The organism is Treponema sp. Marseille-Q4132 (genome assembly GCF_014334835.1).
Taxonomy (GTDB): Bacteria; Spirochaetota; Spirochaetia; order Treponematales; family Treponemataceae; genus Treponema_D; species Treponema_D paredis.
In genome coordinates, this window is the sequence record NZ_CP060591.1 from 173014 (window position 1) to 403699 (window position 230686).

223 protein-coding genes, 10 tRNA genes, 1 other RNA gene and 1 pseudogene (2 of these 235 running past the window's edge) are annotated in these 230686 nt (G+C 48.5%); 145 read left to right on the forward strand and 90 right to left on the reverse strand.

Going from position 1 to position 230686, the window contains the following annotated elements; genetic code table 11:
• The 8 genes from H9I35_RS00755 to H9I35_RS00790 all read right to left on the reverse strand — a co-directional run.
• Positions 1–490: the 5' portion of a purine nucleoside phosphorylase YfiH/LACC1 family protein gene (locus H9I35_RS00755; RefSeq protein WP_187419774.1), read on the reverse strand. It extends 305 nt beyond the left edge of the window; only the first 490 of its 795 coding nucleotides appear in the window; it begins with the start codon at positions 488–490; the stop codon falls past the left edge of the window.
• Positions 487–2229, reverse strand: coding sequence for a DUF5312 domain-containing protein (locus tag H9I35_RS00760; RefSeq protein WP_187419775.1), 1743 nt, complete (start codon positions 2227–2229; stop codon positions 487–489). The genes H9I35_RS00755 and H9I35_RS00760 overlap by 4 nt, the downstream gene beginning before the upstream one ends.
• 131 nt (positions 2230–2360) lie before the next feature.
• On the reverse strand, positions 2361–2858 hold the full coding sequence (sufU, locus tag H9I35_RS00765; RefSeq protein ID WP_187419776.1) for a Fe-S cluster assembly sulfur transfer protein SufU: 498 nt from the start codon (positions 2856–2858) through the stop codon (positions 2361–2363).
• A gap of 70 nt (positions 2859–2928) precedes the next feature.
• Positions 2929–4152 carry an aminotransferase class V-fold PLP-dependent enzyme gene (locus H9I35_RS00770; protein WP_187419777.1) on the reverse strand — a complete coding sequence of 408 codons (1224 nt, stop codon included), beginning with the start codon at positions 4150–4152 and terminating at the stop codon, positions 2929–2931.
• Positions 4145–5218, reverse strand: coding sequence for a SufB/SufD family protein (locus H9I35_RS00775; protein WP_187419778.1), 1074 nt, complete (start codon positions 5216–5218; stop codon positions 4145–4147). Before H9I35_RS00775 ends, H9I35_RS00770 begins: the two co-directional genes overlap by 8 nt.
• Before the next feature lie 9 nt (positions 5219–5227).
• Complete coding sequence (gene sufB / locus H9I35_RS00780; RefSeq protein ID WP_187419779.1) at positions 5228–6646, reverse strand: Fe-S cluster assembly protein SufB; 1419 nt, start codon at positions 6644–6646, stop codon at positions 5228–5230.
• The gene (gene sufC, locus H9I35_RS00785; protein WP_187419780.1) at positions 6643–7395 is read right to left on the reverse strand and encodes a Fe-S cluster assembly ATPase SufC; all 753 of its coding nucleotides are present in this window, start codon (positions 7393–7395) and stop codon (positions 6643–6645) included. The genes sufB and sufC overlap by 4 nt, the downstream gene beginning before the upstream one ends.
• Positions 7396–7644: 249 nt before the next feature.
• Entirely contained in the window at positions 7645–8541 is an 897-nt protein-coding gene (locus tag H9I35_RS00790; RefSeq protein WP_187419781.1) for a glycoside hydrolase family 113 protein, read from the reverse strand.
• Between the two features lie 127 nt (positions 8542–8668).
• Between H9I35_RS00790 and H9I35_RS00795 the strand changes: the two genes are divergently transcribed.
• The 8 genes from H9I35_RS00795 (at position 8669) to H9I35_RS00830 (ending at position 16444) form a co-directional block, all read left to right on the forward strand.
• A complete protein-coding gene (locus tag H9I35_RS00795; RefSeq protein ID WP_187419782.1) occupies positions 8669–9451 on the forward strand; it encodes a nucleotide-binding protein in 783 nt (260 codons plus the stop codon).
• Positions 9451–10737, forward strand: a complete 1287-nt coding sequence (locus H9I35_RS00800; protein ID WP_187419783.1) for a nitrogenase component 1 — start codon at positions 9451–9453, stop codon at positions 10735–10737. Before H9I35_RS00795 ends, H9I35_RS00800 begins: the two co-directional genes overlap by 1 nt.
• Positions 10734–11924, forward strand: coding sequence for a nitrogenase component 1 (locus tag H9I35_RS00805; protein WP_187419784.1), 1191 nt, complete (start codon positions 10734–10736; stop codon positions 11922–11924). Before H9I35_RS00800 ends, H9I35_RS00805 begins: the two co-directional genes overlap by 4 nt.
• 127 nt (positions 11925–12051) lie before the next feature.
• Entirely contained in the window at positions 12052–13134 is a 1083-nt protein-coding gene (locus H9I35_RS00810) for an ABC transporter substrate-binding protein (RefSeq protein WP_187419785.1), read from the forward strand.
• A 20-nt stretch (positions 13135–13154) separates the two neighbouring features.
• Complete coding sequence (locus H9I35_RS00815; protein ID WP_187385263.1) at positions 13155–14168, forward strand: FecCD family ABC transporter permease; 1014 nt, start codon at positions 13155–13157, stop codon at positions 14166–14168.
• Positions 14165–14950 carry an ABC transporter ATP-binding protein gene (locus H9I35_RS00820; RefSeq protein ID WP_187419786.1) on the forward strand — a complete coding sequence of 262 codons (786 nt, stop codon included), beginning with the start codon at positions 14165–14167 and terminating at the stop codon, positions 14948–14950. The genes H9I35_RS00815 and H9I35_RS00820 overlap by 4 nt, the downstream gene beginning before the upstream one ends.
• Positions 14951–15047: 97 nt before the next feature.
• Entirely contained in the window at positions 15048–16175 is a 1128-nt protein-coding gene (locus H9I35_RS00825) for an ABC transporter substrate-binding protein (protein ID WP_187419787.1), read from the forward strand.
• A 41-nt stretch (positions 16176–16216) separates the two neighbouring features.
• Entirely contained in the window at positions 16217–16444 is a 228-nt protein-coding gene (locus tag H9I35_RS00830; protein WP_187419788.1) for a hypothetical protein, read from the forward strand.
• Between the two features lie 88 nt (positions 16445–16532).
• Here the strand turns inward: H9I35_RS00830 and H9I35_RS00835 are convergent, their stop codons facing one another.
• The 4 genes from H9I35_RS00835 to H9I35_RS00850 form a co-directional block, all read right to left on the reverse strand.
• A complete protein-coding gene (locus H9I35_RS00835; RefSeq protein WP_187419789.1) occupies positions 16533–16844 on the reverse strand; it encodes a YbjQ family protein in 312 nt (103 codons plus the stop codon).
• A complete protein-coding gene (locus H9I35_RS00840) occupies positions 16825–17052 on the reverse strand; it encodes a hypothetical protein (protein WP_252722684.1) in 228 nt (75 codons plus the stop codon). Before H9I35_RS00840 ends, H9I35_RS00835 begins: the two co-directional genes overlap by 20 nt.
• A 116-nt stretch (positions 17053–17168) precedes the next feature.
• Positions 17169–18050, reverse strand: coding sequence for a hypothetical protein (locus tag H9I35_RS00845; protein WP_187419790.1), 882 nt, complete (start codon positions 18048–18050; stop codon positions 17169–17171).
• A gap of 92 nt (positions 18051–18142) precedes the next feature.
• On the reverse strand, positions 18143–19846 hold the full coding sequence (locus H9I35_RS00850) for a RecQ family ATP-dependent DNA helicase (protein WP_187419791.1): 1704 nt from the start codon (positions 19844–19846) through the stop codon (positions 18143–18145).
• 261 nt (positions 19847–20107) lie between these two features.
• On the opposite strand from H9I35_RS00850, the gene H9I35_RS00855 reads away from it, so the two are divergent.
• Positions 20108–20926, forward strand: coding sequence for a flagellar hook basal-body protein (locus H9I35_RS00855; protein WP_187419792.1), 819 nt, complete (start codon positions 20108–20110; stop codon positions 20924–20926).
• 240 nt (positions 20927–21166) lie between these two features.
• Here H9I35_RS00855 and tnpA read toward each other — a convergent pair whose 3' ends face one another.
• On the reverse strand, positions 21167–21601 hold the full coding sequence (gene tnpA / locus H9I35_RS00860; RefSeq protein ID WP_187419793.1) for an IS200/IS605 family transposase: 435 nt from the start codon (positions 21599–21601) through the stop codon (positions 21167–21169).
• Between the two features lie 323 nt (positions 21602–21924).
• On the opposite strand from tnpA, the gene H9I35_RS00865 reads away from it, so the two are divergent.
• The 32 genes from H9I35_RS00865 (at position 21925) to H9I35_RS01020 (ending at position 50927) form a co-directional block, all read left to right on the forward strand.
• Positions 21925–22329 (forward strand): hypothetical protein, encoded by a 405-nt coding sequence (locus H9I35_RS00865; RefSeq protein ID WP_187419794.1) that lies wholly within the window; start codon positions 21925–21927, stop codon positions 22327–22329.
• A 23-nt stretch (positions 22330–22352) separates the two neighbouring features.
• The gene (locus H9I35_RS00870; protein ID WP_187419795.1) at positions 22353–22523 is read left to right on the forward strand and encodes a hypothetical protein; all 171 of its coding nucleotides are present in this window, start codon (positions 22353–22355) and stop codon (positions 22521–22523) included.
• Between the two features lie 162 nt (positions 22524–22685).
• Positions 22686–22946 carry a type II toxin-antitoxin system prevent-host-death family antitoxin gene (locus H9I35_RS00875; protein WP_187419796.1) on the forward strand — a complete coding sequence of 87 codons (261 nt, stop codon included), beginning with the start codon at positions 22686–22688 and terminating at the stop codon, positions 22944–22946.
• A 7-nt stretch (positions 22947–22953) separates the two neighbouring features.
• Positions 22954–23250: a type II toxin-antitoxin system RelE/ParE family toxin gene (locus tag H9I35_RS00880; RefSeq protein ID WP_252722685.1), complete on the forward strand. Its 297-nt coding sequence runs from the start codon at positions 22954–22956 to the stop codon at positions 23248–23250.
• Between the two features lie 106 nt (positions 23251–23356).
• Complete coding sequence (locus H9I35_RS00885) at positions 23357–23863, forward strand: PH domain-containing protein (RefSeq protein ID WP_187419798.1); 507 nt, start codon at positions 23357–23359, stop codon at positions 23861–23863.
• 26 nt (positions 23864–23889) lie between these two features.
• Positions 23890–24327 (forward strand): hypothetical protein, encoded by a 438-nt coding sequence (locus H9I35_RS00890; protein ID WP_187419799.1) that lies wholly within the window; start codon positions 23890–23892, stop codon positions 24325–24327.
• 323 nt (positions 24328–24650) lie between these two features.
• Complete coding sequence (locus H9I35_RS00895) at positions 24651–25439, forward strand: chitobiase/beta-hexosaminidase C-terminal domain-containing protein (RefSeq protein ID WP_187419800.1); 789 nt, start codon at positions 24651–24653, stop codon at positions 25437–25439.
• Positions 25440–25865: 426 nt separating this feature from the next.
• Entirely contained in the window at positions 25866–26078 is a 213-nt protein-coding gene (locus H9I35_RS00900; protein ID WP_187419801.1) for a hypothetical protein, read from the forward strand.
• Between the two features lie 146 nt (positions 26079–26224).
• Positions 26225–26971, forward strand: a complete 747-nt coding sequence (locus tag H9I35_RS00905) for a hypothetical protein (RefSeq protein ID WP_187419802.1) — start codon at positions 26225–26227, stop codon at positions 26969–26971.
• 110 nt (positions 26972–27081) lie between these two features.
• A complete protein-coding gene (locus tag H9I35_RS00910; RefSeq protein ID WP_187419803.1) occupies positions 27082–27822 on the forward strand; it encodes a CPBP family intramembrane glutamic endopeptidase in 741 nt (246 codons plus the stop codon).
• A gap of 85 nt (positions 27823–27907) precedes the next feature.
• A complete protein-coding gene (locus H9I35_RS00915; protein WP_187419804.1) occupies positions 27908–28882 on the forward strand; it encodes a TRAP transporter TatT component family protein in 975 nt (324 codons plus the stop codon).
• 59 nt (positions 28883–28941) lie between these two features.
• Positions 28942–29970 (forward strand): TRAP transporter substrate-binding protein DctP, encoded by a 1029-nt coding sequence (gene dctP / locus H9I35_RS00920; RefSeq protein WP_187419805.1) that lies wholly within the window; start codon positions 28942–28944, stop codon positions 29968–29970.
• A 1-nt stretch (position 29971) separates the two neighbouring features.
• Positions 29972–31801 carry a TRAP transporter large permease gene (locus H9I35_RS00925; protein ID WP_187419806.1) on the forward strand — a complete coding sequence of 610 codons (1830 nt, stop codon included), beginning with the start codon at positions 29972–29974 and terminating at the stop codon, positions 31799–31801.
• 338 nt (positions 31802–32139) lie between these two features.
• A complete protein-coding gene (locus H9I35_RS00930; RefSeq protein ID WP_252722767.1) occupies positions 32140–32940 on the forward strand; it encodes a segregation and condensation protein A in 801 nt (266 codons plus the stop codon).
• 15 nt (positions 32941–32955) lie between these two features.
• Positions 32956–33495, forward strand: a complete 540-nt coding sequence (gene scpB / locus H9I35_RS00935) for an SMC-Scp complex subunit ScpB (RefSeq protein ID WP_187419808.1) — start codon at positions 32956–32958, stop codon at positions 33493–33495.
• 13 nt (positions 33496–33508) lie between these two features.
• Complete coding sequence (locus H9I35_RS00940; protein ID WP_371809452.1) at positions 33509–34231, forward strand: pseudouridine synthase; 723 nt, start codon at positions 33509–33511, stop codon at positions 34229–34231.
• Between the two features lie 53 nt (positions 34232–34284).
• Entirely contained in the window at positions 34285–36642 is a 2358-nt protein-coding gene (gene rpsA / locus H9I35_RS00945) for a 30S ribosomal protein S1 (protein WP_187419810.1), read from the forward strand.
• A 20-nt stretch (positions 36643–36662) separates the two neighbouring features.
• On the forward strand, positions 36663–38216 hold the full coding sequence (locus tag H9I35_RS00950; RefSeq protein ID WP_187419811.1) for a sigma-54-dependent Fis family transcriptional regulator: 1554 nt from the start codon (positions 36663–36665) through the stop codon (positions 38214–38216).
• A 14-nt stretch (positions 38217–38230) separates the two neighbouring features.
• Complete coding sequence (locus tag H9I35_RS00955) at positions 38231–38911, forward strand: tetratricopeptide repeat protein (protein WP_187419812.1); 681 nt, start codon at positions 38231–38233, stop codon at positions 38909–38911.
• Between the two features lie 28 nt (positions 38912–38939).
• Positions 38940–39716, forward strand: coding sequence for a hypothetical protein (locus H9I35_RS00960; RefSeq protein ID WP_187419813.1), 777 nt, complete (start codon positions 38940–38942; stop codon positions 39714–39716).
• Positions 39717–39826: 110 nt separating this feature from the next.
• The gene (gene nagA / locus H9I35_RS00965; protein ID WP_187419814.1) at positions 39827–40996 is read left to right on the forward strand and encodes an N-acetylglucosamine-6-phosphate deacetylase; all 1170 of its coding nucleotides are present in this window, start codon (positions 39827–39829) and stop codon (positions 40994–40996) included.
• A gap of 43 nt (positions 40997–41039) precedes the next feature.
• Complete coding sequence (gene nagB, locus H9I35_RS00970; protein WP_187419815.1) at positions 41040–41843, forward strand: glucosamine-6-phosphate deaminase; 804 nt, start codon at positions 41040–41042, stop codon at positions 41841–41843.
• Positions 41840–43165, forward strand: a complete 1326-nt coding sequence (locus H9I35_RS00975) for a hexokinase family protein (protein WP_187419816.1) — start codon at positions 41840–41842, stop codon at positions 43163–43165. Before nagB ends, H9I35_RS00975 begins: the two co-directional genes overlap by 4 nt.
• An 81-nt stretch (positions 43166–43246) precedes the next feature.
• Positions 43247–44593: a glycosyltransferase family 2 protein gene (locus tag H9I35_RS00980; RefSeq protein ID WP_187419817.1), complete on the forward strand. Its 1347-nt coding sequence runs from the start codon at positions 43247–43249 to the stop codon at positions 44591–44593.
• Positions 44590–45414: a lysophospholipid acyltransferase family protein gene (locus H9I35_RS00985; protein WP_187419818.1), complete on the forward strand. Its 825-nt coding sequence runs from the start codon at positions 44590–44592 to the stop codon at positions 45412–45414. Before H9I35_RS00980 ends, H9I35_RS00985 begins: the two co-directional genes overlap by 4 nt.
• A gap of 24 nt (positions 45415–45438) precedes the next feature.
• Positions 45439–46005 (forward strand): chromate transporter, encoded by a 567-nt coding sequence (locus H9I35_RS00990; RefSeq protein WP_187419819.1) that lies wholly within the window; start codon positions 45439–45441, stop codon positions 46003–46005.
• A complete protein-coding gene (locus H9I35_RS00995; RefSeq protein ID WP_016519956.1) occupies positions 46005–46589 on the forward strand; it encodes a chromate transporter in 585 nt (194 codons plus the stop codon). The genes H9I35_RS00990 and H9I35_RS00995 overlap by 1 nt, the downstream gene beginning before the upstream one ends.
• 61 nt (positions 46590–46650) lie before the next feature.
• On the forward strand, positions 46651–47349 hold the full coding sequence (gene deoD / locus H9I35_RS01000; RefSeq protein ID WP_187419820.1) for a purine-nucleoside phosphorylase: 699 nt from the start codon (positions 46651–46653) through the stop codon (positions 47347–47349).
• 21 nt (positions 47350–47370) lie between these two features.
• A complete protein-coding gene (locus H9I35_RS01005; protein WP_187419821.1) occupies positions 47371–48279 on the forward strand; it encodes a nucleotidyltransferase family protein in 909 nt (302 codons plus the stop codon).
• Between the two features lie 24 nt (positions 48280–48303).
• The gene (locus H9I35_RS01010; RefSeq protein WP_187419822.1) at positions 48304–49374 is read left to right on the forward strand and encodes an ATP-binding cassette domain-containing protein; all 1071 of its coding nucleotides are present in this window, start codon (positions 48304–48306) and stop codon (positions 49372–49374) included.
• Complete coding sequence (locus H9I35_RS01015) at positions 49367–50182, forward strand: metal ABC transporter permease (protein WP_252722686.1); 816 nt, start codon at positions 49367–49369, stop codon at positions 50180–50182. Before H9I35_RS01010 ends, H9I35_RS01015 begins: the two co-directional genes overlap by 8 nt.
• Positions 50183–50213: 31 nt before the next feature.
• Complete coding sequence (locus H9I35_RS01020; protein WP_187419823.1) at positions 50214–50927, forward strand: queuosine precursor transporter; 714 nt, start codon at positions 50214–50216, stop codon at positions 50925–50927.
• 18 nt (positions 50928–50945) lie between these two features.
• Here the strand turns inward: H9I35_RS01020 and H9I35_RS01025 are convergent, their stop codons facing one another.
• The 7 genes from H9I35_RS01025 to H9I35_RS01055 all read right to left on the reverse strand — a co-directional run bounded on the left by H9I35_RS01025 (position 50946) and on the right by H9I35_RS01055 (position 60470).
• Positions 50946–52094, reverse strand: a complete 1149-nt coding sequence (locus H9I35_RS01025) for an AI-2E family transporter (protein WP_187419824.1) — start codon at positions 52092–52094, stop codon at positions 50946–50948.
• Positions 52095–52097: 3 nt separating this feature from the next.
• Positions 52098–53396 (reverse strand): serine--tRNA ligase, encoded by a 1299-nt coding sequence (gene serS / locus H9I35_RS01030; protein ID WP_187419825.1) that lies wholly within the window; start codon positions 53394–53396, stop codon positions 52098–52100.
• A 75-nt stretch (positions 53397–53471) separates the two neighbouring features.
• Positions 53472–54185 (reverse strand): SIMPL domain-containing protein, encoded by a 714-nt coding sequence (locus tag H9I35_RS01035; protein ID WP_187419826.1) that lies wholly within the window; start codon positions 54183–54185, stop codon positions 53472–53474.
• An 86-nt stretch (positions 54186–54271) separates the two neighbouring features.
• Positions 54272–55918, reverse strand: a complete 1647-nt coding sequence (locus H9I35_RS01040; RefSeq protein ID WP_187419827.1) for a tetratricopeptide repeat protein — start codon at positions 55916–55918, stop codon at positions 54272–54274.
• Complete coding sequence (locus tag H9I35_RS01045) at positions 55915–56283, reverse strand: hypothetical protein (RefSeq protein WP_187419828.1); 369 nt, start codon at positions 56281–56283, stop codon at positions 55915–55917. The genes H9I35_RS01040 and H9I35_RS01045 overlap by 4 nt, the downstream gene beginning before the upstream one ends.
• Entirely contained in the window at positions 56267–59278 is a 3012-nt protein-coding gene (locus tag H9I35_RS01050; RefSeq protein ID WP_187419829.1) for a chromosome segregation SMC family protein, read from the reverse strand. The genes H9I35_RS01045 and H9I35_RS01050 overlap by 17 nt, the downstream gene beginning before the upstream one ends.
• A gap of 61 nt (positions 59279–59339) precedes the next feature.
• Positions 59340–60470: a DEAD/DEAH box helicase gene (locus tag H9I35_RS01055; protein ID WP_187419830.1), complete on the reverse strand. Its 1131-nt coding sequence runs from the start codon at positions 60468–60470 to the stop codon at positions 59340–59342.
• Positions 60471–60517: 47 nt separating this feature from the next.
• Between H9I35_RS01055 and H9I35_RS01060 the strand changes: the two genes are divergently transcribed.
• Positions 60518–61633: a glycosyltransferase family 4 protein gene (locus tag H9I35_RS01060; protein ID WP_187419831.1), complete on the forward strand. Its 1116-nt coding sequence runs from the start codon at positions 60518–60520 to the stop codon at positions 61631–61633.
• A gap of 229 nt (positions 61634–61862) precedes the next feature.
• Here the strand turns inward: H9I35_RS01060 and clpX are convergent, their stop codons facing one another.
• The 9 genes from clpX to H9I35_RS01105 form a co-directional block, all read right to left on the reverse strand.
• Entirely contained in the window at positions 61863–63116 is a 1254-nt protein-coding gene (clpX, locus tag H9I35_RS01065) for an ATP-dependent Clp protease ATP-binding subunit ClpX (protein WP_187419832.1), read from the reverse strand.
• Entirely contained in the window at positions 63113–63718 is a 606-nt protein-coding gene (clpP, locus tag H9I35_RS01070; protein WP_016519971.1) for an ATP-dependent Clp endopeptidase proteolytic subunit ClpP, read from the reverse strand. The genes clpX and clpP overlap by 4 nt, the downstream gene beginning before the upstream one ends.
• Positions 63719–63779: 61 nt before the next feature.
• Positions 63780–65147: a trigger factor gene (gene tig, locus H9I35_RS01075; protein ID WP_187419833.1), complete on the reverse strand. Its 1368-nt coding sequence runs from the start codon at positions 65145–65147 to the stop codon at positions 63780–63782.
• Positions 65148–65222: 75 nt separating this feature from the next.
• Positions 65223–65294: transfer RNA gene (locus H9I35_RS01080), tRNA-Gly, on the reverse strand.
• A 44-nt stretch (positions 65295–65338) separates the two neighbouring features.
• Positions 65339–65410 (reverse strand) — tRNA-Gly (locus tag H9I35_RS01085).
• Between the two features lie 33 nt (positions 65411–65443).
• Positions 65444–65524, reverse strand: a tRNA-Leu gene (locus H9I35_RS01090).
• A 36-nt stretch (positions 65525–65560) separates the two neighbouring features.
• Positions 65561–65633: transfer RNA gene (locus H9I35_RS01095), tRNA-Lys, on the reverse strand.
• A 443-nt stretch (positions 65634–66076) separates the two neighbouring features.
• A tRNA-Arg gene (locus tag H9I35_RS01100) sits at positions 66077–66150 on the reverse strand.
• A gap of 81 nt (positions 66151–66231) precedes the next feature.
• Positions 66232–66303: transfer RNA gene (locus H9I35_RS01105), tRNA-His, on the reverse strand.
• 102 nt (positions 66304–66405) lie between these two features.
• Between H9I35_RS01105 and H9I35_RS01110 the strand changes: the two genes are divergently transcribed.
• Complete coding sequence (locus H9I35_RS01110; RefSeq protein WP_187419834.1) at positions 66406–67452, forward strand: GumC domain-containing protein; 1047 nt, start codon at positions 66406–66408, stop codon at positions 67450–67452.
• Between the two features lie 3 nt (positions 67453–67455).
• Entirely contained in the window at positions 67456–68988 is a 1533-nt protein-coding gene (locus tag H9I35_RS01115) for a polysaccharide biosynthesis/export family protein (RefSeq protein WP_187419835.1), read from the forward strand.
• A gap of 6 nt (positions 68989–68994) precedes the next feature.
• Here H9I35_RS01115 and H9I35_RS01120 read toward each other — a convergent pair whose 3' ends face one another.
• Complete coding sequence (locus tag H9I35_RS01120) at positions 68995–70020, reverse strand: MraY family glycosyltransferase (RefSeq protein ID WP_187419836.1); 1026 nt, start codon at positions 70018–70020, stop codon at positions 68995–68997.
• Positions 70021–70450: 430 nt separating this feature from the next.
• On the opposite strand from H9I35_RS01120, the gene H9I35_RS01125 reads away from it, so the two are divergent.
• The 6 genes from H9I35_RS01125 to csrA all read left to right on the forward strand — a co-directional run bounded on the left by H9I35_RS01125 (position 70451) and on the right by csrA (position 75981).
• The gene (locus H9I35_RS01125; RefSeq protein ID WP_187419837.1) at positions 70451–71512 is read left to right on the forward strand and encodes a glycosyltransferase family 4 protein; all 1062 of its coding nucleotides are present in this window, start codon (positions 70451–70453) and stop codon (positions 71510–71512) included.
• 183 nt (positions 71513–71695) lie between these two features.
• Positions 71696–72130 (forward strand): hypothetical protein, encoded by a 435-nt coding sequence (locus H9I35_RS01130; protein ID WP_187419838.1) that lies wholly within the window; start codon positions 71696–71698, stop codon positions 72128–72130.
• A gap of 17 nt (positions 72131–72147) precedes the next feature.
• On the forward strand, positions 72148–74022 hold the full coding sequence (gene flgK / locus H9I35_RS01135) for a flagellar hook-associated protein FlgK (RefSeq protein ID WP_187419839.1): 1875 nt from the start codon (positions 72148–72150) through the stop codon (positions 74020–74022).
• Positions 74023–74054: 32 nt separating this feature from the next.
• Positions 74055–75299: a flagellar hook-associated protein 3 gene (locus H9I35_RS01140; RefSeq protein WP_187419840.1), complete on the forward strand. Its 1245-nt coding sequence runs from the start codon at positions 74055–74057 to the stop codon at positions 75297–75299.
• Between the two features lie 6 nt (positions 75300–75305).
• Positions 75306–75749 (forward strand): flagellar assembly protein FliW, encoded by a 444-nt coding sequence (fliW, locus tag H9I35_RS01145; protein WP_016519980.1) that lies wholly within the window; start codon positions 75306–75308, stop codon positions 75747–75749.
• Between the two features lies 1 nt (position 75750).
• Positions 75751–75981 carry a carbon storage regulator CsrA gene (gene csrA, locus H9I35_RS01150; protein WP_016519981.1) on the forward strand — a complete coding sequence of 77 codons (231 nt, stop codon included), beginning with the start codon at positions 75751–75753 and terminating at the stop codon, positions 75979–75981.
• 148 nt (positions 75982–76129) lie between these two features.
• Here csrA and H9I35_RS01155 read toward each other — a convergent pair whose 3' ends face one another.
• The 3 genes from H9I35_RS01155 to H9I35_RS01165 all read right to left on the reverse strand — a co-directional run bounded on the left by H9I35_RS01155 (position 76130) and on the right by H9I35_RS01165 (position 80614).
• A complete protein-coding gene (locus tag H9I35_RS01155) occupies positions 76130–76711 on the reverse strand; it encodes a 3'-5' exonuclease (protein ID WP_187419841.1) in 582 nt (193 codons plus the stop codon).
• Positions 76695–78479 carry a phospho-sugar mutase gene (locus H9I35_RS01160; RefSeq protein WP_187419842.1) on the reverse strand — a complete coding sequence of 595 codons (1785 nt, stop codon included), beginning with the start codon at positions 78477–78479 and terminating at the stop codon, positions 76695–76697. Before H9I35_RS01160 ends, H9I35_RS01155 begins: the two co-directional genes overlap by 17 nt.
• A gap of 368 nt (positions 78480–78847) precedes the next feature.
• Positions 78848–80614, reverse strand: a complete 1767-nt coding sequence (locus H9I35_RS01165) for a phosphohexomutase domain-containing protein (RefSeq protein ID WP_252722687.1) — start codon at positions 80612–80614, stop codon at positions 78848–78850.
• Positions 80615–80695: 81 nt separating this feature from the next.
• Here H9I35_RS01165 and H9I35_RS01170 point away from each other — a divergent pair, with 81 nt between their 5' ends.
• The 14 genes from H9I35_RS01170 to H9I35_RS01235 all read left to right on the forward strand — a co-directional run bounded on the left by H9I35_RS01170 (position 80696) and on the right by H9I35_RS01235 (position 96496).
• On the forward strand, positions 80696–82063 hold the full coding sequence (locus H9I35_RS01170; RefSeq protein WP_187419844.1) for an MATE family efflux transporter: 1368 nt from the start codon (positions 80696–80698) through the stop codon (positions 82061–82063).
• An 89-nt stretch (positions 82064–82152) separates the two neighbouring features.
• Positions 82153–82611 carry an LSm family protein gene (locus H9I35_RS01175; protein ID WP_187419845.1) on the forward strand — a complete coding sequence of 153 codons (459 nt, stop codon included), beginning with the start codon at positions 82153–82155 and terminating at the stop codon, positions 82609–82611.
• A 54-nt stretch (positions 82612–82665) separates the two neighbouring features.
• On the forward strand, positions 82666–84132 hold the full coding sequence (nusA, locus tag H9I35_RS01180; RefSeq protein WP_187419846.1) for a transcription termination factor NusA: 1467 nt from the start codon (positions 82666–82668) through the stop codon (positions 84130–84132).
• Between the two features lie 8 nt (positions 84133–84140).
• A complete protein-coding gene (gene infB / locus H9I35_RS01185) occupies positions 84141–86765 on the forward strand; it encodes a translation initiation factor IF-2 (protein ID WP_187419847.1) in 2625 nt (874 codons plus the stop codon).
• On the forward strand, positions 86762–87172 hold the full coding sequence (gene rbfA, locus H9I35_RS01190) for a 30S ribosome-binding factor RbfA (protein ID WP_187419848.1): 411 nt from the start codon (positions 86762–86764) through the stop codon (positions 87170–87172). The genes infB and rbfA overlap by 4 nt, the downstream gene beginning before the upstream one ends.
• A 6-nt stretch (positions 87173–87178) precedes the next feature.
• Positions 87179–88243: a tRNA pseudouridine(55) synthase TruB gene (gene truB / locus H9I35_RS01195; RefSeq protein WP_187419849.1), complete on the forward strand. Its 1065-nt coding sequence runs from the start codon at positions 87179–87181 to the stop codon at positions 88241–88243.
• Between the two features lie 79 nt (positions 88244–88322).
• A complete protein-coding gene (locus H9I35_RS01200) occupies positions 88323–88805 on the forward strand; it encodes a divergent PAP2 family protein (protein ID WP_187419850.1) in 483 nt (160 codons plus the stop codon).
• A 5-nt stretch (positions 88806–88810) separates the two neighbouring features.
• Positions 88811–90208, forward strand: coding sequence for a hypothetical protein (locus H9I35_RS01205; RefSeq protein WP_187419851.1), 1398 nt, complete (start codon positions 88811–88813; stop codon positions 90206–90208).
• A complete protein-coding gene (locus H9I35_RS01210; protein ID WP_187419852.1) occupies positions 90205–91605 on the forward strand; it encodes a 4Fe-4S dicluster domain-containing protein in 1401 nt (466 codons plus the stop codon). Before H9I35_RS01205 ends, H9I35_RS01210 begins: the two co-directional genes overlap by 4 nt.
• Positions 91602–92678, forward strand: coding sequence for an RnfABCDGE type electron transport complex subunit D (locus H9I35_RS01215; protein WP_187419853.1), 1077 nt, complete (start codon positions 91602–91604; stop codon positions 92676–92678). The genes H9I35_RS01210 and H9I35_RS01215 overlap by 4 nt, the downstream gene beginning before the upstream one ends.
• Positions 92675–93142, forward strand: coding sequence for a hypothetical protein (locus H9I35_RS01220; protein WP_187419854.1), 468 nt, complete (start codon positions 92675–92677; stop codon positions 93140–93142). Before H9I35_RS01215 ends, H9I35_RS01220 begins: the two co-directional genes overlap by 4 nt.
• A complete protein-coding gene (locus H9I35_RS01225) occupies positions 93142–93759 on the forward strand; it encodes a hypothetical protein (RefSeq protein ID WP_187419855.1) in 618 nt (205 codons plus the stop codon). The genes H9I35_RS01220 and H9I35_RS01225 overlap by 1 nt, the downstream gene beginning before the upstream one ends.
• Positions 93752–94318, forward strand: a complete 567-nt coding sequence (locus tag H9I35_RS01230) for a hypothetical protein (protein ID WP_187419856.1) — start codon at positions 93752–93754, stop codon at positions 94316–94318. The genes H9I35_RS01225 and H9I35_RS01230 overlap by 8 nt, the downstream gene beginning before the upstream one ends.
• 165 nt (positions 94319–94483) lie before the next feature.
• The gene (locus tag H9I35_RS01235) at positions 94484–96496 is read left to right on the forward strand and encodes an alpha-amylase/4-alpha-glucanotransferase domain-containing protein (protein WP_256397997.1); all 2013 of its coding nucleotides are present in this window, start codon (positions 94484–94486) and stop codon (positions 96494–96496) included.
• Positions 96497–96518: 22 nt separating this feature from the next.
• Here H9I35_RS01235 and H9I35_RS01240 read toward each other — a convergent pair whose 3' ends face one another.
• Genes H9I35_RS01240 through wbaP form a run of 4 tightly spaced genes read right to left on the reverse strand, consistent with a single transcriptional unit; the run spans position 96519 to position 101174 of the window.
• Positions 96519–97382: a methyl-accepting chemotaxis protein gene (locus tag H9I35_RS01240; RefSeq protein WP_187419858.1), complete on the reverse strand. Its 864-nt coding sequence runs from the start codon at positions 97380–97382 to the stop codon at positions 96519–96521.
• Positions 97383–97398: 16 nt separating this feature from the next.
• Entirely contained in the window at positions 97399–98169 is a 771-nt protein-coding gene (locus H9I35_RS01245) for an oxygen-binding di-iron domain-containing protein (protein WP_371809458.1), read from the reverse strand.
• 37 nt (positions 98170–98206) lie between these two features.
• Positions 98207–99742, reverse strand: coding sequence for a BamA/TamA family outer membrane protein (locus tag H9I35_RS01250; protein ID WP_187419859.1), 1536 nt, complete (start codon positions 99740–99742; stop codon positions 98207–98209).
• Position 99743: 1 nt separating this feature from the next.
• A complete protein-coding gene (gene wbaP / locus H9I35_RS01255; RefSeq protein WP_187419860.1) occupies positions 99744–101174 on the reverse strand; it encodes an undecaprenyl-phosphate galactose phosphotransferase WbaP in 1431 nt (476 codons plus the stop codon).
• Between the two features lie 151 nt (positions 101175–101325).
• Between wbaP and H9I35_RS01260 the strand changes: the two genes are divergently transcribed.
• Complete coding sequence (locus tag H9I35_RS01260; protein WP_187419861.1) at positions 101326–101850, forward strand: nitroreductase; 525 nt, start codon at positions 101326–101328, stop codon at positions 101848–101850.
• On the forward strand, positions 101840–102853 hold the full coding sequence (locus H9I35_RS01265; RefSeq protein ID WP_187419862.1) for a hypothetical protein: 1014 nt from the start codon (positions 101840–101842) through the stop codon (positions 102851–102853). The genes H9I35_RS01260 and H9I35_RS01265 overlap by 11 nt, the downstream gene beginning before the upstream one ends.
• Before the next feature lie 107 nt (positions 102854–102960).
• Here the strand turns inward: H9I35_RS01265 and H9I35_RS01270 are convergent, their stop codons facing one another.
• Positions 102961–103692, reverse strand: coding sequence for a CPBP family intramembrane glutamic endopeptidase (locus H9I35_RS01270; RefSeq protein ID WP_187419863.1), 732 nt, complete (start codon positions 103690–103692; stop codon positions 102961–102963).
• Positions 103693–103758: 66 nt separating this feature from the next.
• On the opposite strand from H9I35_RS01270, the gene H9I35_RS01275 reads away from it, so the two are divergent.
• From H9I35_RS01275 to H9I35_RS01310, 8 genes are read left to right on the forward strand one after another with little or no spacing between them, the layout of a single operon-like run.
• Positions 103759–104961, forward strand: a complete 1203-nt coding sequence (locus H9I35_RS01275) for a flagellar brake protein (RefSeq protein ID WP_187419864.1) — start codon at positions 103759–103761, stop codon at positions 104959–104961.
• Positions 104962–105003: 42 nt separating this feature from the next.
• Positions 105004–106185 carry a hypothetical protein gene (locus H9I35_RS01280; RefSeq protein WP_187419865.1) on the forward strand — a complete coding sequence of 394 codons (1182 nt, stop codon included), beginning with the start codon at positions 105004–105006 and terminating at the stop codon, positions 106183–106185.
• Positions 106179–107444 carry a ComEC/Rec2 family competence protein gene (locus tag H9I35_RS01285; protein WP_187419866.1) on the forward strand — a complete coding sequence of 422 codons (1266 nt, stop codon included), beginning with the start codon at positions 106179–106181 and terminating at the stop codon, positions 107442–107444. The genes H9I35_RS01280 and H9I35_RS01285 overlap by 7 nt, the downstream gene beginning before the upstream one ends.
• A gap of 48 nt (positions 107445–107492) precedes the next feature.
• The gene (gene rsmA / locus H9I35_RS01290; protein ID WP_187419867.1) at positions 107493–108359 is read left to right on the forward strand and encodes a 16S rRNA (adenine(1518)-N(6)/adenine(1519)-N(6))-dimethyltransferase RsmA; all 867 of its coding nucleotides are present in this window, start codon (positions 107493–107495) and stop codon (positions 108357–108359) included.
• A gap of 23 nt (positions 108360–108382) precedes the next feature.
• Positions 108383–109102, forward strand: coding sequence for a YggS family pyridoxal phosphate-dependent enzyme (locus tag H9I35_RS01295; RefSeq protein WP_187419868.1), 720 nt, complete (start codon positions 108383–108385; stop codon positions 109100–109102).
• Positions 109099–109794, forward strand: coding sequence for a hypothetical protein (locus H9I35_RS01300; RefSeq protein WP_187419869.1), 696 nt, complete (start codon positions 109099–109101; stop codon positions 109792–109794). Before H9I35_RS01295 ends, H9I35_RS01300 begins: the two co-directional genes overlap by 4 nt.
• Before the next feature lie 2 nt (positions 109795–109796).
• Positions 109797–110795 carry an RluA family pseudouridine synthase gene (locus H9I35_RS01305; RefSeq protein WP_187419870.1) on the forward strand — a complete coding sequence of 333 codons (999 nt, stop codon included), beginning with the start codon at positions 109797–109799 and terminating at the stop codon, positions 110793–110795.
• The gene (locus H9I35_RS01310) at positions 110776–111543 is read left to right on the forward strand and encodes a pseudouridine synthase family protein (RefSeq protein ID WP_187419871.1); all 768 of its coding nucleotides are present in this window, start codon (positions 110776–110778) and stop codon (positions 111541–111543) included. The genes H9I35_RS01305 and H9I35_RS01310 overlap by 20 nt, the downstream gene beginning before the upstream one ends.
• A gap of 39 nt (positions 111544–111582) precedes the next feature.
• On the opposite strand, the gene H9I35_RS01315 is transcribed toward H9I35_RS01310, so the two are convergent.
• The 11 genes from H9I35_RS01315 to H9I35_RS01365 form a co-directional block, all read right to left on the reverse strand.
• The gene (locus tag H9I35_RS01315) at positions 111583–112641 is read right to left on the reverse strand and encodes an NADase-type glycan-binding domain-containing protein (protein ID WP_187419872.1); all 1059 of its coding nucleotides are present in this window, start codon (positions 112639–112641) and stop codon (positions 111583–111585) included.
• A 47-nt stretch (positions 112642–112688) separates the two neighbouring features.
• The gene (locus H9I35_RS12500; protein ID WP_256397755.1) at positions 112689–112820 is read right to left on the reverse strand and encodes a hypothetical protein; all 132 of its coding nucleotides are present in this window, start codon (positions 112818–112820) and stop codon (positions 112689–112691) included.
• 37 nt (positions 112821–112857) lie between these two features.
• Positions 112858–113052: a hypothetical protein gene (locus tag H9I35_RS12425; RefSeq protein WP_187420798.1), complete on the reverse strand. Its 195-nt coding sequence runs from the start codon at positions 113050–113052 to the stop codon at positions 112858–112860.
• 197 nt (positions 113053–113249) lie between these two features.
• Positions 113250–113783, reverse strand: coding sequence for a 3-isopropylmalate dehydratase small subunit (locus H9I35_RS01330; RefSeq protein WP_187383879.1), 534 nt, complete (start codon positions 113781–113783; stop codon positions 113250–113252).
• Position 113784: 1 nt separating this feature from the next.
• Positions 113785–115074 carry a 3-isopropylmalate dehydratase large subunit gene (locus H9I35_RS01335; protein WP_187419873.1) on the reverse strand — a complete coding sequence of 430 codons (1290 nt, stop codon included), beginning with the start codon at positions 115072–115074 and terminating at the stop codon, positions 113785–113787.
• Between the two features lie 84 nt (positions 115075–115158).
• Positions 115159–115362, reverse strand: coding sequence for a heavy-metal-associated domain-containing protein (locus H9I35_RS01340; protein ID WP_187419874.1), 204 nt, complete (start codon positions 115360–115362; stop codon positions 115159–115161).
• A gap of 113 nt (positions 115363–115475) precedes the next feature.
• Positions 115476–116510 (reverse strand): dual-specificity RNA methyltransferase RlmN, encoded by a 1035-nt coding sequence (gene rlmN, locus H9I35_RS01345; RefSeq protein WP_187419875.1) that lies wholly within the window; start codon positions 116508–116510, stop codon positions 115476–115478.
• A gap of 46 nt (positions 116511–116556) precedes the next feature.
• Positions 116557–117732, reverse strand: coding sequence for a tetratricopeptide repeat protein (locus tag H9I35_RS01350; RefSeq protein ID WP_187419876.1), 1176 nt, complete (start codon positions 117730–117732; stop codon positions 116557–116559).
• 24 nt (positions 117733–117756) lie between these two features.
• Entirely contained in the window at positions 117757–118107 is a 351-nt protein-coding gene (locus H9I35_RS01355) for a hypothetical protein (protein ID WP_187419877.1), read from the reverse strand.
• Between the two features lie 77 nt (positions 118108–118184).
• Complete coding sequence (gene rsmD / locus H9I35_RS01360) at positions 118185–118727, reverse strand: 16S rRNA (guanine(966)-N(2))-methyltransferase RsmD (RefSeq protein ID WP_187419878.1); 543 nt, start codon at positions 118725–118727, stop codon at positions 118185–118187.
• 2 nt (positions 118728–118729) lie between these two features.
• On the reverse strand, positions 118730–120316 hold the full coding sequence (locus H9I35_RS01365; RefSeq protein WP_187419879.1) for an ankyrin repeat domain-containing protein: 1587 nt from the start codon (positions 120314–120316) through the stop codon (positions 118730–118732).
• A gap of 106 nt (positions 120317–120422) precedes the next feature.
• On the opposite strand from H9I35_RS01365, the gene rpsF reads away from it, so the two are divergent.
• The 5 genes from rpsF (at position 120423) to dnaB (ending at position 123836) form a co-directional block, all read left to right on the forward strand.
• Entirely contained in the window at positions 120423–120716 is a 294-nt protein-coding gene (gene rpsF, locus H9I35_RS01370) for a 30S ribosomal protein S6 (protein WP_187419880.1), read from the forward strand.
• Between the two features lie 31 nt (positions 120717–120747).
• Positions 120748–121218 (forward strand): single-stranded DNA-binding protein, encoded by a 471-nt coding sequence (locus H9I35_RS01375; RefSeq protein WP_187419881.1) that lies wholly within the window; start codon positions 120748–120750, stop codon positions 121216–121218.
• Positions 121219–121236: 18 nt separating this feature from the next.
• Positions 121237–121578 carry a 30S ribosomal protein S18 gene (gene rpsR, locus H9I35_RS01380; protein WP_016520033.1) on the forward strand — a complete coding sequence of 114 codons (342 nt, stop codon included), beginning with the start codon at positions 121237–121239 and terminating at the stop codon, positions 121576–121578.
• 126 nt (positions 121579–121704) lie between these two features.
• A complete protein-coding gene (gene rplI / locus H9I35_RS01385; RefSeq protein ID WP_187419882.1) occupies positions 121705–122310 on the forward strand; it encodes a 50S ribosomal protein L9 in 606 nt (201 codons plus the stop codon).
• Between the two features lie 203 nt (positions 122311–122513).
• Positions 122514–123836: a replicative DNA helicase gene (dnaB, locus tag H9I35_RS01390; protein ID WP_016520035.1), complete on the forward strand. Its 1323-nt coding sequence runs from the start codon at positions 122514–122516 to the stop codon at positions 123834–123836.
• 176 nt (positions 123837–124012) lie between these two features.
• Here dnaB and H9I35_RS01395 read toward each other — a convergent pair whose 3' ends face one another.
• Positions 124013–125584, reverse strand: a complete 1572-nt coding sequence (locus tag H9I35_RS01395; protein WP_187419883.1) for a P83/100 family protein — start codon at positions 125582–125584, stop codon at positions 124013–124015.
• A gap of 453 nt (positions 125585–126037) precedes the next feature.
• Between H9I35_RS01395 and H9I35_RS01400 the strand changes: the two genes are divergently transcribed.
• The 15 genes from H9I35_RS01400 (at position 126038) to H9I35_RS01470 (ending at position 141640) form a co-directional block, all read left to right on the forward strand.
• The gene (locus H9I35_RS01400) at positions 126038–127903 is read left to right on the forward strand and encodes an ABC transporter permease (protein WP_187420709.1); all 1866 of its coding nucleotides are present in this window, start codon (positions 126038–126040) and stop codon (positions 127901–127903) included.
• A 3-nt stretch (positions 127904–127906) separates the two neighbouring features.
• Positions 127907–129037 (forward strand): ABC transporter ATP-binding protein, encoded by a 1131-nt coding sequence (locus H9I35_RS01405; RefSeq protein WP_187419884.1) that lies wholly within the window; start codon positions 127907–127909, stop codon positions 129035–129037.
• A 59-nt stretch (positions 129038–129096) separates the two neighbouring features.
• Complete coding sequence (locus H9I35_RS01410; RefSeq protein ID WP_187419885.1) at positions 129097–130266, forward strand: ABC transporter substrate-binding protein; 1170 nt, start codon at positions 129097–129099, stop codon at positions 130264–130266.
• Between the two features lie 141 nt (positions 130267–130407).
• Positions 130408–132006: a 4-alpha-glucanotransferase gene (gene malQ / locus H9I35_RS01415; protein ID WP_187419886.1), complete on the forward strand. Its 1599-nt coding sequence runs from the start codon at positions 130408–130410 to the stop codon at positions 132004–132006.
• A 374-nt stretch (positions 132007–132380) separates the two neighbouring features.
• Positions 132381–132929, forward strand: coding sequence for a ComF family protein (locus H9I35_RS01420; RefSeq protein ID WP_187419887.1), 549 nt, complete (start codon positions 132381–132383; stop codon positions 132927–132929).
• Positions 132930–133159: 230 nt separating this feature from the next.
• Positions 133160–133639, forward strand: a complete 480-nt coding sequence (locus H9I35_RS01425; RefSeq protein WP_187419888.1) for a chemotaxis protein CheW — start codon at positions 133160–133162, stop codon at positions 133637–133639.
• Between the two features lie 9 nt (positions 133640–133648).
• Positions 133649–134713 (forward strand): DegT/DnrJ/EryC1/StrS family aminotransferase, encoded by a 1065-nt coding sequence (locus H9I35_RS01430; RefSeq protein ID WP_187419889.1) that lies wholly within the window; start codon positions 133649–133651, stop codon positions 134711–134713.
• 11 nt (positions 134714–134724) lie between these two features.
• The gene (locus H9I35_RS01435; RefSeq protein ID WP_187419890.1) at positions 134725–135582 is read left to right on the forward strand and encodes an NAD(+)/NADH kinase; all 858 of its coding nucleotides are present in this window, start codon (positions 134725–134727) and stop codon (positions 135580–135582) included.
• On the forward strand, positions 135560–137323 hold the full coding sequence (gene recN / locus H9I35_RS01440) for a DNA repair protein RecN (protein WP_187419891.1): 1764 nt from the start codon (positions 135560–135562) through the stop codon (positions 137321–137323). The genes H9I35_RS01435 and recN overlap by 23 nt, the downstream gene beginning before the upstream one ends.
• Before the next feature lie 25 nt (positions 137324–137348).
• A complete protein-coding gene (locus tag H9I35_RS01445) occupies positions 137349–138152 on the forward strand; it encodes a hypothetical protein (protein ID WP_187419892.1) in 804 nt (267 codons plus the stop codon).
• Positions 138152–139375 (forward strand): HD domain-containing protein, encoded by a 1224-nt coding sequence (locus H9I35_RS01450; protein ID WP_187419893.1) that lies wholly within the window; start codon positions 138152–138154, stop codon positions 139373–139375. Before H9I35_RS01445 ends, H9I35_RS01450 begins: the two co-directional genes overlap by 1 nt.
• Before the next feature lie 108 nt (positions 139376–139483).
• Entirely contained in the window at positions 139484–140377 is an 894-nt protein-coding gene (locus H9I35_RS01455) for a M23 family metallopeptidase (protein ID WP_187419894.1), read from the forward strand.
• A 113-nt stretch (positions 140378–140490) separates the two neighbouring features.
• Positions 140491–140973: a hypothetical protein gene (locus H9I35_RS01460; protein ID WP_016520049.1), complete on the forward strand. Its 483-nt coding sequence runs from the start codon at positions 140491–140493 to the stop codon at positions 140971–140973.
• A 96-nt stretch (positions 140974–141069) separates the two neighbouring features.
• Positions 141070–141336, forward strand: coding sequence for a type II toxin-antitoxin system RelE/ParE family toxin (locus tag H9I35_RS01465; RefSeq protein ID WP_252722689.1), 267 nt, complete (start codon positions 141070–141072; stop codon positions 141334–141336).
• A 28-nt stretch (positions 141337–141364) separates the two neighbouring features.
• The gene (locus tag H9I35_RS01470; RefSeq protein ID WP_016520051.1) at positions 141365–141640 is read left to right on the forward strand and encodes a helix-turn-helix domain-containing protein; all 276 of its coding nucleotides are present in this window, start codon (positions 141365–141367) and stop codon (positions 141638–141640) included.
• Between the two features lie 43 nt (positions 141641–141683).
• Here the strand turns inward: H9I35_RS01470 and H9I35_RS01475 are convergent, their stop codons facing one another.
• Genes H9I35_RS01475 through H9I35_RS01485 form a run of 3 tightly spaced genes read right to left on the reverse strand, consistent with a single transcriptional unit; the run spans position 141684 to position 143628 of the window.
• Positions 141684–142085, reverse strand: a complete 402-nt coding sequence (locus tag H9I35_RS01475; RefSeq protein ID WP_187419895.1) for a zinc ribbon domain-containing protein — start codon at positions 142083–142085, stop codon at positions 141684–141686.
• Positions 142082–142783: a hypothetical protein gene (locus tag H9I35_RS01480; protein ID WP_187419896.1), complete on the reverse strand. Its 702-nt coding sequence runs from the start codon at positions 142781–142783 to the stop codon at positions 142082–142084. The genes H9I35_RS01475 and H9I35_RS01480 overlap by 4 nt, the downstream gene beginning before the upstream one ends.
• On the reverse strand, positions 142780–143628 hold the full coding sequence (locus H9I35_RS01485) for a hypothetical protein (RefSeq protein WP_252722690.1): 849 nt from the start codon (positions 143626–143628) through the stop codon (positions 142780–142782). Before H9I35_RS01485 ends, H9I35_RS01480 begins: the two co-directional genes overlap by 4 nt.
• A 173-nt stretch (positions 143629–143801) precedes the next feature.
• On the opposite strand from H9I35_RS01485, the gene mfd reads away from it, so the two are divergent.
• From mfd to gmhB, 4 genes are all read left to right on the forward strand, one after another.
• The gene (mfd, locus tag H9I35_RS01490; RefSeq protein ID WP_187419898.1) at positions 143802–147662 is read left to right on the forward strand and encodes a transcription-repair coupling factor; all 3861 of its coding nucleotides are present in this window, start codon (positions 143802–143804) and stop codon (positions 147660–147662) included.
• A gap of 94 nt (positions 147663–147756) precedes the next feature.
• Positions 147757–148038: a hypothetical protein gene (locus H9I35_RS01495; RefSeq protein WP_187419899.1), complete on the forward strand. Its 282-nt coding sequence runs from the start codon at positions 147757–147759 to the stop codon at positions 148036–148038.
• A 32-nt stretch (positions 148039–148070) separates the two neighbouring features.
• Positions 148071–149072, forward strand: a complete 1002-nt coding sequence (locus H9I35_RS01500; protein ID WP_187419900.1) for a GHMP family kinase ATP-binding protein — start codon at positions 148071–148073, stop codon at positions 149070–149072.
• Between the two features lie 24 nt (positions 149073–149096).
• Positions 149097–150440, forward strand: a complete 1344-nt coding sequence (gene gmhB / locus H9I35_RS01505; RefSeq protein WP_187419901.1) for a D-glycero-beta-D-manno-heptose 1,7-bisphosphate 7-phosphatase — start codon at positions 149097–149099, stop codon at positions 150438–150440.
• Between the two features lie 324 nt (positions 150441–150764).
• Here gmhB and rodA read toward each other — a convergent pair whose 3' ends face one another.
• The 18 genes and pseudogenes from rodA to H9I35_RS01595 form a co-directional block, all read right to left on the reverse strand.
• On the reverse strand, positions 150765–152078 hold the full coding sequence (gene rodA, locus H9I35_RS01510) for a rod shape-determining protein RodA (protein ID WP_187419902.1): 1314 nt from the start codon (positions 152076–152078) through the stop codon (positions 150765–150767).
• 4 nt (positions 152079–152082) lie between these two features.
• Entirely contained in the window at positions 152083–153963 is a 1881-nt protein-coding gene (gene mrdA / locus H9I35_RS01515; RefSeq protein WP_187419903.1) for a penicillin-binding protein 2, read from the reverse strand.
• Positions 153960–154466, reverse strand: a complete 507-nt coding sequence (mreD, locus tag H9I35_RS01520) for a rod shape-determining protein MreD (protein WP_187419904.1) — start codon at positions 154464–154466, stop codon at positions 153960–153962. The genes mrdA and mreD overlap by 4 nt, the downstream gene beginning before the upstream one ends.
• A complete protein-coding gene (mreC, locus tag H9I35_RS01525) occupies positions 154463–155326 on the reverse strand; it encodes a rod shape-determining protein MreC (protein WP_187419905.1) in 864 nt (287 codons plus the stop codon). Before mreC ends, mreD begins: the two co-directional genes overlap by 4 nt.
• A 9-nt stretch (positions 155327–155335) precedes the next feature.
• Positions 155336–156373, reverse strand: coding sequence for a rod shape-determining protein (locus H9I35_RS01530; RefSeq protein ID WP_187419906.1), 1038 nt, complete (start codon positions 156371–156373; stop codon positions 155336–155338).
• A gap of 23 nt (positions 156374–156396) precedes the next feature.
• Complete coding sequence (locus H9I35_RS01535; protein WP_252722691.1) at positions 156397–157359, reverse strand: tetratricopeptide repeat protein; 963 nt, start codon at positions 157357–157359, stop codon at positions 156397–156399.
• Positions 157360–157389: 30 nt separating this feature from the next.
• Positions 157390–157785: RNase P RNA component class A (gene rnpB, locus H9I35_RS01540), an RNA gene on the reverse strand.
• A gap of 92 nt (positions 157786–157877) precedes the next feature.
• A complete protein-coding gene (locus H9I35_RS01545) occupies positions 157878–158789 on the reverse strand; it encodes a zinc ribbon domain-containing protein (protein WP_371809460.1) in 912 nt (303 codons plus the stop codon).
• 280 nt (positions 158790–159069) lie between these two features.
• A pseudogene (rpoD, locus tag H9I35_RS01550) lies at positions 159070–160914 on the reverse strand (RNA polymerase sigma factor RpoD); the annotation flags it as partial.
• Between the two features lie 16 nt (positions 160915–160930).
• Positions 160931–162712 (reverse strand): DNA primase, encoded by a 1782-nt coding sequence (gene dnaG, locus H9I35_RS01555; RefSeq protein WP_187419909.1) that lies wholly within the window; start codon positions 162710–162712, stop codon positions 160931–160933.
• Positions 162712–163830, reverse strand: coding sequence for an endolytic transglycosylase MltG (gene mltG / locus H9I35_RS01560; protein WP_187419910.1), 1119 nt, complete (start codon positions 163828–163830; stop codon positions 162712–162714). Before mltG ends, dnaG begins: the two co-directional genes overlap by 1 nt.
• On the reverse strand, positions 163827–164024 hold the full coding sequence (locus H9I35_RS01565; RefSeq protein WP_187419911.1) for a hypothetical protein: 198 nt from the start codon (positions 164022–164024) through the stop codon (positions 163827–163829). Before H9I35_RS01565 ends, mltG begins: the two co-directional genes overlap by 4 nt.
• Positions 164021–164959 carry an MBL fold metallo-hydrolase gene (locus H9I35_RS01570; RefSeq protein ID WP_187419912.1) on the reverse strand — a complete coding sequence of 313 codons (939 nt, stop codon included), beginning with the start codon at positions 164957–164959 and terminating at the stop codon, positions 164021–164023. The genes H9I35_RS01565 and H9I35_RS01570 overlap by 4 nt, the downstream gene beginning before the upstream one ends.
• A complete protein-coding gene (locus H9I35_RS01575; RefSeq protein WP_187419913.1) occupies positions 164956–165411 on the reverse strand; it encodes a YkgJ family cysteine cluster protein in 456 nt (151 codons plus the stop codon). Before H9I35_RS01575 ends, H9I35_RS01570 begins: the two co-directional genes overlap by 4 nt.
• A gap of 49 nt (positions 165412–165460) precedes the next feature.
• Positions 165461–165542 (reverse strand) — tRNA-Tyr (locus H9I35_RS01580).
• Positions 165543–165546: 4 nt separating this feature from the next.
• Positions 165547–165620 (reverse strand) — tRNA-Thr (locus H9I35_RS01585).
• Between the two features lie 511 nt (positions 165621–166131).
• The gene (locus H9I35_RS01590; protein WP_187419914.1) at positions 166132–166509 is read right to left on the reverse strand and encodes a chorismate mutase; all 378 of its coding nucleotides are present in this window, start codon (positions 166507–166509) and stop codon (positions 166132–166134) included.
• Positions 166506–167258 carry a hypothetical protein gene (locus H9I35_RS01595; protein ID WP_187419915.1) on the reverse strand — a complete coding sequence of 251 codons (753 nt, stop codon included), beginning with the start codon at positions 167256–167258 and terminating at the stop codon, positions 166506–166508. Before H9I35_RS01595 ends, H9I35_RS01590 begins: the two co-directional genes overlap by 4 nt.
• 71 nt (positions 167259–167329) lie before the next feature.
• Between H9I35_RS01595 and H9I35_RS01600 the strand changes: the two genes are divergently transcribed.
• Positions 167330–167695, forward strand: coding sequence for a hypothetical protein (locus H9I35_RS01600; RefSeq protein WP_187419916.1), 366 nt, complete (start codon positions 167330–167332; stop codon positions 167693–167695).
• On the opposite strand, the gene H9I35_RS01605 is transcribed toward H9I35_RS01600, so the two are convergent.
• Positions 167667–168479 carry a thiamine pyrophosphokinase gene (locus tag H9I35_RS01605; RefSeq protein WP_187419917.1) on the reverse strand — a complete coding sequence of 271 codons (813 nt, stop codon included), beginning with the start codon at positions 168477–168479 and terminating at the stop codon, positions 167667–167669. The genes H9I35_RS01600 and H9I35_RS01605 overlap by 29 nt on opposite strands.
• Positions 168480–168481: 2 nt before the next feature.
• On the opposite strand from H9I35_RS01605, the gene H9I35_RS01610 reads away from it, so the two are divergent.
• The 3 genes from H9I35_RS01610 (at position 168482) to H9I35_RS01620 (ending at position 171498) form a co-directional block, all read left to right on the forward strand.
• Complete coding sequence (locus tag H9I35_RS01610; protein ID WP_187419918.1) at positions 168482–169897, forward strand: CCA tRNA nucleotidyltransferase; 1416 nt, start codon at positions 168482–168484, stop codon at positions 169895–169897.
• Entirely contained in the window at positions 169894–171045 is a 1152-nt protein-coding gene (locus H9I35_RS01615) for a M50 family metallopeptidase (RefSeq protein ID WP_187419919.1), read from the forward strand. Before H9I35_RS01610 ends, H9I35_RS01615 begins: the two co-directional genes overlap by 4 nt.
• 87 nt (positions 171046–171132) lie before the next feature.
• A complete protein-coding gene (locus tag H9I35_RS01620) occupies positions 171133–171498 on the forward strand; it encodes an FMN-binding protein (protein ID WP_187419920.1) in 366 nt (121 codons plus the stop codon).
• Between the two features lie 48 nt (positions 171499–171546).
• Here the strand turns inward: H9I35_RS01620 and H9I35_RS01625 are convergent, their stop codons facing one another.
• Together H9I35_RS01625 and trpS are read right to left on the reverse strand one after the other, a co-directional pair.
• Positions 171547–172308, reverse strand: a complete 762-nt coding sequence (locus H9I35_RS01625; protein WP_187419921.1) for an exodeoxyribonuclease III — start codon at positions 172306–172308, stop codon at positions 171547–171549.
• A gap of 7 nt (positions 172309–172315) precedes the next feature.
• Positions 172316–173410 (reverse strand): tryptophan--tRNA ligase, encoded by a 1095-nt coding sequence (gene trpS / locus H9I35_RS01630; RefSeq protein WP_187419922.1) that lies wholly within the window; start codon positions 173408–173410, stop codon positions 172316–172318.
• A 45-nt stretch (positions 173411–173455) separates the two neighbouring features.
• Between trpS and H9I35_RS01635 the strand changes: the two genes are divergently transcribed.
• The 3 genes from H9I35_RS01635 to H9I35_RS01645 all read left to right on the forward strand — a co-directional run bounded on the left by H9I35_RS01635 (position 173456) and on the right by H9I35_RS01645 (position 175926).
• Positions 173456–174586 carry an RluA family pseudouridine synthase gene (locus H9I35_RS01635; protein ID WP_187419923.1) on the forward strand — a complete coding sequence of 377 codons (1131 nt, stop codon included), beginning with the start codon at positions 173456–173458 and terminating at the stop codon, positions 174584–174586.
• A gap of 258 nt (positions 174587–174844) precedes the next feature.
• Positions 174845–175753: a hypothetical protein gene (locus H9I35_RS01640; RefSeq protein WP_187419924.1), complete on the forward strand. Its 909-nt coding sequence runs from the start codon at positions 174845–174847 to the stop codon at positions 175751–175753.
• A gap of 20 nt (positions 175754–175773) precedes the next feature.
• Entirely contained in the window at positions 175774–175926 is a 153-nt protein-coding gene (locus H9I35_RS01645; RefSeq protein WP_187419925.1) for a hypothetical protein, read from the forward strand.
• A 24-nt stretch (positions 175927–175950) separates the two neighbouring features.
• On the opposite strand, the gene pcnB is transcribed toward H9I35_RS01645, so the two are convergent.
• Positions 175951–177057, reverse strand: coding sequence for a polynucleotide adenylyltransferase PcnB (gene pcnB, locus H9I35_RS01650; RefSeq protein ID WP_187419926.1), 1107 nt, complete (start codon positions 177055–177057; stop codon positions 175951–175953).
• A gap of 78 nt (positions 177058–177135) precedes the next feature.
• A complete protein-coding gene (locus H9I35_RS01655) occupies positions 177136–178071 on the reverse strand; it encodes an alpha/beta fold hydrolase (RefSeq protein WP_252722692.1) in 936 nt (311 codons plus the stop codon).
• A gap of 129 nt (positions 178072–178200) precedes the next feature.
• Between H9I35_RS01655 and H9I35_RS01660 the strand changes: the two genes are divergently transcribed.
• The 3 genes from H9I35_RS01660 to H9I35_RS01670 all read left to right on the forward strand — a co-directional run bounded on the left by H9I35_RS01660 (position 178201) and on the right by H9I35_RS01670 (position 181401).
• Positions 178201–179466, forward strand: a complete 1266-nt coding sequence (locus H9I35_RS01660) for a class I SAM-dependent RNA methyltransferase (protein ID WP_187419927.1) — start codon at positions 178201–178203, stop codon at positions 179464–179466.
• 46 nt (positions 179467–179512) lie between these two features.
• Positions 179513–181276, forward strand: coding sequence for an outer membrane protein assembly factor BamB family protein (locus tag H9I35_RS01665; protein WP_187419928.1), 1764 nt, complete (start codon positions 179513–179515; stop codon positions 181274–181276).
• A 41-nt stretch (positions 181277–181317) separates the two neighbouring features.
• Positions 181318–181401, forward strand: a tRNA-Leu gene (locus H9I35_RS01670).
• Between the two features lie 882 nt (positions 181402–182283).
• On the opposite strand, the gene H9I35_RS01675 is transcribed toward H9I35_RS01670, so the two are convergent.
• The 6 genes from H9I35_RS01675 to H9I35_RS01700 form a co-directional block, all read right to left on the reverse strand.
• Entirely contained in the window at positions 182284–182880 is a 597-nt protein-coding gene (locus H9I35_RS01675; protein WP_187419929.1) for a hypothetical protein, read from the reverse strand.
• A gap of 118 nt (positions 182881–182998) precedes the next feature.
• Complete coding sequence (locus H9I35_RS01680; protein WP_187419930.1) at positions 182999–183688, reverse strand: hypothetical protein; 690 nt, start codon at positions 183686–183688, stop codon at positions 182999–183001.
• Positions 183689–183803: 115 nt separating this feature from the next.
• Positions 183804–184160, reverse strand: coding sequence for a hypothetical protein (locus tag H9I35_RS01685; RefSeq protein WP_187419931.1), 357 nt, complete (start codon positions 184158–184160; stop codon positions 183804–183806).
• 28 nt (positions 184161–184188) lie between these two features.
• Positions 184189–184344, reverse strand: a complete 156-nt coding sequence (locus tag H9I35_RS01690) for a hypothetical protein (RefSeq protein WP_187419932.1) — start codon at positions 184342–184344, stop codon at positions 184189–184191.
• A gap of 176 nt (positions 184345–184520) precedes the next feature.
• Positions 184521–184808, reverse strand: coding sequence for a hypothetical protein (locus H9I35_RS01695; protein WP_187419933.1), 288 nt, complete (start codon positions 184806–184808; stop codon positions 184521–184523).
• Positions 184809–185134: 326 nt separating this feature from the next.
• The gene (locus H9I35_RS01700; protein ID WP_187419934.1) at positions 185135–186112 is read right to left on the reverse strand and encodes an ankyrin repeat domain-containing protein; all 978 of its coding nucleotides are present in this window, start codon (positions 186110–186112) and stop codon (positions 185135–185137) included.
• Between the two features lie 388 nt (positions 186113–186500).
• Here H9I35_RS01700 and H9I35_RS01705 point away from each other — a divergent pair, with 388 nt between their 5' ends.
• The 12 genes from H9I35_RS01705 to H9I35_RS01760 all read left to right on the forward strand — a co-directional run bounded on the left by H9I35_RS01705 (position 186501) and on the right by H9I35_RS01760 (position 198507).
• Positions 186501–187448, forward strand: coding sequence for an L-lactate dehydrogenase (locus H9I35_RS01705; RefSeq protein ID WP_187419935.1), 948 nt, complete (start codon positions 186501–186503; stop codon positions 187446–187448).
• Between the two features lie 263 nt (positions 187449–187711).
• Positions 187712–189103 (forward strand): class II fumarate hydratase, encoded by a 1392-nt coding sequence (gene fumC, locus H9I35_RS01710; RefSeq protein WP_187419936.1) that lies wholly within the window; start codon positions 187712–187714, stop codon positions 189101–189103.
• 78 nt (positions 189104–189181) lie between these two features.
• A complete protein-coding gene (locus tag H9I35_RS01715) occupies positions 189182–190000 on the forward strand; it encodes a CoB--CoM heterodisulfide reductase iron-sulfur subunit B family protein (protein WP_187419937.1) in 819 nt (272 codons plus the stop codon).
• Positions 189987–190382, forward strand: coding sequence for a 4Fe-4S dicluster domain-containing protein (locus tag H9I35_RS01720; RefSeq protein ID WP_187419938.1), 396 nt, complete (start codon positions 189987–189989; stop codon positions 190380–190382). Before H9I35_RS01715 ends, H9I35_RS01720 begins: the two co-directional genes overlap by 14 nt.
• A gap of 2 nt (positions 190383–190384) precedes the next feature.
• Positions 190385–192382, forward strand: a complete 1998-nt coding sequence (locus tag H9I35_RS01725) for a CoB--CoM heterodisulfide reductase iron-sulfur subunit A family protein (RefSeq protein WP_187419939.1) — start codon at positions 190385–190387, stop codon at positions 192380–192382.
• 8 nt (positions 192383–192390) lie between these two features.
• Positions 192391–192873: a hydrogenase iron-sulfur subunit gene (locus H9I35_RS01730; protein ID WP_187420712.1), complete on the forward strand. Its 483-nt coding sequence runs from the start codon at positions 192391–192393 to the stop codon at positions 192871–192873.
• Positions 192858–193832: a 4Fe-4S dicluster domain-containing protein gene (locus H9I35_RS01735; protein ID WP_187419940.1), complete on the forward strand. Its 975-nt coding sequence runs from the start codon at positions 192858–192860 to the stop codon at positions 193830–193832. Before H9I35_RS01730 ends, H9I35_RS01735 begins: the two co-directional genes overlap by 16 nt.
• On the forward strand, positions 193829–194896 hold the full coding sequence (locus H9I35_RS01740; protein WP_187419941.1) for a 4Fe-4S dicluster domain-containing protein: 1068 nt from the start codon (positions 193829–193831) through the stop codon (positions 194894–194896). The genes H9I35_RS01735 and H9I35_RS01740 overlap by 4 nt, the downstream gene beginning before the upstream one ends.
• Positions 194886–195713: an FAD/NAD(P)-binding protein gene (locus tag H9I35_RS01745; RefSeq protein WP_187419942.1), complete on the forward strand. Its 828-nt coding sequence runs from the start codon at positions 194886–194888 to the stop codon at positions 195711–195713. The genes H9I35_RS01740 and H9I35_RS01745 overlap by 11 nt, the downstream gene beginning before the upstream one ends.
• 102 nt (positions 195714–195815) lie before the next feature.
• Positions 195816–196493 carry a 4Fe-4S dicluster domain-containing protein gene (locus tag H9I35_RS01750; RefSeq protein WP_187419943.1) on the forward strand — a complete coding sequence of 226 codons (678 nt, stop codon included), beginning with the start codon at positions 195816–195818 and terminating at the stop codon, positions 196491–196493.
• Positions 196494–196512: 19 nt separating this feature from the next.
• Positions 196513–198123, forward strand: coding sequence for an FAD-dependent oxidoreductase (locus tag H9I35_RS01755; RefSeq protein WP_187419944.1), 1611 nt, complete (start codon positions 196513–196515; stop codon positions 198121–198123).
• 36 nt (positions 198124–198159) lie between these two features.
• The gene (locus tag H9I35_RS01760; RefSeq protein ID WP_187419945.1) at positions 198160–198507 is read left to right on the forward strand and encodes a hypothetical protein; all 348 of its coding nucleotides are present in this window, start codon (positions 198160–198162) and stop codon (positions 198505–198507) included.
• A gap of 79 nt (positions 198508–198586) precedes the next feature.
• On the opposite strand, the gene H9I35_RS01765 is transcribed toward H9I35_RS01760, so the two are convergent.
• The 5 genes from H9I35_RS01765 to coaD form a co-directional block, all read right to left on the reverse strand.
• Positions 198587–201427: an adenylate/guanylate cyclase domain-containing protein gene (locus H9I35_RS01765; protein WP_187419946.1), complete on the reverse strand. Its 2841-nt coding sequence runs from the start codon at positions 201425–201427 to the stop codon at positions 198587–198589.
• Between the two features lie 139 nt (positions 201428–201566).
• On the reverse strand, positions 201567–202325 hold the full coding sequence (gene rnc, locus H9I35_RS01770; protein ID WP_187419947.1) for a ribonuclease III: 759 nt from the start codon (positions 202323–202325) through the stop codon (positions 201567–201569).
• Between the two features lie 83 nt (positions 202326–202408).
• Positions 202409–202651 carry an acyl carrier protein gene (acpP, locus tag H9I35_RS01775; protein WP_016520105.1) on the reverse strand — a complete coding sequence of 81 codons (243 nt, stop codon included), beginning with the start codon at positions 202649–202651 and terminating at the stop codon, positions 202409–202411.
• Between the two features lie 16 nt (positions 202652–202667).
• The gene (rpmF, locus tag H9I35_RS01780; RefSeq protein WP_016520106.1) at positions 202668–202856 is read right to left on the reverse strand and encodes a 50S ribosomal protein L32; all 189 of its coding nucleotides are present in this window, start codon (positions 202854–202856) and stop codon (positions 202668–202670) included.
• 128 nt (positions 202857–202984) lie between these two features.
• A complete protein-coding gene (gene coaD / locus H9I35_RS01785; RefSeq protein WP_016520107.1) occupies positions 202985–203464 on the reverse strand; it encodes a pantetheine-phosphate adenylyltransferase in 480 nt (159 codons plus the stop codon).
• A 102-nt stretch (positions 203465–203566) separates the two neighbouring features.
• Here coaD and H9I35_RS01790 point away from each other — a divergent pair, with 102 nt between their 5' ends.
• The 16 genes from H9I35_RS01790 to H9I35_RS01865 all read left to right on the forward strand — a co-directional run bounded on the left by H9I35_RS01790 (position 203567) and on the right by H9I35_RS01865 (position 217348).
• Positions 203567–205306 (forward strand): hypothetical protein, encoded by a 1740-nt coding sequence (locus tag H9I35_RS01790; protein ID WP_187419948.1) that lies wholly within the window; start codon positions 203567–203569, stop codon positions 205304–205306.
• A 72-nt stretch (positions 205307–205378) separates the two neighbouring features.
• A complete protein-coding gene (locus H9I35_RS01795) occupies positions 205379–205969 on the forward strand; it encodes a hypothetical protein (protein ID WP_187419949.1) in 591 nt (196 codons plus the stop codon).
• Between the two features lie 123 nt (positions 205970–206092).
• Entirely contained in the window at positions 206093–206830 is a 738-nt protein-coding gene (locus H9I35_RS01800; protein WP_187419950.1) for a HEAT repeat domain-containing protein, read from the forward strand.
• Between the two features lie 148 nt (positions 206831–206978).
• Positions 206979–207052 (forward strand) — tRNA-Arg (locus H9I35_RS01805).
• 30 nt (positions 207053–207082) lie between these two features.
• Positions 207083–207673 (forward strand): Maf family protein, encoded by a 591-nt coding sequence (locus H9I35_RS01810; protein ID WP_187419951.1) that lies wholly within the window; start codon positions 207083–207085, stop codon positions 207671–207673.
• A gap of 130 nt (positions 207674–207803) precedes the next feature.
• The gene (gene rpsB / locus H9I35_RS01815; protein ID WP_187419952.1) at positions 207804–208685 is read left to right on the forward strand and encodes a 30S ribosomal protein S2; all 882 of its coding nucleotides are present in this window, start codon (positions 207804–207806) and stop codon (positions 208683–208685) included.
• A gap of 67 nt (positions 208686–208752) precedes the next feature.
• Positions 208753–209586, forward strand: coding sequence for a translation elongation factor Ts (gene tsf, locus H9I35_RS01820; protein WP_016520113.1), 834 nt, complete (start codon positions 208753–208755; stop codon positions 209584–209586).
• Positions 209587–209684: 98 nt separating this feature from the next.
• Positions 209685–210227: a ribosome recycling factor gene (gene frr, locus H9I35_RS01825; protein WP_187419953.1), complete on the forward strand. Its 543-nt coding sequence runs from the start codon at positions 209685–209687 to the stop codon at positions 210225–210227.
• Positions 210224–210934, forward strand: a complete 711-nt coding sequence (uppS, locus tag H9I35_RS01830; protein WP_187419954.1) for a polyprenyl diphosphate synthase — start codon at positions 210224–210226, stop codon at positions 210932–210934. Before frr ends, uppS begins: the two co-directional genes overlap by 4 nt.
• Positions 210935–210995: 61 nt before the next feature.
• The gene (locus tag H9I35_RS01835) at positions 210996–211850 is read left to right on the forward strand and encodes a phosphatidate cytidylyltransferase (RefSeq protein ID WP_187419955.1); all 855 of its coding nucleotides are present in this window, start codon (positions 210996–210998) and stop codon (positions 211848–211850) included.
• A complete protein-coding gene (locus H9I35_RS01840; RefSeq protein ID WP_187419956.1) occupies positions 211847–212929 on the forward strand; it encodes a 1-deoxy-D-xylulose-5-phosphate reductoisomerase in 1083 nt (360 codons plus the stop codon). Before H9I35_RS01835 ends, H9I35_RS01840 begins: the two co-directional genes overlap by 4 nt.
• Positions 212926–214050, forward strand: a complete 1125-nt coding sequence (gene rseP / locus H9I35_RS01845) for an RIP metalloprotease RseP (RefSeq protein WP_187419957.1) — start codon at positions 212926–212928, stop codon at positions 214048–214050. Before H9I35_RS01840 ends, rseP begins: the two co-directional genes overlap by 4 nt.
• A gap of 9 nt (positions 214051–214059) precedes the next feature.
• Positions 214060–216006, forward strand: coding sequence for a WD40 repeat domain-containing protein (locus H9I35_RS01850; protein WP_187419958.1), 1947 nt, complete (start codon positions 214060–214062; stop codon positions 216004–216006).
• A 146-nt stretch (positions 216007–216152) separates the two neighbouring features.
• Positions 216153–216608, forward strand: coding sequence for a hypothetical protein (locus H9I35_RS01855; RefSeq protein ID WP_187419959.1), 456 nt, complete (start codon positions 216153–216155; stop codon positions 216606–216608).
• Complete coding sequence (locus tag H9I35_RS01860; RefSeq protein WP_252722693.1) at positions 216556–216963, forward strand: nucleotidyltransferase family protein; 408 nt, start codon at positions 216556–216558, stop codon at positions 216961–216963. The genes H9I35_RS01855 and H9I35_RS01860 overlap by 53 nt, the downstream gene beginning before the upstream one ends.
• Positions 216953–217348 (forward strand): HEPN domain-containing protein, encoded by a 396-nt coding sequence (locus H9I35_RS01865; protein WP_187419960.1) that lies wholly within the window; start codon positions 216953–216955, stop codon positions 217346–217348. The genes H9I35_RS01860 and H9I35_RS01865 overlap by 11 nt, the downstream gene beginning before the upstream one ends.
• A gap of 171 nt (positions 217349–217519) precedes the next feature.
• Here the strand turns inward: H9I35_RS01865 and glgA are convergent, their stop codons facing one another.
• Both glgA and H9I35_RS01875 read right to left on the reverse strand, forming a co-directional pair.
• Entirely contained in the window at positions 217520–218992 is a 1473-nt protein-coding gene (glgA, locus tag H9I35_RS01870) for a glycogen synthase GlgA (protein WP_187419961.1), read from the reverse strand.
• A 37-nt stretch (positions 218993–219029) separates the two neighbouring features.
• Positions 219030–220223: a pyridoxal phosphate-dependent aminotransferase gene (locus tag H9I35_RS01875; RefSeq protein ID WP_187419962.1), complete on the reverse strand. Its 1194-nt coding sequence runs from the start codon at positions 220221–220223 to the stop codon at positions 219030–219032.
• A gap of 158 nt (positions 220224–220381) precedes the next feature.
• On the opposite strand from H9I35_RS01875, the gene H9I35_RS01880 reads away from it, so the two are divergent.
• The 8 genes from H9I35_RS01880 to H9I35_RS01915 all read left to right on the forward strand — a co-directional run bounded on the left by H9I35_RS01880 (position 220382) and on the right by H9I35_RS01915 (position 228688).
• The gene (locus tag H9I35_RS01880) at positions 220382–221305 is read left to right on the forward strand and encodes a hypothetical protein (RefSeq protein ID WP_187419963.1); all 924 of its coding nucleotides are present in this window, start codon (positions 220382–220384) and stop codon (positions 221303–221305) included.
• A gap of 83 nt (positions 221306–221388) precedes the next feature.
• On the forward strand, positions 221389–222120 hold the full coding sequence (locus H9I35_RS01885; RefSeq protein WP_187419964.1) for a DUF6675 family protein: 732 nt from the start codon (positions 221389–221391) through the stop codon (positions 222118–222120).
• A 17-nt stretch (positions 222121–222137) separates the two neighbouring features.
• On the forward strand, positions 222138–223088 hold the full coding sequence (gene rfbD, locus H9I35_RS01890; protein WP_187419965.1) for a dTDP-4-dehydrorhamnose reductase: 951 nt from the start codon (positions 222138–222140) through the stop codon (positions 223086–223088).
• Positions 223089–223164: 76 nt separating this feature from the next.
• The gene (locus tag H9I35_RS01895; RefSeq protein WP_187419966.1) at positions 223165–224445 is read left to right on the forward strand and encodes an extracellular solute-binding protein; all 1281 of its coding nucleotides are present in this window, start codon (positions 223165–223167) and stop codon (positions 224443–224445) included.
• 123 nt (positions 224446–224568) lie between these two features.
• Complete coding sequence (locus H9I35_RS01900) at positions 224569–225858, forward strand: extracellular solute-binding protein (protein WP_187419967.1); 1290 nt, start codon at positions 224569–224571, stop codon at positions 225856–225858.
• Positions 225859–225947: 89 nt separating this feature from the next.
• Positions 225948–226778 (forward strand): PHP domain-containing protein, encoded by an 831-nt coding sequence (locus H9I35_RS01905; RefSeq protein ID WP_187419968.1) that lies wholly within the window; start codon positions 225948–225950, stop codon positions 226776–226778.
• A gap of 77 nt (positions 226779–226855) precedes the next feature.
• On the forward strand, positions 226856–227782 hold the full coding sequence (locus tag H9I35_RS01910) for a carbohydrate ABC transporter permease (RefSeq protein ID WP_187419969.1): 927 nt from the start codon (positions 226856–226858) through the stop codon (positions 227780–227782).
• Positions 227783–227806: 24 nt separating this feature from the next.
• Complete coding sequence (locus H9I35_RS01915; RefSeq protein WP_016520132.1) at positions 227807–228688, forward strand: carbohydrate ABC transporter permease; 882 nt, start codon at positions 227807–227809, stop codon at positions 228686–228688.
• A 56-nt stretch (positions 228689–228744) separates the two neighbouring features.
• On the opposite strand, the gene H9I35_RS01920 is transcribed toward H9I35_RS01915, so the two are convergent.
• Positions 228745–230172, reverse strand: a complete 1428-nt coding sequence (locus H9I35_RS01920; RefSeq protein ID WP_187419970.1) for an LTA synthase family protein — start codon at positions 230170–230172, stop codon at positions 228745–228747.
• Between the two features lie 224 nt (positions 230173–230396).
• Between H9I35_RS01920 and H9I35_RS01925 the strand changes: the two genes are divergently transcribed.
• On the forward strand, positions 230397–230686 hold the beginning of the coding sequence (locus H9I35_RS01925; protein ID WP_187419971.1) for a YidC/Oxa1 family membrane protein insertase. 2383 nt of this gene lie beyond the right edge of the window; 290 of the gene's 2673 nt are visible here — the first part of the coding sequence; its start codon is at positions 230397–230399; its stop codon lies off the right edge, out of view.

Genomic DNA, 230686 nt, shown 5'->3' on the forward strand with positions numbered 1-230686 from the left:
CCGAAATGCGGCACGGATCTCCTTTGTATATTTTTTTTATCATGCTTATCGCTTCGCCGACTATCCCCGTTCCCTTCCATCCCGAATGAACGACGCCGAATACGCCGCGTTCGCGTTCATAAAAAAATATCGGCATACAGTCCGCTGCCGTAAGGACCGGCATGAGAAGTGCGTTTGCCGTGAGTATGCCGTCGCCCTGCAAGCCGTAAACATCGCCGGCGGAAGAGACTGCGTATACGGTTTTTGAATGAATGAGTTCGAGCGGAACGATTTCGCAGCGAAGGTTTTCCTGAAAATCGCTTCGCTTTGAAACGATTTCTTTCAGAAGATCATCGCGCGCTTCATTCTTTTCATCCCATCGGAATCGCATGCTTCCCGCTTTTTTGAGCGTCATGCCCCAGCGAAACGGATCTGCGAAAAGGGGTTTTCCGTCCGCATAAAAAGGTTGTACGACATAGCGATCGGCACGGGCGAGGGTGATGTGTTTCATTGCTTGCCTGCCGTACCGGAAGATGCTTCATTCGGCAGATCGAAGGGTTCTATTTCTGCCAGAAGTTTGAGCGCGTTTTGCAGCAGGTTCCGCACGCCGAGCATTTTATCTCGGAAATCCTGATTTTCCCGTCCTTGGATAGTCATAAGGTTTTGCAAGGCATCGTATTCGTCGCTTTTACTTTCGTTAAAAATACCTGAAAAAATATTTTCGATAGTGCGGCAGGATGAACAAAATGCGCTTGCGAGGGCGCGGACTTCGCTTTCCATCCTGACCATGAGAGAGTCGATGCGCGCCTGTCCCTGCAGCGAGCGCATATGTTCGGCTGCCGTATCTTCGAATACGATTCCCCTCGTACCGCGCGGTGAAAGCGAGTCGGCAAACGCTTCGATTTTTTTATTTACCGCCGAAAAATCGTTGACCGCTTCGGAAAACTCTATACGGTTTTCATTTTTCAAAAATATTCCTTCGAGCATCAGCGTCGTAAGCGTCGGGATCGCATCCTGATATTTATGCGAGGCGAACCACGCCAAAAATCCCCCGGTCATTTCGCAGCGGAACGGAATGCCGCCCCACAACGAAGTCCACGGACGATAGGGCAGTTCGGGAAATTCTTTGAGATCGAAATGTATCGTAAGCGTGTCGAGGAGCTGATGTTTTTTTCTGTCCGCAAGCCATGCATTCCATCTTTCATCAAAGACCGCTTTCCACTGTCCGCGGAATTTTATCGTCCAGTCTTCCGCTCCTCCGAAAGCATCGGGGAACCACGTACAGTTTCCGTATATGATGCGCCCGAGCGCAACGACGGGAACGGTTCCCATAAACATTCGTATTCCCGAAAGCATTGCCGCAGATTTTGTTAAAAATTCCCTCAGCGCATTTTCCGCGTCGATATCGAGTGAAATTGTTCTCATCGTTTTTTTTCGTACGAAAAAAAAGATGCATTGAAGCAGTTCGTTTGAAATCGGAACTCCGTTCGAAAGCAGACGGGCAAAAGCGGCGTAATCGACGTGGGCGTTTGCAAAGGGGCAGGTATGAGAAGTCGATGCAATCGCGGTAAACTGCGCGATAAAGTGGAGATAGGGCAGGGCGGTAAACTGCCTGAGCCATTCGGTACTGCGTACCGCTTCATACAAGGACGCTTTCGATTCTCTTGAAATATCGCGTACTGCCGCATCTAGTTTTCGCATGAGCGAAACGCGAAGCTCATTTGTCAGCGGGCGGTCGAACGGAATCGTGTACGGATCGGCTTCATTGTCGATGTGCTCGGCAATTTCGGGTGCGATAAAAGTGCTTAAAAACACATAGAATTCGCCGGGTGCATCGTAGACTACGGCAAGGTAGGGTTTAAAAAAAGACGCGCAGTCGTGAAGGTCTTTAAGTTTTTCATAAAAGACCGATTCCAAAACGCTGTGAGAAAAATCGATGAGACCCGGATGTGCCCGTGCCGTTTTATGTGCCGTGTCCGCGATAAAATCTTTGTTGTAGAGCGTTTCCCGGCTTTGAGTTGTAAATAAGGATCGCAGCCACAACATAAAGCGATAAAAAAGCGGTTCGGTTTGTATGCGCGCTTCCAGCGTTCTCGTATCCGATATTTCGGCATCGGCCGGTTCAAGCGTTTCGGGCGGCGCGGCAAGATTTTCTTTTTTCAGCTTTTCAAGTAAAAACCGGCGTTCTTCGGCGCTTATACCTGAAACGAGTTTATCGAAAGAATTGCCGAATGTTCCGTCTTTGAACATAACTTTGTCAGTGTACTTTATATTCGCTTAAATGTCGAGTTTTCGAAGGCGCCGTTTTATAATTTGCAAGAGGCGGAAATGATGTGTTCCGTTTACGTTTTTTGCTTCGCCAAAAGTATTGTAAGGCGGGCTTACGCTTTCGTACACACGTCTTTTTGCGTGCAATTGTCGCAGTGCGTCGCGCTTCCGCTTCCGACGGATTTGTTTTTGTCGAACATTTCCATCATCGTCCGCCAGCCGAGTACTGCGCATTTGACGCGCGCGGGCATTTTCGAAACGTCTTCGAGGGCGGCGGCTTCGTCGAGCTGTTCTATGTCGGCTGCAGCCGCATCGCCTTTTATCATGTTCATAAAGATATCTGCGAGACGGAGCGCTTCGGTTTTATTTTTTCCGACGACGAGATCGAGCATCATATCGACAGACGCTTGGGAGATGGCGCAGCCGCTTCCCGTAAAAGATCCGTCGGTGATCGTTCCGTCATCATCGATTTGCAAACTGAGCGTTATATTGTCCCCGCAGCTCGGATTCACGCCGTTTAAAACGAGGGAAGGACGGGCCATCGGCTTTTTGTGAGAGGGATTCAAATTGTGTTCGTTGAGAATTTCACGATAGAGTTCTTTCGTTTCCATAACAATGCCGTCCTTGTATTCGCGTTTATGCGCGCGTCTTTTTTCGCTCCGTATCCGAAAGCCTTTGCCGTCAGTCTTTAAATCCCATCCACGAGCGGATGTTTTTTACTTTGCTCAAAAAAACGTCGGCTTCGTCTTCGGTGTTGTAAAAGTAGACGCTTGCCCTCGCCGTTGCGGGAACGCCGAGGTAGGCGCCGAGCGGCTGAGCGCAGTGGTGTCCCGCCCTGATCGCGATGCGTTCCGTATCGAGTACGGTTGCAATGTCGTGCGGGTGTACGCCGTCTATCGTAAAGGTTACGATACCGCAGTGCCGTTTTCCGTCGGGGTTTCCGATAATGTGCACGTGCGGGATTTCTTTCATACCTTCGATGAGGCGGGAGGCGAGTGCGTTGTCGTGTTTCGTTATGTAATCGTAGCCGACCGATTCGATGTATTTGACGGCGGCTTCAAGCGCGACCGCTCCGCCCGCATTTACCGTACCCGCTTCGAATTTTGCAGGAAGCGGCGCCCAAGTCGCGTCATCCCGCGTAACGTATTCGATCATTTCCCCTCCGCGCAAAAAAGGCGGCATATTTTCCAAAAGCGATTTTTTTCCGTACAAAATACCGCAGCCCGTGGGGCCTGTGAGTTTATGGGCGCTGAAGACATAAAAGTCGGCATCGAGGGAACGTACATCGGTTTTGATGTGCGGCACGGCTTGCGCACCGTCCGCGACGACGACAGCTCCCGCTTTGTGAGCGGCTTTCGCTATTTTTTCGATATCGTTTGTAATGCCGAGAACGTTGCTCACGTGTGCGACGGCGACGAGCTTTGTGCGGCTTCCGATCTTTGCCGCAATCTCTTCGTCGGAGATGACGCCGCTTTCCCTGTCGCACTCCAAATAGACGAGCTTAGCCTTCTTTGCTTTTGCGACCATTTGCCACGGAAGGATATTCGAATGGTGTTCCATGATCGAAACGGCGATTTCATCGCCTTCGCCTATGTTCGCCATACCGTAGCTGTACGCGACGAGGTTCAGCGATTCGCTCGCATTCCGCGTAAAAATCACTTCCGAGTCTTCGGCCGCGTTGATAAATCGGGCGACGGTATGCCGCGCTCCTTCGTAAGCTTCGGTTGCGCGCACGCTTAAATCGTAGAGGCCTCGGAGGGGATTCGCATTGTTTTCTTCGTAAAAATGCCGTATCGCATCGATTACTTGATGCGGCCGCTGTGTCGTCGCCGCGTTATCGAAATAGATGAGGCCTTTATTTTTTTCATTCGAAAAAAAAGGAAAGTCGTTTCTAAAATCATTCATGTGAAAATACCTCGTCCAAGTACGCATTGATTTTTTCGACAGTGCCTTCGTCGGGAATGCCGTCGGCGATTCGTGCGACTTTTGCGCGCGCCATGAGCATTTCCGCTTCCCGTTTTGCGATGCCTCGCGACTGCATATAAAAGAGCGTATCTTCTCCGAGCTTTCCGATCGTCGAACCGTGTTCGCCCGCGATATCTTCTTCGCCGCAGAGGATGAGCGGAATCGATTTATTGACGACATCGGGCGAAAGCAAAAGCACTTCTTCGTATTCGTTTCCTGCAGCGCCTGCCGCACCCTTTATAAAATCGATCGAGCCGCGGTAGGTTTTTACCGCTTTGTCCTGCAGCGTTCCCCGGGCTGTCATTTGACAGTCGGTTTTTTTCCCGCTCAAGCGCGCGACATAATTCATGTCCAGTTTTTGCTCTCCGCGGCAAAAATAAGCGGTATCGGCTTTGAACGAACTTCCGAAAGAAGGAAGCACTCCGGCAGCTCCCGTATAGGTTTCTTTTCCTCCGAGGATCACGTGCGTCAGTTCGACGCGGCCGCCTTCGGCGCAAACGATGCCGATATCGTCCGCTTGAATGAAACCCCTTCCCAAAAGCTGCACTTTTATCAAACGGATGAACGCGCCTTCTTCGGCGTCGCAAATCGTGCGGAGAATCTGCGTACCCGATGAAGCGCGCTCCGATTCGTATCTCATGATAACCGTGACGGAAGCGTTTTTTTCGGCTTTAATGATGTGGAATGCCGACGTCGCGCTTTTATCGCCCAAATCGAAATCGATAAAGACGGGCTCTGCAGCATGCACGCCTTTTTTTACGGTGATGCGTGAAGCTTTCGCATCTTTAAAAAAATGCTCTCCGAGCGCTTTTCCGCAGCCCGTTTCGAGATCGCGATAGGCATCCGCGTTTGAGCTCCGATCGTATTCGACGCCGCGGGGCAGGGCGCTCATGCGGGGTTCTCCGTCGCCCGAAAAAAGAGCATCTGTTGAAAAGGGTGTTGAATTTATTTTCAGCCAATTCCATGTAAGCGTCGGTAAATTATTAATTGTTAATGTATCGGTCATACGCGATCCTTACAGAGTGCCTTTCATTTCGAGGCGGATGAGATTGTTCATTTCGACGGCGTATTCGAGCGGCAGCTCTTTACTGACGGGATTTGCAAAACCGCTGACGATCATGCTTCTCGCTTCGTCCTCGGCGATGCCTCGCGACATGAGGTAAAAAATCGCGTCTCCGGAAATACGCCCGATTTTCGCTTCGTGTCCGACATCTACGTCGTCGGTATGAATTTCCATAGCGGGTACGGTATCGCTTCTTGAGTTCGGATCGAGCATGAGCGATTCGCATGAAACGGAAGCTTTGCTCCCGTGCGCTTTTTTATCGATATAGATGGCCGAGCGGTATGTGCTTACGCCGCCGCCTTTTGAAATCGATTTTGTCGTAATGACGCTCGACGTATTAGGAGCGCTGTGTACCATTTTCGCGCCCGTGTCGAGGTTTTGTCCGCTGCCTGCAAAGGTGACGCCCGTGAATTCGGCTCTCGCGCGTTCGCCGACCAAATCGCTTTCGGGATAGAGATACGAAATATGAGAGCCGAACGAACCGGATACCCATTCGACCGATCCGCCTTCTTCGACCCGCGCGCGCTTCGTGTTTAAATTGTACATATTTTTCGACCAGTTTTCGATCGTCGAATAGCGCAACCGCGCGTTTTTTGCAACGTAGAGTTCGACGGCTCCCGCATGCAGGTTTGCGACGTTGTATTTCGGCGCCGAGCATCCTTCGATAAAGTGCAGATCCGCTCCTTCATCGACGATGATGAGCGTGTGCTCGAATTGACCTGCGCCCTTTGCGTTTAAACGGAAATACGACTGCAGCGGAAAGGAAAGGTGAACGCCTTTGGGCACGTAGACGAAGGAACCTCCCGACCACACCGCTCCGTGAAGGGCTGCGAATTTATGGGCGCGCGGCGAAATCAAGCGCATAAAATGTTTTTTGATCATATCCGCGTATTCGCCTCGAAGCGCGCTTTCGAAATCCGAATAGACGACGCCCTGTTTTGCAACTTCGTCGCGTATATTGTGGTAGACGAGTTCGCTGTCGTACTGTGCGCCGACTCCCGCAAGCGAAGTGCGCTCCGCTTCGGGAATGCCGAGCTTTTCGAAAGTTTCTTTAATATCTTTGGGAACGTTTTCCCAATTGTTTTGCATTTTCGTGTTCGGACGCACGTAGGTCGCAATGTGTTCGATGTGCAGTCCGCTTATGTCCGGTCCCCAGTTCGGCACGGGCATTTCGTTATAGATTTTAAGAGAGGCGAGACGGAAATCTCTCATCCACTCGGGATCGTTTTTGTCTTTGGAAAGTTTTAAAACGATTTCTTCGGTCAAACCGGGATCGTTTCGGTAAAAATCTTTTTCATCGTAACGAAAATCGTACATCGACGTATCGATATCGATTTTTGCGGCGGAGTTTTTGTCTATGACTTCGCTCATTGCCCGCCGTCCTTTTCAAAGCGTTCGAATCCGTTTTTGTTGATTTCATCGACAAGAGAGGCATCTCCGGTTTTGACGATTTTGCCTTTGACGAGCACGTGCGTAAAATCGACGGTAAGGCTTTCGAGTATTTTCGTCGAATGCGTGATGATGAGCAGAGTTCCGCCGTTCTTTTTATACGCTTCGATGCCCTTCGATACCGTGCGCACCGCGTCCACGTCCAGTCCCGAATCGGTTTCGTCAAGGATTGCAAATTTGGGCTTGAGCATGAGCAGCTGCAGGATTTCGCTTTTTTTACGTTCGCCGCCTGAAAAGCCGACGTTCAAATCGCGCGAAGCATACGACGCATCCATATTCAGCAATTGCATCGCAGCTTGCAAATCTTTTTGAAATTGAAAAAGTTTTATCCGCTCGCCCGTTCTCTGTTGGAGCGCGCTTCTGATAAAAGTTTCAAGGGAAATGCCCGGTACTTCGAGCGGATTTTGAAAGGATAAAAACATGCCTTCTTTTGCGCGCACGTCCGTCTTTTCTTCGGTGAGATCTTTACCGTCGAATATGATTTTTCCTTCGGTCAAGGTGTAGACGGGATTTCCCATAAGCGTATTGCCGAGCGTCGATTTACCCGCTCCGTTCGGCCCCATAAATACGTGCGTTTCGCCTTTATTGATTTTCAAATCGATGCCGTGCAGTACTGATTTTTCGTTTATATCGACCGAAACATGTCGGACGTCGAGCAACAGATCACTCATAAATAACGGAACTCCTGATTGATACGGAATATAAAAGCTTAATTATCTACAAAATAAGTAGGTAATTATTCTCTCGTTCAATATAACGATATTATATCAAAAAAGCAAGCGTGCATACAGTGTCCGGCATCCTCGTGAAAACAGGGCGTCCGTGTACCGCCGTTATGCGTGCGGAAAAGCGATACGTTGTTATACGGCAAATATATCGATTTCGAAAACGATATGTTCGGTTTTGCTTTTATACGATTTTTAATACAGCTCTTTCATCCGATAAAAATTGTCGTACATCTTTTGCCAGCGCGGATTGTTTTGATGCGGAACGCAGTCTTCCTGCCAGCACCACCAAAAGTATCCGCCGACATAGCGGTCGTTATACGGAGTCATGAGGTAATACGCATCGGCTTGTTTGTTAAAATCGTTTCCCCCCTTGTGCGGAGAAGCAAAGCCGCATTCGCCGAAGCCGAGCAGCGAATTGGGAAAAAGCCGGTACAGATTTTCGAATACGGTGTTCCAGTCTTCGTGTTCGCCGTCGTTGTCTTCGTCGTAATAGCTGACAAGCACATAATCGAGCGCGGCTTTCATATCCTCGGGAACGTACTTTGTAAGCCACGCTTCCATCGTCATGCTCTGATCGCCCGGCTTGAACATATATGCCGTCAGCGCCGTCTTATATCCGAACGAATGCAAATATGTCCACGCCGCGTAGACTTTTTGCGCATTCAATGCGTTCGTACCGCCTAGCCATCCCTCCCCGTTGATTTCATTGCCGACTTCCCAAATATCGACATACGGAGCGAGGTGCAAAGCGCAGTCGGCAAAACGCGCGGTATATGCTTTGACGGTTTTATAGCGTTTCATATCTTCGGAATCGCAGGGACACAACATGATGTACGCGACTTCGTGCAGGCGGGAAAGCAGCGGAATAAAATCTGCAGGCTTTCTATCGGCATCGACGACGACGCGAGCGGCGGGTTTTACGGGAAGCGCCCGTATCGCATCCGTAACGGCATCGATTGAAGAGGATGAAAGCGCATCGAGCGTTATGCCGTACACAGGTGCGGCTTTTTTTTGCATCTTTTCTGCGGCTGTCGGATAAGCGCAAAGACTTACCGCCGCGATAATCGAAAACAGCGTATGTCGCATCATAATTTTCCGTCCTGATTTAAAAAAAATTCTGATGCCGAAAGATTACAAGGGTAATCATTGTCTTGACAGAAACGATGTAAAAGCATATGTTACCCTCTGCTAATTATTTGTTCCGTGAGGTATGTTCGTGAGAAGGATTGCAATTTACGGAAAAGGCGGTATCGGAAAATCGACGACTACGTCGAATCTGTCGGCCGCACTGAGTACTATGGGATATAAAGTGATGCAGGTCGGCTGCGATCCGAAATCCGATTCGGTAAAAAATCTTATGGGCGGAAAAAAAATCGTGACGGTACTCGATCGGCTGCGCGAAGATGAAGAAGCCGAGCTGCACCTCGACGATATCGTATTCAAAGGCTTTAACGATATTTTGTGTGTGGAAGCGGGAGGACCCACTCCGGGCATCGGCTGTGCGGGACGCGGCATCATCACCGCGTTCGATAAATTGGAAGAACTCGGAGCGTATACGACATACCGGCCTGATATCGTATTTTACGACGTTCTCGGAGATGTCGTATGCGGCGGCTTTGCGATGCCGATCCGAAACGGCTATGCGCGCGACGTGTTTATCGTTACCTCGGGCGAGATGATGTCGCTCTATGCGGCTTCGAACATCGCGCACGCTATTTCGAATTTCGGCTCTCGCGGTTATGCGCGGTATTCCGGAGTCATCCTCAATTCGCGCAATGTCGAAAACGAATTGGCGACCGTAAACGAAGCGCTGAAAGAAATCGGAGGCAGTGTCGTTTCCGTCATTCCGCGCGACGGCGTCGTACAGCAAGCCGAAGATCAGGGCAAGACGGTCATCGAAGCCTTTCCGGAATCGCATCAAGCCGATTGTTATCGCAAGCTCGCCGAAGAAATCCTTGCGCGAAGCGAAGACGTCGCTCTTGAAAACGGGGTTGCATAATGGAGTGCCGTTCAGCCTGTTTTACGACGACGCTGCACTACGAATCCCCCGCTCACGGCGGCTGGGGCGTCATCCGCGTCGCTGCCCTCGTACCGGAAGTGTATATGCTTTTCGTTTCTCCCTTCGCCTGCGGCAGACACGGCGCGCTCGGAGGAATCATCAACGGCGTAAAGGATAAAGTATCCTATCTTTTTATCGGCGAAAAGGAGATCGTCTCCGGCGATTACGAAGCTCAGGTTTTCCGTGCAATCGAAGAACTTTTTGCGTTTTTGAAAAAAAAGCCGCGCGTGTTGTTTTTATTCGTGTCCTGCCTCGACGATATGCTCGGCACCGATCATGCGGCGCTCGATGAAAAACTTGAGCAAACCTATCCCGACGTTCTTTTCCGTTCCTGCCACATGAATCCGATTCAATCGGATACGCCGCTTCCGCCGCTCGTGTCGCTGAATCGAAATATGTACAGTCTGCTCTCTTCTTCCGACGAAAAAGAAGCCGAACACTTTAAAAACTATGTAAATCTCATCGGAAACAATGTGCTTCCGGCAGTCGGTTCCGAACTCTACCGCATCATGGGCGACAACGGTATCCGCGTACGCCATATAAGCGAATGCAAAACATTCGACGAATACTATGCGATGCGGACGAGCGGTATGAATATCGTACTCTCTCCCGCCGCCGCTTTTGCCGCCCGCGATATGGAAAAAAATCCGGGCATTCCGTATTTTTTGTCGTACGTCACCTACGATCCGGACGGCATAAAAGACATGTACGCAGAGCTCGCGAAAAAACTTTCCGATGCGGGGATGAACGTATCGTTTGACATCGAACGCGATTATGAAAATGCAAAAACATCTCTCCGTGAAACTGCGGCTTTTTTAGACGGTACGCCGGTTGCGATCGATTTTCAGTCGGTAAAGCAGCCGTGTGCGCTCGCGAAGACGCTCATCTCTTACGGGTTTACGGTAAAGCTGCTCGCCGTCGATAAAATCCTTCCGTTTGAAAAAGAAAGTTTCGAGTGGCTTAAAACGCACGCTCCTCATTTGGAAATTGCAAGTCCGCTGCATCACGACTCTCCGAAATTCGCGTACCGATCGTACTCCGACTGTTTGTGCATCGGTTTCGACTGCGGCTATATGACCGGATCGGAAAAGGTCGTCAACATCATGGACGACGAGGGCAATTTCGGTTTTTCAGGCGTCGTCCGTCTTATGGAAATGATGCGGAGCGCAAATGCCCACCGAGCCGATGTCGCCGAAATGATCAGGGAGGCAAAGCTGATTATATGAATAATTTGTGTTTGGTTTTGCCGCCCTTCGCGCCCGATTATTCGGGTGTCGCTTCTTCGCTCTTTGAGCTCGGAGGTATGATCGTTATCCACGATGCGTCCGGCTGTACGGGAAATTATTTGGGATACGACGAACCTCGCTGGATGAATTCGAAATCGATCGTGTTTTGCTCGGGACTGCGCCACATGGACGCGGTGCTCGGAAACGATAAAAAACTTGTCAAACGGATGATCGAAGCCGCCGAAAGTTTGCAACCCGCTTTTATCGCCCTGCTCGGAAGCCCCGTTCCCATGGTCATCGGTACGGATTACGACGGCATCGCTTCGGAAGTGGAAGAAGCGACGGGGATCCCGTCGTTCGGCTTCGATACGAAGGGCACGGTGTTTTACGATAGAGGCGTTTCCATGGGGACGATTGCGCTTTTAAAGCGTTTCGCTCCCGCTTCAAAACGCTGTGAAAAGCAAAACAATGCGATCAATCTCCTCGGCTTGACGCCGCTCGATTTCGGCAATAGCGGAAACGCAGAAGCCGTGCGCGCCCTGTTTGAAAAAAACGGTATTGAAATCCTTGCAAGCCTTTCGATGGGACTTTCGCTCGAGGATTTGAAACGCAGCCCCTCTGCAGCCTTGAACGTCGCGCTTTCGTATGCGGGGATCGAAATCGCAAAATATATGGAAAGAGCGTATCACATTCCGTACATTGCAGGCGTTCCGCTCGGAGACGGAAAGGCGATGCTTACGGCCGTACGGCGTTTTCTTTCCGGCGAAAAAAACGATTCGGGGAGCGTGTGGGAAACCGCTCCGAAAGCGAATGCGGCGCAAGCTTCGTACAAACGGATTTTGATTGCGGGAGAGCAGGTTACGGCGTGTTCGATTCGAAGCGAACTCAGACGCATCTCTCGAACGGCGGACATAGAAGCGGCATACCTTTTCAATTCGTTTTCGGAATACGCCGAAGCATACGATCATAAAGCCGTGTGCGAACGGGAACTCATGGATCTTGTAAACGGCGGTTCGTACACCGACATCGTAGCCGATCCGCTTGTCGGAGAATTGATAAAAGATTCTTCCGTCAGGTTTCACGGTTTGCCGCACGTCGCCGTTTCGAGTAAAGTGTGCTGGGATGACACGAAGTGCGTCATAGGTGATGACATGACGCGCTTTCTTTTTGAAATCGCCGAAGGATGATCGGTAATCGGTGGAGAGAAAATTATTAATTGTTAATGGGTAATTGATAATTTTACGGTAGAGAGTATTATCGGTTTTTATTTTGGAGTAAACTGAGAATTGATACATAAAATCAATAGGAGGATATATGAAAAAGATGATCATAAAAGTCTGTGCCGTACTCTGTCTTTTTGCGGCATCGCGTGCTTTTGCCGCGCCGAAAACGCATACCGTTGTCGACCACGCGGGCAATACCGTCGAAGTACCGAATAAAATCAACAGGATCGTTATCGCAAGTCTCTATCCTCTGCCGTCGGTCTATTGTCTGTATGCGGATTCCGCAAAAAAACTCGTCGGAATTCCTTCGAGTTCCATGGCGGCGGCAAAAGCATCGTTTCTTGTAAAAGCCTATCCCGAAATTGCAAACGCGAAGACGGGATTCGAAAAGGGCGGCGTCATCAACGCGGAAGAATTGATGGCGCTCAAACCCGATGTCATCTTTTACAACGCCGGGGCGAAAGCGTCAAAAGCGGTATTCGATAAAACGGGAATCCCCGCCGTCGGCTTTTCAACGTCGATTGCGAAGTTCAATACGATCGAAACCTATGCGGCGTGGATCGATCTTTTGGCAAAAGTGCTCGGCGAAACGGATCGTTCGAAAAAGCTTATCGAGTACGGAAGAAAAATCGAACGAGATGTCAAAGCTCGCGTCGCTTCGATTCCCGAAGAAAAAAAACCGAGTGCGATGATCATCTATGCGTACGATAACGGAAAGATTACGACCTACGGAAAAAAGATGTTCCCCGAATATTGGATCACGACGACGGGCGGCATCAACGCTGCGAAGTCGGAAGGCGGAGTCGTGGAACTCAATATGGAACAGATTTACGCATGGAATCCCGATATCGTGATTTTAACAAATTTCAATACCAAACTTCCCGAAGATTTCGACGACGGCATTGTCGACGGCAACGACTGGTCGAGCGTGAGCGCTGTACAAAAAAAACAAGTGTATAAATTTCCGCTCGGTATGTACCGCTGGTGCCCGCCGTCGTCCGATTCGCCGCTTTCACTCGTATTCCTTGCAAAGACGATTCAGCCGAAATTATTTGAAGACTACGATCTCGATAAAATCATCGTCGATTATTATAAAGAATTTTACGGAATAACGCTCACTTCCGGCGACCTCCATACGATTTATCATCCGTCGAGATCCGCCGCAGGTTTGTAAACGAAAAGGAAAACGCAATTATGAATTATACTGCAGGGCAGCGCAAAATCATCTTTGCAGCTCTCGCCGTGCTGCCGCTTTTTACCGCGCTCATCTGTCTCGGATTCGGACGCTATGCGCTCGGCGTTTTCGATACGGTGCGCATCCTCTTTTCCGGCGTGACGAAGGCGGAGATAACTGCGGTTGAACGCTCCGTCATCTTCAGCGTACGCTTGCCGCGCATCATTTTGGCGGCTTTTGTCGGCGCGGGTTTAAGCTGCGCGGGTGCCGCGTTTCAGGGTTTATTTACGAATCCGCTCGCGACGCCCGACACGCTTGGAGTGGCAAGCGGCGCATCCTTCGGCGCGGTATCGGCACTTCTTTTTCGAAGCAATTTGATCGTCGTGCAGCTTTCAGCCCTTGTATTCGGCCTTGTCGCCTGCGCCGTTACGTATTCGGTGGGACGATTTCGCGGACGCAGTTCGGTCGTCATGATCGTGCTTTCGGGCATGGTCGTCTCGGCACTCTTCCAAGCCTTTGTGTCCCTCGTCAAATACGCCGCCGATCCGCAGGATATTTTGCCGTCGATCACGTATTGGCTTATGGGCAGTATGTCGGGTGCGAGCTATAAAACTCTTTTGCTCGGTCTTCCGTTTATCGTCACGGGAACGCTCATCATTTTTTTGCTGCGCTGGCGGCTCAATATTTTATCGCTGAACGAAGACGAAGCGCGTTCGATGGGCATGAATATCCGCGTGATGCGCCTGCTCGTCATCGTCGCATCATCTCTTATCACCGCGTCCGCCGTGTCGATGTGCGGTTCGATCGGTTGGGTGGGCTTGCTCGTTCCGCATATGGCGCGTATGCTCATGGGAAGCAACAATCGCACCGTTATTCCCATAAGCATCAGTTTGGGCTCGGTCTTCGTTATCGTTATCGATACATTTGCAAGAAGCATGAGCGCGGCCGAAATTCCGATTTCGATTTTGACGGCGGTTATCGGTGCGCCGTTTTTTATCGCGCTCTTACGAAAAACGGGAGGTTCGTGGACATGACTTTTTCCGTACGGGGCGGCTCGTTCGCCTACGGCACCGAACGCGTACTCGATCGCATTTCGTTTTCCGTCGAAAGCGGAGAAGTGTTGTGTGTACTCGGTCCGAACGGCGTCGGTAAAACGACGCTGCTCAAATGCATGATGGGATTATTAAAATGGGATGAGGGCGATACTCTTATCGACGGAAGACCGCTTGAAAGCTGGAGGCAAAAAGATCTGTGGCGGCGCATCGCATACGTTCCGCAGGCAAAGGGGATCGCGTTCGGTTTTACCGCCTTCGACATGGTGCTGCTCGGACGAAGCGCTCACCTCGGCACTTTCGAACAGCCTGATGAAAAAGACAAACGCATCGCCCTTCGCGCAATGGAAGACACGGGTATCGCATCTCTCCGCGATAAGCTCTGCACCGAAATGAGCGGAGGTGAACTGCAGATGGTGCTCATCGCTCGCGCTCTTGCGGTAGAGCCTGAAATGCTCGTATTCGACGAGCCGGAATCGAATTTGGATTTTAAAAATCAATTGATAATTTTAAACACGATTTACCGTCTTGCAAAAGAGCGGCATATTTCGGCGGTCGTCAACACGCATTATCCCGCTCATGCGATGAAGATCGCCGACAAAGCGCTCATCCTGAACAGGGACGGCGAAAGTACGAGCGGTGCGATCGAAAAAGTCATCACCGAAGCTTCGATGAAAAAGACCTTCAGCGTGCAAGTACATATCAACGAATTCGAATATCAAAATACCAAATATAAGGACGTCGTCCCTCTGTATTTGGTGTGAGTTTGTTAATAAAATTGAAGGAACATGTGCGCCTTCGCGCATGACTAAAAAATTTTTCGAAAGTGTACCTTTCTGCAAAAATTTTTTTGGAGGAATTATGAAAAAAAATATTGTCAGTATCGGAAGTGTTCTTGCGTGCTTGGCGCTTTCGGGTTTCTTCGTTTCCTGTTCGAAGACGGGAGCGGCGAAAGAAACGACGCGTACCGTTATCGATCACGACGACGAAAAAGTCGTCATCCCTGCAAAGGTCAACCGCGCAGTCGTCGTCGGCGTGTGGCCTCTGCCGTCGGTCATCACGGTATTTTTGGGAAGCCCCGACCGTCTCGTCGGTATTCCGCCCGCATCGATCGGAGCTGCAAAAGCGGGACTGCTCGGAGAGCTTTTTCCGTCGTATTTGAATATCGATTCGCACTTTCTTGCAAACGATACGCTGAACGTCGAAGAAGTGCTCGCTCTTAAACCCGATGTCGTCTTTACGACGGCGCATCGTTCACAGCAAAAAGAGGAAATCAAAAAAGCGGGACTTGCCGCCGTCGCCGTCAGCGTCAACAAATGGAACTACAATATCCTCGATACCTACGACGGATGGATCGACGTGCTCAGTCAGGTTTTTCCGGAAAACGATAAAAAAGACGCGGTAAGCGCATACAGCCGAAAAGTTTACGAAACGATTCAATCCCGCGTTTCCTCCCTTCCCGAAAGCGATCGTAAAAAAGTGCTGTTTTTGTTTATGTGCAATGAAAAAACCATCGTTACGAGCGGCAAACATTTTTTCGGACAATTTTGGTGCGACGCCGTAGGTGCGAAAAACGTTGCGGAAGAAGTCGGAGCTGAAAACAGCAACGCCGTCATCAATATGGAACAGATCTACAAGTGGAATCCCGATATTATTTTAATAACCAATTTTACTTCTCAGACGGCCGACGATCTGTACAATAACAGGACTGCGAATTACGACTGGTCGCCGATCAAAGCGGTGCAAAACCGCACGGTGTACAAGATGCCGCTCGGAACTTACCGCAGTTATACGCCGAGTGCGGACACGCCGGTAACGCTGTACTGGATCGCAAAAAAAGTGTACCCCGAACTCTTCGGCGATATCGATGTCGAAAAAGAAGTAAAATCGTATTTTAAAGATATGTACAATATCGATTTGACCGACGAGCAGATAAACCGCATGTACAATCAGGATTCGAAAGGCGCTGCCGGAACGAGGGGCGCGTAAGGATCCTTATCCTGCGCACGGAAAGCGCCGATAATTACAGTATGAGAGATATTGTTTCGACGCTTTCCCTCGCCGGATCCGTGCTCACCGACGCGCGCGTCATCGGCACGGCGATCGCCGTATTTTTAGTTATGGACTTTGCCGTCTTTGTCGTAAATTATACGAAAAAACCGAAACGGAAAAAACGTCGGCGGGTCGAAGCGGCGCCGCCAACGCAAAAAGCGGAAGCGGCTTCGGAATCGGATGAAACGGAATCCTCTTCCGCATAGTACATAAAAAAACGAGGCTGTCCGAAAAGAAAGGGCGGCCTCGTTTTATCGAAAGCGGTTTTACACAAGGGTGCGGTTATGTAAGCGTTTATTTGAACTTTACGGCCGTTCCGTAGGCGATAACTTCGGCTGCGTTTTGCATGATCGCTGCCGACGAATAGCGGATGTTTACAACGGCATCGGCTCCCAATCCTTCGGCTTCCTGTACCATACGCTTTGTCGCAAGGGCGCGCGCTTCGTTCATCATTTCGGTGTAGCCTTTTAATTCGCCCCCGATTATCGTCTTTAATCCCTGCAAAATGTCTTTGCCGATGTTTTTCGACTGGATGGTGCTTCCTTTTACCAAGCCGATCGTTTCCAAATCCTTGCCGGAAACATAATCAGTATTTACCAAGATCATCTTCTTCTCCTCCTTTAATTTCTTTTATACGTTGGACAAGCAGCCATATAAAAGCCGCCGAAAGTGCGGCGGGAACAATGATTCCGATGAGTTTTAATATGAGCGGCGCAGCGAATTTTACAAAAAATACGCCGAATGCAATATAGTATGCCAAAATCAAAAAAACGATTATTATCGGAGCAATCATTTTTTTCGTATGTATATGCATATACATACAATAGCATACGATATATAAACTTACAAGGTGCGATTTCGTGTGTGCGATTTTGTAATGTTTTGTCTAAATCCGTTTCCGCGCAGTGTCGTATGTCCTAACGCGACAGCTCAGTCGTCCGCGTGGCGGGGCCAATTCAGATTTTCGGTATTGCAATTTTTATGATTAAACAGATTTATAAGCTGTACCTCTGCATCGTTGGATATTTTTACATAGGTGATTAAATATTTTTTTTGAGTTTCACTGTAAATGTGTATAAAATCGCCGTCGATTTTCAGAATCAGCGATTCATATTCGTTTGAATCTATTTGATCATACGAAAAATACGAGTCCCAGTCGGTTTCATCTATCAAATCTCTGCTGAATGAAGACACTCCGTATCCCGTACAACGATATACGGTATCGGATATTTTTTCAATTTTATTGAACAAAAAAGAATTGTCATTATGGAATCTCAATCCCATATTACTGATAACGGCATAAAACCGATCTTCTTCTAAAGCCAATGCTATATATTCTTCGGTTTCTTCCTGTATATCGGGATTTTGATTTTCCAATGCATATTTGTGATCATATTTTTTTATTATTGAAGTATTGTTATTTTTTAATGCCTCGAGAAAATATGACGGTACATATTTTCTCGATATACCGATTTCCGTTACTGAAATTATCGATTCGGGGAGAACTTCGTTGCAATCTTTTATCTTGAGATTTTTTATTGAAATAAATCCTTTGTATATAGTACCGTCATAAACAAGGGAAAGTAATTTGTTTTGTTTATTTTTATCGGTCAAACGAATTCTGCACTTTTCGCAATCCAAATTCACTATCGCACCTTTTCTTATTATTTTTTTATTATTTAACGACAGTATTAAATCTTCATCTCGAAAAAATACGGCAATATCTTTTTCAGCAACATAATGAAAATCTTCAGCATATAAAAACAGTTCGAAAATAAAAAAAACAAACAATAAAAATTTTTTCTTAAACATACTTTACCTCTTCAGTCTTTCCGAGAACACGTGTTATGCTGACGAAAGTCCGTCCTAAAAGCTCAAGGCACCTGTTCGCCTTATTATATCGATTAGAAACTTTTTTTCCATATTTTTGATTTTTCGCCGCGCACGATGCCGACTTTTCCTTTCCACGGAAATGTTTTTATGCAAATGCGTCCGCTTTTTTCAAGATGAAAGACGAGTTCCGAAACGGTATCGTGTTCCCACGTATTGAGGCCGCAGATTTTTTGCGAGCGTTCGTTTAAGAGAGGCAGCAGCATTCCTTCAAGTTCGATTTTCGTGTATGCGTTCCTGTGATTTACAATAAAACGCAATGCGAAGTCTTCATCTCGCTCCGCCGGGAAAAAGCGAGCTCGTGCGAGGTGACATATTTTTTTATACGGAGGCATCGTTCGGAACGTCTTTTTTTCCGCTTCGATTTTCTTTTCGGCATCGCAGATATCGCAGCCGCTGCACACCGCCTGTTCCGCGCCGAGTGCGTCGAGGAGTACTTGCCTGCGGCAGCTTTTCGTTTCGGCGAATTCTTTCATCGCGTATTCGCGGCTCTCTTTCGGAAAGCGCGAAAAACGGGCAGTGTCCGCGGGGCTCCACAGCAAAATCGCATTCGCGTCTTTTCCGTCGCGTCCGCTCCGTCCCGCTTCCTGAATATATTGTTCTGCCGTGTTCGGCGCGTCGATGTGAACGATTGTGCGGATGTCTTTTTTATCGACGCCCATGCCGTACGCGCAGGTCGCGCAGAGGACGGCATCGGTTTTATCGTAAAACCATTTTTCGATTTCATCTTTTTCCGATTTTTCCATGCCCGCGTGATAAAAGCGCGCCGCTTCTTTTCCGTAACAGATCGTAAGATCGCGAGCCGTGTCTTCGGCGCGCAATCTCGTACCGCAAAAAATTATCATCGGTTTTTGTTCCGTGTGTGCGAGTATGAGCGCCGTGTGTTTTTTACAGCAGCTGTATTCGACGCGGTAGCGGATATTCGGCCGATCGCTTTCCGATCGCACGATGCGCGCGCTTCCGTCGAAAAGCACTTCCGCTATGCGGGAAAGCACTTGGGGAGAAGCCGTCGCGGTAAAAGCTGTGACGAGGGGAGAGCCGAGTTTTTTGATGATGTTTCCGAGCGTCAAATACGAAGGACGGAAACTGTCGCCCCATTCGGAAACGCAGTGCGCTTCGTCGATGGCGACGTGCGCGATTGCGCATTCGGCAAGGCGGGCTACCAGTGCTTCGTTTTGCAGCACTTCGGGATTCGCCAAAATGATCTTCGCGCCCGCTTTTATTTTATTGAAATTTTCCGCCCGCTCTTCGGCGCTTTGGTTGCCGCGAAACGTAACATTGCCGATATTTCCTTCTTCCATGCGCCGCCTTTGATCGGCCATGAGCGCAAGGAGAGGATAGATGATGAGCGTCGGTCCGTCCAAAAGCAGGGCGGGAACGAGAAAACACAAGGACTTTCCGGCTCCCGTCGGAAGGAGAACTATCTGCTTGCCGTATTCGGCCGCGTCGGTTGTGCTGCCGTCGTTCGCATCGGTCGCGTCTTCGTTGACCGCATCGTTTGTAATATTCTTCGCTTCGGCCGCAATGCCGCCCGTTTCCGCAGCGCCGGCGTCATTCGTTTCCGCCTTCCTGCTGCGGTACGCGTCGATGATGTTCGCGATGACGAGACGCTGCCACGGGTAGAGATAGCTTATGCCGAAAGCGCGTTTTGCCGCACCGAGCGCTTCATCGTCCAAACCTGCTTCGCTGTCGCTATAGATTTCTTTTTCGATGTGCATAGTTTTTCCTTTTATTTTTTGTACAGGGAGAATGCCGAACTCGGCACTCCCTCCACAGTAATAATCGGTGTAAAAAGCAAATTTACGCGGAATTTGCGGAGCGCTTTTTGACCCTGCCGCTTGCAAAGGGTACGGAACGTGAAGTTCCCCGCGCCACTTGCGACATGATTGGCTGATTGAAAAAATGAAGAATACGGGTATAATAAAAAGAGGGCTGATATGTGTTAGGCTGACGCCCGCATTGGAGCGCTTAAGGAAAAAATGAAAAGAATTTTTTTTATATTTTACATAATTATATTTTGCATTATTTCCGCTTTTGCACTTAATCCGGAAGAAGAATATGATTGTCTTTATAAAGATTTAAGAAATTTGAGCACTTTTGGATATAAAGATACACTTGATTATAATACAGGAAAATCCGATGGGACTCCTATTTTAACTCAAGGGAGGTTTTATCAAACATCCCAAAATACAGATTTTGCTATAAACGGGAAAGGCTTTTTTAAGGTTTTAGATGAAAATGGAAAAATATTTTATTCCAGATATGGCTATCTTATAATTAATACAGATTCCAGATTGGCTATTCGCTGTAATAATAAAATATACTATCTGCCGGTAGAACCTCTTCCTGATAGTTATTCGTACGAGGAAATCAGAATTTATTCAAACGGTAATATCGCGAGTAAGTACTACACGGGAAATAATTCTAAAGTATCTAAGGTACTAGGAACAATTGAGTTATATGATATTACTGCAGATAATATAAAAAGTTATGACGGATTTGTTATACAAACAAAAAACGAACCTGAGAAAATTCAGAATGGTAGAATTATACAGGGTGTTTTAGAAGGTTCTTCTGTATATCTTAATCAAACCTTATTGCGAATGTTATTTTTGTTAGAGCAAATGGATAAGACTCTTGTAAAGTGTAAAGAAACTAAAATTTATATCATCAAACATTTAATGGAAACTGATTTTCAAGAATACTATCAAAAGTTATTAACTGATGATATATTGGGTATACATAATCTAAAATATTTAGATGGTTTTACTGTTTTTCTGGAGAGAAACTATAAGTAAGATTTTTATAGGAAATATTTTTTAATCGAGCTTGACTCGATTAGAAAATGAAATTAAATTTTAGAGCTAAGTAAAGTAATGATGATACGGGGATTGAAGCTGCACAAAATTGAAAAAAGAAGTGTTGCGTCCTGAAATATAATTTTTTCTTTTTCAAATATATAAAAAAGAAGTCAACTACCACCACCAAAGGTGGTGGCTTGAAAAGAACCGCTCAAAGCGGTTTAGCCTAGCCTACGGCTACAGGCCTAATTGTTCCTGCAATTCGTCTTGTCGAAGATCGTCGTTCTCCTGTTCACGGATATACTTCCGTATGACTTCTTCATCAAGTCCCACCGTCGAAACAAAATACCCTCGTGCCCACATATGCTGCCCCGTAAAGTATCTTTGTCGTTCTCCATACCGCCTTGCTATATACAGGGCACTTTTACCCTTTATGTATCCCACCACCTGTGCAACCGAATATTTCGGCGGTATCTCGATTAATATATGTATGTGATCGTTCAGCATATGACCTTCCAAAATTTTACTCTCCTTTTGTCCTGCCAAACGATGCAATTCTTCTCCTAAATCTTTTCTTATCGCTCCATACATTTTTTTCTTCCGATACTTCGGTATAAATACTATATGATATTTACACTCCCATTTCGTATGCGATAAACTTTTATTGTCCATAGTTTCCTCCGTGTGTAACTTTGAGCGGTTCACACTTTGGATTCTATGGACTTTTTCCCTCTCCTGCTATTGCCGGATCTGCCAAGCTTTTCCTGTCCACCGCCAAAGGCGGTGGTTTACTACAGATTAATTAATTATTTAGGAAAAAACAATTTCGTATAACACAGGTTCGTAGCCGACGCGAGGACAAGCCGCAAATGCAGGTTAAGTAAATGTCAGGCGGACGCTCCGCGCAGGGGAAGAATGTAAAATTTGCTTTGTCTTATCGTATACCATCTATAAAAATCCATATAATTCAATTAATATAATGTGGAGGAGGTTCTATGATTTCTATTGAAAAGACATTAACGATAGTGAAAATTGTTTTTTCTGTTTTTATAGTTTTCCATGTTGCTATAATAATTTCAATAATATTTTTAGATATTATACCTGTAGATTACGTATGGGGCGGACAACTAAAAACAAAAGGTGAACTTTTTATATTTGAATTAATTTCAATTTTAGTACAAACAATTTGTCTTCTATATGTGCTCTTATATAAAAAATATTTCTCAGAAAAAACAACCGGTAAAATTATTGCGTGGATTTTGTTTATAATATTTTCTTTTAATACTGTTGGAAATATACTTGCAAAAACACTTTTTGAAAAAATAGTATTTACACCGGTAACTTTATGTTTAAGTCTGCTGATGTTACGCATAGCATTGACAAAGAAGACCGAGAAATAAATAGTGAGTATTGGAAAAGCCGTATGTTTTCTGTTTTTATTTCAGCATTAGTTTTTTTTGCTTTTTTTGTAATGAGTGATAAAGAAAAATGTAAAGATACTTTTATTGATAATGAAGGTTTGTGGGAACGTTGTTCATTATTTTTTATGTATGTGCCTTTTATCGTTAATTCGATTAAAAAACTGATTGCATAGTTAATATACTGGGATTCCATTTTCCCAGCTGCTTTTTATGAAAGTCATAGCTTTATTAAAAAAACGACTGCACAATAAATTTTATATAGTGTTGTTTGTAATAATCAAATTATAGACAAAACTCTGAAAACCGTGGTAAAATAATCCCACAAGGAGATATAAATGCCAAAGATAGTTCCAATACGAGATTTAAAAAATACTACAACAATTTCACAACTATGCCGTGAAGAAGACGAGCCTATTTTTATCACAAAAAACGGTTATGGTGATATGGTCATTATGAGCATGGAAACCTATGAGAAAAATCTTTTTCTATCTAATGTTTACGGTAAACTTAAAGAAGCAAAACAAGATATGAAAAACGGCAGATATTCTTCTGTCGAAGATGCAGTTTCTCGTATAAAGGAAAAATATGGGCTATAATGTCCGAATGATGGAAAAAGCAGAGGAAGATTTATCGGAAATAGTAAAATATATTTCCGACACGCTCTGCAATCCTAAAGCTGCCGCCAGTTTGCTGGAAGATTTTTTGAAGGCAAAAACAAACATTGAAGATAATCCATATATGTATCCTTTGAGTAAGGATTTAGTTCTGCAAGCAGAAGGATATCACAGGTTTCTTTTTAAGAAAAATTATATTGCGTTGTATATTATTAACGATGGAAAAAAAGAAGTTTCAATAATGCGTATTTTCTATGCAAAAAGAGATTATGATAATTTGATATAAACAGAACCTAACACCCGCTTCAACCTGACATTGCGGACGAGCCGCAAATGCAGGTTAAGCGAATGTTAGATGGACGCTCCGCCGGGGCGAAGAGCTGGGAGTAATTATGAAATTTGATATTGATGAAAGTTTGCTTTGGAAAGGAAAACCTAAGCAAGGCATTGTATTTACAAAATCAGATATTTTTATGATTCCTTTTTCTGTATTATGGGCAGGATTTACTGTTTTTTGGGAAATAAACGTATTACGAATAAAGGATGCTCCTATTTTTTTTACGTTGTGGGGCATACCTTTTATTTTAGCGGGAATTTACATTACGATAGGACGCTTTATACATGATTATCTAAATAGAAAAAATACAGAATATTTTGTTACGGATAAAAGAGTAATAATTGTAAAATACAAAAGGATAGAAAGCATACCGAAGGGGAAATGGACTACATTAAGACTGATAGAATATGCAAACGGAACAGGAACTATTCTGTTCGCCGAGCCGCCGAGTTTTTTTCACCGATCCGGATTTCCCTCATACGGATTATCCTCTGAATTAAGCGTTCCGGGATTTTACAAAATAAAAGATGCCAAGAACGTAATGAAATTATTAGAGGAATAAACCGTGCGGTGCAATTTGGAAAATATATGATTTTTAGTAAATTTGAAGATACGATATTAAAAGAATATAAAAACAAGTTAAAAACTGATAATTCTGTGAAAAATATAGTAAAAGTTTTTACTGAAAATTATTTAAAAGAAAGTAAAAAATATAAACGCCGGGAAGATGCAGATATGTTACTTTTCCAATATGGTGTTTACGATTGGGGTAATGGCAAGAATTTGGAAATTGATTTTGTTCGACAACTGCTAAAAGATGAAGATATAATACAAATACATATTTCATTGACAATCCCATTTGAAGAAAAATTTTCAACAATAGAATCATATGAAGAATGGTATAATTCGTTCGAAAATAAAAAAACACTTGAAGAATGGAAAAATGAGATCGAAACCATGCAGATATTTCAACAAATAAATTCTTTAAAATATAATTTAGAAATCTGGAAAGAGAATGCAGAATGATAATAGCAAAGACTTAATTTTAAACTCGACAGGCTGTCGAAAAAGCAACCGACTTTTGACACAGCCCCACCGCTTGCAAACGGTACGAAGTTCCTCGTGCAACTTGCAACGAGCGCGAAGTTCCTTGCTCAATTTGCAACGAGCGCGAAGTTCCCCCCGCAACTTGCGACATGATTGGCTGATTGAAAAAATAAAGAAGATGGATATAATAAGAAAAGGTTTGATATATGTTAGGTTGATAGCGGACTGCTCGTGGAAAGACTTGTGCGGAACCGATCTATAACATTTATTTCGACCAAAAATGAATATTAGAGGAGTTTTTTATGAAATTACATTTTGTTAAGGCATGTAGTCTTGTAGCATTATTGTTTATAGGATGTAAATTTGAAAATCGCGATGCAATAAACGCAAGTATTGATATGGAAAATACTGAGAATTTATCGTTGCCTGAAATTACAGTATCTTATAAAATAACACCTTCTGAAGGAAAAACATATTGTAATGAACTGCTAGAAGCAGGGTGGAGTTGTAATATTTACAGACTTGATGAATTGGGAACGGGAACAATAGTTTCTTTTTCCTGTGCTGATAGTGATGTTTCATTTTATTATACATTAGATGGAACGGCTCCGACGAAGCAGAGTTTGAAATATACTAACCCATTTGAAATCAAAACTATTTCGGAAATCCGTGTAAAAGCATTTAAAGATAATGCATCAAGTAAAGTTTCAAGTCTAAAGATAAATACTCCATACGGAAAAACACAGGCCGACATTAAACGACTTTGGGCAGGTGATGGGTTAGCCGGTATTTATATAATCTATGAAGCTTTGGATGACCATTCCGGACCTAATTTTTTGAAACAACATTTCATATTAAAACTTGATGATGGTAATAGGCACTCAGGTGATGGGATACCAAGAGAAGGTATAATTACATTCGATAGTTACAATCAGAATAATTTTACGGATATGATTGGTACTACAGATATTTTTCAAAATAATATTTTTGAATCTCAAGGAGATTGGAAAGGTACTTTGTGGACAGGGATTTGGTACAAAATAGATTGTATTAGTGATAATTATCATATATGTGCATGTCGTCGCGAGTAAGCGATTGATATTCGGATTAATCTCCTCGATGAATTGAAGGAACAGAATATTAATAAAACAGAATATGACTTTATCGTTTTATTGGCGATATTGTTAATTCTAATTATATGTATAATTTTCTTTGTAAAAACGATGAAAAAGAATAAGCAAAATACAAAAGCGGAAGAGAGCGGTAATCGATTGAATTTTTATACTTACAAAATGCCGAAATCAAGAACTGCAAAATATTGTTTGGGTTGTTATGAAGGAAGCGTTTTTATTGATTTTAATCAACAACCCCGACGCAGAGCATCGGGGTTGTTGTTCTCATAAAGTGGTTGCAGTCGGGTTTAATACCCTTTGTTACGACGTAGCCTCGCAGCGAAGCTTCAAGCGGCGTCGGGGTATTAAACCCTCCGCACGAATCAGAACAATAATTTGATTTATTTGGAAAGAATTTCATTTGATGAATTCGGTTGTTTAAATATCGGTAATTCCGAAAACACACTTTCAAAAGCGGAAACAAATATTTTCGAAAAAGAAATTAAAAAAACAAAAATAGATGAAACGCAAATAAAATCTTTAGTGTTAAAATTAATTCGGATGAAGCAAGGGAAAATCGGCAGTGATATTTTTGAAAAATATAAATTATTAAAATAATTTAATGGAAAAAATCATCTTCGGCGAAAAAGACAGGGCCGGGCTGCCGAGTGCGTAAACCCCACATGAAAATGCGATCCGTTGCCGTTTAAGTTTTTTTCGGATAGAATAGTAAAGTGCATTTACTTATTATGGGAGGTGTATGCATGATTGCCGCGATTTTATTCGGATTGCTTGCAGCGATTGCGGGATTATTGTTTTGGATTTTTATCGTCATGCTGATCGTAAAAACGATAAAAAAACAGCCGAAAAAAAATACGCTCATACGTTCGGGCGTTTCCGGGCTGTTGTGGATCGTCTTTTTTTCATGTTCGATCATTATCGGAACAAAAGCTTTGATAAACGGCGATCCGCTCGTAAATAAAATCGCCGAAAGCGTCGGAGAAACGACGGCAAATATCGCGGAGCATTCATACGAAGGTATAAAAAAGGGCTGGAATAAAGCGCTGCTCAATAAAATTAATAAACTTTCCGTTTCCTTCGTTTCCATACGGGAAATCGATAAAGACGAACGGGACACGTTCGATTTTGCGGATACGAACGGGAAAAAAATATTCGAAATACTGTTGTCAATCGACAACCCTTTGGACGCTTCGAAAAAAATTCCGTACCGAAAAATAAATAAAGAACAGCTGATTTTCGGAAAAGATGTAAACGGAAACTACATACCCGTGTTTATCATCGACGATTCGGGGCTTTCAACCATTCCGTGGATTTTTACGTTTTTTCTTCCGACGTACAGAAAAGACGGAGCGTCGGTGAATATTCCGACGGGGAGATCCGAACTGCGTCTCAGGCTCGACGCGGCTGAAAAAGATTCGATAGAAAAAATCATCTTCGGCGAAAAAGACATACCGATTCCGAAAACTCCCGCCGATACAATCGATTTGTAGATACCTCTGCGCTTTGCGCGGAGCGCGAAGTTCCCCGCGCCACTTGCGACATGATTGTCCGATTGAAGGGATGAAGAATACGGATATAATAAAAAAAGTGAGGAGGTAAAATGAATAAAAAAATACTGTTTTTTTATTTGGTGAACGTATTACTGACGGTTATTCTTGCGCTGACAGTCGGAGGTATTCTACAAAACAGCAGGGGTAATGAATTACTGTCAGGTCTTATCATAATGGTTGCAGTACAATTATCTCCGTTGATAACAACTTTGATTTTTAGAAAAAAATATAATGAAAAAAAATCTTATTCTTATAAATTGGATAAATACTCGGTAATGAGTATTGTATTCCCCATAATACTGGTTTTACTGTCTTCATTTATACTCGGTTTAACGGGAAGGCACTATGTTAAGTCGGAGTATACGGGATATTTATTGCTAATCGGTATTATACTGACTATTGTCGGATCTGTCAGTGAGGAAATCGGCTGGCGAGGTACATTATTATCAATTTTGGAATATAAATATACTGCTTTTACCGGTTCATTATTTGTCGGAGTATTTTGGGGTGCATGGCATTTTTTCAAAATAATGAATGTCGGATTTGTAGGATACGTATTATTTATTCCTACGGTTATTATGCTCAGTATTTTTATTACATATTTTTATACAAAATCAAAAAATAATATTTTAAATGCGATTTTTTATCATGTTTTTTTTAATATATCAAATCTGGTTCTTTTGTTTACCAGAGAATCAATACAACTGTATGTAACCGTATTGGGTGTATCTATGATCTCATTACTATCATTATTTATATATGATAGAGATTATTTTAAATTAAAGAAATGACGAGTCGTTCATATGTGCAATACGCGCTTCTTGCAGCCGTGGTTTTGCGGTTGAGAAAGATATCGTTTTGTTATATAGTATAAATATGAAGCTCATACAAAAAGCGGCTTTCGCATCGCTCGTTCTATCCGCATCGCTGTTGCTTTCGTGCAAAACGCTCGTCGGCAATGCGCTTTCCACGGCGCTCGCGGGTGCGAACGGCAAGGGCGTTCCGCAAAAGAAAAAAGCGTCCGCCGCCGATCCTATGATCGCGATCACCGGCGAAACGGACGTAACGCTCGTCGGAGAATTTTTTCCGACGGTGCTCAAAAGCTATGAAATACTGCAAGCGGCAAATCCCCGCCATATCGGTTTGATGACGATGACGGGTTCGCTCAATATCATGTATGCGAACGCGTTCGTGCAAACTCCTGCGGAAACGCTGCCGAACGAAGAATTCGATCGCCAGCACGAAGCGTTCGAACGCGCAAAGCTGCACTACCTGCGCGGCCGCGATCTCTGCCTTAAAGCTCTCGACGGAAGGCACGCTGGTTTTCGCGCCTCCGTTTTGAGCGGAGACGAGGATGCGGTAAAAAAGGCATGTGTAAAGCTCGGCAAGTACGACGTCGAAGCTTCTTATTGGGCGTGTGCGGGCTGGCTCGGCGCGTTCAGTCTCGATCCGCTCAGCGCCGATCTCCTCGGCACTATCCGTTCTCCCGCTCTGATCCTCGAACGTGCCGCATCCCTTGCTCCCGATTACAATGCGGGCGCTATTTGGGAGCTTTTGTGCAATTTTTACATGAGCGCTCCTCCCGAATTCGGCGGAGATACGGAGAGGGGACTCTATTGTTACAATGAAGCGCTTCGCGCATCGGGCGGAAAAACGCCTGGTCCCTATGTCACTTATGCGGAAGCGATATGCGTTCCTGCGGGAGACAGGAAAGGCTTTGAAAGCTCTCTTCGTAAAGCGCTTGCGATCGATCCCGATGCGGATCCGTCGCGCCGTCTTATGACGACGATTGCGCAAAAAAAAGCGAAACGGCTGCTCGAACACGCATCGGATTATTTTCTTGAATGGTGATTTCCGTAGCTTTCGTCTGCCGTTTTTATTAAATCGATTTGAAGTTTGAGGGATTTGATATGAAATTACGTTTTGTTGTTTTTTCGATACTGTTTGCGTTCGCTGCCGCATTATCCGCGCAGCAGGTTAAAACGCTTAAAATAGCGACCGTCGCGCCGAGCCGTTCCGCATGGGATGTGCAGGAGCGCATCCTCGCGCAGGATTGGGCGAAGGGTACCGGCGGGGCGATCCAAATGCAGTTTATGGGAACGAACGCGATGGGAGGAGAGAGCGGTGTCGTTCAAAAACTCAATGCCGTTCGCCCTGGTCAAAAGGCGCCGATCGACGGAGCTATTTTTACGACGCTCGGCATCTCGACGCTCGCGCCTGAAACGCATATTTTGACAACGGCCATTCCGTTTATGTTTCGGAATCAGGAAGAAGTCGATTTGGTACTGAATACCTTCGCACCCGATTTTCAAAAAGCGATTGCCGCAAAAGGCTACGTGCTGCTCGGCTGGTTTAACGTCGGTTGGGCGTATTTTTACACGAAAAAGCCGGTGCATACGCCTTCCGATTTGAAGACGCAAAAACTTTCAGTTGCGGGCATGGGACTGCCCAAGCTTTCCGATGCGTTCAAAGCGGCCGGCTTCCGCACCGAAGATATTTCGCCCGATAAACTCTTGCAGAGCGTAAAAACGCCCGGCGGCGTCGAGGGGTTTTATTCCATTCCTATGTACGCCTATGCGGGACAATATTATAAATCGCTTCCGTACATTCTCGACGCTCCCATTTGCCCCGTCATGGCCGCGCTCATTTTATCGGAACAGGTATGGGCGGATATTTCCCCTGCGCATAAAACGGCCATGCTGAACGGAGTCAAAAAAGCGCAGGCGAATTTTATCGCGGCACAGAATACTTCCGATAAAGAGTATCTTGACCGCTGCGTCGAAGGCGGCTGTACGCTTGTAAAACTTACCGCCGCGGAGCGAAAAGTCATGGAAGAAACGCTCAGCAAAGACGCCCTCTCCATGATGAAAACGGGTATCTTCGATGAAAAATTGTATATGTCCATCGAAGCCGTCTTAAAGCGTCATCGCGGCAATTAACATGATGCGAAAAATCGAAAACGCTTTGGCCGTCGCTCTCATTGCGATCGTCGCCGTGCTCCCGCTTTTTTTGAAATTTATGCAGGGAGTGTGCCGTGTGCAAGTGCCCGGCGCCGATATCGCCGTGCTTCACTTCGTGTTTTTATTTGCGAGCGTTGCGGGTCTTGTAACATGGCGGGAAGACAGGCATTTGAGTCTTGCGTCGCTGAGTTCCGTGTTCGGCGAAAAGATCCGCCGTCCGATCGAATCGGTTAAAACGGGAGGAGCAAGCTGCATCCTTTCGGCGCTCTTTATCAATGCCTTTTGTCAGCTTGTCAATCCCGCTCAGTTCGATGCCCGCTTTTGGGGCATGAGCGTTCGTTTTTTTTTCGCGTCTCTTCCGCTGTGCTATTTCGGCATCATTGCCATGATTTCATGCAAAAAAGGTAATCTCATCGCTTCACTCATCGGTATGGTGTTCGGCCTTTTTATTTCGATGGGACCTTTTACCGGCATTCTGTATTATCTTTTCGGCATGGAAAACGTTCCGTCCCTGTACGCGATAAACGATGCATGGCTTTCGTTTTCGAAAATCGCGCTTTTGCCGATCATCGTCATTTTTTCATCTCTCGCATTTTTCGGTATGCCGCTTTTTCTCGTGCTCGGCGGTATCGCGTACGTGCTCTTTTCGGCAGGCGGCGGCTATGTCGATGTCATCCCGCTTGAAACGTACCGCATACTTACCGACCGCAATATCGCAGCAATACCGCTTTTTACGATAGCAGGTTATATTCTTTCGCAAAGCAGTGCGGGAAGCCGTTATGTCGCCGTATTCAAATCGCTCATCGGTCCTTTCCGCGGCGGAACGGTTATCGCGGCTGTCATCGTGTCGACGTTTTTCAGCACTTTTACCGGCGTTTCCGGCATAACGATCCTCGCGCTCGGGCCGTTGCTGGCCGTCGTACTCACGGGTTCCGGCTATTCCAAAGACAGAGCCGAGTCTCTCGTAACCGCTTCCGGTGCGATAGGCCTGCTTTTTCCGCCGAGCGCCGCCATCATTATGTACGCGACCGTCAATTATTTTTCCATCGACGTGTTCGACCTTTTCAAAGGCGCGATTATCCCCGGCTGTATTATGGCGCTTTCGATGATGGCGACGGGCGTCGTGCTGGATAAGAGGGGAGAGCGGCCGAAGTTTTCCGGAAAAGAAGCGCGCGATGCCGTCCTTCATTGCATTCCCGAACTGCTTATGCCGGCCTTTATTTCGGTTCTGTATTTTAAAGGCGTGTTCGATCTTTTTGAAGCCGCAGCTTTCGCAGTCATCTACGCGTTTTGTCTTTCGGTATTCGTCCGCCGCGATTTTACTTTAAAAAAATCGGCTCGTGTCGTCGCTTCGAGCGTTCCCGTTTCAGGCGGCGTTCTGTTTATCCTCGGCGCCGCATCGGGCATCTCCTATTTTATGCTCGATGCGAACGTGCCTGCGATCCTGTCGGGCTTTATCACGCAGTACGTAAAAAATCCGTATGTGTTTTTGATATTGATGAATCTCGTTCTGCTCGTCGTCGGCTGTCTCATGGATATGTTTTCCGCAATACTCATCGTTTCGCCGCTTTTGCTGCCCCTCGCGGAATCTTTCGGCGTGAGCGCGGTCAGAGCCGCCGTCATATTTTTGATGAATCTTTCAATCGGATTTTTGACGCCGCCGGTCGGTATGGATTTGTTTATTTCGTCTTATACTTTCGATAAGCCGCTTTCCCGCGTCGTAAAAGGCATCCTTCCGTTTTTGATCGTACAGTTTGCCGTACTCATGCTCGTCACCTATGTGCCGTTTTTTACGGAAGCGTTTTTGTGACGGAAGCGGAAGGTTTAAAAGCGCCGCTGAAACGGCGCGGCGCTTTTAACTTCGAGTTTTCTTGCAGAAAACTTGCGGATATACCTGTGCACGCTCGCGCACCAATGCGGCATTTTTGAAAATCGACAGTTTCTGCAATGCCGCATTTTTCGGAAGAGTACTGCTGTTGTGCGACAAGTCCGCAAGCTTGAGATTTTACGCACTTTTGCCGATATTTGAATAAGGAAATCATACTCCGCATGCACGCGCTATTTAAAGATTCTGTTCGGATATCGCGTGAACTTTGAGCGGTATTTTCAATTTTCTTCGAGGACAATATGGCGGATGAACGGACGGTAATGCAAAGTGCGGAAAGCGCGGTAAAGACAAAGCGCAATTATACGGCGGGTGAATTCGAAGGCCCGCTCGATTTGTTATGGACGCTTATCAGGGAAAGCAAAGTAAATATTTACGATATCCCGATTGCGGAAATCACCGATCAATATCTTGAATATCTCGATTATGCCGTGCAAACCGATTTAGGCGATCTGTCGGAATTTTACAGCTGGGCGGCAAAGCTTCTCTCTATCAAAAGCCGTATGCTCCTTCCCGTTGAAATCGAATACGACGACGATGACGAAGATCCTCGGCAGGAGCTCGTCGACCGCCTTATCGAATATCAAAAATTCAAGCGGCTGTCCGAACTTATGGAAGAACAGGAAGATACGTCGGAGTGGAATTTCGAGCGCGCGAAAATTCAGCGCGTGCTGCCTTTCGACAAAGACGACGGCATTTGGGAGCGGATCGATACGTGGGATCTGCTTCAGCAGATGCAGCGCATTTTCCGCGACATGGTTTCTCAGTATTCGAATGAAAAGATACTGAACATGTACGAAGAGATTTCGATCAACGAAAAGATCACGCTCATGAACGAAAAGCTCGAAGAATCGGGCGAGTGCATGTTTACGGATTTGATTACGCGGCCGGGAAACGAAATGGACATCATCTGTTCGTTTATGGCGCTGCTCGAAGCGGTAAAAGACCGGATGATCGCGGTCTTCCAAAACAGGCTCTTTGGTGATATAAAGATATGCCGGATCAAAGAAGAGTATGCGGTCGCCGAAACGGCCGCCCTCGATGCCGGCAATACAAATACCTAAGGTGACTGAAGCGGTATGGAGCTTGAAAAAGAAACTGCATTGATCGAAACGATTCTCTTCCTCGAAAGCGAGCCCGTAAGCGAGCGCTCGCTTGCAAATATTTCGCAGCTGTCGAGCGAAGTCGTCAAAAAATGTATCGACGCTTTAAAGGAGCGCCTTTCCGAAAAGTCGAGCGGCATCGAACTGCAGATGATCACCGGCGGCTGGTCGCTCGTTCCCAAAAAAGAATTGTGGCAGGCGCTGCGAGAACGTTACGGTTCCAAAAGCGAAGGAAAGCTTTCGCGCTCGGCTATGGAAACGCTTTCGATCATCGCGTATTCGCAGCCGATCACTCGCGGCGAAATCGAAGCGATTCGAGGCGTGTCCGCCGACAATATGATCCGTCTGCTTTCGGAGCGGAATTTAATAAAAGAAGTCGGCAAAAAAGATGTGCCGGGAAAACCGGTACTCTTCGGTACGACAAAAGAATTTTTAAAATTTTTCCGCCTGAACAGCATAGCCGAATTGCCGAAGCTCGATGAAGACGAAGCCGAGAGGTTTGAGCTTGCCCGCTGATTTTTCCTTTCCGATGAGGCTGCAGGCCTACCTTGCGCGATCGGGCGTTGCAAGCCGCCGCGCGTCGGAAGAGTACATCCTTTCCGGCCGCGTTTCGGTAAACGGAGAAATCGTTACGGCGCTCGGTACGAAAGTGTCGTCCGGCGATGAAGTGGCCCTCGACGGCAAAATCGTTTCGCCCGAAAAAGAGTTCCGCTACGTACTTCTCAATAAACCTGCCGGTTACGTGTGTTCTCTTTCCGATGAAAAGGGGCGGCCCGTCGCATCCGATTTGTTAAAATCCGCATACGCCGAAAGATTGTACAACGTCGGCCGCCTCGACATGTTCAGTACCGGTTTAATAATTTTTACGAACGACGGCGGCTTTGCGGCAACGCTTTCTCATCCCTCGGCGGAACTCGAAAAAGAATACGCCGTAGAAACGAGTACGCATATCCCGCGCACGCTTGCAGCCGATTTTGAAAAAGGCATCCGCATAGACAATATATTTTACCGCTGCATAAAAGCCGAAGAACGCAATGCGCGCAAAATGCACATCGTTTTGATCGAAGGCAAAAACCGTGAAATCAGGCGCGTGTTCGAATATTATCAAGTCGGCATCAAATCGCTTGAGCGCGTGCGGATCGGAAACGTAACGGCCGACGGTCTTGCGCGGGGCGAGTTCCGCGATTTAACGAAGGGCGAAGTGCAAGGGCTTCTCGCACTGTGTAAAAACAATCCGGTCGAAAGATTTTAATAAATTTTACGGAGAATTGCGGGGAAATCCCGCCGTGAGGATAATGGAGGATTATGGTTATTGCGATAGACGGACCTGCGGGTACCGGTAAAAGCACGATTGCATCTCTTCTTGCAAAAAAGCTCGGCATTACGTTTTTAAACAGCGGAAGTTTTTACCGCGCGCTCACGCTCGCGCTTTTAAAAAACGGCATCGATTTGAATGACGAGGAGGCGGTCGTCGATTTTTGCAAAAAACAAAAGCTCGATTATGTCGATTCGCATTTGATCTTAAACGGCGATGACGTCGAATCCTTACTGCACTCGGACGAAGTGAGCGCGCACGCGGCAGGCGTGTCCGCATTTCCCGAAGTGCGCCGCTTTGTCAACGCCCGTCTTCGTGAATTAACAAAATCGCTCGATATCGTTTCGGAAGGGCGCGATATGACGACCGTCGTATTTCCCGATGCCGATTGCAAATTCTATCTCGACGCTTCCCTTGACGTGCAGGCGGAGAGGAGATTCAAACAGGGTGTGAGCGGCATGTCGCTTGAAGAGATTAAAGAAGCGATAAAAAAGCGCGACGAAATCGACAAAAACAAAAAAGAGGGCGCTCTGGTCGTCGCTCCCGACGCCGTATATATCGATACGTCCACCTTGACGATAGAGAAAGTTTGTGAGATAATATTAAATCAAATTCACGTAAAAGGGTCAAAGATGGAAACACAGGAAGTGGAAAAGGAACAAAACCGGGACTCCAAGGATAAGTTCCAGACACAATTAGAAGAATCTCTGAGCAGTTTGAGCACGCCGGAAGACGGTCAGCTCATCGACGGCACGATCGTCGCCGTTACCGACGACACGGTATTTATCGACGTCAACTGCAAATCGGAAGGCAGAATCCCCAGATCGGAGTTCGGCTCGAAGACGCCGGAAGTCGGGGATACGGTTACGGTTAAACTCATCAAAAAATTCGGCAAAAACGGTCCGGAAATTTCCAAACGTCAAGCCGATGAAAAGCGTTTGTGGAAAGATATTTCCCAAGCGTTCAAAGATAAAATGCCTATAGACGGCACGGTGACGAAAGTCGTCAAAGGCGGCTTCGAAGTCGATTTGGGCGGCGGCATCCGTGCATTTTTGCCGATCAGTCAGTCGGACAGCCAAAAGGTCGAAAAGCCCGAATCGCTGGTCGGCACCGAAGGCAAAATGTATATCGAGCGGCTGTATTCCGACAACAAAGCAAATGTCGTCGTCAACCGCAGAAAATATCTCGAAGAGCGGATCGATAAAGCCCGCGACGAATTCTTTACGAACGTAAAGATCGGCGATACGGTAAAGGGTACCGTAAAGAGTTTTACGAGCTTCGGCGCCTTTATCGACTTGGGCGGTTTTGACGGCCTTTTGCACATAAACGATATGAGCTGGGGTCACGTCGCCCGTCCGAAAGATTTCGTCAAAAAAGGACAGGAAATCGAACTCAAAGTGATCCGCATGGACGAAGCCGAAAAGCGCATCAACCTTTCGCTCAAACATTTTTCCGAAGATCCGTGGATGCATTTTGAAGATGCCTATCACGTAAACGATGTCGTAAAAGGCAAAGTGACGAAGCTTACCGATTTCGGCGCCTTTATCGAACTGGAAGAGGGCATCGAAGGTCTCGTACACATAAGCGAATTTTCGTGGACGAAAAAAGTCAATAAACCGTCCGATATGGTAAAAGTCGGTGACGAAGTCGAATGCATGATCCTCGGCTACGATATTCAAGCCGGCCGCGTTTCTCTGGGCTTAAAGCAGGTTACCGCGAATCCGTGGGATACGATCGGTGAAAAATATCCTGTCGGCAGCCGTGTAAAGGGTAAAGTCGTAAAGATTACGAATGCGGGCGCTTTTGTCGCTCTCGAAGACGGCATCGACGCGTTTTTGCACGGAGACGATATTTCATGGACGAAAAAAATAAAACATCCGGGCAGCGAACTCGAACAGGATCAGGAAATTGAAGCTGTCGTCATTGAAAACGACGCGGAAAGTCACAGGATCCGGCTCGGTTTGAAACAGCTTACCGACAATCCGTGGAAGCTCTTCGCCGAAGCGCATAAACCCGGTTCGACGCTCGAAGGCGAAATCACGTCGATCACGGAATTCGGGCTTTTCGTCAAAGCGCCGGAAGGCATCGAAGGTCTCGTCAATAAAACGAATTTGAGCGAAGACCGTAACATACCCTTTGAAGAGGCGGTAAAAAATTATAAAGTCGGCGATAAGATCAATGTGTACGTCGTCGACGTCAATGTCGAAAAAGAAAAGATCGCTTTTTCCGTGCGCGAATTCAAAAAAGCGCAGGAGCGGGCGGCCATTTCGCAGTATATCGCAAAGCCGGATGAAAACGACGGCGCGTATACATTCGGCGACTTTCTGCAGACGCAGAAAAAAGACTGATACTTTTACCGAAAGCTGCGATGACTTCGATTGGTTTAGATGAACTCAATACGCTCATCGAAATCAACAACAGAATCAATTCGAATTACGCGGATTTGGACGCGTTGCTCGCATATATTCTTGAAGCGGCGATGCGTCTCGTCCACTGCGAATCGTCGTCGCTTCTTTTGGTAAACGCCGACGGTACGCTGCGCTTCGTTATCGCGCTCGGACCGAAAGGTGCGGAAGCGAAAGACATCCCTGTAGACAAAAGCAGTATTGCAGGCTGGGTTTCATCTCATAAGCAGCCGCTTATTCTCCGCGATGTCGTACGCGATCCGCGCTTTTCCGATCACGTGCAGCATAAAACCGGCTACGTTTCCAAAACGATGATAGCGGTCCCGCTGTGCGTGGGTGACGAATGTATCGGCGTCATTGAACTGATAAACAAAGCGGGCGGAAAATATTTCGACGACGACGATCTTGAAATACTCAATATGCTGTGCAATCAGGCGGGCATAGCATATAAAAATGCGGCGAAGTATCAATCCGCGCAAAATAAAATTTCCGCCCTGCAAAATACGATTTCATCGGGAGGCGACTACCATCCGTTTATCGCAAAGAGTCCGGTCATTTCGGATCTGCTGAAGATGATCGACGGCATTGCGAAGACGAATATTTCGATCATCATAACCGGTGAAAGCGGTGTCGGAAAAGAACTGGTCGCCGAACAGATACACAGAAAAAGCGATCGTTCGGGGAAGCCCTTTGTGCGCGTCAACTGCGCGGCTCTTTCTCCTTCGCTGCTCGAAAGCGAGCTTTTCGGTCACGTAAAAGGCGCGTTTACCGATGCGAAAGCCGATCATAAAGGTTACTTTGAAGCGGCCGACGGAGGAACGATCTTTCTCGACGAAATCGGCGAGATGCCGCTCGAACTGCAGGCGAAGCTTTTGCGCGTCATTCAGTCGAAACAGTTTCAAAAAGTCGGATCGAGCAAAACCGTATCCGTCGACGTGCGCGTCGTCGCCGCGACGAACCGCGACCTCGAAGCTATGATGAGCGAGCAAAAGTTCCGAAGCGATTTGTATTTCCGTCTGAGCGGCATACCTTTAAAAGTGCCGCCGCTTCGCGAACGGAAAGAAGATATTGCCGCTCTTGCCGATTTCTTTTTGCAAAAGTTTTCGGGAGAGACGAAAAAGAATTTTACCGGTTTTTCGCGTTCGGCCATGGACGCCCTTTATTCGTATTATTGGCCGGGTAATATCCGCGAGCTTGAAAATTCGATCGAACGCGCATGCGTGCTCGGCACGCCGCCGCTTATCAACGCGTTCGACCTCCGCATCGGTTATGAAGAGCGCGGAGGCGGGAAAAACGAAATCGAGTGCATGGCGGAGGAATACGCGTCGGACACCGGCGGCGACCGCTCTCTTAAAGAAGCGGTGAACAAATTTAAAAACGCTTATGTGCGGAAAATTTTGGAAGAGACCGCTTGGAATAAAACGAAAGCGGGAAAAATACTCGGCATCCAGCGGACATACGTTTCGCGCTTGCTGAACGATCTTCGCGATCGTGAAGAAGAATCGGAAGAGATGTGATTACGGGAGTAAATATGATTGAAAAAAAATTTGAAAAAGCGACGGCAAGCGAACGTCTTTCGCAGTTTATGCTGAAATACCGCATGCAGATCATCATTTTGACTGCGGTAATCGTTACGGGTATAGTAGCATACGGTGTATCCGCCGCCGTCGTGTCATCTTTGACGGCAAAGGGTATTTCGTTTGTGGATACCGTCGAATACGAGTTTACAAAGGATTCCGATTCTCTGTCGGACGCGGAAATCGAAACGCGGAGAGGAGAGGCGATGACGAAACTTACCCCTTATCTTTCGAAAGGCGGTATCGTCGGCGTTCGGGCAAATATGCTTGCTGCGGATATCACATACGCGCGTAAAGATTATGCTACGGCAAAATCGTATTGGAGTGCGGCGGCATCAAAGGGCGCGAAGTCGTATACGGCGCCGCTTGCTTATTACAATATGGCCGTCTGCGACGAAAATACCGGAAACCTTGCGGAAGCGGCCGCGAACTACGGAAAAGCTTCCGACGTAAAGGATTTCCCGCTCGCATCGCACGCGCGTTTTTCCGAAGCTCGTACTTATGAAGCGCTCGGCGATTATAAAAAAGCGTCGGAAGCGTATACGAAGCTTACGGCCGCCGCGCGCGCGGATGCGTGGACGAACCTTGCCGAAACGCGCCTCATCGCGCTGAAAGCCGAAGGTAAAATCGAGTAACATATACATCGATCGATTTGTTTTTTTTATGAAGAGGGGCGGCGCCGTGCGGAGAAAATATCATTTATACGAATTGTTTTCTCTTGCAGCGTGCTGCCTTTGTTTTTTCGGCTGCGGGCTGGAAGAGTATTACGTAGTCGAAGCGCCCTTTATCATACAGCAGGAACCGAAATACGACAGTGAGTTTACCCTGCGGTATTTCGATTTTAAAACGAATGAAACGGAAAATCCCAACAGGGGATCTTTTGTATTTTTAGGGACCGCCGTTTATTATAAAATCTATAACCGGCACGAATCCATAACGAGCGTTACTTCGGCGCTGAGCAGCGCAAACAATTCGACCGACGCTTCATACGCGGCGAACCTTCTTAAAGACACTTATAAGTACAAGCAGCTCGGAAGTGAAGCGGGGTCGACTCCGCTCATCAGAGCTACCGGTGCGGACAGGCGTATCTATATTCGTTTGACGAATTATCAAAATAACCGGTTTTATCAGGCAAAGATTATCGTCGGCTATACGGGAGACAGCAGCGTTTCGCCGACAAATGTTCCGAAGCGGGCGGGTAATCGCTATTCATTCGATTTCGGACGCGACGGTGATAACGACAAAGCTTCCAAAACGCTTTTCTCGACCGACACCGACTACAATTATTCAAGTTCCGGTTTTTCAAGCGGCTACGGAAATATATATTTTGTCGACATGTATGCCGTTTCCGTCGGGCGCGATGAAAATTATACGGAGCAGTGCAGTAAAGTGCTGCATCTCGGAACGGTTCCGATCAATGCTTCATCAAAGGATAACTGAACCGGGCTTTTCGGAGCATAGTCGATTTTTTATATAGATCACCGTTTTTTAGAAAAAACGGTTTTCGGTACGGTTGCTCCTCATGCCGTCTTTGTGCTATTGTATGGCTTATGAAATTTTGCATACACAATGCGACGGTGCTGAACGGTATTTCACAAATGAACGACTGCGCCGTTTTGATCGAAGACGGAAAGATCGCCGATATATTTTCCGAAAACCGTTTCCGGCAAAAATCATTCGACAATGACGTTACCGTTATCGACGCGCAAGGTATGTACGTCGCTCCCGGTTTAATCGACACTCATATACACGGTTTTAAAGGGCACGGCACTGACGTTTGCACGACCGAAGGCATACTCCGTATGTCGGCGGATCTTGCGGATTACGGCGTCACCGCTTTCAATCCGACGATGTATCCTTCCGACGAAGAGACGATGATTTCTTCTATCAAAGCGATCGTGCGCGCTATGGGACAGGAAAAAGGCGCAAAGATTATGGGAATCCATCTCGAAGGTCCCTTTATCTCGCCGCATAAACTCGGCGTACAGCGCCCTGAAACGGTGAAGAGCGTCGATCTCGATTTGATGGAACGTCTTTGGGAAGCTTCCGAAGGACACATCGTCAATATGACCGTCGCTCCCGAATTGAAAGATATGCGGCGCCTTGCACTTATGTGCATCGACAAGGGGATCGTGCTGCAGGCGGGACACACCGACGCCGCTTACAGCAATATGGTCGAAGGTATGCAGGCGGGTATTTTTCACTCGACTCATTTTTTCAACGCGATGAGCCAAATGCATCACCGGAACCCGGGCGCGGTCGGAGCGATTCTCATTCATTCGGAAATGACGTGCGAAATCATCGCGGACGGAGTACACGTACATCCCGATCTTTTTAAACTTTTGCAAAAAGATAAAACGAGCGATCAAATCGTTCTCGTTACCGATGCGCTCACTCCGACGGAAGAGGCGGGCGATCATCTTACGGCGAACGGAGAGGAAGTCGTTTTCAAAGACGGCTGCTTTCATCGGAAGTCCGACGACGTCATCGCCGGTTCCGCGCTTACGATGATACGCGGATTGAAAAATCTTGCATCGTTCGGCTTTCCGTTGAGCGATGCGGTAAAATGCGCGTCGGCAAATCCCGCGCGTATTATGAAGTTTCAAAAAAAAGGTATGCTCGTACCCGGTTACGACAGCGACGTTATCGTTTTCGATAAAGATTTTACGCTGCATTTTGTCATGGTGCAGGGACGTACGATAAAAAATTATTTTGATTGAAGGTGTTTGTTTTTTATAATTATTAAATAATACGGGAGGTTGTATGCGTGTTGTTGTTAAAAAAAATTACGATGAGTGTTCCGTATGGGCTGCGCATCATATTGCGCGGCGCATAGTCGATTATAATCCGAGCGAATCGAATCCCTTCGTACTCGGTCTTCCGACGGGCAGCACGCCCCTCGGAACGTATAAAACGCTTATCGAATTGTGCAAGGCGGGAAAGGTTTCGTTTAAAAACGTGGTTACGTTCAATATGGACGAATATGTCGGTCTTGACGACAGGCACCCGCAAAGCTATCACCGTTTTATGTTCGACAATTTTTTCAATCACATCGATATAAATAAAAACAATATCCATATATTGAACGGGCTTGCAAAGGATACGGAAGCCGAATGCGCAGCTTATGAAAAAGCGATCGAAGATGCGGGCGGCATACGTCTTTTTTTAGGCGGTATCGGAAGCGACGGACACATCGCGTTCAATGAACCCGGTTCTTCGCTCGCTTCTCGTACCCATGTTGCGATACTGACAAAAGAGACGGTCGGAGCGAACGCCCGTTTTTTCGGCGGCGACCTTTCAAAAGTCCCTACGCAGGCGCTGACTGTCGGTGTCGGAACCATCTGCGATGCGGACGAAGTCGTCATCATGGCGACGGGCAGAGTGAAAGCGCGCGCTGTCGCCGAGGGCGTCGAAGGCTCGGTTTCTCACCAATGGGCGGTAACGGCGCTTCAGCTGCATAAAAACGCAGTCATCGTCTGTGACGACGAAGCGGGTGAAGAGCTCAAAGTGAAAACGGTGCGCTATTTTGCCGAAATCGAATCGCATATTCAAGAGAGGGCGCTGTGACGCATTCCCGCGTTTCGTCGTTTTTGGAAAGCTTCGGTTTTTCTCTTGCCTCGTACGATACGGAAAAAATCACGTGCGATCTTCTTGAGGATATGCGGCTTTCCCTTGAAGCGGAAGACGGCGGCGACGAACTCATGCTTCCGACATATATAGGGCTTCCGGAAAAAATCGCTCGTGAAAAAAAAGCGATCGTCATCGATGCGGGCGGAACGAACTTCCGCTCCTGCCTCGTTTCGTTTGATGCGGCGGGAAAGCCGGTTATCGAAGAGGCGCGCAAAACCGTGATGCCCGGAACGACGAAAACTTATTCGAAGGAAGCTTTTTTCGATGAAATCGCGGCGAACCTCGACTACGTCAAAGACGCATCCGACACGATAGGCTTTTGTTTTTCGTTCGGCATGGAAATGCTTGAAAACGGGGACGCGAAAATTGTCGAACTTTCAAAAGAAATCAAGGGCGAGCGCATCATAGGTTCTCTTGCCGGCGCATCTCTTTCCGAAGCGCTTTTACGGCGGGGCTGGAAAAAAAAGGTACGCATCGTTATCGTGAACGACGCTGCCGCCGCTCTTTTGGCGGGATTTGCGGGAAAGGCGGACGGCAAAACATACGGTTCGCATGCGGCCTTTATACTCGGTACGGGAATCAATTCCGCCTATATCGAATACGGAAAAATCGGAAAGATTTCCGGCATATCCCGCCTTAAAAATCAAATCGTCGTCTGCGAGTCCGGATCTTTTTCCCGTTTGCCGAAAAGCGTATTCGACGACGAAATCGATGCGGCGTCTACGACGAAGGGAATGTACGTACTTGAAAAAATGTGCGGAGGCGTTTATCTTTCGGAACTCGCTTCCAGGGCGCTCTCTCATGTGTGTGCGTCGGATCTTGTTTCAAACGAAGCTGTAAAGGCGCTTTCGAATGCGGGAAAGATTTCTCTTTCCGACATGGACGGCTTTTTAAATGCGCCGTCGGCGGATGAGGCGGCTCTCAAAGGTGTTCCATTTGCAAAAATGTCTTCCGATTTCTATGTCCTGTATTCCGTTTTCGATTCTCTCATAGAGCGCGCCGTACGGATTGCGGCAGCCGTCGCTTCCGCAGCCGTGATCAAAACCGGTAAAGGAAAAGATGCTTCGCTTCCCGTGTGCCTTTTATGCAACGGCACGACTTTTTATAAAACGCACGATTTTGAAAAGCGTTTCCGTTTATACACATACCAAACGCTCACCGAAAAGCGAAAAATTTATTTTGAGCAAGTGTCGGTAAAAGACGATATAACGCTCGGTACGTCTGCCGCGGTGCTGAAAGATATTTTTGCTGCACGCTGAGCGGGGAGTGGAAACCTTTTTTCAGATTTTAATAATTTTTTTACAATTGACATTTTCCCGTTTACTTTCTATCATCTGCGTATGACTGATATACAAGCCGTATCGCTTTTTCATATGTACGGCGTTATTTCGCTGATTGCCCTTATCATATATATTCCTCGTCTATTGTATTATGTAAGCGGTTTTAAAAAACCGCGGCATTTAACAAACAGCGTACAAAACCGCTTTGCCGTCGTTATCCCCGCGCGGAACGAAAGCGCGGGAATCGGTCTTTTGTTGGACAGCCTTGCGCGCCAAACGTACGACCGTAAAAAATTCGATACCTTTGTCGTAGTCGATTCGGAAGACGATCCTACCTGCGCCATAGCGGAAAAATATGAGCGCACCTATGTTCAGGTTGTCAAAAATCAAACATGCAAGGGAATGGCGCTCGACGCTTCGTTCAAAGAACTGCTTTCGGGTACATACGGATGCTATGATGCGTATATCATCATCGACGGAGACAATATCGCTTCTGACAATTTTATCGAAGAGATGAACAACGGTCTTGCCTCCGGTGCTCAGATCGTGCTCGGTAAGCGTGAAGTGAAAAATTATCTCCTCGGCGGTAAAAAACTCCGCTCGCTTGCGACGAACTGCAGTGCGCTTACCTATACCTTTCTCGACAAGCTCGGAAACGCGTTCAGAACGAAAGCGGGTATCCCCTGTACGATGTGTGGGACGGGCGTTATGATCAGGCGCGACGTTATCGAAGAGATAGGCGGATGGCCGTACCGCAGTTTTACCGAAGATTTTGAAATGACGGTCAATGCGATTATCAACGGCTGGTCGTCGTATTTTTACGAATACGCACTCGTCTATACGGAAGAAGCGATTTCTCATAAAATGCTTGACCGGCGCCGAGCGAGATGGCTTATCGGTTATATGCAGATTTCATTTAAATACCGCAATAAAATCGTAAAACAAACCTATGCGTCGCTGCACGATCCCTCTCTTTCATTTTCAGAAAAGATAAAAGGAATCCGATTCAAAAACTTCGATTTTCTGTATGCGCTTAATCCGCTTTTTTTATATTTCGGCAATACAGCCGTTTGTTTTTTGCTTTACATGATCGCTTCGTGTATCGATTATTTCAATCGCGGATTTATTAATTTTACCGCTTTAAAATACGGCCTGATCATCATGCTCATACTCTACGGCGTACTCGTATTCTATACGTTTATGGCGCTTGCAGTCGATCCTAAAGCGCTTAAGATTACGTTTGCCGAAAAGCTCGCCGTACTTTTATACAATCCGTTTTTTATAGCCGAATACGCATATTTTTACATCGCGGCATTTTTTACATTGCTGCGCGATCCGCATTACGGTGAACAAGAGGTGTGGCAGCAGATCGATCGCATCGAAACGGTGATAAAGGAAGCCGAATGACGGATATCGGCGGTATCAAAAGCGATACGCAGCGTGAAATACAAAATCGCATCCGAGAGCTTGAAAAAAAAGGCGAGTTCGACGGAAATGTTCAGCCGATCGACTACGCTGCGATGATTCGGGTAAGCGACGATTATGTTTTTCTTCCGCGTACGTTTTCGTTTTTTTTATGGCGTGTTTTTATCCGCACGGCGGCGGCGGTACTCGGTCCGGTTTTGACAAAATTCGTGCTCGGAGCGCGCGTCGAAGGGCGGAAAAATCTCTGCGGCGTAAAAGGTTTTGTCGCGGTATGCAATCACGTACATTCGCTGGATAATATGATAGTGCGGCAGGCGGTTTTCGGTCATACGCTGTATATCACGGTTGCGGAATTTAACAATATGAAAGGCCCTATCGGAAGCATCATGCGCGGGGCGGGGACGCTGCCGTTCAGCGGAAATGTAAAAGCCATGAACGAGCTGCAAAAAACGCTTTCGCTTTTGCTCAAAAAAGGCTGTGCCGTACTCGGCTATCCGGAGCAGTCGCTGTGGCTGCGCTATGAAAAGCCGCGTCCTTTTCACAACGGTATGTTCCACATCGCCGCCGCAAATAAAGTGCCGGTTGTTCCCATGTTTATCACCTTTTCCGCGCCTTCCAAACTCCGCTCTCTTTTCAGCAAAAAAAAAGTTGCGACGCTCCATATTTTTCCGCCGATTTATCCCGATGAAAATCTTTCGCGCAAAGAAAACGCCGCTTTTTCGATGGATAAGGCGGCGAAAGCGTGGCGCGATTGTTACGTTTCGGTTTACGGACGCGAAGCCGATATTCCCTCGATTCTTTGATTTTGTAAATTAATAAGGATAGGTATGAAAAATATTCCGATACTGTTTGATTTGTATTTTTCCCTTGCCAAGATCGGTTCGGTTACATTCGGCGGCGGTATGGCGATGATGCCGATTTTGCAGCGCGAACTTATCGAAAAAAAGAAGTGGATGACCGAAGACGAACTGCTCGATTATTATGCGATAGGTCAATCGACTCCGGGCATCATTGCGGTAAATGTCGCAACCTTTGTCGGCTTTAAGCAGGCGGGGATAATAGGCGGCATCGTCGCTACGCTCGGCATGATAACTCCGTCCGTCATTATCATTTCGCTTATCGCGCGCTTTATCAGTTCGGTCGATCACTTGCCGCTTGCGCAAAAAGCGCTTCGCGGCATCAACGTATCGGTTGCGGCGCTTCTCACATCGGTCGTATTTCAGTTTTCGAAAAAGACCGTAAAATCGATTTTGGGATTTTTGTGTCTTGCCGTTTCGTTTGCGGCGATTTGGTTTTTCAAAGTGCCCTCGTATTGGATGATCGTCGCAGGGGCTATGACGGGTGTCATCGTTTCGGTGCTTTCCCAAAAAATGAAAAAAAGGGATGATAAGTGATGGAAACGACATATTCGCTTTTTCAGCTTTTTTGGATTTTCTTTTATATCGGTGCGTTTACGATCGGAGGAGGACTTGTCGCCGTAACGCTCATGCAGCAAACCCTCGTCGACAAGGGCGTCATTTCCGCCGAACAGTTTTACAATATGGTCGCGATTTCCGAATCGACACCGGGACCGATCGGTGTGAATATGGCGACTTACATCGGCTATTCGCAGTACGGCGTTTTCGGCGGCATCGTTACGACGCTCGGGCAAGTGCTCCCGTCCGTTATCTGCATTTTAATAATCGCGCATTTTTTTATGAAATTTCACGATACGCCGCTCGTCAAAGCAGCTTTTTCGACGCTTCGGCCGACGACGACGGGGATCATTCTCGTAGCTGCGGCACAGGTTTTTATCGTTGCGCTTATGAATATGTCTTTGCCGCACGGTTCTCTTTCGACGCTCGAAGGCTGGAAAAATCTTTTCGTATGGCCGAGTCTTGCGTTTTATATTGCAGCGCTTATCGTTTTGATGAAGACGAAAATCCATCCCGTATTCGTCATGCTGCTCGGAGCGGTGTTCGGCATCCTGTGTCTGTAGCGGGTAAGCGCGCCGCACGATAGGTTGCCTTTTCATCGATTACGCTTTATAATCGATAGCTATGAGTACTCACATCAATGCGCCTGAAGGCGCGATCGCGGAATCGGTTTTGCTTCCCGGCGATCCGCTTCGGGCAAAATACATCGCCGAGCATTTTTTGGAAAATCCCGAATGCTATAACGAAGTGCGCAATATGTTCGGCTATACGGGCACATACAAGGGAAAACGCGTTTCGGTGCAGGGAACGGGCATGGGACAGCCTTCGCTTTCGATTTACGTGAATGAGCTTTTTCAATTTTACGGCGTACAAAAAGCGATCCGCGTCGGTACTTGCGGCGCGATTCAAGCGTCTTTGAAATTGCGCGATACGATACTCGTAAACGCAGCTTCATCCGATTCTTCTCTTATGACGCAGCGTTTCGGCAATTTGCATTTTTCCGCTTCCGCCGATTTTTCGCTTTTGTTGTCGGCGTATGAAAGCGCCGAAAAGCTCGGCATAAAAATTTCCGTCGGCCCCTGCGCGTCGAGCGATCTTTTTTACGATGAAAACGCGAATTGGAAAACGTGGGCACGCTACGGCGTACTCGGCATAGAAATGGAAGCGGCGGAACTGTATACGCTTGCGGCGAAGTTCGGACGTAAAGCGCTCGCGATCCTCACCGTGAGCGATCACATAGTTTCGGGCGGAGAAACGACGGCGGAAGAGCGACAGACGACTTTCGATAATATGATTAGGCTTGCGCTGGAAAGCCTTTTGTAAGCGGCGATTCGGGAGGTAAAGATGAAACCGACATTATTGGTTCTTGCGGCGGGAATGGGAAGCAGATACGGCGGGGTCAAACAGATCGACGCGGTAGGGCTGCACAACGAATGCCTGCTCGACTACGCGACGTACGATGCAAGGGAAGCGGGTTTCGGTAAAGTCGTTTACATTATCAGAAAAGATATCGAACACGATTTCCGCGAACGGCTGTTCGACCGCGTTGCGCGCAATTTCGATGCAAAATATGTTTTTCAAACGCACGACAGTCTGCTTACCGAAGAGGAAAAGCGATTGTCTGCAAACCGTAAAAAACCGTGGGGTACGGTGCACGCCGTACTCTGCGCAGAAGATGCGATCGCCTCTCCCTTTGCCGTCGTCAACGCGGACGACTATTACGGGAGGTCTGCTTTTAAAACGATCGGCACCTATCTTTCGGGGATCGCAAACGATAGTACCGCTCACGCGATGGTCGGCTATGTGCTCGGCAACACGATGAGCAAAAGCGGTTCCGTTTCCCGCGGCGTGTGTACGGTAAAAGACGGCTGTCTCGATTCCATCGTCGAAAATCTGAAAATCTATTATGAAGGAGAGGGCATCGTAAGCGAAATCGACGGCGAAAAAAAATCGATGACGGGAAAAGAATGGGTAAGCATGAATCTCTTCGGATTTTCTCCCGCGGCATTCGATTCATTTAACAAATTCTGGAAAGATTTTATCGCGCACAATGTCGAAAGCGAAAAAGCCGAAGCTCTCCTTCCCGTCGCAGCAGGCGAAATCGTCAAAAGCGGCAAAGGAAGCATTCGTTTTTTTACGTCGGACGAAAATTGGTTCGGCATGACTTACCCCGAAGACAAAGAGATCGTCAAAGCGGAAATCGCAAAAAAAATCGAAGCAGGCTATTATCCCGAAAAATTGTGGGAAAAATAACGGCGGTCGGAGCTGACTGTCCGTATGACTTTTTCTTACCGCTCTCCGCTTCCCGAATATACGACGCTCTGCGTTTACAACGGAGATACGCTCATCTTTTCGAACGGCGGCAAATGGCTTATGCCGCTTTTTGCACTTGAAGATTTTTTTAAAACCTATGACGGGGCGACGGACGATTTGCGTGCGCACGATACGGCTGTGGGAAAGGCCGCCTGCGTTTTGATGAGCCGCATGGGTATCAAAAAAATACATGCTGATATCGCAAGCGTTCTTGCAAAAGAGTATATTGACGAACTCAATGCTTTTCGCGGCGGACACGATCCGATCGAACTCTCGTACGATACCTGCGTGCGCCGTCTTTTGTGCGCAACCGAAGATCATCTCGAAACGATGCACGACAGCGATGAAATGTATACGCACCTCCGCCGCCGTGCAAAGCTCGTACAGGGCGTCGACGTACGCGCTCAAAACCTGTGTTCGCCGTACGGATTTATTAAAAATATTTCTTTTTACGTAAGCGCGGGCGGACGTCTTATCGTCGCAGGTGAAAACGGTGCCGGAAAGACGACGCTTTTAAAATTGCTCATGGGTATAAGCCTTCCCGAATCGGGGACGATTTTGATTGATAATGTCCCGCCTTCAAAGCTTTCCAAACGGACAATCGGCTACATTCCGCAAGCTGCGGAAAATTCGGAGTACGGTCTTTCGGTCGAAGAAGTCGTTTCTCTCGGTTTACCTCCGTTCGTAAAAGAAAAAAAAGCGCGTATTCGAAAGGCGCTTTCGCGTGTCGATGCACAGCATCTTACGGGCAGGAGTTTTTTGAGCCTTTCCGGCGGGGAAAAGCAAAAAGTGTCATTTGCGCGCTGTCTTGCGCAAAATGCGAAACTGCTTTTGCTCGATGAGCCGACTGCAGCTTTGGATGCGGAAAGCAGGTCTTGCGTTATTGAAATTCTTCATTCGCTTTCCGTTTCGGAAATTCCGACGATCATCCTCGTTACGCACGACGACTCTCTTTTGCGTATGCGGGGATGGGATGTTTTTCACATGAAATCGTGCGGTGCGGAATCGGGACTAAAAGGGGACTCGGATGGATAGGCTCCTTATGCTTTTTATGCTTCCGCCCGTGCTTCGCGGGGGAGCGGCTCTCCTCATTTCGGGCGCTTCTTTTCCTCTGTGCGGAGTTATGCTGCTCCGCTTGCAGCTTGTGCCGCTTCGTTATATGCTCATGCACGGCGTTATCTTGGGTGGTGCGCTTGCCGTCGCGCTTTCTCTTCCGCTCGTTCCGCTGACCGTTATGGTAAACCTCGTACTTGTTTTTGCGATGACATATTTTTCGAAAAACGAAAGCTTTTCTTTCGGAGGCGTAAGCGCCGCTTCCATGGTTTTCAGTATGGCGCTCGCTTCCCTCATCACGCGTATTGCTGACGTTCCCGCAAAAGACACTCTCAGTTTGCTGTGGGGGAGCCCCTTTGCCCTCGGTACGGCGGATATCGCGCTTCTTGCCGTACTCGCGATTTTTCTTGCCGCATATATTATTATTAATTTTAAAAATATTGCCGCTCTCTTTTTCAGCAGAGACATCGCATATTCACTCGGTATACGTGTACGTACTCACTATACGATCATGGTATCGATCATCGCACTCACCGTAGCGGCTGCGATGAAACTGCTCGGCGCATTTTTAATCGACGCGCTTCTCATATTGCCGGTGCTTTCGGCTTCTTCTTTTTTACGGCGGAGAAAAAAGGGGCAGGGGATCCGCGCTCTGTTTTTTTTAAGCGCCGTACTGGGATCGGTCTTTTCCGTTTCAGGATATGTGATTTCGGTTGCGTTCGATTTGCCGCCGGGTGCCGTAATCGCGCTTATTGCGGGAATTGCGTATGCCGTGTTTAATGTGATATAATAATTCCTGTTTTACAAACGGGATATCGACTATGACAAATGAACTGCTGCTTATCATTTCTCTTGCCGCTTCTTTCGGCGGTCTTCTTTTATTTTTTTCTTTTTTCGGAAAGGCGGGCTGCACCGCGTGGATCGTGCTGTGTACGGTTTTGGCAAATATCGAAGTCGCCGTTTTAATAAAAGCGTTCGGTATGGAACAGACGCTCGGCAATACGCTTTTTGCATCGAGCTTTCTTGCAACCGATTTTTTAAGCGAACTTTACGGCAAAAAAGAAGCCGACAAAGGAGTTAAAATCGGCATCGCGACAGCCTGCGTCTTTATACTGTTTTCGGCGCTGTGGCCGCACTACGTGCCTTCTTCCGGCGACCGTGCCATGACTGCCGTTAAAACGCTTTTTTCGAGCACACCTCGCATCCTTACGGCAAGCCTCGCCGCATACGCCGTAAGCGAACTGCTCGACGTACGTCTCTATCATGCGCTGTGGAATTTAACAAAAAAGAAAAGCGGCAGCGAAACAAAATACTTGTGGCTCCGCAACAATGCGGCGACGCTCACATCTCAAGCGGTAAATATCGTCATCTTCAATTTCGGTGCGTTTTTCGGCGTCTACGATATGAAAACGCTTTCTGCGATAACTGTATCGTGCTATATGATCTATATCGTTACAAGTCTTGCCGATACGCCCTTTTTGTATATCGCACGGAAAATACACGCACGGCGCGAGTTGTGCGGCACGGCGCGTTGACGATTCGCAAAAGGGAACTTACGGATGCGCCATATCGCTTTCTTTTTTTTGAAAGGCGTTTAAACCGTCTTCCGAATCGTATGTCGTAAATTCGAGCCGCGTGTCCTGCGGTTTATTTCCGAGCAAAATCGCGACGGGATGTAAAAGCGGTATATTTTCGCAGATGATTTTTATAATGACGGTGAGCGGAACTGCGAGGATCATACCGACAAAGCCCCACATCCAGCCCCACAGTGAGAGCATGACGAGGATGACGAAGGGCGAAATGCCGAGGTTGTGTCCTTCGATGCGCGGCTCGATAAAATTGCCGAGCACCATATTGACCGTAGTCGTTCCCGCAACTATAAAAATGATCGGTGCCGGATGCGGAAAAAATTGAAGGAGCGCAAATACGGACGTCGCCGCGACCGAAACGATTGAACCGAAGTTCGGGATAAAGTTCAGCACGAATGCAAAAAATCCCCACACGACCGCAAAGTCGAGATCGACGATTTTTGCCGCCCCATAGATGAGCAGTCCCGTTGCAAGCGAGATGAAAAATTTTATCGAAACGAAGCGGACGACTTGGGTCATAATCCGTTTGACGATTTGGAAAAGCCGGTTTTTCATCCGCCCTTCGAAAGCTTCTCTGAGTTTTTCGCCCGTTATGTGCATTTCGACGAGCAAAAAGATAAACATCAATACGATGACGAGGATGTTGCGGGCGATGGACACCATATTCGCCGAAAGCGAAAAGAGCATCCGGCGTATCATAATGCCGATATTGAACTGCTCGCCGAGCGCGCTCTGTAAATTGTAAAAAAAACTTTTATCCGCGTCGAAACCCAAATTGAATTTATTTGCAAAAAATTTATAGATCGAAAGAAACTTCGATTCGTATTTCGTGTATTCGGAAAGAATCGTACGAAGGCTTGCGAATACGAGAGTGCCGAGAACCGCTATGCCGATGACGAATAAAATCGTTACGACGGCTATGTTGAATATCCACGGCAAGTGAATTTTATTCATGCCGCGGACGATCGGCAAGAGTACGAATGAAAACATGATCGCGAGGATGACTGGAATGATGACGCTCGCCGTCACTTTCAAAACGACAAAAAGCAAAACCGTCGCAATAAAGATCAATAAATACGCGATCTGCCGTGAAATCTGTTCTCTGCCGGTCATCGCTTAGGCTCCGCGCTTTGCGCTTATCGTGTCGAAGCCGCATATCGCTCGCAGCACTTCGGGTACGGTAATCGATCCGTCTTCATTTTGATAATTTTCGATGACTGCGAGCATTGCGCGTCCGGCCGCGATAGCCGTTCCGTTCAGCATGTGGACGTATTTGTTTTTACCGTCGTCGTCTTTGTATTTGATGTTGAGCCGCCTTGCCTGGTAGTCGGTGCAGTTCGACGTCGATGTCACTTCTCCGTAGTCGCCTGTCGGATGCGCTTCGTCAGCGCGGCCGGGCATCCACGCTTCCAAATCCCATTTGCGGTATGCGGGCGCTCCCAAATCTCCGGTGCACGTATCGACGACGCGGAAAGGAATACCGAGCCCGGTAAAGATTTCCTCTTCGATCATACGCAGCTTTTCGTGTATTGCATCCGATTCTTCGGGCAGGCAGTACACGAACATTTCGACTTTATCGAATTGGTGAACGCGGTACAAGCCTTTGCTGAAATGCCCCGCCGCACCCGCTTCGCGTCTGAAACAGTGCGAAAGCCCGCAGTAAAAAAGCGGCAGCTTCGATTTGTCGAGTATTTCGCCCGAGTGATAACCGCCGAGCGTAATTTCCGCCGTCGCGACGAGGCATGTGCCTTCGTCTTCGATGCAGTAGACGTTCGATTCGTTTCCGCGAGGGTTGAAGCCTATACCCTGAAGCACTTCCTGCTTTGCGATGTCGGGCGTTATAAAGGGCGTAAACCCGTGCTTCCGTAAAATGCCGAGCGCGTACATGATGAGCGCCTGTTCAAGAAAAACCGCTTCGTTTTTGAGATAATAAAATTTTTGTCCTGAAACCTTCGTGCCCCGGTCGAAGTCGATGATATCGAGCGCTTCTCCGAGCGCCACGTGATCTTTCGGCGGAAAAGAAAAAACTCGCGGTGTGCCGACTTTTTTTACTTCGAGGTTTTCCGTATCGACTTTGCCGATCGGGGCTTGAGGATGCGCCATATTCGGAATTTTCCGCGCGGCTTCTTCGAGCTTTGCTTCCGTTTCCGTCAATGTTTTTTCAGCTTCGGCGACAGCGTCTTTGAGCTCTTTCCCTTTTTCGATGAGTTCCCGGCGCTTTGCCTCTTCAAGCTTTCCTTTCATCAAGGCGGCATTTTCATTGCGCTTTTCCCGGAGCTGCTGCAATCGCGTGACGAGGGCGGTGCGCTCGTCGTAGAGACGTACGACTTCATCGGCGTCGGCCGTCATATTGCGGTTTACGATATTTTGTTTTACCGCTTCGAGATTGTCTTTGATAAATTTATAATCGAGCATATTTTATTCCTTTATTAATTAATAATGTGCTGTCAAAAAACGATTTTTAACGATTCCATTTGATTTTACTGAGCGTTATTGCAAAGCGTATGTGATCGTGACGGTCGAACTCACTTCGATTTTTCCGGACGATATAGGCGTGGCGATTTTGGCGCTCATTGCCGCCGGCGCGTCGTAGTACCTCGTACTGACGTCGCCCGCATCGCTTTTTTCGATGATCGTGATCGCTTCTCCGATCTTACAGCCGGCAGCTCCTGCCAAAAGGGATGCCGTCTCCTGCGCTTGCCTCACGGCGAGCATACGCGCTTCTCGAACGAGAGCCGTGTCGTCCGTGACGGTGACGGTAAACGTGAGGGAGGTAAGTTCGCTTGCTCCTGCCGAAATCGCCGTATCGATGACGTCGCTTACAAGGGCGGTGTTGTGCACGACGATATTTATGCCGTTCCGCACACGATAGCGTCCGACTGACTGCCTCCCGCCATCCCATGATTCCTGCCGATATATGCTGTAGTTCGTCGTCGTTATATCGTTTGCGTTCACTCCCGAAGCGACAAGCGCATCGCGTACGCGCGTCATGATTTCACTATTCCGATCCGCGGCGGTTTTCGCGACCCACTCCTGCGTTACGACCGAAACGACGACGGACGCCTTATCCGGTTCTGCTTCCGCGACGCCGCGGCCTGTTACGGTGATCGTCCGCGAGGATGCTTCCGATTTTTTTACGATCGAACACGACAGCGATGAAAACAGCACGATGGCCGCTATGATAATTTTAATAAACCTTTTCATATATTTCTCTTTGTTCCTCCGTTCGATATAGCAACAATCGCCGCTTTCGATTTTTATTAAAATCAAAATCCGTTCGTTGTTTTCGCTTACCGGATATCGACGTACATACGTTTCAGATAAATGCTGCGCTTGCGTGCGGACTGCCACTGTTTGCTTTCCGGCCACTTTTCCAAAAGTTCATCGTATGCACCGATCGCACCTTTGATATTTTGCAGCGCGGATTTTGCTTCGAGCGTTTGCCCCTTGAGATAGAGTCCTTCGTCGATACGGCTTGTCGCCCTCGCAAAAAACAAATCGAGGAGGGCGAGAGCTCTCGCGTAGTTTTTTTCATCGTATGCGCTTTTTGCTTTTTCAAGCAAATCGGATTCACCGAGCGCGTAATCTTCCGCGCTGAGAGCGGTTGCCGAAACCGTTTGCTTTTGTGCATTTTGGAAAGATGCCGCATTGCTTTCATCCGCCGAAGCGCTTATACCGCCGACTCCGCTTTCGGAATCCGCCCTTTGTCCGGAAATCGGAGCGCTGCCTGCTCCCTCTTCCGAAAAACCTTCCGCACCGTTTTTCGCAGTTTCGAAAAAGGCGGTTTCCGCATTTCCTCCTTCCTCGTCGCCGGCTGCAGGAGCGGGGCGGGGCGGAACTGTATCTGCATACGAAGGAGCCGTGATGCGTTCGGCCGCGCTTCCGGTTTTGTCTTCAACGATCACTTCGAGCCAGTCGTCGATGGCGTCTCCGGTGAGTACATCGTTTTTGTAAAAATGCAGCATCGATTTTCCCGCATTTTTTGCACGGAGCGTAAAAATCGTGTCCGCATCTCCGAGTCTTTTTCCGAAAAACGACAGCAGTTTTGTGCCGTCTTTTTCTCCGAGATAGATCCATCCTCCTCCGGGATAGACGACGTCGAGGTATTGGTTTTTTGCGATATGCACCGATCGCGACGGAAGTATTTCCGTGACGATTTCGTCCGTGTCGGCAAGCGAATCCGCCGCTTTCCGAAGAGCTTCGGAATCCTTTGCCGATTTATCGTCCCTTCCGACATCTTTGTCTTTTGCGCTTTGCGTATCGGCCGTGCTTTTTGCAGGGTTTATCGTTCTTTCGCTTGTACCGCCCTTCGTTTTTTGCGCTGTCTCGGTAGCGGCTCGTTTCGTATTTTCGGCCGCCGCATTTACGTTCGTTTGCGTCGAACTTGTGCCTGCCTGCGCAGTATCTTTTACAGCTTTCGTTGTCGGGTCTTTTTTTCCTTTCGGTGCGGACTCTTTTTGAGTCCGGCTCGCAGTTGTGTCGTTTCGCGCCTTAGAGCCCTTGCCGGTGTTTTCTGAAAATCCTTCCCGCACGACGGGTTCGTCTATAGAAGAGCTTACGCGCATTGCCTCTTCGCTTTTTTCAGGGAGATCGACTCGGACGCGCTCGGAAAGATTTTCCGCAGTCGAAACCGCATCTTTGCTTTTTCCGTCTGTTTCTGCCGCATCCTTCTCTTTTTCCGCCGACGGAAAAGCATCGTTGTTTCCGTGCGTCGTTGAAACGTTTTCGTTTTCCGCCGATTCCGAAACACCTTCACGGTTTTCCGATTGACGGGGAGCCCCTTCATTTTCGGTTTGCATGGGGCTCTCTCCCGCTCGTCCGCTTTTCGGAAGAGACGCGCAGGATACCGATACTGAAAAAATCGACAGGCAGGCGAGCGCCGTAAAAAAGACTTGTATCGGCTTCCATACAAAAGTTCGCTTCATTGATTTTTTCACGGAGCAGCCCCCAATATATCCGAAACGATTTTATCGTTCGCACGGCGCAGGTCTTCCATCTCTTTGCCCTCAGGCGGCGTAAACCACCGTTCCGTATCGGCATCGCTCCATGCGTCTTTTACTTCGCGCGAGGCGATATAATCCTTTTGCTCCTGCGGACCGTCGGGAGCGAGGAGTTCCTGTGTCGGCGAAAAAGTGCGTTCGGCGGCGGGCGCTCTGCGCGTCTTTTTCGATTTTTGGGCGATAAAAACGGCGAGCGCTATACAGGTCATTAAAATAAGCGTACCCGAAATAAAAGCGACGTATTTTTTCCTTCCGGAAAAGAGAGCTTTGATAGTGCCGAAAAAATCACTTTTCCCGATCATCGCTTTTTTTCTCCGCAGCTTTCGCTTTTTGCGCCGCTTCTTTTTCGAGACGCTTTTCTTCTTTTATCGCACGCTCTCGGTCGGGATCGGTTATCGTTCCGTCGGGATTGTGAATGCGCTTTGCGGGTCTCGGAGGAACGGTCGCCTCTTCGGGCGGTACGTCCTCTTCGATAAAGTCGTCTCTGCTTTCGGGGATGACCGCGCCGAGCTTTATGTCTTTGTCGAGGCGGAGCGAAAGTATTTTTGAAACGCCGGATTCTTCCATCGTGATGCCGAGCATCGTCGTAGCTCCCATAACCGTTTTTTTGTTATGCGTGATGACGATGTATTGACTCACGTTTGCAAAAGAGCGCAACGTCGTCACAAAGCTTGAAACGTTTTTGTCGTCGAGCGCCGCATCGATTTCGTCGAGAAGACAAAACGGAGAAGGGCGCACTTGGTAAGTCGCAAACAAAAGTGCAACTGCCGTCATCGTTTTTTCTCCGCCCGAAAGAAGGGCGATGTTTTCGAGCTTTTTTCCCGGCGGCTGCGCGTAGATGTCGATACCGCTCGTGAGTACGTTTTCCGGATCGATGAGTCGGAGTTCGGCTCTTCCGCCGTTGAAAAGGCGGCGGAACATATTGTGAAAATTCTTTTTGATTTTATTGTAGGTTTCGAGGAACATTTCGGACGATTTCGATTTGATTTCTCCCGAAACGCGCTGCAAATTTTCGAGGCTCTTTTTCGTATCTTCGCAGTTCGTCTGCTGCCGCTCGTAGCGCTCTTTTTCTTCGGCGAATTCTTCGACCGCCATCAAGTTCACCTGTCCGAGCGCTTTCAGCCGTTCTTTCGCATCGGAAAGTTTTTCCCGAATTTCCGCGGCGGGTTTTGTAATTTTATACATGCGCTCTTCGAATTCCATAAGATCGCGCGAATGCGTATCCTGAAAATTCTGTTTGACGTTTTTGATTTCCGTATCGGAAGAAACGAGCAAAAGCGAAACGCGTTCATACTGCGCCTGCAGCTTATTTTGTTCCTCCTGCTTTTGACGGAGCGCGTTCTGCTTTCCCGACACGCTCGTATTGCACGCGGCAATCGCATTGTCCAATTTTTTCAGTTCATCCGCGAGAGAGAGACCGCGCTTTTCTATTTCCGAAAGCTCTTCTTCGGCTCCGGATATTTCCGCATTCAAATTTTCGGCGCGCTTGTTTTCCGAAGCGATCTCTCCGTCGGTATCGGAAAGCGTTTTTTGCTGGCTTACCAAAGTGCGGCGGAGCATCGATACCTGCTCTTCGGCCGCCGTGATCTGCTCGTGCATTTGCGCTTCGTTTACTTTGAGCTTTCCGAGCGTTTCTTTATATTCGTCGATTTTTTTCGAAAGAGTTTCGTTTTCCGCATGCAGTTCGGCTATGCGTTCATTGATCCCGGCAACGCGGGAACGGTTGTCGGAAATCTTTTGATCGATGCCCCGCTTTTTTGTCATGATCCCTTCGGGTGCGAGGAATTCGGTGATAAAGGCGGGGGAGGCTTTCATATAATCGTCGAGCGCTTTTTCAAGTTCGGCGACAAGCTTTCCCGTTTCAAAAAACGCGTCGGATGCTTCCTTCACCGTTTTGACGCATTCGTCGGCGGAGTGCGACGGCGAGGCTGCAAAATCGCCAAAGATGTTTTTACGTCCCGCCGTAAAAATTTTTAAACGTGCGATGACGTTGTCGAGCGTTTCTTTGGCGTTTTTCATCGCATTTTCGGAAAAGCCCGCGTCTTTCAATTTTGCGTCGAGCTTCGTAACGATGTCTTCGGTGATAGCCGTCAAATCTTTTTGCAAAAGCGTACGCGCTTCGCGCAGCGCTTCGATCTGAGCCTGCGATTCGGAAACGAGTTTTTCGTTTCCCTCAATGCGGCTTCCCGCGTCGGTAATATGTTTGTCGAAAGATGCGATATTTTTTTTGATATCGTCGAGCTGCTTTGTCTTTTCGTAAAGCTGTGCGTTTTTTTCGTCGATTTCGTCGTTCAGCGCATCGATCTGAGCTCCGATCGCTTTTTTGTGCGCTTCAAGCTGTTCGAGTTTTTCTTTCGCTTCGGAAAGGCGCACGTTGAACTGCTGTATCAAATCCTGTTTGCCGCTCTTTTCTTTTTGAATGCCGATTAAATCCGCCTGCTTGGCATACACTTCTTCCTGCATGGCCTTTACTTTGTCCATGTTTTCCGAAAGCGTATTGCTGATCGCTTCGATTTCGTTTCGGATATCGCCCCGTTTTTTTTCAACTTGTTTGAGATGCTCTTCGTTTTGCGCTTTCGTCTGCACGAAGTTTTTTAATTTTAATAATGTCAAATCGAGTTCGTCATTGAATATTTCGTCTTTTACCGCACGATATTTGATCGTCTTTTCTGACTGCACTTTGAGCGTGTCGTATCTACGTTTGACTTCCGAAAGCGCGATTTCGATTTGCTGAAGATTGCTGCGCGTGCGTTCGAGTTCACGTTCGGCTTCCGCGCACTCGGCTTTGCTCCGGCTTATGCCCGCCGCTTCTTCGAAGAGATAGCGCCGGTCTTCGGGCTTCGACGAAAGCACTTGATCGATTTTTCCCTGTTCCATGACGGAGTAGGCCGCTTTGCCGATGCCCGTATCCATAAAAAGCGAGCGTATTTCGCGCGGGCCTGCCTGCCGGTTATTGATAAAGTATTCGTTTTCACCTGAACGGTAGAGCCGCCTCTTGATCGCGATTTCGGACGCTTCGAATGGGATGAGCCCGTTTTCGTTCATGATCGTGAGCGTCACTTCGGCGACGTTGAGGGGAGGTCGACGTTCGGTGCCGTTGAAGATGATGTCTTCCATCTTGTCGGCACGCAGATTTTTCGAGCGGTTTTCGGCTAAAACCCATTTTATCGAATCGACGACGTTGCTTTTGCCGCAGCCGTTCGGGCCGAGCAGGGCGGTTATACCGTCCGAAAAATCGATATGTGTTCTGTCGGCGAACGATTTGAAGCCGAATATGTCGAGACTTTTAAGAAACACCTGTCCCCTCGCAAAGTGAAAGCTGTTTTTGTATTATACACGATATGGCAGCCTCAATCAACTATTCGGAAACGGCATCGGGCGCGACGATTTCGCCGCGGTAGAGCATTTTCGGGTAAACGATGATTTTAAGTCTCTTTTCAAGCGCGCTGTAATGCCGCATTTCGTATTCATCCCCGACGACTATATTGATTCCCGTTTTGCCTGCGCGCCCCGTGCGCCCTGCGCGGTGGATGAAAAAATCGTCGTCGTCATTTAAATCCATTTGGATAACGTGCGAAACGCCTTGGAAATCGAGCCCGCGGGAAGCGACGTCGCTCGTAATCAAAATACGGCAGCTTCCGCTTTTAAATCGGTCGATCGCGCGTTTGCGCTTTTGTTTATCCTGTTTTGCATAGAGGGCTTCGCAGTCGATGTTTTTATATTTGAGTTTCGCCGTGATGTTTTCAACTTGATCGCCGCGGCTTGTAAAGACAAGCGCTTTTTGCATGTCGAGGGCGGCAAAAAGCTTTTTCAGCGTATCGATTTTATCGCGGCTTTCGGCGTAGATCGCCCAGTGCGAAATGCGCTTCCGAAGCACGTCTTCTTCCGGCATCGAAAGCGATTCGCATTCGGCAAAAAACGTTTTTACGGCTTTCGTTACCGTTGCCGAACATCCGACGATCTGTACGTTTTTCGGAAAAAAAGAGACGAGGGATGCGAGGTCGTCTTTGATTTCTTTTTTGACGAGCCGATCGACTTCATCGAACACCGCCGCGCGCAATCCCGAAAGTTTTAATTTTTTTAAACGCACGAGTTCCAAAAGGCGGGCGGGATTTCCGACGGCGATAGCGGGATCCCCTTTTAAAAGCTCGGTTTGCCGCCGTATCGGCGCGCTTCCTGTAAGCAATGCGCATTTTGCGCTTGAAATCGACAAAGCTGCATCTCTGATTTGGGAAGAAAGTTCGAGCGTCGGAGCGACGATGAGGACTTTTACGCCGCTTTTTTCGTCCTTTTCGATATTGTCGGCGAGCGGTAAAAGGTATGCGAAGGTTTTGCCGGTACCCGTTTCCGACTGAAAGAGAAGATTTTTCCCGTCGATAATGAGGGGGATCGTTTTTTGCTGTACGGGCGTCGGTTGTACGATCGAAAGCGCCTCCAGTTTTGCGCGTATTTCGGTAGAGAGGAGCGAAAATGCGTTTTGCGTGTCCATGCGCAAACTATAGCGTAAAAACGGAATTGCTGCTATAATAATTTTCTATGAAGGCAGGCATAGATACATTCGGCTGCGATCACGGGCGCTCCGGGATCGGCTCATACCTCCATTCTTTTGCGGCTAATCTTCCGCTTTCAGGCGATGTCGAATTCGAATTGTTCGGTTCAGAAATCGATCGATATACGTATAATTCGGTGCGCGAAATTCCGTTCCAAGCTCTTTCCGTTCCCGACAGCCTTGCTGCCGAGCGCTTATGGCATTTTTTCCGCCTGCAAAAATTCGCACAGAAAGCAAAATACGATGTCGTACTCTATCCCGCCATCGAACGCGTGCTGCCCCTTTCGTTTAAAACGCCCGGCGTCGCCGTCGTCAATTCCATCGTTTCCGTCATGCTCAAAGAAAAGAGCGACGGTATGATGCGCATGCAGATAAAGCGGGGACTTGCAAAGATTCAAAAGATCGTCGCCGCGAGCGAATTTTTACGAAACGATTTGATAGGGCTCGGTATAGACGAATCGAAAATCGAAATCATTCACAACGGTATCGACCACAGGCTCTTTTTTCCGCAGCTGCAGATCGATGCCGAAACGGTAACCATAAAGCCCTTTGCGATAAAGCGGCCATATTTTATCTACGGATCGCGTCTTTCAGGACCTGAAAAAAAACACATCGAACTTATAAAAGCCTTTGCACTTTTTAAAGAGCGCACGAAATCTCCGCACCGCCTCGTCATTGCGGGCGCCGAAGGACCCTCGTCCGAAGAAGTACACAGGGCGGCATCCCTTTCTCCTGCCGCGTCGGACATCTTTCTTACGGGATTTTTTCCGCACGAAAGTTTTCCGCTTTTGTACGCGGGAGCCGATGCGTGCATTTTTCCGTCGGTGAACGAAGGAGTGGGGCTTCCGATACTCGAAGCGATGGCGACCGGCATTCCCGTCGCGTGTGCGGCTTCGGGTGCGCTTCCCGAAATGGGCGGGGAGGCGGCTCTCTATTTCGATCCGAACGATATCGAAGAAGTCGCCTCTGCGATGGAAAAACTCGTCTCTGATTCCGCTTTCCGCGAAACGATGGTCGCATCGGGTCTTCAAAGGGCACAGCGTTTCAGCTGGGAGACGACGGTGACCGAAACGATCGAAGTTATGAAAAAAATCGTACGGTGAAAATATACTGCTGCGATTTGACTAAAAACCGTCTGCTTTTATAGACATGTTGAGAAAGATTTGAAGAAAAAAAAACGGGACACTCCGGCATGCGGAAGCGCCGCTTCGCTGCTTGAGATGCTGTTCCTTTCGACGCTCGACTTGATCGAATGCGTTTTGCGGACGATGCGATCGTTTGTGCTTTGCCGGCGATGCGGGAAAAATAATCGTCCGCATCTTCGCTTCGCGCTTACGCCGTCAAAAGCGAGCCTACGTCGAGATGGGTTTTATTTTGCACGATGTCTTTCGAAACGACGAGCTTTTTTTGCTCGCGGTCTTTGATCGACGGGAGTTCGTACATAATATCCTGCAGCATTTTTTCGACGATGCTGCGAAGTCCGCGCGCGCCGGTTTTTTGGCGGACGGCTTCGTCGGCGATTTCCCCGATCGCTTCGTCGGTGAATTCGAGCTTGACGTTGTCGAGGGCGAAGGATGCTTGAAACTGCTTTGTGATCGCGTTTTTCGGTTCGGTGAGGATGCGCACCAAATCATCCCGCGTAAGCTCTTTGAGCGCGACGGTGATGGGCATACGTCCGATCAGTTCGGGGATGATGCCGAATTTGACGAGGTCGTCGGGCGTGCAGCGGTTGAGCAGGTTCATGCGCTCTTCTTCGTTCATCATGCCGACGTTGCTGCCGAAGCCCATCGCTCGCTCTGCAGTACGCTGTTCGATGATCTTTTCAAGACCTACGAAAGCACCGCCTAAAATAAAGAGAATGTTCGTCGTGTCGATGTCGATCATCTCCTGATTCGGGTGCTTGCGTCCTCCCTGCGGAGGAACGCTTGCGTGCGTGCCTTCGATGATTTTCAAAAGCGCCTGCTGTACGCCTTCGCCCGATACATCGCGCGTGATCGACGTGTTTTCGCTTTTGCGCGAAATTTTGTCGATTTCGTCAATAAAGACGATGCCGCGCTCTGCTGCTTTGATGTTGCCGTTTGCGGCGTTTATCAATTTTAAAAGCACGTTTTCAACGTCTTCGCCGACATAGCCCGCTTCGGTGAGCGTCGTCGCATCGGCAATCGCGAAAGGTACTTTGAGTTTTTGCGCAAGCGTTTTTGCAAGCAGCGTCTTTCCGCTTCCCGTCGGACCCATGAGCAGTATGTTCGATTTTTCGATGAGCACGTCGTCGTCTTTACGCATGTTTTTCGGAACCGACATGCGCTTGTAGTGATTGTACACGGCGACCGAAAGCGTCTTTTTCGCTTCGTCCTGTCCGACTACATATTCGTCGAGGTATTCTTTGAATTCTTTCGGAGTCGGCACATCGCTCATCGTGATCGGCGCGACATCTCCTTCTTCCTGATCGAGCATGCTTTGACAGACGGCAACGCACTGATTGCAAATGTGGATATTGCCTGAAGGAGCTCCTACGAGATGACGCGATGCGTCTGCGGGCTTTCCGCAAAACGAACAAAATTGCGCGTCGCTTCCGAATCGTTTCATTGCTTTTTTCTCCCCGGCATAATGTGGTCGACTATGCCGTACGCGAGCGCGTCTTGGGCGGACATATAAAAATCGCGTTCCATATCCGATGCGACCTGTTCGATCGTCTTTTTCGTGTGGTGCGCAAAATAATCGATCGTCAATTTTTTCAAGCGCACGATTTCTTTTGCCTGAATCGAAATGTCGCTTTCCTGTCCCTGCACTCCGCCCCACGGCTGGTGGATCATAACGCGCGAAGAGGGAAGGGCGAATCTTTTTCCCGCAGTGCCGCCTGCGAGGAGGATTGCGCCCATGCTTGCAGCCTGTCCCATGCAGATCGTTTGGATTTGGCACTTGACGTACTGCATGGTATCGTAAATCGCAAGACCTGAGGTAACCGATCCTCCGGGACTGTTTATGTATATGCTGATGTCTTTATCGGGATTTTCCGATTCGAGAAAGAGAATTTGCGCGACGACCAAGTCCGCCGTAACGTCGTTTATCTCCCCGTCGATAAAGATGATTCTGTCTTTGAGCAGCCTCGAAAAAATATCGTAGGAGCGCTCGACGTTTCCGCTCCGCTCGATGACGGAGGGGACGAGCGTGTTCATCCGTTCATTCATAATCACATCCTGTATGAGTTTCATTTATTATAATATACTGAAAAAATACGGCGGCGTGGGATCAGTTGCTCTCCCCTTTAAATAAATCGGCGAACGACATCGCATCTCCCTTTACCGTTTTTACTTCTTTGTAAAGTTCGTCGTAAAGCTTTTGCTCTTTTGTGTCGTCGATGAGATATTCTTTCGCTTTTGCATCTTCATAGTGTTTTTTCACTTCGTCGACGCTCATGCCGCCACGATCGGCGATTTCTTTATAGCGCGTTTCGACATCTTCGGGCGTAACGGAAATATTCCGTGCGCGGATCAAATTGTCTACGATGATTCTGCTTTTAAGCATTTTTTCGCTTGCGCCTGCCCATTCTTTGAGTATATCGGCTTTCGTCTGTTTTGCCGAAGAAAACATCTTTTCAAGCTGTTCCGGCGTCGTTTGAAACTGCTGCGCCATCGAATACCAGCGGTTTTCGAGTTCCGCGTTGAGCATGGAAGAAGGAATATCGAAGGGATTTTTTTCGACGAGCTGGGAAAGCAAATCGTTGTTTTTGATTTCCACGATACGCCGCGCCTTCGCGCTTTCCATATTTTTTACGATATCTTTTTTCAAGTCATCGAGCGTTTTGTATTTTTCGCTCACGTCCTGCGCAAGTTCGTCGTCGAGTGCGGGAAGGTTGCGTATTTTGATTGCGGTAACCGTTACGCTTATCTTTTTCGTCGTACCCGCCAAACTTTCGTTTTTGTCGTCTTTTGCGTAGGTTTTCGTAATCGTTTTCGTTTCGCCCTTTTTCATACCGATGACGTCGTCGTCGATGCGGTAGAACGTACCGTCGGTTCCCGCCGTAAAGACGAAGTCTTCGCGCTTTGTCCCGGCGATTTCGTTTCCGTTTTCGTCGAGTTCGGCATAATTGATCGTGACGATATTGTCCTTTTCGACTTTTTCGTCGTCTTTTTTATCGATGACGACCGCATTGCGCTCCTGTACGGCTTTGAGCTCTTCATCGATCTCTTTGTCGCCGATCGTGACCTGCGGCTCTTTTATCGTAATGCCTGAAAAGTTTTTTACGTCGACTTTGGGATATACGTCATAGGTGAGAGAAAAACTTAAATCTTTGGCAACATCGAGTTCCGGCATTTTTTCCATGACGGGCTCGGCGTAGGGGAGCGGGCGGTTTGCTTTTTCCGCATCGTTTTCAAAGATTTCGTTGAGCGCTTTGTCGATTATATCGCTTACCGTATCGGCTTTGATGCCCTCGCCGAATTTTCGCTCGAGGATATTCGCAGGCACATGGCCTTTTCTGAAGCCGGGGATCTGCGCCTGCTTTACGTATGTGCCGAGCGTTTCCGCGTATGCGGCCGCGACGTCTTTTTGTGAAACGGTGACGGTGAGTTTTACCGCCGATTTTTCAAGGTCCGTGAATTCTTTTTTGAGTTCCACGTTTCGCTCCTTACCAGTGATCTCCGTACGAATAAAAAAAGCGATTCAGATTGCTCCGAATCGCTTTTGGTTTCAAGCGGGAAACGGGAGTTGGACCCGCGACATCCACCTTGGCAAGGTGGCGCTCTACCACTGAGCTATTCCCGCAAATAATTCTTTGCGTTTTCCGGCGCTGTAAGCTTCGGTACTCGAGCGGGAAACGGGAGTTGGACCCGCGACATCCACCTTGGCAAGGTGGCGCTCTACCACTGAGCTATTCCCGCAAATTTTGTATGCCGCAACACCTCGGATGGAATTGCGAGAGAAGGGACTTGAACCCTTACGCCGTAAGGCACCGGAACCTAAATCCGGCGTGTCTGCCGTTTCACCACTCTCGCATAAAGAGTGCGTGCCTTCTCGTCTCACACAAGGCTTGAGCCATGCCGGCTTCGAACCGACGACCCACAGATTAAGAGTCTGTTGCTCTACCAGCTGAGCTAATGGCCCGTACTCAATCCACGACAGTGGCTGAATGTTATAACTATATCAAAAATAAAATAAAATGGCAAGTACGTTATGCGATTTTTTAGGGCTTACGCATGAGAATCTATATTCCCAAAAAAATAATCATTACCGTAAAAAAATCGGCTGCACTCCCGGCAACAGCCCTGCCGTTTGCGCGGGGAACTTCGCGCTTCGCGCTCGTTGCAAGTGCCGCGGCAGACCGTGATTGGAATCGGACTACACAAAATTTCTTCGAAATTTTGCTTACCATCGGTCAGAGCGGCTCGGCGGCATTGCCGCTGCCTCGCGTTCCGCCCTTTTTATAATTATACGTTTTTTTCCGTGTATACATTTTTCATGCGTAAGCCCTGACGATTTTTTTGTAGCACGGCAGGTTTTTTGCAGTACGGCAGGAATCGGCGAAGACGGTACGGATGAGGGAACATTGCGTTTAGCGTGACTCGAACACGCAACCTACGGATTCGAAGTCCGTTGCTCTATCCAGTTGAGCTATAAACGCTTTTAAAAGATTTTCAAGCCGCGACGAACGTCCGGCTCGCGGACACATCGGCGGGAAACCGTTTTATCAAGAAGGAAAGCGGGTGCCTGGTGGGGATTGAACCCACGACAACCAGATCCACAATCTGGCGCTCTACCACTGAACTACAGGCACCGTAAACGCATTTGCAATGCCCGAAAACTATAGCAAATTTTCCACAGGTACGTCAAGAGCGTGTTGCAAAGCCGCATATCTTTTTATATAATATGCATAAATATGGAAAGTTCTCCGAAACAAGAAAATATCGTACAATCTTCGCAGGATGACGAGATTTCGCTTATCGATTTGTTTGTCGTTTTACTGCAGTATAAAAAACTTATCATTTTAATAACGGCATTTACGGCGGCCGCAGTCGTTTTATTTTCCGTGCTGTCGATCGCTCTTCCGCCGGAAAAGTCTCCGCTTCCCAACATATACACATCCGAAGCGCTTATGCTTATAAACGATTCGTCGTCTTCCGGCGGATCTCTTTCTTCATTACTGAACTCAAGCACTATGAGCGGGCTCGGAAGCCTTATGGGGCTTTCGAATCTTTCGAAAGGTGCAACGTTCAGCGCGCTCGCGGTCTACATTGCCGGAACCAATACGTATCTCGATGCCATTATCGATAAATTCAATCTTACCGCGCGTTATAAAGTAAAAGAATTTCCCAAAGCGGCAACGCGTAAAGCGTTACAGCAAAATTTGACTGCGGATTTTGATGATAAATCGGGTGTTTTTTCGCTTGCTTTTTCGGATACCGATCCCGTCTTTGCCGAATCCGTGGCGAACTTTGCGGCGGACTATATGGAAACAGTCTTTACTTCGCTCGGTATCGATAAGCATAAACTTGAAAAAAAGAATCTCGAAGAAAATATCGATATGAGCTACAAGCAGATCCTTTCGTTGGCAAAGCAGATTCGAGAAAACGAAAGTACGGCTTCATATCGCTACAATCCGAACGGTTCTCCCGTTATGGAAAATGCGATACGCGTATTGGAATTGGAAGCGCAGGAACAGGTATACAAGCAGCTTAAAACGCAGTATGAACTTTTAAAAGTACAGATGGCGAGCGAAACGCCGGTTTTTCAAATATTGGAACGCGCGGAAGTACCGGACAGAAAATCAAAGCCTTCCCGCGGCATGCTGTGTATCGTAACGACTTTCGCCGCTTTTTTTATTGCGGTGTTTATCGCTTTCGCATTGAATGCGGTAGAAAATATCAAACGCGATCCCGAAGCCGTAAAAAAAATTTCCGCTTCGCTGAAAAAAAATCGGATATAAATTATGAAAAAATATTTTTACGCTATTGTTCTTTTCTTTTGTTCGGCCGTATTTGCTCAGACGGCAGGGAATTACGAGTCTTCCGCATCTGCAAAAGATACGGACAATATGCAAGCGGCAAATGTAGGTACGGTTCAAAAATTGACGGCAGGCGAAGTTACTGCCGCAAGAAACGCTTTGAATGCATCGATTGCGATGTCCTCGTCCGACTATCTTGTTACCGCGGGAGATATCTATACACTCGCGTTCGCGGTAAACGGAAATGTCGTAAGCTATGCCATACCGGTCGATGCTTCATACCGTATCCGTGTGGCAAATATTACGACGATCAATGTTGCGGGAAATACGTTTTTGCGCCTCAAACAGAGAGTGGAAGAACTCGTTACGCAAAATTATCCCCTGAGCGGCGTTCAGTTCGTTCTCACATCTCCTGCGGCATTCAAAGTCGTCATAGACGGTGAGGTAAAAGAAACGGCGATTAAACAGGCGTGGGCGCTTTCGCGTCTTTCCGACGTCATAGCGGGAACGCTCACCGATTATGCGTCCGTTCGCAATATTGTCGTTACAAGCGAAGACGGAAAAAAGAATACGTACGATATTTTCAAAGCTTCCCGTTTCGGCGATCTGTCGCAGAATCCCTATGTGCGGCCGGGCGATCGCATCACTGTCGGCAGGATGACTCGGAAAGTTACGATTCGCGGGGCGGTCGAGCGGCCGGGTACGTACGAATTGCTTGAAGGTGAAAACTTGAAACGGCTCGTGGATTACTACGGAGGCGGGCTTACGGAAAGGGCGGACACGAACCGCATGGAGCTTTCCCGCACTTCAGAGCGAAGCAATCCTGCGGGGGAAATACTGTATTTGGATGGTACGGCGATTGCATCGGATTATACGCTCGTATGCTGGGATACGCTCAATATCCCCACTTATGCCGAATTGAAACCGGTTATGTTTATCGAAGGCGCACTTTCGTCCGCGACCGGCACATCTCTTGACGCATCGGCAAGGCTTCCCGTCGTATTTGAAACGGGAGAAAACTACGGCACACTTGTTCGGCGCAACAAAGAGCGTTTTTCACCGACGGCCGATATAAAAAATGCATACATACTTCGTAAAGGTAATCCCATACCGATTGACGTCAATAAAATGCTCTACGACGCTTCGTATTATGCCGAAGAAATCGTGTATCCGTACGATACGCTTGTCATACCGTTTAAGCAATACTTCGTTTCCGTTGCAGGAGCCGTAGCGCGTCCGGGCAGGTATCCGTATATTCCCGACCGCACATGGGAATATTATATCGGGCTTGCCGGCGGTTTTATCAACGAAAAAAATTCCGGTGAAGCGGTAACGATACGCGATATAAACGGAAAGAAAATGCGGAAAACCGATCCGGTCACGCCGGAAACGACGATTACCGCTTCTGCGAATTCGTTTACGTATTATTTCGGCTTATATGCTCCGGTGATTACGACCGTGCTTTCGGCCGTTTCGACGACGGTCACGATTCTCATAGCAACGCGGAATATGCGTTGATCCGAATCATTTCATTTCCGCTATTTTTCTGTTGACGGCTCTGTTTATAAAATGAATTGCCGAAAAGAAAAAAATCATAAAAGCGTATGTGATGGAAAGCAAAACCGTGCTTTGGGTTTTATTCAGATAAATCGTAAAGCAGACACTGCTGCACAAAATCGCCTGAATGCCGACAAGCGCGATCATAGCCTGCTTTGCGCTGAAACCGATGTTGAGCATTTTATGATGCAGGTGAGAACGATCGGGACTCATAATGGGACGATGCTCGCGGACGCGTCTCCAAATGGCTGCGATCGTGTCGAGCATGGGAATGGATGTCAGCACGAACATGATAAGCAATTTGTTGAATTCGAGTTTTTCCGATGAAAAGCACAGGGGAGCGGTCGCAATGATAAAGCCCAAAAATTGACTTCCGCCGTCTCCCATAAAAATTTTCGCCGGCGGTTCGTTAAATAAAAGAAAACCGAATACGCTTGCGGCGACGAGCAAAAATATTTCGGTAATCGGATTTGCATTGTGAAAGAGAACGAAAAGCGTCACTATCGTGAGGAAAGCAAGTCCGCCGCATAAACCGTCGAGCCCGTCGATGAGGTTATACGCGTTGATCATGCCGATAAACCAAAAAATCGTAAACGGAACGCTTATCCAGTTCGGTAAAACGAGTCCGAATATCTGACGGAATTCAAAACCGCCGTATATGACAATGCATGCGGCGACAATCTGCCCGATAAGTTTATACACCGGCGGCATGGGGTACAGATCGTCGAGTACGCCGAACGCGAAGACGATCAAGCCTGCGATAAAAAGCGGGATAATAAGAGGCAGCACAAGCTGCTTTAAAACGAGCGCGTAAATACATAAGCTGATATAATATGCCGCTACTATGCCGATGCCGCCCAAGCGGGGAATATTGCCCGAGTGAATTTTTCGCGCGCTTATAGGATCGTAGATCTGCCATCGTTTGCACAGCGCAATGATAAAAGGAAAAGAACATGCGCTCAACACAAATGAAAGAATCGTTGAAATCCACATATGTTTATTATACTAGCATACAAGTAAAATTTTAACAAGGCGGCAAATTCCGAGCAGTGCGGAGGAATTATGCGCGTCTCCTATAAAAGAAAAACGGCCGAGCCGTTTTTCAACACCGGACTTCATCAACCAATTCCGAGCAGTGCGCGACTTGCAACGAGCGCGTTAGCGCGAAGTTTCCCGCGCAGGATTTACGAGCGTGTTGATAAAAGAAAAACGGCTCGGCCGTTTTTCGCCTCCCGACTTAAAAGGGCGATTTTGAAACAGTCCGCTTACTACCGCATTTTTACTGTGCAGAAAACGGAGTTGTATAAAAGTCGTTTGCTTTTTTCAACGTATACGATTGACAACAGTGTAATTCGAAATTACAATCGAAACCGTTATACGATATGAAGCGGGGAGCAAGCATACGGTTTTTGGGGCGGCATCAATGACGGAAATTCTTATAAACGGAAATTTTTTATGCCGGAATCTCACCGGTATCGAGCGCTTTGCATGGGAAATATGCAAACGAATCGATTCTCTGCTTAGCTCATCCGATCGCGTGGCGATACTGGTTCCCGCAAATGCGCCGAAGGTGCCGTCGTATGCCCGTATTGCCGTCATACGATCCGATAAAGAAGCTCGCTCTTTTCCTTTTTGGGATTTGGGCGTTTTTGCAAAAACATGCCGCAGACGAAATGCCTGCGCGCTTTCGTTTTCAAACACCGCTCCTTTGGGTAAAACCTGCGGCATCGCTTTTATCCATGACGTATACGCAAAGGATTTTCCGAACGATTTTATATCCTTTTACGATAAACTTATCGGTGCGTACAGCTGTTTAAATTATCGGAACATCTGCAAAAATGCGCGCTTTGTCTGTACCGTATCGAACTTCAGCAAAAAACAGATTATCGATTACTACGGAGTTCCGGAAGAAAAAATCCGCGTTATCTATGACGGTTTTGAACATATACTTAGGATCCGTGCCGATGAAAACATTTTGAAAAAGCTCGGCCTCAAATCCGGAGAATTTTATTTTACGCTCGGAAGTCTTTCTTTGAGAAAAAATCTCAAATGGATTATGAAACATGCGGAGCTTTACCCGAACGATTTTTTCGTCATTTCCGGTACGATGCTCAAAAACGTCGTTCCGAACGAACTTGAAAAAATAAAAACATTGGAAAATATCATTCTTGCAGGTTATCTTTCCGACGAAGAAGTGAAAGCGCTCATGCAAAACTGCAAAGCTTTCGTATTTCCGTCGTACTTTGAAGGCTTCGGTCTTCCGCCGCTCGAAGCGCTCGCATGCGGTGCGCCCGTCGTCGTTTCGAATGCCGCAAGCTTGCCTGAAATATACGGAAGCTGCGCGCACTATATAGACCCCTTTAAGCCCGCCGTCGATTTGGATGCGCTCCTTGCAGAACCCGTTTCATCGCCTGTACCTCTTTTTGAAAAATATTCTCTCGATAACTCCGCAAAAAAATTATATGCCTTATTCAAAGAAGTATAGCGTATTTTAAGGTATGAAAGCGTATAGGCGGAAATACTTTACAAAATCTTCGTTCGCCGTATCCGCTATAAAAAATTGAATATCAATACTTTCCTGACCGAATGAAAAGGCTGCCTTTCCCGTAAAAAAAATCGTAAAGTCGTCATTTTTCCGCACCGATAATCAACATGAGGTAATCTGTATATGGCGGACATAAGCGAAATGGAGCGGCTTCTTTTGCGCGAAAACGAAATTCTCGACAGTATGCTTACCCGGCAATCGGAGCTGCGCGCTGCGGTGCTGCAAAAAAAATGGGACGGCGTGCTCGAATCGATTTCCGCAATCACGAAACTTACCGAAGCTTTCGAAAAAACCGAAAAGGCGAGAAACGCGCTTTCGGATGCCCGGAGCGACGAATCGAAAAAAAAGGTATTGCCGCTTTTGACGCAAGTGCGCGGAAAGCTCGTCAAATCGAAGACGGCGAACAAAACGCTCGGCAATTACATAGCGGTTGCGAAAGATTTTATTCAAAGCGTCCTCGACGAAGCTTTTCCTCAAAGCGGGGCGACGGTGTATTCGAAGGCGGGAAAGATCATGCGCTCGAAGCCGTCGAGCGTCGTCGTCAATACGCTGTATTAATAATTGTGAGGTGATATATGGGTTCGACATTTTCTGGAATAGAGCTCGGTAAGCGCAGCATCATGGTGCATACGACGGCGATCACGACCGCCGGTCACAATATTTCAAATGCGAATACGGAAGGCTATTCGCGTCAGCGCGTCGCGTTTAAAGAATTCGATCCGCTGTATCTTCCGGAACTCGAACGGCCCGAAGAGCCGGGCATGATTGGTCAGGGCGTGAGCGCGTTCAGCATAAGGCGGATCCGCGACGAATTGCTCGACCGTCGCATCGTCGAACAGGCGAATCAGGAAGCGTATTGGGATACGCGCAGCAAATATTATACGATGCTCGAACAGATTTACAACGAACCCGACGACGTTTCGATTCGTACTACTATGGATAAATTCTGGGAAGCATGGCAGGAGCTGTCGATTCATCCGGAAAATATCGCATCCCGTCAGGCGATCGTTACGCGCGGCATTTCGCTTACCGATACGATAAACCAGCGCTATGAAAGTTTGCAGGGCGTGAACACGATCATAAACGGCGATATCGATGCGACGGTAAAGCAGATCAACAATTACGCCGAACAGATTGCCGCTCTCAACGGAGAGATCGTGCGCTCGCGCGGCATGGGAGACAATCCGAACGATTTGCTCGACCAGCGGGATCTCCTCGTCGATAAGCTTTCCGAGCTTGTCAACTGTACGGCAAGCGACCGTGATAAAGACGAATTCATGGTACACGTCGACGGGCGGGTGCTCGTTCAGGGCAGCATTCCGCGCAGCTTCGACCTCCGTACGGTTATCGACAATAACGGAAATCCGCGTCTCATCTGGGGCGATACGAAAAACGACGCCATTGTAAAAGGCGGGAGGCTCGGTGCGCTCATCGAATTGCGCGACGTCGATATCAGAAACGAAATGCAGTCGCTCAACACGATGACGATGAACTTTTCCGATTTGGTAAACGACGTGCACCGTAACGCAACCGGCATGAACGGTACGACAGGTCTCGACTTTTTTACGTCGCATCCCTTTGTCGAAAACGTGCGCGGCAATTACGATTACGATGCGGACGGCGTAATGGACAGGTCTTATATTTTCAGATTTACCGGACGGCATAAATTGAACTCGCAGGAGCAAATAGGTCTTGCAGGTACGATGACCTTTTCCGCGCCCGAGGGTACGGTCGAAGTCGCATACAACGCTACCGATACGGTTGCCGATGTCATCGACCGGATCAACGATTCGAACGGAGAAGTAAAAGCCTACCTCGACAGAAACAACAATCTCGTGCTGAAAGCGACGACGGCTCTTTCGCAATCGAATCCCGATTTTGTCATACGGCACGTCGAAGACAGCGGAATGTTTTTGACCGGTTATGCGGGCATTTTACGCGAAAGCGGAGAAGAAGGTGCATACGATTATCTCCGTGCGGACGCGGCCGACGGTCTTGCCGACGGCGCTCAATTTGCGGTGACGCCGCAGGTAAATCCATCCGCGTATATCGCGGTAAATCCGCTCATCAGAGGAGACGTCAAAAGCGTCGCTGCGGGCTTTGCCGATACGCGCGGCGCTCTCGCGTCGGGCGACGGTCGGGCTGCGATCGAAATCGCTTCGATCAGAAACACGCAGGTCATGATCGGGCACAAGCGTACTTTCGACGATTATTTTGCCGACAGCGTGACGAACGTCGGTTTGAAAGGCGAGCAGGCGGCGACACAAACGGCAAATCAAAATAAAATCATGGGAGATTTGCGTACGCTGCGGGAGTCCGTCAGCGGCGTAAACATAGACGAAGAGCTTGCGGATATTATTAAATTTCAGCACGGCTACAATGCCGCCGCTTCGTTTATCAGCACGTGGGACAATCTCGTCGATACGATTATCAACAGAATCAGAGCATAAAAACAGGGTGAAGCCGAATACGGAGGTGCGTTATGCGCAGGGTGAGTTCACAAATGAATAATATGGATGTGCAGTCGAATCTGCGGCTGCAGGAATCCCGTCTTAATAAAATCAACAATCAAATCGGCAGCCAGCGCCGTATTCAGGAACTGCGCGACGATCCGATCGCAGCGGGACATTTGGTGCGTTATCAGTCCTATGCGGCGCGTATCGAAAACTTCGAAAAAAACGCCAAAACGCTTTCCGAGCTTTTTATGCAGCGTGAAGGCTATATGACGAATTCGCTCGACGTCATGCACCGCGTGCGGGAACTCGCCGTTACCGGTGCGAACGGCATCTACACGGGCGAAGATATGAAAAATATGGCGGCGGAAGTCGACGAGCTTTTAAAAGAGCTCGTGCAAAATGCGAACGCGATCGGCGAAGACGGAAACTCGCTCTTTGCCGGTACCGAAACGAAAGTCAGAGCCTTCGACGTCGAAATGGGAAATGTCGCAGGTTCCGGCGTGCCGCTTATCGAAGGCGTGCGCTATAACGGAAACATTTCGGAAACGCAGGTCGAAATCGACGAAAACAAATATTTGACGACGGACAACGCGGGTGTGCGCACTTTTTGGGCGGAGCCGCAGCAGATTTTCGGCGGAAGAGATGCGACCGGCTGGAGAGCGGGAGAAGATTCGGTTATCGCCGTAGACGGTGCGGAAATTAAAATCAACTCAGGCGACAACGTGTATTCGCTTATCGCAAAGATAAACGACAGCAAAGCTGCGGTAAAGGCGACGCTCGATCCCGTAACTCGCGCTTTGAACTTTACCGCAACGGATGCGCGGCAGCTGTGGCTCGAAGACGTTTCGGGATCCGCACTCGCCGACCTCGGTATTATCAAAGACGCAAGTCAAAAGCCTCCGTACAATCTCGCTTCCGGCGTGCGCGCTTCAGGCGGTTCCATGTTCGATGCGGTCATCTCGCTCCGCAATGCGCTTTTGGCAGGCGACCACGAAGCTATCGGAGGCCGCGTGCTCGGTTCTATCGATCAGGGACTTAACAATTTGACCACAAGAATCGCAAAGTCGGGTTCCGAATACGAGCGGGCGGAACTCAACGTAAAGCGCAATTCGGGAACGGCGCTCAACGTAACGCAGCGCATCTCAAGCGAGGGCGATCTCGATTTGACGAAAGCCGCATCCGATATGAAGATGATGGATTTTACCCATCAGGCGACGCTGAGTACGGCCGCGCGTTTGTATTCGAGTACGCTGCTCGATTATTTGAGGTAAGCTTCGATGGACGTTAAGACAAAGGCGATGGGCGTAAAGGACGTCGAAGAAAATCACATCGTTACCTTTCCCGAAGGGCTTTTCGGTTTTGAAGATTATAAAAAATACGCGACGATAGAATCGGAATGGGCGCCGCTCATCTGGCTGCAGTCCCTCGACGACGAGCGCCTTGCGTTTTTGCTTATCGATCCGTTTTTGATCTGTGACAATTACGAAGCGGACATCGACGACGAAAGCTTGCAGAAAATCGGCGTGCACTCTCCCGAAGACCTTATCGTTATGGCGGTCGTCACCGTTCCGTCCGACGGGAGCGCCGTTACCGCAAACCTGCAGGGGCCGATCGTTATCAACAAAAAAAACAACCTGTGCGTGCAAGTGATTTTAAGTGACGTCCGCTGGACGACAAAACACGCGATACTCGATGCGCTTAAAAAACGCGGAGGAAAGTGAAATGCTTATCCTCTCGCGTAAAATCGACGAACAGATTAAAATCGGCGACAATATAACGATTACGATCATTGAAGTCCGCGGCGATCAAGTCAAAGTCGGAATCGAAGCGCCGAAAAGCGTTAAAGTATTCCGCGAAGAAGTGTTCAAAGCGATTCAAAAAGAAAACAAAGCGGCTTCTTCTCCCGACACGGGAGCGCTTGCATCGATATCGGAACTTTTGAAAGGGCGGTGAGCGCTTCGGGCAGCGGCTTAAAAAATCGGCTGCTGCATTTATACGGCAAGTTTGCAGAACACACTTTCCGGTAAAGCGAAGCCGAACGAAGCATCTCCTTAAGCACGGCTTTATCGGCACATACTTTTAAAAATCGCCATTTGTCCGTTTATTTTTTTTGCACCGATTCTGTGTCTTTTAAGCAGCGTAAAAATATTTTGCGGCAGGTTTTCGCGTCGTCCGATGCTCGGTGTGCGTTTTCCGCATCGATCCCCATAGCCTTCGCAAGGTATTGCAGCGAATGATGTTTTGCCGAAGGGTATGCCCAGCGGCTCAAATTCAGCGTATCGACCGCTTTGTTCGCCATGGAAGGCATACCGCTCCGTTCCAATTCTTTATTGATAAAAAGCAAATCGAAGGGCGCGTTGTGCGCGACAAGGATAGCGCTTCCGATAAATTCGATAAAGGCCGGAAGCACCGAAGATGCAGGCGGAGAGAGGGAAAGCATATCGTCGGTGATGTGAGTGAGTTCTGTCGTAAAAGAAGGCAGAGCGATTCCCGGATTTATGAGTGAAGTGAAAGTGCCGAGTACGCCCGTTTTATCGAAGAGCACGGCGCCGATTTCGATGATGCGGCAAGTGTCGGGAGTAAGACCCGTCGTTTCCGTATCGATCGCGGCAAAAACCGCCCCGCCGTTTACGAGGCGGAGCAGTTTTTTGTAATCGCGGAAAATTTTATTGGGCAGCCGCATCGAGCGTCGATTTTATTTCCGAAGCGATTGCATCGCGGAGGAGAGCCGCTTCTTTTTTCGCCTGCGCAAGACCCGCATCGTTGTTGCCTGAAACGGGAACCGTGCAGTTTATGTAGAATTTGATTTTCGGCTCCGTACCCGACGGCCGCGCGCTTACAATCGTTCCGTCGTCGAGGAAAAACTGCAATACATTGCTTTTCGGAAGATCGATCGGTTTTGTCGCCGAAGGATTTGCCGGATCGAAGGAAACGCTCCGTTCGATGTCGCGAATTTCTTTTACGCGTTTACCGCCGAGCGTTTTTAATCCTTCGTTTCTGAGTTTCGTCATAATGCCGCGCATCGATTCCCCGCCCGTAGGACCGGGAAAATACTGTTCGATCGTTTTGTCTTCGAAGTAACCGTATTCTTTGTACATGTCGTCGAGGTGTTCGAGGAGGCTTTTGCCCTTGCTCCTCCAATAGAGCGTCATCTCCGCACACATCGCGGAAGCGGAAATGCCGTCTTTGTCAAACACTTCTTTTTCGATTTTATAGCCGTAGCTTTCTTCGAAACCGAACACGTAGCTTGCCGAGTTGTCTTTTTCCATCGAAGCTTCGACGGCGGCGATCCATTTGAAACCTGTTAAACATTCAAAAACTTTGACGCCGTATTTTTTACAGATGTAGTCGATAAATGGAGAAGTGACGATCGTTCTGACGGCAGCGGGTTTTTCGGGCATTTTGCCGAGCTCTTTTCGTGAAAGCAAAATATATTCGAGAAAAAGCGCGCCCATTTGATTGCCCGTTATCAAAACGAATTTTCCGTCTTTATCGGGGAAAGCCGAGCCGAAGCGATCGGCGTCGGGATCCGTCGCCATAATGCAGTCGGCTTTTTCCTTTTCGCCGAGCGCAATCGCGAGTTTCATCGCAGGCGCTTCTTCGGGGTTCGGTTTTTCGACCGTCGGAAAGTTTCCGTCGGGGTCGCGCTGTTCGGGGACGGTGATCACGTTGAGTCCCAAATCGCCGAGCACTTTTTCGACGTGCATGCCGCCCGTGCCGTGAAGCGGAGTGTAGACGATTTTGACGTCTTTCGCATGTGCTTTGATGAGATCCGGCCGGAAAAGCTGCGCTTTGCACATATCCCAAAATTTTTCGTCGATGTCTTTGTCGATGAGGACGATTTTGCCGGCTTTTATCGCTTCGTCTTTCGACATCGTTTTGACTTCTTTTACGGCGTTGACTTCACCGATAATGCCTTTGTCGTGCGGAGAAATCACTTGCGCGCCGTCGTTCCAATACACTTTATAGCCGTTATAGATGCGCGGGTTGTGGGAAGCCGTTACGATAACGCCGGTGTCGGCACCGAGCGTGCGGACGGCGAACGAAAGTTCGGGCGTGGGCCTGAGCGACGAAAAGAGATAGGCTTTGATGCCGTTCGCCGCGAAAATGCACGCCGCAGCTTCCGCAAACACATCGGAGTTTTTGCGGCTGTCGTAGGCGAGTACGGCAGAAAGCGTGCCCGCCTTTGCCTTTTCGGGAAAGGCTTTGATCACGTAAGAAGCGAGCCCCTGCGTTGCGCGGTTAATGACGAGCGGGTTCATGCGGTTCGTCCCGCCTCCCATTATGCCTCGAAGTCCGCCCGTGCCGAATTCGAGCGATTGATAAAATCTGTCTTCGAGTTCTTTGATATCGTCTTTTGCGATGAGCGACTCGACTTCGTTCCGAAAGTTTTCGTCTTTTTCTTCGGCGATGTACGCATTTGCGCGCTTTAAGATTTCCGATTTTTCCATATCACACTCCCATAAAAAGTTTTGCAGAAAGTTTCAACTTTCGAAAAAGTTTTTAGCCGTGCGCAAACGCGCACACGTCGAATAATCGAGTTTGCAAAATACGGTGTATCATATCTATTCTCTTTTTTATCAAAACGATATGCATATACTTCTTTTGCAAACATCCGTGCAAACTCGAGATAAAAAGCGACGGCGATATTTCAGACGGCGCTTTTTATCGTACCTCCTTTTTATTCTATTATTGTACTGTTGTGCGGTGCGTTCAAGTATAACAGGTTTTTCGCATCGCTTCAATTTCGCCTTTCAAGCGAAGCAAACCTTCCGCGTTTCCGCCGTTTGAAAATACCGACGCAGTGTCTTCGCCGCATTTACGCCTTGTCGGCCTCTTTAAGCATTTTCGTTTCCCATTCGATGAGCATCCGCTCTTCGGCCTGCGCATCTCCTTTTACGTCGCAGAGTATGCGGAAAACGGGTTCCGTACCCGAACCTCGCATCCACATAAAGGATTTCGGATTTTTATCTTTATCGAAAAAGATGATACGAAGCCCGCCTTTACCGCTCTTTGAAAAATCGGAAGCGTTTCTTGTTTCCTCCGTTCCGTTCGTCAAAACCGCTTCATAAGAGACGATACCGTATTTTTTTTCGAGTTCCGCTTTTTTCGACTTCCATTCGCGTTCGAAAATACGCTGAAATCTTCCTTTCAGTATCGCGTTGTCCGCAGTTTTGAGGCGAAGTACGGCGCCGGGTTCGGAAACGCCGGTTGTCGTGTAGACGGGAAGCGTTTCGAGAACGTCGGTGAGCGTAAAGCGTTCTTTGTATGTGTGATGCGATTTTTCGCACCACGCTTTATACAAACCGTCCGTAGTTAATAATTTAATAATTGCGAACAGCGTGGAAAGCGGATCGCGGACGGCGGACGGGTACGTGATGTTCCCTCCGTTTCCGCCTTCGCCGCAAATGCGCACGGTAAAGCCCTTTTCACGAGCGATTCGTGCGGTATTGACGACGTTCGCTTCTCCGACTTCTCCGTGAAAAACTTTTGCGCCGAATACCTTTGCGATGTCGTCGACGCGCATGGACGTGCAGCAGTTGACCGCAACGGCAGGTTTATAGCCGTCCTTTGCAGCGTAAAGCTTGTCGGCGTATGCGAGCTCTGCGAGGACTGAAAGCGCAAATACTTCCTGCGCTTTCAGAGGAAGCGCTTTTTTTTGTTTTTCATTCCAATAGACGATATTGCCCCGATCTCCGTCGCAGTCGGGCATATAGCCGAGTACGGCGTCGGTTTTACCTTCGGCTTGGAGCCTTTCCATTTCTTTTGCGCACCACACGAGATTTTCCGGTTCGGGGATGATTTCATGTGCGATGGCGCCTGCTTTGTCGTTTATCGCATAAAAGCCGATACCGTTTTCGGCAAAAAAATCTTTGTCGATCGAAAGCGTACGCGCCGAACCGTTCATATCGCAGACGATACCGATATGAGCTTTTTCGGCAGCGCTTTTGATGTTTGAAAAAAGAGCGTCCTGTTCGGCGCCTTGGGGAAGAGCGGAGACGACTTCTTTGAGAAACGCCTTATATACGGCAAGCGAGTCTTTTTTACACCCCGGCGATTCCGCGTATACCCATTCCGCATCGCGCATGCTGCACGAATTGAGGAGCGATGCCGCTTTTTGCATCGCTTCGGCATCAGCGCATTTTTCGACGAAGGCTTTGACCATTTTCGCATTTTCTTCGGCGTTTACGACGCCTCCGTCGCTCAAGCCGACTTTAAGCCCGTTGTGACCGATCGGATTATGGCTTGCGGAGATGTAGATAAAGCCGTCGAATTTCCGGGCATAGGCCATGATTTCCGGTGCAGCAACGACGCCGGGATAACGCACGATGGCTTTCCGTGCGAGAAGCGTGCGGACGATCGCCGATGCAACGGCTCCTCCCGTCGGACGAGTGTCCGTACCGCATACGATGACGGGATTTTTTTGTCCCGTTGCGGCGCTGATATAATCGAAAAAAACATCGGCGGCGATAACGGCGAGCGCGGTATTTTCAGAACCGATTTCGCTCGTCGTGTCCTGTTCATCGCCCGATTTTGCAAAAACTTTGCGCCAACCCGACGCGGAAAGAATCATGTTGTGTTCCATAACCGCCATTCTATCATAAAGCTCGCCGAAATGAAATGCTTATCATTGTGCATTTTCCGAAAGCGGATTATACTGATTTTTATGAGCATCGACCGAAACCGCTACTATGAAAAAATGACCGCAACACCTGCGCCGCGTCTTGTGCTTTCGCTCGGTTTTCCGACGACGGTCAGTATGCTCGTTACGAATATCTACAACGTTGCCGATACGTTTTTCGTAGGTCTTGTCGGCACGAGCGCGTCCGCAGCGGTCGGCGTGGTTTTCGGTTTGCAGGCGATCTTTCAAGCCGTCGGTTTTATGCACGGTCACGGAGCGGGAAGCAATATTGCGCGGCATCTCGGGAAAAAAGAAGTCGATGAAGCCTCGGTTTACGCGTCGACGAGTTTTTTTCTCGCACTGGCGGCGGGACTGTTTTTTGTCGCGCTCGGTTTTTTGTGCATCGATCCGCTCTGCCGTCTCTTCGGAAGCACCGATACGATTTTGCCCTATGCGCGAGAGTATGCGTTTTGGATTTTCCTTGCGGCTCCCGCGATGACGGTCGGCTGCGTGACCAACAATATTTTGCGCTATGAGGGCAGGGCTGCTCTTTCGATGATCGGACTTGTCAGCGGCGGAATTATCAATATCTTCCTCGACTGGCTTATGGTGTGCGTGTTTCATACAGGCGTTTCGGGTGCGGGTTTTGCGACGATGATAAGCCAATATATCGCCGTCGCTATTTTGTTATCCATGTTTTTGAGCGGAAAGACGCAAAGCCGCCTTTCGATAAAAGCGCTTTCGAAAACTTCGTGCAGCATCTGTTTCGATATTTGGCGTGTCGGCTCTCCGAGTTTGACGCGGCAGGGGCTGCACAGCGTTTCCGCTATGGTACTCAACAATTGCGCAGGCTCGTGGGGAGATGCGGCCGTCGCCGCCATGGCGATTGTCGGAAAGCTTTCCAATTTTTTGTTTTGTGTCGCCGTCGGCATCGGACAGGGATTTCAGCCCGTATCCGCATTCAACTACGGAGCGGGAAAATACAGCCGCGTGCGCACTGCTTTTTTTACCGCCGCCGTTATGGGAACGGTTTTTCTGTCCGTCTTCGGCCTTGCAGCTTTCGTATTCGCACCCGATCTTGTCCGCTCCATGAGGAACGATGAAGAAGTCGTCGCGATCGGTGCCTTTGCGCTCCGTGCCGCATGCGCTTCTCTTCCCTTTGTGCCGCTGTCGATCGTCGGCGAAATGCTGTTTCAGTCGACGGGCTTTGCGGGAAAGGCGCTCCTTATCTCGTCTCTTCGAAGCGGTATTCTTTTCGTTCCGATAGTCATCCTGTGCTCCGTGACGATGGGATTATTAGGCATCGAAGTGTCTCAGAGTGCGGCGAACGTGCTTGCCTGTTTTTTATCGATTCCGGTTGTCGTTCGATTTTTAAAACGCTTGCCGAGCGATGAATCGCTTGACAGAAATTGAAAAAAATCATACTATATTCGTGTACATTTTAATTATCCTTTAAGATGGACTCGTGACACACGGGTCTTTTTTTTTGATACCGGGAGAAGATGGAGTATATTGCATTTGACGACATTCCGCATTATTCGGAATGCGCCCCGCTCGTGGAAGGGCTGGGCTATCATCTTATCGAATTGAAAATCGTTCCAGCAAAAACGATTACGAAAATTCTTGCGGTTATCGCGCCGAAAGAGCCGGATAAAAACATAAGCGTAAACGATTGTTCGCGCGTTCACCATGCGCTGCTTCCCCGCCTTGAAGCGCTGCTCGGCACCGACAATACATCGATGGAACTTACTTCGCCCGGCATCGACCGCAATGTAAAAAACGCTGCGGAATTTTCTCTGTTTATCGGACGAGCCGTGCGCGTGTGGAGTAAAACGATAAGCGATTGGATCGGCGGAAAAATCGTAAGCGCCGACGAAACGGCTCTTACGATGGAAACGGAAAAAGGAGAGACCGTTACAGTGCCGTACGGAGAGATGGCAAAAGCGAAATTTATACAGTAGGCGGTTTATACCGTATTTTTATTAATTTGCGAGGACAGTATTAGGAGGTTTTCCATGTCGGAAATGGCAGAGGCAATCCGTCAGTTGATACAGGAAAAAGGATATTCGGAAGACTCGGTAAAAACGATCATCGAAAACGCGCTTAAAGCCGCATACAAACGCACTTACGGAACATCCGACAACGCTGTAGTAAAGTTCAACGACGATATGTCGGACGTATCCATCTATTCGCGGAAAACGGTCGTCGACGGAGTGTACGATCCGGTAACGGAAATCGAACTCGAAGATGCGAAAAAACTCAGCGACGAAGTGGAGCTCGGCGACGAAATCGATATTCTCGAAGATCCCAAAAGCTTCGACCGTTCGGCCGTCACGACGGGAAAACAAACCGCTCATCAGGAGCTCAACGAAAGCTACCGCGATACATTGTACAACGAATATAAAAATAAAATCGGCGAAATCGTCGTGTGTTATTGTCAGTATGAACGAAACGGAGACATCTACGTTGATCTCGGAAATGCGGGAAAACTCGAAGGCGTGCTTCCGCAAAAATTCCAATCGCCGAGGGAGCACTACGAAAAAGACGACCGCATCAAAGCGCTCATCGTCAATCTCAGGCGCATATCGACGGGACTGCAGGTTATCCTTTCAAGAAGCGATCCCGAACTCGTGCGTTCGATCATCGAAATGGAAGTGCCCGAAATCGCCGACGGCACGATCGAAATCGTCAAAATCGTCCGTGACGCCGGTCACCGCACAAAGATTGCCGTTTCTTCAAACCGCGAAGACGTCGATCCCGTCGGCGCCTGCGTCGGCTTAAAAGGCGTGCGCATCCAAAACGTCATACGGGAACTGCTCGGCGAAAAAATCGATGTTTTGAAATTCGATCCCGATCCGGCGGTATTTATTAAAAATGCGCTTTCTCCCGCTCAAGTCGAACGCGTGTTTATCCTCGATCAGGAAAAACGTCAAGCGCTCGCGATCGTCGAAGAAAGTCAGTTTTCGCTTGCAATCGGAAAACAGGGGCAAAACGTTCGCCTGGCGAATAAACTGTGCGATTGGAGCATCGACGTCAAAACCGAAGAGCAGGCGGCGGAAATGGATTTGTCCGAGTCGGTTACAATGCAGACGGCTCAAAATCTTTTCAATGATGATGCGGGCGACGAAGACTACGACGAAATCAAAACCGTCGCCGAACTGCCCGGCGTCGACATTCGTGTTGCCGAAATTCTTAAAAATGCAGGCATTGAAGATATCGAACAGTTTGTCGAAGCCTACGACAACGGCGGCTTAAAGCACATAGAAGGATTGACGGAAAGCGATCTCGACGGCGTCGATGCAATTATTAAAAATACCGTCGAGTTCGTAGAAGACGATAACGCTTCGCAGGAGAGTGCGGAAGAAGCGGACGACGATGAAGAAGTATATCACTGTCCGGAATGCGGCGCGGTGATTACACTCGATATGACACATTGTCCCAAGTGCGGTGTCGAGTTTGAATTTAAAGAGGACGAGGAATAGAAAATTTTATGGCGGATGAAGTAGAAAAAAAGCCCGAATTCGTAATTCATCACAAAAGACAGGCGTCGGCCGATAAAGCTCCCGCGTCTCCTGCGGAAAAAAAGCAAAAAAGAGTCGTCATCGTTAAGCGCGCTGCGAAAGCCGCCGACGGTGTAAAGACGGAAAAGGTGCGCGTCGTTGCAAAACAGGATACGAAAGCTGCGGCCGTGCAAAAACCGGTGTCCGAAACATCCGATACCGTCGAAAAAAAGACTCCTGCCGAACCGAAGACTTCCGTGCCGCAGACGCCGGAAACTCCGGTTAAAGCGGTAAAAAGCGCATCCGAGGCTCCTGCGAAAAAAGCGTACGATTTCAACGCGGTTCGCCCGAACGTAAAAGCGGGCAATCTTTCCGACAGAAGCCGTTCCGCCTACCGCGCTTCGTCTCCTCGACCTCAAGGGGCGGGATACGGCACTCGGCCTTACCGCGACGGTACGGGCTTTACCGGAGCACAGGCGCGTGCGGGTTATCAGAGCAGAGAACGTGAAAACCGGCAGGGCACTTATACGCCGGCAAGAGGCGGCAGACCCGGGTTTTCCTCTCCCAGGACGGGGGGCTTCCAGGGCAGAAGCCCTCGTCCGGGCTTTCAAAACGCTCGTCCGGGTTTTACGGGAGGAGCGAGACCGGGAGGATTCGGTTCTCCCGCCGCACTTCCGCCTCCCAAAGGACCTGCAAAAAAATCATTTAAAGGTAAAAAACAGGTTTACCGCAAAACCGATGAACAGCTCGAGGACGATAAATTTTTCGAGCAGCGGAAAAAGGCCGAAACGCCTGCGAACGTCGTTCCGAAATCGATCGATATCATGGAATCGATTTCCGTTTCCGATCTCGCGCGTAAAATGAATTTGAAAGCATCCGACATTATCCAAAAGCTCATGTCTCAAGGCATGATGGTTACGATCAACCAATCGATAGATTCCGATACGGCGACCCTCGTTGCATCCGAATACGGCTGCGATGTGCATCTGGTCAGTTTGTACGACGAAACCCTTATCGAAAGCGAAAAAGACAATGCGGAAACGGTAAAGCCGCGTCCGCCCATCGTCACCGTTATGGGACACGTCGATCACGGTAAAACCAAAACGCTCGATGCGATCCGGCATTCGCACGTCGCCGAAGGGGAGTTCGGCGGCATTACTCAGTCGATAGGCGCGTATTCCGTTTCGACTGAAAAGGGCACGATCACTTTCCTCGATACGCCCGGTCACGAAGCGTTTACGATGATGCGTGCGCGCGGCGCTCAGGTAACCGATATCGTCGTTCTCGTCGTTGCGGCAGACGACGGCGTTATGCCGCAGACGCTTGAAGCGCTTAACCACGCAAAGGATGCAAAGGTTCCGATCATCGTTGCGGTCAATAAAATCGATAAGCCTGAAGCGAATCCCGATCGCGTGCGCACCCAGCTTTCCGAGCGAGGGCTTACGCCTGAGGCTTGGGGCGGCGATACGCAGTATGTCAATATAAGCGCGCTCAAAGGCGAAGGTATAGACGATCTCCTCGATGCGATTTTGCTGCAGGCGGAAATGCTCGAATTGAAAGCCGATTACAACTGCCGTGCCGAAGGAAAGATTCTCGAATCGAGGATCGATCAGGGACGCGGTATCGTTGCGACGGTCGTCGTGCAGCGCGGTACGCTTCATCAGGGCGATCCTTTTGTCGCGGGTATTTATTCCGGTCACGTGCGGGCTATGTTCAACGATCGCGGAAAACGCATTCAGGAAGCCTCTCCGTCCATGCCCGTGGAAGTGCTCGGTATTGAAAGTATGCCGAACGCGGGAGATCCCTTCCAAGTGACGGAAAGCGAAAAAGACGCGCGCGAAGTTTCGGTAAAGCGGCAGGAATTGAAGCGCTTCGAAGAAGCTCGCGCTGTCAAAAAAGTTACGCTCGAAACGCTTTATCAGACTATCGACGCGAGCAATGTCAAAGAATTCCGCGTTATCATCAAAGCGGATTTGCAGGGTTCGGCCGAAGCGCTCAAAACCGCGCTCGAAAAACTTTCGACGAAAGATATCCGCCTCGTCGTCATCCATTCGTCGGCGGGAGCCATCAACGAAAGCGACGTTACGCTTGCGAGCGCGGACCGCAATGCGATCATCATCGGATTCAATGTGCGTCCGACGGCGAAGGCAAAGCTGCTGGCCGATCAGGAACGCGTCGAAATCCGAAAGTATTCGATCATTTACAAAGCCGTCGAAGAAGTGCAGGCGGCGATGGAAGGCATGCTCACGCCCGATACGAAAGAGGAAGTTACCGGTACGCTTGAAGTGCGCAATACGTTCAAAGTACCGCGCGTCGGCGTCATCGCAGGCTGCTATGTTACCGACGGTATCATCAAGCGGAGCGGCAGCGTTAACCTCATCCGCGACGGCATCGTCAAATTCACCGGAAAGATTTCATCGCTCAAGCGCTTTAAAGACGATGCGAAAGAAGTCGCCGCCGGTTACGAATGCGGCGTCGGCATCGAAGATTGGCAGGATATCCAAGTCGGCGATACGCTTGAAGCGTTCGAACTCATTAAAGTGGCGAGAAAGCTCGGCGACTCGCTCGCCGAAGAAGCCGCTGCCGCCGAATCGAGTGAGGGCGAAAAAGCGTGAAGCAGTACCGCATGCAGCGACTCGGCGAGCAGCTGCGCGATGAAATCTCAAAGCTCATCATCACCGAGCAGGTAAAAGATCCGCGCGTGTCGACGTTTTTGACGGTAAACCGCGTCGATGTGTCGAACGATTTGAGTTACGGAAAAGTCTACGTTTCGAGCTTTCTTCCCGACGCTCAGGTAAAGACGGGCGTCGAAGGCTTAAACAGTGCCGCGGGCTTTATCCAGTCGGCCATTGCAAAAAAGCTCCGCATCCGCCAGTTTCCGCATTTGACCTTTTACGTCGATACGGCGATGAAAGAAGGCTTTGAAATGGTGCAAAAGCTGAACGAACTTGAAAGGGAAGGACGCACTGCCGGAAAGGCGGAACATGCCGATGCGGTTTCGAATCCTCCGGAAGCGGAGTAGACTCGGATGCAGGGCGGCATCGTTCTTTTTGCAAAGCGTCCGGGTCTGACAAGTTTTTCATCCCTTTATTCGATTAAGCGCGCGCTCGCTACGAAAAAAGTCGGACATACGGGAACGCTTGACAGTTTCGCATCCGGTCTCCTCGTCGTCTGTACCGGCTCTCTCACCCGCCTTGCATCATACATCACTTCTTTTAATAAAACATACGACGCCGTCATCGAATTCGGAAGCGAAACCGATACGCTCGAATATACCGGAAAAATCGTCAAAACCGCACCGCTTCCGAAAAAAGACGATGTCCTTTCCGCGATCGAACACTATACGGGAGACATACTGCAGACGCCGCCGCTTTTTTCCGCGCTGCATATAAACGGCGAGCGAGCAAGCGATATTGCGCGGAGCGGACGCAGCGCCGAAATGCCCTCCCGCCCCGTTACCGTATTCGCTTCCGAAGCGGAAGAGTTTTTATTCGAAGACGGTCGTGTAAAAGCCGTCCGCGTCCGCTTTAGCGTTTCAAAGGGGACGTATATCAGAAGCCTTGCCCGCGATATCGGATCGTATTGCAAAAGCGCAGCCCACCTTGCGGGCTTGAGGCGGCTTTCGGTCGGAAGTTTTCGCCTCGAAGACGCTGCGGGTTTTTCATCGCTTGCGCCGTTTACGATACGGTCGGTATATAAAACGATTTCCGATATGCAAAAAACGCAATCCGCTTCATGTAAGGCGGACGCGTCGGAACATACCCCGCATTCGAAAGAAAACGAACAAAGCGAAGTGCTGGAAAAGATGCAATCGATGACGGAGCGACTTGCAGCCGAATGCGGCTTCGGTACGACGCACATCCTTTCCGCATACGAAGACGATTTCAAACACGGGAGGCCGCTTTTTTCTTCGATGTTTGAAAAAGAGACTGCCGGTGCATGTGCGGCAAGCGCTGAGTTTTCGGCGAACGGTACTTGCGCTTCCGGCGGTGTGGGGTCGATTGCGGTTTTCGGAAAGCACGGTATTTTTTTGGGAATGATCTCGCGGAGGGGCGAGGACACGTATTCGTACGCTTTCGTGGTTCCCGATTGACGGGATTATGAAGCGAAGAGCCGCTCTTTTACGCTTCGCGCGTGTTGTAAAAAAGACGCTATCGTGATACTATAGGAATATGTTGCTGTCGGTAAAAGAACAACTGAAACTTTTTTTAGCGAATCCTATTTTTTTGGCGTGCATTTGCAGCTGGTTTTGTTCGCAGTTTTTAAAAACGATCATTGCACTGCTGTCTCATAAAATCCGCAGCTTGTCCGTACTCTTTGAAATGATGGTGTGGCGGACGGGCAGCCTTCCGTCAAGTCATTCCGCAATCGTTGCGGCTTTGACGACGTCCATCGGTTTTCATTCGGGAATTCATTCCGACGTATTCATTTTGTCGCTGTGTTTTTTACTCGTAACCGTCCGCGATGCGCTCGGAGTGAGAAGGGCGAACGGTATTCAGGCGAAGCGATTGAACGAAATCGGCAAAGAGCTCAACCGTCAAAATATCGTTGCGTATACTCCGATAAAAGAAGTGCAGGGGCATACTCCGCTCGAAGTCATCGCAGGACTTCTTATCGGTTTTTCGATCGGATTGGCATTTTCATTGCTGCAGTAGAGATTATGACCCCGATAAAAAAAATAATAATTTTTTGCAGTATTGCCGCAGTTTTATTTTTTATTCCGCTTGTTTTTCGAAGCGTACCGTCGGGAAATTTATGGAAAGGTTACCGCATCGTATATGTCGATGACACGGCGGACGAAGATTATGTATCGGGTATATTAAAAAATGCCGGATGCGAAAACGTCATAAGCCTCGCTTCCCAAAAGTTTCCCATTATGATTCCCGTCGATTCCGTCGAACGCTCTCTTGCCCTCGCTTCGGCCGATGAAGACGGCTACCTTGCAAAAAGAAGGGCTTATTTTTTCGATAAGGGAAATCGATATCGCCTTTATTATATCGAAGACCGGTATGAAGGGCTTGCCGAAGATGCGCTGCGCGTTTTTCGGAACGCAGGCGTGGATGCGGGACTCGACACGCAAAGCGTATATCCTTTTATCGTACCGCTTGTCTGTACTGCATTTGCGCTTCTTTTATGCGTTCTTTCTTCGCATCGTCTCCTCTTTTTTGTAACGGCGGTATTTCCGCTTTCTTTTACCGCATGTGTGCCGTTTTATTCTGCGGCATCGGCCGGCTGTCTTTTTCTGTATGCGCTTTTTATCGCGCTCAGACTTTGGAAGAGGCGCGGCGCTTTTTCTTTTATCAAAACGGATATTTCCGTGATTGCATTTTCGGCTGCCGCTTTTGCACTTGCATGTATATCGTCGCTGAGATGCGCATTGCTTTTTACTGCCGCTGCGGGGGGCGTCGTATCTTCTCTTTTTGCGTTTTACGAGGCGGAAAAGTTGTACGAAGCGCGTTACCGTTTTAAACCCGTTCCGATACGGCCTGCGCGGGAAATGCCGCTTTTTACGAAAAAGATAATGCACGCAGCCGCCGCCTGTGCGTCGAGTATCGCAGTTTTTTTGGCCGCATCTCTTTTTTCGAGCGTTTCAACCGCTTTTGCCGCATCTCCTTTTTCAAGCGCGGCTCAGCTCGAATTTCCTTCTGCGAGTGCCCGATCGATGACGGGAAGTTTTCCGACGCTCAACGAATATGTCGCATGGTGCTGGAATACGAAAACCGCGCCGTACCGTTCGATTTACGATCAAAAAAAATACGACAAAAATCCGAAAGCGGGAGACAGCATCGTTTTTCCGCGTTTTTCCGACAGCGAAAATGGTATTTCCGCGACGAGCGTTTCCATGATTTTCGATAAAAGTTTTTACGATGCGTCCGTCGGCGGTATCGATGCGCTGCCGTATCCCGCCGTTGAAAAACTGATAAAAGCGCAAGGAGAAAATGCGCATGCGGGTTATGCGTTTTCGGTTTCGGGAGGCGGGGGACTTTTGCATACGCTGCTTATAATCTTTGCGTTTTGTATGCCCTCTCTTTTTTTTGTACGGAGTAAACTGCGATGAAGATGATTCCCGTCATACACACAAACGAAGGAAATCTCGTTAAACGCGCGGTAAACGGTTTTTTGCAGCCGGTCGTGACGATTCCCTTGCTGCATGAAACGTATGGGGATCTCGTTTGTCTCGTTCATCCCGGAGACCGCGTGCGCGAAGGAGAAACCATTGCCGTTCCTTCTTCCTCTCATCCCCTCCGCTCGGGTGCAAAAGTCCACTCAAGCGTACCGGGTATCGTCGAAGATATCGTTTCATGTGTCAGTCCGAACGGACGTGAAGAGCGCGCGGTACGGATACGGCTTACCGGAAGATTTTCATATCTCGGGAAAAAGCGCTTTTCCGAAAACTGGCGTTCTCTTCCTCCTTCGGAAATAATTCGGAAAATTGCGGATTCGGGCGTTATAAACACTTTCGATACGGCCGAGCCTGTCTCTCTTGCATCTCAAATCGAAGATACGGAAATGAAAGAGAGAAACGTGCTTGTCGTGCGCCTCTACGACGACGATCCCAAGCGCATTACCGATTCCGTTTTATCAAAATCGTTTTTCGACGATATCAAAACGGGAGCCTTTATCGTTTCCCGCGCTCTCGGAGGGGCGGGTATCGTTTTTGCATACGATGCCGAAAATATGCAAAAGAGTGCGAGTGCCGGAAAAAAAGGAAAGCCGGGTGAAAAATCTCCGGCACAATCGGACGGAAAAACCGATCCAATTGAAAATGCGGATCGGAGTTTTATGAATGTCGAAGGTGCTCCGGCTCCGATATGCTTCGTTCCCGTCGATATAACCGAATATCCGGCCGGTTTCCGCAATGAAATAATCGATGCCGTAAAAAAATCGGCAAAAGAAAAACCGTTCAATAAAATCTCAGCCGGATGCGTTTTTGCCGATGCCGCATCGATGATTGCGGTAAACAATGCCCTTTGCTTCGGCGTGCCGTCGGTTGAACAGTATGTACATGTTTCAGGCGAATGCATACCGGCGGAAGCTCTTATGAAAGTACGCGTCGGAACGACGATGCGCTACCTTGCCGAACAATGCGGCGGATTAAAGCGCTCTTCCGCAGCCGTCGTCGTAAACGGTCTTATGCTCGGAAGCTTTTGTGCAAGTCTTGACGCTCCGGTGACGAAATACGTAAAATCGGTTTCATTCCTTTCCGCGCGCCGTATTCCCGATCGGAATGAGCAGCCGTGCGTGCGCTGCGGCGAATGCCGCCTCGTCTGTCCCCGTCATCTGTCGCCGGACATATTGTACCGGCACGCATCGGGCGGCGCGGAAGCGCAAAAAGAATATATCGACTCGGCGGTATTGTGTTCGGGGTGCGGACTGTGCAATTCGGTGTGTCCCTCACGGCTTTCGATAAGCCAGGCGATAACACGAATGCGCCATGCGGGAGAATCGCTATGAATGATATGACTGACGCGTTTTTTAAAAAGAAAAAACCGCTGCGGCCTTTTTTGTATCTTTCGCCGTCGGCTCAAAATATTTCGCTCGTTTCGCTGTGTTTGCTGTCGCTGCAAGTGCTTATGCTTGCACTTACCGAAAGCTGGGGCGCGCTTATCGTCATAGGCGCTTCTCTGTCGGGATTTATCGGAGCCGATTTGCTGCATGCAAAACTCGTATCATCGTCGCGCTTTTCTCTCGTTTCCGCAATTTTTCAGGGAACCGTTACGGGTATGCTGCTTCCGTCGACTTTTCATCCCGTGACGGTTTTTTGCATCGCATTCTCTACGATGTTTTTAATAAAATATCTTTCCGGAAATTTTGCGGATCATTGGATAAACTCCGCCGTTCTCGCTGTCGCATTCGCATGGATTGTCGGTATGAGCGCGTTTCCTGCAAACCCTTTGACGAAAGACATATTGCAGATTAAAAATCCGTCCTATATTTTAATTCAAAACGGCGTATTTCCGATTATGAACGGAGACAGATCGGTGACTGAAGCGCTCAACAATACGATATTCGGGTTTGCCAATATTTCTATTCCCGAAGGTTATATTTCGCTTTTGTGGGATACCCATTCTGTGATTCCCGCATTCCGCTTCAATACGCTCACGCTTTTGGCATCCGTTGTTTTATTTGCTTCGGGTATGCAGGGTCTTCTCATTCCGGCTTCGTTTGCAGCCGTTTACACTCTCCTTGTCCGCTTCGTTTCCCCCGTTTTTACGGGAGCTATGGCGGGTCAGGGCGATATGATTTTATCGCTGTGTACCGGAGGCACTCTTTTTTGCGCCGTTTTCGTCGTGCAGCAGTACGGCACGGTGCCGCTTTCAAAAAACGGAAAAATACTCTACGGTATTCTGGCAGGCATTTTCGCCTTTGCGATCGCCGGCTGCGGTACTTCTTCGGCGGGAATGATTTTTGCGGTTTTGTGCGCGAATATCGTTTCGCCTCTTATTCAGGCTGCCGAAGACAGGAGAGATGTGTCCCGTCTTCGTGCAATGCTCTCGTCGCTCCGAAGAGAAAAGGATTCAAGATGACCGAACGATTTTCAAAAGAAGCTCTGCAGGAATACGGTATTTTTGCGGGAAGTATGGTATTGCTTGTCCTTATACTTTCCGTAACGATAATTTTCACAAAGGGGATGTGGCACGAAGGTCTTAAATCCGAAGTTTCCCGCGTGCTTGAAGAAAGCGGAGACGGAATGTGGAGAGTAGGGGATTTTATCGATTTTGATTCTTCACTTTCTTTATCAGCCGCGTGCTTCAGAGCGACGAGTAAAAACGAAAGCGGTTATGTGTGCGTCGTGCGCATGCAAACGATATACGGTCCCGTTCCCGCCGTCTTTATTTTAAATGAACGCTATGCCGCGCGCTTTGCCGGTATTGCGGGATTGCACGGAAGCATAGAGCGTGCGATTGAAAACGGAGCGGCGAAAAGCCAAATCCGCTATTGGGCGGAACGTATTTCCCGTATTGTGCGCGAAAAGGAGGAAAACTCGTAATGCATAAGAGATTCGTTTCGCTTTATTTTTCGGCTTCGCTTGCCTGTATGATTCCTTTTCCCGGCCGCTTTGCGTACGGTATTATCCTCGCCGTCGAACTTTTCGTCCTCGTTTTCGGTGCGACATTGTTTCGTGCCGCAATAGGAAAGCTCGAATTCGTGCGCAGCGGAAATCTTTTTTTTATGGTCTTTGTCATATTTCTTACGATGCTTTTCCGCCAGATTCTCGCAGCCCTTTTTCCTATCGCCGCCCTCAGTGCGGGCTTTGCCCTTTATGTGCCTGCAATTTCCGCGTTTACCGCAGGCTTTTTTTCGGAAAATGAAAAAGAAAGCGGAAAATCGATTTTAAAACGAAACTTCTTTTATACGGCGATTTTTTGCGCTTTCGTACTTGTGTTTTTTTTACTGCGCGATCTCGTCGGTTTCGGAACGATTACCTATATCACGGCGCGCGGCATTGCGGAAAAAGTGCTTTTTGATTCGGAGCGCGCCGCTTTTGCTTCTTTTTTTGCGACTCTTCCCGGAGTCCTTCTTTCGCTTTCGCTTATCGCCTTCGTCCATGCGTTTGTCGCGTCAAAATCCATGCGTGAAAAAAAAACGGAGATGAACCGTGATTGATATTCTGTTTTACTATGTGTTTTATTCTTCCGCAGTTTTATTTTACGGTATCGGTTTTCGCCGTGCGGCCGCTTTGAGCGTGTCGTCTTTCGATAAAAGCGTTTTCCGTCCCGCCCTCCGATGCGGCTTTGCGGCTCTCGCTTCGACGTTTTTAACGGCGCTTATTACGGAAAAACTTTTCTCTCCGCTCGGCATTGCCGAACTCTTTCCGCTTCCGGCTTTTTTTATACTTGCCGCAGTTGCCGCCGGTACGGGAATAGTTTTACCGGCTAAAGCGGTATTGCAGACAAAGGAATTCGCCGTTTCATATCTTATCGTTCTCCTTGCGCTTTTCGAAAGCTCGCGGCTTTCCGATGCCGTTTTTACAGCTGCAAGCTGTATGCTTTCATTCGTATTTGTGATCCCCGTTTTATCCGCCGTTCGATACAGAATCGATATCGCGCGTTCAAAAAACGAAAAAGCGGCACGGGGCATGCTCATCATGATCGTTTCGGCAATTCTCATAATAGCCTGCAGCGCGTGGAACGTTTCCTGGCTCAACGATTATTTTGTGCGCTGATGTTTCGTCGCCGGAAATATTTTTTATATCGATAAATCCGAAGCTCGAAAAAAATTGAAAAGTAAATTCTTAAATTAGTATTGAAAAATGTAAAAAAAGGACTTTAAAATATGGCAAAGATGGTATAAAATAAGCGAAAGGAGTTTTAAAGCCAAAGTGAAGGCGATGTGTATCTGTTTCGGCCTCGAGTCAACACCGGCCGGCAAGGCGGTTTCCGTCTGTGAAAACGATTATGCGGATGTATATAAACCGGCTGCGAAATTTTTATACGCCCATCCGGATTTCCGCATGGCTTTTTCATTTACCGGAAACGAATTGCAGTTTTTCAAAAAAAAACATCCCGAATTTCTTGCGCTTTTGCAGGAGCTCATTTCGCGCAGGCAGATCGAAGTTTTCGGCGGAGGATTTTACAATCCCGTTTTTCCGCTTTTGTATCCCAAAGATCGTACCGATCAAATCGAATTGCTTTCAGCCGAAATCCGGCAGACTCTCGGCAAGCGGCCTCGAGGCATGACGCTGTGCGCTTCGAGCTGGGATGCGTCGCTTGTAACGAGCTTTCAAACCAGCGGCATGGAATACCTCGCGCTCGACAGCTCCCTTATTCCGCCCGCAAAGCAGTGCTATCTGCCGATTATCATGTTCGACCGCGGCAAATCCGTAACGATAGTTCCCGTCTATAAAAAACACAAACCCGTTTCCGACGTTTCGCCGGAAGAGTATTTGACTTCCTTATTCGCCGCCGTCAAAAAAACTTCACGGGGAGACGCATACGACGATTTGGCTTCGGAGCGTTTTGTAGACATTCATTTCACGCATGAGGAGTTCAAAAAACTTTTGCATTCGGGGTATCTGCAAAAACTTTCCGAATGCGCTTGTGCAAACTTTTCCGATACGCTGCGATTTTCATATCCGGGCGCATATTTGAAAACGGCGGACGCGAGGGTTCCCGCTTTTATCACGGCGGGCATCGACGCGGAAATCGCGCAGTGGGCAAAAACGCCGTATATTCAAGTTTCCAAAAACGACGGCTATCCCGTTACGATTTACGATTTTCTCCAAACCTATCCCGAAAGCCGCTCGCTTTCGAATAGAATGCTCTATGTAAGTATGCTCGTAAATCAGTGCCACGGCGATAAGGCGCGTAAAAAAGTAGCGCGTGAAAAACTTTGGGAAGCTCAAAGCGGCGAAGGTTTCGTATATACGGGGGCTATGTTTCCCGTATGCGCTTCGTACCGTACGGACGCCTTTAAAAATCTTTCCGAAGCCGAAACGATCATACGCGAATGCAGCGATTTCGAAGAATCGGCTTCACGCTTTGATTATAACGCCGACGGTATCGACGAATATATGTTCCGCATGGCGGGTTTTACGGCATGTATAACGAGGGAAGGAGGAGCGCTCTGCGAACTCGACGTCATGCAGCGATCGGGGAATTATGCGGACAATTTGAAGCGCGTGGAAGCTTTTGACGGCTTGAACGACGCTTACACCAGATCTTTTTTTATCGATTATGCGTTTTCCGATGCGGATGTAAAAGAATACGTAAAAGGTAAATCTCTGCCGGAAACTTCGTTTGCAAATAATCGATACGCGGAGCAAAAATTTTCTCCGCAGCATAAAGAAGTCCAGCTTTTTTCTTCGATCGAAATCGGCGAAAAAAAGCAGGCGCTTTCCGTACGTAAAAAGTACGGCGCGAATGCGAACGGTTTTACGCTGCAGTACATCGTCAAAAACGAAAGCAAAGATGCGCTTCGAACGAATTTTACCGTCGAATCGAATATCGCTCAAACGAATTACGATACGGAGGGCTTTACTCCGTATACGATCGAAATCGCGTCGGGAGATAAAAAATTTGAAAGCGATTCGGCAAAAGCGTCCACATCTCTTGCTCCGTCGGGCGTCCTTTCGGACGTTTCAGCCGTTCAAATCTCCGATTCCGAAAATTCGCTTTCGTTTGTGTTCGAACCGAACGAAAGCTGCGGCTTTTCGTTTATGCCGATCGTATTTCACCGCCCCGAAAAAGCCGGCGGCAAAGCCGTTCCCGCAGCGATGACGCTCTGTGCCGCGATGCACTGGGCGGTCGATCTCGAGCCGGGTATGGAAACGGAAAAGACCGTAAACTTCAGCATTATCGCCATGAAGCGCAAGCGCACAAAAGCCGAAAAAAAAGCCAAGTAAGCGGCGCCTCTTTCGTGTATCTTTATTGCTTTTGATCCAAAAGCGTATCCAAAAAAGAATGGCTTGTCTGAATGACGTCGAGGATCGCGTGCGTATCGTGGAGTGAATCGTTTACTTTTTCGAGGGATCGCAAACCGTCTTCCATCGCGTGCGTCTGTTCGTGCGCCGCCGATGCGATTTCGGTAAGGGAATTTCCCGCTTCGTTGAGTGTCGAAGCGTTTTGATTGAAATTGTTTAAAACTTGGGTAAACGACTGTTGGAAGCGAGAAAAAAGTCCTATAAACAGCGTCATGCTTTTATTGATTTCATCGACCGTTTCGCGGAATTCGGCAAGTTTCGCTTCGATCTTTTTTGTCGAATCGCCGGTCTGCGTCGCTAAAGTGCGTACTTCGTTTGCGATGATCCTGAAACCGCTTCCGACTTTTCCCGCACGTGCGGCTTCGATGGACGCATTGATTGCAAGAATGCCGGTTTTTACCGAAACGTCCTGAATGCCTGCAAGCATATTTGCGACGTCGGATGTTTTCTTTTTCAAAAGTTCGAAACTTGCCGCGGCATTTTTTGCGTTTACCGATGCTTCTTCGATTTCATTTACGCGCTCGTTTATTTCCGCCTGCAACTTTTTGTTGGTATTTACGATATCGCCCATCATCGCGTTGACGCGCGCGGTGTTCGAAGAGGAAGCGCTGCCGCTTGCCTGTATCTCTTCGAAAGAGGCTAAAATCGTATCGAAGCCTTTTTGCAGCTGCACTACCGCTTCATCGATGATTTCAAAGGAGTGCGTCGTTACAAAATCGAGTACGATGCTTTTATTGTAGCGTACGACCGTTTTATCTACGATATCGGAAAAATTCCGGATAATTTCATTTTCGCCGTTTTCGCTCATCATGCTCCGCCTTCAATCAAAAAAGCGCATCTATAAAATCGATACCGCATTCGAGTCCGCCGAGCCAATTTAAAAACTTGTCCACATTTTCATCCTTATAGATGGCTCCGTGCTGAGGCGCGAGCATACGGGGAGAAAGAGCTCTCACATAATCGGTCCAGCGCCGTACGATTTTATTTGCCGCCATATAACGCACGTGAAAATCTTTTATGAGCGGAACATGCGCGTCAAAATCTTCGACGAATACGGTTTCGTTCGTTTCATCGAATACCGCCGCCCCTATATCGCCGGTAAATAAAATACCCGAACGCTCGTCAAAGAGCCCGAATTGTCCGGGCGAATGCATAAAGTGAGAAGGTATGCAGCGCAGTTTCGAATTTGAAGGAAGCGTGATTTCGCCGCCTTTGTCGGGAATACCGACGATACGGTTAGTATCGACGATACCGAAGTGGGGTAAAAAACGTATCCACAAATCGGAAATATATACTTTTGCATTCGTAATGCCGAGCCACAGCGCAATGCCCGAAGATACGTCCGGATCCTGATGCGAAAAAAAGATCGTGTCTATTTTTTCGACCGATATAAAGCGGCTGACGGCGGTTACGACGCGCGAAAACAGATGTACTCCACCCGGATCGAGCAAAACACCCCTGCCGTGATCGATAATGAGATACTGCATGGTCTGCACCGCACCCTTTCGGTATTTGCTTTCGGATCCGAGCCAAATGAATCGATGTTCATCGTCTTCATATAAAACCGTTCCGTGTATTTCGCTGTCGTCAATCATCTTTTACCTCCGCATTTCAATACCCAGCCGAAAACTTTTAATAATGCAGCCCGATGCCGACCGATACTTCATACGGCGATACGTCGCTTCTCCAATTCATATTCAGTTGATTTTTCAAAAGATAACTTCCGACATCCAAACCCACGCTCGCCCGGACTTGTATGCTTTTCCAGCTTTCGGGAAATACGATCATCTCCAAACCCGCCGTGTAAAAACCGTCTTTCGGTGAAAAACTCGTACCCGTCGCCTTATTGTTTGCAAGCGCAAAATCGATAAAGGGTGAAAGCTGCATTTCAAAATTGAGCTTTCGAAGCACTCTGTTTTTTTCAAAGCAGGTCGAAAAAATCCTCACGGGAAAGTCGAGATTGACGACAAGGGCGCCGGACGTTTTGGTCGCATAAGAATCGGCGTGTCCCGACGAAGCGCTGAAATACTGTTTATCCCGAATACCGCGCAAACGCGAACCTATGTTTTCCATGCTGTTTGCCATGAGAAAAAAATACACGTCGCTTGCAATGCCGATTCTTTTGAATCCTTTGAAAATCTGCAATTCGACGGAAAATTTCGGCTGCAGTTTCGATTCCTGAGCAATGTACGTAAACGACTGCGTTGTCGAAATCGATAGGCCCGTGCGCAGATTGTTTTTCCAATTGATGCGCGACGTGCCGAGCGTCTGTCCGATTGCAAGCTGGGGACCTGCGAGATCCGAATTGGAATCGCTTATGCCGTTAAAATCCCAGTAGTATTTTCCGCTCACATACGGTGTATAGTTGACGTCTCCCCAGTTTTCGATCCGCTGGAGAACTACCGGAAGCGATATCGTACCTCTTTCCGTAAAATAAATATCGTCTCCGTATTTTTTATAGTCGAAATTCCGTGTAAAACCCTGCGCAAAAGAAAAGTCGAGCGATGTGCGCGATCCGAACGGTACGGAAAAATCCAAGCCCGTCGAAGCGTTCCATTCGGGAGACGAATGTCCGATCGTATATGAAATGCTGTAACTGTTTGTCCACGCAGCGTTGAGTTTAAAAAGCTTGAAAGGAAGATCGAAAGAAAAATTGATACCGGCCGTCAGACCCATATCGTCGATGAGATGCTTCATTTCGCGGTCGTCGTCATCGCGTTCGAGCAAAAAATTGATATCGGCCGACATATCGTTCATAGTACCGAAAAAATTGTTATCTTTCAGTTTGAGCTTGAGCGTAAAGCCGGTGTTCGAATCATACTTCGGATAAGGCATGCCGATAAAGTGAAACGAATCACGCAGCCGTACCGTCACACCCGCACCGTACAAATCGTTTTCTTCGTCGATAAGCTTTGTTTCATAATCGACGGCGACTTCGTCGAAAAGGCGCGTATTCAAAAGACGCTGCCGGTAATCTCGGATATAGTTTGCAAATGCCGTTTCATCCGGAAACACGGTCGTTTTGTCCATTTTTACTTCGCGTTCGACGCTCGCTTCTTTTGTTTTACCGTCGATGATATAGCGGACGGAGTTTATCCGGTAAGATGAAGAAAAAGCGAAGCACGAAAGCAAAAGGTAAACGGCGGCACGGGCGATATATCGTTTCATATCAATAGGCGCCTTTTCTCTTGAATACGACCCACACGGTTTTAATGATGAGCCATATATCCAGCCATACCGACCAGTTTTGAATATAATACGTATCGAGCGTAATGCGTTCTTCATATTCCGTGTCGCTTCTGCCCGATGTCTGCCACATACCCGAAAGTCCCGGCGTTACCGAAAGGATATAGTCCGCCTGCTCTCCGTATTTGATAAGTTCGCCCTGGGTAACGGGACGCGGACCGATAAAGCTCATCTCTCCTGTAAGAATATTCAAAAACTGCGGCAGTTCGTCGATACTCGTTTTTCTGATAAACTTTCCGACCGCCGTTACACGAGGATCGTCGACCAGTTTCCGATCCCGCTCCCATTGTTTTTGCATTTCGGGATTATGAGCGAGAATTTCGTCGAGCTTTTTATCCGCATCTTGGCACATGGAGCGGAATTTCCAGCATTTAATCGATTTACCGTTTTTTCCGACACGAAGGTGCCCGTAAAAGACGGGGCCGGGAGACGTAAGCTTGATTATAAGCGAAACGACGGCACAAACGGGCAAAACGATCGGAAACGAAAGGAGGATGAGCAAGAGGTCGATGAGGCGTTTTGCAAAAAGATTCGTTTTTTTTGTGAGATTGTGGGTCGATGCGAAACCGACGATACCGCCGATGTCTTTTATCTGAGGAGAACCCGATACGGATCTCGTTTGATGTTTTGAAACGGTGATCGTATATCGATAGGTTTGCATAATATCCGATACGTCGGTTTCACCGTAATCGCATAGAATCGCGGCTTTTATTTTGAAAGTTTTGATGAGCCGAAGCAGTTCTTCGCTCGGAGAAAATACGGGAATACCACTGTAAAGGTTTGCAGCTATGCGGCCGCTGTTTATGATGACGGCGGGCTTATACCCCAAATCCGTCCGCTCGATCATACGGTTTATAACCGCGTCTCCGCTTGAACCCGTACAATAGATGACGGCGGGCAAACCCCACCATCGATACCGGCCGAATGCAAAGCGGGCGGCTTGCCGCGCAATCGGTAAAAAAACGGTCGCAATCGGCACCGCAAGCATGAGCGCAACTGCAACCGCAATGCTTTCCGTATTCGTGTCGACGAAAATACTTATGGCGATACCGACAAAGCTGAAAAAGGTACAGATGCCGAATCGCTTGATTTCTTCGACGGGAGAAATCATAATGCCCGGATACAGCCCCGACGCATAAAACACGATGAGTATGAGCGGCAAATAGACGCTGTACGTGACAAAAGAGCGGAAATTAATAAAGGCATTGTTTATGGCATTGATGATAAAAAAACTCGTTCCGATGCTGAGCATAAGGGCTGCCGCATCAACGAGCATTAAAATAAAGCCTACGAAAAATGAGCTTGTCCGGTGAAAATTTCGTTTGTAGTAGTGCAGAAATTCGTCAATTGTCATAGCATTTTGTTTTCCATCTTATATTAAAAATACGGCACTGTCTATAGTTACAAAAGGGGTTTGCCCGCAGCGTACCGACAAATTGCTTTCGGCGTCCGCTCGTGTTATAATGCACACGGAATATGTTTGTAAAGTGCAAGGGGGAACGACTATGAACGAAATCATCGATGCCATAAAAAAGCGGCGGAGTACGAAGCGTTTCAAAAGCGACGCCGTACCTAAAGAAATCATCGACTGCGTTATCGACGCGGGACTGTGCGCAGCGAACGCTCAGGGAAAGCAAGTGCCTGTCGTCGTTGCCGTCACGGATAAAAAACTCCGTGACAGATTGTCGGAAATGAATCGTAAAGTAGGCGGCTGGGAGGAGGGCTTCGATCCTTTTTACGGAGCGCCCGTCGTCCTCATCGTGCTTGCGGATAAAAATTGGCCGAACCGCGTCTACGACGGGAGCCTTGTTATCGGAAATATGATGCTTGCCGCACATGCGCTTAAAATCGGAAGCTGCTGGATTCATCGCGCACGGGAAGAATTCGACAGCGATGAAGGAAAAGCGATTTTAAAAGAACTCGGCATTGCAGGCGAATTCGAAGGTATCGGGCACTGCGTTTTGGGCTTTCCCGCCGCCGTTCGGGAAGCTCCTTTACGGAGGGAAGGCCGAGTTTTTTATGCCGAATAAACTTTCCGGCGAAACTTGTACACGTATCGACACAGATGCGTGTCGCCTGTCGGCGAAAAAAGCGGAAAGCCGTCTCGGAAAATCAAAAGCGGCGCAAAAACGCGTAGGGATAGTTTTATACTGTATCCTCGCTTGTCTTATCGCCCTGTATGCCGCATCGTTTTTTCCGCGCGCCGAAAAAACGATGCGTACTCCGCTTATAAATAAAAAATACGCGCCGTCGCTTGATGAAATCGAAATTACGGGCGGGGATAAAAGAACCGTACTTTATAAAAAAAACGGAGTATGGTACGGTTTTGCAAAAAGCGATATTTTTCCCGCCGAAAGCGAAAAAGTTAAAAATCTTATACAATATTTAACAAAGGTTCGTAAGTTGTCTATTATTTTAAACAGCAATATTATCAATAAAATTGGCAAAAATAAAACCGTTTTTTCGATATTACTTAAAAATAATCTTAACTTGTCTATAAAAATAGACGTTTTAAGCATGAGTTTCGACGGAACGAAGGTTTATGTGCGAATCGAAGACGGAAAAACGAAGTACGCTTTTTATGAAATCGGAAACGATTTTTTTTCTTTTATGCGAAGCGATGCCGACTTTTGGCTCGATCCGTATATCATTCCGCAAAATACCGAAGAAGGTGCGATCCGTCCTTCCGATATTCAAGCGCTCCGTCTAACGATAAGCTCGCGCGGTGAGGGAAAAATTCTTCGTGCCGGGCAAGAGCTTTTTTCCGAAAAAGTTTCGCAGCTCGCTTCTCTCAGGCACGGAGGCATGGGGGATTTTGAAGATGAAAAAAGTCCCCGTCATACCGTTTTTTCTCTTTCGGTTGAAACGGGAAGCGGTTTTGCTTTTACGATGCACGCCGAAAATGCGAGGGACGGAAAAGTTCCGCTTTTTTTCGATTCGTTTGAAAATACCCTTACCGGAAGCCGCTTCGATTACCGCTATCGCGTTTACGTAAGTACATGGACGCTCGAAAAAATTCTCGCCCTTTTTTAGCGGGATAAAGCGCTCGAAAGACGACTGTTTTTCGACGTCCTCCCTTTATCGATGTATGTAATCGACTGATTACAATTGCGATTTTAAACTTAAACTTTCGGACAGCTCTATCGTATGAGTGCGAACAAAATGAGGGAAAGCATATTGTATGCGAAATGAGCGGCCGTATTTGTCCACAAGGTTTTGCTTTTTTTGCAGCAAATACGCAGTACGATTCCCGCAAAAAACGCGTTTGCAACTGCGGGTAAACCCAAATAGCGGTGAGAAAGCGCAAAAAAAGAAACGGCACTGATTTCGGAAATCAAAAAAATATTGCGAGATCCGTGTTCGTTTACCGCATTTTTTTCCTGCAGGGTATTTTCATGTTCCGATTTGTTTATTCGTTTCGGTAAAAGATCTTCCAAAACCGCACGGATGCTTTCCGGAAGATAGAGACGGTAGAGCGCTTCTTCGTAAAACGAAGCGCATGCAAAATTGACGATACAAAAAAACGTTTCCGCGATCGACGAAGGGATGGCGGGTTCGAGGCTTTCTTTGCCGCCGGAAAGTCGGACGATAATTTCTATAACGGAAGCGATGACGCACAGGGCGCCGAAAGTTGCCAGCGTCCAGCCTGTCCGGACGAAACGGAATGCATCGCCTTTTATAGGTGAGGAAGGCGGAAAGGAAAAACGGACGAGTACAAATGCAAAGAGTGCATAGAGCAGCGGCTTTAGAGGAAATGTCCACGCCGAAAAAACGCGGGCGGACGCCGCACCGGCGAAAAGCGGGGGAATGACAAAAAAACATAAAGATGCGGCAAAGATCATGTTCCGCCGCAGTTTTATCGATATGTCCATATCCGTATACTATGAAAATCCGCAGATCTGTGATACAATCGAATATTATATAATATTGAGGCCTGTGTGTATATCCTGAGAATTCTCGCCGTTTTTGCGGTTTTTATCATCGCTGTAAAACTCCTACGGAAATATCAAAAAAAAATTAAATTCTTTACGACCGGTTTCGATTCCCGTTTTTCGTTTTCAGAAATAAGTCTTTTGTGGCAGACGGCCGTCGTATGCGGTCTTAACGATCCTCTTTCACTTTTTTGGTCTATGCCTTCGCTTTCGCGCTGCATATCCGAAATCAAATCGGGAGCGGATCGCGCGGGCAAAACGGGAGACGGCGGTATGCAGCGCCTTCTTTCAAAACTCTATTCATACCGTACGCATATCGAATCCGCAGCGTCGGACAAACGGGGACTTTCCTCTACGAGGGCCTTTGAAAGCGGACTTCGTTTGCGGATCGTGCTTGCGGGAAAAGGCGTGTTTGCATCGAAGATCGTCAATAACGCACGGGAACTTACGGTAAGCATTCCGCTGCAAAACGGACAGATGAGCGTCGAAGGCAAAGATTGGATCGGAAAATCGATAAGCGTGTACTTGTGGCGTACGGGCGATGCCCGTTATATTTTCGACACGACGGTGATCGGAAGCGGCGTATTTTTCGGCAAAGCGGTACTCTACCTCAAGCACACGGAAAAACTTTTACGCACGCAAAAACGGCGCGCGATCCGTACAAAGTGCAATATATACGCAAGCCTTTTTATTATTAAAGATAAAGTTATCGACTACAACAGAGTTGAAACGCAGTCGGGATACCGTTGCCTTATCGAAGACATATCCGAATCCGGAGCGATGGTGAGGATCGGCGGAAAAGGCGTGCCGAATATTCAGCTGAAAATGCAGTTTACCATCGACGGAAAATTGATAATCATGTTCGGCATCGTCCGCACGGTCGAATACAACAGCAGCATCGATCAGTCGCGTCTCCATTTCGAATGCGTACATATCGAACCGCAGATGAAAAACCAAATTTTGAGTTTCGTGTATAATATCATGTCGCCCGAAGAGCGCAAAGCGTACGAACTTTTTCCGGCGGATGAAGATTCCGAAGCGTCTTCGGAATACGAAAACTTTACGGACGATGAGGACAAGACGGAAGCGGACGATATCGATGATGAAAAATCGGAAGGGGACGGTGACAAGTTTGCGTTTGAACTTTCAGACACGGATCCTCCCGATATGACGGATTCGCTTATCGGAGATATGCTCGGTAACGAATAAGCGAACGAAGTTGTTTTATTCGTGCGGAGGATTTTGACAGGTATGAAAATAAAGCAGTGTTTTATCGGAACAATTACCGCGCTTTTATGCGCTTTCTCTTTTGCTTCTTCGGCTCCCCTTCGCGTACGGTTCGTCAAAGGCAATATTGCCGATAAAACCGCTGCGGTAAAGGAAAGTTCGGGAGAAGATGCGGCTTTTCTTTCGCGTGCGGCCATAGATTTTGCGCTCGAACACAAAGCGCTGCTCGGAAACGACCGTGATTTGGACACGCTTGCGCTTTCGGGCATCACCGCGCTTTCCGCCGATTCGCTTGCTTCTCTGGATTACGGGGGACGGGAAGCGGTTTCGGAAAAGTTGGTAAAACTTTTTTCGCTTTTTTCAAGCGATACGGTGCGCATTGCAGTCCTCAATAAAACGACAGCTCTCCGCGATTTGCTTCCGACGGAACCCTGCATAACCCTTTTGCACGATTATCTTGCCGTCACTCCGGGTTCCGGAAACGAAAATGCCGTCGTAAAAGCCGCCGTAAAGGCGCTTTCAGAAATAGGGGACAGCCGTTCCTTTGCGCTTCTTTTTTCATGCCGCAAAGAGCAAAAATGGCCGAAATATACGCAGGATATCGACGATGCGCTCGCCCTTCTTGCCGATAAATCGTTTCCTCAGATTGTCGGTATTATCCGCGAAGGAAACGTCAAAAGCGATATACGTCCGCTGTTCGATTTGTTTATTAAAAATAAAAAAACACCTGCGTCGTTTCAATCGGAAATTGCCGAAAATGTGCTTTCGGAGACGATATATATAGCGAACAACGCTTCGTCGATAACGAGAGAAACGGTTTCCCTGCAAGTCGATGCGCTCGACGTTATCGTAAAAAACAAGTGGACGCGGGCGGTTCCGGCGGTCGTTTCATTTTTCGATCTTGCCGAACGCGAATATAAGGCGGGCGTTATGACCGACGGCGAATTCGCAAAAACGATATATGCTTTTGCCGAAATCGCACCGGTCGACGCTTCGTCGCGCCTTGCTTCCTACCTTGCGGCGTTGAACAGACAAACCGAAAGCGGGGCAAAAGTGTCGGAAACGATTGCCCTCGCTTTAATCGGCTCGCTCGGCAGGATCGGCAATAAATCGTCGTTCGATACGCTTTTGTACGTGACTTATGTCAACTATTCCGAACCGGTGATTGCCGCCGCCCGCGATGCCCTCGCGAGGCTTAAATGGTGATCGGAAAAAGAATTTATCATCCTCTTTTTTGTGCTGCGCTCATCTCATCGGTTTTGGTATACGGCCGCATCGTCCCCGTCAAAGACCGTCACGCATTTTCATCCCTCATTCCGCAGAGCGATATCGTTTCGATGTCCGGAAAGCTCGTTTCAAATCCCGTAAAATCGGAGCGTACGGGATTTTATTCCGCGGAATTTGCATCCGATGTTGCCGTATCGAAGTGCGGCGCAAAAAGTTCGTGCCGCGGACGCTTGGCGGTATGTATCGATGAAAAAACGGTCGAAGCGTATTTTCCCGGAAAACTGTATTCGGCTTCTTACGGAAAAGGAGCCGTGCTCTGCGAAAGCGGCGCGCGCCTTTTCCTTTCGGGAAGGACGGGAAAGAACGGCGTTTTTTTCGTTTCGAAAGCGGAAAGTTTGGGCCGGGAAAAATCTTTTGCCGGAAAACTCGCTCATATCCGAGCGCTCTCCCGTCTTCAGTTCCGACGGCTCATGTACGCGTGGGGCGGGGCGGGCGGACTTTTGCTTGCTCTCCTTTCGGCTTCCCGTGAATACACCGAAGCTGCACTTTCGGCCGCGTTTCGGAATGCAGGGCTTTCTCACATCCTCGCGCTTTCGGGCATGCATTTGTCGCTCGTGTCGGGCATCGCGCTTTTTGCGGGTATGAGGCTCTTCGGAAAAACGAAATCCTATATCTTTCAGTTTTGCGCCGTATCGATTTTCGTGTGGTTTGCGGGCTTTTCGCCGTCGCTTTTGCGCGCGTTTTTATGCAGCGTGCTGCTCCTTTTGTGTTCCGTGTGCGGCATCGCAGGGGCGGATACGGTTTTGATTTTGTGTGCGGCTTTTTGTCTGCACGCTCTGATCGCACCCGCTCATATTTTGAGTGCGGCTTTTATGCTTTCGTACGGTGCGCTTTTAGGTATTTTGCTTTTTTCGGAAACGCTGAATATTTTTTTGATCCGCGCTCTGCCTAAAAAACTCTCCGCTCCTCTTGCCGCATCCCTCGGCGCACAGGCGCTCACCGCTCCGGTAACGCTTTCGCTTTTCGGAACCTTTATGCCCGTCGGCATCGTTGCGACGGCACTCGTTTCGCCTCTTATAACCGTGTTCATCTATGCGGGTATCGTCTGCATTGCGCTTTCGCTCGCCCTGCCGTTTTTTGCACCCTTTACGGGAGCGATGATGAATGCGATCTACGGACTTATAAAACTCTTCGTGCTTTTTTTCGCGCGCGCTCCGTACGTGCGCATCGTGTCCTAAGCGCAGGATTTACAAAAATCGCCGTTCGGGCTACTATGAGTTTTGCATATGACGATCCCTGATTATAATTCACCGGCAGCTCTCAAAGCTCTCCTCGATGCAAACGGCTTTTCCATGCAAAAAAAATTCGGACAAAATTTTCTCGTAAACGCACAGGCTCGTGCGCGCATCGTCAGTGCTCTCGAAATAGAGCGGGGGATGCGGGTGTGGGAAATAGGGCCGGGACTCGGTTCCATGACAAAGCTTTTGCTCGATGCGGGCGCCCGCGTTACGGCCTTCGAAATCGACAAGGGATTTATAAAACTGCTTTCGGATTTTTTTAAAGCGGAAATCGAAAAAGGCGCGCTAAAAATCGTTTCGGGCGATGCCGTAAAAACGTGGAAAAGCGCCTATGAGGATTCGGGGCTGCCTGCGAGATTTTTCGGCAATCTTCCGTATTCGATTGCGGCATCCCTCATCGCCGACACGATAGAGAGCGGGGCAAGATTCGAAAAGGCGGTCGTCACGGTACAAAAGGAAGTTGCCGATCGGATGACGGCAAAAGAAGGCGGGAACGATCGTTCGTCCTTTTCGGTGCTGTGTCAGTGGGCGTACGATGTCAAAGGGCTTTCCGATTTGGCTTCCGGAAATTTTTGGCCGAAACCGCACGTCGCCTCGCGCGCCGTCGTTATGACGAAAAAAAACGATTTTCCCTCGTGCGAAAATCCTTCGCTTTTTATAAAGATGCAGCGCGCTCTTTTTTCATCGCGCAGAAAAAATATCCGCAATAATTTAGCGGCGTTTACTAAAAGCGCCGAAAGAGCCGAACGTGCGCTTACACTCGCGGCACTCGATCCGTCGCTCAGGGCCGAGACGCTGTCTCTTGCAGAACTTTTGCGGTTGTCCGATGCGCTCAATAGCGCTATACTTTCGTGAAGTGCGATAAAAAGAAGGCGTTTATGGATACGGAACGGATAGCGGAAAATCTCAAGCGAGTCGTCGAATCGGTGCGGAACGCCGAACGGAAAGCCGGAAGAAAAGAGGGAAGCGTAAAGCTTCTGGCCGTAAGCAAATTTCATCCGGCGCCTTCCGTCATTGCGGCGATCGAAGCGGGCCAGAGCGCATTCGGCGAAAACCGCGTTCAGGAAGCATACGAAAAATTTAATAAAATTTATGAAGACTTTCCGTCGGCCGAACTGCACATCATCGGAACGCTGCAAAAAAATAAAGCCGCCCGCGCGGTGCGGATCGCCTCTTGCATAGAATCGGTCGACAGGCTCGGCATTATCGAAGAGCTTGAAAAACAGTGTGCGAAAATTGATAAATCGATCGATGTTTTATTGGAATATCACACGGGCGAAGCGTCGAAAGCGGGTTTTCTTTCATACGAAAATATGTACGAAGCGCTTCGCTATTGTGCCGAAGGAAATGCGCCTCACATCGTACCGAAGGGTTTTATGACGATGGCGCCTTTTACCGACGACGAAATTGCCGTGAGGAAGTCTTTCGTTTCGCTCCGTGATGCTGCAGAAAAGCTGCAAAAAGAATTTCGCGCCTTCGATCTTACGACGCTTTCGATGGGTATGTCTGCTGATTATAAAATTGCAATCGAAGAGGGTTCTACCGAAGTGCGTATCGGAACGGCGATTTTCGGAGAGCGGGAGACGGCGGCGCTATGAAGCTTTGCGTGAAAAGATGTGCCGCCCTGCTTTTATTGTGCGTTATCGCTTTTTCGTGTTTTGCAAAAGAAGCGAAAGATACGACGCCTTCTCCGTATACGGACGACGAGTTTCCTCAATTTATGAAAGACTTACGAAGAGCGGAAATCGTTTCGCTCGGCGCGCTCCCCTTTGTGACGCTTACGTCGACGATTGTGTATTCGTCCGCACGCTACGCGCAGCACGGCTTCGATTCCGAGTATTTTCCGAATCCCTTTGCAAAAGCGTCGGCGAGCAACGGCTATTCGACGGCGGAACAGGCGGGCATTTTACTTACATCGGCGGGCATCAGCGTCGGCATCGGGCTTACCGATCTCCTCGTTTCGGTAATCAAGCGGAACGCCGCAAAGAAAAAACTCGAGCGGAAAGAAAAAGCGCCCATCGTCGTCACGCCGATAGCCGAAGATAAAGACGCCGTCCGTATCGATATGCCGCCGAGAGAGACACCAAGAGGCGGAAATCGGAGCGATGCCGCGAATCCCGATAGTGAAGAACAAACCGCATCTCAGGAAAGTGCGGATAAGGAAAACAATGCGAGCGGAGGATCGGATGCGGCGGAATTGAATACGCTGTCCGATGAAAAGTCTATAAGCGAGGCGGAAGGGCGATCGGCATTTTCCGAGCTTGCGCTCGAAAGGCAAAGCGGAGACTAGCAGTGCCGTCTTTCAGCGTACAAGTTCCCGCCGATTTTCAGGGCAGCCTCCGCCTCGACAAATACATTGCTTCTCTTCCCGGCGGCATGAACCGCTCGAAATTGAAATCTTGCGCAATCGAAATCCTCGTAAACGGAAAAACGCAAAAACTTTCGGCCGCCGTAAAAGCGCTCGATATCATCGACGTGCAATGGGACGATAATGTCCCCGACGATATAACACCGGAAAACATCGCGCTCAGCGTGGTGTACGAAGACGAAAACGTCGCCGTCGTCGATAAAGCTCAAGGTATGGTAACGCACCCTGCGGCGGGCAATTGGACGGGTACGCTCGTAAACGCGCTTTTATACCGCTGGGGCAGATCTTCGATTTCCCGCATAAAAGATACGCCCCCGCCTCTTGCAGCCTCTTCGAGGAGGCCCGGCATCGTACATCGGCTCGACAAAGATACGTCGGGACTCATCATTACGGCAAAAAACAGGGACGCCGAAGAGTGGCTCGGACAGCAGTTCGCCCGCCGCTTTGTACAAAAAGAATACATCGCGATCGTAAAGGGAAGGCCGCCCGCTCTCGCAGGCGACATCAAAACGCAGATCATCCGCGATCCGAAAAACAGAAAGCGTTTTAAAGCCGCAACGCAGACGGAAGACGGAAAGAGCGCGCGGACGATTTACCGCTGCATCGCCTCTTACGGAAACTATTCGCTTATGCGCTTGCGTCTCAAAACGGGACGCACACATCAAATACGGGTACACATGAAATACATCGGCTGTCCGATTTTGGGAGATACGGTTTACGGAAAAAAAGACGATGTTTTTCCCGAAGCTCGTCTCATGCTCCACGCGAAAAAATTGACAATACGTTTGCCGGGTAAAAAAAAGTTTTCGACGTTCCGCTCGGCCGTTCCCGATCGCTTTCGAAGGACGCTTGCTTTTCTCAAAAAAAACTATCCGAAAGAAGTGCCCGTGTGGGGAAAAAATCATGCAAAGAAAAAGAGATGACATGCCGATTTTACGGATCGACGTGATCCGCGAAGCGTCGAAGGATTCGCCTTTTTTAATAATCAAAAAACCGCGCGGCATGGTGTCTTCTCCGCTTTTCGAAGGACAAAAAAACTGCGCCCTAACGCTTGCCGCATCCCTCTTTCCCGAACTACAAAAGGTCAAAGGCAAAAAGCCGTGCGAATACGGTTTGATCCACCGGCTCGACACGCAGGCATCGGGATTTTTACTCATCGCGGCGACGGACGAAGCGTATGCGTTTTTTTCCGAAGCGCAAAAACAAGGCGATTTTATAAAGACATACCGCGCGCTTTGCAGCGACGACGAGGGAAATGCGGTAAAGCTCGGCGGATTTCCGAAACCCGTTTCGCTGCGTCCGTTGAAAGCGGGGGATGAGTTTTCCGCATCGTCTTATTTTCGCGCATACGGAAAAGGGAGAAAAAGCGTAAGACCCGTTACCGAAGATTCGAACGAAGCGGCGTTGAAAAAAAAAGGAAGCGCGCTCTATACGACGCATATAAAAATCGCCGAGCGGACGGCGGAGGGCATCATTGCGCAGTGTTCGATCGCCAAGGGTTTCCGCCATCAAGTGCGCTGCCATCTTGCGTGGAACGGACTTCCCGTCGTCGGAGACGAACTGTATAACGCAGGCTTCGGAGGAGAGGCGCTCGAATTCGAATGCGTCGCTCTTGAGTTTACAAATCCCGTGACGGGAGAGCGGGTGAGGGTGGGTACGGATTTCGCTTAGGCCGAATGTCGAGAGTTGCGAATAAAACTGCAAGACGTATCACTCACCGATATCTCCGAAGAGCCAATTGGAATTTTTAAATTTAAAATTTAACTCGGAAATACAGGTATCATTATACTTATTGCCAAAATATATCTCTTTTACCCAAATTCTGGAATTAGCTTGCGCATTTATATATTGGTAATTTAAATTATTATCTTCCAACAAATAATCATAGTTTATTTTCTTTATTCTATTATTTGCGTAATACAAATTCTTATTCAGAGTATATCCATTAATTATAGCAATACGAGGGTTAAATTCATTAGTGTGTACACTTATTTCAAATAAATCATCTTCAGTATTTTCAACAAAGCTTGTTTCAGAATTTCCGTCAAAGGCGTTACACAGCGCATATTTCAACGGATTCTTTTCTTCCCACAAAAACTCGGATGCTTCGATGTATATCGGCTCCCATTCCGTTTCATCAGGTTTATACACATTAAATAATTCTTCAAATTCAAACATGGCAGGCTCACTTTCAAATTTATAATATCTGCCGGTACTCATTCCGACATACTGTCCTTTACATTGTTTTATTGTATAGCCGTCTTCAATAATATTCGATTTCCAGTAAATTTGCGCACGGTTCTCAAATGCGATAAATCCTTTTGCCTTGTCTTTTCCTTTAATTATCATAACATTGTTAAACTGCAAAAAGAGGTGCAAGTCGCCCCAAATGAGACGGGTGTCGTATTTTACCAATAATTTATATACTTCGCCTTCCTTTTTTAAAAGAAAAACCCGGTTATCCGGCAATGAATCTTTTTTGTTGTAGTCGGGCGATATAAACCATATGAACTCGTCGCTTCCGACTTTTTCTTCATAAACGAAGTAATCTTTCAGGTCTTTTATTTCAAAAATATTTTTTTCTTCGACTTTTTGCAGTTCCGCTTTGCATGCTTCTATAAGCACTTTTTTAAATTTGTCATCAAGCAGTTTCATAAAACCGCTTTCCGTCGGTAAGATTAAATTTAAGTTCGGTGCAACGCTTTTTGCACTGCATGCAACCAGCGATATTGTAAAAAACAAACAAACGATTATATTTTTTTTATTCATTCGACCCCCGCTCTTTGTACCGATTTATAAAAACGGAATCGCATCGTTTACTCCGCTTCTTCATAATAATAAGAATAGTCAATTCCTTTCATAAACATTTCACGGTCGTCGATTTTGTCGGTCAGAGCGTTTTGCAATAAAAACTTTATTTTGCTTGAATCGGTTATACTTTCAGCCATAGCTTCCAAATATTCTTTTTTATTGATTTTGCTCCAGTCAACGCATCTTTTTAGAGGCGGATTTGTTATTGGGAAAATTTTTTGCAAGCTCTATTACTTGATTATAATCCATCACATCCGATTTATATTTTTTCCCATCGGCAGCGGTCAATTTCAGTTGGGTAGCAGTACTAACCAACTCGGGATTTTCTTTATTATTGAAAAAACGGATAGATATTTTATTTGTGCTCACGAAACCATGATAGCACGATTTTTGAAAACAGGCTATTGAAATGTGCGGAGGGGACTCTATAGTTGATTTAGAATTGAAGAATAAAAATAAATAAATCGTTGAGTGTTTTTTAAGGGTATTTATTATTGTCCGTGATTTTTTTGCTTTCATATACAAAAACTCGCACGGCGGCCTGTCCGTGCGAATTTAAAAACGCATCAATATTTTTTGTCCGCGTAGCCGATCCAGCCGTCGTTTTCGACGAGCGTCTTTGCAAAACTGTCGAGCGTAAACGGATAGCTTTTCGAAAGGCTTCCCGCAATCAGCTTTACCTTTGCGCTGCCGTCGTCGTTTTGCACGATTTTGCATTCGGCATCTTTATCCGAAAACGTGCGAAATATATCGTCTATCGATTTTTTATCGAGTTCGATCGCCATCATGCCGCAGTTGAACATGTTTTGCCGAAATATCCGCGCAAAGTTTACCGCGATGACGACGGAAATGCCGTTCACTTCGAGCGCCCACGGAGCGTGTTCGCGTGAAGAGCCGCAGCCGAAATTTTCCCGCGTGATGATGACGCGCTTGCCTGCGATATCGGTTTTCGGATTAAAGCCGTCGAGCTTTAAATCTTCGAGCAGATAGGGCTTGAGCGCCTGCTTTGAAATTTCGGTAAGATACTTCGCCGGAATGATTTCGTCGGTGTTGATGTCGGAGCGGTCGAGAAAGAGCACGCTCCCTCCGAATTGTTTCACCTCATACCTCCTGATAAAGTGATGAATTGCATATCGTGCCGGCGATTGCCGTTGCGCTCGCCGTCGCGGGACTCATCAAGTGAACCATGCCGCCTTTTCCCATTCTGCCGTTGAAATTGCGGTTCGTCGTGGACGCGCACACTTCTCCTTCTGCAAGCACGCCGTTCGACATGCCGAGGCACGCGCCGCAGGTCGGATTCGTAACGCAAAATCCCGCATCCATAAAGATGTCGATAATGCCTTCTTTGAGCGCCGTTTTGTATACTTTCGGAGTTGCAGGGCTTACGATGGCGCGCACGCCTTCGGCTATGCGTTTTCCTTTCAGCACTTCCGCCGCAATGCGGAGATCCGATATGCGTCCGTTCGTGCAGCTGCCGATATAGACTTGATCGACTTTCATGCCTTTCATATCGCGCACGTTTTTGACCTGGTCGGGTTTGTATCCGACGGTACACACGGGCTCGATTTCACCGCAGTCGATCGATATCGTTTTTTCGTATTCGGCGTCCGCATCGCTTGTCCACTTGGAGTAGTCGGCGAGGGCGGCTTCTTTCGACGGATAATCGTCCTTAATAAATTCCCAAAGGTAGTCGACCGTGTTCATATCCGGAGCGCAGATGCCCGACGTACCGCCTGCTTCGACCGCCATATTGCACAGCGTCATGCGCTCTTCCATGCCGAAGCCTTCGATGACGGGACCGGCGAATTCCATAACGCGGTCGGTGGCGCCGTTTACGCCGATTTTTGCGATGATCGAAAGGATGACGTCTTTAGCGAAAACGCCCGGACGGAGTTTTCCGTTTAAAATAAATTTAATCGATTTCGGTTCGCGGAAAGCGCACACGCCTTTCAATATGCCGACTTCTATGTCGGTCGTGCCGACTCCCGCGGCGAATGCGCCGAAAGCGCCGTGCGTACACGTGTGAGAATCACCCATGATGACGGTAAAGCCCGGACGCACAAAGCCGCTTTCCGGAAAGATCGCATGACACACGCCGTTTCGGCCGATGTCGAAAAAGTCTTTGATATGCTGCCGATGCGCCCAATCGCGCAGGATTTTTCCCTGCATCGCCGTTTTGCTGTCTTTTGCAGGAGTGACGTGATCGATAACCGCTTTGATTTTATCGCTGTCGAATACGCTGTCTTTTCCGCGTTCGACGAGGTCGGTGATCGCGATGGGAGTCGTGATTTCGTGACAAAAAACGCGGTCGAGTTTCAGTACCGATGTGCCGGAAAAGGGCGTGTCGAGCCGGTGCGCATCGAATATTTTTTGTGCTATTGTTTTACCCATGCTGCTCCTCTAATGTTTTTTAATGATATTGAATAACTACAGCATAGTTAAAATCGATACGGAGGTCAAGAACGTTACAAAACGCTAATCGAGTACATCGATGCCGAGCGCAGTAATCGCAGCGTTGATCGCAGGCAATACGGATTCATCTCCGTAATCGACAAGTACTTGCGCCTTATCGGGGGAAGCCGTAACGCTTGTGACGCCGCTTACCGCACGTACCGCATCTTCAACTTTTTTCGCCGTATCGCCGTCGAACATACCGGCAACGTAAATCTTTTTTTGCATTTTTAGCTCCGCATTTCTTTTTTACTGCAGGCATTATAGATAAAAATACGCGGCATTTCAAGCGTTTTTTTTAGTTCTTTTTTTACGTAAATAAATACGGCATTCTTTTTCGGTTATGTGCAGCACTCGTCTTTCACATTCGTTTTGCCGAGCTGTCCGCAGGCGCCTGAAATACTTTTTCCGCGGTGCATACGGAGCGTTACGTTTAAGCCTCCCTTTTCAAGGCGCGAAACGAATTGTGCCGTTTCGCGTGCATCCGGTGTCGCAAACGGCAGCCCTTCTACGGGATTCCACGGAATGAGATTGACATGAACGTCCAAATCTTTTGCAAAAGCGATGAGAGAATCCGCATTTTTTTCGCTCATATTTTTTCCCGAAAGCAGTACGGCTTCAAGCGTAACTCTTTTTCCCGTTTTTTCGATGTAGTAGGAAATCGCCTGCCGTAAATCGCGCAAAGAATTCGTTGAAGATGCGGGCATGAGTTCTTTTCTTGTCTCTTCGTCCGCCGTCGTAAGCGAAAGGGCGAGACGCACTGCCGGCCCCTTATCCGCCAAATCGTATATGCCGCTTACGATGCCGACCGTGGATACCGTGATACGGCGGCTCGAAAGATTTCTGCCGCGTTTATCGGTGAGTACGGCAATCGCTTTTCGAAGGGCATCGAGATTTAAAAGCGGCTCTCCCATACCCATAAAGACGATATTGTCGAGAGTGCCCGCGTGCTTTTCAAGATATAAAAACTGTTCGACGATTTCCGCTGCAGTGAGATTCCGCGCAAGACCGAGCGTTCCGGTTTTACAAAACGCGCAGCCCATCGCGCAGCCGGCTTGACACGAAACGCAAGCCGTCTTCCGTCCCGCTTTATCGGTGAGAAGAACCGTTTCGACCGCGAGATCGTCTTCCGTTTCTATCTGCAGCTTTATCGTACCGTCGTCCGCTTTCAGCACATCGGATACCCGTGTCGAACGGAGAATCGCTTTTTCGGCAAGTGACGTCCGCAGCTCCGCGCTCAGATTAGTCATGGCATCAAAAGAATCGGCTCCCTTTCCGATCCACTGAAATATTTGATTTCCTCGGAAAGAAGGGGAGAGTGAAAAAAAACTGCAAATCTCTTCGGGTAAAAGAGCGGCGAGTGCGATTTTATTCATGCTGGGCGCCGCATTCGGAAAAAATTAATAAAGCTCGGCATGCGTATCAATAAATCGGCTTATTGTTTTTGAGCTTGTCCAGCATATCGCTTATGGGCGGACAGCGTATGCCCTGTTTTTGGAAATTTTCGAGAGCCGAAACGGCATCCTGTTTCCGATTCAGCTTTATGTAACAGTCGGCAAGGTCTATGTACAGCCGATAATTTTTTATATCGTTTCGGATAAGATTTGAAAGCCGTTCGGCCGCTTCTTCGTATTTGCCTTCGCCTTTGCAGATAAGCGCGAGCCCCAAAGCCGCATATACGTCGAAAGCGATGTCGAGCGCTTTGTTATAGTATTCTACGGCGGTTTTGTAATCGCCCGTATTCCGATATGCGTCGCCCGAACGTGTGAGGATAACTTTGTTGTCGGGATCAAGCGCAAGAATTTTATTCCAATATTCGATGGAGCGATACTGCTGGTTCATGCCGCGGTAACAATCGGCCAGTCCGAACAGCGCGTAAAAATTATTCGGATCGAGGACGAGGGCGCGTTCGAAATAAGCGACGCCGTTTTCAAAGGTTTTCAGCTTTCTGTGACAGTTTCCGATCGACGTAAGCACGCGGATATCGACGACGCTTTCGTTGAGTTCGAGCATTTTCGTCCAATAGTAGAGCGCGTCTTTATATTCTTTAAAGTCGTAATGCAAGTGTCCGAGCCCGATGAGCGCGTAGGCGTTGTCCTGTTCCATGTCGAGCACTTTCAAATACAGCTCTTTCGATTTTTTAAAGTCGTGTATCTTCCGATAAGCGTCGGCGACTCTCGTAAGAACCGTGATGTTTCTGTCGTCATGCACGAGATACTGTTCCCAGATATCGATCGCTTTGCGGTATTGGTTGAGGGCTTTGTAGCAGTCGGCAAGACCGAAGAGTGCGTAATTGTTTCCGGGGTGATAGGAAAGACACTCGTTATAATAGCCTATGGCTTTATAATGATTGTTTTGTTTGCGTTCCGAATCGCCGAGCCCGACAAGGGCGTAATTGTTATTGTTTTCGATATCGAGGATTTTTTTAAACATATCCTTCGCATCGGTGATTTTATTATTTTTTAATAATTGATAACCGCCCTTTGACAGTTCGGAAATACGGTCGGCATCCTGATTTTCTTCCCCAATCGATTCTTCAAAAAAATCTTCTTCGGTTTCAGATTCGGTACTTTCAATGCTCTCAATTGTTGCTTCCATAAGGTGTGTACTCCTTTGTTGTAATTATGCGTTGTTCTCTCTTAATACCGCCGATATAACGCGGGCCATACATTCATAAATCGGTTCCGACTTTTTTACATTGTGCGCAAGCACATACTGCTTGAGCGCTTTGATCGTTTCGTGTTTTTTTGCGTATACATCTCCGACACGCGTCAATCCGTCGGAATAACCCGTTGTCGAAAATATCCTTCGAGCCTGCTCTACCTTGCCTTCGTTGAAAAGGGCGTTGCCGCTGCGGTTGAGCGCCGCTTTTTGCTGTATACTGAGGGCGGAAACGGGAGCATCGGCGGTTTTAATAAATCCCGCGTTTCCCTGTTTTTCGATTATCCGCCTTTTTAATTCATCCGTTGTCATACATCCGCAAATTTAACAATAATTCCCCTACTATAGTTATAGTAGCACGTTTTCCGTAAATGTCAAGGATTTTTTTATTATTTTATAGAATAAAAATCGACAACCGATCGCCCGTACGTGCGAATATCCGTGCGGGAAAGATTTCCGATTTCATCGGGCATTGCGTGTTCTTCGGGCCGGTGTACGATGATCGTACCGCCGCTTTTGCACATGCTTTTTTCGGCGGCATTTTTTATTAATTCGGCATGAAATTTGTACGGAAAGGGCGGATCGAAAAAAATATAGTCGAAACTCGTTTTACACCGTTTGATAAAATATTCGACGGGCATAAAATGACACTTGACGGTGATGCCGAGCTCGCGTTCGGTAAGGGCGACGTTTTCGAGTATGACGGGGATTTTGATTTTATCCTTTTCGCACAGTTCCACGTGAGCCGCTCCTCGCGAAGCCGCTTCGATCGCTATGGTGCCCGAACCGGAAAAAAGATCGAGAAAGGATTTGCCTCCGAGATCGCCGAGTATTGCGAACACCGATTCGCGCATTTTGTCCATGGCAGGCCGGATAACGCCTTTGGGACATTTGATCTGCCGGCCTTTTAAAACGCCGCCCGTTATGCGCATACTCAGTTGTCCGTGTTGAGCGAGCGATAGACGGCGTCCTTTTCCAGCGCCTGATTCTTTTTTGCGAAGTCGAATGCACGAAGTCCTTCCGCCGTGCGTGCAAAAGGCAGCGCTCCCGATTCAAGGAGCACCGCGATAACCGCAGTCGATGAAGCCGAAGATGCGGCATACATGAGCGGCGTTTTGCCGTCATAAAAGACGTTGAGCGGAACACCCTTTGCGATAAAACGACGGATTTTTTCGCACTGAACTTGAAGCGGTACGTTCGAAGACGTGATCGCATGGATAAACGCTTTTGCGACATCGTTTTCGGCCGCCGAATACGATGCGAGAAGAAGAGAAACGATGTCGGGATTTTGAGAGTATTCGGCCGCAATCAAAAGCGAAGATATGCCGAATGAATTCTTTGCACGTACAAAAGCGCCGGCATCGATAAGCATAGCGGCAAAACTTTTATCGTTTTGAGTTCTCACCGCATACATGAGCGGCGTCCAGCCTTCTTTATCGCGTGCATTGACGTCGGCTCCGTTTTTGATAAGCGTTTCGGAAAGATCGCGATCGGCGCGTGCCAGAGCATACATGAGCGGCGTAAGGCCCCGAGAGTCTTGTTCGTTGATGTTTTTAATAATGAGCTCGTTTTCGGAAGTCGCGCTTTCTTCTTCCGCATCGAAAGATGTGTCCGCATAATCGTATAAAAACATTTTGCCGTAGGACGCGGACGGACGCACGGCGGATGAGGGAGCGGAAGAGGGAGGAAGCGGAACGGCCTCGGATTCGTCCGCCGCTTGTTGCACTTTTTTTTCTTCATCGCCCGATTCTTTTTTTTCGGAAAGCTTTTCTTCCGTGTTTTCGTTTGCGGGAATATTTTTTTCGCTTTCTTCGATCGTTTTTTCATCCGAGCTTTCGGCCGCGCTTGTATCGGTTTCCGAATCAGCGGCGTCCGTTTCGTCGGACGCGGGCGGGTCATTGCTTTCGGTTTGTTTCGCTTCGCTCTTTTTTGTTTTTTCGGTTTTGCGCTTTACGGCTTTTGAGCTTTCTTCCGTCGGGCGATATGCGTTTGCCGCAGCGGCAAGAAGGGGAATGCCCCCTTCGGTCGTTTGCTCGATGAGCGCGATATCGCTTTGCGTTAAATACGACGCTACCGAATTACGGATTTCGCTTTCGCTGTTTTTTTCGGCATAAGATGCGGCATAGCGGCCGCTTTTGTCGCGCGTCATAAGACGGGAGCGTATCTTTTTTTCGGACGCGCCGCCCGAAGCGAGTATGAGGTCGAATCTGTTTTTGCCGGTGCAGTATTCGCATGCGTATGAAACGGCCGTCCGCTTTTCCCGATTTTTTTGATCGGCATCGATACCCGCTTTGAGCAACAGGCGGATGACATCTTCGCTTCTGTCGTATATGATCGCCGTAATGAGCAGGTTGTTTCGTTCTTTTCCGATCGTATGAAAAGGAGCGTCTCCATCGAATAAAAACGCTCGTTTGATTTGCTTTGCCGTACCGGTTTGCATGAGTTTTAAATAAGTATCGGCTGCGGATGCGGCTATCGGAAAAAAGAGCATGACGAAAAAAATTCGGCAAAATAATTTCATATCGATTAAAGTATACATGATTGACCATTTTTCATCAATCTGATAATATGACAAGACACCCCTTGGAGCTTCGTATGAAGTTCCCGAATGTCCACAAGGAGATACCATGCGAAAATACGAACTGATGACAGTTTTCCCGCTTGACGAGGAAAAGTCGAAAAAAGGCGCTGACGATGTCCGAAGCGTTTTAAACGAATTCGGCGCCGAAATCGAAAAAGAAGAACCCTTCGGCGACCGCGATTTAACCTATGAAATCAAAAAACAAAAACGCGGCCGTTTTATCCTGTTTACGATGAAACTCAATCCCGCGAAACTCATCGAAATCAACAAACAGTTCAGACTGAACGCAAACATGCTCAAGTACCTGTTTGTAAAACTCGACGAAAAAGACGCAAACTAGTGTCGAAATTCCCGCTTTCGGAGGCTGAACGATGACGGACATGAATCACGTATTTTTGATCGGGCGCTTGACGAGAGACCTCGGTGCGGACGAACGCTCTTTTGCGTATGTCGGCAACGGTCAGATGGCGCGCGCAAATATCAGTATCGCCGTCAATAGAAGCAAAAAAGAAGGCGAACAGTGGGTAGACGAAGTCAATTACTTTGACATAACGATTTGGGGACGGACTGCCGAAAACTTGAAACAGTATCTGCTCAAAGGAAAGCAGATCGCCGTCGACGGTTATCTGAAGCAGGACCGCTGGCAAAAGGACGGACAGAATTTCAGCAAAGTCGTCGTCGTTGCAAATTCGGTACAGCTGCTCGGCGGAAAATCGGAGGGCGGACAAGCGTCCGGGGGTGCTCCGAGATTTCAACCGAAAGCGTCGTCCGAAGCGCAGGGACAGTACGGCGTATCGTCCTCTCCGTCCGATGACGGATTCCCCGAAGATATTCCTTTTTAATATTAACTGGAGATTATAATGGCAGACGAATTGAATAACGAAAGAGAGGCCGTTTCGGCTGAAGAAAAGATGAACGCGGCCGCTCTCGATGCAGCTCCTATGAGCGACGACGATGCGGAAGAAAAAGGTGCGGGAAGAAAGGGCGGAAAAACCTATTTCCGCAAAAAAGTGTGCCGTTTTTGTGCGAACAAAACGAAGATCGACTACAAAAACGCCGACAGCCTGCGCCGCTATATGACCGAACGCGGTAAAATTCTTCCGCGCCGTATCACCGGTACCTGTGCAAAACACCAGAGAGAACTTGCGGCAGCCATCAAGCGCGCGCGCAATATCTGTCTTTTGCCCTACGTTGCGGACTGAAAAACGATATGATTGATCGGGTATGCGATCCGACTCCTGGTGACGCGCCCGAACGATAACAAAAGCGGCGCCGCAGCCGAACGCGGATTTAAGCGGCGCCATACCATTTTTAAGAGGAGCTTGAACATGAAAGTCATTTTAAACACGGACATTAAAACGCTCGGAGAAGAAGGAGACATCAAAAACGTCGCCGACGGATATTTCCGGAATTTTTTGCGCCCGAGAAGACTTGCCGTACCGTACAATGCGGCGACCGTCGCGTTCTTTGAAAGCCGCAAAGCCGAAATAGAAGCGCGCAAAGAACAAAAGCGCAGAGATTCGGCGAGTCTCAAAGAAAAGCTCGAAGCGCTGCACTTGGAGATTACGATGCCGGCGAGCAGAAACGGAAAGCTTTTCGGTGCGGTTTCCGCCCAAGTCATTTCCGACCTGCTTGCAAAGAACGGATTTGAAATCGAGCGCAAACGCATCGAAATTCCGGGCGTTTCGATCAAATCCGTCGGAAACTATCACTTCAGCGTTAAACTTTACGAAGCGCAGACCGCTCAGATGCTCGTTTCGGTAAAGGGCGAAGTGAGCACCGAAGCGAAAGATGCGGCCGACGACAAAGCGAAAAAAGCGAAAGCCGAAAACGCCGATGCCGCTTCCGCAAACGAAAGTGCGGAAGCGGTCGCAGAAAAAGCTTCCGAAAGCGTTTCGGAAGAAAGCGTACAGTCAGACGGAGCCGAAGCGTAATTTTCCGTCCCGATACAACGGGAACGGCTGTCTTAAAAACCGACCGCTTTTAAGACAGTTTCATCTCGTTTTTAATAAGCGAATATCAGTCGATATGCGGCGAAAGCCGGTGCGTTCCGAAGGAGCGGCCGGCTTTCGCCGTCTAAAGATGCCGACTTGTGGATATCTTGGGGATAATCTGTTGAAAGCGTGTGGAGAAAAATATGGCAGCTGCGGTGTTAAAAGATAAGGTTCCGCCGCACAATGCGGAAGCCGAACAGGCGGTTCTCGGCGCGCTCCTTCTCGATTGGGATGCCGTAACCGATATCGTTACGATCCTGCGTGCGGATCGCTTTTATTCGCTGCAAAACCGAATCATCTATGAAGCGATGATCGCTCTCGCTCAGCAAAATATCACGGGCGATACGCTTACCGTCATCAATCAGCTGACAAAAGACGGCAGCCTCGAAAAAGCGGGCGGGGCGGCTTATATTGCAGATTTGACGGGTAAAGTGCCTACGAGCGCGAATATCAAATACTACGCCGACATCGTCATCGATTGCGCATACCGCAGAGACCTCATCAAAATCGCATCGGAAATGCACGCATCTTCATTCGATGAAACGCACGAAAGCGTCGAACTCATCGAAGACGCCGAACAGAAAATATTCGCGCTTTCGCAGCGCAACGAAGCGACGGAAATCCACAAGATAAACGACGTGCTCGCGGAGACGATCGAACTTATCAACAAGCGATACCAAAGCCGCAATCAATTTACCGGCGTTCCGTCGGGATTTTCAAAACTCGACACGATGACAAGCGGTTTTCAAAATTCGGAATTCATCGTCATCGGCGCGCGCCCGTCAATCGGAAAGACCGCGCTTGCGCTTTCGATGATGGAATACATTTCGGTCGACAAGCGTATTCCGTGCGGTTTTTTTTCGCTCGAAATGTCCTACGAACTCATCGGGCAGCGTCTTTTTTCCCAAGTGTCGCGCGTTCCGGGCAATAAACTGCGTTCGGGCTTTTTGCAGATACAGGAATTTCAACGTCTTCAGGATGCTGCAGGCCGCTGCTATGATGCGCCGCTTTTTATCATCGACACGCCGAATATGAAGCTCCTCGACATCCGCGCGATGGCACGCCGCCTCGTCGCAAATCACGGCGTCAAAATCATCTTTATCGATTATATCGGACTTATCGTCACGGAAGACAGGAGCGCACCCGTATTCGAACAGGTAGCGGAAATTTCAAAATCGCTGAAAGCGCTCGCACGAGAGCTGAAAATTCCGATCGTAGCGCTTTCGCAGGTTTCCCGCGACGCCGAAGGCAACGAACCGACGCTCGCTCAAATCCGCGGTTCGGGCGCGGTCGAGCAGGACGCCGACGTCGTCATATTCATCCACCGCGACAGAAAACGCGACGATCCGTACGAACCGCAGGACGCAAAACTCATCGTCGCAAAACAGCGTAACGGCGCTACGGGCACCGTCGAAATGACGTTTATCCCGCCGTGCGCAAAGTTCGAAAATAAAGCGGATCATTGAACGGAAACGAAGTATTTTAAGCCGATTCCGAATCTCTTTACAAAACTTGAAATCGGCTTAAAACGGTGTGTGCGTCCGAAATTTTCGATCGCGCGCACGGGGCAGGTGTATTTTTTTTTACACAAAATACAGGAGCAAGACGGAACGCCGTATATAAGCGTCCCGTTCAGCCTTTTTTATTTTTTTTGCGGCGGGGGCAGCTCGGACAGATCGTTTTTTGCAAGCAGTTTGATTCTGCCGCTCGTTCCCGTCACGACGATCGCAGTATCGGAAACCGAAACGGGAGAGCTCTGCATGAGCGGCACCTTCGATTTCAAAAGCAATTTCAGCGTTTCGTCGTATTTTCCGAGTACCCAATCGTTTCCGTCGCGGATAATACAATAATAATCCTTGCCGTCTCGAGCGAGAACGGAACTTTCGGAAACGGTTTCATCGCTTTCTTTTATGATTTCCATATTGACCGAATCGAGGATAACGAGTTTTACCGTACCGTTTCCGGCATTTTTGCCGGCAATCGCGATAAAGCCGCTTCCTGCCGGATAATAGGTCCTGTCGCGGATAAAGGTGACGGGGGAGGCGTGTATGACTTCGCCCGTCTGCGAATTGACTTTAACCAAACCCGAAAGAAGTTCTTTTTCGTCGGTCAGCTGCATACCGTATACGGCGCCGGCTCTCGCGTTTGCGGCATCTCGTTCGATGATTTCCTGCTGATCCTTTGCGATCTCTTTTCGCTCCTGCTGGGCTTCGGTTTCTTTTTTGTCGGCTCGAGCCTGCGCTTCGGAAGCTTCATCTTTTGCCTGCTTCGTACGCTCCGCCTGTTCGTCGGTTTTCTTTTGCTGTTCGTCCGCAGCCTGCTCTTTTTTTTCGGCTTCGCTCTGTGCTTTTTTATCGTTCGGATTTTGCTCGGCTTTTTCGCGAGCCGCTTCGGCTTCTCTCTGTGCCGCTTCGTTTTTCTTTTTTTCTTCGTCGAGTTTTTTCTGTTCCTCGGTCGCGCGTTTTTGCGCACTCTGCGCCTGCTCGCTTGCTTTGTCGGCTTCGCGTTCTTTTATGTCGACCATCTGTTTGCGGCTGTCGATATTCCTGTCGTTGTCTTCTTTCATGGATTCGACGACTCTTTTATCGCTGATCGCCGAAGTATCGACCGTACTCAAGCCGCCGTTCACGTCGGCGAGCGGAATGACGATTTGGCTTCGGCCGGGCCATTCGTCGTATCGAACCGAAAGACCGCAGTTTTTTTCCGTGAGATTTTTCGTTACGATATTTTTATAGCGCGATTTGAAATAATCGATATTGGAACGGTAGACCGCGTTGTACACCGTTATAAAAACCGCAAGCGTATCGGCGTCCCGTTCGGAATAATTGTAGGCAGCCGAAAGATATGCCGAAATGATGCGTCGAAGATTGACGATGTGATCGACCGTCGCGTTCCGTCCGATAAACAAAATATCGGCGTCGAGCTTGCCTTTTTCTTTCGGATCGACGGCATGGATGACATAATACTTCCCGCTGTCGCCCGCGCTCATATACGAACTTCGCGAGCGGGCGATGATGCGGCCGGACGACGAACCGAGTTCTTTGATCGCCGAAAGCGAATCGATCCGCGCATGCGGTCCGACGTAGTTGATAAATTCGACCGTATCCGAAACGCTCTTCAATTCGGGTTCATTTACCTGAGATGCGAGCGCCGATATGAAAAACACGGTGTAAGCAAAAGCCGCAGCAATTTTAAAAACAAAACGATTGTTCATCGGTATTCCTCCGCGAGTGGTACGATTGCGCGTCCGTGAAAATCCGACCGGCTGCAATTCTAACGATCGTTTTTTAAAGACGCCCGATCTTATATATCGGCATAATTATAGCATACGGCGATTATTTTTGCTATTGCAAAATCGTAATCGATAAAAAATTCTCATTGACTTTTCATACGATGTATTATACACTGACCGAAATTAAATTGTAATTTCGGGGCTGTCCAAAAACTGAAGTTTTTGGACAGCTTCCTTGATGTACTATGCGACGTTTAAAATTAAGTCATTACAATATAAAGACTTAATTTTAAACTCGACAGGCTGTCGAGAAAGTAACCGACTTTTGAGACGGCCCCATTTTTTGTATCAACGGCCTGTGAAAATTCAACCGATTTTTTAGCAGTACCCGTCATTACCCGGCGACCGATGTCGGATTTTTCAATGGAGTATGTGATGCGACCTGCACTGTACGATGCCGATGAGCCGTTTCCGTCCTTTTCCCGGCGGAGACTGTTGCAAAATCGCCTAAAAAATTATTTTACCAATCCGTACAATATCATCATGCTCGTTTCCGTAGCGATTTTATGCTATCTCATCGTCGTCCCGCTTGTACAGATGATCGGTACGACCTTTACGATGGCGAAATCCGACCTCCGTCGCGTGCGCGGCGCGGTCGAAGGGCAGTTTACGCTGTACTACTGGAAGCGGCTTTTGGCGAGCGACGTTTCGCGCAATCTCTTTTGGATCCCGCTCCGCAATTCTCTTGTCATCGCCGTTTGTACGAGTGCTCTTTCGATCCTCATCGGCTCTCTTGTCGCGTGGCTTTTAGTGCGTACCGATTTGCCGGCAAAAAGATTTTTCTCTCTTGCGGTGATCGTACCGTATATGCTGCCGTCGTGGTGCAAATCCATGGCATGGCTCACCGTGTTCCGTAACGAAACGATAGGAGGGGCTGCGGGATTTTTAAGCTATTTCGGCATCAACGCTCCCGACTGGCTCGCCTACGGACCGATTCCGATCGTATTTGTACTTTCCATACATTATTACGCCTATGCGTACCTCCTTGTCTCCGCGGCTCTCCGTTCCATAAATTCGGAACTCGAAGAGATGGGAGAGATCGTCGGCGCGTCGAAGGGGCTTATGCTCAGAAAGATCACCTTTCCGCTCGTGCTTCCGGCCATCCTTTCAAGCGTCATATTGACTTTTTCAAAAGTTATGGGCACTTTCGGCGTCCCCTCTTTTCTCGGTCTCAAAGTCGGCTACTATACGATTTCGACTTCGCTCTATGCGACCGTTCAATCGCAAAAAGGTACGGGTTTTGCGATCAGCATCATGCTCATCCTCATCGCGTCGGTGAATATCTTCGTCAATCAAAGGCTCATCGGTTCGCGGAAATCCTATGCGACGATAGGCGGAAAGGGCAGCCGTTCGACGCCGCTTGCACTCGGTTCATGGAAAGCGCCGATTGTCGCCGTACTCTCCGCGTTTTTGGCCATAGCCGTCGTGCTTCCGCTCGGCATTTTGTTCTATCAAACCTTTATGCTCCAAGCCGGCGATTACAGCTTTTCCAATTTTACGCTGCATCACTGGCTCGGAGAAAGCAACCCCGCGATTTCCGACGGACTTCCTGGCGTCTTCAAATCGCCGCAGTTTTGGATGTTCGTTAAAAATACGCTCTTGCTTGTCGCGTGGACGGCCGTCATCGCAACGATTTGCGGACAGATCATCGGCTATATCAATTCGCGCGGCAGACATTTAAAAAGCGGAAAACTCGTGGAACAGCTCGTGTTTATCCCGTACCTCATTCCGTCGATCGCTTTCGGTGCGATGTACCTTGCCATGTTCGCCTCTCCGACCCGCGTTTCGTTTTTCGGACATCCGCTGACGCTCATTCCGTCGCTGTACGGTACCTTTGCCGTGCTCGTTCTCGTTTCGATCGTAAAGCATTTGCCCTTCGCTTCCCGCGCGGGTACGTCCAATATGCTCCAGATAAGCACGGAGCTCGAAGAAGCGGGACAGATAGCGGGTGCGAATTTTTTGACACGCTTTTTCAAAATCGTGTTTCCGCTTTCCAAAAACGGTTTTATGAGCGGACTTATGCTCATTTTGATAAGCATCGCAAAAGAGCTCGATTTGATCGTCATCCTCATGACGCCGACGCAGGCGACGCTGCCGTATATGGCGTACACGTATTCGACGAACGGCTTTCAACAGCCGGCGAGCGCCGTCGCAATCGTGCTCTTTATCCTCGTGTTTTTATTTTATTGGATCGCAAATAAATTTTTCCACGCCGATATTGCCGGCGGGCTCGGAGGCTGAAAATTGAGCAAAATCGTATTGACCGGCATCAACAAATATTACGGAACGAACCGCGTTTTAAAAGACGTCGATTTGACGATCGAAGACGGAGAGTTTATGACGCTGCTCGGACCTTCGGGCTGCGGTAAAACGACGACGCTGCGCGTTATCGCAGGTCTCGAAAAACCGCAGTCGGGCTCAATCGTCATGGACGGCGAGCGCATCGTAAACGCGGCCGAAAGTTTTTTCGCACCTCCTGCGAAGAGAGGCTTAAATCTCGTGTTCCAGTCGTATGCGCTGTGGCCCCACATGACGGTATTCGATAACGTCGCATTCGGTCTTCGCGTAAAGCATACGCCGAAAGACGAAATGAAAAAGCTTGTCGAAAGCGCGCTCAGCCGTATGCAGATCGGCGAATATGCGGAGCGCTATCCGTCCGAACTTTCAGGCGGACAACAGCAGCGCGTCGCCATTGCCCGCGCCATCGCTTCGCCTGTCAAACTTCTCCTGCTCGACGAACCGCTTTCAAACCTCGACGCAAAACTCCGCGTCGATATGCGCAGCGAACTGAAGCGACTGCACGAGGAGATGGGAACGACGATCATCTACGTCACGCACGATCAGGTGGAAGCGCTCACGCTGTCGACGCGCATCGCCGTTTTTTTCAACGGCCACATCGAACAGGTTGCAAGTCCTATGAGTTTGTACCAAAATCCTGCGAGCGTACGCATCGCGGAATTTATCGGAAATCCGAAAATAAATCTTATCGACGGAAAAGCGAAACGGACGGAAGCGGGACTCGAAGTCGAAAGCGCATTCGGAAATTTCGCATTTCAAAAAAGCGACTGCACCGATAAGATTCCCGACGGAACATTCGACTGCAGGATAGGTTTTCGGCCGGAAGAAGTGACGATTTCCGGCACGGCATCCAAGGGTGCCGTCGAGTGCCGCGTGTATTCGAGTATGCCTGCGGGAAGCGAAACGCTCATACGTCTTTCCGTCGCCGGAGAATCTTTCCTTGCAAAGCGGCTCGGTATCCGCCACTACAAAGCCGATGAAAAGGTTTACGCGGCGATAGCTCCCGAAAAGCTCAACGTATTCGATACGGCGTCCGGCGCTCTCGTAAAAAAATCCGCCGAAGGCGAAAGCGATTGATCGTATCGAAGCAATTACCGGATTTTATAATTTATTAATTATTAATATAGGAGTATATAATGAAAAAGATTGCAGTAACTGTACTGTTGGCGGCGGCGATGCTTTCGTCCGCATTTTCGGTGGGTCGAATCGAAACGAAATCGAACAGCCAAGAAGCGAAGTGGGCGAGGGAAAACGGTCTCGATAAAGACGAAAGCGTCCAAGAGCTCTATCAAAAAGCGAAAGCCGAAGGCGCGCTCGTTATCTATACGATTTCAAGCCGTACGCAAAAAGTTGCAAACGCTTTTAAAGAAGCGTATCCCGGCATCAACGTGGAAGTATACGATATTTCTTCCGGCACATTGAAAGAAAAATTCGCAACCGAATATAAATCGGGTATCCGCACTGTGGATATTTTGCATTCGAAAGAGCAGGTCGGCGAATACACGTATGAAATGTTTTCCGAAGGCATGCTGCATAACTATCAGCCTGCCTCTATTTTCAAAAACGTTCCGTCTCTTTACATGTCGCTTACGCCGCTCATGCTCGAACTGAATCTGTGGTTTTACAATACCGAAGTATATAAAACCTGCCCGATTACGTCATGGTGGGATTTTACGAAGCCCGAATGGAAGGGGCGTGTCGTTTTCCAGGACGCTGCGAGCAACGACGCCTACTGCGCCCCGCTTACGGCCATGGTGCAGCACGCGGACGAAATGGCGGCCGATTACGAAAAAGTATTCGGTAAGAAAATTCAGCTTGCAAAAGACGAGCCGAACGCAGGCTATGCTTTTATCAAACGCTTTCTTGCAAACTCGCCGATCATCGCAAAGGGTTCCGATGAAGTTATCGAACTCGTCGGCGCTAAGGGACAAAAAAATCCGCCGGTCGGCTACGCTTCTTCCGTAAAGCTTCGAAAGCAGCGCGACGGCTACGCGATCGACTACGGTCCGAAGGCGATGCACGTGTCTAACGGTATTCCCGCATTGAACTTTGTTTCAATCGCAAACCAATGCAAACATCCGAACGCCGCAAAGCTTTTTATTAAATTTTGGATGGGTGGAGAAGACGGAAAAGGGAAGGGCTATGAGCCGCTCGTTTCACTCGGTTCGTGGTCGGTGAGACCCGAAAATCCGACGGCAAAAGGCAACATTCCGCTTGCCGATATTCCGCTGTGGAAAATCGATTTCAACTATATCTACAACAATATCGAAACAGTTCGCGATTATTGGATCGCGCACAGAAATTAATAATAAATAGATTACGCGGCGAGTTTGCTTCGCAAACTCGCCGTTTTTATCAAAACACGAAACCGTTGGAAAATTTCGAAATTGATGAGAGTTGGAAAATTTCCGCTTGCGGATGCGGCGTAAAAGAAGTAAAATCGAATTATGACATTTACACGAAAAAGCGGCATTCTTTTGCATCCGACATCCCTTTCGGGAAGTCCCGGCATCGGAACGCTCGGAAAAAACGCATATCGGTTTGTAGACTGGCTGCATCGCTCGCACCAAAAACTGTGGCAGATATTGCCGCTCGGCCCGACCGGCTACGGAGATTCTCCGTACGCATCGTTTTCAACCTTTGCGGGAAATCCGCTCCTTATCGATTTTGAACTGCTTACCGAAAGAGGCTGGGCGGACGCGGACGATACGGTGCCGCCCGATTATATACGCTCCGACGGACCGGTCGATTTCGGCTCGGTCGTTTGGTGGAAGCTGCCTGCGCTTTCAAAATGCGCTCTTTATTTTTTGTCGCACGCAAACGAGGCCGACCGAGATGCCTTCACATCTTTTAAAAACGACAACGCGGCATGGCTCGACACTTACGCCGTCTTTATGAGCGTAAAAAACTTTTTCGAAGAAAAAGCAAAAGAGCAGGGAGACAATTCGGGCGGAGCGAATGCGATGTGGAACAATTCCTGGCCGAAAGAACTTGCATCCTGTAAGCCGCAAGCGGTCGGGCAGTGGAAAGATGAGCACGCGGAAAAAATCGAAGTTATTAAAGCGATACAGTTTTTTTTCGCGGTGCAGTGGGGCGACTTGAAGCGCTATGCCAATTCCTTCGGTATCGATATCATCGGCGATATTCCGATTTTCGTCGCTCCCGATTCGGCGGACGTGTGGGCGAACCAAAAACTGTTTCAGCTCGATGAAAACGGTATTCCGACGCGCGTAGCGGGAGTGCCGCCCGATTATTTTTCGGCGACGGGACAGCTGTGGGGAAATCCGCTTTACGATTGGGATGCGATGAAAAAAGACGGATATGCGTGGTGGCTTTCACGCATACGCCGTGCGCTCGAACTTGTCGACTGTATCCGAATCGATCACTTCCGCGGCTTTGAATCCTATTGGTCGGTTCCGTACGGAGAAGAGACTGCCGTAAACGGTATGTGGGTAGGCTGCCCCGGCGCGGATTTTTTTGCCGCCGTCAAAGCATCTCTCGGCGATATCCCCGTCATCGCCGAAGATTTGGGCATCATCACCGACGAAGTGCGCGCTCTCCGCGACTCGTGCGGTTTTCCGGGCATGAAAGTGCTCGAGTTCGCTTTCGATCCCGAAGAGGCCGGACGCGGCGGCATGACGAACGCTTTTTTGCCGCATGAATACGAAAATACGCGCTGCGTCGTTTATACCGGCACGCACGACAACGATACGCTGCAGGGCTGGCTCCTCCGAGAAAGAGACGATGTCGTGCGGGTGACCGCCGAATATCTGTGCGGAAAGCCGCTTTCGAATGAAGACGCGCGGGCTATGGTCACAAGCGGAGAATTGTGCGGAAAACTCGTAAGGGAAGCGTTCGCATCGATCGCTTCGTACGCCGTCATCCCGCTGCAGGACGTTTTAGGACTTGACAACGGCTCTCGCATGAATACCCCTTCGACGGCGGGCGGAAATTGGATGTGGCGTATGGATGAAAACTCTCTCACCGACGAAGCGGCCGCCTCTCTCGCGTTTTTAAGCAAGCTTTACGGAAGAAACGGGGAATAACGTACGCCCGCCTGGAGTGACTCGGCGACCGGAGCGAAGCGAGGACGCAGAGCGTGAGCGAATCACGGAAAGCGGGATAGCAAACCGGTTTCGTCCGAATAATAAAAAAAAACCGCGTAAAAATATAAAATCCACGCGATATATAAAGCGTGAAACGCTTCTTTTTTGCATTGAAAGAAAGGGCAATGTATGGGATGCGCTTAGCCCTGTCTTTTGTTGCCGGAGGAAAGCTTTGTGCGGTCTGCGGTATGCAGTCGAAAGTGCTTCCCCTGTGCACCCGGTGTGAAAAGAGGTATTTTGCGTTGCCTCCATGCGAAGGGGAAGAGCGGTGTGCGGTGTGCGGAAAAACGCTTATATCCGAGCGCGGCGTATGTATGCGCTGCAGACGCGAGCGTCTTTTGGTACATACGGATGCCGTTTTTCCTCTCTATTCGTATCGTTTGTGGAACAGCGTGCTTTTATTCCGCTGGAAAATGCAAGGCGAGCGCGCCCTCTCTCCGTTTTTTGCCTCACGTGCAGCTTTTGCCCTTCAAGCGCTGCCGAAAGCCTGCGTTATCGTTCCGGTGCCGCCGCGTCCGGGTAAGATCCGCAAAAAAGGCTGGGATCAGATCGAAGATCTTTGCCGTTTTTTTGAATACCGATACGGATACGACGTGTGCAGAATTCTCGAACGCCGTACGGGAGGCGAACAAAAACGGCTCGGACGGGAAGCGAGACTCGAATCGATCGGAAAAACATACGCGCTGAAATCGATGAAAAAACTGAAAAAAGAACTCGAACGCTTCGGCGGCAAAGTACCGAAAAACCTGTGTATTGTCGACGATCTTTTTACGACGGGCGTAACGCTTGAAAGCTGCGCCGCCGTTTTAAAATCCGCAGGAGCTGAAAAAGTCTTCGCCGTAACGCTCTTTATCGCAGATTGATAAAGCGGGAGGAACGACTCCGCAGAAGTACGCAGGACAAACGCACCGGAAATGTATACACGGAAAAAAAAGAAGCACATAATTAGACAAAGAAGGCGGAACGCAAGGCAGCGGGACTGACGTCGAGCCGCTCTGACCGATGGCACGCGAACTTTTTGAAAAGCGGATTGAATGTTGCAAAATGTGCAAATATAGTATATGATGACTGGAACAGTTTTCAAGGAGCGCATATGGCCGGAGAAGATTCCCAATTTCAACTCGTGACGTTTCAGCTCGGCGATGAAATATACGGTGTCGACATTATGGATGTAAAGGAAATCGTAAAAATACAGGATGTGCGTCCTATTCCGAATGCGCCGTATTACGTCGAAGGGATTATCAATCTGCGCGGAGAGATCATCCCTATCATCGATCTGCACAAGCGCTTTCGGCTGAAATCGCTCAGAGATGAAAATATCGACACCGATATCGAAGGCGGCTTTATCATCCTCAGTATCGAAAACAATAAAATCGGCATCATCATCGACCGCGTCGCGCGCGTAGTTCCGGTGGCGGCCGATGATATAAAAGATCCTCCGCAGATGTTCAGCGGCATCGGCTCGGAATACATTCAAGGCGTTATCCGCGCCGACAACGGTACGTATCTCATCATGCTCGACATACACAAGCTGTTCAATCCGAAAGAACTGCAAAAGATTGTCGATTTTTAACGGCCGGAAATGATTCGAACACACAGTACAACGATCAGACGGAAAGAGATGGACGCCGTGCTCACCTGCATGGTCGACGAAAGGATTGGCCCGGGCGAGCTCAACGCGCGTTTTATCCAGTCGGTAAAAGAATTTTTCAAATGTGACGGCGCCGTCGCCGTGCGAAGTCCTTCCATCGCGCTGAAATATGCAATGAAAGCGCTCGGTGCGGAAAGCGGCACGCCGGTCATGATTTCAGCCCTTGCCCCTTCATGGCAGATACTCGCCCTCGAAGAGTTCGGCTATACGCCGCTCGTACTCGATGTCGACGAAGCGACCGCTCTCGTAACGGCGGATATCGTTTCCGAGGGAATCAAAAAAGGCGGGCGCATCCTCCTTCTGCACGAAGCGAACGGCATTATGCCGGATATGGACGCGATCGCTTCTCTCGGCATTCCTGTCATCGAAGATATTTCACAGAGCGTCGGATCTTCGGCGCCCCCACCTAAGGGAACCGAACGTACGCCCGCCGAAGCCGCACGCGCGAGGGCGGGTTTGTACGGCGTATTTGCCATTTTAAGCCTCGAAGAGCGCGATGTCGTCACCGCAGGCGGGGGAGCCGTCGTCATGGCGGGAAGCAGGCGGGATTGGATTCCGCTGAAAAAATACACCGACGAAGCGCCTCTTACCGATTTGCTTCCCGATTTAAATGCCGCCCTTGCATGGGTCGAACTCCGCGAATTTAATAAAAACGAAGAAAAACGCAAAGAAATTTTTACGATTTTTCAGCGCGCCTGTATGTCGGGCAGGCATAAAATACTCGTACGCGATCTTGACGGAGCTTCGACGATGTGTACCTTTCCGCTCGTCCTTTCCAGTTCATACAAAGACGTCAAACAGTATACCGACCGCAAAGGTATCGAAATCACCCGCGCTTTCGAACATTCGGTTATCGCGCTACGCGATGAGGCGCTTTCACCTTCGTGCATCCGCGCAAAATCGCTCAGTCTGCGCTGCGTTTTGTTTCCTCTCTATCCGCGGCTTACGCATGCCGAAACGGCGCAGATCGCAAAAGTACTCGGCACGCTGCCGTGAGCGGGAGCCGTATGAAAAACTGCAGTATCGTCGTCAACACGTCAAAGAGCGAATCACAGGCTCTCGGAAATGAAATCAAGCGCTTTTTGGCGGAAAAAAATATCGCATCGTCGTTTTACCGCTTTGACGGCTTCAGCGACGACAATCCGTTTTCCGGTTCGGATTTTGCGGTAACGCTCGGCGGCGACGGCACGGTGCTCTTTGCCGCCCGCGGCTGCGCGTCGCTCGGCATTCCCGTATTCCCTGTCAATTTGGGCGAATTCGGTTTTATCGCGAGCATCGAAAAAAACGAATGGAAAGAAAAGCTCGAACTTTTTTTATCGGGCAAGCTTTTTATCGGCGAGCGGAGCATGCTCGAAGTTTCCTTTTCGCGCGGTTTACAAGGGGATTTTTCCGCCGTCGCCTTAAACGATGTCGTCGTCAGTGCGGATACGGCTGCAAAAACCGTTTCGCTTGAAGTATCCTACGACGGCGTGCCGCTCGGCGTTTTTAAAACGGACGGCATCATCGTCAGCACGGCCACCGGTTCGACCGCATATTCGGCGTCTGCCGGCGGACCGATCGTCGATCCTGAACTCGATGCGATCATTCTCACTCCGATAAACGCCTTTTCGCTTTCATCGCGTCCCATCGTACTCGATCCGCGCGAAGAAGTGAGTATAAAGCTCCTTTCGATGCGAAAAGAGGCCGCGCTTATCACCGTAGACGGACAAACGCCTTTTGCGCTGAAAGCGGAAAGCCTCATCACCATACGGAAAGCCGCGCACAAAGTAAAGCTCGCCGGCTGTACGACAGAAAAGTTTTGCAGCGCGCTTCGTTCAAAATTGAATTGGTCGGGAGGGCCGCATGCTCGAAGACCTGACGATTAAAGATTTTGCGCTCATCGATTCAGTTTCCATAGAATTTCCGCGCGGCTTTACCGTGCTTTCAGGCGAAACGGGTGCGGGTAAATCGATCCTCATCGGCGCCCTGTCGTTTTTGCTCGGCGGAAAATCGGACGCTCAGATGATCCGAAGCCCCTCTCACGAAGCGTCGGTGTCGGGAACTTTTTTACTCGGCGGAAAAAGCGAAGGCGCTAAAGACGATGTGCCGAAAGCTTTGCAGACTTCACTCGTCGAGGAAGAAGCCGTAACGGCGGAAGCATGGCTTTTACAGCACGGCATCGAAAGCGACGACGGACGTGTACTCGTACGCCGTACCCTCCGCGACTCGGGAAAGTCGTCGGCATGGATCCAAAGCACGCCCGTCACGAGAGCCGACTTGGCTTCTTTTTCAGCCCTCCTCGTCGACATTCACGGACAGCACGATCATCAGTCGCTCATGCGCGTTGTGCAGCACCGCGTTTTCCTCGACGCGAGAGCGGGCATCACCGAAGAAGTGCGCCGTTTTACCGCACTCTACGCCGAACTCGTCGAAAAACGGAAACTCCTCGAGGAACTCAACGCATCGAGCGAAGAGCGGGAACGGAAAATCGAAATGTATTCGTTTGCGGTAAACGAAATACGAGAGGCGAAGCTCAAAGCCGATGAAGACGTTCTGCTTGCCGAAGAGGAGGGAAGGCTTTCGTCCTACGAAAAACTCGCCTCAGACATCGATACGATCGTAAATATGCTTTCCGACAACGAAACTTCCGCCGTGTCGATTTTAAAACAAGTGCGGCGCGATGCATCCCATGCGCTCGAAATGGATAAAACGCTTTCCGATTTGGATTCGCGCGTGGAATCGGCGTTTTACGAAGTGTCCGATATCGCCGAAGAATTTTCCGCGTATAAAGACAAACTCGTCTTCGATCCCGCACGCCTCGTCGAAGTGCAGGAGCGCCTTTCCCTCATCTATAATTTAAAGAAAAAATACGCATCGTCCCCGTCGGCGCCTCTTTCCGAAGTTTTGGAGTATGCGGCCGAAGCCGAAGAAAATCTCGAACGGCTCGGCGCGGGAACCGCCGATAAAGCTTCTCTTGAAAAAGAGGCGGCGGAAACCGAACGGCGAGTCTACACGGCCGCAAAAGCGCTTTCGGAAAAACGAAAGGCTGCGGGAGATGCGATGTCGAAAGAAGTCGAATCGGTGCTTGTAAATCTCGGTATGAAAGGCACTCGCTTTTCGGTGCGCGTCGAAGAAAAGCCCGGAAGCGGCGCGGTGCAAAAATGCGGTCCCTACGGCATGGACAACGTCGAATTTTTGATAAGCGCGAACCCCGGTTCTCCTCTTTTACCGCTCGCTCAGATCGCTTCGGGGGGCGAGCTTTCCCGCGTCATGCTCGCGCTTAAAACGATATTTGCCGAAACCGATCCCGTTTCGACCCTCGTCTTCGATGAAATCGATACGGGTATCGGAGGGGAAGTCGCGGTATCGGTCGGAAGCCATCTCAAAAACCTTGCAAAAAACAGGCAGATATTGTGTATAACGCATCTTGCAAGTATTGCCGTTTATGCCGATAATCAGATAAAGATTGAAAAAGCAGTATCTAACGGAAAAACGTCGTCCGAATGCCGCAGCGTTCGGGGGGAGGAGCGCGTAAAAGAAATCGCGCGTATGCTTTCCGGAGAAAATTCGAACGAATCGCTTGAACACGCGCGGTCGATGCTCGAACGGTTCGGTAAGATAGGGTAAAAAAAGACTTTTATTCGGGGGATATATGGCAAAGATATCGGAAACGACGCGGGGGCAGCTTGCCGAAGCGATTAAGCCCTATCAAAAACAAATCGACGATCTGCTCGCAAAAGAAAAAACGCTCATCGAGCTCATGAAAAGCGATCACGCGGGCGAAGCGTATAAAAAGCTGCAGCTTGCCGAAGATATGGTTTTCGTTTCGAGTCTCTACATGGCGGAAAACAGTTTGTCGCTGAAAATACTCGAAGTAAAAAATAACGACGCGCTCAACGAATCGCGCAAAACGCTTTACCGTGCGATTATTTATCTCGAAGATATCGTAACGAATTTTATCGATGTGCCGTACTCCGAACTTTCGTCCAAATGGGAAAACATCGCGAATACGCCGATCGCAAAACGTTATCTGCTCATGAGAAAGCTCGGGCTCGCCATACGTCTTTTAAAAGACGCGTTCGGCGAAAACAGCAAATGGAAATGGTCTTTCGTCGAACTTGAAGGACGCTTTACCGCCGTTGCAAAAAATCTTATCGACATGAAAAAGGGTGCGCGCGATTATTTTGAACCGAGTTCTGCCGATTACGAAACGACGGTGCTTTACGTGCGTAAACTGCAAAAATTGCTCGACGCTTCGGCAAACGGTTACCGCGATAAATACGAGCTTTCTACGAGGCGCATCGACGATATGCGCAACGCGATCAAATTTCTGCTTGCACGCCATAAACTCTGTCTCGCGATCGGCGATAAAACAAATGCCGAAGATATCAAAAAAAAGGCCGTCATCTGGAAAGATAAAATGGAAGCCGATCAAAAAGCGGGTTCAAGTTCATAATGATCAACAAAGCGCTTGCCCTAAAAATTTTCGAAGGATTTTCCATTCAGCGCTGGAACGATTTGATCCGGCCTTTCGATTTGATCGAAATGGATAAAGCCGGCGAAAAGATGATAATCGCCTACATCATCGGAAAATTCGAAGAACACAAAGGAGAGGCGATCGATTGGGAATGGATGGCCTATGCCTCTCTGTTCGACCTGCTCCGAAAGATTTCCCTGTGCGATATAAAAGCGCCCGTGCAGCGTTTGTTAAAAAAAGAATACACCGCCGAATATCTTCGGCTCGACGAATGGGTGCTGTCGCAATACCGTCCGCTCATAAACGACGACGAACTTTTTTCCCGCTTTACGATCTATGTCGGTCAAAAAGCGGAAACGCTTCCGATCCCCGCATCTCTTACGGCATCCTACCGCGTACTGCAGGCGGCGCACAAGTATTCGACGATGCGCGAACTCCAAATGCTCTCCGTCGTCAACGAGCGGGAGCGCCTGGTAAAGATCGAAACGGAACTCCAAGCGCAGATCCGTCCCTACCTCGATTTGGAAGGGCTGCAGATGATGCTCACGCATCAAAAGACCTACGATTTTTTATTAAAGACGGAACAGCTGCGCTTCCAAACGCGCTGGAATCAAACGCCGCGGGTGCCGAAGACGAACGTGCTCGGTCACAGCTATTTTGTCGCGGTCATGACGCTGCTGCTCGCGCGAAGCACCGGAATCGAAATGTGTTCGAGGCGGATCATCAATAATTTTTTCTGCGCCCTCTTTCACGATTTGCCCGAAGCCGTTACTCGCGATATCATATCGCCTGTAAAACAGGCGACCGACGCACTGCCCGACATCGTAAAGCGCATCGAAGATGAAATCGCAGGCAGAGAACTCGTTCCGCTCATGGAAGATTTTTTTGCCGACGAACTGCGCTACTATACGAACGACGAATTCGTAAACCGCATACGGCGGGAGGGAAAGAGCGAAGCGGTTTCATGGGAAGATTTGAACGGGCGTTTTAACAGCGACGCTTTTGAACCCGTCGACGGCCGTCTCGTGCGCCTTTCCGATCACCTTGCGGCCCTTCTCGAAGCCGACAGTTCGATCAAACACGGCATTACGTCCGAACACTTGGTACACGGTCGGGAAAGCCTTCTCGGTCACTATAAGCCGGGCGAAACGATAAACGGCATCGATGCGGGAAAATTGTTTCAGGATTTGGTCGCACTTTGACGCCGCCTCTCGATTGGGGCGAATGGTGTTTCTCAAAAGCCTGTTCCTTTTTCGACAGTCGTTTGTCCGTCTCATTAAATTCGCTTTTTTTGCCGATATTATAACGGTATGAAAGTCAACGGAAAAAAATCGTCCTCATTTGCAGTCTGTATTGCCCTCATCTTTGCGCTTGCCTCGTCGGCTTTTGCGGACAGCACGTATATCGTCAAAAAAGGCGACACTCTTTATTCGATAAGCCGCCGCTACGAGCTTACGGTTGCAGAGCTTCGAACTGCGAACAATCTTTCGGAAAACGATGTACTTCAAGCGGGGCAAAAATTGACAATTCCGTCGGCCGATATAACGAATGCGGCTGCATTGAGCGCCGTACCGGAAAAAAAGGAGAATGTGCCCGTTTCAGAAATTGCAAAAAATACGGAAACTTATACCGTTCAAAAAGGCGATACGCTCTATTCGATCGCGCGGAGATACGATATAAAATTATACGATCTGCTTTCGATAAACAATATGGCAAACGATGCCGTGATCAAAGTAGGGCAACACATAAAAGTGCCCGCAAAACCCGCAGCTCCCGCAAAAAATATTTCGAACAACGCTTCGTCCGGTAAGAGTGCATCTTCATCTCAGAGCCCTGCCAGAACGGGAGACTCTTCGCTTTTATGGCCGGTAAAGCATCCGTCCGTCGTCTACACGAAGGGTAAAGTGTCGGGCGTCGAACTTTCGGCCGAAAAAGACGAACCGGTAAAATCGATCCGCGCGGGAACCGTCATGTACACCGGAATGTACCGCGGCTACGGAAACATCGTGTTCGTCGAATCGAAAACGGGATTGATCTACGCGTATTCGTGGCTCGGTTCGGTTCATGTAAAAAAAGGCGATTACGTCGTGTGCGGAGACACGGTCGGCACTGCCGGAAAAAATGCGGCGGGAAGTCCGAGTTTGACCTTTATGGTTTTTCAAAACGGCATGCCGATCGACCCTGCAAAGGCGCCGCGCGGCTAAAAGACGCATCTTATAATTGACAAAATCGATATGCACGAATAAGATAACGATATCCGCGTCGCAAAATTTTCGTATCCGATACCTTTGCGTGTGCGCGGCTCAAAGAGGTTTATATGAAAAAAACGGCGGTTTTTGCGGCGGTTTTATTTTTCGCATTTGCGACGGCGGCGTTCTGCGACGGCGGCATGGAAATAAAAATCGACAACTATTCCATAACGGTTCCTTCGCTTTGGCTCGCACAGCGGACGGATTCCGCGACCGTGTTTATCCTGTATTCTCCGATCGAAGAAAACGATACGTTTCAGGAAAACGGTAATTTGACCGTAGAAAAACTTCCGTCAAAATATTCGGTAAAAGCATATTTAAAAGCGGGAAGGGAAGTGCTGAAAAAGCTTTACGCGAATTTCAAACTTATCGAAGAAGGCGCCGACTATCAGATATTTTCGGGAGAACTCAACGGAATCGCTTTGCAGCAGATGCAGTTCGTGACGATCAGCGGAACCGAAGCGTACGTATTGACTTTTTCTTCGACTCCCGAAGATTTCGACCGCTACGCGGATACGTTTAAAGCGATTTACAGCACGTTTACGTATTGAAGGGAAACCGACGAGCGAGGCACTCGTTGAAATTGCAAGAAAGAATTACAATTTGAAAAACTTGACCATGTATCATAAATATGGTACAATTACACTATGGATGAGAAAAGCTCTTTAATTTACGAGGGCGATTGTTTTAGAATAGAATGGTTTTACGATCAAAACGGTTTCAGTCAAGCTTACGAATATTTTTTAAAAACATCAGATGTACAAAAACGAAAATTATTGATCCTCATCAAAAAGATGGGAGATTTCGGAAAAATATTTGATAAGACGAAATTTAATTATGAAGGTGATCGAATTTATGTTTTTAAACCCCAGCCCGATAGATACTTGTGCTTCTTTTTCAAAAACAAACGGTAAATAAAACAAAGTTAGGAGACATTGCTGTATGAAATCAACCTTTGATGAATTTATCACAAATAATCCGAAGCAAAAGAAAAAATTTGAAAAAGAATACAATGATTTTTTGCTTTCGGAATTTATTTTGGAAAAGATGACCCAAGAAAATATTTCCGTCCGCGAATTGGCAAAAAAGGCCGATGTTTCTCCTACGATTATTCAAAAACTTAGAAACAGTCGTACGGCCGATAAGATAACGTATCACACATTCATTGCCGTTATCAATTCTCTCGGATATAAAGTAAATATCGAAAGGATTAATTAAAGATATACGCCCCTTATTTACGGTCGAATTTACCCGACATCTCTCACCGTACGAGTTTTATGGCCGCAGCGATAACTCCTAAAAAAACCGCAATCGTTACCGCATATACCCAAAACGGCAGCGCGCTGCCCGAACCTCGTGCGCGTTTTCGCCCGTATGCGGCAAAGGCTTCTTTTATCTTATTTTGTTCGGCGCCCGTCAGCCGTCTGCGGACTTCTTCTTTTTCTTCTTCCGAATACGCTTCTATGTTGAAAGTGCCCGAATCCATCGCGTAACCGCAGACGGGGCAGCCTTTTGCAAATTTAGAAGCGCTTCCGGTAGCACCGCAAGAGGGGCAGCGTACGGAAGCAAAAAAACGCCCGCAGTTTTTGCACACGCGCGCATCCGCGGGGACTTCCGATCCGCAGTTTTCACAAAAAAATTTTGCCCTTTGTTTCCCTTTCATGCTTTATCCGGCCTTATAATAATTTCATTTCCGGCGCTTACGACGGAAGCCGTACAATACGTCGGCACGCCCGACGTGCGCATCGAAAGCTCTTCGATCCTGTCTCCGGAAGCAATTTCTGCGGTAAGACAGGGGATATCGGCCGTAAACTCCGCGTTTCCGTCGGAAAGACTGCGTATCGTTCCGGTGACGAAAGCTCCCGTCTTCGGGTGAGTAAAAACGGCCGTTCCGATTTTGCCGAGCGCAAGCGCTTCCGCCGATAAAGTTTCCGATATCGAAGCCGCTTCCGCACTCCGCTCTTTATCCGCTTTTTCGGGATCGGGCGAAAGGGCGCCTGTCGGAGAATTGACTATGGAACGGAAAAACGACATACCGTCTTCATCGCACGAATGGAATATGCCTTTGATGCCGAGCTTTTGCGCTTTCATTTTTTCTGTTTCCGAAAACGATTTCGGCGCATAGAGGATGACGTCGGGAATCTTTCCGGCAATGCCGCTTTTAATAAACTGCGTCAATGTTTTCCAATGGCGGGGATAATCGGAAGCGCTCACGACGACGATATCGGGCCGGATCTCTTCGATGTTGTCGAGCGCTTTTAAAAGCCAGCGGTAGATGATCGTATCGTATGAGAGAGAGGCGAGGGCGGCATCGACTTTGCCGATAAGTTCTTCGTCGTCGCAGATGATGATCGCTTTCATTCCGTCCCCAAATTGACGACCGTGTAATCGTAGATTTGCCAAACGCCTTCCCTTCGGCGGAGACGGTACGTATAGCTTTTCTTTTCGTAATACGTGCGGTTGTTGAACCATTCGGTAACGAGCACGCTTCCTTCCGTCTGCGAATACACCGTCTTTTCGATTTGAAATCGCTCGGGTACGGCAACGATTTCGCCGTCGATCCGAGACTGCATCAAATCGGATTTATACGCGCTGATCATGCGCTCGCGTTCATCGGCCGAAGCCGCTCGGTAGCGCCGCTTTTGCGCGCTTGTACGTTCGAGCATCGCTTCGACGTCCATATACAAAAAGTATTGATCCCACAGCGATTTTTGGCGCGCGACGATAGTCCGCTCTACGACTTGATCCGGCGGAATCATCTCCGGCTGCAGGATACGCAGGGTGCCCGCTTCGACGGGAATCGATGAAGACGAAGCGGCCGACGGAGAAGGACGCACTTCGAGCGTGAGTCTGTTCGATGCGATACGCTCGTCGCGGAAACGGTAAAGCTCGGGATAAAATACGAGATCGACATAGTAAACCGACGGATTTGCAACGGTAAGATATTCTTTTAAGTTTTCGACGAACGAATATTCTTCACCCGCTTCGAGCGCGATTTCCCGGAAATACACCGTTTGATTTGTCGTGCGTTTTCTGACAAGCGTTTCGGTTTGCGACAGGCGTTCGTTTTTGATCGTGTACGCGTTGAAATCGATCGAAAACATTCTGTCGTCGGCGAGCTTAAAACGAAGCGTATCCGTCCCGGTATTGCGCACCGTTATGTGAATAAATACGGGATTCGAATCCGCAGCATCGGGATAATACATGGTTTTATCATAAAACTTTATCGAAACCGCTGCGTTTTGTACGCGGCTTTGCGCGGATACCGACTGTCCAAAGATGGCTAAACACGATATAATCAAAAAAACAGTACGTTTCAATTACGTCTCCCAAAAGGTGTAAAAACAATAGACCTTTTCTATAATATCGGACAAACCGTATGTATACATTATCGACAAATTCTATCAAAGAAGCAATACACTCATGGCCTCCCATGCGCGATGCCGTCTCCCTCTTGACCGCCTCTTCATCGACTTTTCCTTTTTCGATAAGAGGACTTCACGGCGCTCTTTCAGCTTATTTTACAGCCGAATACTGTGAACGCATACAATCTTTAGCGTTTAAAGAAAGCGTATCGGGAGCGGTATCGTTCGATTCGCGTTCATCCGACATCGTCATCGTCACGCCCGGAGAAAACGAAGCGCTCAACATCCGAACCGATTTGACTTCGATTTTTCCCGAAGCGGAGATAATCGATATACCCTGGTGGGGTATGATCCCCTACAGACCGGTATCGCGGGGAGCGGCCGTATTCGGAGAGCGCGCGGCGGCTCTCGCAAAACTTGCAGGAGCGGGAAGGGAAGGCTTTTCTCAAAAACCGAGAATCTTTATCGTGAGCGAGCGCGTTTTTCTCTCGCCGCTTCCGCCTCCCGAATCGGTAAAGCGCCGCGTGTTTTCTCTCTTTCGCGGTCTGCGCACCGACACGATAAAAACGGCGGAAAAACTTTCATCTCTCGGCTATACGAGAGTGCCGCGCGTTTACGTGCAGGGAGAGTTCAGTTTGAGGGGCGAAGTGCTCGACGTATTCGTTCCGCAAAGCGCAGCTCCTTGCCGCATCATATTCGACTTCGATACCGTCGCGCAGATTAAAACTTTCGATACGGATACGCAGACGACGACAGGCTCCCTCGAAAGCATTTTTATTTCTCCGATGCGCGAAGTGATTTGGGACGATGCGCTTTTGACCGATTTGAAAAAAGCGATAGAAGTATACGAAGCGACGGCCGTGAGCGCCGAAGATGAAACGGGACTGCCGAATGCGGTATCGCAAAACCGGGAGACGCCGTATTCCGATGTGGACAGGCACTCCGATACGGCGGATAACACGAGTGCCGGCGAGATACCGTCTTCCGACGAAGATGAGTTCTCCGATGCAGGCGTACCGGATGACAAAGAGCCGCTTCGCAAAAATTTTCGCGCACACCTTCCGTTTACAAAAAAAGCGAAAGCCGTGTTATCGAATATGCTTTCCGAACTTGAAACGGCAAAATCGTGCGAAGGGGAAGAGCTTTTATATCCCGTGTTGTGGAAAAAACGCTGTACGATTTCGGACTATATCGGCAAGCGGACGACCGTTTTTTTCTTCGATTACGACCGTCTCGTAAACGCCGAAGAAACGATCGTTCGGGAATACGGCGGCATGTACCGGAAAGCGCGTCTTTCGTTTCCTGCCTTTCCGCCCGAGCAAATGCTCTCCGATTTCCGAAAAAACCTAAAAATCATCTCAAGAAGTATACTTTTTCATACGGTTTCCCGGGAAGACACAGCTTCAACCGGTGAATCTCCGTCCGATATCGCTTTTTCGTCTGAAGTGTCGCGGAGCTTTTTCGGCAATATTCCGTTTTTTAAAGAGGAAATCGGAAAGCTGCAAGATGCCGGCTGGAAGATCGCAGTCTTTGCGGACGGCGAAAATCAGGAGCGGCGCATAGCCCAATTGCTCTCGGATTTTACCGAAGAGCGCGGATACGAAAGGGCTTCGAACGAAAGCGATGTAAAAATATATGAACGCGATGCAAAACCGTACGAAGAGCTTACGCATGAACGCCGCACTCTCGAGCGCTCTTCCGCATCCGGAGAAAACCGCTGTGCGCTTGCCGTTTTTCCCGAAGCCATATCCGAAGGCTTTTCTATCCCCGACTTAAAGCTCATCGTCATACAGGAAAACGAAATATTCGGCAGAAGGCGGGCGGTACCGAAATCGCTGAAAAAAGCCAAAAGCGCCGCAATCGACACTTTCGTCGAACTTACCCCCGGCGACTACGTCGTGCACGTACAGTACGGCATCGGTATCTTTTGCGGTATCGAGCGCGTAAAAGCCGGCGGCAACGAGCGGGACTATATAAAGCTCGAATACGCGGACAAAGAGGTCGCTTTCGTTCCGATCGAACAGGTGAACATGGTGCAGCGCTATATCGGAAGCGAAGGAGATGCTCCGAAGCTCGATAAAATCGGCAGTAAAAGCTGGGAAAACCGAAAGCGCAAAGTACAGGAAGCCGTCGAAGATTTGGCAAAAAAGCTCATCGACCTCTATTCGAGGAGAAAAGCGTCGAGGGGATTTCCGTTTCCGAAAGATACCGAATGGCAGACTTCGTTCGAAGCGGCCTTTCCCTACGAAGATACGAAAGATCAGGCTTTTGTCACCGAAGAAGTCAAGCACGATATGGAAAAACCCGTTCCGATGGACCGCCTCATCTGCGGAGACGTCGGCTACGGCAAAACCGAAATCGCGATGCGCGCCGCGTTCAAAGCGGTGATGGGCGGAAAGCAAGTCGTTTTTTTGGCGCCGACGACGATCCTCGCCGAACAGCATTACGAAACCTGCGTCGAACGCTTTGCGAATTTCCCCGTCAAAATCGCAGTCCTCTCACGCTTTGTACCGCACGCGGAACAAAAAAAGACTTTAACTCTCCTCTCATCGGGCGATATCGACATCGTCATCGGTACGCACCGCGTCATTCAAAAGGATGTCGTCTTTAAAAATCTCGGTCTTATGATAATCGACGAAGAACAGCGCTTCGGCGTAAAAGACAAAGAAAAACTCAAAGAGATGAAAGCGAATATCGACTGCCTTGCACTTTCGGCGACGCCCATCCCGCGCACGCTTCACATGAGCTTACTGAAAATCCGCGACATGAGCTTGCTCGCGACGCCTCCGCAAAACCGGCAGGCGATCGAAACGTCTATAGAGCCGTACAGCGACGAACGCGTAGCTTGGGCGATCAGGCGGGAAGCGGAGCGGGGAGGGCAAGTGTTTTTTTTACACAACCGAGTCGAATCCCTTTTCGAAGTGCGGCGAAAAATCGAACGGCTCATCCCCGAAATGCTCGTCGACGTCGCACACGGACAAATGATGAGCGGAGAACTCGAAGACATCTTCCGCCGTTTTAAACTCGGCGGATTTCACGTACTCGTTTCGACGACGATCATCGAAAACGGCATCGACATACCGAACGTCAACACGATCATCATCGACCGGGCGGATATGTACGGCATTTCGCAGCTCTACCAGCTACGCGGGCGTGTCGGGCGGAGCGACCGGAAAGCATACGCCTATCTTTTGTATCCTGAAAATACATCTCTTTCCGAAGTCGCGATGAAGCGCCTGCAAGTCATCAGCGACTTTACCGAACTCGGAAGCGGATTTAAAATCGCAATGAAAGACATGGAAATCCGCGGAGCGGGAAACCTGCTCGGCCGCGACCAGTCGGGAGACGTGTATGCCGTCGGATTCGAGTTGTATTTGAAATTGCTGAACGAAGCGGTCGAACGTCTTACCGCGTCGGAAAATTACAAAGCGCAGAGCGAAGTGCTCATGGAACTCGAATATACGGGCTTTATCCCCGACACCTACGTGCGCTCGGCGGAGACGAAAATGGAAATCTACAAAAAGATCGCGTCGGTACAGACGGACGACGAATTGATCGCGGTGATGAACGAAATCGAAGACCGCTTCGGCCCCGTTCCCGACGAAGTTGCAAGCCTCCTGTCGCTCGCCGAAATACGCATCCTGTGCAAAAAGCTTTCGGTGAGCGCGCTCAAAGAATCGAAGGGCGTCGTCGAAATCGAATTTGCAAAAGTGTCCGACATTTCGGTCGATCGCGTATTGCAGTTGATAAAAGAAAGTTCGGGCAGCGTATGGCTCGACGCTGCAAAACCGAATATGCTGTTTTTAAAACTCGGAAAAATCGGTCTCAAAGAAAAAAGCGAATTTATCAGAGAGCGTCTCGAAAAACTTGCGTGAACGTACACGGGACGGCTCGAAAAACTCGCATAAGATTTGCAGTATCGGCTCGGAACGTGATATAGTGTGGTATAATTATTAAAGTGGGGTAGACATGCTTTTATTCGGAAAAAAAATTGAAATTTACGAAAGCCGGAATTACGGCGAATTCAAAGCGCTCAAAAAGCTGCTTAAAAAAAACGGCATTTCCTACGGTACCGGCTGGGTACAGACGGAAGTCGCGTGCGGCTGCGGTGCAAAGATCAATATGAGACAAGTCATCAACCCCGATTACAGCCCCTATGTGTGGTCGGTATACGTGAGACCCGAAAACGAAAAAGAAGCAAAGCGTCTTGCCGAAGAGCTGGAAAAAAATCTAATCGATCGCAATCATTGACACGGCGGTGATTAGCCCTTATAGTGTTTTGTATGATAATTACACAAACGCCGTTTCGCATGAGTTTTTTCGGCGGCGGTACGGATTTCAGCGGATTTTACGATAAACACGGAGGCGCCGTCATTTCGACGACCTTCGATAAATACTGTTACGTAACGGTACGCCACTTGCCGCCTTTTTTCGATTACAAAACGCATCTTACTTATTCCAAAGAAGAAAAGGTTTTTTCTAACGATGAGATCGTACATCCTGCGATCCGCAATGCGATGCAGTGGCTCGATATGCACGATATCCGTATGACTTACGAATCGGATCTTCCGGCAAGAAGCGGACTGGGCACTTCTTCGAGTTTTGCCGTCGGTATGCTCGAAGCCTTTTATGCGCTCAAAGGCAAATATGCCGACAAACGAAAACTTGCCGACGACGCGATTTATTTGGAGCGCGTTTTATGCAAAGAAGCGGGCGGCATTCAAGATCAAATCGCGGCGAGCTTCGGAGGTTTTAACCGCATCGATTTCAGCTGCGACGGCTACAGCGTCAAACCCGTCATTATCAGTCCCGAACGCAAAAAAGCGCTCAACGACCGTCTCATGCTTTTTTTTACGGGATTCAGCCGCTTCAGTTCGGATATTCAGCAAAGTACCGAAAAATCGATGAAAGACAAAACCGAAGAGCTTTTGAAAATGTACCGCCTTGTCGATGAAGCCGAAAAAATTTTTACCGACAAAACCGTAAATCTCGACGAATTCGGAAAGCTGCTCGACTATACGTGGAAATTAAAGCGCGGCATTTCACCGGGCATTTCGACCGGAAGCATAGACGAACAGTATGACAGAGCGATGAAGGCCGGAGCCTTGGGCGGAAAACTGCTCGGCGCGGGCGGCGGCGGATTTTTACTGTTCTACGTTCCTTTTGAAAAACAGGAAGCGGTCAAAGCCGCCCTTGCAAGTCAAATGTACGTTCCGTTCCGCTTCGAAAACGACGGCACGAAAGTTATCTATTACGGGCCCGAAACCTATATCGAAAAAGAGTAGGGATTTTATTAATTAATAAATCGTATGAAAGCAATTATTATGGCAGGCGGCAAGGGAAGCCGCATTCAAAGCGTCAGAAGCGACGTCCCGAAGCCCATGATCGAAATCTGCGGCAAGCCGATCCTCCGATATCAAATCGAAAACCTGCGCGCGTGCGGTCTCAGAGATATCACGCTCGGAGTAGGCTATCTCGGAAACGTCATCAAAGAGTATTTCGGCGACGGAAGCAAGTTCGGCGTCAATATCGATTATTTTACCGAAGATCATCCGCTCGGAACGGCCGGCGCGCTTTTTAAAATGCTCGACGGAAAAAATTGCCGCGAAATCGATACGAAAACCGCAATCGACGACGATTTCCTTTTGCTGTGCGGCGATATAATTTTCGACGTCGATTTTAATCGCTTTATCGATTTTCACAAAAAGCACAACGCGTGGGCAAGTCTCGCGTCCCATCCGAACGGGCATCCCTACGATTCATCGCTTTTGGTTACGGAAATACTGCCGCCCGAAAGTGAAGGCGGGCTTCCCGTGCATACTCACCGCGTCGTCAAATGGCTTGCAAAAGAAGACGAACGCACTTGGTATCGAAACCTCGTCAACGCGGGCATCGAAATCATTTCGCCCGAACTGCTTCGAAAAACCGCGCGGACTTTCGTACCGCGCCATCCCGAAACACCCGATAAAATCGATCTCGATCGGGATGTTTTAAAACCGAATATCGAAAGCGGAAAAATCTTCGCGTACGAAACGCCCGAATACATAAAAGACATGGGAACGCCCGAGCGCTACTGTGAAACGGAAGCCGACATCCGAAGCGGCAAAGTTTCCGCGCGCAATTTACGATCGAAGCAAAAAGCCGTTTTTCTCGACCGCGACGGCACGATAAATAAAGACTGCGGTTTTATCACCGATGCCGAAAACTTCGAACTGCTTCCGGAAGCGACCGAAGCGATAAAAAAAATCAACGCTTCCGGCTACCTTGCAATAGTCGTAACGAATCAGCCGGTAATCGCCCGCGGAGAGTGTACCTTCGAAGAGCTTGAACGCATTCACAATAAGATGGAAACGGAGCTCGGAAAAAAAGGTGCGTTTATAGACGGCTTGTATTTTTGTCCGCATCATCCCGACAAAGGCTTTGCGGGAGAAAACACCGCATACAAATGCGAATGTGCTTGCCGTAAGCCGAAAGCCGGCATGCTTTTGCAGGCGGCAAAAGATTTCAATATCGATATCGCTTCCTCGTATATGATCGGCGACAGCGAAAAAGACGTGCTTGCGGGCGAAAAGGCCGGCTGCAAAAAAAGTTTTTTACTCGATAAAAACCGCAACGTACTCGATTGCGTTTCGGAAATCGTCAACAAAGAATAATTCGATCGTCGCTCTTGCGTACGGAAAAAGTGCGCGTGGGTTGTGCGTGCGTTACCGCGATAACCGAATAAAAACCCGCTTGCGGTATAAAAATTACCTGCTTAAATTACATCCTATAATGTATATTCTGTCTACCAATGGGTATGAAAAATACCCATTAAAACAGGCTGTTTACCCCGCTTTTTAGGGGTTATTTTGAAACGCCGGTTATGTGTCGAATTCTGTCTACCGAAATATAGGAAAAGTCTTTTTTAATTAATTCAAATGATATTGCCTCTCTGCAGGAAATTTGATAATTTACCCTGTTTGTTTTAGAGCTTTCAACTATGCGTCAAATCCGTATTTATGGTAATTGATACTCATAAGAAGTCCGACGGCGACCATCGCAGTCCACAGAGATGAGCCCCCGTACGACAAAAACAAAAGCGGTATTCCCGTAATCGGCATGATGCCCATAACCATACCGATGTTGACAAAAAAATGAAAAAAGAACATACCGAATATTCCCGCTGCGATATACGAACCGTAACCCGTCGAATTCCGCATGATTTTCAGCGTCCGAAAAAAGATAAGGCCGTATAACGCAAAGACGATGAGACCTCCGATAAAACCGAGTTCTTCCGACAAAATGCTGAATATAAAGTCCGTGCTCTGCTGCGGTAAAAACCGATAGTGGCTCTGCGTACCGTGCAAAAACGACCTGCCGAATATGCCGCCCGCTCCGATCGCTATCTTCGATTGGATGATGTTCCATCCGCTTCCTCTGGGGTCTACGGACGGATCGAGAAAAACGATGAGGCGGCTGATTTGATATTTTTTGAGTACACGTCCGGCACCGTATGAACAAAAAAGCGAAAGCGCGGCGATAAAAGCGCCGTATGAAATCCAGTAAAAATACCTCTGTCCCCGCAAATAGCGTCGTACAACGATACCGATAAGCATAATGGAAACGGAAGCTGCGATAAGCAAAAGGCGTAAGCGTATGTCGGTGAGCGCTCCGATAGCGGGAATCTTCCGATGCGCGATGACGTCGTTCCACACCGGAAGCACGGTTAAAAAAATCGTCCCCATACCGACGGCGAATACGAACACTATGTAGCGAAACGGAATATCGGCCATAAAGCACATGACGAGAAAAATGGGAATATAGACGCTTGCCGTTCCCAAATCGGGCTGAGCAAGTATCAATAATACGGGAAGAGCGAAAATAGCCGCCGCAATTAAAAAACGCTTTAAAGGGGCTTCACCTGCGCTTTCGGAAAGATATTTTGCGAGAAATAAAATAAAAATGATTTTACCGAATTCGGACGGCTGTATGCCGAAGTGACCTATACCGATCCAGCTGTTCGCGCCGTTGACGTGGCGGCCGAATATGACCGTGTACAAAAGCACCGGAGCAAGGATCGCATATAAAATATAGCTATAGCGTGTCGTTTTCCGATAATCGTAGAGCGCCGTTATGACGATAAGAACGATGCCTATGGAAGCCCAAACCGTCTGTTTGACGTATTCATTCGTAACGAGCACGCCGTCGGAATTGATTGCCGACGAATAGATAAATGCGATACCTGCCGCGGTAAGCACGAGGACGCAGACCAAAAGAATATAATCGAATGCATCGATGATTTTAAGCTTCACCGCCCTACTCCTGCCTGTTTCCGTTCGCAAGAAGATAATGAAAGCCGAGTGCATTTACGGCTTCTTCATAGGTTTGATTCGCCAATGTACCCTGTATGATGATGTTCGTCGCATAAGGCGCCCACCATTCCCACGGGTTTACCGCTTCGACAAGGGTCGAAACGACGATCTGATCTTCAACGGGAGCGTCGTAAGGTGCGTAGGCTACCATCCATGAATGCCAGCTTTTCGTATATTGCGCGACTTCGGACGTTCCGGTTTTACCTGCGCTTTGAAAACGTTTATTGCGCATCGGGTACTGGGGTGTGCCGTCGGTGATCGTATAGCGGCAGTCTTCCTGCACGGTTTTCCACACGTCGGAGGGTATATCGGATTTAAATAAAACTTCGGGTTTTACTTCCGTGATGACTTCGTTTGTCACCGGATCGCGCACTTCTTTAAGCAGATGCGGTTTATAGACGACTCCTTCCGTACACACCATCGCCATCATGTCCGCAACTTGGAGAGGAGTGGCGAGGATATAGCCTTGTCCGATGGAAGCGGACATCGTATCTCCTCCGAGCCACCGCTCGTGATACTTTCGCTCTTTCCACTGCGCGGTCGGAATAAAGCCTGAGGCTTGAGTCGGCAAATCGATTTCGGCGCTTTTTCCGAGTCCGAACATAGTCGAATACTGCGCGATTTTGTCGATACCGAGGTAATCGCGTCCGATCGTCCAAAAGTAGACGTCGCAGGACTGCGCCAGCGCGTTTTTCAAATCGAGCCAGCCGTGTCCGGGCTCCTTAAGGTGGCAGTGAAATGTACGGTTTCCGTAGAGGAGTTTTCCTTTGCATTCGATTTTTTCAAAAGGCGAAAAACTTTTTTCCTGCAAAAGAGCCGATACCATGATGATTTTAAACGTCGAACCGGGCGGATACTGGGCGGCGACGGCTCTGTTCAAAAGCGGCTTTTCGGGACTGTCGCGCAGTTTTACATACTCCTGCGAGTAGTCGTCGGAATTGAATATATTCGGATCGAAATACGGATAGGAAACGAGCGCAAGTATTTCACCCGTCGCGGGTTTTAAAACCACGACCGCCCCTACCCTGTTTCCGAGCGTTTTTTCGGCAAGCGTCTGAATACGCGAATCGATCGTAAGCACGAGATTTTTCCCCGGCTGCGGCGGGCGTACGTCGGCTTTGTCGGAAAGGATTCTTCCGCGAACGTCGACGGTGCGGCTTTCAAGTCCGCTCGTCCCCTGCAAAAGCTGATCGTACTGCCGTTCGATTCCGGTTTTGCCGACGACGCTGTTGCGCGTATAGCCTTGGTTGTATAAAACGTTGATTTCTTCCTGCGTTATGTCTCCCACGTAGCCGATGATATGGGAAAGAGAACCGGTTTCGACATAGTTCCGCCTCGGGCGCGACACCCATGAAACGCCCGGCAAATCGATTTTATTTTCCGCGATGTTCGAAATCGTTTCAAACGAAACGTTCGAGCGCACGGGAATCGCCGTATACGATTTTCGAAGCTTTTCCGGAATGCGCTTATCGATATCGAATTTAGAAATGCCGAGATACTGCGCAAGACGCGAAGCGACCGTATCGTAATGTCCTGCCGGTATTTCCGCAGGCGTTATCTCGACGGCAAAAGAATCGGTATTGATGACCATCGGTACGTTCGCATGGCGGTCGAATATTTCCCCTCTTTGTGCGGGGATGCGGGAAACTTGACTTGAAATCGTGCGCGACTGCGTGCGGTACGCATCGGAGAGAACGACCTGCATCGAAAAAAGCCGATAGATATAGAGCGCAAAACAGAGTAGAACCGCAATCCGCAAAAAGATAATGCGCTGTGTTTTGGATAAAACGGTTTTTCGCTTTCCCCGTAAAAAGTCTTCGGTCACAGCGCGCTCCTCCTTTCGGTCGAAAGCACGGAACGGAAGAGCGACAGGAATTTAAAAACAAGAGGAGCAAGAACCGTATTGCATATAAGTTCGAAAAGAAACGGAAAGGATAATACGCGGTACACTGCAGGTGAAGCCGGAAAAAGAAGCGAAATGAGCCACACGAAAAACGCTTTCAATAATGTGGCTCCGAACGCGTACAAAGCGGGCATGACGATTCCGTCGGAATTGAAAACGCTTCCGAGCGTACCGAAAACGTAGCCTATGAGCGTCCGGTACAGGCTGTGAAAACCCAAGGGAGCGGCTGAAAGAAAATCCAAAAACGCGCCCGAGACGAATCCGTTTATTTCACCCGAAGTTTTGCCGTTTAAAAACGATATGTAAAGCGAGCATAAAAGTACGATATCGGGCACGGCCGGAAGAAGAGCGATATTCGAAAGAACCGCCGTTTCGATGAGCACTGCGCAAAAAAGTATGAGAGCGGATACGATATACGACTTCATCGCGTTTCCTCCCTTTCGCTTTTGACATCGACAACGATAACGGTCTCAAGCCTTTCAAAATCGATGAGAGGAGCGACGTCTATTTCGAGCGAAGAATCGTATTCGACGACGCGGATTTCGGAAATGGAGCCGATCGGTACGTTACGCATATAGTTTCCGTTTTCGCCCGATGTCACGATGACGTCTCCGTAATTGAGCGTATCCATAACGCGCTTTTTGATATATTTGAGCGAAAGCTTCGTATCGTCTCCGAAGCCCGATAAAAGTCCCAAATCGCGCGTATTTTGAATGCGGGCCGAAACCGTACAGTCGATGCTGTAGATCGGCATAATCGAACTCGTAAACCGCCCGACTTCTATGACTTTACCGACAAGGGCGATGTTTCCGTTTTGATATGCTATGACCGGCATGTTTTTGCCGATGCCGTTTACGCTTCCCTTATCTATGGTGAGCGACGCGTAGAGTTTGTCCGTATCGCGGGAGATAATCTGGGCGGGATAATTCTTTTGTTCGAGCGATTTGACGAAATCGAGCTGCTCTTTAAGCTGTTCGTTTTCTTTGCGTATTTCCGCGTTCGTCCGCTGCATCTGCTCGTAATTTTGCAATTTGATGACGAGTTCGTCGTAATTGCGTTTGAGTTCGGACAGTTCGCGCACGGCGGCAAACTGCTTTCCGACGGAATTCGTTACGAAAAAAATACCCTTTTCCGCCGAAGAAAAGATCGAAAAACCGATGCGGCTGAAGTTGACGACAAAACTGCCGGTCGTAAAGGCGAGAAAAACTCCCGAAATGATAACGAGCAAAGCGAGGAGGAATTCGGGAAACCTGAATCGGAACGGCGATTTTACACGGATGTGCATGATGCGCCGCTAGTCGTTGAGGTTCGCGTAAATCGCGCGGTCGACCGATCTGTCTTTAAACAATTCGAACGCTTCTCCCGATCCGATTGCAACGCACTCGAGCGGATGCTCGACGAGGATGACGGGAACACCCGTTTCTTTCGAGATAAGTTTCGGAAGTCCTTTGAGCATGGATCCGCCGCCTGTCATAACGATACCGCGGTCTACGATGTCGGCCGCAAGTTCGGGCGGCGTGTGTCCGAGCGTACTTTTGATCTCTTCGACGATCCGCGTAACGGGATCTTTGAGAGCTTCCCTGACTTCGACGCTGTCGATTTCGAGGCGGCGCGGAAGACCGGTAATGGCGTCCGTTCCGCGCAGTTCCATCTTTTCTATCGTTTTGTCGGGAGTGGCGTTTCCGATTTGAATTTTCAAGCGTTCCGCCATCTGCCGGCCGATGATTAAATTGTGAACGCTTTTAACGTGCTTGACGATCGCTTCGTCGAATTTATCGCCGCCGACGCGGATCGAATTCGTGATGACCATATCGCCGAGGGAGATGACGCTTACTTCGGTCGTACCGCCGCCTATATCGCACACCATGTGACCGGCAGGTTCGAAAATGGGAATTTTCGCACCGATCGCGGCCGCTCGGGATTCGGCTATCGTTTCGACTTGCTTCGCTCCGGAACGAAGAGCCGCTTCGATGACTGCCCTGCGTTCGACATCGGTGATGCACGAGGGAATTCCGATCCTCATGCGCATCGGACGGAAAAACTGATGGCGGGGTGTGATCTTAGAGATAAAATATTTGATCATCTTTTCGGTACTGTCGATATCGGCGATGACGCCGTCGGCAAGAGGTCTGATCGCAATTATACTGCTCGGCGTTTTATCGAGCATACTTTTCGCTTCGGCACCGACTGCTCTAACTCTCTTTGTCCCTTTTTCGACGGCGACGACGGACGGTTCGTCTATAACGATGCCCTTGCCGCGCACATAGATCAGCGTATTGCAGGTACCGAGATCGATTCCGATATCGATCGATAAATTATCAAACAGACCCATTTTATTATGCCTCCCGAAACGATTTAATCCGTAAGTTTTTCCAGAGCTCCGCGGTGATTTACCTGTATGCGGAGCGCAGTACGCCACTCCGATCTGGCTTTTACCATATCGCCCTGTTTTTCATATAATACGCCGAGCTGGTAATGCGCATCGGCGGAGTTTGCATTTTTTTCCAAAACACCCGCAAATTCTTTTGCGGCATCTTCGTATTTTTCTTCGGCAATGTAAATACTACCGAGGAGCATGCGGCTTTTCAAGACCAAATTTTCATCGTCGCATTCTTTTATGACGCGGAAAAGATACTGTTCGGCTGCCGCATTTTGTCCCGCTTTATAATACTGTTCCGCAATCGAAAAAAGAAGCGTATCGGATTCCCTGACAAGGAGCGCTTCGGTAAACGAAGCTATGCTGTCCATCGTCATACCGAGCGCGGCATAACTCATACCCAGATATTCGGCTATGTCGTCGGCTTTGTAGCCGAGCGTTTTTGCCCGTTCAAGATATTTTACCGCGAGGTCGGCGTAATAATACGATGAAACGGTATTTTTATAAAAGTATGCTCTGCCGAGCATATAGGAAAGCTGCGGTTTGAGCGAGTTTTGCGCATCGAGAAGCGCAAGGCGCAAACTGTTGATCGCTTCGTCGAGATAATTCTGCTCGTCCATTTTATCGAGCGACGATACGCCGAGGTAAAACGCCGCATATCCGTGATACGTGAGCGCAGCGTTATTGAACGGAGCCGTGTTCAAAATACCCTTGCTCGTTTCATATACGCTTTCATAGTCGTATGCCTGCCAGCTCTTACGGAGAGAACGCACAGCACCTGCAGGCAGACGCGGAAAGATAAAACGGCAAAACAAAAACACAAGGGCAGCTAAAGAAGCGCACGCGGAAAGCGTGATGAGTACATTTCGTACGAGATTGCTTTTGCGTTTGAATATGTGCGCTTGTTTGCTGCTGCCGTTCATACCGTTTAATAAAATCACATTACCGACGTCAATCCGGAATTTTATAAAAAAAACAGACGGGACGGTAAGCCGGGTTCTGGCATCGGCTGTAATCCGACATAACCATCTGTCTGAAACGCAGATTACCCTGCGTCTCAAGCAACCTACCCGCAGTTACGGTCCGGAAAACCCGCTGCCGCTCGGTTTTGCTCCAAATGAGGTTTGCACTGCCGCATCCGTTACCGGATGCGCGGGGGTCTCTTACACCGCCTTTTCACCCTTACCCGCCATGGAAGACGGGCGGTATATTTTCTGCTGCACTGTCTGTCGAATGCGGACTTTGCATCGCTGCAGTTACCGCATCCGCCCGGTTATTACCCGGCATTTTTTCCGGCGGAGCCCGGACTTTGCCTCACGGGTTTTCTCTTTCATCAGAAAAAATCCGCGCGGTTATATCCCGTCTGTTATTACCGATTTTTATGCGCGGCGCTTATCACCGCATACCCGTATCTCAAAAAGCGTATTGCTTCAGGAACGTCTGCGCCGTCAGAAAACGCTTAGGACTGCTCGTCCTCATCTTCATCGCCGCCGTCATCTTCATCGTCTTCGATTTCGTCTTCTCCGTCAAAGATTTCGTCGTCGGAAGCGGATTCTTTTTCTTCGATTTCCTCGTCTTCGTCTTCTTCGTCAAAATATTCGTCGTCGAGGTTCGCAAGACTTTCCGTATCGTCAAGTTTGAAAAAGCTTTCCTGTTGTTCGGCTTCGCTCGATTCTTCGTAGTAAAGAATGCGGCTGCAATACGGACAAAATAAAATATCTTCGTTTTTGTGCACTTCGTTTGCAAACTGCGCAGGAAGGATCATGCGGCAGCCCTGACAGACACCGTTTTTAACCGCGACGATACCCTGTGTATTGCGCTGGATGATGCGCTGAAATTTAAATAATATTTCCTGATCGAGATTGGGCGTAATTTTATTTTCCTTTTTTTGCAAGCCTGCAAGTTCGCTTTTGTAGGAATTGAGCTCTTTGTCCAAAGAGGTACGGCCGGCGTTGAGGTCGGCTTCCTGCGATTTGATCATCGCTTCAACCTGTTTGAGATTGTCGTTCAAATCGGCGAGCATTTTTTCTTCTTTTTGCAGATCTTTTCGGATGTCCTGCTCTTTGAGCGATGCTTCGGAAATCTGACGGTCGAGCGCTTCGTATTCGCGGTGCGTCGTGATGTTGTCCATACCCTTTTCGCCCGATTCGCGCGATTTGACCGCTTCGTCGAGTTCGTTTTGCAATTGAGCGACTTTTGCACGCGCTTCTTCGTAGTCGGTATTTTTACCGATGAATTCCTTTTTCATCCGTTCAAGGAGTTCTTCCTGCGACGAAAGCTGTTTGGGCGCTTCGTTTATCTTTTTTTCGAGGTCGTATTTGTGTACGAGTATTTCCTGCAGATCTTTTAATTTGTCGAAAACCTTTGTCATCACCATGTCGATTCTATCCTTCCAGATTCATAAATCTAAGGAAGACCTCTGAAAATTATAATTTTCCGGAGGTCCGTAACAGCCTATCTTATAATAAAAAAAACGTTGTGTCTATGGGAAGTGCTGATTAAAGCGAGGAGCGCATTTAATCAGCACTTCCTCTTGTTTCTCATAAGTCTTTAATTGCTTATAACTTATAATATACAGATTTATTACGAAACAAGAAATTTTTATGTTAACATTGATTAATTCGCATTCGAATTAATCAATGTTTCCTATGCTATTGCTGAGCCGGATCGATGTAGTCGCGAAGACCGTTTGCACGGCGCGGGTGGCGGAGACGCCGGAGCGCTTTCGCTTCGATTTGCCGGATTCTCTCTCTCGTAACGTTGAAGTACAAGCCGACTTCTTCGAGGGTGAGCGAATAACCGTCGTCGAGTCCGAAACGCATTTTGAGCACTTCCTGTTCCCTCGGAGGCAGCGTATCGAGTACCGAGCGGATCTGTTCGCGAAGCAGCGTGTCCGCCGTTTGAGACGCGGGGTTTTCGACTTCTTTGTCTTCGATAAAATCTCCGAGAAGCGAATCCTCTTCTTCGCCGATCGGCGTTTCAAGCGAAATCGGCTCGCGCGCGACGTTTTTCACCTGCTTGACTCGGGTTACCGGCCAGCCGAGCTGCTGCGCGATTTCATCGTCGCTCGGCTCGCGTCCGAGCTTTTGCATGAGCTGGCGCGACTCGCGCACGACTTTATTGATCTGCTCGATCATGTGTACGGGAACTCGGATCGTGCGCGCCTGATCGGAAATGGAGCGCGTGATCGCCTGCCGTATCCACCACGTCGCGTACGTCGAAAATTTAAAGCCTTTGCGGTATTCGAATTTTTCGACCGCTTTGATAAGACCGATATTTCCTTCCTGCACCAAATCGAAAAACTGCAAACCGCGGTTCGTGTATTTTTTTGCGATCGAAACGACGAGGCGCAGGTTCGCATTGATGAGCTTGTTTTTCGCCTGCTCCATCATAGCCGAGCCGCGTTCAATCTCTTTGCCCATGCTCAAAATTTCGTCGACGCTGTTTTCGAATTCGTATTCGAGACGGTAGAGCTTTCTGTCGATCTTTTGAATCTGCGTGTAGATGTCGCGGATATCGTCCGTCGTCATATTGAGCTCTCTTTCGAGCTTTGCCGATTCGGAACGCACCGCGATTCGCCGGCCGAGGCTGCGGAGGTCGGCTATATTGACGACGCGCAGCTCTTTCATTTTTCTTTCCTGCTTTTGATGATAGTCGGCGATTTTCCGCATCGCGTCCCGGAATTTCATCGTAAATTTATCGAGCTCTTCGGACTGTATGTCGATCCGCTGCAGCTGCGGCTGAATTTTTTTGCGAAGGGAAACGAGCTGAGGCGTATCGAATATGCGCACGGTTTGATCGGTTTCGAAAAGCTGCTTTTTTATCGTCATGTACTGCTTCATTTCGGGCAGCGCCGGTTTGATGTATTCGCTATAACAGCTTTTAAGCCGCCTTTTTTCCGCCATCTCTTCGTTTATTTCTTTTCGCGGACGGCCGGGTTCGTGGATATCGATCCTTGTAAAAGCTTTTTGCGCGACGATAAAAAATTCGGGAATCATAATGCCCGAGTTTTTTATGACGTCTTTGATGATGTTTTTGCCGTTTTCCATTTTTTTCGACAGGATGACTTCCTGTTCGGCGGTGAGTAAATTTTCTTTGCCGATTTCACGCAGATAAAGGCGGATCGGATCGTCGATACTCGCATCTTTATCGCTGTTGACGAGTCTGCTTTTGACGATATCGGCGGCTTTTGCAGCGTCGGCGCCGTCGCCAGGCACATCGTCATCCGCAATGTCTTCGTCGTCTCCTTCATCGTCTTCCGGCTCGTCGCCGTCCTCTTCGACGAGCAAATCGTCGCTTTCGACGATCTGCAGATTTTCGCTTGAAAAAAGACGAAGCACGTTTTCCATCTTCGGAGAGTTGACAAAATCCTGCCCCAGCATATCGATCACTTCGTCCCACGTGACGACGGACTTTTCTTTTGCGTATTCCAAAAGTTTTTGTACGTTGGGATCCTTTTCCTGCTCGTTCTGCTCTTTTTGTTGATCCATATTTTTTTCGGTACCTGTTTTGTTACTGTTTTAATTCGTTGTCGAGTTTCATTTTTTCCGCAAGAAGCGATTCGAGCTGTTTGCGGTCGCTTTCGGTCGCGGGATTGAATAATCGGATTCTGCTCATGAGCGCGCTCCGTTTGCGTTCGAGCGCGTTCCGCTTGATAAGCTTTATGCCGTCGTTTACGATGCGCCTTCCGTTTTGGGAAAATTCACCGGACGATATGACACGTGTGATCATCCGTCCGAGTTCTTCATCGTCGCATCGGTTCAGAATGCCGCTTATCGATACGGTCTTTTCTCTGAAACAATCTTCCAAAATAATAAATAATTTTTTTGCGAGAGGGTCTTCGAAATCGTCGACGGCGATTTCCGCGCGCATGACCGTGTACAGGTCGAGTTCGGCAATGGCGGCGAGAACGGTTCGCAATTCGGCGTTGAGGGAGATATCCGAATTCTGTCTGCCTGTCGGTGATTGTTGCCGGTTTTTTAAGCGGTCGCGGGCTTGTTCGCGATTTACAAAATCTCTCTTCACAGCCTCCGGCTTTAGATTGAATGCCTGGCACAGCTGCTCAAGGCATGACTCTTTTTGAATATCGGAGCGGAGCGCGTCGACATACCGAAAAAACTCGAGCGATGCTTTTGTTTTGCCTTCGGGGGTATCGACAGCAAAATCGCTGCCCAATTTGGATAAAAAAAAGTCGCTATCCAATATAGCATTATTTACGTCATTTGTCAAGGCTTCACTCCCGTAGGCCGCCATGATCTCCGCGGGATCTTTGCCTTCCGAAAGTTTGATAATTTTTACCGTAAAATCGAACGAGCGGCACATAATGATCGCGCGCACGGTTGCCGCCTCGCCCGCTTTGTCCGAATCGAAAGAAAGCAATATCGTATCCGCAAAACCGCGCACCATGCGGAGCTGCTCTTCCGTAAGCGCCGTTCCGAGAGGCGCTACCGCGTATGTGATACCGCACTGATGATAGGCGATGCAGTCCATATAGCCTTCGCAAAAGATCACTTTTTTTTCTTCGCGGATTTTATTTTTGGCAAAATTGAATGCGTAGAGCGTTTCGCCTTTTTTGTACTGGATCAGATTGCCCGAATTCAAATACTTCGGTCCGTCTCCGTGCAACAGACGTCCGCCGAACGCGCAGCACTGCCCTCTCCTGTTGAAAATCGGAAACATGAGGCGATCGGAAAAAAAAGCCGTGTCGGGATAGTTTTTACTGAAAAGCCCCGATTCGGCGAGGAATTCGTCGCTGAAGTTTTTTCCGCGCAAAAATTTTTTAAGCCAACTCCTGTCGGCCGGCGCATAGCCGAGTTTGAACGCCGCTATCGTTTCGGCCGTGATACCGCGGCCTGTGATATATGAAAGCGCATCTTTTCCGCCGGGCGTCTGCGTGAGAAGATAGTGAAAGAGAGATGCCGTGCGTTCGTAGAGGTCGATATAGAGATCTTTTATGCCCTCTTCTTTCGGCCGCTCGGGTATGTCGCCGCCCGAATACGTCACTTCGATTCCCGCGCGTTTGGCAAGGGAGCGCACGGCATCGGCGTAGGAAATCTTTTCCGTTTCCGTAACGAATTTTATAACGTCGCCGCTTGCATGGCAGCCGAAACAATAATAAAATTTTTTATCGCCGTCGACGTGAAACGACGCGGTTTTTTCGTTGTGAAACGGACAGCAGCCCCACCAATCGTTACCGCTCCGCTTCGTCAATTTCGTGTATTCGCCGACAATCGAAACGATATCGGACGTATTGTGGACGGCTTCGATCGTATCTTGCGATATGAGAGACGCCATCAGTTTTCCGCCGCCTTTTTGGTCGTATAGCGCACGCCTTCTTTTATGTGTTCGTCGAAGTATTCCGAAAACGCGTGTCTGCCCGTTTTTTCGTCTATGAGGCGAAAATAATAATAATTCGTTTTAGGCGCTTCGGCTGCCGCTTTTAGCGCGATCATACCGGGGTTTGAAATCGGAGTCGGCGGAAGGGCTGCCCACTTATACGTGTTGTAGGGACTGTCGATTTTCAAGTCGCTGTACGTGATGACGTCGGGGTGCGCTTTACCCTGTATTTCTGTGATGATGTATTCGATCGTAGCGCACGAGTATAAACCTATATTTTTTGCGATTCGGTTTTTGAACACGCTTGCAATGAGCGGCGCTTCATCCGCAACACGGTATTCCCTTTCGACGATGGAAGCGAGAACGAGCGTCGTTTGAAGTTCGGCAGGAGAAAGGGATGAGAGCGTAGGATTTTCGCGTATATGTTCGAAGAAATTTTTCACCATCATATCGACGACCGATGAAGAGGTCATACCGGGTGTAAAAAAGTAAGTATCGGGAAAAAGATAACCTTCGAGCGTCGATGAGCGGATATCGTATTTTTTTATAAGTTCGCCGTTTATCGATGCGGCTTTAAAATCCGCTGCGGAACAGATGCCCGCCCTTTCGAGCCGCTCGGCGATTTTCGAAATCGTCAATCCTTCGGGAAAGGATGTACGTACGTATTCGTTTTTTCCCGACGAAGCAAGAGAGAATATGTCGGCGACGCTCATGCCGCTTGAAATGCGGTATACACCGCTTTCGAGCTTGAGCTCTACACCGCCTGCAAGAATGCGGAAAAAGGAATAGCGTGCGGCAAGGTAAAACGCATTTTCGTTTTTGATGAGTTTTTTTTCTTTGAGCATGCGTGCGAATTTTTTTACCGTCATCCCTTCCGGAACTTCGACGCGTTCGGTTATCGCAGCCTCCGCACTCGATGCAGGCCGCGTTTCGTATATAAAAAAAAGAGAAGCGATGATCGCCGAAAGCGCGAGGGAGAAAAGAGCCGTGTAAAAAATGCGCTTCCCTTTTGTGCCCAATGCTCTTATACCGCGCCTATCGTACTCCGTCATACCGCTTGTTTTTTTTTGTTTCATGAGTAAAACCGCTCCGCATCTCCGATCGAAATGGAATTATACACCGCTTTTTCCACGGCGTGTGCAAATTTTTCAAGACCTGAAGGAATGCTTTCTTCACGGTCGCGGAAAAAACGCGCGATGAGCGCCGTTTCGTTCGGTGAAAACTCGTATGAAAACGAAAGAGAAGCGGGTTTTGTTACATCATCCGTCATAGATTTATCACCGTGCCCTCCACCGCAATGTGGACTTGCATATTCGTATGTTCGATGTATTTCGAGTACCACCGTGCGGCATGCAAAATCGAATGGAGCTTTTTATCGTCGTACGTCGGTTCGTGATGAAAAAGATATACCGATTTGATGTTCCAGTGAACGGCAAAATCGATCGCATAACAAAACGCGGAATGTCCCCAGTTTTCTTTTTGATAGGCTTCGGCGACGGTATACTGCGAATCGAGTGCGATGACGTCGGCGTCCTGAAACACTTTTATGCGCTCGGACGTTTTTTCGAAATCTTTTTGCGAAAGTTCGACATCCGTCGCGTACACGAATTTTTTTCCGTTTTCGCTTATCGCATAAGAATACGAATTCCCCGGATGCGACATCTTGCAGCAGCACACGGGAATGCCCCCGATACTGAACGGTTCGCCCGCTTTTACCGTGTGAAAAGTGATCCGCTTCGCACATACGTCAAAGGGCGCCGGAAAATACGGACGCGACATTTGAGAAGCGAGGATGCGCGGAGCTGCGGGAAAGGCGGAATAGATATCGATTTTGACCGAAGGATCGTAGATCGCGTCGAAAAAAGGAAAGCCCTGCAGATGATCCCAGTGAAAATGCGATAAAAGCAGATTATAATGATTGTCGGCGGGCTTTACGCCGTTTTTTCCGAGCACGCGCAAACCCGAACCCGCGTCGAGCACGATCTCCGTACCGTTTGCACTTTTTATTTCAACGCAGGGCGTATTGCCGCCCGTCGTGCCGTACAGCCACTCGGGAAGCGAAGCGATAAATCGTTCGCGGGCGTCTTCCGATGCTATATCTTTTTGCGTAATACGCTGGACGACTGCGGTGATTTTTGCCTGAATCTGACGAGGAGTAAGCGGCGTCGGAATCGATCCTCTTACTCCCCAAAAACATATCTTCATCTGCACTTCCCTCCGCGCTTGAACTTGAGCGGCTCGTTATTTTCGTACGCGGCGCGCGATGCGTTTATGTCATCCTTTGTCCAAAGCTTTCCGCAGTTTATGCCGGGGCACGCATCTCCCTCTTTTTCCCACGATTCTTTGTCCGTCAAAAATCCCGTCCAAAAGGGATATGTCCTGCACTGCACCGGGCGCGCTCCGTAGGCGGTGCAGCCGTCTTTCCACAAAATGCAGTCGTAGTTTTCCGTATCTTTTAAGCATAAAAGATATTCATCGTCATATTGAGGAACAAGACGGCAATAGGTTTTAATAAATTCATCTTCGGACAGATTAAACCATCGGCAAAGATCCGTCAAATCGCTTTGCGAGAGAAAAACAAAGCCCGGTTCGATTCTGCAACAGCGGGAACATCGGTTGCACTCAAAATGAAGACCGTCGTCAAAAAAAGCCGGCATAGTATCAGTATAAAGAAAAAGCCCGTTACAGGCAACGGGCTTTATGATATGGGGAGTGAAGGATTCGAACCTACGAAGGCATAGCCAGCAGATTTACAGTCTGTCCCATTTGACCACTCTGGAAACTCCCCAAAAAGCCGACTCAGGGATTCGAACCCTGGACCTCGAGATTACAAATCACGCGCTGCTACCAGCTGAGCTAAATCGGCGCTGCAGGTCGGCACATAGTATATAATAATATAAATCTCGTCAAGTAGTTTTTTAAAAATCATACGGCTGCCGTATACAATTTCAAATCGGGAAGCGCGGACTGCATGAGTTTAAAATGCTTATCGTCAGTCCACACTTCACAGTTGTTTTTTCGCTTTGTCCCAAAAATCGATGATAATATTCGTATCGACCAAAATCATAAAATACTCGTTTCGCGAAATTTTATAACGGAATTGCGGTCAAGATGTATTTTCCCCGCTAATGAGAAAAATGCCTGTTTATTTTTCGATTTCGTATGCTCTACAAAAACTTCGCCTTGCTCCGTTTCAAGCAGCTTTATAAAAGCCGAAACCGATATCAGAAACTCTTCAGGCAGTTTTTTTACCTGCTCGATAACCGTTTCGTACGACATTTTTACCCCCGTTTTATTATGATTACTTTATCACATCTTCGGGAATTTTGCATCATCCTTTGATACGGCTTTTTACCGCGGAGATTTATGCGATGCGTTTATTCACCTATAAAATCGGGGCGCAGCGTTTCCGCTCCGTTTATGTATACGTGACGCACGGAGGCGCCCTCGTCCATGTACGCGGTGACGAGCACACGGATCATACCCTTCGCCATGCCGCGGACGGCGGCTTCCTGACTGCAAAAAAGCGCACAGGCGGAAACGTCGATTTCGTTTTGTCCGCATCTGAGCGCGGATGCGGGATTTATTGCGTCCAGATCTTCGGTCATCGTAAACTGTATCGATACGACGTCTTCGGGTGCGATATTGTTAAGTTTAAAAAGAGAAGCGCACATATCGCACACCCCTTTCGTAATCGATTCGGCCGTATTTTCCGCGCCGGAAGCTCCGCGTAAACCGTAGAGACGTTTTGTCATCGACCGCTCTTTGTCGTACCTGAAAAGCTGTTTTGCAATTCCGGATAGGTTTTTAAAAGTTCGGATACATCCCTATTCCGCGCTTCCGTTCGTACTTGCTGTATGTGCTGCGCTTCGATATATGCATCACGCGCGCTGTTATACAATGTGCGGTCGGGCAGCTTCGACGAAATAACGGCAAAGTTGTCGAAGACGATGTTCGGATAATCGACCGATGCGCGCACTCCTTCAAGGAGTTCTTCCGACATAACGGTTTCCGGCTGGAAGTCGGTGTTGTCGGAAGATTTTATTAAAATATACGATGCCGCTTTTCCCGCAAGGGCCGTGCATGAAGAATCGAGATATGCATCGAGACTTTCGGCGTCGGTGACGATACCGCTTTTTACGAGGGCGATGATGTTTTCAGGCGTAACACGCGCCGTACAGATAAAATCGAATCGATATGAAAAATCGGGAGCCGATTGAAAAGCGGTACTGTACACATCAGCCGACGGGAGGGAACCCGATACGGTTTTCGTTACCGTGCGCGGCTTTAAGCTGAATACGCGGAGTACCGCGTTCGTCGGAAGCAGGCTTTCCCAATGCCATGAAAATTTGCCCGGCAAAACGGGTTCGCGGTTGACGCCGCTCGTCTTCGATATGAGCACGCCGCATTCGCCCGCTCCGACTTTGAATTGCGTCCATCCGAAATAAAACACGACGCCCGCTGAAACAAGTAAAATAAAAAATATTGCGATAACCTTTTTCATACTTCCTCTATGCATATTTTTGCTGTATACTCAAAATTATAATCTTTTTTACGATAACTGCAAGGTGGGCGATGAGCGGCAAAGAAATTGAAAAGGACGATTCGAAACCTGTTTTATATCGGCTCGTCATGCGTACGGTTTTATTTTTCGCCCTCTTTTTGTTTTCACTCCTCGTCTTTTATGCGATCGGAAATTATCAAAATTTTCTCGACGAAAATCAATATAGTATTTTAAGCGCAGCTTCTCTCGCAGCTATTATGCTCCTCATTTTTTCAGTTTGGGGCTTTACCGTTTCGCTCGTCTATGCGCTCAAAAAAGATGTCGCCCGACGCGCGCTCTACATCGTATCGGCGGTACTTATGCTTTTTACGGCGGCTTTCGGTTTTGTGTGCATGTTCGCATCCCGCCTCATCGATTTTCTTGCGGACGGAATGTAACTCGTGCGGACAAGGGCAGGATGAGCAAAAAATCCGCTTCGCATGCGGTAAGCGTCACGGGTTTTCGATCCGTAAAATAATTTTCCGAAATACGGTTACTGATGCTCGGCATACCCTCTCTTCGAAAGTTTTCCCAAAAAAGCCCCTGCGATACGAGCTTTCCTTCGGTACGGGAAAAAGCCGTGCGGGCGACGGAAACGATATCATCCCGTTTTAAATCGGAGATGTCGCAAGCAGTTCCGCTTTTTAAAAGATAGACGGCTTCGTTCGGAAGAAGCCATAGATCAGCATGCTGCGAAGAACAAAACGAATCGCATATCGCCAAAAGGTGGTCGATCCTGCCGCCCCCGCCGCCGATGAGCGTGATAAACGGAATTGCATTTTGTAAAGAAGCTTTACGGAACGCCGCATCCAAAGCGAGCTCCGTGTCGGTAAAATCTTTATCGCAGGGAAAGCGCTCAATGCGCGCTACTCCCCGTTTTTCTCCGAACTGCGGACTTTCATCATCGCTTTGTCCGTACATATCGATGAGCTTTACATCGGAAATGCTGTCGAAGTCCCCGACGATAAAATCGGGCGTCAAATCGATGTGCGCCGCTTCGCCGTTTTTGAACGCGTCCGCATAGCGCCTGAGCGTGTCGAGTCCCGAATCCGCAGCGATGACGATGTCGGGCGCATGGGAAGTAAAGTACGATTCGACCGCTTCGGGCTCCGGGGCATCGCCTCCAGTAAAGATCGTGCAGCGTATAGACTTTTTCCGCTCGGAAAACTTATAATCGCTCATACATGTATAGTAGCGCAAAAAATATAAAAATTCCCCCCGTCCTCAAAAAAATGCACGAGATTTTTTCCCGCGGCGGTTTCCGATCCTATCTCGTCGGAGGAGCCGTACGCGATATGCTCATGGGTATCCCCCCCCACGATTACGATGTCGCAACCGACGCAAAGCCGGAAGACGTCATGAGTCTCTTTCACCGCGTCATTCCGACGGGGATCGCGCACGGAACGGTAACCGTGCACCTTATGGGATGCCATATCGAAACGACGACGTTCCGTACCGAATCGGGCTATTCGGACGGACGGCATCCCGACAGCGTTGCCTATGCGGCGTCGATCGAAGACGACCTTTCGCGGCGGGATTTTACGATGAACGCGGTCGCCGTCGATCTCGCCGACGGAAAACTCGTCGATCCGTTTTCGGGCAGAGACGACATCAAAGAAAAACTCATCCGTGCGGTCGGAAATCCGCACGAACGCTTCGGCGAAGACGGACTCCGTCCCGTTCGAGCGATCAGATTCGCAGCTCAATTAAAATTTCGTATAGAAAAGTATACATATTCGGATATTTTCAAGGAGAAAACGCTCGCCGTCGTTCAAAAAATTTCGATCGAGCGCTTTCGTGACGAATTCATTAAAATGCTGGCTTCCGACGAACCCTCGGTCGCGCTGAAAATGCTCGAAGAAACGGGCATACTCGCTTTTTTTATCCCGGAACTCCTCGAAGGACGGGGCTGCCTCCAGTCCGACTCTCGGGGCTTTCACGACTTCGACGTACTCGATCACCTCTTTTATGCGTGCGACGGCGCACCGAAAGACAATCTTACCGTGCGCCTTGCGGCCCTCTTTCACGATATCGGAAAGCCGAAAACAAAGCGGGTACTCACTGAAAACGGCATCGAAACGATAACGTTTTACAGCCACGAGCGGACAGGCGCCGAAATGACGAAAAAAATCCTCACGCGGCTTCGCTTTCCGGCAAAAATCGTTGCTTCGGTTTCACATCTCGTAGCCGAACACATGTTCCATTACGAAAGCGCATGGAGCGATGCCGCCGTCCGCCGCTTTATCGTGCGCACAGGAGCGGAGTGTATCGACGACCTCTTCGATTTGCGCCTTGCCGATATCTACGGCATGAAGCGGGAACCCCTGCGGCTGCATGACGGCGCGGTCGGAAAAAATCTCGTCGAACTGAAAAAGCGGATCGAAGCCGTGCAAAAAGAAAACTCCGCTCTTTCTCTCAAGGATTTGGCGGTAAGCGGAGACGATCTTGCAGAAGCCGGAATACCTCGGGGAAAAGAGATGGGGCGCGTACTCAAAGAACTTTTCGACACCGTACTCGACGATCCGAAAGAAAACACAAAAGAAAAGCTTTTGGCGATCGCACAAAACATATATCGAAAAACCGATACGGAGACAAAATGAAAAGCCGCCGCAGATTTCCGAAACTGTTTTTTATAACGTATATCGCTTTATGTCTCGGCATCATTTTATTTGCGTCGATACATAAATTCGGATTTTCCCTTTCCGCTTTTTTTACGACCGTAGCGACGATCGTTTTACTCGGCACTTCGTATTGCCTGTCGATTGCCTCTGCGGTAATCGTTCACGAATTCGGGCATTTGATTTTCGGTCTTTTGACGGGTTATAAATTCGCTGCAATCGGTTTCGCCCATCATCTTTTTTTGCGGCGGGACGGACGCATGCGGCGCTTTGTCTATAAACTTCCGGGTGCGCTCGGCTTTTGCGCTATGGAAGTGCCCGATATGAAAGACGAAAGCTTCCCCTTTGTGCTCTATCTTTCAGGCGGCGTTTTATGCAACGCATTTTTCGCGCTCATCTGCATCTTCGCCTTTGTATCCGGCATCGGAAGCGGCATATTGTTTTTTCCCCACGCATTTTTGCTTTTCGCTTTCGTCAATGCATATCTTGCAATCGTTTCGATTTTGCCGATAAAGACGAAATTTCTCAATACCGACGGAAAGCAATTGTTCGATTTATTAAAACATAAAAATATACGGAAATCGTTTTGGATTTGCGAAAAAATAAGCGCGGCGCAGTACCGCGGCGTAAAATTCGAAGACATCCCTTCCGAATGGTTTAATGAAACCGACGATACGCAGAGCGTCTATGCCGCATCGATACGCGCGGTACGCCTCCTTGCACGGGCCGAAGCCGAGAGCGAGCCGAAAGAAGTATGCGCTCTCATCGAAAAAGAGCTTTCGGAAAATCACGCTCTTTCAGGCACTGCCAAAGGTTTATTGACTTGTATGCGCATCTATTATGAGGCGATCGGCGAACGGGATGCCGGCACATTGAAAAAATTAATAATGCAAACGCAAATCGATTTTATGAAACGAATTAAAAATATGCCTTCGGCCATACAGAGCGAATACGCATATACGCTCCTCGTAGAAAAAGACGTTCGTGAAGCTTCCCGCATAAAGGCTCGCTTGGAAAAGATTTCGAAAAAATATCCTTTTCCGGCTGAAATCGATACGGCAAAAAAGCTTATCGCCCGTGCGGATGAAATCTCGAAGCGTGAAAACCCGAATGAAAATGGGGATATGTGAGGCAATGGCATCTGGAGATTTTTTCAAATATCGTTTATCATCCGAAGCAAATATCGAAAGGTATAAAATACCAGGAGGCTTAATTTTATGAAAAAGCTGTGTGTAATTGCGGCAGCTGCCGTGATCGGAATGTTTTCGCTGTATGCAAGCGGTAAAGGTGTTTCGTACAAAGCGGGAACGTACAAAGGAACGGCGAAGGGTAACAACGGAGATATAACGCTCGAAGTAACCTTTTCAAAGAATGCGATCAAAAGCATTAAAGTCGTTTCGCACAAAGAAACGCCGGGTCTTTCCGATCCCGCGTTTACAAAGATTCCCGAAGCGATCGTAAAAAAACAAACGCTCGCAGTCGACGCCGTTTCGGGAGCGACGAATACGTCCCGTGCGATCCTTGAAGCCGTCGAAAAAGCGGTCAAAGCTGCAGGCGGCGATGCTGCGGCTTTGAAAAAATAAAACCGCCGAAACGTGCCGCACATTCAAAGCATCAAATGTGCGGCGGCGTTACGCATCCGCTATAAGCCGTATCGGGCAGTGATCGCTTCCCGTAACGTCGCTCAAAATTTCGCTCGATATTATTCGCGGTGCAAAGCTTTCGTTTACGCACTGGTAATCGATTCTCCATCCGATATTTTTTTCCCTCGCGTGAAAGCGGTAACTCCACCACGTATACCGTTTGGGTTCCGCGCAAAACATTCGGAACGTGTCCGTATAGCCGCTTGATGTAAATTCATCCATCCACGCCCGCTCTTCGGGAAGATAGCCCGCATTACCTTCGTTCGCTTTAGGGTTTGCCAAATCGATCGGTTTATGCGCGATATTGTAGTCGCCGCACAGCACGACGTCGAAACCTTTTTTGACGAGCGTATCGAGATATTTTAAAATCGAAGCGCAAAAGCCGAGCTTGTATTCGAGCCGTTTGCCGCCGTCTTGACTGTTTGGAAAATACGCGCTTATGACGACGAGTTTTCCGAAATATGCACTCACGACCCTTCCTTCCGCGTCGTAAGCGGCGTCTCCGAGGTATTCGACTTTGTCGGGCGTTTTTTTCGTATAAAGCGCCGTACCGCTGTAGCCCGCCTTTTGTGCCGATGCGAAAAAGGATGTGTAAGTGTCGGGCTGTAAAAGCGCGGGCGAAAGCTGTTCGGGTTTTGCTTTCGTTTCCTGAATACACACGATATCGGCACCGCAGGAGGCGAGCCACTCGGCAAATCCTTTTTTTTCAACGGCTCGGATACCGTTTACGTTCCACGAAATGATGTCCATACTTTTCCTATATCGCCATGTTCATGACCGTCCGCACTTCGTCGAGCGTTTTTTCCGCAACGGCGCGCGCACTTCGTATGCCGTCGGTGAGGACGCTTTTAATATACGCTTCGTCCTTTTCGAGTTTTTTCCGCTCGGTGCGGAGCGGGCGGAGCTTTTCGTTGAGGCTTTCGGCAAGCAGGCTTTTTAGCATTTTTCCGCCGCCGTCTCCGATGCGCTCGGCAATCGATTCGGGGGCTTCGTCCGTACACAGCGAAATAAGCTGTAAAAGATTCGCCACTTCGGGACGATTTACCGGATCGTAAGTGATCCGCCGCTCGCCGTCGGTTTTCGCTTTTTGTATCAAAGCCGCCGTTTCGTCTTCGCTCGCGCATAGCATGATCGCGTTGCCGCGGCTTTTGCTCATCTTTTGGCTGCCGTCAAGCCCTTTGATGTTCGGCGTTTTGGAAAGGAGCGCATAGGGTTCGGGAAACACGGGAGCTTCTTTCGCAAAGCGGTCGTTAAAACGCCGCGCGATCGTACGCGTCATTTCGAGGTGCGGGAGCTGATCCTTTCCGACGGGAACGACGTTCGCTTTGCAAAAAAGGATATCGCATGCCTGATGCACGGGATAGGTGTACATGCCGGCGTTTACGTTTTTTATACCGGCGGACTGTATTTCCTCTTTGACGGTCGGATTCCGCATAAGCTCCGCGTTCGACACAAGCGTCAAAAAGGGCAGCATGAGCTGATTGCATTCGGGTACATAGCTGTGCGGATAGATGACGACGTCTTTTCCCGGTTTGATCCCCGCCGCAAGATAATCGATGACGAGCTGTTTTGTATTTTGGCTGATTTCGCGGAAAGCGTCGTGATCGGTGAGCACTTGATAATCGGCGATCAGCACCATGGTCGGAACGCCGAGGTTTTGCAGCCTCACGCGGTTTTGAAGCGAGCCGAAATAGTGCCCGATGTGCAGCCTTCCCGTCGGGCGGTCGCCCGTGAGTACGCGGTATTTTTTCGGATTGAGTTGAATATCTTTTTCGATTTCCCGGCTTTTGGCAAGAGAAGCTTCATAGGTGCCGCTCTCGTCGGCATATTGTATTTCATCGCGTTCGTTCATTACTCGAATATAGCACATCGCGAAGATGTAAGCTATACTGTCGCTATGGATTTTACGGATTTTGCTGCGGGAAGCGACGACGGCGGAAGACGGGTCGACAGAGTGCTCCGCCGCTTTTTACACGGCGTAAACCTTTCTTCCGTGTACGGCGCCCTCCGTAAAGGGCTCATCCTCGTCAACGCTCGACGCGTAAAACCCGATGCGCGCATCGAAAGCGGAGACGTCGTATCGATCGCATCGTTTTTACTGCAAAACGAAAAATCCTCCGACAGCGAAAATGACCCTATCGAAAATCGACAAACGCACAAAGCAGCCTCCCTGCCCTACACCGTCGTTTTTGCAAACGAACATTTTCTCGTCATCGACAAACCTTACGGTGTGGCGGTTCAAGGAAAAAATTCGATTGCCGAAAAAGTCGCCGCTTATTACGCGGCATCCGTGCCGAAAGAAAAACGCTCTCTCTCTTTTGCCGCGGGTCCCCTTCACCGCCTCGACAGAAATACGACCGGTATCCTCTTTTTTTCTTGGAGCCTTGAAGGAGCTGTGTGGTTTTCGAGAGAGCTGAAAGCGCATCGCATACGAAAAAAATACATCGCGCTCGCCGAAGGCGCTATGGAAAGCGAATGCGAGTGGGAAGATTTTATTAAAAAAAACGATGAGCCGAAAGCACTCTTTTATACCGTGCGCGTCGTTTCAGGAAGTACGGCCGGCACGGACGACGTACAAAAACTCGCAAGCGGCACGGGCGATATGCAAAACCGTGCAAGCGCTTCCGACGGCACGCGGGATTGCAATGCGGCAGGTGCTTCCGTTTCGGCAAAGGACGTCTGCGCCGCAATACACGGCGCAAAACGCGCGGTCACAAAAGCGAAGCCCCTTTGCCGCGCATCGTACAAGGGACGAAGCGTAACGCTCGCCGAATACGAAATCGAAACGGGACGCATGCATCAAATCCGCGCCCAGTCCGCGTTTCACGGTTTTCCGCTTTTGGGCGATACGGCGTACGGAGGAAGCCGCATCGATGAAGTCCAAGATTTTTTTCTTCACGCATACGAAGTGCGAGTCGGAGAAAATCCCGTCGGACTTCCCCCCGTTCTCACCTCAACGCTGCCGCACGCGTTCGAATCCCTCAACGATAAAATATTGCCCAATTGGCGGAAGTCCTTTATACTGTAGACAGCCTGAATTTCGAGTTCGAAAGCATTTCAAAATACAGGTATACTTTCGGCGAGAACCCGTCTGCTTTGCCGCGGTCGAGCTTTTAAGGCAGGCTTCCGTAAGCCTAACGCTCGAAACGGCACGCAGCCGGAACCTCTCCTCCGCATAATTTTATTTACTTTCGAACTCGCTATTCATTGATGCATGAAACGGTTGGAAAATTTCGAGTTCTGGCAAACTCGAAATTCAGGCTAGATAAGGATGTAAGGCAAAGCAGTGCGGATATTTCGTAATGTCGTAAGCGAATTGATTCAGCCGTTCAAACCGGATACCGTATACGCGCTCGTCGGCGGAAGCGGCACCGGCAAAAGCTATAAGGCAAAGCTTGTCGCCGCTCGCTTTCGGCTTCGCGCCATCATCGACGACGGTCTGCTCATCCAAGCCGATAAAATTCTTGCGGGGCATTCGGCAAAAAGCGAACAGTCGTTTTTAGGTGCCGTCCGCGTCGCGCTTTTCGACGACAAAGAACACCGCGACGAAATCGCGCGAAAAATCAAACGCTACCACATCAAGCGCATCCTCATACTCGGCACGTCCGAAAAAATGGTTATGCGCATCGCCTCCCGATTGCAGCTGCCACCGCCGTCGAAGATAATCCGCATCGAAGACATTTCGACCGAAGACGAAATCGCGCTCGCCGTAAAGTCGCGCCAAATCGAAGGCAAACACGTTATCCCCGTGGCAGCGGCGGAAGTGCGGAAGCTCGATCCGAAAATATTTTCAGGGGGCATCCGCTTCCGCTTTCACCGCCTCAATCCCCTGTCGCTTATTCGAAAAGAAAATAAAGTCGTTGAAAAATCGATCGTACAGCCGGAATTTTCAAAGCAAAACCGCCTGCACGTTTCCGAAGCCGCGATCGCAAAGCTCACCGTTTCGTGCATCTCAGGATGCGACGGAGCCATCGTCGTCAAAAAAATTTCGATTGCGGCGGACAACCGCGGCTACAAACTCACGATCACGATCGACATCCCTTCGGACGTCCAGTCCGCATCGGGCACTCCGCTTACAAAGCGCGTCGACGGACTGCAAAAGTCGATCATCGACGCAGTCGAAAGCACGACCGGCACTTTTATCGAAGAAGCGAATATCATTATCGACAAAGTAACCGAACGCGCTCCGGTGTAAGGCTGTCGTAAATTTTACCTTTGACGTTTTCGGACGGCACTTTTTTGCCATCCCGCCTTCCGTGGCTCGCTCACGCTCGGCCGCTTCGCTCGTTTTTCTCGCTCCAGCGTCCGCCTTCGGCGCCGCTCCACGCGGGCGTAAGCGGTATTTTTATTTTCAGTTTTATTAATTAATCAACACGAATAAAAATCAAGATCCTATTGATCGTCTGCGTGTCCGACCGGCTTTCGCCGTTTTTTTGAAGAGCGGACTGAAACGCCGAGCATCTGCAGCACCGAGCGTACGGCGAATTCGAGTTCCGTTCGCTGCGGGTTCATCGGAAGCACGTACTTTCTGCATTCGCTCCACGTCCGCATATAAAGCTCACTCGAAGGTGTGCGAAGGGCGACTTCTTTTTTCCAATCGGTGAGCGTTTCGATAAAATCCTGTACGATAAATACGAGCTTTTTTCCGAGCCGAGCGCCGCCGTCGGATGCGTTCAACTCGTCGAGCGCTTGCAAATGTTTCATATACGAGCTTTCAAAATCTTTGCTTTCATACATGAGAGAAGCCGCCGCGGGCTGCAAATACATATACAAGTCGGTTTCGAGCGCTTCACGCACGATATCGCAGGCGCGGCCGCTGTTGATGATTTTTAAAAGCTCTTCGGTCAAGCGGGAGGCAGACACCGTTTCGAGAAGATTTGCATTTTTTCGGATTTTATATCGAAGCGAAAAAGGCATGCGTGCTCCCGTCGTTGCCGAATACTTTACCGCGCGCAGCATACGCACCGGATCTTCGACGAATATCCGATCGATCGCAATGACGGGGCGAAGTACGTGCTTTTTGATGTCACGCATGCCGCCGACGTAATCGACAACCTGCTCTTTTACGGGATCATAGTACAGCGCGTTGAGCGTAAAATCGCGTCGCTTTACGTCTTCGTCCATAGAACCGAATTCGTTTCCGACGGAACCGTCGACAGTCGAACGGAAAGTGCTCACTTCAAAAATTTTCGATCCGAATATGACGTGCACGAGCCGGAAACGGCGCCCGATAATGCGCGCATTTCTGAATATTTTTTTGATACGGTTCGGCGTTGCATCGGTGACGATATCGAAATCTTTCGGAACGTTTCCGACGATCAAATCGCGCACCGCCCCTCCGACGATGTACGCGCTGAAACCCGCGCCGCGCAGCCGCTCGATTATCTTGAGCGCGTCGGTGTCGATTTTATCTTTTGCAATGCCGTGTTCAAGTTTCGTGTAGATGAGAGCCTTTTTGACGGGTTTACCCCGTTCGTCCGTTCCATAGCGAATAAGCACAATAAATTAATAATAAGGAATGCGACCGCCCGCGTCAATACGTCGCCTCCGATCGTGTAATGATTTTAATATGAAATACTACAGCGAGGCGAGCCACGAAAGCACGTCTCCTTCGACTTCGGCTTTATTGATTTCGTTGAAAAGCTCATGCCGCGCGCCATCGTATTTTTTTACGGTAAGTTTTTTTACGCCGTTTTTCCGATATATCGCACAGAGTTTTTCTACCGTTTTGCCGTAGCCGCCGACGGGATCGGCGCTGCCGTAGATTATTAAAATCGGTAAATCGGACGGGATCTTTCGTATATTCGACCTTTTGTGGATTTTTATAAGGCCGTGCGTCAAATCGCAGTAAAAGCTCGCCGTCGGATTGAAACCGCAGTATGTATCCGCGATGTAACGCGCGACGGCGTCTTTATCGCGCGAAAGCCACTCCTGCCCGTTTACCGAATCGGGAATTTTTTTCGTATATGCGCCGAAGGCCATCTGTTTTAAAAACGGAGACGCGCGTTTTTTTCCTTTGAAAAACGCAATCATGCGCGCAACGATATTGCCCAAAGCGACAAGAGAAAAGGCGGGACCGGCCGTACCGCATAAAATGCAACCGTCGATAAGACGGGCATAGGTTTCGATAAAAGACTGCGCGACAAAGGAGCCGAAAGAGTGCCCGAGCAGCACCGCCTTTTTGCCGGGAAAGTCGGCTTTCGCTTTTTCGAGCACTTCGTGCACGTCTTCCGTGACACGCTCGAATCCGTTTTTATCCGAAAGAAGTCCGAACATACCGGTATGTTTTTCTTCGGCGCGCTCGGCGGTTTTTCCGTGTCCGCGCACATCGTGAGCGTTCAGCACAAAACCGTTTTCCGCAAGCACGGTGCCGAGCCGCTCGTATCGCAGAGCGTGTTCGACCATGCCGTGAGAAAGCTGTACGATACCCTTTACTTCACCGTCGGGGATCCACTGCACGACGAAGACTTCTTCGCCGTCGCTCATCGTTTGAAAAAATTGCCGTGTTTGCATAAGACTATTATAACGGAATGCGATATGAGGTGAAAAGAGCGTTCTTGAAAACCGAACGTGTTTTCGACTGCCGATACGACTCTCACGCCTCGTTGAAAAGGGCTGCGTTTCGCGCTATCATTATACAATATGTCTATAACCGTTACGGCGGAAAAGCTTACGTTCGGAGGCGACTGCATTGCGCGGATAAACGGAAAAGCGGTTTTTATCCCCTATGCGATTCCGGGCGAAACGCTCGACATCGAAATCATCTCTTCAAAACGCGATTACGATAAAGCGCGGATCGTAAGCGTTCTCACGCCTTCGCCTTACAGGCGGATCCCCGCGTGCCCGTATTACGGAATCTGCGGCGGCTGCAATATGATGCATATAGACGATGCATATCAGCTTTCGCTTCGAAAATCGGTACTCGCCGACTGTTTTTCACGTGCGGGAATCGATATACCTGAAATCGATGTGATTGCGGGAAAAAGTTCGGGCTATCGCGCACGGTTTTTGCTGCACGACGGCGGGCTTGTCGCACGCGATGCGAAATCGATCGTACCCGTAACGCGCTGCACCGTTGCAACGGATGAAGTGAACGCATGGTTTTCCGAAACGGCTTTCGAAAATCGTCCGCAGGGTCTCCTCCGCATATTCGGAGATGAAAAGATCGTACGATCTGGAGAAAACGGCAAAAAAATCGTTTCGGCTCAGTGCTCAAAACCGGAAAGCACGGAAGAATCCGTAAAAACCGCGGCACAAAACGTGCACGGAAAAAAAATCAAAACGCCTCCGAAGCGCTTTGCGGGAACGCTCTCGTCTCCCGATACGGCGGTAAAAATCGCGATCGGCGGAAAAGAAATCGGCTTTGACGTGAGGGGATTTTTTCAATCGAATACGGACGTGCTTGAACGCGCGATCGAAAAGGTATGCAGCTCTCTTTCGGGTAAAAACGCGCTCGATTTGTACGCCGGATGCGGCACCTTTTCCGTTTTTCTTGCGGACAGTTTCGAACACATAACGCTCGTCGAACACAATCGCGATGCCCTCGTTTTTGCCGAACAAAATATGGCGGGAAAAAATCACGCGAGTTTTGGCGTAAGCGGCGCGGCATGGGTACGCGATTTTGCAAAAACGGCTCCGCTTTTCGACGCCGCACTCGCAGATCCGCCGAGGAGCGGAATGGAAAAAGAAGTGTGCGAGTGGCTTTGCAAAAGCGGTATTCCGCACATACGCTCTCTTTCGTGCGATCCCGTAACCCACGCACGGGATGCGGCAAAACTCATCCGTTCGGGTTACCGCCTCGCCTCTCTTTCGCTGCTCGATTTTTATCCGAATACGTGCCATATTGAAAGCTTGGCAATCTTTGAAAAAGGAACCAAACAAGGTAGACAGAATGCAAAGAGTGTCTAATTTTTTATACAATCTAATAATCTTTTTAATATTTTCAATCGGAAATGTGCTTTTTTCGCAAACCGATGCGGCAGCCTGGCGCGATTTTGCGACCGAAGAGCCGAACTGGTCGCTTACGCTCAACGGCAAAATCATCGCCCCCCCCCAGGCGACCTCCTACGGTTTTGCAGTCCTCACCGACGGACGTACGGTGTACGCCGCTTCCGACGACGGCACCGTCCTCTGGCAAAAGGAACTCGGAGGCAGGATCGCTCCTTACCTCACCGTTCTTGACGGCGATTTTTTACTGACCGTTTTCCGCGGCAATACGCTTACGCTTTTAAATCCCGAAGGACTTCCGCTATGGTCGGCTCGCGTGCCCTTTACGCTTGCAGGTGCTCCGTTTATCGGGCGCGATGCGCGCATCTTCGTGCGCGGAAAAACCGACATCGCATGCTACGGAATCAAGGGCGTGTGCAAATGGCACATCAAAACCGAAGAGCAGGATACGCAGGCGATACAGGAACTCCCCGACGGGAGCGTCGTCGTGCTGCTCGTAAAACCCGATAACGGAAAAACGGCGGCGCTGCGCATATCGCCGTTCGGGGAAATCATCGAAAAGTTCGCCTTTACCGGGATCGTCGCATCCTGCGTTTCGTCTCCCGAAGGCGGCATCCTCGTTACGCTGAAATCCGGAGGTGCGGGGCTTTGCGCACTCGACGGCAAAAACAAAACTTCGACAAAGTGGGCGCTTTCCCGAACCGAAGGTGCCCTTCCGCTTCCCGCAAACGACGGCAGTTTTTTTATCCCCTATTCGTCGACGCGGGCCGCGCTCGTTCAGCCTGCAGGAGAAGAGGCCGCCGTCACGTTTTATAAATTGTCCGACGGAGAAGCGTCAACGCATTACCGCGTTTCGGACATCGACGTTTCGCATATTTCATACGTACAGCCTTTTTTGCGCGGCATGGCCTTTGCAGATCGAAACAGCGCGGTCTTTTGCACCGAACGTGAAAGCGCCGTATGGAACGTGCATCTCCCCGCGATGAACGGTTCGTCCGATCCGTGGAATTATCTTTTATATACCGAAAGCGGCTACCTCATCATGTGCAAAAAATCGTGGACGATCGCGGGTTTCCGCGTCGTACAGAACGTCGGAGGAGAACAGCTGCAAAGACAAGAACGCGGAAATTACAATGCTTTTTTTACAACGGAAACTCCGCTCTACGATATGTATGAAATCGAAGGAAAGCTCGATACGGGATTGACCGGAACCGAACGCCGGGCGGCACTCGAGAGCGGTATGTACGGTCCGCTCGAAAAAGTGTGGGCATCGAAATTGAAAAGCGCATGCGACGCTTACCGTTCCGCGCGTACAAGCGCGCAGACGACTACCCGTACAAAGCGTTCGGTTTTTATCGAAGACGTCGCCGGTACCGATGCAATGTTTAAACAGCTTTCCCTTTACGGGACAAGTACCGAAAGCGAAATCATCGCGCGTCTCATCGAAGCCGAAGGAGTCGGCGTACATTTACCCACGCTCATCGCACAGGCCGGAGAATGCGCATACGATCCTGCAGGCAATATGCTCGATTCGCTCGACAAAGCGTTCCGCTCGATTCCTTCCCAAAATACGCGGCTTTTGCAAATCCTTTGCGACACCGTCTTTTCGATATGCCGCTTTATGGGACGGCCCGCTTTTTACCGGCACGGCAAAGACATACTCACCCGCCTCCTCTACCCGCAGTACGACCCGAAAGTGAGAGCATACGCGGGGCAGACACTGCAAAAAATCGCAGCGCTCGGAAAAGATCGATCGGAAAAAAGCAAATGAATTGACGAGGCACAGATATTTTGCTATTATAATAGAACGTCGCCCGGATGGTGGAATTGGCAGACACGCTAGTTTCAGGTACTAGTGAGTTCACGCTCATGGGGGTTCAAGTCCCCCTCCGGGCAAGAGCACATAAATCTGAGCAGTGCACAGGATTTATGTGCGTCTCCTATAAAAGAAAAACGCTGCAAGCGTTTTTCGACTCCAGACTTAAAAGAGCGATTTCGAGCAGTGCGGAGAAATCGCGAGCGTCTCCTATAAAAGAAAAACGCTGCAGGCGTTTTTCAACTTCCGACTTTTTTGTAAAATACACTTTTGCTATTTCTTGACACATTAATCGCAATCAAAAAATATTCGGGACTTGAACCACGAAGCGAGCGCCGAGCAGGGCGAGGAAGAGGCGGCAGGGATGCCGCCGGAAGCGAGCGCAGGCGTCCCGAAGGGGGCGTACAGGAAGTACGTACCCGAAGGGATTCAAGTCCCCCTCCGGGCAAGAGCACATAAATCCGAGCAGTGCGCAGGATTTATGTGCGTCTCTTACAAAGGAAAAACGCTGCAGGCGTTTTTCGACTCCAGACTTAAAAGAGCGATTTCGAGCAGTGCGGAGAAATCGCGAGCGTCTCCTATAAAAGAAAAACGCTGCAGGCGTTTTTCAACTTCCGACTTTTTTGTAAAATACACTTTTGCTATTTCTTGACACATTAATCGCAATCAAAAAATATTCGGGACTTGAACCACGAAGCGAGCGCCGAGCAGGGCGAGGAAGAGGCGGCAGGGATGCCGCCGGAAGCGAGCGCAGGCGTCCCGAAGGGGGCGTACAGGAAGTACGTACCCGAAGGGATTCAAGTCCCCCTCCGGGCAAGAGCACATAAATCCGAGCAGTGCGCAGGATTTATGTGCGTCTCTTACAAAGGAAAAACGCTGCAGGCGTTTTTCGACTCCAGACTTAAAAGAGCGATTTCGAGCAGTGCGGAGAAATCGCGAGCGTCTCCTGTTGATATGAATCATTATTTAAACCAATCTGTATAAGCTATAGTTATTCCGATTGAAAAACTATTCTCTATTTTTTCAAATTTTTTTGACATATTATTTTCTTTACTGGAATGATGTACAAACATTAACGGGTAATAATTTAAATTAAGGCCAATGCTGAATCCGGACTTAAAAAAATATATAATATTACTTCCTATTCCTAGATAAGCCAGACCAATTGTGCTTTTTATATTCGTCCCTTCATGTGAGGATCCCCCGAGAAGGAAACCGAATGAAAATCCCGGTGAAATTATGAAACCGCTTTCATTTCCCAAGCGTAAAAGAAAAGAAGGTGCAAGCAATGAAGCAAATCCTAAACATAATTCTTTTTCGTTGTGTGAAAAAATTATGCTTCCGTCAAAATGGAATCCGATTTTAGTATCTTCCTTAAAGATATTAAATCCTACATACATGGCTGGTTTTGGAATTATTATACCGATTTCGTTAATAACTTCTTCATTACAATTAAAACCGAAATCAATATTCAAACCTGCTGTGATATAATTTTGAGCTGACAAGTGTTGAAAAAGAAATATAAAAAATATCAAAAGCAAAATACTTGTTTTTTTCATTTTTTCCTCTTACCAAGCAAGCCGGGGAGCTGTCGCGCCATAACATTGTTTTACCCCGCAACGCAAGTGAAGACATGCATTGTCGAGCTTCAAAACTTTGTTATGTATTTTTATATATTTATAAATAATCATAAATTATTATTTTTATATAATTTTGATTATTAAAAAATTCAGACGAAGTTATACGATCAATCTTTTCATTGATCTCTTCCCTTATAACTTGGCCTTTGTTATTATAAAAGATATTTTTTGTATATCGAATATCTTCCGTCTCACCTTGCTTCTGAATTAGTCGTTCTTGAATTATACGGTTATTTTTTTTCTTATATTTAAATACTTTTCTGTTATTTTGATTATCTACAATTTCAATTAAATCACCATTTTTATTATAGAAATAATTGTATTCGAAAACAAAGGATTTCTTTTTTGATAATCTTTTATTTTCATATTCATATTTGACTGTATTTACAATATCTATTTCGTTATCTGTATAAAAATATTCTTCGATGATTTCATTCTCATTATTAATTTTATAAGAATGTATTTTATTCCCATTTTTTAATTCAATAATTTGATTATTTATATACTCATAATCAATTTCTTCTGAAGTATAAATTTTTTCGTTGTATGGAATATATGTTTCTATCGTTTTTATTTTCTTATTGTGTTCATTAAATAAATTAGTTATAATTGCTTGCAATCTTATTTCGTGTTCAAATTTATAAAATATATATTTATGATGAAAGTCTTCGGCAAAACAAAAAAAGAAATTACTGAAAATAAAAAATACCGAAAAGAACTTTTTCATTTTTTCTCCATAAGCGCCCCGGTACGGGTGTCCGCCTAATATTCGCTTGTACTGCACGCGGCTTGTCCGCGTGTCGGTTATAAAAACGGTATTTTGTGTTTTAATTTTTCATTTATTACATCTGTACAGTTACAACAATAATACATAGAAAAATTACAATTACATATAAGATGCTTTTATATCTATTTATGCGGATATATTCACCATATTCAAAATACTCTTTTTTGCAGGTTTTCTCGTATTGCGAATTTAACCTTTCTAGAGCCGCACCAAGCGAATAAGACTTTCGTAAGCCGTATTCTTCGCCATAAAATTCTTTATACCCAATATAGGATATAGTTTCTGCATCGCCTTCCAAACGACAAAAATCAATGAAAGTTTTGTATTTATTACTCCATGAGATCAAACTCCGAATAAGTGTAATAAAAAAGTATACTGCACACAATCCACTAAAAATTTTTAATACAATCATTTTTCTCCCAGCGGCGCAAAGTCGTGTTCTATGGCTGCCTTGCTGATTTAAAGTAAACTTCAATATTAAAGAATTTTTTTAAAACTAAACCTATATCTATTAATAATCCAAATACAATCCATGAATGGATTGCATTTATTTTAAATTCTCTATACTGTTCGTTATAATTATCTTCATTATTCATTTTTTATATCCAAACAAGCAGACCTCCGTCCTGTCCGCCTAACATTCGCTTGTACTGCACGCGGCTTGACCGCGTATCGGCTTTAAACCTTTTTTATCGCAAAAATATTTCCTATTCTTTTTTAAGAAGCTACGTTTCTATTATTAAAGTTTTTCCAAACAGTGTAAAGCCGTGTACTACAGCTTTTTTTTCAAGAAAACACCGTCAATTATGTCTAAGCAAAAAATGAATGCAAAAATACTATGTATAACGGTAAATTTTTTAGAGATTTCTTTTTGTCTATATTTTGCTATCAATGCAAATGTCATCGGCAAGCCTGTAAAAAACATACTCCAACAGTCTGCAATAAAACAACATATGGTAATAATAAAACCAAGCGGAAGGGTAAGCATTGCAAAGCCAAGAACAAAAATAAAAATATAAGCCGGTATATGAAGAAATTTTACATAAAGTATATTTTTCATAAAATCGGTATTACAGTTATTGTTAAAAGTTTCTATTCCGATGTTTATCAAGCACTTTACGGCAAAAAATAATTCTATTATGTTTACGGCGAGAAAGAAAAAAACAAATTAATAAATTGAGAAAATTCGGAAGTTCCGACAAATAACCAGAAAACAAAAAAGCGAATATATTTATTGTTGCAAAATACGGAAACAAAATTAATGTTATATATTTTTTCATTTTTTCCTCTTACCAAGCAAGAAGGGGAACTGTCGCCATAACTACGCATTTAAACAGCGCACGGCTTGACCGTGCGCCTGCTTTGAAACACATGTTATGTGATTTATTATTTTCTAAGATTTAAAATATCTGCATAGGTTCTTCCGAATTTTGTTTTTATATTTTTATCAGCCCCTTTAGATATTAACAATTCGATCAATCCCTCAGGATAAGCTGCCGACGCATAATGTAAAACCGTCCATCCAAAATCATCTATTTGATTTACGTTTATCTTATTATCCAACAAGAACATTACAACTTCTACTTGAGCTTTTTGAATTGCCCTTGCATTCCCATAATAAGGCATATCTCCGATAAAGTTGATTTTTGCTGATTCTTCATTTTCATTAACAGGATTTTCCCAATTAATTAAAGGTCCGTAATATGTAGCTGCGAATAACAAAGCTGTTTGATTTGAACTATTTAGACAATTAATACCAACACCTTTTTTTACAGCATATTTTATTAATTCCAAAGAATTTTCATTTATACTTTTTGATGCAAGATGAATCAAAGAGTTTCCCATTTCATCTTTATAATTGAAATCCGGATTTAATACTTCACAAACCGCATCATATTTATCCGGAGTAACTAAAGACAGAATCATTGGATTAGTCAGTTTTCCAACTGTAATGGCTTTTACTTTCGCGCAAATATCTTCAATTGATTTTCCATTATCACGAAAATAGTTTCTAAAACCCCATACATATTTATTTGAATCTACCAAATCATTTTCACAAAAATATTGAATTATTTCGTCATCATATTGATTCCAAATTGCATTTGCAAAATACTTTTCTTTACCTTCAGCTCCTGCTTCAATAAGTATTTTTACTAATTCAAAATTATTTTTAACGCGTTCGATAGGGTAATAACCATAATACTTTTGGTTAACATCCTCACCGGATGCAATTAATTTCTTCACTGTGTTTATATTAACTTTGTCTTTCATTAATGCGCTATTTAATTTCGATAGTTTTTCAGCTGCAAAAATCATTGTTGTACTTAAAATACAAATAATAATACCGAATACAATTTTTTTCATTTCTTCCTCCTAAAGTACCTCACTGCGCATATCCGTCATAATCCTCTTATCCGGCAAAATCGTCGTATAAGAATCATACAACGATACCGTTATTTCTTTACTATACCACGATATCACCCGAAAATACAGTACTTATACAGTCCGCCGAAAATTACAGAAGCAACCTTCGTTCGTTCCGATACATTCAAAAACTGCTCGTTTTTCCTAACCGCAAACCTGAGTAAATCATCTGCGTCTCCCCTGCCCTCCCGATTTTTTTGATTTTTTTTGCTTTACATTTCCGGAATAATGCTTTATTATTTTTTTTGTGGATGTGCCGTCGGCACAAGAGGGAGCAATCCCCATACAAGACTTGCTGTAGCAAAGTAGCAGTGCAGAGGAACAAAAATTGGCATTCAAAGTCACGATCATCGGAGCCGGTCAAGTAGGCTCTACGATCGCGTATTCGCTCACCGTTAAAGGCATCGCGTCTGAAATCGTAATGATCGATATCAACACGCAAAAAGCTTTGGGCGAAGCGCTCGACATCAGGCAGGGTACGCCGTTCTGCGACCCCGTAACCATTTATGCAGGGACATACGCCGATGCAAAGGATTCGGACATCGTCATTCTGACATCGGGCGTCGCGCGGAAGCCCGGACAATCCAGGCTGGATTTGGCGCAGACGAACGTCGACATCACGAAGAGCATCATCCCCGAAATCGTCAAGTATGCTTCTACGGCAATCTATGTGATTGTTTCGAATCCTGTCGATATTTTGACGTATCAATTTTACAAAATGTCGGGACTGCCGCAAAATCAGATTTTCGGTTCGGGAACGATCCTCGACACTGCCCGCCTTCGCGCACGCATTGCCGAATACTACCACATCGCACAGCAAAACGTACACGCGTACGTTTTCGGCGAACACGGAGATTCGTCGCTTATTCCGTGGTCGCTTGCAAATATCGCGACGATTCCCGTAGACGAATATAAATCCTGTCTCGAAGACAACGATAAACTCATCCCGCCGCTCATTCACGAAGAAGTCGAATCCTATATCCGAAGTTCGGGCGGAAAGATCATCGAACGTAAAGGGGCGACCTTTTACGCCGTAGCGATTTCGGTCGCGCACATCGTAGACTGCATCAACAACGCCGCAGACACGACACTCACCGTTTCCGCTATGGCGAACGGCGAATACGGCATTAAAGACGTAAGCCTTTCGATGCTTTCCGTCATCGGACGCACGGGATTTCACGGGCACTTGCTCGCCCCGCTTTCCGATATGGAGATCGTACAGATGCGGCGCAGCGCTGACTGCTTAAAAGACGCGATCAAACAGATACGGTTTTAGCATCGGCGATTTGATGTGATTGCGGACGATCGTTCGCAGGATCGGAAAAATGCGCCGAACATAAAATCCCGTTTTAATAAAAGCCGGATTTTAAAAACCTGTTTGACATCTCGCGTCGCCGCTCCGTTACCGGTTTCTTTTTCCGAATATCATCCGCACCCGCAATCATTTCAAATTATTGATTATCAGATCGGCAAATTTCGATTTTAATAAAATTCGAAATTGAATTATTAATTTTCGATAACAATATATGGGGAAAAGCGATGGGCGATTTCAGAATTGAACACGATTCGATGGGAGAAGTAAAAGTTCCTGCCGACAAATATTGGGGAGCGCAAACCGAGCGCAGTCATGAAAATTTCCGCATCGGAGTCGGCATTGAAACGATGCCGAGGGAAATCACAAAAGCGTTCGGGCACTTGAAAAAAGCCGCCGCGCGCGCGAACTGTGCGTTAAAGCCTGAAAAGATGACGGCGGAAAAACTTTCATGCATAGAAAAAGCCTGTGACGAAGTGATCGCAGGAAGGCTCGACGAACACTTTCCGCTCGTCGTATGGCAGACGGGAAGCGGTACGCAGTCGAATATGAACGCGAACGAAGTGATCGCAACCCGCGCAAACGAAATCGCGGGTAAAAAGCTCTGTCATCCGAATGACGACGTCAATATGAGTCAGTCGAGCAACGATACTTTTCCGACGGCGATGCACATCGCAGCCGTCGTCGAAATCGAAGATAAACTCTTTCCGGCAATCGACGTGCTTGTATCGACGTTTAAAAAGCTCGAAGCGGTAAACGAAAACGTCGTCAAAAGCGGGCGCACGCACTTGCAGGATGCCGTCCCGATTTCGTTCGCGCAGGAGATAAGCGGCTGGCGGACGTCCCTCGAAAAAGACAAAAACCTCATTTCGCTCGCGCTTCCCGAATTGAAAGAGCTCGCTCTCGGCGGTACGGCCGTCGGTACGGGGCTCAACGCGCCTCGAGGCTTCGACGTAAAAGTTGCCGAAGAACTGTCGTCTCTCACCGGAAAGCGCTTTATCACGGCTCCGAATAAATTTCACGCGCTCACGAGTAAAGATGAAATCGTCTTTGCACACGGAGGAGTAAAAGCGCTCGCTGCGGATTTATTAAAAATCGCAAACGACGTGCGCTGGCTCGCTTCGGGTCCGCGCTGCGGTCTCGGCGAAATACACATTCCCGAAAACGAACCGGGCTCTTCCATCATGCCGGGAAAAGTCAATCCGACGCAGTGCGAAGCGGTGACGATGGTCGCGGTGCAAGTGATGGGAAACGATGTCGCCGTCGGTATCGGCGCGAGTCAGGGCAATTTCGAACTCAACGTATTTATGCCGGTCATCGCGTATAATTTTTTGCAATCGGTACGTCTCCTTTCCGAAGCGATCGTATCTTTCAACGACAACTGCGCGTCGGGTATTACGGCGAACAAAGAAAAAATGCATTTCAATCTCTACAATTCGCTCATGCTCGTCACCGCGCTGAACCCCTACATCGGCTACGAAAACGCGGCAAAGACGAGCCACAAAGCGTACGAAGAGAATATTTCGCTGAAAGACGCATGCGTATCGCTCGGTTTTTTGACTGCGGAAAAATTCGACGAAGTTTTTCATCCCGAAGAAATGGCGGGCGTAAAGCGTTGATGCGCGATGCCGAACGCAACGGGCTTTGCAAAGAGCACGACGCGCTCGGAGAAAAGTTTTATTGAGAGGTTTTTGTGTATGGACGATCATCGTATATATTCGTATTTTCCGGGATGCACGCTTCGGAACAAAGCGCTCGATTTGGATCGCTATGCCCGTTCCTCGGCCGAAGCGCTCGGGTTTACGCTCGAAGAGATTCCCGATTGGCAGTGCTGCGGCGGAACCTATCCGCTGGCAAAAGACGAAATCGCAACGAAGCTTTCATCGGTGCGCGCACTTGCGGCCGCCCGCGATGCGAAAAGAGAACTCGTTACGATATGCTCGGCGTGCCACAACGTCATAAAGCAGGTAAACGACGATATGAGGCGGGACGACAACGTCATCGTAAAAGTCAACAACTATTTTAAAAACGATCATCTCTCCTATCACGGGGAGACGAAGGTGCTGCACTATCTCGAAGTGCTTCGCGACGCGGTCGGCTGGGAAAACGTCAAAGCGAAAGTGACGAAGCCGCTTACGGGCAAAAAAATCGGAGCGTACTACGGCTGTCTCCTGTTGCGGCCGGGACGCGTTATGAAGATGGACGATCCGGAAAATCCGAGCATCCTCGAAGATTTTATATCGGCGATCGGTGCAACACCTGTGCGCTATTCGCTTCGGAACGAGTGCTGCGGCGCGTATACGATGTTCGACGGCGGAGACATTCCCGAAAAGCGATGCAAAAAAATTTTGGATAATGCCGAATCGCAGGGAGCCGAGCTGCTCGTCACAGCCTGCCCGCTCTGCCGTTATAATCTCGTAAAACACCGGAGCGCCGAAAACGCCCCTGTGTTGTATTTTACCGAACTGCTCGCCGAAGCGCTCGGCGTCAAGGAGCAATGCCGTGTTGCAGTCTGAACTCAATAAGATCCGCGATGAAATACTTTCGATCAGCGGAGTAAACGTGCACAAGTGCATGCAGTGCGGAAAGTGTTCGGGTACTTGCCCGTCCTACGACGATATGGAATATCATCCGCACGAATTCGTGCATATGGTCGAAACCGGCGATATCGAAGCGCTTTTGAAAACGGAATCGACGTACCGCTGTCTGTCGTGTTTTGCGTGCATGGAGAGGTGCCCGCGCCAAGTCGAACCTGCGAAGATCGTGGAAGCGGTGCGCACGGTCGTCGAACGGACAAGAGGTGCGGAACACCTCGCCGCGGAAAAAGTGCCGCTTTATATCGACGGCGATATGCCGCAGCAGGCGATCGTCAGCGCATTCAGAAAGTATAGGAAGTGAGTATGCGGAAAATCGGAGTTTTTGTGTGCCACTGCGGCACGAATATAGCGGGCACGGTCGATGTAAAAGCCGTCGCGGACGCGCTCGGAAAAGAAGCGGGCGTTGTCTTTTCGACGGACTACACCTATATGTGCTCTCAGACGGGTCAGGATCTCATAGCCGACACGATAAAAGAACATGAGCTCGGCGGAGTCGTCGTGTGTTCCTGTTCGCCTCGTATGCATGAAGCGACATTCCGAAAGTGTGCGGAAAAAGCGGGTATCAATCCCTATCTTCTCGAAGTCGCAAATATCCGCGAACAGGATTCGTGGATATGTAAAGATATGCCGACCGCGACGGCAAAGGCGATTTCGCTCGGAAAAGCGGCTATCGCAAAAGTGCTGCTGAACGAACCGCTCACTGCAGGCGAAACGCCGGTCACCAAGCGCGCTCTCGTCATCGGCGGAGGTATCGCGGGCATTCAGACGGCGATCGATATCGCGGATGCGGGTTTTCCCGTAGACATCGTCGAAGCGAAGCCGACGATCGGCGGCAAAATGGCGCAGCTCGACAAAACCTTTCCGACGCTCGACTGTGCGGCCTGTATACTCACGCCGCGCATGGTCGAATGCGGACAAAACGAAAATATCAGGATACTCTCGTACAGCGAAGTGTCGGATATCAAAGGATTCGTCGGAAACTTTACGGTGACGATAAAACGCAAAGCACGCTACGTCGACGAAACGAAGTGTACGGGCTGCGGCGAATGCGTACAAAAGTGTCCGCAAAAAAAAGTGCCGAACGAATTCAATATGAATCTCGACAAGCGCTCCGCGATCTATATTCCCTTTGCGCAAGCCGTTCCGAAAATCGCGACGATCGATGCCGCTCACTGCATGAAGCTCACGTCGGGAAAATGCGGCGTCTGTTCGATGGTGTGTCAGGCGAAAGCGATCGATTACGGTGCGAAAGATACGTTCATCGAAGAAAAATACGGAGCCATCGTCGCCGCAACCGGCTACAATCCGATCGACTTGTCTAAGTTCGACGAGTTCGCGTATTCGCAGAGCAAAGACGTCGTATCGTCCCTCGAATTCGAACGCCTTATGAATGCGGCGGGCCCTACCGGCGGAACCCTGCTCCGCCCTTCCGACGGCAAGCATCCCAAAACGATCGTCTTCGTCCAATGTGTCGGAAGCCGCTGTTCGGCTGACGCGGAAAAAGGTCACGAATACTGTTCGAAAATCTGCTGTATGTACACGGCAAAGCACGCGATCCTCACGAGAGACCACTACCCCGATACGGAGTGCTACGTGTTTTATATCGACGTGCGCACACCGGGAAAAAACTTCGACGAATTTTACCGGAGAGCGGTCGAACAGTACGGCGTACACTATATCAAAGGCATGGTCGGAAAAGTGTCCGTCGAAGAAGACGGTACGCTCGACGTGCAAGGCTCGGATCTGCTCATGGATAAACAAGTGCACATCAAAGCCGACATGGTCGTACTTGCCGCTTCCATCGAAGCGGATAAGTCCGCGCGCTCATTGGCGACGATGCTCACCGCGAGCATGGACACGAACGACTTTTTTACCGAAGCGCATCCGAAGCTCCGCCCCGTCGAAAGCCCGACTGCAGGCGTCTATCTTTCAGGCTGCGCGCAGGGACCGAAGGATATCCCCGAAACGGTTTCGCAGGCAAGCGCGGCGGCAAGCAAAGTCATCGGCCTCCTCGTAAAGGATAAACTGAAAAACAATCCCTGCGTCGCCGAATCCGACGAAGCCATGTGCAACGGCTGCTCGCAGTGCGAAAACGTATGCCCCTACGGCGCGATCACGTATATCGATAAAGACTTCCGCGGCATAAACCGCACGACGGTGACACGCCGAGTCGCGCAAGTAAACCCCGCCGTCTGTCAAGGCTGCGGCGCGTGTACGGTCGCCTGTCCCTCGGGAGCAATGGATCTCAAAGGATTTACGAATAAAGAAATCATGGCGGAGGTCGATGCTTTATGTCTGTAAAAAACGATATGCAGCCGAAGACTGTCGATGCGGCTGCCGGAAACGATTTTCCCGAAAAAAGAAGTGTATTTAAACCGAAGATCGTAGCCTTTTGCTGCAACTGGTGTTCGTACGCGGGAGCGGATTTGGCCGGCAGCAACCGCCTCGAATATCCGGCCGACGTCAAAATCATCCGCATTCCCTGTTCGTGCCGATTAAACCCGATCTTTATCCTGCGCGCGTTTCAGCGGGGAGCCGACGGCGTCATCCTCTGCGGCTGTCACCCGGGAGACTGCCACTATACGAGCGGCAACTATTTTGCAAGACGGCGCATGACGCTCCTCTTTTCCATGCTCGAATTCCTCGGCATCGAAAAAGGAAGGACGAGAGTCGAATGGGTGTCCGCGGCGGAAGGCGCAAAATTTGCCAAAACGATGCATGAATTCGTCGAGGCGGTAACGGCGCTCGGAGAAAACAAACGGCTGGAGGATTTACGATGCAAAGCGAAATGACCGGCGAATTGGTAAACCGCGCAAAAACGCTGCTTGCGGACAAAACGGTACAGATCGTACTCGGCTGGAGAAGAGGCCTTTTCGATTACGATGTAACGCCTTCGCTTTTTACGTCGGCGGACGATATCGAAAAAAACTTCGTATACAACGAATACAGCGCGGCGAACCTGTCGAAATACCTCGTGAAAGAAACGCGCAAAATCGAAACGGCGAAAAATACCGTGCGCGCGAACAACGCGATCGCAAAACAAAAAGACGCGAACGCCGAAACGCAGGCGGAACCCGAAGCGAAAATACTCGTGTTTTTAAAACCCTGCGACACTTACAGCTTTACCGAATTGCTGAAAGAACACCGTATTTTCAGAAGCCACGTATACGCGATCGGCGTTCCGTGCGACGGCATGAAAGATCCCGAAAAACAAGAGCTGTCCGAACGCTGTGCCGTGTGTAAAAGCAAAAAACACATCGGCTGCGACGAACTTATTGGAGAAGACGGAGACGTACGGGATTCCGCGCGCTTCGACGAAGTTGCAAAGCTCGAAGCGATGACGGAAGAAGAACGCTTTGCGTTTTGGCAAAACGAACTTTCGCGCTGTATCCGCTGCAACGCGTGCCGCGACGTCTGTCCCGCCTGTACTTGTACGACGTGCGTATTCGACAACCCCGCATCCGGCGCTGCACAAAAAGTCGCAGCATCGAGTTTCGAAGAAAGCATGTACCATATCATCCGCGCGTGGCACGTCGCAGGCCGTTGTACCGACTGCGGCGAATGCTCTCGCGTGTGTCCCCAGCGTATCCCGCTGCACCTCATCAATCGAAAATTTATTAAAGATATCGACGAACTCTACGGTTCTTACACGGCGGGAAGCGATATGGAGACGAAGCCGCCGATGCTCACGTATAGGACGAGCGACGCGGAACCCGACATCATCTATTCGCGTTCGGGAGGTACACTATGAGAAATTTCGTATCGCTGCCGTTTGAAAAACTTGACGAACTCTTTGCCCTCATCGCACAAAAGGAAGCGCTGTATATTCCCGTAGACGACGCATCGGGTAAAGCCGATTTTAAACGCTGGAAAGACGGCGCCGTCCTTTCGTCCGAGCTTAAAACGGTGAGATCGGCAAAAGATTTTTTCTTTCCGAAAATCGAAAACCTCGTGCACTACAAGCTTTCAGGCAAAAAAATCGAAGTCGAAGATCCGCGTACCGAATCGGAAGACTTTGTCGTTTTCGGCGTGCGCGCGTGCGACGCTGCGAGTTTTGCGATCGTCGACGACGTGTACATCAATATGGAGCCGGTCGATACCTACTACAAAACGCGGCGTGAACACGGTACCGTCGTCACGCTCGCCTGTTCGGAACCGAAAGAAACCTGTTTTTGTAAACTCTACGGCATCGATGCGGCCGAGCCGCAAGGAGATGCGAGCGCGTGGATCGCCGACGGAAAGGTCTTTTTTCGCGCAAACACCGAAAAGGGAGACGCGTTTATCGAAATCATCAAAAGCATGACGAGCGAGAGCGGCGCGGATATCGTCGAAAAACAGCAAAAGGCAACGCGGGAAAAAATCGACAAACTGCCTTTCGTCGATATCGACCTTTCGAAATTTCGCGGCGAAAATATGCTTTCGATTTTCAATCTGCCGGTGTGGGAAAACCTTTCGGAAGCGTGCTTGGGCTGCGGCACATGTACATACGTGTGTCCGACGTGCATGTGTTTTGATATCAGGAGTTTCGATACCGGAAGCGGCATACGACAGTTCCGCTGCTGGGACAGCTGTATGTTTTCGGACTTTACGAAGATGGCGGCGGAAAATCCGCGGCACACGCAAAAGGAGCGCTTCCGTCAGCGCTTTATGCACAAGCTCGTGTATTATCCGATGGATCACGGCGGCGTTTACAGCTGCGTCGGCTGCGGAAGATGCCTCGAAAGCTGCCCCATCCGCATGAATATCGTAAAAGTTATGAAAACGATAAACGACGACGCTCGAATCGAAAAGCCGGAGGTACACGATGGAAAATGACATGTTGATTCCGTACATCGGCGTAATCACCGACATACGCGATGAAACGGGAGACGTAAAGACTTTCCGCGTAGTCGGACGCGACGGAAAAAAATTATTTTACCACAAGCCCGGTCAGTGCGCGATACTCTCCGTTCCGGGCGTCGGGGATTCCATGATTTCGATAACGTCTTCTCCGACGGTCGAAGCATATCAGGAGTTCAGCATAAAAAAATGCGGATGCGTCACGTCGTGGCTGCATGCGGCCGAAGAAGGACAGGAGATAGGCGTGAGAGGTCCGCTCGGAAACGGCTTTCCCGTCGACACCGTTTTCAAAGGCAAAGACTTGCTCTTTGTCGCAGGCGGTATAGGTCTCGCTCCGCTTCGAAGCGTCATCAACTACGTCCGTTTTCACCGAAGCGATTACGGCAAAGTGACGATCGTTTACGGTTCGCGCTCGAAACAGGATCTCGTCGCGTACAGAGAGATCACCGAAGAGTGGATGAAAACTCCGGACTTTACCGTATATTTGACGATCGATAAAGCTCAAGACGATTGGGACGGTCACGTCGGTTTTGTGCCGCCCTATGTCAAAGAGCTCAACCCCGACACGAGTATGACGGCGATCATGTGCGGTCCGCCCATCCTCATCCATTTGACGCTCGCCGGACTCAATGAGCTCGGCTTTAAAGATACGCAGATATTTACGACGATGGAGATGCGTATGAAATGCGGTATCGGAAAATGCGGCAGGTGCAATATCGGCAACAAGTACGTATGCAAAGACGGACCGGTGTTTTCGTTCGACGAACTCGGCGCGCTGCCGCCCGAATATTGACGGACGATATGTCGAGTTTGGAAAGTATCAGCTAACAAAGCTGTACTTTTCGAGTTTTATTAAACTCGAAATTTGACCTAATAATTTAATGAGGATTGTGCTATGTCGGAAAAATTGATAAACATTTACCTGTTCGGAAAACGATACGAAGTGCCCGAACATCTGACGATCATGAATGCGATGGAATACGCGGGTTACGAACTCGTGCGCGGCTGCGGATGCAGAAACGGTTTTTGCGGCGCATGCGCGACGGTGTACCGCATCAAAGGACAAAACCGCCTGTACACGTGTTTGGCGTGCCAGACTAAAGTCGTCGACAATATGTACATCGCGACGCTGCCGTTTTTTCCGCTTGTAAAGCAAGTGTACGACATCGATGCGGTCACGGCCGAACAGCGGATCATGATGGAGCTCTATCCCGAAATCTACGCGTGTGTCGGCTGCAATGCGTGTACGCGCGCGTGTCCGCAAAACTTGCGCGTCATGCAGTACATCGCCTATGCACAGCGCGGCGAATTTCAAAACTGCGCGGACGAATCTTTCGACTGCGTTATGTGCGGCATCTGCTCATCGCGCTGTCCGGCAGAAATCAGCCATCCCCAAGTAGCCGAACTCGCCCGCCGCTTAAACGGCAAATACATCCAGCCCGAAGCAAAGCATTTGACCGAACGCGTCGAAGAGATCAAAGACGGAAAATTCGAAAGTCTGATCCAAAATCTTATGGCAAGGCCGATCGATCAAATCAAAGAGCTGTACAACAGCCGCGACATCGAAGCGTGACGAAAAAAGGAGCGTGAATATGTATACGGGCATTATGAAAGAGTCGGCGGAAAAGGTCGCCGCAAAGAGAAAGGAAAACGCCGCATTTGAACCGCGCCGCATGAGCGCAGAAGAAAAAGAGGCGGTACTGCGCGAATATCATCCCGATCATATAACGGAGCAGTTTACCGAACTTGAAATCGGGCCGAATAAAGGTGAAAAAGCGCCACTTGAGCTTGCGGAAATTTTACAAGGCATGCCGCGCATAGAACCGGACAAAATCGATTTGACGAAAGCCGATTACGAAACCGACGTGCTCATCATCGGAGGAGGAGGCGCCGGAACGGCGGCTGCGATCGAAGCGGACAACGCGGGCGCAAAAGTGCTCCTCGTCACAAAACTCCGCGTCGGAGATGCGAACACGATGATGGCCGAGGGCGGCATTCAAGCGGCCGACAAAGCGAACGATTCGCCCGAACGGCATTTTCTCGACGCTTTCGGCGGCGGTCACTTCGACGCAAAAAAGGAACTCGTCTACGAACTCGTCACCCGTGCGCCCGAAACGATCCGGTGGCTCAACACGCTCGGCGTCGAATTCGACAAAGAAAAAGACGGCACGATGATTACGACGCACGGAGGCGGCACGAGCAGAAAACGCATGCACGCGTGTAAAGATTATTCGGGCGCCGAAATCATGCGCACGCTCCGCGACGAAGTTTTAAATCGCGCCGAGCGGATCACCGTCGTCGATTTTACGAGCGCAGTGGAATTATTAAAAGATGAAAAAGGAAACTGCGCCGGAGCCGTACTCATGAACATGGAGACGAAAGAGCTGCTCGTCGCAAAGGCGAAAGCCGTCATCATTGCGACGGGGGGAGCCGGACGCATGCACTATCAGGGCTTTCCGACGTCGAACCACTACGGCGCGACGGCGGACGGACTCGTGCTCGCGTATCGCGCGGGCGCAAAACTCCTCTATCAGTATTCGCTCCAATACCATCCGACCGGCGTCGCCTATCCGCAGCAAGTGTTCGGTGCGCTCGTTACGGAAAAAGTGCGCTCACTCGGCGCAAAAGTGTGCAATATCGACGGGGACGCTTTTATCCATCCGCTTGAAACGCGCGACGTGGAAGCGGCGGGCATTATCCGCGAAATAAAAAAAGGCAAGGGCATTCCGACGGGTATGGGAGAAGGCGTATGGCTCGACACGCCGATGATCGAGTTGAAAAACGGAGAAGGCACGATCGAAAAGCGTATACCCGCGATGCTGCGCATGTTCGAAAAATACGACATCGATATCAGGCGCGATCCGATCCTCGTCTACCCCACCCTTCACTATCAAAACGGCGGCGTCGAAATCGACCGGGAGTGCAAAACGAATATCGGAAACCTCTTCGTCGCAGGCGAAGCCTCCGGCGGCATTCACGGGACAAACCGTCTCATGGGAAACTCGCTTTTGGACGTTGTCGTCTTCGGACGCATCGCGGGAACAGCTGGCGCGCGAGAGTCGCAAAAAAACGCGATGCCGGAAAAGCTTTCGCTCGAACACGTAAAGGATTTCGAAAAAGAGAGGGCGGCGGCCGGCATAAAAACGCAAATGCTCTCGCCCCGCCTTTTGCCGCATTATACGCATAGAGACGGCGAACTCTAAAAACGATATATTTGCACAGGGAGGAATAATTAAATTATGGAACATCAGGTACTTGAATTTCTCGGAATCTTAAAAGGCGGCGTATTTTACCCCGCGAGCATTCTCGAATCGATTATGATTTTGTGCTTCGGTCTTTCGTGGCCGATGTCGATTGCACGCTCGCTGAAATCGAAGTCGACAAAGGGTAAAAGCCTTTTGTTTATGTGCTTTATCGCGTTCGGCTATATCTGCGGCATAAGCGCAAAGCTGCTCGAACGCAAATACAATCTCGCCTTTTGGTTTTATATTCCGAACATCGTCATGGTGACGATGGATATATGCCTCTATTTCCGAAATAAACGGATCGAAAATTCGGTAAGCGAAACGATTATCATCGAAGCGTAAAGGTATCCTCGAAGCGTAATTTTCACTCACCCGTCCGCTTCGATAAGGTCTCGCAAGCGGACGAGCCGGATTTTTTTCGTCACTTCGTCGTCATATTCATGACACCGTCCCAATCGTCGGGAATGCCGTGCTTGAGATAATCTTTGCAGCGCTCTGCAAACACGAGCGAGGCTCCGTCGGCAGGATTCAGTTTATTCGCATTCATAAACATTTTTCCCGCCTTTTTAAAATCCCGCGCAAGGTATCTGTCGAGCGCTTCGTGAAATTCGCCGAGAGATGCAAGCTCATCGGGCGGCATTTCGTTTTTAAAGCCGAGTATATTGTAAAGCTGTACGGGCTTATTGATGCCGACGACGCGCACTTTGTCGAGTCTGCGGGAGACGAGTTCGCCTTTATGTTCGCCCGAATCGGCTTCGTTCCACGTCGTCTCCGAAACGAGGATCCACGATTTGTAGATTTTATTGACGCCTTCAAGACGGCTTGCGAGGTTGACGTCGTTGCCCATGATCGTATAATTCATCTTCATGCTCGTACCCATGTTTCCGACGACCATATTGCCCGTGTTGATACCGATACGCGTTTCAAGCTCGCGCGGGATGTCCTTATGCGCAAGATGTTTTTCGTTGTACAGTTTTTCAGCCTGCTTCATGCGCACGGCCGCGGCACAGGCGCGGTAGGCGTGGTCGGGCAAATCGATCGGAGCGCCGAAAAACGAAACGATGGCGTCTCCGATGTATTTGTCGATCGTACCGTTGTAGCGCAAAATCGTATCGCTGAGCAAACCGAGGTATTCGTTCAAAATCGATACGAGCTGAGTCGGCGTGACGAGTTCGCTGAACGATGAAAAACCTTTGATATCGGAAAAAAGCGCGGTTATGTGTTTGTCTTCTCCGCCGAGCGAAAGCTTTTCGGGATCTTCGACGATGGCATTGACGACGTCTTTTGAAAGGTAAGTCGAAAATGCGCGGCGCAAAAATCTTTTTTCGCGGTCGCTGAGCGTAAAGCGCAAAATGATTCCCGCGACATATATGAAAAGCATAAAAAGGCAGGATGCGACGGGCGGAATATAATAACCCGGCACGATCATAAAAAAGACGAAAACGCTCACGATGAGAAAGACCGCTATGCCGGTTACGACATTCTGCATCATATCGGATCTGCCGTAGGTGATGAACATGACGAAAAACATTAACAAAAAGGCTGCAATCATACCGTAATACCACGGAAACGGAGTGATAAAATCGCGCTGCAAAATCGTGTTCATAACGTTCGCGTGCGTGCCGACGTTCGGATAGCTTCGCGTAAACGGGTTCGTTCCGAGGTCGGTCGTACTCGATGCGGTGTTTCCGATGATACAGTACGACGCGCGGTATACGTCTTTCATATCGTTTACGTACTGCCGGTAGGTTTTATAATTGTCGGAAAGGAGAGCGAACTGCTCTTTCATGACGTCGATAAAATTCCCGGCCTGCTCTTCGGACAGTCCCGCTTTTAAAAGTTCCGCAATGCGCGCTTCGATCGAGCTCATATAGCCGGCGTCGATAAACGAACCGATATCGTCGTAAAAGGCCGCACGTGCGGCAAAGTAGGCTTCGTATTCGTTTGCGTTTATCCCGTCAATGAGCTCGCCGTCTTCGTTGAAACCCGCGCACCGCGCAAGCAGTATCTGTTTTTCTTCGTCGATCGTTTTATATTGTTTTAATAATTTTTGTGCCGCTCCCATATAACCGAGCGCGCTCCCGTCTGAGGCGAACAGTTCGTTGCTGCATATATTGCCGAGAGTTGTGACGACGGCTTCTTCGATAAAATCGAGATCTTTCAAAAAGACGACCGATTCGTTTTTAAACGATTTTCCCTGCTCCCTATGGAGCCAGTTGATAAGCATGCGTCCGTGGCCGTCGAGCGGGATCTTTACGGTCGTTTTCTCCGTCTCTCCGGGAAAAAGCGCGTTGAACACGATGAGCGAGTTTTGCGTACGCTCTATGCGTTCCGCATTGAGTATGTGCAAAAGCGGGGCAAACGAAAGCTGAGCCGCGTATTTTCCGCCGTAATCGTAGAGCAGTTCGATTCGCCGCCGAGTACCGTCGCTGTCGATGACGACATTCGTAAAGCCCGCGCCCGCCGCACGAGAGATGAGCGTGTGAAGCGCCGGAGAAAATCCCGTCTTTTGTCCGTTATATTGTTCGTCGGACGTATATTGATTGGCGCGCGAAATAAAACCGCCTGAGTCGGTGACGTTCGAAAGCAAAATGCGTTTTTGCGCATAATTTCTGTCTTCGTCGGAAAGCGTGATCGCAACGTCGCGCGTATTTACGGTAAGCCACGTGTTGCCGAAAAATTGGATCGCCCGTGCAAAATAGTCGTCGTTATCGCGGTATATTTTCGATGCGATATCGGCCTGCATATTCGAAAGAGCCGGATCGATATAATTGGCGATCATATCTTTCGTCACTGCCGAAAGCTCGGAACGGGAAACGAAACCGCGCCTGACCGATTCGGAAAACTCGTTGATGACGCCCGTGATGTCGTTCCGTCCGGCCGAAATCGCAGCGTTCATATTTTCTTCGGCGTTCGGCGCAACCCCTCGCGGGGAGGGCGAAAGGTATTCGACATCGAAAACGACGCTTTCCGCGCCGAGCTCGCGTATGCGCAAAAGACAATCGGCGATGATATCGCGGCTCCACGGCCATTCGCCGAGCGCTTGAATCGATTCGTCGTCGATGTTGACGAATAAAATCTTTTCCGATTGTTTCGGTTCTCTTCGGAGTCCGAGCAAAAAGTCGTACATACGGTAATCGAGTTTTTGGAAAAATCCCAAAACGCCGAGCGCCGAAAAAACGGCTGCAGCCGCAACGAGAACGATAAAACCGAGAGATTTAAAAAAAGACGAGCTTTTTTTTGTTTTCTTTTCCTGTGCCATACTGTCTTTCAGTATAGCACGAATTTACGCATCTGTCAGAGGGTCTGTCTCAAAAGTCGGTTACTTTCTCGACAGCCTGTCGAGTTTAAAATTAAGTCTTTATATTATAATGACTTAATTTTAAACGTCGCACATAAAATCAAGGAAGCTGTCCAAAAACTGAAGTTTTTGGACAGCCCTTTCCTGTCAGAATCGTATATGCTTTTTTGGCTGCTTTCTGTTCGGCTTCTTTTTTGCTTTTTCCGCTTTCGGGACCGTATGCACACTCTCCGAGGTAGACGGTAACGGAAAACGTACGATCGTGATCGGGACCGGTGACGCTCACCGTTTCGTAGCGGGGACACTCTTTTGTCTTTTTTTGATACAATTCCTGGAGCAGCGTTTTATAATCTTTCGAACCGCGGTCTTCCTGCACTTTTTCGATTTCGGGGACGAGAAACGAAAGCACGTATGTTTCGGCAGCCGCGTAACCCGCATCGAGAAAATACGCGCCGATGATCGATTCCATGCAGTCCGCGAGGATGGCGGGTTTTTGCCTGCCGCCGCTCAACTCCTCCCCGCGTCCCAAAACGAGCATTTTGTCGATGCCGAAACGGAGTGCGATCGGCGCAAGCGTTTTTTCGGAAACGACGACGGATTTGATTTTTGCCAAATCGCCTTCGGGATTGTTTTCGAAAGTTTTGTATAAATACGTCGCAGCGGCAAGTCCGAGCACCGAGTCGCCTAAAAATTCGAGACGTTCGTTGTTTTCAGGACGTTTTTCGGAACTTTCGTTCGCATACGAGCGGTGACGGAACGCAAGGTCGAGCAGCTCAAGGTTTCGGAAGCGCAAACCGAGCGGCTTGCAAAACCGAATAAGTTCTCGTTTTCGTTCGGATAAAATCGTTTTTAGCTTCATGCGTACAATCCCGGATAGGCCGGTATAAAAAAAACACAAGCGCTGAAGGCTTGTGTTTTTTTATAAGTCGCCTCAACGGCGGATTATTTTTTTGCCTGTTCGGCTTTGATGAATTCGTAGGCGTCGCGGACGGTTTCGAATTCGTTCGCTTTGTCATCGGGAATGCTCACTCCCAATTCTTCTTCGATAGCGTAGACGAGCTCGTAGGTATCGAGACTGTCCGCACCGAGATCGCCTCTGAATGAGGAATCGAGGGTGATTTTGCTTTCATCGATCTCCAGTTTCTCGGCAATGAGTTTCTGGATTTTGTTGAATAATTCGTCCATGTTCATGCTCCCTGCATCAGCCGTTTGATTCCGGCGTAATTACCTGACGTCCGCGGTAAAATCCGCATTTCGGACACACATGGTGCGGCTGCACAAGGTTCCCGCAATTGTTGCACGGAACAAGCTGCGGTGCCTCAAGATGCATATTCACACCCTGTCGTCTTTTCGTCACGGCTTTTGAAGTTTTTGATCTGGGTACTGCCATTATACTTAAACCTCGCTTTTTCTGAATAACTGCGGTCAATAGTACAACAGTTTCCAGCCGAATGTCAATCTATTATAACATTTTTCCGTTTTTAGTCAACGCTTTTTTCGGTACCGTATCGGCACGGTTCATCTGCCGAATTTTTCTTTCAGAGCCGCTTCGACGATCGGCGGCACCATCGACGAAATATCTCCGTGATACTGCGCGAGCTCTTTTATCGAACTTGATTTGACGATGACGTAACGCTGCTCCGTCGGTATAAAAAGCGTTTCGATGTCGGGATTGAGCATGTGATTCATCAGCGACAGATCGAATTCGTATGCGAAATCGTTCGTGTTGCGGATACCGCGCAGCAATACGTTTGCGCCCGTTTTTTTCGCATACTGCGCAACAAGTTCGCTGCATAAATGAAGCGTAACGTTTTTGTACGGCTTGATGATTTCTTCCATCATGCGGTAGCGTTCTTCTTCCGTAAAGAGATACTGCTTGTTCGAATTTACCGCGATGACGACATCGATTTTATCGAAGAGCTTGCTCGCCCTTTTGATAATGCTTAAGTGCCCGTTCGTCGGCGGGTCGAACGAACCGGGAAATACTGCGGTTGTCATGCGATTATAGTAACGCGGAGAGGAAAATTGTACAAGGCGAAGAGCACATCGCTCTATAGCCGTTTTATTTACAGATGAGTATACTGCTCGTGAGGTAAAGCGATGAAAAAAACGATTGTTCTGCTGCTGCTGTCCGTAAGCGTGCTCGGAGCCGGGTTTGCCGATGACGGCGGTACAAAGTACCTTGAAGATTGGTCGTACGGAAACATTTACGTTACAAAGCCGAGTATGGAAATTGCGCTGGAAAGCGAGTTTTTGTATGTCAACCAAAAGCGGCATACGGTACGTGCGCTTTTCGATTTTAAAAATCTTACGGCGCAAAAACGGAAGGTGCCGTGCGCGTTCCCCATCGTCATTACAATTCCGTATGAATTTGACGGCACACAAATCGTTACAAGCGATTTTAGAGCCTTTTACAATTTGACGGCTTTAAACCTTGCATTCGGCAGGCAAACGCAGCCGACACGAGACGAAGGGCGGGCGTTCAAAACAATCCCCGTCAATCCTTTGGAAGCCGATAAAAAATTGCGCGTTATTCCCTATGCCGAATATAAAAAGCAGCTTGATGAGTTCTACGGTGAAAACGTTTTTCATAAGGATAAAAATAAAACCGTTTACGAGGGTGTAAACATCCTCTTAAACGGCAAAAAAGTTCCGATTACGCACGTCGGCATCGAAACAAGCGTCGTTCAGGAAAGTCAAATGAAAGTCCCCGAAGAATGGGGCGGACTGCCGGTTTATAACGGCGAAATCACGCTTAAACTGCACTTTTACCACGAACTGGAGTTCCCCGCTTCTTCATCGTCCGTCGTCGATATTACCTACGCAACGGATACCGACAAAGGCGCCAAACGCGGAGAGGCTTACAAAAGCGTTTACGACATTTCGACCGGCGGTACGTGGGCGGGGAGCATTAAGAACTTCGTCTTGCTGACCGATGACGAGGTTACGGTGCACAATTCCGTCGCACAATTTGAGCAAAAGAGTCTTTTCGGATTCGGCAGCTATTCCGATGACCGCGGCACTATCCTGTGCGCGCGAAATTACAAACCTTCCGCACGCGAATATTTTGAATTCACCGGGTACACGTATGGCGATGAAATCGGATGGGCTTTTATGCAAAACCGCGAAAAGCAAGACTTTGTCCGAAATATCAGCGCTTCCTCTTTTCTCGACGGAAGCTTTAAAATCGGCGATGAAAAATCTTCTTCGTATAAACCCGAATGCTCTTTTGACGGCGAGTTTTTGAACGGCTGGGTCGAGGGCGCAAAAGGCGACGGTATCGGCGAATGGATCGAGTTTACGCTGACATCGACGGTTTTCGGTCCGTTTATGACCAACGGTTTGACACGGAATTATACGTCCAAACAAGAGTCGTGGGGCGAAGATTCCGTAGTGCTTTCCGATATTCACGACCGTAAAGAGTTGACGTGGACAAAGAACAATCGGATAAAAACAATGACGCTTGAAAACGTCAAAACGCATGAAAAACGGAAATTGAACCTCGTCGACTTATATGCGGGCTTCCGGCTTGACGACCGGGAAACCGAAACAAGATGGCTCTCTGCCAATGCAAACAAAAATCCCTGCATATTGCTTCCGGGCACCTACCGTCTCTCTATCGACAGCGTGTATAAGGGCACAAAATGGAGCGACACGGTTTTGGGCGAAGTATGGTTTTACGATTTGGGAAAGACATTCGGCGCCATCGCTGCGGATGAACTGAAATCAGGCAAACCCTTTATCACCGCCGAAGTCGAAAAACTGTTGTTCCGCTTCAGCGATTATACTGAGGGAAATGTAAAGCATATGGAGGAAGAGTTCATCAACTTGGCGCGGTAAACAAGACAGCGGGCACCGTCAATTTCTTTTCCATTTGACGAAACGGATAAGTGATTGTATATTTAGTGCATTATGAAAAAAACAAAACACAGCGCAATTATCGCACTCTGTATCTTTTCCGCATTTTTGATTTCGGCGTGTACATCCGCGCAGCGGGAACAAAGCTCACCCGCAATCCCGGATAAAAAAATCCGGCCGGGAACGCCCGCCGTTTCGGAAAAAACGGATGCGAAAACGGCTGCCGAAAACGAAGAATACCTCCGCTCGATCAATCATATCGACGTAACAAAAAAAACCTTCGAAGACGATAAAGCCGCAATCATGGCAAGCATCGATGAGCTTTCTTCCATTATGACCGGCGGACGTTATGAAGCGTGGCTCAAATTTATCGATGAGGAATCGATCCGCTATTGGTCGAATCCTAAAAACCTTGAGCGCGCATCCAAAATGCTTCCGGTCAAGGGACTGCGTATGAACAGCCTGCGCGATTATTTTACCTACATCTTCGTTCCGTCGCGAAAAGGACGTAAAGTCGACGAAATCAGATACGATTCCAAAACGTCGGTAAAAGCCGTTCAAGTGCGGGAAGATACGGACATCATCTATTATTATTTTAATAAAATAAACGGAAAGTGGCTCGTCCATATTCCGCCCATCGATTGACGGAGGCCGCTCGCGTAATTCCAACATTGATTTTTTTTTTGATTTTTTATAGAATGACGGAAAGGTTAAAAACTTTTTTGAAAGCCGTTTTTTTCCGAAAAAGTTTTAGAGGAGATTGTGCAGATGAAATTGTATAAGATTGCGCTTTGCGCCGCCGCTTTTGTTGCTTTTTCTTCGCCGTTTTTTGCACAGGAACAGCGCGTTCAGAAAAAAAACGATTCCGCGAAACGGAGCGAAAGGTCTGTTGAAAACGAATACTTGAGCGACGTCGACGGCACGGTCGTGCTGACCCTCGCCCGCTCGGATTCTTACGACAACAAACTCGTTGCCCTCGAATATCTGGAAAGCATTATCAAAGACGGCAATACGTCCGAAGACGTCGCCGCGGCTCTCGATCAGCTTGCAGGCGAAGGTCTTTTGACTCAAGCGCGAATGGGCGGACGGCTTGTCAATAATTTTCCCGACGTAAGACGGAGAGCCTGCCTGCTTCTTGCAAAGGTCGGAGGCGAACACTCTAAAAACACGCTTATCAATATCGCGATTGCGGACAACGAACCGATGGTACAGGCCGCCGCAATCCGCGCGCTCGGAGAGATGGGCTTAAACGAAAACGATGAAGCCGCCGACGCGATCGCATTCGCAAATCACCGAAACCGCGTATTGAATCCTACGAGCAGCATGGCGATCGAAACGCTCGACGCGTTTGAAAAGCTTGCAGGCAGTACGGAAAACAAACGGGCTATGGTCGACGAGATTTCGAGAATAGCATCGGACTATCACTATACGAGTGCGGTTCGCAAGCGTGCGCTCGAAGTGCTCAAAGGCATTAAGCTCGACTCTTCTTCGGGAAGCGCCAAGTAAAAAATGATACAATCAAACGATATCGTTTCGCAGTGTTTCCGCAAAAAGGCGGAAATCCTCAAGCGGTTTTTTTGATCGTATGCGTGCGGAAAATGCGGAAACCGTTCGAATTTCAATTTTCGGCTTCCGTGATTATCGGCGCGCATAAGAGAGATTAGCTCATCTGGATAGAGCGTCAGCCTCCGGAGCTGAAGGCGGTGGGTTCGAATCCCATATCTCTCATCTTTCAAAGATAAGGATGTAAAAATATTTATGGAACCCGTTATTTTAGCGTCGTCGTCGCCGCGCCGTCAGGATATATTGAAACTCTTGCACATTCCCTATCAAGTGATCATGCCGAATATCGACGAAACGGTATCGCCCTCTCTTCCGGCCGAAGACGTTCCGGAAATTTTCGCGCGGGAAAAAGTCGCGGCCGTCGTACATTCGCTCGCCGCCGACAGGGAAATCCCGTGGGTGCTCGCCGCCGACACGGTTATTATTTTCAACAATAAAATCTACGGCAAACCTTCCGATCAGGAAGAAGCGGCGGCGTTTCTCCGCGAATTGAGCGGAAAAACGCATACGGTCAAAACGGTTATCGCTCTCTACAGCGGAAAAACGAAGACGACGGTCGTCCGCGAAAGCGTTACGGAAGTGACTTTCAAAGAGATGAGTGAACGTGAAATCGAATGGTATGTCGAAACGGGTGAATGGCACGGAGCCGCAGGCGGCTACCGCATTCAAAGCCTCGCTTCGTGTTTTATTAAAAAGATAAAAGGCACGACGAGCGGAGTCGAGGGCTTGCCGATTTCGGAGCTTTATGATATTCTTGCGTCGCAGGGTTATTCAATTATCGAATAGCTTTGCCGTGCGCCCCGGGCCGTAGGCTTAAGGGGCAAACGATCTTCCGTACGTCGATCTTTTTAACAAAAGACGGCGCATCGAGAAACAGAGTTCGGGGTATCGTACGATACCGGTGAAGGAGTACGTCATGGCAGTTGTAACCATGAAAAACCTGCTTGAATCGGGAGTTCATTTCGGTCATCAGGTAAAGCGATGGGATCCCCGCATGAAGAAATATATCTTCGCGGAGCGGAACGGGATTCACATTATCGATTTGCAAAAGACGATCGCGGCTATAAGAGAAAGCTACGAAGTCGTACGCAAAGCGACGACGGCGGGAAAATCCATCCTGTTCGTCGGAACGAAAAAACAGGCGCAGCAGGCGATTCAAAAAGAAGCCGAACGCTGCGGTCAATTCTACGTCAACAACCGCTGGCTCGGCGGTATGCTCACAAACTTTTCAACGATCAAAAAATCGCTGCAGCGGCTTAAAAAAATCGAAAAGATGGAAGTCGACGGCACTTTCGACAATTTGACGAAAAAAGAAGTTTCCGCTCTGCAAAAAGAAAAGGCAAAACTTGAAAAAAACCTCGCCGGCATCAAAGAGATGAAAGAATTGCCGGGCGTCGTGTTCATCATCGACACGCACAAAGAACAGATCGCCGTCGCTGAAGCGCACCGTATGGGTATTCCCATCATCGCCGTCGTCGACACGAACTGCAATCCCGAAGGCATCACCTACCCTATTCCCGGCAACGACGACGCTATCCGCGCCATTTCGCTGTTTACGTCGATCATCGCAAATGCGGTCATCGAAGCGGACAATGAACAGGGCTTAAAGATCCTCGAAAATTTGAACGATGAAGACGAAAACATACAGACGGATGCCGCCGTCAAAGACAACGACGTCGAAATCGAAGATTATTCGAATTACGAGCCTGCGGAAACTAAAAAAGAAGAAGACGCCGAAACGGAATCGAAAGAAGCGGATCAGCTTATCGACGAAGATAAAATCTACGGCGACAAATAACTAACGAAAGGAGATGTCCGAAAGCGTAAATTTTCGGATATCCCCTGTCAATTTTGGAGTTACGATAATGAATATTAAAGCATCGGATATTAAAACGCTGCGTGAAACGACGGGCGCCGGTATGATGGACTGTAAGCGTGCGCTTGAAGACACGAACGGCGATATCGATAAAGCGGCAAAACTTTTAAAAGAAAAAGGACTCGCCGCCGTCGCAAAAAGAGCCGACCGCGCGACCGCGGAAGGACGCATCTACATTCAGAAAAAGGGAAACAAGATCGCGGTCGTCGAACTCGTGTGCGAAACGGACTTCGTTTCCAAAAACGAAGAATTCATAGCGCTCGGACAAAAGCTCGTCGATTTGACGTTTGAAAAAGGCTACACGAAAGTGGAAAGCGAGCATTCCGATATGCTCACCGTTTTTGCGACGAAGGTCCGCGAAAATATGTCCGTGCGCCACGTATCGCTTATCGATGTGCCGGAAAACGCGGTTGCGGGCACTTACGTCCACAGCGATTTCAAAACGGGAGCCCTCTGCATCGTCAAGGGGTCGACGGATCCGAAAGTGCAGGAATTCGCAAATGACTGCTGTCTGCATATGGCGGCTTTTACTCCCGCATATATCACGCAAAAAGACGTTCCCCAGTCCTATACGGACGAGCAGATGGAAATATTTTCAAAGCAGCTCGATCAGGATGAAAAGATGGCGTCAAAACCGCAAAACGTCAAAGACGGCATCTTAAAGGGCAAATTGAAAAAACATCTCGAAGAAGTGTGCTTTGTCGATCAGATGTTCGTAAAAGACGACAAAATGAGCGTCGCCGCAAAACTTGCGGAAGTGTCGAAAGAAGTCGGCACCCCGCTCGAATTCGGAGAAGTGCATCTCTACGTTCTCGGAAGATAGGCGCACAATGCAAAGCGTTCGTGAGCTTTCGCGTGCGCTTTGCCATGCGTTTGTTGTAACGCAACTTTCTAAAACCGTATTTTCTACCGGAGGATGCAATGGCAGACAGTGAAGAGAAAATGCAAAAAGCGATACATTCGCTTACCGATACTTTCGCCGCGATCAGAACGGGAAGGGCGAGCGCAGCTCTTTTCGATAAAGTGCGCGTCGACTGCTACGGTCAAAAATCGCCGCTCAATCAAGTGGCTACGATCGCGATTCCCGAAGCGAGGACGGTCGTCATTCAGCCTTTCGACAAATCGCTCATCGGCGACATCGAAAAAGCGATTCAGGCAGCCGACCTCGGCTTGAATCCGTCGAACGACGGCAAAGTGATCCGCATCGCGATTCCGCCGCTCACGGCCGACAGGCGCAAAGAACTCGTCAAACAGGCGAAAGCCGACGCGGAAAATTACCGCACGCAAATACGCAACATCCGTCGCGACGGAAACGACGCGCTCAAAAAACAGCAAAAATCGGGCGAGCTCACCGAAGACGGTTTGAAGTCGGAAACGGATAAACTGCAAAAGCTTACCGACAAGTATATCGCGGAGATACAAAAGCTCTACGATGCAAAAGAAAAGGAAATACTCGAAGGTTGACCTCTCTCGATACGACTCGCCTGCCCCGCCATGTTGCGATCATTATGGACGGCAACGGCAGGTGGGCTGAAAGGCGGCATAAAAACCGCAGCGCAGGGCATTATGCGGGCGCCGAACAGGCGAAAAAAATCGTCGGAGCCGCTGCATCTCTCGGCATCGCCTATGTGACGCTCTATATTTTTTCGACGGAAAACTGGAAGCGCACCGCCGAAGAGACGGGATATCTGATGAGTCTTATCAAAAACCACTTGAGAGCGGAGTTCGCCTTTTATAAAAAAAATAAAATACGGCTTTTGCACTTGGGCGATATCGCAGGTCTTCCTGAAGATATCCGCGAAGAGATACGGAACGCAACGGCGGAAACGGCGCACTTTACCGGAACGACGCTCGTCATGGCGATCAATTACGGGGGCAGGGACGAAATCGTGCGCGGCGTAAAAAAACTTGCCGCCTGTCAAACGCCGGCGGAAGCGATCGACGAAAATGCGCTCGCTTCTTCGTTCGACATAGCGGATTTGCCCGACGTCGACTTATTGATCAGAACGGGTGGCGAAAAACGGCTCAGCAATTTTCTTTTGTGGCACGCTTCTTATGCGGAGCTCGTGTTTACGGATACGCTGTGGCCCGACTACGGCGAAGACGAATTTTACGGTCATATCGAGCAGTTTCAAAAGAGGACGAGACGGTTCGGCGCGGTGCTCGCCTGAAGTTGACGCGCTTGAAGCTTTCTGCAAAGCACGAGCAAAAGTTTTTATGGAGGACGGTACGATGCCAAAACTCGTACAACGGCTTTTGATTTTTTTTATCGGCATACCGCTCGTAATCGGTCTTGTCTTTCTTCCGTTTTTTCAACGGCTGCCCTTTCACATCGCCGTGTGCGCATTTTCGTTCATCGGCAGTTTGGAACTCTACGATATGTTTTCAAAAAACGGTCCGCTTTTGCCGAAACCGCTCGTCGCGATTTTAAACCTTTTGATCCCCGTTTCGGCGTACGTCTGCGTTTGCTTTTCGTTCCCTTTCGGTATCGTAACGGGCGTTTTCGTTGCGGGAACGTGCATTCTCATGGCTTACAACGCGCTTACGGTAAAATCTTTCGAACATTCGAATACCGCAGTTTCTCTTTCCGTATCGATTTTATTATATACGGGCTACCTCATCACCTTCATTTCAAGGATGACGGCCTACGAACACGGAAGTTTTTATATCGCCGCATTTTTGTGGATGACCTTTATCTGCGATTCGGTCGCGTGGCTTTTCGGCATGCTGCTCGGAAAAAACAACCGAGGCGTCATCGCCGCAAGTCCGAATAAAAGCGTCGCGGGTTTTGCAGGCGGCTATGTCGGCTGCATCCTCGCTTCGCTCATCGCGCAGAAAGCCTTACCGCATATTTTTCCCGGCTCTCTTTGGAAATCGGTTTTTTTCGGCATCCTCGTCGCAAGCGCAGCCATCGTCGGAGACCTCGCCGAATCGGTATTTAAGCGGAGTTCAAACGTAAAAGATTCGGGCGGCATTATGCCCGGACGCGGCGGTGTTTTGGATTCCATCGATTCGCTTTTGTTTGCGGCTCCCGTGTTTTATCTTTCGCTCCTCATGCTCTACGGAGTTCCGATCTTTTTACGATGAAAAAAGTTTTCGTTATGGGCTGTACCGGCTCCATCGGTACGAATACGCTCGACATCATTAAAAATATGCCCGCCCTCTTTTGCGCGTGCGCCCTCGCCTCTCATACGAGCCGCGAAAAAACCGAAAAGCTCGCTTCCTCTTTCGGCTGCGATTTTACGCTTACGGCTGATGATCCGCACGGCATCGAGCGTCTCATAAAACAAACGCGCCCCGACATCGCGGTAAACGGAATAGCCGGAAGTGCAGGTCTCCTTCCGTCGAAAGCGGTACTCGAAGCCGGAGTCGATTTGGCGCTTGCAAATAAAGAAACCGTCGTCATGGCGTGGCATCTCATACGGGCTCTCGCCGAAAAATCGGGCGCACGCATCATCCCCGTCGATTCGGAGCATTCGGCGATTTTCAGTCTCATCGAAAAAATCGGCAGAGAAAATATTGCAGAAATTCTCATAACCGCAAGCGGCGGCCCCTTCCGCACATACGCAAAAGAAAATCTTGCGCGCGTTTCCGTAAAAGACGCTCTCGCTCACCCGACGTGGAAAATGGGCAAAAAAATCACGATCGATTCTGCGACGCTTGCAAACAAGGGGCTTGAAGTGATCGAAGCGTGCCGCCTCTTCGACGTATCGCCCGAAATCGTAAAAGTCGTCGTCCACCCCGAAAGCATCGTGCATTCGCTCGTGCGAACAAAGGACGGTATGCTTTATGCCGAACTTTCCGATCCCGATATGAAGCGCCCCATCCTTTCGGCGCTTACGCAGCCCGAAACGGCGGAAAATTATCTTCAAACTTTCGACCTCTTCGATAAAACGCTTTCGTTTTTCCGGCCGCGCACCGAAGACTTTCCGCTCCTTGCATACGCGTACGAAGCGGCAAAACGGGGAGCATCCTATACGATCGCATACAATGCCGCCGACGAAGTCGCAGCCCTCGCATTCCTCGACGGAAAACTTTCGTTTACCGACATCGCCCGCGTCGTTCGAAGCGTGCTTGACGAAGATTGGAGCGTGTTACCCGAAAGCTTCGAAGACGTTTTTAAAGCGGATGCAAAAGCGAGATCTCTTGCAAAAACTCTGATATGAAATGGATTTACGGCATAGTCTGCCTCGGTTTTTTGGTTTTTTTTCACGAACTCGGACACTTTATCGCAGCGAAATTATTCGGCGTAAAAGTCGAATCCTTTTCGCTCGGTTTCGGGCCCGCCCTATTGCATAAAACGATCGGCGGTACCGACTACCGTTTATCGCTTTTGCCCCTCGGCGGATACTGCGGCATGAAAGGAGAGCGTGATTTTCAAGCAGCGCTCGACGCCTCTTCTCCTCGCATCGAAGCCGAGCGCGATTCGCTCTACGGCATCAACCCGCTCGGACGCGCTCTCATCGGATTCGCAGGTCCCTTTTTCAACGCGCTCTTCGCCTTTGCCGCCTTTTCGGCGGTTGCGATGACGGGCTATACGTATTATTCGTATACGGCAAAGATAAAACTTGCGGATGAAACCCGCCCCGAAGTGCATTCACCTGCAAGGAAAGCGGGATTGAAAACCGGCGACACTATCATATCGATCGAAGGAAAACCCGTGGAAGATTTTTCCGATATAATTATGGAAGTCGCGTCGAACCCCGATAAGGATTTGCATATCGTCGTATTGCGTGACGGCGAAAAGCTCGCCTACACCGTTCACAGCGATTTTGACAAATCGACCGGGAGCGGAAAGATCGGCGTCATGCCTTTTTCGAACGAGCCGATAATGCGCGAAGCGAAACGGTATCCGTTTTTTAAAGCGCTCGTTGAGGGGATAAAGCGGACGGGAGAAACCCTTTCGCTTACCGTAAAAAGCATAGCGCTTTTGTTCAAAGGAGCCGACGTGCAAAATGCGATTTCAGGTCCCGTCGGTGTTGCGGGTATGCTCGGAAACACCGTCGAAGACGGATTCGGAGCGGGGTTCAGGCAGGGCATTACGGCGATTTTGGAACTCATGGCCTTTATCAGCATTTCGCTTTTTATCATGAACCTGCTTCCGATACCGGTACTCGACGGCGCTTTGATTTTTTTCGCGTTCGTCGAATTCGTTTTCCGCCGTCCGATCAATCCGAAAATACAATATTACGCGCAGTACGCGGGGCTTGCGATCATTGCAGCGCTTTTCGTACTCGGCATAACAAGCGATATTCGGCGCTTCACTGCGGCGCTGCAATCGCACTAGGATATCAGTATGAATACATTATTAAATTTCCATCCGTTTCACGTTTCAACAAAGGCGAATATTTTCAAAAATCGATATGCGATATTTTTTATTGCAGCCCTTTTTTGCGCGCTGCCGCTCGCATCGGAGTCTCACATTTCCAATCAAAAGCACGAAGGAGAAATCAGGGCGGTTTCGGCTTCCTTCGACGGAAGCGCATTTTTTACGGCGGGCGACGACGGATTTTTAATAAAATGGACGGCCGACGGCCAGGGCGAACATTATCAAATTTCGGATATGAGCGTAAAACTCTGCGCCCTCTCCCCCGACGGCAAAACGATCGCCGCATACGAAACGGACGGAGGACTCGTAAACCGCGTGAGCTTATGGGATTTCGATACGCTGCAGCGGAAATACGCACGGCGCTTTGCAGATGCGGTGACGTCTTTGTCGTTTTCGGCAAAGGGCACTTATGTCATCGTCGGAACGGCTTCCGTAGAAGGAGCGATTTTTTTACGCGCTTCCGACGGACGTGTTGCCGACGTTTTAAAAGATTCGACGGGAATCATTTCGTATGCTGTAACGAGCGCATCGGAAAAAACGCTGTGCACGTATTCGCCTGTCGGCTTTATTTCGTATTACAATATGACCGACGGAAAACTCAAACGGCGATTGAACTGCGAAGCGAATCTTTCGGATATCGCGTCCTTCGACGGTGATATGTTTTTTGCAGGCACCAAAAACGATACGGTGTACGCCGTGTCGGCACTTTCGGGAAAGACGGCCGCTTCCGTTTCCGCACGCGCTCCGATACTCCTGACGAGCGCCGACGATAAAAACCTGTACTATATCGCAAGCAGTGCATCCCGAAACTACTCGCTTTTGATGCTTGAAAACCGCGGCGACAAAACGTTTTCATCTCCCCTCATTTTGAAAAACTTCAAATCGCTTCCGAACGGAGAAGCGATCAGAGCGGGCGCAAAAGCGGGAGACGAAATCGCTCTTGCATCTTCGGGCGGCAACATATTTCGAACGACGACTTTTCCCGATACGGCGCCCCTCTCTCTTTCCCCGCTCACCGACGATATCTACGAAAAAATTTCCGATGCGGCGAGCGCTGAAGACGGCTTTTATTTTTTGACGCGCGGCGCGCTCTATGCGTCATCCTACGACACCGGCACCGTCGATAAACTGGCATCGAATGACGCTCACACGAATATGAGCGTCTGCGAAGGAGGCGTCATCCTGTGGTCGCGCGGCACGAAGCGGGCGGTCGAATATTTCGACTTTACGGAAAATAAAACTACTCGGCTTTTTACGCCCGAAAGCGGCGTACAATCCGTCCGCGCATTCGGAAATATCGTTTTGGCAATGGAAAGTAACGCCGTCGTCCGCGCATATTACAGGGACACGGGCAAAATTGAAGAGCTGTATGCGGGAGCGGGATTGCAGGATGCGCTCATTTCAGGCGGTACGCTCTATGTCGCAAAGTCCTCCGCGACAAATCCTCCGTCCGCCCTTCTCAGCATCGATATGCGCACAAAGGAAATCGTGCCGTTGAAAATTGCAGCCGACATCGTCTACGCGCTTTCGGCTTCCGACGGCGAATTGTACGGCATCGCCGTGCAGTCAGGCGAAGATGAAAAAACGACGAACCTTTTTTCGTATGCGCCGTCTGCTTCGAAAGCGACGATGCTCTTAAAACTCAACGACGAAGATACGGGCGCTTTTACGTATTTTTACGACGGAAATATTTTGACGGATATCGGAAGCGAAAAAGTATATTCGTACGATCTTTCGCGAAAAAAAAGCAAATACTACGGACGCTCCGCATCGCTTCCGGTAAAAGCCGTGCAAAACGGAGAGCGCATCGCCGTATTGAATCGAGACGGAAGCATTTCGTGGTACGATACGGGAAAGACCGAAGTGCTCGCCGATTGGTATTTGACAAAAGACGGCACGTGGTACGAGTTTTAAGTAAATCCGACCGTCCCGTATTCAAATCGATTTTATATTTTCCCGTTCGACTTACTTGACAGTTGTTGTATTCCCCGTAGTATTGCAGTGCATGCGCTTGCCTCGGAAGTGCAATCGCATTACAAAAATTTTACAGGGGGATACTTATGTGTACTGAATGCTACGCCGACGAAGACAGGGTAACGCCGCTTTTGAATCCGGAAGAATGTTTGAAAAACCATACGCAATACATCTGCGGAACGTGCGGACGATGCATCTGCATCGACCGTACAAAAAACGGATTACAGCGCTGGAACTTTCCGTTTAAATCTGCGGCAATCGCAAAATTATATATACGTACGGCCGATTTCACAATGAAAAAAAGCTGCGGCATATATGAAATAAAAAGTGCTTCGGGAAGAATTTTTTATAAAATATTTTCGGATGAAGCGGAATTGAAAACCTATTTGCAAAACAACAAAGATAAAACGTGCAGCGGAAAAAAGCCGCTTTTTTCTCAAAGCCGCTACCGCGAATTTCCGAACACGCAAGTGCGGCGCTTGAGCGAAGATGAAGCGTTACACTATATGGACGAACGCAAAACGCGGCAAAGCAAGCGCTGAAACCGTTGTCGGCAGTCCGTTTTCGTGGTATCATAAAGCGATGATTACGGAAGAGATTAAACGGATAACGGAAAAAATCAAAGAAGCCCTCGATCCCGAGCGCATCTATCTTTTCGGTTCGTATGCGCGCAACGAAGAAACCGAAAAGAGCGATTATGATTTTTATGTCGTTGTCGATGAGGAAAAAGGGAATCCTTTGCTTTTGTGTGATAAAGCTTATTCGGCGATTTTCGATATACAAGAAAAACCGTGCGATGTTATCGTAAATCATAAGTCGAAATTCGATATACGAAAATATCGTCCGACACTCGAAAAAACAGTTGCAAATGAAGGTGTATTGCTTTATGAAAAATGATCTTAAACAAGACGTAGAGGAATGGCTTCGCATTGTCGAAATGGACAGGACAACTGCTTATCATCTTTTTAAAACCATGCGTCCCAAACCTTTGGAAATCATCTGCTTTCACTGTCAGCAGGCTGCCGAAAAAGCAATTAAGGCTTTATTTATCTTAAAAGAAATTGAAATTATTAAAATACACGATTTGGGAATGCTTATTAAAACGATACAACCCAAAATAGCGTTTCCCGAAACAGTGAAACTTTCTGCTATCAGTTTAACAAAATTTGCCGCGACTTTTCGATACCCTGACTATCCTGATATCGATGAAGAGCTTACAAAAAAGGCGCTGGCCGATATGGATGTCGTAGTCGATTGGTGCAAAGAACAAATCGAAGCTTAAAATACGCACGGCTGCGGCATTTTCGAAAATTGATATTTTCTCAAAGCCGCTACCGCGAATTTCCGAACACGCAAGTGCGGCGCTTGAGCGAAGATGAAGCGCTACGCTATATGAGCGAACGCAAAACGAGGCAAAGCAAGCGATGAAACCGTTAGCGGCAGTCCGGTGTTTTCAAATTCCCGCACCGCGTGCAAGGGCTTCTTTATAGACGGCGATGTACTGTTCGGCCGATTTTTTCCAGCTGAAATCTTTTTTCATGCCGCGCTTTCGCATTTCGGCGATGTGCTCTTTTTTGTTATAATACGCATAAACCGCCCAGCCGCAGGTATCGAATACGGAATCGGGCGTCAAGTTGTCGAACATAAAGCCCGTACCTTCCCCCGTCTCTTCATCGTACTGTTCGACCGTATCGGCAAGTCCTCCCGTACGGCGCACGATCGGGAGCGTGCCGTACAAAAGCGAATACATTTGATTCAATCCGCACGGCTCGTATTTCGACGGCATCAAAAAGAAATCGCTGCCGGCTTCGATAAGATGGCTCAAACTTTCATCGTAGCCGATATATGCGCGCATATTCGGAAGCTTCGACTGAAGCGCGAGTATTTCGTTTTCGCACCACTTTTCCCCGCTTCCGAGGACTGCGACCTGCACGTCGATTTCGCTGCACAGGCGGTACATACAGCCGTAAGTCGGCGCAAAAAGTTCGGCGATGCCTTTTTGATCGGCAAGACGCGTTACGATTCCGATAACGGGAACGGCATCGTCTTCGGGGAGCTTCATACGCTTTTGCAGTTCGCGTTTGCATACCGCTTTTTTTTCAAGCGACGTTTCGTCGTAGTTTACGGGAATGAGCGTATCCGTTTTCGGATTCCACACATCTTCATCGATTCCGTTTAGGATGCCGCGGACGACGTCGCTCCTTACGCGCAAAAGCCCGTCCATACCGAAGCCGCCTTCGGCGGTTTGGATTTCTTTCGCATAAGTCGGGGACACCGTCGTGATCATATCGGCGGAAGATATACCCCCCTGCAAAAAATTGATACCGCCGTTATGTTCAAGTCCCGCGCCGTAATACAATCCCCAATGAATGCCGAGAGAAGGAAACCAATCTTTTGCGTATTGTCCCTGATAGCCTAAATTGTGAATCGTCAAAACGCTCGCCGTCTTTGCAAAGAAGTCGTTTCTGATGACATGCTTTAAGATGATCGGAGCGAGGGACGCCGACCAATCGTGCGCGTGGACGATATCGGGATACCATCCGAGCTTTCGGCACAGCTGAAAAGCTCCGTGACACAAAAGCGAAAAGCGGTACGGATTGTCGTGAAAATCGGTTTCCGACTTTGTACCGTACACGCCGTCGCGCCCGAACGCGCCTTCGTGATCGATAAAATAAACTGCGACCTTTGACGAAGGCAGCACGCTTTCATAAACGCCGACCCACGATTCAGAAGTTCCCGCAGCGACGGCAAGAGGACCGGGGATCGCCTGTAATTTTTTCCGGTCGATTTTATAATAGCGCGGCATGACGATTTTTACATCGTGTCCGATCTTTGAAAGAGACAGTGCCAAAGCGGACACCATATCGGCAAGCCCGCCCGTCTTCGCAAAGGGTACCGCTTCGGCCGTCACCATAAAGATTTTCATATCGCCTCCGTAAAACCGCTCGTATACGCCGCAGCGCTCAAGCTTTATCGTGCACCGCCTTATAAAAGGCCTCGCGCGAACCGATAATCGTCCGCTCGCTCACGCAGTACGCGATCCGAAACCAGCCCTCCCCGCCGAAACCGCTTCCCGGCGCGCACAGAATATTGTATTTTTTCAAATGATCCGTAAACGCAAGATCATCACCCTTCCACGCATCGGGCACTTTTACAAAAAGATAAAATGCGCCGTCTGGTTTCGCATACTCCAATCCCGCATAATCCATGATTTCTTTTAAAAGCGCGCAGCGTTTTTCATAAGGCGAATAATCGCACGGTGCGTTCCAAGAAGATGCGACGACTTTTTGAAAAAAGGCCGGCGCGTTGACGTAGCCTAAAATGCGCGTCGAAAAAATCGCTGCGGCGATAAAGGCATCCGCTTCCGTACATGCGGGATTCAGAGCGAGATATCCTATACGTTCTCCCGGCAAACTTAAATTTTTTGCAAAAGACGTAACGATGACGGTATTTTCGTAAAACGGAAATACGGGCGGAACTTTTTTGCCGTCATAGACGATGGCACGGTACGGTTCGTCGCAGATGAGGTAAGGCATGCGGCCGCATTTTTTTCCGTGTTCGCGAAGTGCGTTCGAAAGAGATGCAATATCTTCCGCCGAATAGATCCGCCCCGTCGGATTGTTCGGAGAATTGATTAAAACCGCGCAGGTCTTTTCGGTAAGCGCTTTTGCGATTGCGCTACAGTCGAGCGAAAAATCCTCTTTCGTCTTTACACGCACGATAGCGCCCGCATGATTTCGGATATAGTGATCGTATTCGGCAAAATACGGAGAAGGAACGATCACTTCGTCGCCCGCATTTAAAAGCGATTTTAAAACAACGTTGAGCGCACCCGCGGCTCCGCACGACATAACGATGTGAGTAGCCGGAACGGACACTCCCTGTTCGGCTTCCGTCTTTTTCGCCATGGCTTCCCGTGCAAAAAGATAACCCGCGTTCGGCATATAGCCGTGTGTACCGTGAGCGTTATCCGAAGCGATTCTCTCTACCGCTCGGGCGACGCTGTCAGGCGGATCCAAATCGGGATTCCCGAGACTGAAATCGTAGACGTTTTCGGCTCCGTATTTTTTTTTGAGCCGCGCCCCTTCTTCGAACATTTTGCGGATGACGCCCGCTTTCGGACTTTCAACCGAATCCCGTATATATGCCGCTATCATACCTACAGTATAGCACACGTATAAGATTTTGCGTAACTCCTTTTCCGAGTTTGTGTTCAAGGGAAAAAGTAATCGACTTTTGCGACGGTACCGTCTTTCCTCTATAACCGTCTGTCCGTACCTTGTGCCGAATTTCCGTTTTCGATAGAATAACCCTCATGGCAAAAAGTTCTGCCGAAAAAAAAGAGCCTGCCCTGCGGCCGATCGATTCTTACGGCGCCTTTCTTCCGTATTTGATTATTCCCTTCCGGCTGAAAAGCGCAAAAGTGCTTTTCCGTTTTTTGCGTACCGTCGTGCGCGATTTTTTTTGGCTGCAGTTTTCGGTAAAGTGGCGCTTCAAAACAATTCCCGTTTTGGACGTATCACACCCGTTGGACGAACTGATTCCCTTTACGCCCGACAAAGTGAAAATCTATTTGAACTTTACAAACTTTTGGATCCGGCCGATGACTTTTTTATTTCGCAGACTCGGCGTAAAAAAGGCGCTGCCGTACTGCATCGAATATCTTTCGCTTATCGAAACGGCATATGCAAATGCCGCAAAAGTGTACCGCTTTTGCATGACGACGACACAGCGTCCCGATTATAAAACAGACGCGGCATTCAAAATGATTCACGCTTTCGATCCGCATCTCCTCTGTGTTCCGAGCCTGCACGTTGCGATCGTTATTCTTGCGTCCGTATATTACGCGGACGTTTTTAAAAACGACGATTTTACCGAAGAAGAACGAAAAACGTATACGGCCGAACTGCGTGAAGGTGCGCGGCGCATTATCGAAAGCGTGCTGTATGTAAAGCAGCACAGCGTAAACTGCATTCCCGCGGCGATGTATATGATGCTGTATGTGCTTAAAAATCGATTTACGATAAGCGCGGGCATCGATATTATCAACAGTCTGTTTGCGGACGACGAAACGCTTTCCGATTCCGATAAAAAGAAAATAAGCGCCCACATTCACTTTATGTTCGAACGCCTGCTTTTGGAAGGTGCAAACGAAAACGATTGGACAGTTCCGGTTAAGCGCTGGCTTAAAAGTTACGCGCACTCGAAAAATATCGTTTTGCCGCTCGACCGCCGATAGCCGCATAGAATTTTGTGCAGTTCGTTTTTCGAGTAACTGTCTTGCGGCCCGACTGTTTACTCAGTATAATGCAAACTATTAATATGAAAAAGACAGTATTTGTTTCATTTATTTGTGCCGTACTCTGCGCGTTTTCCGCTTCCGCACTTCCTTTCAACAATAAGCTTTCGAAAGCGGAACTTGCCGACCTTGAAAGCGGCAAAGTCGTCGTTCGAAATATCAGCCGCGCGTCCAATATGTGTCTTGAAGCGTCAAGCGAAAGCGCAAAAAAAATCATACGCGACATAAACGATCTCAATCCGTCCTATCTTGCCGAAGTGATCCAAGTCAGACCCTACGCCGGCAACGAAGATTTGCCCGCACGGCTCGAAGACTCGCTCATGAACATATCCGATTACGTCGGTATCCCGTACTATTCGGAACACAATAAAACGTATTACGATCTGTATTCATCCGCCGTGATTAAAAACGATTTTATTGCAGAAGACGGCGTTACTCGAAAAGTAAAAGCCGATTTGACGATGGAACCTTTCGGTCTCATCGAAACGTCCATATCCATAAGCGCAAACGGAGAGTGCGTATACTATGTTTCGACAAACGACAATACGCTTATTCGACAGGATATGAAGATCAAATGCGTCAAACCGAACAATATGAAATCCGCCATTCTGCTCTTCCGCGACGGCGATAATTGGATTTTATACGGTGCCGGCGGCGTCAAAGCGATGAAAATTATTTTTCTCGAAAAGCGTATCGAAACGTCGTTTATAAACCGCATAAAAACGTTTTGCAATTTTATCTTTGAAAAACTCTAATTAAAAGGAAGCGCGGTATGCTGTGGCTTATCGGCTGTACGGGAATGCTCGGACGCGAATTCGCGTACCGGCTTTCGGAAAAAAAGATTCCGTTCGTCGGTACGGGAAGCGAAGTCGATATAGCCGATGCCGAAAAAATCGAAGCGTTTATCAATAAAACCGAAAGCGCGTCTTTTTATGCGTCGCGCGATGTAAAAAAAGACAATAAAATCGATTGGATCATAAACTGCGCGGCTTATACGGCGGTCGACAAAGCCGAAGAAGAAACCGAAAAAGCATACCGCACGAACTGCACGGGTGCCCTCAACGCCGCGCGTACGGCGAGAGCCCGCAGCGCAAAGCTCGTCCACATTTCAACCGATTACGTATTCGACGGAAAAGAGCGCACTCCGTATACGGAAGACGTACCGAAATCTCCGATAAACGCATACGGAAAAACGAAAGCGGAAAGCGAAGATCTTATCGCTCAGGCAATGACGCAGTATTACATCATCCGGACATCGTGGCTCTACGGTTTCGGCGGCCGCAATTTCGTATATACGATGACGCGTGCGATGAACGAAAGAGAATCGGTCAGCGTCGTAAACGACCAAAGAGGAACACCGACTTTTTGCGGTGACCTCGTATCCGCCGTTATAAAATTAATAAAAAAAGAAGCGGGTGCGACGAGCCTCTTCGGAAAAAAAAGCGCAGCACCCTACGGCATCTATCACTTTTCGAATTCGGGAGAAGCGACGTGGTTCGATTTCGCCGAAGCGATTTACGGCTTCGGAAAAAAATACGGCAGAATTACAAGAGATTGCAGCGTACGGCCGTGTTCATCCGCCGAATACGAAACGAAAACCGCGCGCCCGGCTTACTCCGTCCTCGATTGTACGAAAATCGAAACGGAGATCGGCATCAAAATACCTTCATGGCGCACAAGTCTTGAACGCTTTATAAAAAACGAAAGATTCGAAAGCTTTTAATTTTTTCTTGCACGTTTTTTACTCTTGTAGTATACTTATACGGATATAGATTTTCCAAAATACGGAGGAAAAAAATATGAAAAAAATGATGATGCTGTGCGCGTTCGCCGCAGCAGCGCTCATGGCGACGTCGTGCAGCAAAAAGCCCGAAGCCGTCACCATTGAGTTTTGGACGCATGAGGACGCAAACCGCCAAAAACTTGAAGAACGCTACATTCAAGAATTTACGGCCGCTCACCCGAACGTCACCGTAAACGTAACGCGACAGGGCGCCGCAAAGCTTATTGAGCTCGTTCAAACGGCTTTTGCCGCCGGAAGCGGTCCGACAATGTTCAACCTTTCCATAAACGACGAATATCCTTATATCACGGCCGGCCGCGTCGCTCCGATGAACTACAAAGCGGCAGGTTATAAAGACGCTTCGGAAGTCATCAACGCGTATGCGCCGAAAATGCTCGATCCCGTTACGGTAAACGGTAAAGTATACGGACTCCCGCTCGAACTTACGAACTGGTGCATCTTTATCAACAAAAAAGTGTTCCGCTCCGCAGGCCTCGATCCCGAAAAGGATTATCCGAAAACATGGGAAGACATGGTAAAGATTTCCCAAAAGATCGTTATCCGAAACGGCGACATCATCACGCGGCGCGGCTACGACTTCCGCTACAAATATTATCTTGAAAACAACGTTCCGATGGTGGAACAGCTCGGCGGACAGCTCATCAGCGACGACGGAAAAGAAGCGATCGTCGGAAAAGATGCGTGGGTCGGATTTCTCACCTATATGCAGCAGTGGGGCCCGAACGGCTTGAATCTCGGATCTCCGACTTATAAAGCCGCCCGCTCGGTATTCAACGCCGACAACAACGACCTTGCAATGTGCTCGACCGGTTTGTATCAGGAAGCGCGTATCCGGCACGACAACCCCGCATTCTATGACTCGGGTGAATGGATGGTCGTTCCCTATCCGAAATTCGAAAATGCCGTCAAAGACACTGCGGCATGCTATTACGGTCATTACTACATGGTAAATGCCGATGCGACCAAAGCCCAGCAGGAAGCGGCATGGCAGCTTATCGCCTATATGCTCAGCCACGGCGAAGAATACCTTTCGCAGGTCAATATCATCCAGCCGACGACGGCGCTTTTAAACAGCGACACGTTTAAAAATATGCCCTACTCGAGCGTATTTGCGGACGATCTCGAACGCGGTCACATCGTTTACTACGGTGCGAATTCAACCGCAATTCAAAGCGCAATCGGATCGGCGGTGGAAAGCGTCATGCTCCAAAACGTAGCGCCCGAAGAAGCTTACAACAAGCTTAAAAAGACCGTTCAGGAATTGATCGAACAATAATTTTACACTTCGGAATATCAAAAAACTGCCCGAAAACTTCGGTTTTCGGGCAGCCCCTTTTTTGTCTGAGTAAAGATCGATTTCTCCTATATTAAAATCTGTTATTTTATTTGAGGATTACACATGAAAAAATTCATCCGGCTCTGCATCGTTCTTGCAACCGCTTTTATTTTATTTCCGTCATGCGCAAAAAAACAGGAAAACGTCGTTATCGAATTTTGGACACATGAAGATGCCAACCGCCAAAAGCTTGAAGACAGATACATAAGCGAATTTACGGCTGCCCATCCGAATATTACGGTAAACGTAACGCGCCAAAGCTCTTCGAAACTTATCGAACTGCTTCAGACGGCTTTTGCCGCGGGCAAAGGTCCGACGATGTTCAATACGATCATCAACGAAGAATATCCGTATATCGCCGCAGGCCGCGTAGCGCCCGTCAATTACAAAGCCGCAGGCTACAAAAATGCCGAAGCCGTCGTTGCCGCCTATGCGGACAATATGCTTGATCCCGTTACGGTAAACGGTCAAGTTTACGGACTTCCTCTCGAACTTACGAATTGGTGCGTGTATCTCAACAAAAAGATTTTCCGAGAAGCGGGTTTCGATCCCGAAAAAGACGCGCCTAAAACATGGGAAGACGTCATGAGTATTTCACAAAAGCTCGCACTGCGCGACGGCGATATCTTAAAAAGAAGAGGATTCGATTTCCGCTACGGCTATTATCTTGAAACGCTCGTTCCGCTTGCCGAACAGCTCGGAGGACAACTCATCAGCGATGACGGCAAAGAAGCGATCGTCGGAAAGGATGCGTGGATCGCCGTTTTGTCGTATTTACGGCAATGGGGACCGAAAGGTTTGAATCTCGGATCTCCGACATATAAAAATGCCCATTCGCTCTTTAACGCCGACAACAACGATGTGACGATGTGTTTGTCGGGATTGTATCAGGAAGCGCGCATTCGAAATCAAAATCCGAACTTTTACGACAGCGGTGACTGGATGATCATTCCGTATCCGAAATTCCAAAACGCCGTCAAAGACGTTGCGGCATGCTACTACGGCCATTACTATATGGTAAACGCCGATGCGACGAAAGCCGAGCAGGAAGCTTCGTGGCAGCTCATCTCCTATATGCTCAGCCACGGCGAAGAGTACCTTTCCGAAGTGAATATCGTTCAGCCGACACTTGCGCTTTTGAACAGCAAAACATTTAAAGATATGCCGTACTCCGAAGTGTTTGCAAACGATTTGAATCGTGCGCACATCGTGTACTACGGTGCGGCATCCGCATCGATCCAAAGCGCTCTTAAAACGGCGCTGCAAAACGTCATGCTCGGAGATGCTTCGCCGGAAGCGGTATACGAGCAGCTTAAAAAAACGGTTCAGGATTTAATCGACGAACAAAAATAATCGGATTATTTTGAAAGATCCGAAATTATGCAAAGCGGACGGTAATCCGTTTGCCGTCCGTTTTATTATCAGAGAATTCGGAGCGGAACATGGAAGTTTTTACGCAGGACGAAGTGAATCTTCATACACATTGCAAATACTGCAGACATGCCGTCGGTGAAGTAATCGACTATGTCGAAGAAGCGGAAAAGGACGGTATCAAAGTGCTCGGTATGAGCGATCACTGCCCCGTTCCGGACGACAGATGGCACAATGTCCGTATGTTTTATTCCGAACTCGACGATTACCAAAAAGACTGCGAAGCCGCCGCCGAACGTGTTCCGCGCGGCATGCACTTTTTTCGCGGATTTGAAACCGACTATCATAAAGATTACGTTTCATATTATCGCGACGAATTGCTCGGTGAACGCGGCTTCGACTACCTTTTGCTCGCAGTCCACAATTATTATGCGGGGGACGGAAGCGATATCATGATTCCGGATTGTCCGGTAAACGATAAAGGCGTTCTGCACACATACACGAAAACACTCATTGAAGGCATGCAGTCGGGATTGTTTTTATATGCGGTACATCCCGACATTTTCGCCGCGTTTTACCTCGAATGGGACGATGAAGCTGAAGCCTGTTCGCGCGACATACTCGCATGCGCCGCTTCGTTGCACTTTCCGATAGAGATTAACGGACAAGGCATCCGAGCGAAAAAAGTCGTATACTCGGGCGGAGAACGCTATCGCTATCCGTTTCAGGAATTTTGGAATCTCGCTTCGGAATACGATGTACCCGTCGTCACGGCGGCAGACTGCCACAAACCCCGAGATATGCTCACATCGAGGAAAGCGTGCAAAGAAATCGCTGCAAAAGCGAATCTCACGTTTGCCCGATATGCGATTGACGAAAACGGAGACATCGTCATACAATAGTGTGCTGCACCGAGAGACGCCGTCGTTTTTTATGGACGGCAAACTGTTCTGTAAAAGTTTTTATGGAGGAATTAAAAATGACTAAAACGGTAAAACACTACAGCATTGAAAAACAGCAGGCACGCTGGGGATTTATGTTTACCCTGCCGAGCCTCGTTTTCTTTGCCGTGTTCAGTTTTTATCCGATCATCAATGCATTTCTTACGAGTTTGACGAACAAACAGGCGATTTCCAGGACGTCGAAATTTGTCGGTTTGCGTAATTATGTATATCTTTTTACTCGCGACAACGGCGGCTTTTCGCTGTTAAACTCCATGCGTGCGACGATCATGTTTACGTTCGGCACCTTCGTTCCGATGGTCATCCTCGCTCTCATCCTTGCGGTTTTGCTCATGCAGCTTCGCCGTTCGTCACAAAAAGGCTTTTTTCAAATTTCGTTTTATATGCCCGCAGTTCTTTCGTCCGTCGTCGCGGCTGCAATTTGGATGATCCTTTTCGATCCGCGAGGCCTGTTCAATCAGCTTTCGAATACGGTTTTATTTACCACAGGAAAAGATTATCACTGGCTCACCGACAATACGATGCTGCAGATTTCAACCATGATCGTATACTTTTGGAAGTACATCGGTTATTTCGTCATCCTCTTTATCACGGGACTCGCTTCGATCCCGCCTTCGATCTACGAAGCCGCGACGGTAGACGGATCGAATAAATGGCACGCATTTTTTCATATAACGCTCCCGCTTTTAAAACCGACAATCGTACTCGTGTCCATCATGGCGATGCTCCAGTGTTTGAAAACCTTCAGTACGCAGTATATGTTCGCACAGGGAGGCGCAGCTCGCCATCCGATCGACGTCATCACGATGAATATATACTTTACCGGTATCAGAAACGGTCAGCTCGGCAGAGCGAGCGCCATGTCGATCATATTGTTTTTGATAATGCTGCTGTTCACGTACCTGCAGTTTACGCTGTCGAAAACCGACGACGTGGAATATTAATAAACGATTTTTATTGGAGTCAGTATGAACACAAATAAATATGTCGGAAGAATCGGTATCGGAGAAATCCTCGCGTGGATAGCGCTCTTTATCGTATTCTTTTTTACGATAACGCCCATCATTTTTATGTTCGTCGCGTCGTTTATGGATGCACGTCAAATTCTCGCAATGCCGTTCCGCTGGATTCCTTCCCGCGCGTATTTCACAACCGAAAACAGAACCTTTTTAACAAATTTTATTAAAGCGATTTTCGGCAACAATCAAAACCCCATATACATGCGCAACATCTTAAACTCGCTCATCGTTGCCGTAACCTGCGCCGCGACGACGGTTTTACTCGCTTCTCTTTGCGGTTACGGACTTGCGAAGTTTAAGTTCAAATCGCGAAATCTCATCTTTATGTCGATCATGGCGACTATGATGATTCCGTTCGAAGCGATTATGATCCCGCTGTACATGGTGGCAACGAGCATGCACATGATAAACACGTACCGCGGCCTCATCATCCCCTTTCTCGTGTCGGCTTTCGGCGTCTTTCAAATGAGGCAATATCTTTTGACTTTCCCGACCGAATACCTCGATGCGGCTCGCGTCGACGGCTATAACGAATTCAATATCTACAGCCGAATCGTTTTGCCGAACTGCGGACCGGTCATAGCCACGCTCGGCATCCTTTCGTTCAGAAATCAGTGGGATAATCTTTTGTGGCCGCTCCTCGTTGCACAGAGCGAAAAGATGAAAACGATTCCGCTGTACATTACGAAATTCAGCGAAGAAAAACAAACCGATGAGGGCGCTATGATGGCGTGCGCGCTGCTCGCATCGATTCCGATGTTCATACTTTTCGGCGCTCTGTCAAAATACTTTATCGGAGGAGCCGAAGTTTACGAATCGAGAAAAGGCTGAAAATATATTCGGGGCTGTTTCAAAAGTCCGTTACTTTTTCGACAGCCCCTTAAAAATCATCGGCGCTTTTTCAGCGCTTCGTACTGTTCGGTTCTCTTCATAAGTTCGGCATTTATTTTTTCAGCGCCGTATGTTTCCACTAGCGTTTTCTCTCCGGAATAGAGCGATCTGCCGAAGCCCAGCGCGCGGCCTTCGATCGTACAGCCGATGCTTTCGAGCATTGTCGGAAACATATCGTAGGGCGCAAAGCGTCTGTTTTTTTGTACGAACTGCGGAGGGGTCAAAACCGAATTGACGATAAGGTCGAGCCATCGGCGCCGGGCATTTGCTCCGTGAACGGGACTTTCATCCGCGATAAAATTATTGTGCGGCGCGGTGAGAAAATTGTGATCGCCCATGATGACGACGGTCGTATTGTCCCACCACGACTGCCCCTCCATCCAGCCGATGAGATCGCTTACTTGCTTGTCGGCACAGCGGACGACGTTCATAACTTGGCGCTTATCGATTTCGGGACAAAGGGGACACTTGTAGCCGTCGGGAAAATGCGTATCGACGGTGAGCATACCGAAAAAAAACGGAGCGCTTCCCTTTCCCAATTCGTCGAGTTCTCGCCGCACAAGCGGAAAAAGCTTTTGATCTTCGAATCCCCAAAACACTTGGTAGTTCATCGGAATCAAACCCTGCGCCTTATACCAATGAATGTCGTGAATTTCGACACCGTGATTTTCGAGAAAAATATCGCGGTTTTCAAATTGTTTGTCGCTTCCGAACGCAAATCGGCAGCGGTAGCCGTTTTCGCTTAAAATATCGGTGAGCGTAACGGCGCCTCGAAGACAGCTGAGACTACCGTCTTCGGTTTTTGCAAAGGGAGCAAAATACGGTAAGCCGCTGAACTTCGAAATGATACCCGCAGCCGTCCATGAAGTTCCGGCAAGGTTTTCCCCTCCGCCGAGTTTTTCATTTTGGCTGAAATTGACGTTCGCCTTTGCCAAAGACGTGATGCCGGGTATGAGGTTTTCACGAAAAAGACCGCCTTCTTCGATCGATGCAAACGAAGACTCGACCGACTCCATAAAGATGACGACTAAGTTCCGTTTTTTTTCGGGAAACGCGATGCGGGTCGATGCGGGATCGACATAGTGTTTATCGTAAAAATCGGAATGCGCCGGAGTTTTCCGTACTTCGTATAAAATTGCGGGATATTTCCATGCGCGAAGCATGACGAGCGTTATGACAACGGCAAAAACCGCATACGAAATGCCGAATACAAAGCACTTGTCCGCATCCGCCAAAACCGAACGGAATTTTTTCCCCGTCGCTTTTTTATACGATTTTGCAAGGGCGAAGTTCCCGAGCAAAACGAGCGCATATATGATTCCCGCCGGTACGATGATGTTTTTAAAAAACGATAAAAATGTTCCCGAATCGGATCCTTTCGTATTTGCGCCGAGGACAAAAAATACCGCATAAGCGTTATCCATAGGATACTGAATCCGCGACCAGCGAAGCGAAAATAATGTCAGTATTGCAAAGATACATAAAAGATGGGCGATAATCAGTTTAGCAGTTATTCTACGCATGTATTACGATCCGTTGTGCTACTGTAGCAAAAATGCGTAATCTGCACAATACATAATAGTTGAATCGATAAAAATTTTTTTGCAATCATATTGATAAAATATTCCATAAAAAATATAATACACGTATGGGTTCGATCCTCTTTAACATTATTATTTATCCGCTTATACAAATCATAGAGTTTATTTTTGCGTTTGTACAATTGATATTTAAAAATCCCGGCTTTTCCGTCATGTGTATAAGCGCTGCGGTGACACTGCTCTGTCTGCCGCTTTACGCAGTTGCAGAAAAGTGGCAAGAACTCGAGCGGCAGACGCAAAAAAAATTGAAAACCGGCATCGAGCGTATCAAAGCAACATTCAAAGGCGACGAACAATATATGATATTGTCGGTGTATTACCGGCAGCACCGCTATCA

Excerpts from the sequence above, each read along its gene's own strand:
- H9I35_RS00760 (WP_187419775.1), bottom strand. The coding sequence starts at position 2,229 with ATGTTCAAAGACGGAACATTCGGCAATTCTTTCGATAAACTCGTTTCA.
- sufU (WP_187419776.1), bottom strand. The coding sequence starts at position 2,858 with ATGGAAACGAAAGAACTCTATCGTGAAATTCTCAACGAACACAATTTG.
- H9I35_RS00770 (WP_187419777.1), bottom strand. The coding sequence starts at position 4,152 with ATGAATGATTTTAGAAACGACTTTCCTTTTTTTTCGAATGAAAAAAAT.
- H9I35_RS00775 (WP_187419778.1), bottom strand. The coding sequence starts at position 5,218 with ATGACCGATACATTAACAATTAATAATTTACCGACGCTTACATGGAAT.
- sufB (WP_187419779.1), bottom strand. The coding sequence starts at position 6,646 with ATGAGCGAAGTCATAGACAAAAACTCCGCCGCAAAAATCGATATCGAT.
- sufC (WP_187419780.1), bottom strand. The coding sequence starts at position 7,395 with ATGAGTGATCTGTTGCTCGACGTCCGACATGTTTCGGTCGATATAAAC.
- H9I35_RS00790 (WP_187419781.1), bottom strand. The coding sequence starts at position 8,541 with ATGATGCGACATACGCTGTTTTCGATTATCGCGGCGGTAAGTCTTTGC.
- H9I35_RS00800 (WP_187419783.1), top strand. The coding sequence starts at position 9,451 with ATGGAGTGCCGTTCAGCCTGTTTTACGACGACGCTGCACTACGAATCC.
- H9I35_RS00805 (WP_187419784.1), top strand. The coding sequence starts at position 10,734 with ATGAATAATTTGTGTTTGGTTTTGCCGCCCTTCGCGCCCGATTATTCG.
- H9I35_RS00810 (WP_187419785.1), top strand. The coding sequence starts at position 12,052 with ATGAAAAAGATGATCATAAAAGTCTGTGCCGTACTCTGTCTTTTTGCG.
- H9I35_RS00815 (WP_187385263.1), top strand. The coding sequence starts at position 13,155 with ATGAATTATACTGCAGGGCAGCGCAAAATCATCTTTGCAGCTCTCGCC.
- H9I35_RS00820 (WP_187419786.1), top strand. The coding sequence starts at position 14,165 with ATGACTTTTTCCGTACGGGGCGGCTCGTTCGCCTACGGCACCGAACGC.
- H9I35_RS00825 (WP_187419787.1), top strand. The coding sequence starts at position 15,048 with ATGAAAAAAAATATTGTCAGTATCGGAAGTGTTCTTGCGTGCTTGGCG.
- H9I35_RS00830 (WP_187419788.1), top strand. The coding sequence starts at position 16,217 with ATGAGAGATATTGTTTCGACGCTTTCCCTCGCCGGATCCGTGCTCACC.
- H9I35_RS00835 (WP_187419789.1), bottom strand. The coding sequence starts at position 16,844 with ATGATCTTGGTAAATACTGATTATGTTTCCGGCAAGGATTTGGAAACG.
- H9I35_RS00840 (WP_252722684.1), bottom strand. The coding sequence starts at position 17,052 with ATGCATATACATACGAAAAAAATGATTGCTCCGATAATAATCGTTTTT.
- H9I35_RS00845 (WP_187419790.1), bottom strand. The coding sequence starts at position 18,050 with ATGTTTAAGAAAAAATTTTTATTGTTTGTTTTTTTTATTTTCGAACTG.
- H9I35_RS00850 (WP_187419791.1), bottom strand. The coding sequence starts at position 19,846 with ATGCACATCGAAAAAGAAATCTATAGCGACAGCGAAGCAGGTTTGGAC.
- H9I35_RS00855 (WP_187419792.1), top strand. The coding sequence starts at position 20,108 with ATGAAAAGAATTTTTTTTATATTTTACATAATTATATTTTGCATTATT.
- tnpA (WP_187419793.1), bottom strand. The coding sequence starts at position 21,601 with ATGGACAATAAAAGTTTATCGCATACGAAATGGGAGTGTAAATATCAT.
- H9I35_RS00865 (WP_187419794.1), top strand. The coding sequence starts at position 21,925 with ATGATTTCTATTGAAAAGACATTAACGATAGTGAAAATTGTTTTTTCT.
- H9I35_RS00870 (WP_187419795.1), top strand. The coding sequence starts at position 22,353 with ATGTTTTCTGTTTTTATTTCAGCATTAGTTTTTTTTGCTTTTTTTGTA.
- H9I35_RS00875 (WP_187419796.1), top strand. The coding sequence starts at position 22,686 with ATGCCAAAGATAGTTCCAATACGAGATTTAAAAAATACTACAACAATT.
- H9I35_RS00880 (WP_252722685.1), top strand. The coding sequence starts at position 22,954 with ATGATGGAAAAAGCAGAGGAAGATTTATCGGAAATAGTAAAATATATT.
- H9I35_RS00885 (WP_187419798.1), top strand. The coding sequence starts at position 23,357 with ATGAAATTTGATATTGATGAAAGTTTGCTTTGGAAAGGAAAACCTAAG.
- H9I35_RS00890 (WP_187419799.1), top strand. The coding sequence starts at position 23,890 with ATGATTTTTAGTAAATTTGAAGATACGATATTAAAAGAATATAAAAAC.
- H9I35_RS00895 (WP_187419800.1), top strand. The coding sequence starts at position 24,651 with ATGAAATTACATTTTGTTAAGGCATGTAGTCTTGTAGCATTATTGTTT.
- H9I35_RS00905 (WP_187419802.1), top strand. The coding sequence starts at position 26,225 with ATGATTGCCGCGATTTTATTCGGATTGCTTGCAGCGATTGCGGGATTA.
- H9I35_RS00910 (WP_187419803.1), top strand. The coding sequence starts at position 27,082 with ATGAATAAAAAAATACTGTTTTTTTATTTGGTGAACGTATTACTGACG.
- H9I35_RS00915 (WP_187419804.1), top strand. The coding sequence starts at position 27,908 with ATGAAGCTCATACAAAAAGCGGCTTTCGCATCGCTCGTTCTATCCGCA.
- dctP (WP_187419805.1), top strand. The coding sequence starts at position 28,942 with ATGAAATTACGTTTTGTTGTTTTTTCGATACTGTTTGCGTTCGCTGCC.
- H9I35_RS00925 (WP_187419806.1), top strand. The coding sequence starts at position 29,972 with ATGATGCGAAAAATCGAAAACGCTTTGGCCGTCGCTCTCATTGCGATC.
- H9I35_RS00930 (WP_252722767.1), top strand. The coding sequence starts at position 32,140 with ATGCAAAGTGCGGAAAGCGCGGTAAAGACAAAGCGCAATTATACGGCG.
- scpB (WP_187419808.1), top strand. The coding sequence starts at position 32,956 with ATGGAGCTTGAAAAAGAAACTGCATTGATCGAAACGATTCTCTTCCTC.
- H9I35_RS00940 (WP_371809452.1), top strand. The coding sequence starts at position 33,509 with ATGAGGCTGCAGGCCTACCTTGCGCGATCGGGCGTTGCAAGCCGCCGC.
- rpsA (WP_187419810.1), top strand. The coding sequence starts at position 34,285 with ATGGTTATTGCGATAGACGGACCTGCGGGTACCGGTAAAAGCACGATT.
- H9I35_RS00950 (WP_187419811.1), top strand. The coding sequence starts at position 36,663 with ATGACTTCGATTGGTTTAGATGAACTCAATACGCTCATCGAAATCAAC.
- H9I35_RS00955 (WP_187419812.1), top strand. The coding sequence starts at position 38,231 with ATGATTGAAAAAAAATTTGAAAAAGCGACGGCAAGCGAACGTCTTTCG.
- H9I35_RS00960 (WP_187419813.1), top strand. The coding sequence starts at position 38,940 with ATGAAGAGGGGCGGCGCCGTGCGGAGAAAATATCATTTATACGAATTG.
- nagA (WP_187419814.1), top strand. The coding sequence starts at position 39,827 with ATGAAATTTTGCATACACAATGCGACGGTGCTGAACGGTATTTCACAA.
- nagB (WP_187419815.1), top strand. The coding sequence starts at position 41,040 with ATGCGTGTTGTTGTTAAAAAAAATTACGATGAGTGTTCCGTATGGGCT.
- H9I35_RS00980 (WP_187419817.1), top strand. The coding sequence starts at position 43,247 with ATGACTGATATACAAGCCGTATCGCTTTTTCATATGTACGGCGTTATT.
- H9I35_RS00985 (WP_187419818.1), top strand. The coding sequence starts at position 44,590 with ATGACGGATATCGGCGGTATCAAAAGCGATACGCAGCGTGAAATACAA.
- H9I35_RS00990 (WP_187419819.1), top strand. The coding sequence starts at position 45,439 with ATGAAAAATATTCCGATACTGTTTGATTTGTATTTTTCCCTTGCCAAG.
- H9I35_RS00995 (WP_016519956.1), top strand. The coding sequence starts at position 46,005 with ATGGAAACGACATATTCGCTTTTTCAGCTTTTTTGGATTTTCTTTTAT.
- deoD (WP_187419820.1), top strand. The coding sequence starts at position 46,651 with ATGAGTACTCACATCAATGCGCCTGAAGGCGCGATCGCGGAATCGGTT.
- H9I35_RS01005 (WP_187419821.1), top strand. The coding sequence starts at position 47,371 with ATGAAACCGACATTATTGGTTCTTGCGGCGGGAATGGGAAGCAGATAC.
- H9I35_RS01010 (WP_187419822.1), top strand. The coding sequence starts at position 48,304 with ATGACTTTTTCTTACCGCTCTCCGCTTCCCGAATATACGACGCTCTGC.
- H9I35_RS01015 (WP_252722686.1), top strand. The coding sequence starts at position 49,367 with ATGGATAGGCTCCTTATGCTTTTTATGCTTCCGCCCGTGCTTCGCGGG.
- H9I35_RS01020 (WP_187419823.1), top strand. The coding sequence starts at position 50,214 with ATGACAAATGAACTGCTGCTTATCATTTCTCTTGCCGCTTCTTTCGGC.
- H9I35_RS01025 (WP_187419824.1), bottom strand. The coding sequence starts at position 52,094 with ATGACCGGCAGAGAACAGATTTCACGGCAGATCGCGTATTTATTGATC.
- serS (WP_187419825.1), bottom strand. The coding sequence starts at position 53,396 with ATGCTCGATTATAAATTTATCAAAGACAATCTCGAAGCGGTAAAACAA.
- H9I35_RS01035 (WP_187419826.1), bottom strand. The coding sequence starts at position 54,185 with ATGAAAAGGTTTATTAAAATTATCATAGCGGCCATCGTGCTGTTTTCA.
- H9I35_RS01045 (WP_187419828.1), bottom strand. The coding sequence starts at position 56,283 with ATGATCGGGAAAAGTGATTTTTTCGGCACTATCAAAGCTCTCTTTTCC.
- H9I35_RS01055 (WP_187419830.1), bottom strand. The coding sequence starts at position 60,470 with ATGGACACGCAAAACGCATTTTCGCTCCTCTCTACCGAAATACGCGCA.
- H9I35_RS01060 (WP_187419831.1), top strand. The coding sequence starts at position 60,518 with ATGAAGGCAGGCATAGATACATTCGGCTGCGATCACGGGCGCTCCGGG.
- clpX (WP_187419832.1), bottom strand. The coding sequence starts at position 63,116 with ATGAAACGATTCGGAAGCGACGCGCAATTTTGTTCGTTTTGCGGAAAG.
- clpP (WP_016519971.1), bottom strand. The coding sequence starts at position 63,718 with ATGAATGAACGGATGAACACGCTCGTCCCCTCCGTCATCGAGCGGAGC.
- H9I35_RS01110 (WP_187419834.1), top strand. The coding sequence starts at position 66,406 with ATGGAAAGTTCTCCGAAACAAGAAAATATCGTACAATCTTCGCAGGAT.
- H9I35_RS01115 (WP_187419835.1), top strand. The coding sequence starts at position 67,456 with ATGAAAAAATATTTTTACGCTATTGTTCTTTTCTTTTGTTCGGCCGTA.
- H9I35_RS01120 (WP_187419836.1), bottom strand. The coding sequence starts at position 70,020 with ATGTGGATTTCAACGATTCTTTCATTTGTGTTGAGCGCATGTTCTTTT.
- H9I35_RS01125 (WP_187419837.1), top strand. The coding sequence starts at position 70,451 with ATGACGGAAATTCTTATAAACGGAAATTTTTTATGCCGGAATCTCACC.
- H9I35_RS01130 (WP_187419838.1), top strand. The coding sequence starts at position 71,696 with ATGGCGGACATAAGCGAAATGGAGCGGCTTCTTTTGCGCGAAAACGAA.
- flgK (WP_187419839.1), top strand. The coding sequence starts at position 72,148 with ATGGGTTCGACATTTTCTGGAATAGAGCTCGGTAAGCGCAGCATCATG.
- H9I35_RS01140 (WP_187419840.1), top strand. The coding sequence starts at position 74,055 with ATGCGCAGGGTGAGTTCACAAATGAATAATATGGATGTGCAGTCGAAT.
- fliW (WP_016519980.1), top strand. The coding sequence starts at position 75,306 with ATGGACGTTAAGACAAAGGCGATGGGCGTAAAGGACGTCGAAGAAAAT.
- csrA (WP_016519981.1), top strand. The coding sequence starts at position 75,751 with ATGCTTATCCTCTCGCGTAAAATCGACGAACAGATTAAAATCGGCGAC.
- H9I35_RS01155 (WP_187419841.1), bottom strand. The coding sequence starts at position 76,711 with ATGCGGCTGCCCAATAAAATTTTCCGCGATTACAAAAAACTGCTCCGC.
- H9I35_RS01160 (WP_187419842.1), bottom strand. The coding sequence starts at position 78,479 with ATGGAAAAATCGGAAATCTTAAAGCGCGCAAATGCGTACATCGCCGAA.
- H9I35_RS01165 (WP_252722687.1), bottom strand. The coding sequence starts at position 80,614 with ATGGAACACAACATGATTCTTTCCGCGTCGGGTTGGCGCAAAGTTTTT.
- H9I35_RS01170 (WP_187419844.1), top strand. The coding sequence starts at position 80,696 with ATGAGCATCGACCGAAACCGCTACTATGAAAAAATGACCGCAACACCT.
- H9I35_RS01175 (WP_187419845.1), top strand. The coding sequence starts at position 82,153 with ATGGAGTATATTGCATTTGACGACATTCCGCATTATTCGGAATGCGCC.
- nusA (WP_187419846.1), top strand. The coding sequence starts at position 82,666 with ATGTCGGAAATGGCAGAGGCAATCCGTCAGTTGATACAGGAAAAAGGA.
- infB (WP_187419847.1), top strand. The coding sequence starts at position 84,141 with ATGGCGGATGAAGTAGAAAAAAAGCCCGAATTCGTAATTCATCACAAA.
- truB (WP_187419849.1), top strand. The coding sequence starts at position 87,179 with ATGCAGGGCGGCATCGTTCTTTTTGCAAAGCGTCCGGGTCTGACAAGT.
- H9I35_RS01200 (WP_187419850.1), top strand. The coding sequence starts at position 88,323 with ATGTTGCTGTCGGTAAAAGAACAACTGAAACTTTTTTTAGCGAATCCT.
- H9I35_RS01205 (WP_187419851.1), top strand. The coding sequence starts at position 88,811 with ATGACCCCGATAAAAAAAATAATAATTTTTTGCAGTATTGCCGCAGTT.
- H9I35_RS01210 (WP_187419852.1), top strand. The coding sequence starts at position 90,205 with ATGAAGATGATTCCCGTCATACACACAAACGAAGGAAATCTCGTTAAA.
- H9I35_RS01215 (WP_187419853.1), top strand. The coding sequence starts at position 91,602 with ATGAATGATATGACTGACGCGTTTTTTAAAAAGAAAAAACCGCTGCGG.
- H9I35_RS01220 (WP_187419854.1), top strand. The coding sequence starts at position 92,675 with ATGACCGAACGATTTTCAAAAGAAGCTCTGCAGGAATACGGTATTTTT.
- H9I35_RS01225 (WP_187419855.1), top strand. The coding sequence starts at position 93,142 with ATGCATAAGAGATTCGTTTCGCTTTATTTTTCGGCTTCGCTTGCCTGT.
- H9I35_RS01235 (WP_256397997.1), top strand. The coding sequence starts at position 94,484 with ATGTGTATCTGTTTCGGCCTCGAGTCAACACCGGCCGGCAAGGCGGTT.
- H9I35_RS01240 (WP_187419858.1), bottom strand. The coding sequence starts at position 97,382 with ATGAGCGAAAACGGCGAAAATGAAATTATCCGGAATTTTTCCGATATC.
- H9I35_RS01245 (WP_371809458.1), bottom strand. The coding sequence starts at position 98,169 with ATGATTGACGACAGCGAAATACACGGAACGGTTTTATATGAAGACGAT.
- H9I35_RS01250 (WP_187419859.1), bottom strand. The coding sequence starts at position 99,742 with ATGAAACGATATATCGCCCGTGCCGCCGTTTACCTTTTGCTTTCGTGC.
- wbaP (WP_187419860.1), bottom strand. The coding sequence starts at position 101,174 with ATGACAATTGACGAATTTCTGCACTACTACAAACGAAATTTTCACCGG.
- H9I35_RS01260 (WP_187419861.1), top strand. The coding sequence starts at position 101,326 with ATGAACGAAATCATCGATGCCATAAAAAAGCGGCGGAGTACGAAGCGT.
- H9I35_RS01265 (WP_187419862.1), top strand. The coding sequence starts at position 101,840 with ATGCCGAATAAACTTTCCGGCGAAACTTGTACACGTATCGACACAGAT.
- H9I35_RS01270 (WP_187419863.1), bottom strand. The coding sequence starts at position 103,692 with ATGGACATATCGATAAAACTGCGGCGGAACATGATCTTTGCCGCATCT.
- H9I35_RS01280 (WP_187419865.1), top strand. The coding sequence starts at position 105,004 with ATGAAAATAAAGCAGTGTTTTATCGGAACAATTACCGCGCTTTTATGC.
- H9I35_RS01285 (WP_187419866.1), top strand. The coding sequence starts at position 106,179 with ATGGTGATCGGAAAAAGAATTTATCATCCTCTTTTTTGTGCTGCGCTC.
- rsmA (WP_187419867.1), top strand. The coding sequence starts at position 107,493 with ATGACGATCCCTGATTATAATTCACCGGCAGCTCTCAAAGCTCTCCTC.
- H9I35_RS01295 (WP_187419868.1), top strand. The coding sequence starts at position 108,383 with ATGGATACGGAACGGATAGCGGAAAATCTCAAGCGAGTCGTCGAATCG.
- H9I35_RS01300 (WP_187419869.1), top strand. The coding sequence starts at position 109,099 with ATGAAGCTTTGCGTGAAAAGATGTGCCGCCCTGCTTTTATTGTGCGTT.
- H9I35_RS01310 (WP_187419871.1), top strand. The coding sequence starts at position 110,776 with ATGCAAAGAAAAAGAGATGACATGCCGATTTTACGGATCGACGTGATC.
- H9I35_RS01315 (WP_187419872.1), bottom strand. The coding sequence starts at position 112,641 with ATGAATAAAAAAAATATAATCGTTTGTTTGTTTTTTACAATATCGCTG.
- H9I35_RS12500 (WP_256397755.1), bottom strand. The coding sequence starts at position 112,820 with ATGGCTGAAAGTATAACCGATTCAAGCAAAATAAAGTTTTTATTGCAA.
- H9I35_RS01335 (WP_187419873.1), bottom strand. The coding sequence starts at position 115,074 with ATGGGTAAAACAATAGCACAAAAAATATTCGATGCGCACCGGCTCGAC.
- H9I35_RS01340 (WP_187419874.1), bottom strand. The coding sequence starts at position 115,362 with ATGCAAAAAAAGATTTACGTTGCCGGTATGTTCGACGGCGATACGGCG.
- rlmN (WP_187419875.1), bottom strand. The coding sequence starts at position 116,510 with ATGAATAAAATCGCACTCGCCGCTCTTTTACCCGAAGAGATTTGCAGT.
- H9I35_RS01350 (WP_187419876.1), bottom strand. The coding sequence starts at position 117,732 with ATGGAAGCAACAATTGAGAGCATTGAAAGTACCGAATCTGAAACCGAA.
- H9I35_RS01355 (WP_187419877.1), bottom strand. The coding sequence starts at position 118,107 with ATGACAACGGATGAATTAAAAAGGCGGATAATCGAAAAACAGGGAAAC.
- rsmD (WP_187419878.1), bottom strand. The coding sequence starts at position 118,727 with ATGCGCATAACGGGCGGCGTTTTAAAAGGCCGGCAGATCAAATGTCCC.
- H9I35_RS01365 (WP_187419879.1), bottom strand. The coding sequence starts at position 120,316 with ATGAAATTATTTTGCCGAATTTTTTTCGTCATGCTCTTTTTTCCGATA.
- rpsF (WP_187419880.1), top strand. The coding sequence starts at position 120,423 with ATGCGAAAATACGAACTGATGACAGTTTTCCCGCTTGACGAGGAAAAG.
- H9I35_RS01375 (WP_187419881.1), top strand. The coding sequence starts at position 120,748 with ATGACGGACATGAATCACGTATTTTTGATCGGGCGCTTGACGAGAGAC.
- rpsR (WP_016520033.1), top strand. The coding sequence starts at position 121,237 with ATGGCAGACGAATTGAATAACGAAAGAGAGGCCGTTTCGGCTGAAGAA.
- rplI (WP_187419882.1), top strand. The coding sequence starts at position 121,705 with ATGAAAGTCATTTTAAACACGGACATTAAAACGCTCGGAGAAGAAGGA.
- dnaB (WP_016520035.1), top strand. The coding sequence starts at position 122,514 with ATGGCAGCTGCGGTGTTAAAAGATAAGGTTCCGCCGCACAATGCGGAA.
- H9I35_RS01395 (WP_187419883.1), bottom strand. The coding sequence starts at position 125,584 with ATGAACAATCGTTTTGTTTTTAAAATTGCTGCGGCTTTTGCTTACACC.
- H9I35_RS01400 (WP_187420709.1), top strand. The coding sequence starts at position 126,038 with ATGCGACCTGCACTGTACGATGCCGATGAGCCGTTTCCGTCCTTTTCC.
- H9I35_RS01410 (WP_187419885.1), top strand. The coding sequence starts at position 129,097 with ATGAAAAAGATTGCAGTAACTGTACTGTTGGCGGCGGCGATGCTTTCG.
- malQ (WP_187419886.1), top strand. The coding sequence starts at position 130,408 with ATGACATTTACACGAAAAAGCGGCATTCTTTTGCATCCGACATCCCTT.
- H9I35_RS01420 (WP_187419887.1), top strand. The coding sequence starts at position 132,381 with ATGCGCTGCAGACGCGAGCGTCTTTTGGTACATACGGATGCCGTTTTT.
- H9I35_RS01425 (WP_187419888.1), top strand. The coding sequence starts at position 133,160 with ATGGCCGGAGAAGATTCCCAATTTCAACTCGTGACGTTTCAGCTCGGC.
- H9I35_RS01430 (WP_187419889.1), top strand. The coding sequence starts at position 133,649 with ATGATTCGAACACACAGTACAACGATCAGACGGAAAGAGATGGACGCC.
- H9I35_RS01435 (WP_187419890.1), top strand. The coding sequence starts at position 134,725 with ATGAAAAACTGCAGTATCGTCGTCAACACGTCAAAGAGCGAATCACAG.
- recN (WP_187419891.1), top strand. The coding sequence starts at position 135,560 with ATGCTCGAAGACCTGACGATTAAAGATTTTGCGCTCATCGATTCAGTT.
- H9I35_RS01445 (WP_187419892.1), top strand. The coding sequence starts at position 137,349 with ATGGCAAAGATATCGGAAACGACGCGGGGGCAGCTTGCCGAAGCGATT.
- H9I35_RS01450 (WP_187419893.1), top strand. The coding sequence starts at position 138,152 with ATGATCAACAAAGCGCTTGCCCTAAAAATTTTCGAAGGATTTTCCATT.
- H9I35_RS01455 (WP_187419894.1), top strand. The coding sequence starts at position 139,484 with ATGAAAGTCAACGGAAAAAAATCGTCCTCATTTGCAGTCTGTATTGCC.
- H9I35_RS01460 (WP_016520049.1), top strand. The coding sequence starts at position 140,491 with ATGAAAAAAACGGCGGTTTTTGCGGCGGTTTTATTTTTCGCATTTGCG.
- H9I35_RS01465 (WP_252722689.1), top strand. The coding sequence starts at position 141,070 with ATGGATGAGAAAAGCTCTTTAATTTACGAGGGCGATTGTTTTAGAATA.
- H9I35_RS01470 (WP_016520051.1), top strand. The coding sequence starts at position 141,365 with ATGAAATCAACCTTTGATGAATTTATCACAAATAATCCGAAGCAAAAG.
- H9I35_RS01475 (WP_187419895.1), bottom strand. The coding sequence starts at position 142,085 with ATGAAAGGGAAACAAAGGGCAAAATTTTTTTGTGAAAACTGCGGATCG.
- H9I35_RS01480 (WP_187419896.1), bottom strand. The coding sequence starts at position 142,783 with ATGAAAGCGATCATCATCTGCGACGACGAAGAACTTATCGGCAAAGTC.
- H9I35_RS01485 (WP_252722690.1), bottom strand. The coding sequence starts at position 143,628 with ATGTATTATCCCGATGCTGCGGATTCGAATCCCGTATTTATTCACATA.
- mfd (WP_187419898.1), top strand. The coding sequence starts at position 143,802 with ATGTATACATTATCGACAAATTCTATCAAAGAAGCAATACACTCATGG.
- H9I35_RS01495 (WP_187419899.1), top strand. The coding sequence starts at position 147,757 with ATGCTTTTATTCGGAAAAAAAATTGAAATTTACGAAAGCCGGAATTAC.
- H9I35_RS01500 (WP_187419900.1), top strand. The coding sequence starts at position 148,071 with ATGATAATTACACAAACGCCGTTTCGCATGAGTTTTTTCGGCGGCGGT.
- gmhB (WP_187419901.1), top strand. The coding sequence starts at position 149,097 with ATGAAAGCAATTATTATGGCAGGCGGCAAGGGAAGCCGCATTCAAAGC.
- mreD (WP_187419904.1), bottom strand. The coding sequence starts at position 154,466 with ATGAAGTCGTATATCGTATCCGCTCTCATACTTTTTTGCGCAGTGCTC.
- mreC (WP_187419905.1), bottom strand. The coding sequence starts at position 155,326 with ATGCACATCCGTGTAAAATCGCCGTTCCGATTCAGGTTTCCCGAATTC.
- H9I35_RS01530 (WP_187419906.1), bottom strand. The coding sequence starts at position 156,373 with ATGGGTCTGTTTGATAATTTATCGATCGATATCGGAATCGATCTCGGT.
- H9I35_RS01545 (WP_371809460.1), bottom strand. The coding sequence starts at position 158,789 with ATGACAAAGGTTTTCGACAAATTAAAAGATCTGCAGGAAATACTCGTA.
- dnaG (WP_187419909.1), bottom strand. The coding sequence starts at position 162,712 with ATGGCGTCTCTCATATCGCAAGATACGATCGAAGCCGTCCACAATACG.
- mltG (WP_187419910.1), bottom strand. The coding sequence starts at position 163,830 with ATGAAACAAAAAAAAACAAGCGGTATGACGGAGTACGATAGGCGCGGT.
- H9I35_RS01565 (WP_187419911.1), bottom strand. The coding sequence starts at position 164,024 with ATGACGGATGATGTAACAAAACCCGCTTCTCTTTCGTTTTCATACGAG.
- H9I35_RS01570 (WP_187419912.1), bottom strand. The coding sequence starts at position 164,959 with ATGAAGATATGTTTTTGGGGAGTAAGAGGATCGATTCCGACGCCGCTT.
- H9I35_RS01575 (WP_187419913.1), bottom strand. The coding sequence starts at position 165,411 with ATGCCGGCTTTTTTTGACGACGGTCTTCATTTTGAGTGCAACCGATGT.
- H9I35_RS01590 (WP_187419914.1), bottom strand. The coding sequence starts at position 166,509 with ATGACAAAACGTCTCTACGGTTTACGCGGAGCTTCCGGCGCGGAAAAT.
- H9I35_RS01595 (WP_187419915.1), bottom strand. The coding sequence starts at position 167,258 with ATGAAAAAGGTTATCGCAATATTTTTTATTTTACTTGTTTCAGCGGGC.
- H9I35_RS01600 (WP_187419916.1), top strand. The coding sequence starts at position 167,330 with ATGAGCGGCAAAGAAATTGAAAAGGACGATTCGAAACCTGTTTTATAT.
- H9I35_RS01605 (WP_187419917.1), bottom strand. The coding sequence starts at position 168,479 with ATGAGCGATTATAAGTTTTCCGAGCGGAAAAAGTCTATACGCTGCACG.
- H9I35_RS01610 (WP_187419918.1), top strand. The coding sequence starts at position 168,482 with ATGTATAGTAGCGCAAAAAATATAAAAATTCCCCCCGTCCTCAAAAAA.
- H9I35_RS01615 (WP_187419919.1), top strand. The coding sequence starts at position 169,894 with ATGAAAAGCCGCCGCAGATTTCCGAAACTGTTTTTTATAACGTATATC.
- H9I35_RS01620 (WP_187419920.1), top strand. The coding sequence starts at position 171,133 with ATGAAAAAGCTGTGTGTAATTGCGGCAGCTGCCGTGATCGGAATGTTT.
- H9I35_RS01625 (WP_187419921.1), bottom strand. The coding sequence starts at position 172,308 with ATGGACATCATTTCGTGGAACGTAAACGGTATCCGAGCCGTTGAAAAA.
- trpS (WP_187419922.1), bottom strand. The coding sequence starts at position 173,410 with ATGAACGAACGCGATGAAATACAATATGCCGACGAGAGCGGCACCTAT.
- H9I35_RS01635 (WP_187419923.1), top strand. The coding sequence starts at position 173,456 with ATGGATTTTACGGATTTTGCTGCGGGAAGCGACGACGGCGGAAGACGG.
- H9I35_RS01655 (WP_252722692.1), bottom strand. The coding sequence starts at position 178,071 with ATGCAAACACGGCAATTTTTTCAAACGATGAGCGACGGCGAAGAAGTC.
- H9I35_RS01660 (WP_187419927.1), top strand. The coding sequence starts at position 178,201 with ATGTCTATAACCGTTACGGCGGAAAAGCTTACGTTCGGAGGCGACTGC.
- H9I35_RS01675 (WP_187419929.1), bottom strand. The coding sequence starts at position 182,880 with ATGAAAAAAACAAGTATTTTGCTTTTGATATTTTTTATATTTCTTTTT.
- H9I35_RS01680 (WP_187419930.1), bottom strand. The coding sequence starts at position 183,688 with ATGAAAAAGTTCTTTTCGGTATTTTTTATTTTCAGTAATTTCTTTTTT.
- H9I35_RS01685 (WP_187419931.1), bottom strand. The coding sequence starts at position 184,160 with ATGATTGTATTAAAAATTTTTAGTGGATTGTGTGCAGTATACTTTTTT.
- H9I35_RS01690 (WP_187419932.1), bottom strand. The coding sequence starts at position 184,344 with ATGAATAATGAAGATAATTATAACGAACAGTATAGAGAATTTAAAATA.
- H9I35_RS01695 (WP_187419933.1), bottom strand. The coding sequence starts at position 184,808 with ATGAAAAATATACTTTATGTAAAATTTCTTCATATACCGGCTTATATT.
- H9I35_RS01700 (WP_187419934.1), bottom strand. The coding sequence starts at position 186,112 with ATGAAAAAAATTGTATTCGGTATTATTATTTGTATTTTAAGTACAACA.
- fumC (WP_187419936.1), top strand. The coding sequence starts at position 187,712 with ATGGGCGATTTCAGAATTGAACACGATTCGATGGGAGAAGTAAAAGTT.
- H9I35_RS01715 (WP_187419937.1), top strand. The coding sequence starts at position 189,182 with ATGGACGATCATCGTATATATTCGTATTTTCCGGGATGCACGCTTCGG.
- H9I35_RS01725 (WP_187419939.1), top strand. The coding sequence starts at position 190,385 with ATGCGGAAAATCGGAGTTTTTGTGTGCCACTGCGGCACGAATATAGCG.
- H9I35_RS01730 (WP_187420712.1), top strand. The coding sequence starts at position 192,391 with ATGCAGCCGAAGACTGTCGATGCGGCTGCCGGAAACGATTTTCCCGAA.
- H9I35_RS01735 (WP_187419940.1), top strand. The coding sequence starts at position 192,858 with ATGCAAAGCGAAATGACCGGCGAATTGGTAAACCGCGCAAAAACGCTG.
- H9I35_RS01740 (WP_187419941.1), top strand. The coding sequence starts at position 193,829 with ATGAGAAATTTCGTATCGCTGCCGTTTGAAAAACTTGACGAACTCTTT.
- H9I35_RS01745 (WP_187419942.1), top strand. The coding sequence starts at position 194,886 with ATGGAAAATGACATGTTGATTCCGTACATCGGCGTAATCACCGACATA.
- H9I35_RS01750 (WP_187419943.1), top strand. The coding sequence starts at position 195,816 with ATGTCGGAAAAATTGATAAACATTTACCTGTTCGGAAAACGATACGAA.
- H9I35_RS01755 (WP_187419944.1), top strand. The coding sequence starts at position 196,513 with ATGTATACGGGCATTATGAAAGAGTCGGCGGAAAAGGTCGCCGCAAAG.
- H9I35_RS01760 (WP_187419945.1), top strand. The coding sequence starts at position 198,160 with ATGGAACATCAGGTACTTGAATTTCTCGGAATCTTAAAAGGCGGCGTA.
- H9I35_RS01765 (WP_187419946.1), bottom strand. The coding sequence starts at position 201,427 with ATGGCACAGGAAAAGAAAACAAAAAAAAGCTCGTCTTTTTTTAAATCT.
- rnc (WP_187419947.1), bottom strand. The coding sequence starts at position 202,325 with ATGAAGCTAAAAACGATTTTATCCGAACGAAAACGAGAACTTATTCGG.
- acpP (WP_016520105.1), bottom strand. The coding sequence starts at position 202,651 with ATGGACGAATTATTCAACAAAATCCAGAAACTCATTGCCGAGAAACTG.
- rpmF (WP_016520106.1), bottom strand. The coding sequence starts at position 202,856 with ATGGCAGTACCCAGATCAAAAACTTCAAAAGCCGTGACGAAAAGACGA.
- coaD (WP_016520107.1), bottom strand. The coding sequence starts at position 203,464 with ATGACAACCGCAGTATTTCCCGGTTCGTTCGACCCGCCGACGAACGGG.
- H9I35_RS01790 (WP_187419948.1), top strand. The coding sequence starts at position 203,567 with ATGAAAAAAACGATTGTTCTGCTGCTGCTGTCCGTAAGCGTGCTCGGA.
- H9I35_RS01795 (WP_187419949.1), top strand. The coding sequence starts at position 205,379 with ATGAAAAAAACAAAACACAGCGCAATTATCGCACTCTGTATCTTTTCC.
- H9I35_RS01800 (WP_187419950.1), top strand. The coding sequence starts at position 206,093 with ATGAAATTGTATAAGATTGCGCTTTGCGCCGCCGCTTTTGTTGCTTTT.
- H9I35_RS01810 (WP_187419951.1), top strand. The coding sequence starts at position 207,083 with ATGGAACCCGTTATTTTAGCGTCGTCGTCGCCGCGCCGTCAGGATATA.
- rpsB (WP_187419952.1), top strand. The coding sequence starts at position 207,804 with ATGGCAGTTGTAACCATGAAAAACCTGCTTGAATCGGGAGTTCATTTC.
- tsf (WP_016520113.1), top strand. The coding sequence starts at position 208,753 with ATGAATATTAAAGCATCGGATATTAAAACGCTGCGTGAAACGACGGGC.
- frr (WP_187419953.1), top strand. The coding sequence starts at position 209,685 with ATGGCAGACAGTGAAGAGAAAATGCAAAAAGCGATACATTCGCTTACC.
- H9I35_RS01835 (WP_187419955.1), top strand. The coding sequence starts at position 210,996 with ATGCCAAAACTCGTACAACGGCTTTTGATTTTTTTTATCGGCATACCG.
- H9I35_RS01840 (WP_187419956.1), top strand. The coding sequence starts at position 211,847 with ATGAAAAAAGTTTTCGTTATGGGCTGTACCGGCTCCATCGGTACGAAT.
- rseP (WP_187419957.1), top strand. The coding sequence starts at position 212,926 with ATGAAATGGATTTACGGCATAGTCTGCCTCGGTTTTTTGGTTTTTTTT.
- H9I35_RS01850 (WP_187419958.1), top strand. The coding sequence starts at position 214,060 with ATGAATACATTATTAAATTTCCATCCGTTTCACGTTTCAACAAAGGCG.
- H9I35_RS01855 (WP_187419959.1), top strand. The coding sequence starts at position 216,153 with ATGTGTACTGAATGCTACGCCGACGAAGACAGGGTAACGCCGCTTTTG.
- H9I35_RS01860 (WP_252722693.1), top strand. The coding sequence starts at position 216,556 with ATGAAGCGTTACACTATATGGACGAACGCAAAACGCGGCAAAGCAAGC.
- H9I35_RS01865 (WP_187419960.1), top strand. The coding sequence starts at position 216,953 with ATGAAAAATGATCTTAAACAAGACGTAGAGGAATGGCTTCGCATTGTC.
- glgA (WP_187419961.1), bottom strand. The coding sequence starts at position 218,992 with ATGAAAATCTTTATGGTGACGGCCGAAGCGGTACCCTTTGCGAAGACG.
- H9I35_RS01875 (WP_187419962.1), bottom strand. The coding sequence starts at position 220,223 with ATGATAGCGGCATATATACGGGATTCGGTTGAAAGTCCGAAAGCGGGC.
- H9I35_RS01880 (WP_187419963.1), top strand. The coding sequence starts at position 220,382 with ATGGCAAAAAGTTCTGCCGAAAAAAAAGAGCCTGCCCTGCGGCCGATC.
- H9I35_RS01885 (WP_187419964.1), top strand. The coding sequence starts at position 221,389 with ATGAAAAAGACAGTATTTGTTTCATTTATTTGTGCCGTACTCTGCGCG.
- rfbD (WP_187419965.1), top strand. The coding sequence starts at position 222,138 with ATGCTGTGGCTTATCGGCTGTACGGGAATGCTCGGACGCGAATTCGCG.
- H9I35_RS01895 (WP_187419966.1), top strand. The coding sequence starts at position 223,165 with ATGAAAAAAATGATGATGCTGTGCGCGTTCGCCGCAGCAGCGCTCATG.
- H9I35_RS01900 (WP_187419967.1), top strand. The coding sequence starts at position 224,569 with ATGAAAAAATTCATCCGGCTCTGCATCGTTCTTGCAACCGCTTTTATT.
- H9I35_RS01905 (WP_187419968.1), top strand. The coding sequence starts at position 225,948 with ATGGAAGTTTTTACGCAGGACGAAGTGAATCTTCATACACATTGCAAA.
- H9I35_RS01910 (WP_187419969.1), top strand. The coding sequence starts at position 226,856 with ATGACTAAAACGGTAAAACACTACAGCATTGAAAAACAGCAGGCACGC.
- H9I35_RS01915 (WP_016520132.1), top strand. The coding sequence starts at position 227,807 with ATGAACACAAATAAATATGTCGGAAGAATCGGTATCGGAGAAATCCTC.
- H9I35_RS01920 (WP_187419970.1), bottom strand. The coding sequence starts at position 230,172 with ATGGATAACGCTTATGCGGTATTTTTTGTCCTCGGCGCAAATACGAAA.